General features: G+C 44.5%; 172 protein-coding genes, 6 tRNA genes, 1 other RNA gene, 39 pseudogenes and 1 riboswitch (2 of these 219 cut by a window edge). Of the genes and pseudogenes, 135 read left to right on the forward strand and 83 right to left on the reverse strand.

Translation table 11 applies throughout. The features are described 5' to 3' along the window. Window positions 1-1,781 carry the 3' portion of a hypothetical protein gene (locus V6N89_RS05270; protein WP_338516648.1) on the forward strand. It extends 136 nt beyond the left edge of the window, so the window shows 1,781 of its 1,917 coding nt (coding positions 137-1,917); its start codon lies beyond the left edge, outside the window; it ends in the stop codon at window positions 1,779-1,781. An 82-nt stretch (window positions 1,782-1,863) separates the two neighbouring features. Here the strand turns inward: V6N89_RS05270 and V6N89_RS05275 are convergent, their stop codons facing one another. Genes V6N89_RS05275 through V6N89_RS05300 form a run of 6 tightly spaced genes read right to left on the reverse strand, consistent with a single transcriptional unit; the run spans window position 1,864 to window position 7,331 of the window. Beyond that, the gene (locus V6N89_RS05275) at window positions 1,864-2,625 is read right to left on the reverse strand and encodes a phosphocholine cytidylyltransferase family protein (protein ID WP_338516649.1); all 762 of its coding nucleotides are present in this window, start codon (window positions 2,623-2,625) and stop codon (window positions 1,864-1,866) included. After that, complete coding sequence (locus tag V6N89_RS05280; RefSeq protein WP_338516650.1) at window positions 2,622-3,221, reverse strand: gamma-glutamyl-gamma-aminobutyrate hydrolase family protein; 600 nt, start codon at window positions 3,219-3,221, stop codon at window positions 2,622-2,624. The genes V6N89_RS05275 and V6N89_RS05280 overlap by 4 nt, the downstream gene beginning before the upstream one ends. Further along, window positions 3,218-5,563 (reverse strand): PEP-utilizing enzyme, encoded by a 2,346-nt coding sequence (locus tag V6N89_RS05285; RefSeq protein WP_346993502.1) that lies wholly within the window; start codon window positions 5,561-5,563, stop codon window positions 3,218-3,220. Before V6N89_RS05285 ends, V6N89_RS05280 begins: the two co-directional genes overlap by 4 nt. After that, window positions 5,560-6,099, reverse strand: a complete 540-nt coding sequence (locus V6N89_RS05290) for an adenylyl-sulfate kinase (RefSeq protein ID WP_338516653.1) — start codon at window positions 6,097-6,099, stop codon at window positions 5,560-5,562. Before V6N89_RS05290 ends, V6N89_RS05285 begins: the two co-directional genes overlap by 4 nt. Next, window positions 6,092-6,859, reverse strand: coding sequence for a hypothetical protein (locus V6N89_RS05295; protein ID WP_338516654.1), 768 nt, complete (start codon window positions 6,857-6,859; stop codon window positions 6,092-6,094). The genes V6N89_RS05290 and V6N89_RS05295 overlap by 8 nt, the downstream gene beginning before the upstream one ends. Beyond that, complete coding sequence (locus V6N89_RS05300) at window positions 6,852-7,331, reverse strand: hypothetical protein (RefSeq protein WP_338516655.1); 480 nt, start codon at window positions 7,329-7,331, stop codon at window positions 6,852-6,854. Before V6N89_RS05300 ends, V6N89_RS05295 begins: the two co-directional genes overlap by 8 nt. Before the next feature lie 270 nt (window positions 7,332-7,601). On the opposite strand from V6N89_RS05300, the gene V6N89_RS05305 reads away from it, so the two are divergent. Genes V6N89_RS05305 through V6N89_RS05315 form a run of 3 tightly spaced genes read left to right on the forward strand, consistent with a single transcriptional unit; the run spans window position 7,602 to window position 9,641 of the window. Continuing rightward, window positions 7,602-8,054, forward strand: coding sequence for a glycosyltransferase (locus V6N89_RS05305; protein WP_346993503.1), 453 nt, complete (start codon window positions 7,602-7,604; stop codon window positions 8,052-8,054). A 10-nt stretch (window positions 8,055-8,064) separates the two neighbouring features. After that, window positions 8,065-8,688, forward strand: coding sequence for a glycosyltransferase family 8 protein (locus V6N89_RS05310; protein ID WP_346993504.1), 624 nt, complete (start codon window positions 8,065-8,067; stop codon window positions 8,686-8,688). 8 nt (window positions 8,689-8,696) lie between these two features. Further along, window positions 8,697-9,641 carry a class I SAM-dependent methyltransferase gene (locus tag V6N89_RS05315; protein WP_338516656.1) on the forward strand — a complete coding sequence of 315 codons (945 nt, stop codon included), beginning with the start codon at window positions 8,697-8,699 and terminating at the stop codon, window positions 9,639-9,641. Between the two features lie 32 nt (window positions 9,642-9,673). Here the strand turns inward: V6N89_RS05315 and pseC are convergent, their stop codons facing one another. The 8 genes from pseC to pseF form a co-directional block, all read right to left on the reverse strand. Next, complete coding sequence (pseC, locus tag V6N89_RS05320; RefSeq protein ID WP_346993505.1) at window positions 9,674-10,846, reverse strand: UDP-4-amino-4,6-dideoxy-N-acetyl-beta-L-altrosamine transaminase; 1,173 nt, start codon at window positions 10,844-10,846, stop codon at window positions 9,674-9,676. Next, window positions 10,843-11,844, reverse strand: coding sequence for a UDP-N-acetylglucosamine 4,6-dehydratase (inverting) (gene pseB, locus V6N89_RS05325; protein ID WP_338516657.1), 1,002 nt, complete (start codon window positions 11,842-11,844; stop codon window positions 10,843-10,845). The genes pseC and pseB overlap by 4 nt, the downstream gene beginning before the upstream one ends. 154 nt (window positions 11,845-11,998) lie before the next feature. Next, a complete protein-coding gene (locus tag V6N89_RS05330) occupies window positions 11,999-12,655 on the reverse strand; it encodes an HAD family hydrolase (RefSeq protein WP_338516658.1) in 657 nt (218 codons plus the stop codon). Next, window positions 12,652-13,593, reverse strand: a complete 942-nt coding sequence (locus tag V6N89_RS05335; RefSeq protein WP_338516659.1) for an ATP-grasp domain-containing protein — start codon at window positions 13,591-13,593, stop codon at window positions 12,652-12,654. The genes V6N89_RS05330 and V6N89_RS05335 overlap by 4 nt, the downstream gene beginning before the upstream one ends. Window positions 13,594-13,600: 7 nt before the next feature. After that, window positions 13,601-14,518, reverse strand: coding sequence for a LicD family protein (locus V6N89_RS05340; RefSeq protein WP_338516660.1), 918 nt, complete (start codon window positions 14,516-14,518; stop codon window positions 13,601-13,603). Between the two features lies 1 nt (window position 14,519). Continuing rightward, on the reverse strand, window positions 14,520-15,569 hold the full coding sequence (gene pseI, locus V6N89_RS05345; protein ID WP_338516661.1) for a pseudaminic acid synthase: 1,050 nt from the start codon (window positions 15,567-15,569) through the stop codon (window positions 14,520-14,522). 2 nt (window positions 15,570-15,571) lie between these two features. Continuing rightward, on the reverse strand, window positions 15,572-16,648 hold the full coding sequence (pseG, locus tag V6N89_RS05350) for a UDP-2,4-diacetamido-2,4,6-trideoxy-beta-L-altropyranose hydrolase (RefSeq protein WP_338516663.1): 1,077 nt from the start codon (window positions 16,646-16,648) through the stop codon (window positions 15,572-15,574). Beyond that, on the reverse strand, window positions 16,648-17,349 hold the full coding sequence (gene pseF, locus V6N89_RS05355) for a pseudaminic acid cytidylyltransferase (protein ID WP_338516665.1): 702 nt from the start codon (window positions 17,347-17,349) through the stop codon (window positions 16,648-16,650). The genes pseG and pseF overlap by 1 nt, the downstream gene beginning before the upstream one ends. A 306-nt stretch (window positions 17,350-17,655) precedes the next feature. Here pseF and V6N89_RS05360 point away from each other — a divergent pair. From V6N89_RS05360 to V6N89_RS05550, 39 genes and pseudogenes are all read left to right on the forward strand, one after another. Beyond that, window positions 17,656-18,452: pseudogene (locus V6N89_RS05360) on the forward strand (flagellin). A 154-nt stretch (window positions 18,453-18,606) separates the two neighbouring features. Beyond that, on the forward strand, window positions 18,607-20,073 hold the full coding sequence (locus tag V6N89_RS05365) for a sigma-54 dependent transcriptional regulator (protein ID WP_338516666.1): 1,467 nt from the start codon (window positions 18,607-18,609) through the stop codon (window positions 20,071-20,073). Between the two features lie 136 nt (window positions 20,074-20,209). After that, complete coding sequence (locus tag V6N89_RS05370) at window positions 20,210-21,352, forward strand: sensor histidine kinase (RefSeq protein ID WP_338516668.1); 1,143 nt, start codon at window positions 20,210-20,212, stop codon at window positions 21,350-21,352. A gap of 16 nt (window positions 21,353-21,368) precedes the next feature. Further along, window positions 21,369-22,706: a sigma-54-dependent transcriptional regulator gene (locus tag V6N89_RS05375; protein ID WP_346993784.1), complete on the forward strand. Its 1,338-nt coding sequence runs from the start codon at window positions 21,369-21,371 to the stop codon at window positions 22,704-22,706. Window positions 22,707-23,015: 309 nt separating this feature from the next. Then, window positions 23,016-23,366 (forward strand): flagellar hook-basal body complex protein FliE, encoded by a 351-nt coding sequence (gene fliE / locus V6N89_RS05380; protein WP_346993506.1) that lies wholly within the window; start codon window positions 23,016-23,018, stop codon window positions 23,364-23,366. After that, window positions 23,359-25,053 carry a flagellar basal-body MS-ring/collar protein FliF gene (gene fliF, locus V6N89_RS05385; protein WP_338516671.1) on the forward strand — a complete coding sequence of 565 codons (1,695 nt, stop codon included), beginning with the start codon at window positions 23,359-23,361 and terminating at the stop codon, window positions 25,051-25,053. The genes fliE and fliF overlap by 8 nt, the downstream gene beginning before the upstream one ends. 13 nt (window positions 25,054-25,066) lie before the next feature. After that, window positions 25,067-26,107 (forward strand): flagellar motor switch protein FliG, encoded by a 1,041-nt coding sequence (fliG, locus tag V6N89_RS05390; protein ID WP_334012793.1) that lies wholly within the window; start codon window positions 25,067-25,069, stop codon window positions 26,105-26,107. Window positions 26,108-26,174: 67 nt separating this feature from the next. Beyond that, on the forward strand, window positions 26,175-26,957 hold the full coding sequence (gene fliH, locus V6N89_RS05395; RefSeq protein ID WP_338516675.1) for a flagellar assembly protein FliH: 783 nt from the start codon (window positions 26,175-26,177) through the stop codon (window positions 26,955-26,957). Then, window positions 26,950-28,286 (forward strand): annotated as a pseudogene (gene fliI, locus V6N89_RS05400) (flagellar protein export ATPase FliI). The gene fliH and the pseudogene fliI overlap by 8 nt, the downstream one beginning before the upstream one ends. Before the next feature lie 18 nt (window positions 28,287-28,304). Continuing rightward, on the forward strand, window positions 28,305-28,751 hold the full coding sequence (gene fliJ / locus V6N89_RS05405; protein WP_338516676.1) for a flagellar export protein FliJ: 447 nt from the start codon (window positions 28,305-28,307) through the stop codon (window positions 28,749-28,751). 275 nt (window positions 28,752-29,026) lie between these two features. After that, entirely contained in the window at window positions 29,027-31,288 is a 2,262-nt protein-coding gene (locus tag V6N89_RS05410; protein WP_346993507.1) for a flagellar hook-length control protein FliK, read from the forward strand. 164 nt (window positions 31,289-31,452) lie between these two features. After that, window positions 31,453-31,989: a flagellar basal body-associated protein FliL gene (gene fliL, locus V6N89_RS05415; protein ID WP_338516680.1), complete on the forward strand. Its 537-nt coding sequence runs from the start codon at window positions 31,453-31,455 to the stop codon at window positions 31,987-31,989. A 49-nt stretch (window positions 31,990-32,038) separates the two neighbouring features. Continuing rightward, window positions 32,039-33,101 (forward strand): annotated as a pseudogene (gene fliM, locus V6N89_RS05420) (flagellar motor switch protein FliM). A gap of 17 nt (window positions 33,102-33,118) precedes the next feature. Next, the gene (fliN, locus tag V6N89_RS05425; RefSeq protein ID WP_346993508.1) at window positions 33,119-33,523 is read left to right on the forward strand and encodes a flagellar motor switch protein FliN; all 405 of its coding nucleotides are present in this window, start codon (window positions 33,119-33,121) and stop codon (window positions 33,521-33,523) included. 28 nt (window positions 33,524-33,551) lie between these two features. Next, window positions 33,552-33,995, forward strand: coding sequence for a flagellar biosynthetic protein FliO (gene fliO, locus V6N89_RS05430; protein WP_338516681.1), 444 nt, complete (start codon window positions 33,552-33,554; stop codon window positions 33,993-33,995). Then, window positions 33,988-34,747 (forward strand): annotated as a pseudogene (gene fliP, locus V6N89_RS05435) (flagellar type III secretion system pore protein FliP). The gene fliO and the pseudogene fliP overlap by 8 nt, the downstream one beginning before the upstream one ends. Window positions 34,748-34,755: 8 nt before the next feature. Continuing rightward, a pseudogene (gene fliQ / locus V6N89_RS05440) lies at window positions 34,756-35,024 on the forward strand (flagellar biosynthesis protein FliQ). A gap of 12 nt (window positions 35,025-35,036) precedes the next feature. Then, window positions 35,037-35,817: pseudogene (gene fliR / locus V6N89_RS05445) on the forward strand (flagellar biosynthetic protein FliR). A 204-nt stretch (window positions 35,818-36,021) separates the two neighbouring features. After that, window positions 36,022-37,145, forward strand: a pseudogene (gene flhB, locus V6N89_RS05450) (flagellar biosynthesis protein FlhB). A gap of 81 nt (window positions 37,146-37,226) precedes the next feature. Beyond that, window positions 37,227-37,706 (forward strand): GAF domain-containing protein, encoded by a 480-nt coding sequence (locus tag V6N89_RS05455; protein ID WP_338516684.1) that lies wholly within the window; start codon window positions 37,227-37,229, stop codon window positions 37,704-37,706. 145 nt (window positions 37,707-37,851) lie between these two features. Next, window positions 37,852-39,948 carry a flagellar biosynthesis protein FlhA gene (flhA, locus tag V6N89_RS05460; RefSeq protein ID WP_338516686.1) on the forward strand — a complete coding sequence of 699 codons (2,097 nt, stop codon included), beginning with the start codon at window positions 37,852-37,854 and terminating at the stop codon, window positions 39,946-39,948. A gap of 29 nt (window positions 39,949-39,977) precedes the next feature. After that, window positions 39,978-41,374, forward strand: a pseudogene (flhF, locus tag V6N89_RS05465) (flagellar biosynthesis protein FlhF). A gap of 5 nt (window positions 41,375-41,379) precedes the next feature. Then, window positions 41,380-42,246: a MinD/ParA family protein gene (locus tag V6N89_RS05470; RefSeq protein ID WP_346993509.1), complete on the forward strand. Its 867-nt coding sequence runs from the start codon at window positions 41,380-41,382 to the stop codon at window positions 42,244-42,246. Continuing rightward, on the forward strand, window positions 42,243-42,974 hold the full coding sequence (locus tag V6N89_RS05475) for an RNA polymerase sigma factor FliA (RefSeq protein WP_202264200.1): 732 nt from the start codon (window positions 42,243-42,245) through the stop codon (window positions 42,972-42,974). The genes V6N89_RS05470 and V6N89_RS05475 overlap by 4 nt, the downstream gene beginning before the upstream one ends. A gap of 36 nt (window positions 42,975-43,010) precedes the next feature. Continuing rightward, window positions 43,011-43,394, forward strand: coding sequence for a chemotaxis response regulator CheY (cheY, locus tag V6N89_RS05480; protein ID WP_346993510.1), 384 nt, complete (start codon window positions 43,011-43,013; stop codon window positions 43,392-43,394). Window positions 43,395-43,428: 34 nt separating this feature from the next. After that, window positions 43,429-44,184, forward strand: coding sequence for a protein phosphatase CheZ (locus tag V6N89_RS05485; protein ID WP_338516689.1), 756 nt, complete (start codon window positions 43,429-43,431; stop codon window positions 44,182-44,184). Window positions 44,185-44,196: 12 nt separating this feature from the next. Next, a complete protein-coding gene (locus V6N89_RS05490) occupies window positions 44,197-46,443 on the forward strand; it encodes a chemotaxis protein CheA (RefSeq protein WP_338516690.1) in 2,247 nt (748 codons plus the stop codon). Between the two features lie 28 nt (window positions 46,444-46,471). After that, window positions 46,472-47,602 (forward strand): annotated as a pseudogene (locus tag V6N89_RS05495) (protein-glutamate methylesterase/protein-glutamine glutaminase). 28 nt (window positions 47,603-47,630) lie between these two features. Then, window positions 47,631-48,395 carry a ParA family protein gene (locus V6N89_RS05500; RefSeq protein WP_338516691.1) on the forward strand — a complete coding sequence of 255 codons (765 nt, stop codon included), beginning with the start codon at window positions 47,631-47,633 and terminating at the stop codon, window positions 48,393-48,395. 6 nt (window positions 48,396-48,401) lie between these two features. Further along, window positions 48,402-49,202: a chemotaxis protein CheW gene (locus V6N89_RS05505; RefSeq protein WP_338516692.1), complete on the forward strand. Its 801-nt coding sequence runs from the start codon at window positions 48,402-48,404 to the stop codon at window positions 49,200-49,202. 17 nt (window positions 49,203-49,219) lie between these two features. Continuing rightward, window positions 49,220-49,711: a chemotaxis protein CheW gene (locus tag V6N89_RS05510; RefSeq protein WP_131092554.1), complete on the forward strand. Its 492-nt coding sequence runs from the start codon at window positions 49,220-49,222 to the stop codon at window positions 49,709-49,711. A gap of 63 nt (window positions 49,712-49,774) precedes the next feature. Next, window positions 49,775-50,212 (forward strand): DUF2802 domain-containing protein, encoded by a 438-nt coding sequence (locus V6N89_RS05515; protein WP_338516694.1) that lies wholly within the window; start codon window positions 49,775-49,777, stop codon window positions 50,210-50,212. A gap of 106 nt (window positions 50,213-50,318) precedes the next feature. Then, a pseudogene (gene metA / locus V6N89_RS05520) lies at window positions 50,319-51,259 on the forward strand (homoserine O-succinyltransferase MetA). Window positions 51,260-51,262: 3 nt separating this feature from the next. Next, window positions 51,263-52,330: a homocysteine S-methyltransferase family protein gene (locus V6N89_RS05525; RefSeq protein WP_346993511.1), complete on the forward strand. Its 1,068-nt coding sequence runs from the start codon at window positions 51,263-51,265 to the stop codon at window positions 52,328-52,330. Window positions 52,331-52,338: 8 nt separating this feature from the next. Continuing rightward, entirely contained in the window at window positions 52,339-54,963 is a 2,625-nt protein-coding gene (gene metH, locus V6N89_RS05530; RefSeq protein ID WP_346993512.1) for a methionine synthase, read from the forward strand. A gap of 4 nt (window positions 54,964-54,967) precedes the next feature. After that, on the forward strand, window positions 54,968-55,564 hold the full coding sequence (locus V6N89_RS05535; protein WP_346993513.1) for a DUF938 domain-containing protein: 597 nt from the start codon (window positions 54,968-54,970) through the stop codon (window positions 55,562-55,564). Between the two features lie 213 nt (window positions 55,565-55,777). Further along, a complete protein-coding gene (locus V6N89_RS05540; RefSeq protein WP_346993514.1) occupies window positions 55,778-56,095 on the forward strand; it encodes a hypothetical protein in 318 nt (105 codons plus the stop codon). Then, window positions 56,092-56,391 carry a hypothetical protein gene (locus tag V6N89_RS05545; RefSeq protein WP_346993515.1) on the forward strand — a complete coding sequence of 100 codons (300 nt, stop codon included), beginning with the start codon at window positions 56,092-56,094 and terminating at the stop codon, window positions 56,389-56,391. The genes V6N89_RS05540 and V6N89_RS05545 overlap by 4 nt, the downstream gene beginning before the upstream one ends. Then, window positions 56,375-57,799 (forward strand): methyl-accepting chemotaxis protein, encoded by a 1,425-nt coding sequence (locus tag V6N89_RS05550; protein WP_346993516.1) that lies wholly within the window; start codon window positions 56,375-56,377, stop codon window positions 57,797-57,799. Before V6N89_RS05545 ends, V6N89_RS05550 begins: the two co-directional genes overlap by 17 nt. A gap of 17 nt (window positions 57,800-57,816) precedes the next feature. Here the strand turns inward: V6N89_RS05550 and V6N89_RS05555 are convergent, their stop codons facing one another. Together V6N89_RS05555 and V6N89_RS05560 are read right to left on the reverse strand one after the other, a co-directional pair. After that, window positions 57,817-58,704, reverse strand: coding sequence for a LysR family transcriptional regulator (locus tag V6N89_RS05555; protein WP_338516701.1), 888 nt, complete (start codon window positions 58,702-58,704; stop codon window positions 57,817-57,819). Window positions 58,705-58,715: 11 nt separating this feature from the next. Further along, on the reverse strand, window positions 58,716-59,660 hold the full coding sequence (locus V6N89_RS05560) for a hydrogen peroxide-inducible genes activator (RefSeq protein ID WP_338516702.1): 945 nt from the start codon (window positions 59,658-59,660) through the stop codon (window positions 58,716-58,718). A gap of 158 nt (window positions 59,661-59,818) precedes the next feature. On the opposite strand from V6N89_RS05560, the pseudogene V6N89_RS05565 reads away from it, so the two are divergent. From V6N89_RS05565 to betI, 4 genes and pseudogenes are all read left to right on the forward strand, one after another. Continuing rightward, a pseudogene (locus V6N89_RS05565) lies at window positions 59,819-60,473 on the forward strand (carbonic anhydrase). A gap of 11 nt (window positions 60,474-60,484) precedes the next feature. Continuing rightward, a pseudogene (locus tag V6N89_RS05570) lies at window positions 60,485-62,123 on the forward strand (SulP family inorganic anion transporter). A gap of 169 nt (window positions 62,124-62,292) precedes the next feature. Further along, window positions 62,293-64,708: pseudogene (locus V6N89_RS05575) on the forward strand (TonB-dependent receptor domain-containing protein). 227 nt (window positions 64,709-64,935) lie between these two features. Beyond that, window positions 64,936-65,517 carry a transcriptional regulator BetI gene (betI, locus tag V6N89_RS05580; RefSeq protein WP_338516703.1) on the forward strand — a complete coding sequence of 194 codons (582 nt, stop codon included), beginning with the start codon at window positions 64,936-64,938 and terminating at the stop codon, window positions 65,515-65,517. 157 nt (window positions 65,518-65,674) lie between these two features. Here betI and V6N89_RS05585 read toward each other — a convergent pair whose 3' ends face one another. Then, entirely contained in the window at window positions 65,675-67,750 is a 2,076-nt protein-coding gene (locus tag V6N89_RS05585) for a M13 family metallopeptidase (protein ID WP_338516705.1), read from the reverse strand. Then, window positions 67,740-68,975 (reverse strand): GNAT family N-acetyltransferase, encoded by a 1,236-nt coding sequence (locus tag V6N89_RS05590; RefSeq protein WP_338516706.1) that lies wholly within the window; start codon window positions 68,973-68,975, stop codon window positions 67,740-67,742. Before V6N89_RS05590 ends, V6N89_RS05585 begins: the two co-directional genes overlap by 11 nt. Window positions 68,976-69,122: 147 nt before the next feature. Between V6N89_RS05590 and V6N89_RS05595 the strand changes: the two genes are divergently transcribed. Further along, window positions 69,123-69,572: a regulatory protein RecX gene (locus tag V6N89_RS05595; RefSeq protein ID WP_338516707.1), complete on the forward strand. Its 450-nt coding sequence runs from the start codon at window positions 69,123-69,125 to the stop codon at window positions 69,570-69,572. Here the strand turns inward: V6N89_RS05595 and V6N89_RS05600 are convergent. Next, window positions 69,559-69,717, reverse strand: a complete 159-nt coding sequence (locus V6N89_RS05600) for a hypothetical protein (RefSeq protein ID WP_338516709.1) — start codon at window positions 69,715-69,717, stop codon at window positions 69,559-69,561. The genes V6N89_RS05595 and V6N89_RS05600 overlap by 14 nt on opposite strands. Window positions 69,718-69,817: 100 nt before the next feature. Between V6N89_RS05600 and alaS the strand changes: the two genes are divergently transcribed. From alaS to V6N89_RS05640, 8 genes and pseudogenes are all read left to right on the forward strand, one after another. Next, window positions 69,818-72,415: an alanine--tRNA ligase gene (alaS, locus tag V6N89_RS05605; RefSeq protein ID WP_338516710.1), complete on the forward strand. Its 2,598-nt coding sequence runs from the start codon at window positions 69,818-69,820 to the stop codon at window positions 72,413-72,415. A 133-nt stretch (window positions 72,416-72,548) separates the two neighbouring features. Next, entirely contained in the window at window positions 72,549-72,740 is a 192-nt protein-coding gene (gene csrA / locus V6N89_RS05610) for a carbon storage regulator CsrA (RefSeq protein WP_012517705.1), read from the forward strand. 354 nt (window positions 72,741-73,094) lie between these two features. Next, a tRNA-Ser gene (locus V6N89_RS05615) sits at window positions 73,095-73,186 on the forward strand. A 37-nt stretch (window positions 73,187-73,223) separates the two neighbouring features. Then, a tRNA-Arg gene (locus tag V6N89_RS05620) sits at window positions 73,224-73,300 on the forward strand. 53 nt (window positions 73,301-73,353) lie between these two features. After that, a tRNA-Arg gene (locus V6N89_RS05625) sits at window positions 73,354-73,430 on the forward strand. 473 nt (window positions 73,431-73,903) lie between these two features. Further along, a complete protein-coding gene (locus tag V6N89_RS05630; RefSeq protein WP_338516713.1) occupies window positions 73,904-74,110 on the forward strand; it encodes an OadG family protein in 207 nt (68 codons plus the stop codon). Window positions 74,111-74,128: 18 nt separating this feature from the next. After that, on the forward strand, window positions 74,129-75,946 hold the full coding sequence (gene oadA, locus V6N89_RS05635; RefSeq protein WP_338516714.1) for a sodium-extruding oxaloacetate decarboxylase subunit alpha: 1,818 nt from the start codon (window positions 74,129-74,131) through the stop codon (window positions 75,944-75,946). Window positions 75,947-75,949: 3 nt separating this feature from the next. After that, a pseudogene (locus V6N89_RS05640) lies at window positions 75,950-77,079 on the forward strand (sodium ion-translocating decarboxylase subunit beta). Between the two features lie 92 nt (window positions 77,080-77,171). On the opposite strand, the gene V6N89_RS05645 reads toward V6N89_RS05640, so the two are convergent. The 7 genes and pseudogenes from V6N89_RS05645 to pspF form a co-directional block, all read right to left on the reverse strand. Continuing rightward, on the reverse strand, window positions 77,172-77,975 hold the full coding sequence (locus V6N89_RS05645) for an ATP-binding cassette domain-containing protein (protein WP_346993517.1): 804 nt from the start codon (window positions 77,973-77,975) through the stop codon (window positions 77,172-77,174). Then, the gene (locus V6N89_RS05650; protein WP_338516717.1) at window positions 77,975-78,970 is read right to left on the reverse strand and encodes a peptide ABC transporter ATP-binding protein; all 996 of its coding nucleotides are present in this window, start codon (window positions 78,968-78,970) and stop codon (window positions 77,975-77,977) included. The genes V6N89_RS05645 and V6N89_RS05650 overlap by 1 nt, the downstream gene beginning before the upstream one ends. Window position 78,971: 1 nt before the next feature. Beyond that, a complete protein-coding gene (locus tag V6N89_RS05655) occupies window positions 78,972-79,865 on the reverse strand; it encodes an ABC transporter permease subunit (protein ID WP_338516719.1) in 894 nt (297 codons plus the stop codon). Continuing rightward, window positions 79,852-80,822 (reverse strand): annotated as a pseudogene (locus tag V6N89_RS05660) (ABC transporter permease subunit). Before V6N89_RS05660 ends, V6N89_RS05655 begins: the two are co-directional and overlap by 14 nt. A gap of 59 nt (window positions 80,823-80,881) precedes the next feature. Further along, window positions 80,882-81,901: an ABC transporter substrate-binding protein gene (locus V6N89_RS21695; RefSeq protein WP_431189787.1), complete on the reverse strand. Its 1,020-nt coding sequence runs from the start codon at window positions 81,899-81,901 to the stop codon at window positions 80,882-80,884. Beyond that, window positions 81,878-82,594, reverse strand: a pseudogene (locus V6N89_RS21700) (ABC transporter substrate-binding protein); the annotation flags it as partial. The pseudogene V6N89_RS21700 and the gene V6N89_RS21695, both read right to left, overlap by 24 nt. A 3-nt stretch (window positions 82,595-82,597) precedes the next feature. Continuing rightward, window positions 82,598-83,707, reverse strand: a complete 1,110-nt coding sequence (pspF, locus tag V6N89_RS05670; protein ID WP_346993518.1) for a phage shock protein operon transcriptional activator — start codon at window positions 83,705-83,707, stop codon at window positions 82,598-82,600. Between the two features lie 218 nt (window positions 83,708-83,925). Between pspF and pspA the strand changes: the two genes are divergently transcribed. The 7 genes and pseudogenes from pspA (at window position 83,926) to maiA (ending at window position 90,140) form a co-directional block, all read left to right on the forward strand. Beyond that, window positions 83,926-84,609: a phage shock protein PspA gene (gene pspA / locus V6N89_RS05675; protein ID WP_338516721.1), complete on the forward strand. Its 684-nt coding sequence runs from the start codon at window positions 83,926-83,928 to the stop codon at window positions 84,607-84,609. A 74-nt stretch (window positions 84,610-84,683) separates the two neighbouring features. Next, on the forward strand, window positions 84,684-84,923 hold the full coding sequence (gene pspB, locus V6N89_RS05680; protein WP_338516722.1) for an envelope stress response membrane protein PspB: 240 nt from the start codon (window positions 84,684-84,686) through the stop codon (window positions 84,921-84,923). Then, window positions 84,920-85,367, forward strand: a pseudogene (pspC, locus tag V6N89_RS05685) (envelope stress response membrane protein PspC). Before pspB ends, pspC begins: the two are co-directional and overlap by 4 nt. A 192-nt stretch (window positions 85,368-85,559) precedes the next feature. Beyond that, window positions 85,560-86,360: a phenylalanine 4-monooxygenase gene (gene phhA / locus V6N89_RS05690; protein ID WP_338516724.1), complete on the forward strand. Its 801-nt coding sequence runs from the start codon at window positions 85,560-85,562 to the stop codon at window positions 86,358-86,360. A gap of 215 nt (window positions 86,361-86,575) precedes the next feature. Next, window positions 86,576-88,132, forward strand: coding sequence for a transcriptional regulator TyrR (gene tyrR / locus V6N89_RS05695; protein ID WP_338516726.1), 1,557 nt, complete (start codon window positions 86,576-86,578; stop codon window positions 88,130-88,132). Window positions 88,133-88,377: 245 nt separating this feature from the next. Beyond that, window positions 88,378-89,390: pseudogene (locus tag V6N89_RS05700) on the forward strand (fumarylacetoacetate hydrolase family protein). 96 nt (window positions 89,391-89,486) lie between these two features. Continuing rightward, complete coding sequence (gene maiA / locus V6N89_RS05705) at window positions 89,487-90,140, forward strand: maleylacetoacetate isomerase (protein ID WP_338516727.1); 654 nt, start codon at window positions 89,487-89,489, stop codon at window positions 90,138-90,140. Between the two features lie 123 nt (window positions 90,141-90,263). On the opposite strand, the gene V6N89_RS05710 is transcribed toward maiA, so the two are convergent. Further along, on the reverse strand, window positions 90,264-90,731 hold the full coding sequence (locus V6N89_RS05710; RefSeq protein ID WP_338516729.1) for an Lrp/AsnC family transcriptional regulator: 468 nt from the start codon (window positions 90,729-90,731) through the stop codon (window positions 90,264-90,266). A 250-nt stretch (window positions 90,732-90,981) separates the two neighbouring features. Between V6N89_RS05710 and V6N89_RS05715 the strand changes: the two genes are divergently transcribed. Both V6N89_RS05715 and ffs read left to right on the forward strand, forming a co-directional pair. Next, window positions 90,982-92,040, forward strand: coding sequence for a Glu/Leu/Phe/Val dehydrogenase dimerization domain-containing protein (locus tag V6N89_RS05715; RefSeq protein ID WP_346993519.1), 1,059 nt, complete (start codon window positions 90,982-90,984; stop codon window positions 92,038-92,040). A 98-nt stretch (window positions 92,041-92,138) separates the two neighbouring features. Further along, window positions 92,139-92,235, forward strand: an RNA gene (ffs, locus tag V6N89_RS05720) — signal recognition particle sRNA small type. A 36-nt stretch (window positions 92,236-92,271) separates the two neighbouring features. Here the strand turns inward: ffs and V6N89_RS05725 are convergent. Next, on the reverse strand, window positions 92,272-92,550 hold the full coding sequence (locus V6N89_RS05725) for a late competence development ComFB family protein (RefSeq protein ID WP_338516732.1): 279 nt from the start codon (window positions 92,548-92,550) through the stop codon (window positions 92,272-92,274). A 235-nt stretch (window positions 92,551-92,785) separates the two neighbouring features. Between V6N89_RS05725 and V6N89_RS05730 the strand changes: the two genes are divergently transcribed. From V6N89_RS05730 to V6N89_RS05785, 12 genes and pseudogenes are all read left to right on the forward strand, one after another. Beyond that, window positions 92,786-93,865 carry a tryptophan 2,3-dioxygenase family protein gene (locus V6N89_RS05730; RefSeq protein ID WP_338516734.1) on the forward strand — a complete coding sequence of 360 codons (1,080 nt, stop codon included), beginning with the start codon at window positions 92,786-92,788 and terminating at the stop codon, window positions 93,863-93,865. Between the two features lie 118 nt (window positions 93,866-93,983). Further along, the gene (locus V6N89_RS05735; protein WP_346993520.1) at window positions 93,984-94,637 is read left to right on the forward strand and encodes a DUF547 domain-containing protein; all 654 of its coding nucleotides are present in this window, start codon (window positions 93,984-93,986) and stop codon (window positions 94,635-94,637) included. Then, window positions 94,615-95,124, forward strand: a complete 510-nt coding sequence (locus V6N89_RS05740) for a hypothetical protein (RefSeq protein ID WP_346993521.1) — start codon at window positions 94,615-94,617, stop codon at window positions 95,122-95,124. Before V6N89_RS05735 ends, V6N89_RS05740 begins: the two co-directional genes overlap by 23 nt. A 323-nt stretch (window positions 95,125-95,447) precedes the next feature. Further along, the gene (locus V6N89_RS05745) at window positions 95,448-96,635 is read left to right on the forward strand and encodes a DUF547 domain-containing protein (RefSeq protein WP_338516736.1); all 1,188 of its coding nucleotides are present in this window, start codon (window positions 95,448-95,450) and stop codon (window positions 96,633-96,635) included. A 306-nt stretch (window positions 96,636-96,941) separates the two neighbouring features. After that, on the forward strand, window positions 96,942-99,794 hold the full coding sequence (locus V6N89_RS05750; protein WP_338516738.1) for a TonB-dependent receptor domain-containing protein: 2,853 nt from the start codon (window positions 96,942-96,944) through the stop codon (window positions 99,792-99,794). 201 nt (window positions 99,795-99,995) lie between these two features. Then, on the forward strand, window positions 99,996-101,795 hold the full coding sequence (locus V6N89_RS05755; RefSeq protein ID WP_338516740.1) for a putative 2OG-Fe(II) oxygenase: 1,800 nt from the start codon (window positions 99,996-99,998) through the stop codon (window positions 101,793-101,795). 350 nt (window positions 101,796-102,145) lie between these two features. Further along, window positions 102,146-102,907 (forward strand): DUF3450 domain-containing protein, encoded by a 762-nt coding sequence (locus V6N89_RS05760; RefSeq protein ID WP_338516741.1) that lies wholly within the window; start codon window positions 102,146-102,148, stop codon window positions 102,905-102,907. Between the two features lie 6 nt (window positions 102,908-102,913). Further along, entirely contained in the window at window positions 102,914-104,272 is a 1,359-nt protein-coding gene (locus V6N89_RS05765) for a MotA/TolQ/ExbB proton channel family protein (RefSeq protein ID WP_338516743.1), read from the forward strand. A gap of 1 nt (window position 104,273) precedes the next feature. After that, complete coding sequence (locus tag V6N89_RS05770) at window positions 104,274-104,798, forward strand: MotA/TolQ/ExbB proton channel family protein (RefSeq protein ID WP_346993522.1); 525 nt, start codon at window positions 104,274-104,276, stop codon at window positions 104,796-104,798. An 11-nt stretch (window positions 104,799-104,809) separates the two neighbouring features. Further along, window positions 104,810-105,208 carry an ExbD/TolR family protein gene (locus V6N89_RS05775; protein WP_012517737.1) on the forward strand — a complete coding sequence of 133 codons (399 nt, stop codon included), beginning with the start codon at window positions 104,810-104,812 and terminating at the stop codon, window positions 105,206-105,208. A 1-nt stretch (window position 105,209) separates the two neighbouring features. Then, window positions 105,210-105,821 carry an energy transducer TonB gene (locus V6N89_RS05780; protein ID WP_346993523.1) on the forward strand — a complete coding sequence of 204 codons (612 nt, stop codon included), beginning with the start codon at window positions 105,210-105,212 and terminating at the stop codon, window positions 105,819-105,821. A gap of 3 nt (window positions 105,822-105,824) precedes the next feature. Then, window positions 105,825-107,091, forward strand: a pseudogene (locus V6N89_RS05785) (tetratricopeptide repeat protein). 79 nt (window positions 107,092-107,170) lie between these two features. On the opposite strand, the gene V6N89_RS05790 reads toward V6N89_RS05785, so the two are convergent. Beyond that, window positions 107,171-109,372, reverse strand: coding sequence for a GNAT family N-acetyltransferase (locus V6N89_RS05790; RefSeq protein WP_338516747.1), 2,202 nt, complete (start codon window positions 109,370-109,372; stop codon window positions 107,171-107,173). Window positions 109,373-109,432: 60 nt separating this feature from the next. On the opposite strand from V6N89_RS05790, the gene V6N89_RS05795 reads away from it, so the two are divergent. From V6N89_RS05795 to V6N89_RS05835, 9 genes are all read left to right on the forward strand, one after another. Continuing rightward, complete coding sequence (locus tag V6N89_RS05795) at window positions 109,433-109,858, forward strand: acyl-CoA thioesterase (protein WP_338516749.1); 426 nt, start codon at window positions 109,433-109,435, stop codon at window positions 109,856-109,858. Between the two features lie 116 nt (window positions 109,859-109,974). Then, a riboswitch (TPP riboswitch) is annotated at window positions 109,975-110,081 on the forward strand. 56 nt (window positions 110,082-110,137) lie between these two features. Next, a complete protein-coding gene (locus V6N89_RS05800; RefSeq protein WP_346993524.1) occupies window positions 110,138-112,219 on the forward strand; it encodes a TonB-dependent receptor in 2,082 nt (693 codons plus the stop codon). A 14-nt stretch (window positions 112,220-112,233) separates the two neighbouring features. Next, window positions 112,234-112,497, forward strand: a complete 264-nt coding sequence (locus V6N89_RS05805) for a YkoF family thiamine/hydroxymethylpyrimidine-binding protein (RefSeq protein WP_338516751.1) — start codon at window positions 112,234-112,236, stop codon at window positions 112,495-112,497. Beyond that, complete coding sequence (gene pnuC / locus V6N89_RS05810; RefSeq protein ID WP_346993525.1) at window positions 112,497-113,147, forward strand: nicotinamide riboside transporter PnuC; 651 nt, start codon at window positions 112,497-112,499, stop codon at window positions 113,145-113,147. The genes V6N89_RS05805 and pnuC overlap by 1 nt, the downstream gene beginning before the upstream one ends. Further along, a complete protein-coding gene (locus V6N89_RS05815) occupies window positions 113,098-113,907 on the forward strand; it encodes a choline/ethanolamine kinase family protein (RefSeq protein ID WP_346993526.1) in 810 nt (269 codons plus the stop codon). Before pnuC ends, V6N89_RS05815 begins: the two co-directional genes overlap by 50 nt. 145 nt (window positions 113,908-114,052) lie before the next feature. Then, a tRNA-Trp gene (locus V6N89_RS05820) sits at window positions 114,053-114,129 on the forward strand. A gap of 149 nt (window positions 114,130-114,278) precedes the next feature. After that, on the forward strand, window positions 114,279-114,857 hold the full coding sequence (locus V6N89_RS05825; protein WP_338516755.1) for an alanine acetyltransferase: 579 nt from the start codon (window positions 114,279-114,281) through the stop codon (window positions 114,855-114,857). A gap of 8 nt (window positions 114,858-114,865) precedes the next feature. Continuing rightward, window positions 114,866-115,327, forward strand: a complete 462-nt coding sequence (rimI, locus tag V6N89_RS05830; RefSeq protein WP_338516756.1) for a ribosomal protein S18-alanine N-acetyltransferase — start codon at window positions 114,866-114,868, stop codon at window positions 115,325-115,327. A 210-nt stretch (window positions 115,328-115,537) separates the two neighbouring features. Further along, complete coding sequence (locus tag V6N89_RS05835) at window positions 115,538-116,470, forward strand: DMT family transporter (RefSeq protein ID WP_346993527.1); 933 nt, start codon at window positions 115,538-115,540, stop codon at window positions 116,468-116,470. A gap of 57 nt (window positions 116,471-116,527) precedes the next feature. On the opposite strand, the gene V6N89_RS05840 is transcribed toward V6N89_RS05835, so the two are convergent. Together V6N89_RS05840 and V6N89_RS05845 are read right to left on the reverse strand one after the other, a co-directional pair. Continuing rightward, entirely contained in the window at window positions 116,528-117,241 is a 714-nt protein-coding gene (locus V6N89_RS05840; protein ID WP_338516759.1) for a DUF4114 domain-containing protein, read from the reverse strand. A 249-nt stretch (window positions 117,242-117,490) separates the two neighbouring features. Then, window positions 117,491-118,378, reverse strand: a complete 888-nt coding sequence (locus V6N89_RS05845) for a LysR substrate-binding domain-containing protein (protein ID WP_338516760.1) — start codon at window positions 118,376-118,378, stop codon at window positions 117,491-117,493. Window positions 118,379-118,543: 165 nt separating this feature from the next. On the opposite strand from V6N89_RS05845, the pseudogene V6N89_RS05850 reads away from it, so the two are divergent. Continuing rightward, window positions 118,544-119,754: pseudogene (locus V6N89_RS05850) on the forward strand (MFS transporter). A gap of 213 nt (window positions 119,755-119,967) precedes the next feature. Beyond that, window positions 119,968-120,789 carry a 2,5-didehydrogluconate reductase DkgB gene (gene dkgB, locus V6N89_RS05855; protein ID WP_338516762.1) on the forward strand — a complete coding sequence of 274 codons (822 nt, stop codon included), beginning with the start codon at window positions 119,968-119,970 and terminating at the stop codon, window positions 120,787-120,789. Between the two features lie 96 nt (window positions 120,790-120,885). Here dkgB and V6N89_RS05860 read toward each other — a convergent pair whose 3' ends face one another. The 4 genes from V6N89_RS05860 to V6N89_RS05875 all read right to left on the reverse strand — a co-directional run bounded on the left by V6N89_RS05860 (window position 120,886) and on the right by V6N89_RS05875 (window position 124,600). Continuing rightward, the gene (locus tag V6N89_RS05860; protein WP_346993528.1) at window positions 120,886-121,245 is read right to left on the reverse strand and encodes a diguanylate cyclase domain-containing protein; all 360 of its coding nucleotides are present in this window, start codon (window positions 121,243-121,245) and stop codon (window positions 120,886-120,888) included. Beyond that, entirely contained in the window at window positions 121,184-122,704 is a 1,521-nt protein-coding gene (locus V6N89_RS05865; RefSeq protein ID WP_346993529.1) for a sensor domain-containing diguanylate cyclase, read from the reverse strand. The genes V6N89_RS05860 and V6N89_RS05865 overlap by 62 nt, the downstream gene beginning before the upstream one ends. An 87-nt stretch (window positions 122,705-122,791) precedes the next feature. Next, entirely contained in the window at window positions 122,792-123,781 is a 990-nt protein-coding gene (locus V6N89_RS05870; protein WP_338516766.1) for an AraC family transcriptional regulator, read from the reverse strand. A gap of 42 nt (window positions 123,782-123,823) precedes the next feature. Next, window positions 123,824-124,600 carry an SDR family NAD(P)-dependent oxidoreductase gene (locus V6N89_RS05875; protein WP_338516768.1) on the reverse strand — a complete coding sequence of 259 codons (777 nt, stop codon included), beginning with the start codon at window positions 124,598-124,600 and terminating at the stop codon, window positions 123,824-123,826. A gap of 424 nt (window positions 124,601-125,024) precedes the next feature. Here V6N89_RS05875 and prfC point away from each other — a divergent pair, with 424 nt between their 5' ends. The 4 genes from prfC to V6N89_RS05895 all read left to right on the forward strand — a co-directional run bounded on the left by prfC (window position 125,025) and on the right by V6N89_RS05895 (window position 130,761). After that, on the forward strand, window positions 125,025-126,614 hold the full coding sequence (gene prfC, locus V6N89_RS05880) for a peptide chain release factor 3 (RefSeq protein WP_346993530.1): 1,590 nt from the start codon (window positions 125,025-125,027) through the stop codon (window positions 126,612-126,614). A 64-nt stretch (window positions 126,615-126,678) separates the two neighbouring features. Then, window positions 126,679-128,409, forward strand: a complete 1,731-nt coding sequence (gene argS / locus V6N89_RS05885; protein WP_346993531.1) for an arginine--tRNA ligase — start codon at window positions 126,679-126,681, stop codon at window positions 128,407-128,409. Between the two features lie 174 nt (window positions 128,410-128,583). Beyond that, the gene (locus tag V6N89_RS05890) at window positions 128,584-129,153 is read left to right on the forward strand and encodes an NADPH-dependent FMN reductase (RefSeq protein ID WP_346993532.1); all 570 of its coding nucleotides are present in this window, start codon (window positions 128,584-128,586) and stop codon (window positions 129,151-129,153) included. Window positions 129,154-129,225: 72 nt separating this feature from the next. Beyond that, on the forward strand, window positions 129,226-130,761 hold the full coding sequence (locus V6N89_RS05895; RefSeq protein ID WP_346993533.1) for an acyl-CoA carboxylase subunit beta: 1,536 nt from the start codon (window positions 129,226-129,228) through the stop codon (window positions 130,759-130,761). Window positions 130,762-130,839: 78 nt separating this feature from the next. Here V6N89_RS05895 and V6N89_RS05900 read toward each other — a convergent pair whose 3' ends face one another. After that, entirely contained in the window at window positions 130,840-131,382 is a 543-nt protein-coding gene (locus tag V6N89_RS05900) for a nuclear transport factor 2 family protein (RefSeq protein ID WP_338516769.1), read from the reverse strand. A gap of 170 nt (window positions 131,383-131,552) precedes the next feature. Between V6N89_RS05900 and V6N89_RS05905 the strand changes: the two genes are divergently transcribed. Beyond that, a complete protein-coding gene (locus V6N89_RS05905) occupies window positions 131,553-131,933 on the forward strand; it encodes a winged helix-turn-helix transcriptional regulator (RefSeq protein WP_338516771.1) in 381 nt (126 codons plus the stop codon). Window positions 131,934-132,076: 143 nt separating this feature from the next. Further along, entirely contained in the window at window positions 132,077-133,072 is a 996-nt protein-coding gene (locus tag V6N89_RS05910) for a GGDEF domain-containing protein (RefSeq protein ID WP_338516772.1), read from the forward strand. 160 nt (window positions 133,073-133,232) lie between these two features. Here V6N89_RS05910 and V6N89_RS05915 read toward each other — a convergent pair. After that, window positions 133,233-134,281: pseudogene (locus tag V6N89_RS05915) on the reverse strand (PLP-dependent cysteine synthase family protein). A 303-nt stretch (window positions 134,282-134,584) separates the two neighbouring features. Here V6N89_RS05915 and V6N89_RS05920 point away from each other — a divergent pair. After that, a pseudogene (locus V6N89_RS05920) lies at window positions 134,585-135,771 on the forward strand (endonuclease/exonuclease/phosphatase family protein). Window positions 135,772-135,834: 63 nt separating this feature from the next. Here V6N89_RS05920 and V6N89_RS05925 read toward each other — a convergent pair. Beyond that, window positions 135,835-136,680 (reverse strand): DUF417 family protein, encoded by an 846-nt coding sequence (locus tag V6N89_RS05925; RefSeq protein WP_346993534.1) that lies wholly within the window; start codon window positions 136,678-136,680, stop codon window positions 135,835-135,837. 164 nt (window positions 136,681-136,844) lie between these two features. On the opposite strand from V6N89_RS05925, the gene V6N89_RS05930 reads away from it, so the two are divergent. Next, window positions 136,845-137,255: a hypothetical protein gene (locus V6N89_RS05930; protein WP_338516776.1), complete on the forward strand. Its 411-nt coding sequence runs from the start codon at window positions 136,845-136,847 to the stop codon at window positions 137,253-137,255. Between the two features lie 44 nt (window positions 137,256-137,299). On the opposite strand, the gene V6N89_RS05935 is transcribed toward V6N89_RS05930, so the two are convergent. Continuing rightward, a complete protein-coding gene (locus V6N89_RS05935; protein ID WP_338516777.1) occupies window positions 137,300-138,193 on the reverse strand; it encodes a LysR family transcriptional regulator in 894 nt (297 codons plus the stop codon). 105 nt (window positions 138,194-138,298) lie between these two features. Here V6N89_RS05935 and V6N89_RS05940 point away from each other — a divergent pair, with 105 nt between their 5' ends. The 3 genes and pseudogenes from V6N89_RS05940 to V6N89_RS05950 all read left to right on the forward strand — a co-directional run bounded on the left by V6N89_RS05940 (window position 138,299) and on the right by V6N89_RS05950 (window position 139,691). Beyond that, on the forward strand, window positions 138,299-138,439 hold the full coding sequence (locus V6N89_RS05940) for an NmrA family NAD(P)-binding protein (protein WP_346993535.1): 141 nt from the start codon (window positions 138,299-138,301) through the stop codon (window positions 138,437-138,439). A 20-nt stretch (window positions 138,440-138,459) separates the two neighbouring features. Then, window positions 138,460-139,155 (forward strand): annotated as a pseudogene (locus tag V6N89_RS05945) (NmrA family NAD(P)-binding protein); the annotation flags it as partial. 104 nt (window positions 139,156-139,259) lie between these two features. After that, entirely contained in the window at window positions 139,260-139,691 is a 432-nt protein-coding gene (locus V6N89_RS05950; RefSeq protein WP_338516781.1) for a DUF2177 family protein, read from the forward strand. 135 nt (window positions 139,692-139,826) lie between these two features. On the opposite strand, the gene V6N89_RS05955 is transcribed toward V6N89_RS05950, so the two are convergent. The 3 genes from V6N89_RS05955 to V6N89_RS05965 are packed head-to-tail and all read right to left on the reverse strand — an operon-like array spanning window position 139,827 to window position 142,028. Then, the gene (locus tag V6N89_RS05955; RefSeq protein WP_346993536.1) at window positions 139,827-140,963 is read right to left on the reverse strand and encodes a fatty acid desaturase family protein; all 1,137 of its coding nucleotides are present in this window, start codon (window positions 140,961-140,963) and stop codon (window positions 139,827-139,829) included. After that, window positions 140,960-141,517 carry a 2Fe-2S iron-sulfur cluster-binding protein gene (locus V6N89_RS05960; protein ID WP_346993537.1) on the reverse strand — a complete coding sequence of 186 codons (558 nt, stop codon included), beginning with the start codon at window positions 141,515-141,517 and terminating at the stop codon, window positions 140,960-140,962. The genes V6N89_RS05955 and V6N89_RS05960 overlap by 4 nt, the downstream gene beginning before the upstream one ends. Beyond that, complete coding sequence (locus tag V6N89_RS05965) at window positions 141,492-142,028, reverse strand: FAD-binding oxidoreductase (RefSeq protein ID WP_346993538.1); 537 nt, start codon at window positions 142,026-142,028, stop codon at window positions 141,492-141,494. The genes V6N89_RS05960 and V6N89_RS05965 overlap by 26 nt, the downstream gene beginning before the upstream one ends. A 225-nt stretch (window positions 142,029-142,253) precedes the next feature. On the opposite strand from V6N89_RS05965, the gene cdd reads away from it, so the two are divergent. Next, a complete protein-coding gene (gene cdd / locus V6N89_RS05970; RefSeq protein WP_338516785.1) occupies window positions 142,254-142,670 on the forward strand; it encodes a cytidine deaminase in 417 nt (138 codons plus the stop codon). A 95-nt stretch (window positions 142,671-142,765) separates the two neighbouring features. On the opposite strand, the gene V6N89_RS05975 is transcribed toward cdd, so the two are convergent. Beyond that, window positions 142,766-142,954, reverse strand: coding sequence for a hypothetical protein (locus tag V6N89_RS05975; RefSeq protein WP_346993539.1), 189 nt, complete (start codon window positions 142,952-142,954; stop codon window positions 142,766-142,768). A gap of 274 nt (window positions 142,955-143,228) precedes the next feature. Here V6N89_RS05975 and prfB point away from each other — a divergent pair. Continuing rightward, a protein-coding gene (gene prfB / locus V6N89_RS05980; protein ID WP_338516789.1) for a peptide chain release factor 2 occupies window positions 143,229-144,327 on the forward strand; the annotation gives its coding sequence in 2 pieces (ribosomal slippage) (window positions 143,229-143,303 and window positions 143,305-144,327; 1,098 coding nt in all). Between the two features lie 24 nt (window positions 144,328-144,351). Next, window positions 144,352-145,915 (forward strand): annotated as a pseudogene (gene lysS, locus V6N89_RS05985) (lysine--tRNA ligase). 19 nt (window positions 145,916-145,934) lie between these two features. On the opposite strand, the gene V6N89_RS05990 reads toward lysS, so the two are convergent. The 3 genes from V6N89_RS05990 to V6N89_RS06000 are packed head-to-tail and all read right to left on the reverse strand — an operon-like array spanning window position 145,935 to window position 148,276. Beyond that, the gene (locus V6N89_RS05990; protein WP_346993540.1) at window positions 145,935-146,861 is read right to left on the reverse strand and encodes a ketopantoate reductase family protein; all 927 of its coding nucleotides are present in this window, start codon (window positions 146,859-146,861) and stop codon (window positions 145,935-145,937) included. 35 nt (window positions 146,862-146,896) lie between these two features. Beyond that, window positions 146,897-147,694 carry a pseudouridine synthase gene (locus V6N89_RS05995; protein WP_338516794.1) on the reverse strand — a complete coding sequence of 266 codons (798 nt, stop codon included), beginning with the start codon at window positions 147,692-147,694 and terminating at the stop codon, window positions 146,897-146,899. A 9-nt stretch (window positions 147,695-147,703) separates the two neighbouring features. Then, window positions 147,704-148,276, reverse strand: coding sequence for an Hpt domain-containing protein (locus V6N89_RS06000; RefSeq protein WP_338516796.1), 573 nt, complete (start codon window positions 148,274-148,276; stop codon window positions 147,704-147,706). A gap of 224 nt (window positions 148,277-148,500) precedes the next feature. Between V6N89_RS06000 and V6N89_RS06005 the strand changes: the two are divergent. From V6N89_RS06005 to V6N89_RS06065, 13 genes and pseudogenes are all read left to right on the forward strand, one after another. Then, window positions 148,501-151,358: pseudogene (locus tag V6N89_RS06005) on the forward strand (M16 family metallopeptidase). 75 nt (window positions 151,359-151,433) lie between these two features. Beyond that, window positions 151,434-153,032 (forward strand): glutamate--cysteine ligase, encoded by a 1,599-nt coding sequence (gene gshA / locus V6N89_RS06010; protein WP_346993541.1) that lies wholly within the window; start codon window positions 151,434-151,436, stop codon window positions 153,030-153,032. A gap of 67 nt (window positions 153,033-153,099) precedes the next feature. Further along, a complete protein-coding gene (locus V6N89_RS06015; RefSeq protein WP_338516799.1) occupies window positions 153,100-153,738 on the forward strand; it encodes a hypothetical protein in 639 nt (212 codons plus the stop codon). A 43-nt stretch (window positions 153,739-153,781) separates the two neighbouring features. Beyond that, window positions 153,782-155,254 (forward strand): M20 family peptidase, encoded by a 1,473-nt coding sequence (locus V6N89_RS06020; RefSeq protein ID WP_338516801.1) that lies wholly within the window; start codon window positions 153,782-153,784, stop codon window positions 155,252-155,254. Between the two features lie 312 nt (window positions 155,255-155,566). Continuing rightward, complete coding sequence (locus tag V6N89_RS06025; RefSeq protein ID WP_338516803.1) at window positions 155,567-156,820, forward strand: efflux RND transporter periplasmic adaptor subunit; 1,254 nt, start codon at window positions 155,567-155,569, stop codon at window positions 156,818-156,820. A gap of 16 nt (window positions 156,821-156,836) precedes the next feature. Further along, a complete protein-coding gene (locus V6N89_RS06030) occupies window positions 156,837-157,571 on the forward strand; it encodes an ABC transporter ATP-binding protein (protein WP_338516805.1) in 735 nt (244 codons plus the stop codon). A 1-nt stretch (window position 157,572) separates the two neighbouring features. After that, complete coding sequence (locus V6N89_RS06035; RefSeq protein ID WP_338516806.1) at window positions 157,573-158,886, forward strand: ABC transporter permease; 1,314 nt, start codon at window positions 157,573-157,575, stop codon at window positions 158,884-158,886. 11 nt (window positions 158,887-158,897) lie between these two features. Further along, window positions 158,898-160,107: pseudogene (locus tag V6N89_RS06040) on the forward strand (ABC transporter permease). A 111-nt stretch (window positions 160,108-160,218) separates the two neighbouring features. Continuing rightward, window positions 160,219-161,562 carry a sigma-54-dependent transcriptional regulator gene (locus V6N89_RS06045; RefSeq protein ID WP_346993542.1) on the forward strand — a complete coding sequence of 448 codons (1,344 nt, stop codon included), beginning with the start codon at window positions 160,219-160,221 and terminating at the stop codon, window positions 161,560-161,562. Next, the gene (locus V6N89_RS06050) at window positions 161,562-162,851 is read left to right on the forward strand and encodes a sensor histidine kinase (RefSeq protein WP_338520228.1); all 1,290 of its coding nucleotides are present in this window, start codon (window positions 161,562-161,564) and stop codon (window positions 162,849-162,851) included. The genes V6N89_RS06045 and V6N89_RS06050 overlap by 1 nt, the downstream gene beginning before the upstream one ends. Window positions 162,852-163,182: 331 nt before the next feature. Next, a complete protein-coding gene (locus tag V6N89_RS06055) occupies window positions 163,183-163,809 on the forward strand; it encodes a chalcone isomerase family protein (RefSeq protein ID WP_338516808.1) in 627 nt (208 codons plus the stop codon). A 9-nt stretch (window positions 163,810-163,818) separates the two neighbouring features. Next, on the forward strand, window positions 163,819-164,628 hold the full coding sequence (locus V6N89_RS06060; RefSeq protein WP_338516810.1) for an alpha/beta fold hydrolase: 810 nt from the start codon (window positions 163,819-163,821) through the stop codon (window positions 164,626-164,628). Between the two features lie 225 nt (window positions 164,629-164,853). After that, window positions 164,854-164,979 carry a DUF3149 domain-containing protein gene (locus V6N89_RS06065; RefSeq protein WP_338516811.1) on the forward strand — a complete coding sequence of 42 codons (126 nt, stop codon included), beginning with the start codon at window positions 164,854-164,856 and terminating at the stop codon, window positions 164,977-164,979. Window positions 164,980-165,000: 21 nt separating this feature from the next. On the opposite strand, the gene smrB is transcribed toward V6N89_RS06065, so the two are convergent. Further along, on the reverse strand, window positions 165,001-165,504 hold the full coding sequence (gene smrB, locus V6N89_RS06070; RefSeq protein WP_431189788.1) for an endonuclease SmrB: 504 nt from the start codon (window positions 165,502-165,504) through the stop codon (window positions 165,001-165,003). Between the two features lie 204 nt (window positions 165,505-165,708). Here smrB and prmB point away from each other — a divergent pair, with 204 nt between their 5' ends. From prmB to V6N89_RS06085, 3 genes and pseudogenes are all read left to right on the forward strand, one after another. Then, window positions 165,709-166,644: a 50S ribosomal protein L3 N(5)-glutamine methyltransferase gene (prmB, locus tag V6N89_RS06075; RefSeq protein ID WP_338516813.1), complete on the forward strand. Its 936-nt coding sequence runs from the start codon at window positions 165,709-165,711 to the stop codon at window positions 166,642-166,644. 9 nt (window positions 166,645-166,653) lie between these two features. Beyond that, window positions 166,654-167,751, forward strand: coding sequence for a chorismate synthase (gene aroC, locus V6N89_RS06080; RefSeq protein WP_338516814.1), 1,098 nt, complete (start codon window positions 166,654-166,656; stop codon window positions 167,749-167,751). A 111-nt stretch (window positions 167,752-167,862) separates the two neighbouring features. Next, window positions 167,863-169,054, forward strand: a pseudogene (locus V6N89_RS06085) (MFS transporter). A 22-nt stretch (window positions 169,055-169,076) separates the two neighbouring features. On the opposite strand, the gene V6N89_RS06090 reads toward V6N89_RS06085, so the two are convergent. The 4 genes from V6N89_RS06090 to sodB form a co-directional block, all read right to left on the reverse strand. Next, on the reverse strand, window positions 169,077-170,627 hold the full coding sequence (locus V6N89_RS06090; RefSeq protein ID WP_338516816.1) for a SpoVR family protein: 1,551 nt from the start codon (window positions 170,625-170,627) through the stop codon (window positions 169,077-169,079). Between the two features lie 20 nt (window positions 170,628-170,647). Next, on the reverse strand, window positions 170,648-171,928 hold the full coding sequence (locus V6N89_RS06095; RefSeq protein ID WP_338516817.1) for a YeaH/YhbH family protein: 1,281 nt from the start codon (window positions 171,926-171,928) through the stop codon (window positions 170,648-170,650). 97 nt (window positions 171,929-172,025) lie between these two features. Beyond that, window positions 172,026-173,948, reverse strand: coding sequence for a PrkA family serine protein kinase (locus V6N89_RS06100; RefSeq protein ID WP_338516818.1), 1,923 nt, complete (start codon window positions 173,946-173,948; stop codon window positions 172,026-172,028). A gap of 298 nt (window positions 173,949-174,246) precedes the next feature. Then, a complete protein-coding gene (gene sodB / locus V6N89_RS06105) occupies window positions 174,247-174,828 on the reverse strand; it encodes a superoxide dismutase [Fe] (protein ID WP_338516819.1) in 582 nt (193 codons plus the stop codon). A 390-nt stretch (window positions 174,829-175,218) separates the two neighbouring features. On the opposite strand from sodB, the gene V6N89_RS06110 reads away from it, so the two are divergent. The 5 genes and pseudogenes from V6N89_RS06110 to V6N89_RS06130 all read left to right on the forward strand — a co-directional run bounded on the left by V6N89_RS06110 (window position 175,219) and on the right by V6N89_RS06130 (window position 183,446). Continuing rightward, complete coding sequence (locus V6N89_RS06110) at window positions 175,219-175,569, forward strand: Grx4 family monothiol glutaredoxin (protein ID WP_338516820.1); 351 nt, start codon at window positions 175,219-175,221, stop codon at window positions 175,567-175,569. Window positions 175,570-175,902: 333 nt separating this feature from the next. Next, window positions 175,903-178,492, forward strand: a pseudogene (locus tag V6N89_RS06115) (TonB-dependent receptor plug domain-containing protein). Window positions 178,493-178,681: 189 nt separating this feature from the next. Next, window positions 178,682-179,242: an RNA polymerase sigma factor gene (locus V6N89_RS06120; RefSeq protein ID WP_431189789.1), complete on the forward strand. Its 561-nt coding sequence runs from the start codon at window positions 178,682-178,684 to the stop codon at window positions 179,240-179,242. Between the two features lies 1 nt (window position 179,243). Beyond that, window positions 179,244-180,296, forward strand: coding sequence for a FecR family protein (locus tag V6N89_RS06125; RefSeq protein ID WP_346993543.1), 1,053 nt, complete (start codon window positions 179,244-179,246; stop codon window positions 180,294-180,296). Between the two features lie 276 nt (window positions 180,297-180,572). Beyond that, window positions 180,573-183,446 (forward strand): annotated as a pseudogene (locus tag V6N89_RS06130) (TonB-dependent receptor plug domain-containing protein). Between the two features lie 106 nt (window positions 183,447-183,552). Here V6N89_RS06130 and V6N89_RS06135 read toward each other — a convergent pair. Further along, on the reverse strand, window positions 183,553-183,747 hold the full coding sequence (locus V6N89_RS06135) for a bacterioferritin-associated ferredoxin (RefSeq protein WP_338516824.1): 195 nt from the start codon (window positions 183,745-183,747) through the stop codon (window positions 183,553-183,555). A gap of 307 nt (window positions 183,748-184,054) precedes the next feature. On the opposite strand from V6N89_RS06135, the gene V6N89_RS06140 reads away from it, so the two are divergent. Next, window positions 184,055-184,660: a peroxiredoxin gene (locus tag V6N89_RS06140; protein ID WP_346993544.1), complete on the forward strand. Its 606-nt coding sequence runs from the start codon at window positions 184,055-184,057 to the stop codon at window positions 184,658-184,660. 58 nt (window positions 184,661-184,718) lie between these two features. Here V6N89_RS06140 and rnt read toward each other — a convergent pair whose 3' ends face one another. Further along, entirely contained in the window at window positions 184,719-185,354 is a 636-nt protein-coding gene (rnt, locus tag V6N89_RS06145; protein ID WP_338516825.1) for a ribonuclease T, read from the reverse strand. Between the two features lie 217 nt (window positions 185,355-185,571). Between rnt and V6N89_RS06150 the strand changes: the two genes are divergently transcribed. Continuing rightward, window positions 185,572-186,444 (forward strand): flagellar protein MotY, encoded by an 873-nt coding sequence (locus V6N89_RS06150; protein WP_338516826.1) that lies wholly within the window; start codon window positions 185,572-185,574, stop codon window positions 186,442-186,444. Between the two features lie 31 nt (window positions 186,445-186,475). Here the strand turns inward: V6N89_RS06150 and glpQ are convergent, their stop codons facing one another. The 3 genes from glpQ to V6N89_RS06165 form a co-directional block, all read right to left on the reverse strand. Further along, entirely contained in the window at window positions 186,476-187,462 is a 987-nt protein-coding gene (gene glpQ, locus V6N89_RS06155; protein ID WP_431189790.1) for a glycerophosphodiester phosphodiesterase, read from the reverse strand. Window positions 187,463-187,597: 135 nt separating this feature from the next. Continuing rightward, entirely contained in the window at window positions 187,598-187,981 is a 384-nt protein-coding gene (gene gloA / locus V6N89_RS06160) for a lactoylglutathione lyase (protein WP_338516827.1), read from the reverse strand. Between the two features lie 142 nt (window positions 187,982-188,123). Beyond that, entirely contained in the window at window positions 188,124-188,834 is a 711-nt protein-coding gene (locus V6N89_RS06165; RefSeq protein ID WP_338516828.1) for an SDR family oxidoreductase, read from the reverse strand. A gap of 374 nt (window positions 188,835-189,208) precedes the next feature. Between V6N89_RS06165 and cspE the strand changes: the two genes are divergently transcribed. After that, window positions 189,209-189,421 (forward strand): transcription antiterminator/RNA stability regulator CspE, encoded by a 213-nt coding sequence (gene cspE / locus V6N89_RS06170; RefSeq protein WP_338516829.1) that lies wholly within the window; start codon window positions 189,209-189,211, stop codon window positions 189,419-189,421. A 302-nt stretch (window positions 189,422-189,723) separates the two neighbouring features. Here cspE and V6N89_RS06175 read toward each other — a convergent pair whose 3' ends face one another. From V6N89_RS06175 to V6N89_RS06220, 10 genes and pseudogenes are all read right to left on the reverse strand, one after another. Further along, window positions 189,724-191,139, reverse strand: a complete 1,416-nt coding sequence (locus V6N89_RS06175; protein ID WP_346993545.1) for a M20/M25/M40 family metallo-hydrolase — start codon at window positions 191,137-191,139, stop codon at window positions 189,724-189,726. A gap of 178 nt (window positions 191,140-191,317) precedes the next feature. Further along, window positions 191,318-192,109: an endonuclease III domain-containing protein gene (locus V6N89_RS06180; RefSeq protein ID WP_346993546.1), complete on the reverse strand. Its 792-nt coding sequence runs from the start codon at window positions 192,107-192,109 to the stop codon at window positions 191,318-191,320. Window positions 192,110-192,139: 30 nt separating this feature from the next. After that, a pseudogene (locus tag V6N89_RS06185) lies at window positions 192,140-192,832 on the reverse strand (electron transport complex subunit E). Next, window positions 192,825-193,521 (reverse strand): annotated as a pseudogene (rsxG, locus tag V6N89_RS06190) (electron transport complex subunit RsxG). Before rsxG ends, V6N89_RS06185 begins: the two co-directional pseudogenes overlap by 8 nt. An 11-nt stretch (window positions 193,522-193,532) precedes the next feature. Beyond that, a complete protein-coding gene (gene rsxD / locus V6N89_RS06195) occupies window positions 193,533-194,615 on the reverse strand; it encodes an electron transport complex subunit RsxD (RefSeq protein ID WP_346993547.1) in 1,083 nt (360 codons plus the stop codon). Continuing rightward, a pseudogene (gene rsxC, locus V6N89_RS06200) lies at window positions 194,612-196,970 on the reverse strand (electron transport complex subunit RsxC). The gene rsxD and the pseudogene rsxC overlap by 4 nt, the downstream one beginning before the upstream one ends. 53 nt (window positions 196,971-197,023) lie before the next feature. Then, window positions 197,024-197,605, reverse strand: coding sequence for an electron transport complex subunit RsxB (gene rsxB, locus V6N89_RS06205; protein WP_338516831.1), 582 nt, complete (start codon window positions 197,603-197,605; stop codon window positions 197,024-197,026). After that, a complete protein-coding gene (gene rsxA / locus V6N89_RS06210; RefSeq protein ID WP_338516832.1) occupies window positions 197,605-198,186 on the reverse strand; it encodes an electron transport complex subunit RsxA in 582 nt (193 codons plus the stop codon). The genes rsxB and rsxA overlap by 1 nt, the downstream gene beginning before the upstream one ends. Window positions 198,187-198,383: 197 nt before the next feature. Next, window positions 198,384-198,460: transfer RNA gene (locus V6N89_RS06215), tRNA-Asn, on the reverse strand. A gap of 26 nt (window positions 198,461-198,486) precedes the next feature. After that, window positions 198,487-198,563, reverse strand: a tRNA-Asn gene (locus V6N89_RS06220). A gap of 1,227 nt (window positions 198,564-199,790) precedes the next feature. Here V6N89_RS06220 and V6N89_RS06225 point away from each other — a divergent pair. The 5 genes and pseudogenes from V6N89_RS06225 (at window position 199,791) to V6N89_RS06245 (ending at window position 205,199) form a co-directional block, all read left to right on the forward strand. Continuing rightward, window positions 199,791-201,175 (forward strand): annotated as a pseudogene (locus V6N89_RS06225) (MATE family efflux transporter). Continuing rightward, window positions 201,176-203,191 (forward strand): excinuclease ABC subunit UvrB, encoded by a 2,016-nt coding sequence (uvrB, locus tag V6N89_RS06230; RefSeq protein WP_338516833.1) that lies wholly within the window; start codon window positions 201,176-201,178, stop codon window positions 203,189-203,191. A 237-nt stretch (window positions 203,192-203,428) separates the two neighbouring features. After that, a complete protein-coding gene (locus tag V6N89_RS06235; RefSeq protein ID WP_338516834.1) occupies window positions 203,429-204,355 on the forward strand; it encodes a LysR family transcriptional regulator in 927 nt (308 codons plus the stop codon). Window positions 204,356-204,428: 73 nt separating this feature from the next. Then, window positions 204,429-204,806, forward strand: a complete 378-nt coding sequence (locus V6N89_RS06240; RefSeq protein ID WP_338516835.1) for a hypothetical protein — start codon at window positions 204,429-204,431, stop codon at window positions 204,804-204,806. Further along, window positions 204,807-205,199, forward strand: a complete 393-nt coding sequence (locus V6N89_RS06245; protein ID WP_338516836.1) for a hypothetical protein — start codon at window positions 204,807-204,809, stop codon at window positions 205,197-205,199. A 27-nt stretch (window positions 205,200-205,226) separates the two neighbouring features. Here V6N89_RS06245 and queC read toward each other — a convergent pair whose 3' ends face one another. Beyond that, window positions 205,227-205,883 carry a 7-cyano-7-deazaguanine synthase QueC gene (queC, locus tag V6N89_RS06250; protein ID WP_338516837.1) on the reverse strand — a complete coding sequence of 219 codons (657 nt, stop codon included), beginning with the start codon at window positions 205,881-205,883 and terminating at the stop codon, window positions 205,227-205,229. Window positions 205,884-206,001: 118 nt separating this feature from the next. On the opposite strand from queC, the pseudogene queE reads away from it, so the two are divergent. Both queE and V6N89_RS06260 read left to right on the forward strand, forming a co-directional pair. Continuing rightward, a pseudogene (queE, locus tag V6N89_RS06255) lies at window positions 206,002-206,651 on the forward strand (7-carboxy-7-deazaguanine synthase QueE). Window positions 206,652-206,767: 116 nt separating this feature from the next. Next, window positions 206,768-207,650 (forward strand): annotated as a pseudogene (locus tag V6N89_RS06260) (amino acid ABC transporter substrate-binding protein). A 98-nt stretch (window positions 207,651-207,748) separates the two neighbouring features. Here the strand turns inward: V6N89_RS06260 and asnB are convergent. After that, window positions 207,749-209,419, reverse strand: coding sequence for an asparagine synthase B (asnB, locus tag V6N89_RS06265; protein WP_338516838.1), 1,671 nt, complete (start codon window positions 209,417-209,419; stop codon window positions 207,749-207,751). Between the two features lie 319 nt (window positions 209,420-209,738). On the opposite strand from asnB, the gene V6N89_RS06270 reads away from it, so the two are divergent. Next, a complete protein-coding gene (locus tag V6N89_RS06270; protein WP_338516839.1) occupies window positions 209,739-210,521 on the forward strand; it encodes an RMD1 family protein in 783 nt (260 codons plus the stop codon). A gap of 46 nt (window positions 210,522-210,567) precedes the next feature. On the opposite strand, the pseudogene V6N89_RS06275 reads toward V6N89_RS06270, so the two are convergent. Then, window positions 210,568-212,239 (reverse strand): annotated as a pseudogene (locus V6N89_RS06275) (M28 family metallopeptidase). A 70-nt stretch (window positions 212,240-212,309) separates the two neighbouring features. On the opposite strand from V6N89_RS06275, the gene V6N89_RS06280 reads away from it, so the two are divergent. Continuing rightward, complete coding sequence (locus V6N89_RS06280) at window positions 212,310-213,227, forward strand: DUF3025 domain-containing protein (protein WP_346993548.1); 918 nt, start codon at window positions 212,310-212,312, stop codon at window positions 213,225-213,227. A 20-nt stretch (window positions 213,228-213,247) separates the two neighbouring features. On the opposite strand, the gene V6N89_RS06285 is transcribed toward V6N89_RS06280, so the two are convergent. From V6N89_RS06285 to V6N89_RS06350, 14 genes and pseudogenes are all read right to left on the reverse strand, one after another. Continuing rightward, window positions 213,248-213,952 carry a YIP1 family protein gene (locus tag V6N89_RS06285; protein ID WP_338516841.1) on the reverse strand — a complete coding sequence of 235 codons (705 nt, stop codon included), beginning with the start codon at window positions 213,950-213,952 and terminating at the stop codon, window positions 213,248-213,250. 264 nt (window positions 213,953-214,216) lie between these two features. Continuing rightward, window positions 214,217-215,941, reverse strand: coding sequence for an SLC13 family permease (locus V6N89_RS06290; RefSeq protein ID WP_338516842.1), 1,725 nt, complete (start codon window positions 215,939-215,941; stop codon window positions 214,217-214,219). 16 nt (window positions 215,942-215,957) lie between these two features. Next, a pseudogene (gene cysN, locus V6N89_RS06295) lies at window positions 215,958-217,374 on the reverse strand (sulfate adenylyltransferase subunit CysN). A gap of 1 nt (window position 217,375) precedes the next feature. Continuing rightward, a pseudogene (gene cysQ, locus V6N89_RS06300) lies at window positions 217,376-218,168 on the reverse strand (3'(2'),5'-bisphosphate nucleotidase CysQ). Beyond that, window positions 218,168-218,764: an adenylyl-sulfate kinase gene (gene cysC, locus V6N89_RS06305; protein ID WP_338516843.1), complete on the reverse strand. Its 597-nt coding sequence runs from the start codon at window positions 218,762-218,764 to the stop codon at window positions 218,168-218,170. The pseudogene cysQ and the gene cysC overlap by 1 nt, the downstream one beginning before the upstream one ends. Then, on the reverse strand, window positions 218,764-219,678 hold the full coding sequence (cysD, locus tag V6N89_RS06310) for a sulfate adenylyltransferase subunit CysD (RefSeq protein WP_338516844.1): 915 nt from the start codon (window positions 219,676-219,678) through the stop codon (window positions 218,764-218,766). The genes cysC and cysD overlap by 1 nt, the downstream gene beginning before the upstream one ends. A gap of 244 nt (window positions 219,679-219,922) precedes the next feature. Further along, a pseudogene (gene putP, locus V6N89_RS06315) lies at window positions 219,923-221,437 on the reverse strand (sodium/proline symporter PutP). A 148-nt stretch (window positions 221,438-221,585) separates the two neighbouring features. Further along, window positions 221,586-222,035 carry a GGDEF domain-containing protein gene (locus tag V6N89_RS06320; RefSeq protein ID WP_338516845.1) on the reverse strand — a complete coding sequence of 150 codons (450 nt, stop codon included), beginning with the start codon at window positions 222,033-222,035 and terminating at the stop codon, window positions 221,586-221,588. Window positions 222,036-222,055: 20 nt separating this feature from the next. Further along, window positions 222,056-223,570, reverse strand: a complete 1,515-nt coding sequence (locus tag V6N89_RS06325) for a hypothetical protein (protein ID WP_338516846.1) — start codon at window positions 223,568-223,570, stop codon at window positions 222,056-222,058. Between the two features lie 214 nt (window positions 223,571-223,784). After that, window positions 223,785-224,489 (reverse strand): DUF3379 family protein, encoded by a 705-nt coding sequence (locus V6N89_RS06330; RefSeq protein WP_338516847.1) that lies wholly within the window; start codon window positions 224,487-224,489, stop codon window positions 223,785-223,787. Continuing rightward, on the reverse strand, window positions 224,482-225,039 hold the full coding sequence (locus V6N89_RS06335) for a sigma-70 family RNA polymerase sigma factor (RefSeq protein WP_338516848.1): 558 nt from the start codon (window positions 225,037-225,039) through the stop codon (window positions 224,482-224,484). The genes V6N89_RS06330 and V6N89_RS06335 overlap by 8 nt, the downstream gene beginning before the upstream one ends. A 106-nt stretch (window positions 225,040-225,145) precedes the next feature. After that, window positions 225,146-226,999: a DUF885 domain-containing protein gene (locus tag V6N89_RS06340; protein ID WP_346993549.1), complete on the reverse strand. Its 1,854-nt coding sequence runs from the start codon at window positions 226,997-226,999 to the stop codon at window positions 225,146-225,148. 125 nt (window positions 227,000-227,124) lie between these two features. Further along, window positions 227,125-228,939, reverse strand: a complete 1,815-nt coding sequence (locus tag V6N89_RS06345) for a BatD family protein (protein WP_346993550.1) — start codon at window positions 228,937-228,939, stop codon at window positions 227,125-227,127. Further along, window positions 228,940-230,686 carry the 3' portion of a VWA domain-containing protein gene (locus V6N89_RS06350; RefSeq protein WP_346993551.1) on the reverse strand. 230 nt of this gene lie beyond the right edge of the window, so only the last 1,747 of its 1,977 coding nucleotides appear in the window; its start codon lies off the right edge, out of view — the gene reads right to left on this strand; its stop codon occupies window positions 228,940-228,942. It abuts the gene before it with no gap.

Below are 230,686 nucleotides of genomic sequence, written 5' to 3' on the forward strand. Positions count from 1 at the left end.
AACAAGATCTTACAAATCATCGAAGTTGGTTTGACACTAATTGTAATGCGGTAAATTTTTTTGTTTTTACAGATGAAACACATGACGAATTAGCGCAGTTTGATGCGTTAATACTTCCTGAATCCAACGTTTCTATTTACCACTACATTCCACCAAATGTCATCAGAATAGGTTTGCCCCACGGAACAGATGTCGCCATTTACTCAACCTTATTCACCTATGGTGGAGGGTTTTGTTTTGACTATATATTAAGTGCAACTGAGCAACCAACTTTGCATGAAAATGTTTATAGAAATACATTCCCCAAGCTTTTACGTACTCAACAATCCTCCTCGGTAGCTGTTGTACCATTTGGTAGCCCCAAGCTTGATGAATTTATCAATGAAGTATTCAGCATCGACGATTCGAAGAAAACAGCAATAATCTATCATCTATCGTTACTAAGTATTGAAGAACATTGGGTCGAAAGTCAGATGCTTCATGTGCTAAAAAGATTACTAGAAGCCTTTCCTTTTCGTTTGATAGTATATCGTGTACACCATCTTGATAGGAAGAACCCTGCGGTGCAACATTGCATCAACATGGGAAGGCGCTATAAAAATTTTCATTTCAGTATTGATGACTCATACGTAAAAGATTATGCAAAAGGAGCCCTCATGCTGCTGCATAGGGAATACGAAAGTCACTTATTTGACCTAGCCACAGCTTCACCTACCTTATTACTAACCAAAGAGCGTAAATACAAACTAAAGTTCGAGCACGATGAACGGTACTTTTTATCTACAATAGAAAATACTATTGATGTTGTATCACGCTTACTTAGTAAACCTTTTGACAAGTCTAGAGCGTATGTAGAGAACCGTTGTCGTGAGCATGGCATTTATAACCCAGGTAAGTCAATTTCTTCACTGGTCGACAATCTACCATTGCTCATAAAAAGACAGCGAAAAACGAGCTGGACACAGTATGATTTTGATGATGGCTGTAATGCTGATATCGACTCTAAAATCACGCAATTAGTGCTCTCTAAGCGAACCTTCGGTCATTATGCGTTTGCGTACGCGAAATACACTAAAAATACACCCATATCATTACTTTTACTTGCAGAGCACTTTGTTCGTCACCAATCAATGAAAGATTATTTCTATCCCCACGCACTGCAATATTTCTATAGGTTGTTGCAGCACAATGGGTATTCTTCTGTATCTAAGCTCGCTGAATTATGGTGGGTTTGCAAAGGAAACACTGCTTACAAATACTGCCTATCGCTTGTCGAATCAGGCCATATTCCAATGAGTGCAGAAATAAAGTGGCTAAACAAGCATTTTAAATTAAATACAAAAGCCGAACTTAAATCAAAAATAGGTAAGTATCATTACAATATTATCAACCTTCGAACAAGAGAGTCGTTACCCACTGGTGAGTTTGTAGTAGTAGGTATTTCTGAGGCGACAGATAAAATAGTTGATCAGTTCGGTGAAGCTATTGTAGCTATTTTTCACGACCATTTTATCGACGAAAATAGTAATAAATGCAGTCGAGAGCGTGTGGAGTATAGAGGAATACCTTTATTTCCGTTTTTAGAACTCACAAAATTTGATCACAATATAGTGGTAGCATCGCATAATAGTTTAGTAACAATAGTAAATAAGCTTACATTAACATTGGGTATAACTAATGACATGTATGCTGTTGTGGATGACGCGCTACTCGATGAGATGGTTCGCGCAATTCCAATGTTCTCAGATTGCAATAAAAGTATCATTCAAAAACCAAACTGATAACAAAGGTTATGTTAATTAGAAAATTATTGAGGTTGTCATGGCTTGTGGAGTTTACTTAAAAATAAATAAAAAACAGGCCCTAGATAACATTAATTTGAGTTAATAGTGTTTTTATTTGGTCATCGTTTTCATACTTTATTTTGTCTTCAACACTATCTACTTCCAGCCAGCCACCATGATGAAGTGCTGCAGTTACTTCGTGCTTTTCGTCTATCAAAGTTTGAATAAAGTCAGTCATATAAAGGTTTCGGGCCTTTGATAATGGCATCTTGTCATATGCCTCAAGCCACCGAGACTGAAATTCAGCTGATACCTTTAGCAGTCCAATATACTGAGCTTGTGCATCTTCTTTTGCTTGTATCTTTTGGCCTAAAGAGCAAATGCGTTGGCTGTCTTGCTCCATAATGAACGACTCAGCGTCAGAATAGGGGTTATCCATTCTTAGTTGCCACAGTGAAAGCCAATCTAAATCAGCTGAAACTACAAGGGAGCCAGGGCTGTTTATGACATTGTCGAGTACCTTTTGGTTATATACGATGTCACCATAGCAAATCAAAAGGTCTTCTTGACCATCAAAAAGTGAGCGCGCCTGCATTAGTGAATAGACCATATTGCTACTTGCGTATTGGTCATTGTGAAAGTGAGAGAGGCCATAAGAATTAAATGCCTCGGGAATATAGCCAGTCACTAAGCTTATGTTGCTAACGTCGCATCGACGAAGGGTGCTAAGTTGATACTCAAGTAAAGGTCTGCCATTCAATGGAACCAGTGCTTTTGGAAGTTCGTTTGTGTACGGTCGTAATCGACTACCAAGGCCTGCTACAAGTATGACTGCTTTCATTGATTAAAGAACTCTCTTATTAATTTAATATCATATTCACAGAACTTTGTTTCTCTTTCTGGGTGCCACATTACACCAGCAATAGGCGCTGAAGGATGTGATATAGCTTTTATGACACCGTCGCCAGATTTAGCATCGACTAAAAACTCTGTTGTGTTCCTACGCGCACCTAACTCGTGGTAACTGTTTACAGTGCGATGCATCTTTTTGAACTCTATTTCAATTGTTTGAGCCACGTGCCCCTCGACATGGACAAGCTTTTGGCCGAACCGGTCTTGAATTACCTGCATTCCTCGACACACACCTAAGATAGGTTTTCGATCAGCCATAAATAGATTTAGGAGCAGTGCTTCAGTTTTGTCTCTCATAGGCGCATCTCCACCATAGGATGCGAGTGAATTACCTCCAGTGAGAAGAAGGCCTGAGGGCGTGATAGCGTGGTACAGTGCTTGTGCCGCTTCAAAATTATTAGGAACCATAATTGGAAGCAGCTCGCAGGCCATGAGAAGGGATGACCACTTTTGATCTAAGCTATCTCGTGTTTCATTGCGGTCTTCTAGTACATCTACACGCTGTGTAACAAATATGGGTTTCATGAAACAACGTGCACCTTTTGGCTTTGGCAGTCAATACGAAGTGTTTGTGCCTTTTTCCAATGCTTAAACCACCATTCTCCGGCCCCTACAATGGCGGGAACATTGAGCTCCTGTGCTCGAATAGCCATATGTGAATTGAGTCCGCCATACTGGGTTACTAGCCCTGCTATATCATAGGCAAAAAGCCAATCAAACCCAGGATCGGCAGCTTCTATAAACACAATCTTCCCCCTAACATTCTTGGGGTCTATATCTGTGCATACTGATGCCGTCACACAGCCTGATGTAACGAAGTTAGGTTCTTCTGCTAAAACTTGGTAATAACTGGCATCAGCGGGGTGGCGAATCAATGCTGGCAGCTTAATCCGTTGACACATACCGTAGTATTCTTTCCCAAGTTCTATGGAGCTTCCTAATGTTGTCGTTGCGCTGTGGCTGGTTGACTGTAAACGTAATATCTCTTTTATATCGGCATATGCCAAGTCGTCGCGGCTAAAGCCTACCTGATTACCAAGTTGCTCTATAAGAACTAAGGTATTACTCAAACTACGTGAAAAAACAAATTTTCCATATTCACGTGCTTCAATAGCACTCTTAATAAAATTGAATAGAGAGATTGCATCGCATGAGAGCCCGTTCCATTTCAACGCTTCATTGATGCGGTTTAACTGTGCTAACGAAAGTGCGAATATGTCGGCAGAGTTAGGCGTGCTCTTTACCGTTGACAAGAAAACGTCTGGTTCTTCATCGTAACGTTTTGAGGTGATGTCATAAGTGCCTGGTCGTAAATGTCCATATTTTTCGATAAGGGCGCTGCGCTCCATTTTTTGACTATCTTCCAGTAATAAGGAGCTAACGGTTTTGACACTGTTTAAAAAGCTATCGTAATCACTTTGGTTTATTAAGCCGGTATCACACATCGACTTGAGCAATTGAATAGCGATAAACCCGGCACGGGCAAGCCCTGCGAAAGGCAATGTACCAAACGCTTTGCAGTCTTCAATTAGCCAATAGATTTTATCTATTTTATTGAGATCAGATTGTATGATTTGAGTCTGTCGCTTCTCAAGCTCATCAATTTTTTTGATGTCTTGATGAAAAACGCTACGCTTGTCAGTTATTACATTGTCTGTAAGGGTAATAAGTGCTTTACGTATTTCCTGACACTCGATTTCAGTAAAGCCATGTTGCGCAAGCTCTTCCAAGTTTCGATCTAGTGCGAAATTGAAGCAGGATAGGACAATGTCAAACTCTACTTTATCGTGAAGCTGTGGTGATGCTTTTAGTACAGTCAGATAGTAATTGACTAACTTTTCAGCAAGCGAGTCATCAAGAGTATTGGGAATAAAGGAGTTGAAACTCGCTCTAATATCAACAAACGGCGTTCCACCCAATACCAAAAGAAGCGGATGATTGTAGACGTTTCGATAACCATAATTATAACGTTGTTGTGCCCAAACTCGGTCTGTTACCAGCTCCTTGTAAAGAGAAAGCGCTAATGGTTTTGGCTTTATGCCAATTATTTCAGCTGGGTTCCAGTCTGGCATAACGCCAAAAAGTGTTTGCTCTCCACAAAGGTAGGGGTGACGATTGGTCATGCGTTTGAGCTTTTTTTCGATACAAGAAAGCTCTAAATCATATTGTTCAGAATAGTCATTGTCACACTGCTTGGCTAAAACGAGGGGGCGCACTTGTAACAAATAAAGTCTATTTTTTTGTATAGCAAACTCAATATCAAGCGCGCATTCACCATATATCGAGCGAAGTTCTTCAAAAAGAATGATAACTTGTGTTAGCCACTTTTCATCTGGTCTTGCATCGTGGCGAATAAACCAGTTTTGTATTGTGGAGTCTGCCCCAGACGTTACCGACTGTGTATCGCCAGTAACGTCTGCGCTGATAACATAATATTTTCCATTGCTGTTAGGTTCTCTGTTGAAAGCAACACCTACATAGTCAGGTGCATCAAGCATAGGCTGTACAAATACTTGATCATTTTCTTGAGCATCGCCATAGGAAGAGAACACTTCATTTATAGCAGAGGTCAGCGATTCTAAAGTGTTAGAAACATTAAGCAGAGATGTATATTTTCCAGCTTGGCTACCGTGTTCAGTATCTTCATTCAAACAGCTCGAGCGAACGATAAGCGTAGTGCCCAATGCAGCCACTGATTCAAGAATTCTTTCTCTATTTTTGTGCCAATCGGCAAGTGTAAAAAGCTGCAGAGGAAGCACTGATGCGCTTTTCAATCTATCAAATAGACTTGAAAGAACTTCTGCTTTGGACAAATCCAATGATAGTTCAGCGGTTGTAAATGCAACTACATTATTTGAGTTTTTCATAAAAATTGCTCACAGAATACATCGAATATGCGTTTCGCTACCTCGTCAGCAGTTGTAATGTCTCCGTTATTACTAATAGTTAGGTCGGGAGCTTCTGGAAGTTCTATATTTAAATCTAAGCCAGGCATATGCGCGTTCTTACCTTGACTATGTGATTCGTATAGCTTCTTAGGATCCCGATTTAATCTAACTTGTTGTGAGGTCTCCAAATAGACTTCAAAATAGTGTGTATTGTGCTTCCTATTCCAGTTTCTCACCTGTTCAAACATGCTTATCGTTGGCACTATCACTAAGTGTCCTTGTGAAGCGAATAGTAATGCCAAACGCGCATAGATGTATGAGCCGCGCAATCTACTTTCTTCATCAAAAAGCCAGTGTGGGTCGTCAATAGCAGCCCTAATTTGGTCCCCATCAAGCACAATGGGAACGTTTCCGCGCTCTTTGAAAAGTACAATTAGCTTTTCTGCAATTGTTGATTTGCCAGCGCCTGAAAGACCCGTCAGCCAAAGTACTTGACCTGTGTTTGAATTACTCATGTTCATATAGCCCTATAGGTCGCGTTGGATCAAAGCGCTTGACTACTTTGTTGATTGCCATAGCTCTCAACAACGGATGCATAACATAACAAGGCCGAGAGCTCGGGGCATGGCTTCTAATGCTTGTCTTTTTCTTTTGCATATCAGTGATATTTGGCCATGCTTGCCAGACAGGTTTTAGTGTTTGAGCTCTTATCCATGGGTCGATTACATAGTCCATGTAATGTGAATCTAACGTGTCTGCAGGTAGATTGACTTTAAAGTGACTACATGCAATTGATTCACCAGCATCAATTTCTTCTGTCAAAAAAAACGCAGTCGCTGCTAGCGTGTTGTCGCAAAGCAAAGAATAGTAAAAACACGTACTACCTCGCACTTCTGGCAATTGCCCAGGGTGTACATGTAAAAAGCGGATGCCAGCTTCAAAAAAGTGAGGTTTGACGATTCCTCCACCACTAAAAATCCAAGTTTTTATCCCCGTCTTTTTGAGTAGGCTTAACACTTCATCATCATTGATATTCGTGCATTCAACTGGATAACATGGGATCTCTGCTTTTCTTGAAAGAGACTCTTCATCATTTTCCATTAATATGTATGACTGAGAGATATTTTTTAACGCGGTTAACGTTCTATCTAAATGGGGGTTGTGTAGTTTTATGATACACGATGGAAACTTCCCAAGTTCAGAGAAAACATCCATGTACGCCGAAGCTCTAGCGCCGGGCATGGAAATAAAGCCGATGTCATTTGCCCTACTCATTATTTAATATCTCTAAATTATTTAACAAGTTATCCAAAGCACTTTTCAACGGTGCACTACGCTTAATATGCTCAACAGGAAGTGAAAGCAAATAATCAGTAAGTCTTACTGCGGTATTGAGAGAGTTTAAATCTCTAGCTTCCTTAAACTCTTCATTCATTGCTTCGAGTAAATAAGTACCAATTGCCAAAATCTGACAATTCGTTAAGTTGCTCATAAGTGGCTCGTCTTTAACCGCCAAATTTCCTCGAAGCACAAACCGCTTTTCTAATTTTCGAACAGAATGCTCGCCCAGCACCCATTCTTTTTGTTCTGTACGTAATGTATTAGCCAGTGCATCTTCAATAGATTCAAAAGAAGCGACTATTTTGCCTTTAACGCTATTTACTCTATCTCGATAAGCTACAAAGGAGTCTTCATGTGAGACCGATGGGATGTCTTGCTCATGTCTGTTTAACGTTTGAAGTGTCATTTTTTTACTTTTAGCATATTTGTGAGCTAGCTTTAATTGAATATCGGCAAATCTGCACTAAGCCTTAGTGAAATGCCTTCTTTAGTTCCATCATATGCGGTCGATATCACAATAATGGTTTAAGTCTTCTTGTATCTAACGAGATACAAACAAAGTACTATTACACAATGACATTGGGTCAACAATTTTTATATATTCCGTGAACTTAGACATGTTACCGCTAAATACGACTTATGCCTACAAGGCACTCTTTTTCCAAGGACTTGAACGATGATCAATGTCGCCTTTTGTATCGATGATGATTTTGCGCCTTATTTGGCCGTGAGCATTATGAGCTTACTGGCAAATACTCAATCTCATGTTTCAATTTCAATCATTGGCAATCTATCTGAATCGGTAAAGCAAAGCTTTTATACTCTGGAAAACGAAACAACGACCATTAATTTCGTGGCTCACGATGTCAACATTCCTCACAGTGAGCTTAGCGACCGTTATCAAGGTCGCCTAAACAGCATTACTTTTGTTCGCTATGCACTTGCAGAGATATTACCTGACTTAGATAGAGTGATTTATCTAGATGCTGACGTTCTCGTAACTGGCGATCTAAGTGCGTTATGGGAAACACCTTTATACGATCACGTTGCTGGTGTTGTTGAGGACCACTCATTGATGTCTCAGCATCGACCTAGCGACTTTAGGGCTTTTGTCGTCCCATTATTTTAATGCCTATGTCATGCTCATTGATTTGGTTAAATGGCGCGAAAGAGATACGTTTGTTCGGTTACTGCATATTCACAATTCAAAAACGCAGTGGGAATACAATGATCAGGATGTATTAAACAAAGTCCTTGATAGAGAAGTTCAGTATTTGGATGCAAAGTTTAATGCGCAAACGTATACATTAAATCACCAACTAGTAGATACGCCTGTTGTTGTGCATTTTACTGGTCAAGAAAAACCTTGGCACCTGTCATCAACTCACTCTTTTACAGCGTCATACAGAACGATCTATGAGGCTGTTCCATTTTCAAATAATGTACTCACGCTCTTTCTCGATGCAGAAGACCGCTTGATGCTAGAAAACCTTAATAAGGAATGCGGTACTGGGGGAAGTGTCATTGTTTGGGGGGCAGGGGCTAGAGGTAGACGAATAATAAAGGCGATTGAGCAAGAGTTTCCGGCTATCGAAATTAAACAAGTGGTCGATACTTATCTAGTCGGTGAGTGTTTTTCATATCCCATTGTCTCTCCAGAAAAGATGACAATCGAAGCCGTTGATGCAGTTGTTGTTGCGACGCTTCCCAAGAAACAAGACATCATAAATTTACTACGCGATAAAGTGTTAACCGTTATATAGGAAGTTATATGTTTTATCTTTTTCCTTTTGGCAGTGTCTCTCAAAATGAAGGTGTTATTGTCTATGGGGCTGGCGCTATTGGCCTATCTTTCTTAAAGCAGCTAGAGGTAACTCAGCCTTTTGCTGTTATCTACGTGACCGACAAGAAAATAGTATCGTCAAAAAAAGTCGGGAATGTTGTTTTTCTTCCCGAAAAGGATGTGTCTCAGCTTCCAGCTTATCAAATCGTCGTCGCGTCGTTAAAATTTGGTGAAGAAATCAAACAGCATTTGATTCAACAAGGTGTTGAGGCCGATAGAGTTGTTACGCTTGCAGAAAATCATGCAATGGAAGAGAGCCAGTTTGAGCCGCATTCCTTTGACTGGAATGAATATTATAGCGATGCAGAAGGGCATAATGAGGTTCAATTTCAAACTTACCTCGAACCTCTAATACGAAAATATGATTTCAGTTTTTCCAGAGTAGTTGATTTTGCTTGTGGCAAAGGCCGGATTGCAGAACTCTTGAGTAGTTTCTCCGATTTTCTCGTTTGCGTTGATACCAGTCGCGAAGCGATCGATTATTGTGTCCAAAGATTTCGTGACAAAAACAACGTTGAATGCATAGTCAGTGAACCAGAAAGGATACATCTGGATAAAAATAGCATTGACCTGCTTTACAGTTGGGATGCGATGGTACATTTTGATTACAGAAGCATTGACTATATTTTAACTGAGTTTTCACGCATCTTAAAAAGTGGTGGATTTGCGGTTATTCATCATTCCAATGCAAGAGAGCATAATAGTTTCAAAGCAGATAAAAATTGGAGAAAAAATCCTCATTGTCGCAGCGAATTTAACGCTAAAGATATGCGTCATTTGTGTGAAAAGAGTGGTTTCACTGTGGAAGAACAGCAAATAATGGATTGGGGAATAGAAGCACTAGATTGCATTTCAGTTTTAAGAAAGTGCTAATGCGAACAGAGTGGTGACAGTGAGTAGGCTGGTTACTTGCTATTAACGCTGTTGACTGCGTTTGAGAGCGTATCAACAACCTGCTCTACTTCTTCTAGCGTCAAATCGGGGAATAATGGTAGCGTGACTGCTTGTTGATAGTAATGCTCTGCGTTTGGGTAGTCGCCGTTTTTAAAGCCCAAACTCTTGTAATGAGGCTGCAAGTGAATGGGGATATAATGAACATGAGCAAAAATACCTCGCTCTCTCAGTTCGCTTATAAGCTTCGCGTGTTTGTCACTATCTAGCGAATCCACTTTTACCACGTATAAATGATAACTTGAGTAGTTGTCGTTGCTCTGCGTCAGCGGAAAAATATTTGAGTATAGGCGGAAAAGGCTGTCGTAATGCCTAGCTAAAATATTTCTCTTTTCCAAAAAATCTTCGAGTTTGTTTAACTGACTTAACCCAAGCGCTGCCTCTACGTCCGTCATTCGATAGTTAAAACCCAAGGCCACTTGTTCGTAATACCAAGGCCCGTGGCTTTCTTCAGTCATCCGGGCAGGGTCATTCGTTATACCATGACTTCGTAGCATGCGCATTTTATCGGCAAGCGACGGGTCATTAGTCAGTGCCATTCCACCTTCCATAGTGGTAATAATTTTCACCGGGTGGAAACTAAACACGCAAATATCAGAGTATTCACAACTACCGACTAATTGGTTTTGATATTTTGCACCAACAGCATGAGAGGCATCTTCGATAACGTAGAAACCATACTGTTTGGAGAGCACCCTAATTAGTGCCATGTCACAAGGTTGCCCCGCAAAATGTACGGGAATGACTACTTTGGGTAAACAGTCGTTCGCTTGAGCGTTTTCTAACTTATGTTTTAGCGCGTCAACACACATGTTGCCAGTTTGCAAATCAATGTCGACAAAGTCTATATCTGCGCCACAGTAAAGCGCACAGTTTGATGAGGCAACAAATGAGTTAGGCGAAGTCCACACGCAGTCGCCTGGGCCTACATCAAGAGCAAGGCATGCGATATGAAGGGCCGATGTTGCGCTATTAACAGCAACGCCATAATTTGCATTGCAATAATCTGCAAGTGCATTTTCAAACTTAGGGACCGTCGGCCCCTGGGTTAACCAATCCGATTTCAGCGTTTCTAAAACGGCTTCAATATCGCTTTCATCAAGGTGCTGGCGGCCATAAGGAATCACTTTTGCGCTTCCTCATTAAACTGTTTAATTTCTTCTATACTCAAAAATTCAGCGTTGGAATCTGATACATATTCAAACCCTGAATCTACAGGCTTGCCTTGTTCGCTTAGTGCATTTGACGTGAAATTGTTACTTCTGTGGAAAAACTTGATAGCAGGTGCAATGACGAAATGGTCGTCGAATTCAAAGGTATGCAGTGACATATCACCAGGACACATCATCTCATGAAGCTTTTCACCAGGGCGAATACCAACATATTTAATTGGCGTGTTAGGTGCCATTGCCTTAGCCAAGTCGATTATGCGAATTGACGGTATTTTCGGAACAAATATTTCGCCACCAAGCATGCGTTCAAAGTTCTTTAAAACAAAGTCTACGCCTTGCTGCAACGTTATCCAAAAGCGCGTCATATCTTTATGTGTAACCGGAATATGATCGCTACCTTCAGCAATAAGTTTATTGAAAAACGGAACTACCGAACCTCGAGAGCCTACTACATTGCCATATCGAACAACAGAAAAACGCGATGCGCCAGCGCCAACAATGTTGTTTGCTGCAACAAAAAGTTTGTCTGAAGCTAATTTGGTTGCACCATAAAGATTGACGGGGTTTGCAGCTTTGTCAGTAGAAAGCGCGATCACTTTTTCTACGTTATTATCAATCGCAGCATTAATAACATTTTCTGCACCGTCGATATTTGTACGTATGCACTCAGTGGGGTTGTACTCGGCAGCAGGTACTTGCTTCATAGCCGCTGCGTGAATAACAAAGTCTACGCCTTGCATAGCGCGATGCATACGCTCTTTATCGCGTACATCACCAATAAAATATCGCATGCAAGGGGCATTAAATTTCTGCTGCATTTCAAACTGTTTTAGTTCGTCACGCGAGTAAATAATTAAGCGCTTTGGTTTGTGTCTCGCTAACAAGGTTTCGACATACTTATGACCAAATGACCCTGTACCACCTGTTATGAGAATCGATTTTCCGTCGAACATAGTTTGCTCGCTGTTTTTATGGTTATACACACAATATATCATGTGTCGGCAACTTTGCCATAAACCATTAGAAACTATGCGGTTAGTTGGATATCACCACACATGTTTTTGCACAAAAAAGCTGAAAGCGAGTGGCTGGAATAAAGCAGAATTTTTAAAGTGTAAGAGACGTAAGCTCACACAAATGTGGAATAGTATGTTCAGCCTCATATCCCCGTTTTGCAATCACGTCTTTATGCACACCAGTAAGTACTCTTACAGTGGGCATTCCCAGTTTATTGAGATTAACAAAATCTTTTGCTGGATTATCTCCAACATACACCATATCCCGCCATTCACACTGCTCAGCTTGCTTTATCTTCTCGAAACAGTAGGTAGATGGCTTGGCATGTTTGACGCCAAATCGATGAGTAACGAATACGCGTCTGAACAAATGAGAAATGTTTAACGCGTCGACCTTATTGCCTTGAACTACTTTGTTCCCATCCGTTACTAAGTACAAAGGCGCTGGTAGCGCGCTTAAAAGCAAAAGATGCTCAGATGGCATGGCAAGAGACGGTTTGTGTAGCCGATAGGCAGAAACACATGCCTTCACGTTGGTCTTTGTTACTGCAATATCGTGCATGGCAAGGTAATCATTGAAAATACGGCCTCTACCATTGTTATCTAATAGCGTAATGAGTTGATTTATGCCCGTCTCTTTACTTATTCCCCATGTGTCTTCAACGAAGGATGCAACGGCGCGTAGGCCTGATTCAACATAGTGGCGTTCATCGTACAGTGTGTCGTCAAGGTCAAAGATGTAAATCATAAATAGTAATCTGTAGCCGCACGCATTTGCGTGATTTTTTCTTTTGAAAGCTCAACGGGTATAGCGTCAATATCGTGGCCTAACGCTTCACACAAACTCCAGTACAAGCTGTCAACGCCAGATTTAATACCCAAGGTAGAAGCCCCGCCAAATCTAGAGTTACATTCGATAATGTGTAGTTTTTCATTACATACTATAGCTTGCAGTACAACGGGGCCTGATAGGTTTAAGGCTTCAAGTGTTTCTTGGATAGTAGGCAACAATGGTGATTGAGGTAGTGTATACGTAACTTGGGACTCACCATTTATAACAAGTTCGCGGACACGGCACATGGCCGCTTTCACTCTACCATCACGAGTTAACCACGCATCGACACTAATTTCACTCCCTTCAATAAAGGGCTGATAAATCGGGGATGACAGGTTGCTTGCGTGAGCCACTGCGTCGTTTGCACTAAGGTTTATTCCAATGGATTTACTGCCAGCGCCAAAGCGCTCTTTTACAACTAAGCGCTGAGTCTTATTGCGCGGCAAGTCGACATCTAATTCATCAAAAGCGGGGATAATGGAAGGTAAGTTTAATTGAGCAAATTGCAATTTATCCAAACATCGCTCAATTGACTCGCACTCTGACACAATAACCGAGATGTTTTCGGCCATTAGCGTTTCTTTAATTTGTGCCCAGAAGAGAAGCTCGCCGTCTCTTGTTGGTAATACATGGGTAATATTTAGTTGCTTAAGTGCCCCGATAATTTCCTTGGTATTTGCTTCTACGGTATGTGGCATGCGCCAGAACTCATCGCAAAAATAACGGGTTAACACGTTTTCATTGCTGTCGCCAGCGGTAACAATACCTTCGGGTGAGATTCGCTTAACAGCATCTCGTAACGCACGTAAAAGTGGAACTTTATTGCTTGCACTGGATAAAAGAACGTTCACGTTTGCCTTAACTATTTGCTGTGTCGATTGTTCGTTTTTGTACTTTTATACCGCCTTTCGGAATAGGCAAAGAGGCACGGCGGTTCTCATAGTCAGTAATTTGCGTAGTTTTTCGCTGCGTTTGCCAGCTTCCGTACATAAAAGTCAAAAAACCTTCTCTATCATAGGGAGCACAAAACGTTTCCCCCAAAAATGTTATCGGCTCATAGCTATCGAAGTGCTTTGCTGGTGCGAAGAAAAGCCCTCCTGATGACAATAATTCAGAGTAGCCGTTTACTGCCTCTCGGCGTTGAATGCTCACATCAAACAGTACATATTTGCTTGTGTTTGAGTTACTAAATTCAATGTTTATGCATGAGTCTATGCCATTAACGTTGAGGATCACAATGTGCCAATTTACATTAAAGCGCTCGGTCAAAACGGTGTTTAAATCTTGAAGTTTAGACTGGAGCTTGACAAAGTTCGCTCTATCGATAGCAAAGTCGATGTCGTCATCCCAGGCAATCAGCCCTTTATCTCTCACGGCACCTAACAATGTACCAGAGTCTAAACAGAACAAAATATCGTGTCTTCGACAAAACTGATTTATTGTGCATGCAAGCGCTTGGGCAAAATCCAGCGTCTCCTTATCCTCAAAGGGCAGGTCGGCTTTAACTGCTTGTTTATTGGGTATGGTGATTCTTGATGCTGGAATACCTAGTTCGCTGGTAAGTTGGCTATGTATTTGATCAACCCATTGACTGGTGATAACAACACTTTCAAAATCGTGTGACATTATATCTGTTGGTGCAATAATTTGGCGACCCAAAAGCGTCATTCCGTGTTTCGTCGAATCGTTATCTGCAATAGCAACAATTTCTACGTCAGGATGATTAGCGGCATAATTCTCGCCACCTTTGCTCGCACCAAACAGAATTACCTTCATGTCACAAAAGCTCCCAACTCATAGGTGTACCTTTGGAAGTATCACGTTTTATCTTTTTGCCCAGCAATAGCGGTAAGTATTTTGGAGGTAGTCCAAGACCAGGTCTTACTGAACGTAGGTTCTCAGCGTTTAACGTATCGCCAGCTCGTAAGTCTTGTGCAATGTAAAGTGAACGTCGGTGAACTAAAGAGGCTTTTTCTCTTTCAGTAGCCCCGTAACTTACCTTCCCAACGGCTACCGCGGCGCGCGCCGTTTCTTCTACAAGCAATTTAAGTTCTTGTGGTTCTAACGAAAACTCTGCATCAACTTCACCGCCGTTTCTGTCTAGTACAAAGTGCTTTTCAACAACTGTTGCACCAAGTGCAACAGCTGCAACAGCAACGCCCACCCCTGGCGTATGATCAGATAGGCCTACATGGCAATCAAACAATTCACTTAAATGTGGAATCGTTTTGAGATTGGCATCTACAGGGTTGGCCGGATAGTTGCTCGTACACTTCAGTAATATAAGATCTGAGCAACCATTTTCTCGCAAGACATCTACTGACTCTGCAATTTCAGCTTGGCTTGCCATGCCTGTCGATACAATAACTGGCTTACCCGTTTTCGCCACTGCGGCTAAAATAGCGTGGTCAGTATTTTCAAACGATGCCACTTTGTAACAAGGTGGGTCTAGTGTCTCTAAAAAGTCCACTGCAGTGAGGTCAAACGGGGTACTAAACGCCATTAACCCTTTTTGTTTTGCATAGTCGAAAAGCTCTTTATGCCACTCCCAAGGGGTCATCGCCTCTTTATACAAGTTGTACAAAGAATTGCCCTTCCAAAGACTGTTGGGATCTTCAATAAAGAATTCATTTTCATGGCAGTCTAGCGTAATGGTATCTGGCGTGTACGTTTGCAATTTTATCGCATGTGCGCCAGATTCAGCCGCTGCATCAATAAGACGGTAGGCTTTTTCTAATGATTGCCCGTGGTTACCTGACATTTCTGCAATGATAAAAGGTGCAAGCCCTTGTCCAATTTCCATCTCACCAATTTTGATTGGCTTCATGACTACCTCGTAATTGTTTTGAGTATTTCATCCATCACAAAAGATGGATTTTGGCCTTCGCCAACAAGTGACCGAGCATTGTTCGCTATTGTTGTCATTTTTTCCGGCGAATTTAACGCAAATTCAATAGCTTTGCTAATTTCTTCGTCTTCTACGTCGTCACTGTTGCCGATGTATAGGCAGCATTTTGACTTATGAAGGCTGCGTGTGGTTTCCACTTGGTTGTGAGCAAGACAAACGATGAGTCCAGCAATTGAAGACTTAGCTCTTTCCCAATGCATTGAGCCTCCTGCGCCAATCATAAAGTTCCCTCGTTGCATAAGCTGCCCCAGAAAGGGTGTGTCATGATAAAACGCAATGTTTGTCTGATTTGCTAACTTCTCTTTAAGTCTCGCGGCATTTACATAGCCTGCTCCTACAACAATATCGGCAGTAAAGCGCTGTAGCTTTAACGCCATGATAATATCTACAACGCGTTCGGTCATATTGCCAGGATCACTGCCACCAAAACAAACTATGAAGTGGTTACCCTTTCTTATCTCGGTATACGGGGCGTAAAAAGACTCTCTGAGAAGTGCGTATTTAGGGCCTAAAAGCGCACGTGTATCGTCCGGTAACAAACCGATGTAACGTGTCATCAGGTTGTCGTAAAAGTTCTGATCAATAAGTACGTCACAGTCGTGAGGGCGGTTGGCTAGGTCATCAATAACCACAATATGATTGCACTTGGAGCGCATCGCGCGACAAAATGGCGCGGATAACCGATAGTGATCGACAATCAAAATATCAACGCAATGAAGGTTGCATTCGTGTAGAAGTGAACGGCAGGCACTTGCATGCTCTTCTTGAACTGAGGTGGCAAGGACTTCTTCTGTGCTTTCAAATTGAAAGTTCTCTGTGCTAACCGCGAGAACGGGTATGCCCAAATCATTGATCTGCACCTTTACTGTTTCGGGCAGTTCGCAGCACAAAAACGTCACTTCATGAGCCGCCAAAAACTGCTTTGCCAGTGTCAGGCACCTCATAACGTGCCCTAAACCAATATGCGTTGAGCCGTCAACGCGGACCACGACGTTCACTATTTTTTCTCGCTGTTAATAAGCTTATAAAGCAATTCTGCGCGTTCCCAGTCTTCAGGTGTGTCAATGTCTTGAACCAAGTGGTCTGGCATGACGACCATTTTTGAATTGGCGCCAAATATACGTTTATTAGTATTTAACCAAGTACTATGATGCCCCCAATAGAGTTGCCCGGCATCATGGTAAGCAGGTTCAAGGTCTTGTGATCGTTGAGTTATGCCAAAATTATCAAAGGGCTTAACGCCACCGGATTCCGTTTGAAGTATGGCACGCTGTATTGGAAACGAAAAACGAGCAGCGGTAAATACGTAGTCCGTGCCCTCACTATTAAGCAGCTTCTCATAACAGCTATTAATAAGACTTGTGGTTAGCAAGGGAGAGGTAGCATAAACGCACGCACAGTACTCAATATCCCACCCACTATCTAACAACGTTTCAATAGCGTGACGAACCACTGGGCTAGTACCGGTGTAATCATCTGCCAATTCATTTGGTCTAAGGAAAGGCACATCTGCGCCATATTGAACGGCTACGTCGGCTATTTCTTGATCATCAGTAGAGACCACGACCTTATCAACAAATTTGCTCGCCAAGGCGTTTTCGATAGCGTGAGCGACCATTGGCTTACCACAAAACAGCCTAATGTTTTTACGCGGTATACGTTTACTGCCGCCTCGAGCAGGAATAATAGCTACATTCATTTGTTTTCCTGGTTGATTAACTTCTTGATGAGCAATGTAATATTCACATCTGACATTCGCTTATTCAACAATATCGGCCGCTGACCATCTAACCTTAAACTATAAAACGCCTGCCAATAAAGCCAGCATATATTGATTATTGCGGTTAGCATTTTGAATACCCCAAACAGGTTTCAGTAAGAAACGCAAAAATGCATTGGGTATGAAATTGCCATGATAAGTATGGTTCGTGATACATGCTGTTGGTTAGAAGATATACAGTTATGTGTTATACTTCACAACAAGTGAGAGTTGAGGGCAGAAATCATGCAAATAAACAACAACGGTGTTTCTTCTTTGCTTAGCCAAGTGCAAGAAAAACAGAATAATCTGTTTGAAAAGCTGGCGTCTGGCAAAAAGGTGAACAATGCGCTTGATGATGCATCAGCACAACAAATCATTGATAGGTTAACGTCTGAAGTGGAAGGCAACCGTCAGGCGATTAACAACGTTTATGACGGCATTTCAGTTGCTCAGGTGGCCGAAGGTGGCCTGGGCAGTATCAATGATGACGTTAATCGTATACGCGAACTTACCTTGCAATCAGGTAGTGGCGTAATAAGTGACGGTGACCGCCGTGCCATTCAATCAGAAATTACTCAGCTTCAAGAGAACATCAGTCAAACTATTGAGCAAACTAATTTTGCTGGCAAACCGCTACTTTCAGATGACGGCGAACTTTCGTTCCAAGCCGGTGCGGGTGGTGGGCAATCTATTAGCATCAACACCCAAGACATCGCGTCTCAGTTAAGCGATGTACTTTCAATTGATATAACATCGGGAACGAGTGTCAACGACGCGTTAAGTGCGGCTGATGATGCCATTGAGACTATTGGGGGGCTCGTGGAGATCTCGGCGCAGCACAAAACCGCTTCGAGGGCACCGCGCGTAATTTAACGCAAGCCAATGTTAATGCGGCAGAAGCGCGAAGCCGTTTGCAAGACTTAGACTACGCACAAGCGTCTTCAGAAAGAGCTGCTAATGATGTGCGTGGGCAAGCTGCGCTAACCGTTCAAGCACAAGCCAACCAGCAAGAAGGTCAAGTTCTTGCGTTGCTAAACTAACGCAACATTTTTCAATATTATTCGAAAGAAGCAGGGCAACCTGCTTTTTTTATTGGTAAATTTCCTAAATCAGATGTTGCGCTGCGATCTTTTGCCGTTACAATTTGTAAATGCGCTAAACTGTAAATAATAACAAAGCGTTCTCGGGGAATTGATGAAGAACATTTTGCTGGTTAGTGACAACCAGGAACTTATTCAAAACTTGGAAACTATCGTGACCTTCATGGGGGAGTCGTGTCAATCTCGCGGCTTTAGTGAGGGTGAGCGATATTTGCAAGATAGTGGAGCCGATGCTGTGCTAATAGAGTACACATCGAATCAAGTGGTAAAAGGGTTTGTCGAAAAATTCCCGCATATACCTTTTGTTGCCTTGGTAGATAACAACAGCCAAGCATCTGCATATAGAAACTTAGTGAGTGTGATTGCAACGCCACTAACGTATCCAGTTTTGACTCAGGCGATACACCGTTGTCAAGAATACACAAGACGTAAACCCGGACTATCTCGTGCTGCGGGAACGAAAACCCGTTTGTTTAGAAGCTTAGTGGGTAAAAGCGAGCAGATTCAAATAGTACGACGTTTAGTCGAGCAAGTTGCACCAACAGATGCAACGGTACTAATTCTTGGCGAGTCAGGAACAGGAAAGGAAGTCGTTGCTCGCAACGTCCATTTTCTGTCTGAGCGGAAAGACGGCCCTTTTATTCCTGTGAATTGCGGTGCTATTCCTGGTGAATTACTTGAGAGCGAATTGTTTGGTCACGAAAAAGGGGCGTTCACTGGCGCTATAAGTGCTAGGAAAGGTCGTTTTGAGTTGGCTGAAGGCGGCACCTTGTTTCTCGATGAAATTGGCGATATGCCAATGCAAATGCAAGTTAAACTTCTAAGGGTTTTACAAGAGCGCACGTTTGAGCGAGTAGGGGGTAACAAGCCCATTCAGTGCAACGTGCGCATAATCGCAGCTACTCACCGCAATTTAGAAACCATGATAAGCGATGATAAGTTTCGAGAAGACTTGTACTATCGCTTAAATGTGTTCCCCATTGATAGCCCAGCGCTTCGTCAGAGAAAAGATGACATTCCGTTACTACTTCAAGAGCTCAATAGCCGAATTCAGGGTGATGGTGTAGAAGGCGTTCGTTTTACTGAGCGCGCGATAGCATCACTGATGGAGCATGAGTGGGCGGGTAACGTGCGTGAATTGTCAAATTTAGTAGAGCGTCTTACTATTTTGTATCCGGGGCAAATCGTCGATATTGCTGATTTGCCGGAAAAATATCAATATGGCGATGTTCAAGCGTACGAGCCTGATTACCCCGAAGAAATTCTTGAACGTGAAGCGTTCAACGCATTGTTTGCGGAAGCGGCAGCACAAGAGCCTGAAGAAGAGGCGGTAGACTATGAAGGCGATGATGCACCTATTGCTACTATCTCTTCAGCCTTACCCGAAGAAGGGGTAAACCTTAAAGAGTACTTATCTGAGCTTGAAGTTAATTTGATTAGGCAAGCGTTAGATAATCAAGATTGGGTGGTTGCTCGAGCGGCTGATAAATTAGGTATGCGTCGTACAACACTCGTCGAAAAAATGCGAAAATACGATATTCAACGAACGGAAGACGCGTAACGTCAGGGTTTTGACGTTACGTTTTTGTCTGTCAGAAACCCTCTATCACGCTGAAAATAAAGAAAAAACAAAACTGGCACATCTCCTGCTTTAATTGGTCATATCTCAAAAACGTCTGCAATTTGACGAGGGTAATATGGCTTTTGAAGGCACACACAATGCAGCTGATCACTCAGCAAATCGTTTTCTTCATGATGAACTCGATAGCGCTATCGCACGTGGCGATGAGTGTAGCTCAAAATCGAATGACTTAGCGTCCTTGCGATTGCAAGCTAGCCGCCTAGAGCATTTGCTTCAAGTTATGCCCGCAGGCGTTATTGTTATTGATGGAAAAGGTATTGTCCGTCAAGCTAATGAGCAGGCAAAAGCACTACTTGGCGAGCCGTTAGAAGAACAAGTATGGCGCAGCATTATTTCTCGCTCATTTAAGCCTCGTGCTGACGATGGCCACGAAGTCTCGTTAGTTGACGGCAGGCGCGTTAAGCTTTCTATTACTCCTCTTGAAAATGAACCCGGACAGCTCATTGTAATTACTGATTTGACAGAGACTCGCCAACTTCAGGCGCGAGTCAGTCACATGCAGCGATTGTCTTCTCTTGGCAAAATGGTGGCGTCTTTGGCTCACCAAATTCGTACGCCTTTGTCTGCAGCGATGCTCTATGCGTCAAACCTTACGCGAAAAGGTTTAGGTCAAGATGCACAAGTCCAATTTGCCAATAAGCTAACCGATCGATTGAAAGAGCTTGAAAGCCAAGTGAACGACATGCTTTTATTTGCAAAATCAGGTGAAGAGCAGGTCGTATCTCAGTTCACGCTAAATGAACTCTTTGCGGCTGTTGAAGGCAGTGCGACAAGTATGGCTACTCAACAAAGCCAAAGCTTGTCATTTACAGGCTTTGACAAACCGATTTCAATCACAGGAAATTTGACCGCGCTTCAAGGCGCTATTTTGAACCTAGTTCACAACGCAAGTCAGGTTACGCCAAAAGGGGAAGTTATTGGCGTTGATGCCACTGAACACAATGGCAAGCTAATCATATCAGTTATCGATAAGGGAGAAGGGGTCCCCCCGTCTCTGCAGGCAAAGATATTTGAGCCTTTTTTCACCACTAAGACACATGGCACGGGCCTTGGATTGGCGGTCGTTAAATCTGTCGTCAGTGCTCACAGTGGAAGTTTAAGCGTAAACAACCTTAAAGAAGGTGGTGCTTGTTTCTCTCTCGTACTGCCGAGCAGTTCATCAACAGATACCCGTCATCCTATGACGCAAGTCGCATAAGTATCAGGAGATTATGATGTCTAAAACAACCATTCTGATTGTCGAAGATGACGCAGGGCTAAGAGAGGCTCTGCTTGATACGCTGCTGTTGGGTGATTACAACGTGGTGGACGCTGATAGTGCAGAAGCCGCGTTGATGGTGTTGTCGTCTCGCCACGTAGATCTTGTGGTTAGCGATATTCAAATGGGGGAAATGAGTGGTTTGACCTTGTTAAAGAGCATCAAGAGCAAATTTCCTAATATGCCAGTGCTACTCATGACGGCTTATGCAACCATTGATGATGCAGTGCAGGCCATGCGCGACGGAGCGACAGATTATTTGTCCAAGCCTTTTGCTCCCGAGGTATTGCTCAACCTTGTAGGCCGCTACGCGCCCGCACAAAAAATTGAATCACGCACGCCAATTGTCGCGGACCCTACGAGTTTGAAGTTACTTGAATTGTCCAGAAAAGTGGCTAAATCAGATGCGACTGTCATGGTGATGGGGCCCAGTGGCTCTGGTAAAGAAGTGCTTTCCCGTTATATCCATGACCAATCTCCACGCAGTGAAGCGCCTTTTGTTGCCATTAATTGTGCGGCAATTCCCGAAAACATGCTTGAAGCGACGTTATTTGGTTACGAGAAAGGGGCATTCACCGGCGCCATTCAAGCGTGCCCGGGTAAGTTTGAGCAAGCGCAAGATGGTACGCTTTTACTCGATGAAATAACTGAAATGGACTTAGCCCTTCAGGCCAAGCTGCTACGCGTTTTACAAGAGCGTGAAGTAGAACGGCTTGGAGGACGAAAAACAGTAAAACTCAACGTGCGAGTCATTGCTACTAGTAACCGCGATTTGCGAAAAGCCGTCGACGCGGGTGACTTTAGGGAAGATTTGTATTATCGATTGAATGTATTTCCTATTGAATGGCGTCCTTTATCTCAGCGACCAGGCGATATCGTTCCCTTGGCTGAGCATCTTGTGCAGCGCCATGCCAGTGCGCAGGGTTTCGGTACAATAAGACTAAGTGCTGCGGCTCGTAATAAATTGAGTCAATACAGCTGGCCTGGGAACGTAAGAGAACTAGAAAACGTTGTTCAACGTGCCCTTATTCTGTGTGAAAACGGCGAGATTGACGCCAGTGATTTAATGATAGATGAGGACGTGCAGGTTGCCATCGACGCCCAGCCAGAGCAAGTTGAAGACAACAAACTAGGTTCTGAGCTTCGTTACCAAGAGCATCAAATCATTCTTGATACGTTGGTGTCTTGTAATGGCAAGCGTAAAGACGTGGCGGAAAAGCTGGGCATTAGTCCGCGCACCTTGCGTTATAAGCTGGCTCGCATGAGAGAAGACGGCATAGAGGTTCCCGCCTAACGCTTTCACACAACCCATAGTCACGTGATGCTGACTATACTAAACAGTTACATAGCCGACCGTCGCCTGCGCAGTATTCTTGGCGGCGGTTTTTTGTTGTTTATTCTCCTTACCCTGTCATAAATTTGGCATAACGCTCAGTTTTTCCTCTAACCTAATGATTTATAAGGTTAATTAAAGTTGGCAAGCGCTTTGCTTTATTAGTGGCATAAAGCATATTTTCAAAAGTATTGCGCAGACTTTCTTATACCAATGGTCAACTGGTTGTATATGTTTGTCGATGCTTTCACTCGCACTCTAGGAGCGGTTATGGACGTCAAAGCCAACAGTTTGTATCAAGAAATGCAAAACATGATTGGGCAAACTCGTCTACAGGTTAATGAGCCTCAGCAGCTAAACGAAATTAATTCAACATCAAGCGATTTCGCTACCATGCTTAAAAATGCGGTAGACGGAGTAAACAATATGCAGCTTGAATCTAGAGATGTACAAAAGCGTTTTGAAATGGGCGACCCAAGCTTAAGCTTAGCCGAAGTCATGTTGACCAAAGAAAAATCGGGCATTGCTTTTGAGGCCACAGTACAGGTTCGAAACAAAGTGCTTGAAGCGTACAAACAAATAATGAATATCTTAGGTTTAGGTGGAGTAGGTCATGGCTGAAGCAACGGGTACAAACTTAACTATTCCAGATCAAAACCAGGTGGCAGACAACGAGCCTGAGAACAAATCTGGCTTTATGGACACGCTAGGTAGCACTGACATGATGCGTCAGATGGCGCTAGTTGTTGTGTTGGTCATTTGTGTTGCTATTGCGATATTTATTCTTATCTGGTCACAAGAGCCTGACTATCGTCCTTTGGCGAAAATGGAAACGCAGGAGCTTATTGAAACGCTAGATTATATGGATGCCAACCAAATTGAGTATAAATTGGAAGGCAACATCGTTTATGTTCGCAGCGATGAATTTCAAAAGATCCGTTTAGGTATGACCCGCCAAGGGCTAACAAAAGCGGGTGATGCTGGTACCGACATCATTATGCAAGATATGGGGTTCGGGGTAAGCCAACGCGTTGAAATGGAACGCCTAAAGCATGCCCGTGAACAACAGATTGCCGCAACTATTGAAGATATTGCCAGTATTCAAAAAGCGCGTGTATTACTGGCAATGCCGAAAGAAAACGTGTTTGCGCGTCGTGAGAAAAAAGCCTCTGCAACGGTTGTGCTTACGGCTAAGCGTGGTTCTGTTATTGCAGGTGAAGAAGTTGATGCGGTTGTTGATATAGTAGCGTCTGCGGTACAAAACATGGAACCATCAAAAGTTACTGTAACCGACAGCAACGGTCGACTTCTGAACTCAGGTTCTCAGGATTCACTGAGTGCACGAGCGCGTAAAGAATATGAAATAGAGCGTCAGCGTGAGCAAGAGTATCTTGAAAAAATTGACGCAATCTTAATTCCTGTTTTAGGTATTGGTAACTACACAGCACAAGCGGATGTTACTATGGACTTTACGGCCATGGAACAAACCCAGCGAAGCTATAACCCAGACCTACCTGCCGTACGCAGCGAAATGATAATGGAAGAGAACAGTGTGGGAGGCGGTGTTGGCGGTATTCCAGGCGCGCTGTCTAATCAACCACCGCTAGACTCTAATATTCCAGAAGACGCAACTTCGGGCTCTCAACAAACGCTTCCAGGCCGAACAGCCAAAGAATCAACCCGTAATTACGAGCTCGATACCACAATTAGCCATACCAAGAAACAAACTGGTGTCATTCGCAGACTTAGCGTATCTGTAGCGGTTGACTACGCGCAGGTTGCAGGTGAAGACGGTGCAATGACACCTATGCCGCGTAAACAAGAAGAAATTCTTAATATCCGCAGACTACTGCAAGGCGGAATTGGTTTTGACGTTACCCGCGGAGATTCACTAGAAGTAGTAAGCGTACCGTTCACGCGTATGGATGCTGGCGAAATTGAAGATATACCACTTTGGGAGCAACCTGGTTTTCTACCTATTCTTAAGCTAATCGTTGGTGGTTTGGTTATAATTGTCCTTATCATCTTTGTAATTCGTCCAATGCTGCGTCGTCTGATTAACCCAGATGAGTCTAATGAAGCCGAAGAGTTTGACGCAGATGAAGGATTAGACCTAGGCGATGATACTATCAGCATGCTTACCTCTGAATTTGATGAAGGCCAAGTTGGGTTTGCGCCAGATGGTTCACTTATGTTGCCTGACCTTCATAAAGATGAAGACGTGTTAAAAGCAGTAAGAGCCCTAGTTGCCAATGAACCAGAATTATCAGCCCAAGTAGTGAAGGGCTGGTTGATGCAAGACGAGTAGTGAGAGACTAATTATGGCTGAAGAACTCGCCAACGTTGAAGAACCGTCATACGACGTCAGTAAATTAGAGGGCGTCGAGAAAGCAGCAATTTTGCTACTGAGTTTGTCTGAAGAAGATGCTGCGCAAATTCTAAAACACTTAGAGCCAAAACAGGTCCAAAAGCTGGGTACCGAAATGGCCAAAGTGGACGATATGACGCAGACGAAAATCACTGCGGTACACAAACATTTTATTGAAGAAATTCAAAACTACAGCACCATTGGTTTCCAAAGCCAAGACTTTGTTAAGCGAGCGCTTACCGCAGCATTGGGTGAAGACAAAGCGGCTAACTTAATTGACCAGATACTGATGGGAAGTGGGGCGAAAGGTCTTGATTCACTGAAATGGATGGACTCAAAGCAGGTTGCTAGCATTATCAGAAATGAGCACCCGCAGATACAAACCATTGTGTTGTCTTATCTAGAGCCTGAGCAGAGTGCCGAAATTTTGGCGCAGTTCCCAGAAAAAGTGCGCTTGGATCTGCTTATGCGTATTGCAAACCTTGAGGAAGTGCAACCAGCAGCACTACAAGAGCTTAACGAAATTATGGAGAAACAGTTTGCGGGTCAAGCGGGTACGCAAGCTGCGAAAATGGGCGGCTTGAAGTCTGCCGCGAACATCATGAACTACCTAGATACCGCCATTGAAGGTCAGTTAATGGATGCTATTCGCGAGCAAGACGAAGAGATGAGTCAACAGATTCAAGATCTTATGTTTGTCTTTGATAACCTCGTTGATGTTGATGATAAAGGCATACAAGCCATATTGCGTGAAGTTCAGCAAGATGCATTGCTCAAAGCGATTAAAGGTGCTGACGAAGAGCTTAAAGACAAGATTATGCGCAATATGTCGAAACGAGCAGCTGAAATGCTCAATGACGACCTTGAAGCGCTTGGTCCAGTGCGTATCAGTGAAGTGGAAACCGCGCAAAAAGAAATCCTCTCTGTGGCACGTAGGTTGTCAGATTCAGGTGAGATCATGCTTGGCGGCGGTGGCGGCGAAGAGTTCCTATAAGAATCAGTTTGCACATGGAATTATCGTTAGTGAAGCTAGCGCCATGATTTAGATGTCAGGTAATCGAATGACTGCGAAGAAAAATTTCAGCAAAAGTGAAGCCAATGAAGCAAAGAAGTGGGATTTGCCTTTTGTTGATGATCCGAACGCGCCTAGAGAAAATGAGCCCACCAATGCGTTAAATCGACGTTCTGATTGGAAATATGAGCCGCCTGAGGAAGACGAAGAAATCTTACCGCCAACGGCACAAGAAATAGAGGCCATCAGGCAAGCAGCCTATGATGAGGGCCATCAAGAGGGCAAAGCAGCCGGATTTGAAGAGGGTAAAGCACAAGGTCTTGAAACTGGACTATCGGAAGGTCGAGAGGCTGGCCATGCAGAAGGGCTTGAGCAAGGACTTGAAGAAGGAAGGCAGCAAATTGCTACGCAGGCCGAGGTATGGCAAATGCTAGCAGACAAGCTCCATGACCCGTTGTCTCAAGCGAATGATGAGACCCGCGATCAACTGGTGAAGCTTGCTGTAACACTTGCCCGCGCTGTGCTAAAAACAGAAGTAACGACCAATACGCAAGTCATACTTCAAGCACTCAGTGAGGGAATTAAGGCCTTACCAATCAATCAAACAGAATATCAAATTCATATGCACCCCGAAGACATCGTCCTGGTGAAAGCGCACTTTGGCGAAGAAGAGACTGCAAAGAAAGGTTGGAATTTTGTCGAGTCGCCCTCCATGGAACGTGGAGGCTGTGACATTGCCACAACTCACAACGCGGTTGATGTATCAATTGAGCGGCGTTGTCGTGATGTAATCGACAAGTTCCTGTTAAATCATGGGTTATCAGATGACTAGTCCGTGGCACAACCACTTTGAAGCATTAACAAAACAAGTTACGTCGCCACCTATTGTTGCTGCTTAAGCAAACTTGTTCGTGGCATCGGTCTTACCCTTGAAGCGGTGGGATGTCAGCTACCGGTAGGAAGTCAATGTTTAGTGCAGACGATAGAAGGCGAAATTGAAGCTGAAGTCGTCGGGTTTGGCGATGATATTACCTACTTAATGCCAACCGAAGCGGTAAGAGGCATTGTGCCTGGCAGCCGTGTTATGCCTCTTAATAGACAAAGTGGACTGCCTGTAGGCATGGGACTGTTGGGGCGCGTGGTTGATGGTAATGGGCAGCCTCTTGACGGATTAGGTGCTATCGATGCCGAAGCTCGGGCGCCGACCACTCGTCCGCCTATGAACCCACTTATCCGTCGTCCTATCAACACCCCTATGGATGTTGGTGTGCGCGCAATCAATGCCCTAAATACTGTTGGCGTTGGTCAGAGAATGGGATTGTTCGCTGGTAGTGGTGTAGGTAAAAGTGTACTACTTGGAATGATGACACGAGGCTGTGAAGCTGACGTTGTCGTTGTAGGACTTGTGGGCGAGCGTGGCAGAGAAGTTAAAGAGTTTATTCACGATATTCTCACTGAAGAAGAAAGAGCACGAGCGGTGGTCGTTGCCGCACCAGCAGACACTTCACCTTTGATGAGATTAAAAGGCTGTGAGACAGCGGTAACTATTGCTGAGTATTTTCGCGATAAGGGCATGAAAGTACTTCTACTTATCGACTCATTGACTCGGTATGCGATGGCGCAACGCGAAATTGCGCTTGCTGTTGGTGAGCCGCCAGCCACAAAAGGCTATCCGCCCTCGGTTTTCGCGCGTTTACCAGCGCTAGTAGAGCGCGCAGGTAATGGTAGCGATCGTCAAGGTTCGATTACCGCCTTTTATACTGTTCTGACTGAAGCGGACGATCTTCAAGATCCTATCGCAGATGCTGCGCGAGCTATTCTTGATGGCCACGTTGTGCTTTCTCGAACCCTTGCCGATAGTGGTCATTATCCTGCTATTGATATTGAAGCATCAATAAGTCGTGTTATGCCAATGGTGGTGAGTGAGGAGCATCAGCTAATGGCGCGCCGGATTAGGCAGGTTTATTCCAACTACAAACAAAACCAAGATCTCATTTCAATTGGAGCCTACGCAAAAGGCTCAGACCCTCGTATCGATTTGGCCATTCGAGCTGAGCCCGCCATTAATGCGTTTTTACAGCAAGGAATGAAGCAAGTTCTGCCCTACGATGAAAGTCTAGAAGGCATGGCGGCGCTGGCCAAAGGGCTAGGGCAGGGATAGTGTTGATGAGAAGTAACAATGTCTAAACAACTAGAGCGTCTTGCTGAGTTTGAAAAAGAGAAAGAAGAGCGCGAGTCGCGTTATTATCGACAAGCGTTACAAAATGTTGAACAGCAAAAACAAAAACTCACCAGCCTCGAGCAGTATCGCATTGATTATATCAAGGGGATCCAACAAACAGGTCAGGGCGGAGTAACTGCGACTTATTATCAACAGCATCTTTCATTTGTAGGAAAGCTAGATAAAGCCTGCGAGCAGCAAATGCAAGTTATCGCGCGGGCCAATATGGCCGCTGACCAGCGCAAGCAGCTCTGGCTTAAGCAGCAGCAAAAAGTTAAAGCGGTTAATTTGCTTATCGACAAAAAGAAACTGTCTGAACAACAAAAAGCGGCAAAAGCTGAACAAGCGATGATGGATGAGTTTGCGATGCAGCGCTTTTACCGAGCTAAACGTTCGTCGTTTTAGCATAAATTTGGTACAGCAGTTTTTATTTTTATCTCGTATATATTCGCTAACATCTTGTTTTATATGTTTTTGGTGATTCCTCTACGTTAAATGATCTCAGTTTCACTCTAGTTGGCGCGGCGTTTGCAAAATCAAAGAAAACAAACATAGCTTAACGGTTTATATCGTTAAATGTTGAGTCGGGCTAAGTTCTTTACTTGTTGAAAATAAAAGGTTTTTAGCAAGTGTTAAAAGCAACTGCTCATGAGCGTATCACAGTAGGACGGTAGAAGATTATGCAACAAGTTGCCGCACAGAAAACAGGCATTGCCGCTTTACCCTTTGCTACCAGCAGCACAGCTAAAGCGGTAGAGACTGGCATTGACGGGCAAGGCCAGAGCAATGCCAATCGAGCATTTGATAATCTTTATCAAGACGCTCGCGCTCAGAATACACAGCCGAACAATGACAAAAAACCATCATCGTCATACAAAGTTCGCGACTCACATTCATCGTCAAATGCTTATGAGCCTAGTGCACGCGCAGGTAAAGACAGGGATGCTGGTCATACTTCGCTGCCTGACGATGAAAAAATATCAGACATTCCTCCTGCAAAAGAAGGGCAATCTAATTCCGCTCTTCAAAAGCCCGAGACTCGCGATCTTCAAGATAACGGTGCACCAAACCAAAATGCGACGACCGGCTCCGGCGAAGAGGAGCCACAGACTCAACAGAACCCAGATGAACAGCTTGCTAGTCAAGGCGACGTAGAGCAGGGCGGTGAAGCCGAGGCAGCTTACATAGTGGGCGAAGGTGGCAAAAAAGATGTAAACGCAGGTGTGATTACAACACCAGGGACGCCAGATGAAAAAGTGGTAGAACCAAGCGACAGCGACAAGGATAACGGCGAACCTGACTGGGTTGCCTTCGTCGAGATAATAGCGAACCGTCAAAATACGCAAGCTCCACAGAGCGATGCAGAGCGCAGACTTGCTGTTGATGGCGAAGCTACCGTTGCAGGTGAAGTAAGAGAGATTGGTAAATTATGGAAGCTGCCCGACGATGTCGATGCTGATTCCGTAGACTCAGTGTTGGCACATTTACTTTCTCAGTTACAAGGCAAGTCAGAAGGTCAGATCGACAAAGGCGGTAATACTCTAGAAGACTTATCAGGCGACCTACCTGAAGAGATAGTTAATACACTTCGCTCACTAAAAGATTTGCTCAACGGCCATCAAACCCAAAATGGTGAGCATGCAAATGCTATCGACACTTCTATCGCTGAGGGTCCTCAAGATGGCAAAGCCAGCATGTTGTCCAGCGACGAAAAACTCTCGTCACTAATCAGTCAACTGCTTAATAAAGATGATGAGAACGGCGTTTCTTCAACAACTGACAATGAAAAGTCGTTAGAGCAGAGTGATGCTGGCGGCGATTCAACACTTTCTGCAGAAGAGGCGTTTATTTTAAGCGTTCTTCAGCAAGCGATTGATGACGAAACGCTCGGTGCAAATGAAGAAGCACTTCATAGCGTAGCCGAGCTAGCGGCACAGATGCCTGAACTCGCGGCATCATCAAATGATCAAGGAAAAGTAGCGTCGAGTGCATCAGAAGCAACAGAAGGTAAAACTGGCTCGATTAACACCGCCTTGAACACTGGTAGCCTGCAAGAGCAAGCAACAGACTTACTCTCTGCTATCGCTGAGTTGCCAGCGGAGGGGGCGCAAAAAGCAACAGAAGCATTTGCTGACCGCATTGTCGCGACTATGCCAAATGGCGCTCAGCAGCAAAGTGTGAAGACAAATATCATTGCGGGTATCAATGAGTTCCAGCAGCAAGTACAGCAGGGTAGAGAGCCTGGCATAGACCTCGCCGCTATTATTGCAGATGCCGCAAAAGAGGCCGCGGTGTCACCTGAAGTAGCGGCAAGTTTAACTGCGCGTGTTGAGACCCAGGCGTCACAGTTCCTCCAGTTGATGAATAATACCCAATCGAGTGTGCAACAGGTGCTGCAAGGCCAACTTGCGCAGGTCGACAATGTGATGGTCGAGAACAATCAATTGCGTTCTGAAGCGTCAAAATCTCAGCAGCAATTTGAAGGATTTGATAAAGCGGTAAATATTCACAAGCCAGAAGGTCAACAGCAGCTCAATGAAAAGATTCGATGGATGGTGAATGCACGCAATACGATGGCTGAAATTCGTCTTGATCCGCCCGAGTTAGGTAGCATGCAAGTGCGAGTGAATGTAGCTGGTGATGCGGCAAGCGTCAGTTTTATCGTGCAGTCTCAACAGGCTAAGGATGCATTGGCAGATGCCATGCCTAAGTTACGTGATATGTTGCAAGAACAAGGTATTGAGTTAGGTGATGCTCAAGTGCGAAAAGATAATTCTGGCGGAGAAAATGGCCAGCAACTTGCAGATAACCAAGGTAACGGGCAGTCAGGTCAGAACAATCGTGGAAATAATGACGCTGCTGATGACGAAATGAACGATACACGCATTATCGAACAATCGGTAACACGAGAGTTAAGAGGCGGAATAGACTTTTATGCGTAAAAAATGGGCATTCAGTCTTGCTTAGCATTTTGTAGCATGGTTATACGACGAGCAAACTGCTATTTTGAAGCCCTGTGAATGCACGCTATTTGCGTGCGTAAGCATTGCCATTTTTGGCTGAAACACGATAATACGTTTAATCGCATTTTAATGATGAGTTGCACATGGCTGAAGAAGAATTACAGGTAGAAGAAGGCGGTAAAGGCAAAAGCAAAATGATGTTAATCATCATTATTGCAGTGGTCTTAGTAGGTGGTGGTGCGGCGGCATATTTTATGCTTTTCGCAGGTGGTGATGAGCCAGCCGCTGAACAGCTTGCTGAAAGTGATGCTGCCGCTGCGCCAGCATCTGCAGGTGCAGCTGGTGGGAAAGCCGAAATGGGGACCGCGCTTTACGTCGCTATGCCAAGACCGTTTGTATTTAACGTACCTGGCAGCGGAAGAGATAGGTTGGTACAAATCAAAGTACAGCTTCTAGTTCGCGGCTCTGACAATGAGGAATTGGCAAAGACGCATATTCCGCTTATCGAAGGGACCTTGTTACAGGCATTTAGTATGTCTAACGCTGATGACCTTATTACCGAGGCTGGCAAAATAGAATTGCGCGAACAAGCTGTTACCGAAGTTCAAAAAGCGCTAAACGAAATTGAAGGCAAAGATGTTGTCGAACGTGTGCTCTTCACTGGCTTTGTTATGCAGTAAAGCATGGCAAAAGTTCAGGTTAAAAGACACTTTTAAATAGGTAAATACTGTGAGTGATTTATTATCTCAAGACGAAATCGATGCCCTGTTACACGGGGTAGACGATGTCGAGGAAGATGAAGTCGGCGGCGGTGGCGAATCAGATGCCTCAACGCTGGAATACGACTTTTCCTCACAGGATCGCATTGTGCGTGGACGTATGCCCACGCTCGAGATTGTGAACGAGCGCTTTGCTCGCCATATGCGGGTCAGTTTATTTAACATGATGCGCTTAGTCAGCTGAAGTATCGATTAACGGTATTCAGATGATCAAATTTGGCGAATACATTCATACCCTATTTGTGCCTACCAGTTTAAATATGGTGCGCTTTCGTCCGCTAAAAGGCACTGGGCTTATTACGATGGAGGCGAGGTTAGTCTTCATTCTGGTCGACAACTTCTTTGGCGGAGACGGTCGTTACCACGCAAAAATTGAGGGACGTGAATTTACGCCTACTGAACGTCGTATTATTCAAATGCTCCTTAAAATCATCTTTGAAGATTATAAAGAAGCGTGGGCGCCAGTCATGGACGTGTCTTTTGAATACCTTGATTCAGAAGTTAACCCTGCGATGGCAAATATCGTTAGCCCAACGGAAGTTGTAGTAATTAGTTCTTTTCATATTGAGTTAGACGGCGGTGGTGGTGATTTCCACGTATCGCTTCCATACTCAATGTTAGAGCCAATTCGCGAACTGCTTGATGCAGGTGTACAAAGCGATAAAGAAGATACAGACCTTCGCTGGAGCAAGGCATTACGCGATGAAATTATGGATGTGAAGGTGGCACTGACCACGCACATGCTCGACGTTGACGTGCCGCTTCGCGAGGTTATGGAATTTAAACCGGGCGATATTATCCCAGTTGAAATGCCAGAAACCATCACGGTGCTGATTGAGGATCTACCTACTTTCAGAGCCAAATTAGGACGTTCTCGCGATAATCTTGCGTTGAAAATAGTCGAAAAAATTGCAAGACCGACTTCTGTGAAGTCTGAGCTACAGTTATTAACCCGTGGCGGGCGCATTATTGACAATGACGCTGAGCTACAAGTACTCGAAGAAGACCTGTAAGGTAAAGGGGAGTTCCCATGAGTGAAGACGGTATGGACGATTGGGCTGCGGCAATGGCCGAGCAAGCCGAGTCTGAAGCTGAACAAGATGGCGATAATGATGATGTTCAGGTCGCTGAATTAGACGAGCTGACCGATGAAGCTCCCATTACTCAGGAAGAGAAAAAGAAGCTGGATACGATACTAGATATTCCAGTAACTATTTCAATGGAGGTCGGTCGTAGTCAAATTAGTATCCGAAATCTGCTACAGTTGAACCAGGGTTCTGTGGTGGAGCTGGATCGTGTAGCTTATGAGCCATTAGATGTATTAGTAAATGGCACGTTGATTGCTCATGGTGAAGTAGTAGTGGTCAACGACAAATTCGGTATTCGATTAACGGATGTTATTAGTCAAATTGAGAGAATCAAGAAGCTCAGATAAAACTTCTTATTTACTAAGGGGTTGCGCAATGCTGCCCCTTTTATTTAGCCATACTGTGTTTGCGCAGTCTACCCAATCAATCACCAATCCCACATCGGTACTGTCAATTTTTCTATCGCTTTTGCTGGTAGTTGCAATTATTTTTGCGCTTGCTTATATCATGCGTCGGTTTAATGTCACTGCCATGGGCAGTGGACAAATGAAAGTCGTCGCGAGTATGGTTGCGGGGGCCAAAGAGAAAATAATGGTGATTCAGGTCGGCGACGAGCAGCACCTAATTGGTGTCACTAGCCACAATATTTCGCATTTGAGCAAGCTAGAAAAAAATTTAGAAGCCCCTGCTAAGGGAATGGGCAATGCAAGCAGTAACGGTGGCGACGCTTTTAAGCAAAAGCTTGTGGCTGCAATGGCAGGTAAGCTTAACCCAGAACTTAATAAGAAGAATCAAAAGGACGGGAACACCGATGCGTAAGTTTGCGTTGTTTACATTTGCAATGCTGGCGTTGTTCACAATGTCAGAGTCGGCATTTGCCCAACAAGGTATTTCTGCGGTAACGGTCACGACAAATAATGACGGTACGCAAGACTATAGCATGACGCTGCAAGCGCTGTTTATTATGACTGCGCTAAGTCTAATACCTGCGTTTATTATGATGATGACATCGTTCACACGCATCATCGTCGTTCTTTCTATTCTACGTCAAGCTATTGGCCTTCAGCAGTCACCCTCTAACCAGATACTTATTGGCGTGAGCTTGTTCCTTTCGATGTTTATCATGGCGCCTGTCTTTGAAGAAATTAACGAAAGGGCACTACAGCCATACCTTAATGAAGCTATGACCAGTAAAGAGGCATTTGAACAAGCAAAAGGGCCGATGAGAGCTTTCATGTTGTCGCAGACTCGTGTTAAAGACTTAGAAACCTTTGTGCGAATTGCAGGCGATGAGGGAAAATACGCTGACACTGAAGAGGTGCCGCTGACAATTTTAATACTAAGCATTCGTTACCAGTGAGCTTAAAACGGCATTCCAAATCGGATTTATGCTGTTTATTCCTTTCCTAATCATTGATCTCGTGGTGGCGTCAATTCTTATGGCAATGGGTATGATGATGTTATCCCCCATGATTGTTTCCCTACCGTTTAAGTTAATGTTGTTTGTGCTTGTAGATGGTTGGAATCTTATTTTCGGAACCCTGGCAACCAGCTTTGGTATGGGTGTCTAGGAGGGCTTATGTCACCAGAAGTCTTTGTCGAAATACTCCGCGAGGCGATGTACATGGTAATTGTACTGGTGTCCGCGGTAATTGTGCCTAGCCTTATCGTTGGCCTTGTGGTGGCCGTGTTTCAAGCGGCAACCAGTATCAATGAACAGACAATGAGCTTTCTACCGCGTCTACTTGTAACTCTGCTTGCGCTGAGCTGGGGGGCAACTGGCTTGTGCAGCAACTGATGGACTTTACATTCCGCATGGTTGATTTGATACCACAAGTGGTAGGGTAAGGCGGCTTTTTCGTGGAAGTTGAACTTTCGGTAATAAATCAGTTTTTGGCTGACATGCTGTTGCCATTTATGCGTATCAGCGGCTTGTTTATTGCCATGATTGGTTTAAGTGCAAAGTCGATACCACCACAGGTTCGCGCGTTATTGGGCATTATGCTAACCCTAATTATTATGCCAGTGGTTCCGCCTTCTCCCATTAATAATTTGGTAGATGTGGGAACCTTTGTTGTGGTTATTCAGCAACTTATTATTGGTGTTGCCATAGGGTTTATTTCAATGATGGTACTCAATACGTTTGTGTTGGCAGGGCAAGTTATTGCTATGCAAACAGGTTTAGGTTTTGCTTCAATTGTTGACCCCGTAAATGGAATCAATGTGCTTAGCTGTGGGTCAGTTTTACCTGATATTAGCTACCTTATTGTTCTGGGCGCTTGACGGTCACCTGTCTATGATTCATATGATTGTGATTAGCTTTGAGGCGTTTCCAATAGGTGAGGCATGGTGGACTGGTGAGCAATTTCGCGACATAGCCCATTGGGCTGGGTGGATGTTTGTTTCCGCCATTACGCTGTCACTTGCGCCTATCGTGTCGCTACTCATTGTAAACTTAGCGTTTGGCGTAATGACAAAAGCGGCGCCCCAATTGAATATTTTTAGTATTGGCTTCTCTATTGCCCAAGTAATGGGGTTAATCATTATTTGGATAACGTTGGATAATTTTACCGCTCACTTTGAAACTCAGTGGTTTCGAGCTGAACAGTTTATGTGTGAGTTACTGGATATTTGCCCCTAAAACGGATAGTGCTAGACAAAAATAGTAGTTCGCAGAATATAACTTTTTTGCGAATAAATAAGTTGGGAAAACGTGGTGAGAGGAGCTGGGCGACTTACAAGCCTTCCACTGCATGGATGCAGTGGCAGAGCGCCCAAGGATGGGTTCACAGCGTGCTTGTTAGTCGTCCAGCTTCTCTCGCAACCAAGGTGAACTGAGTAAACAATGGCAGATTCAAGCGAAAAAACAGAAGACCCCACGGGGAAAAACTCGATGATGCCCGAAAAAAAGGGCAGATTGCGCGTTCCCGTGAGCTATCTACTACCTTGGTGCTGGTGGTTAGTGCATTTATGTTTCTTTTTCTTGGTGGCTGGATTGCCGAATCTGTATTTAAGCTTACGCGAAGAATGTTCGTTCTTTCTCGTGATGAAACCTACGATCTTACGCATATGTTTGGTGCCTGGGGAGAGGCCTTCTCCGCAATAAGTGCGCCTGTTCTGCTATACATGGTAGTCGCCATGATCGCGGGTATTTATGGTTCTATTGCGCTTGGTGGTTATAACTTTACATGGGAAGGTGCCAAGCCTAAGGGCTCAAAAATGAGCCCCATCCAAGGTTTTAAACGCATGTTTGGAATGAATGGGTTAGTTGAGTTACTGAAATCCATCGCCAAAGTGATATTAATTATCGGTATGGCCATTGGAGCACTGTTGTATTTTCAAGATGAGGCGCTCCACCTCGATATGGAACTTTACCCAGGCAATATCTTCCACGCCCTAGATATGCTCAAGTGGGCCTTCTTAATTCTGGCTTGTGGCATGATACCCATTGCCGCGATCGACGTGCCTTATCAGATGTATAAGCACAACAAAGAAATGAAAATGACCAAGCAAGAGGTCAAAGACGAACGCAAAAATGCCGAGGGCGACCCTATGGTAAAAGGCCGTATTCGTCGTTTACAGTATCAAGCCGCCACCAAACGAATGATGCAGGAAGTTCCACAAGCCGATGTGGTAGTAACTAACCCGACTCACTTCTCTGTGGCTATTAAATACGATGAAAGCGGAAATCGTGCCCCTGTTGTTGTGGCTAAAGGTGCAGATGAACTTGCTATGCATATTAGAAAGATTGCCACGGCTAACAATGTTCCCCTTATTCCTTCTCCCATGCTCGCAAGAGCTATATTCTATTCAACGGAAGTAGATGAAGAAATTCCTAACGCGCTATTTATGGCAGTGGCGCAAGTTCTGGCCCATGTCTATCAGTTAAAAGCACACCGTGCGGGCAAGGGTAAACGACCCAAACCACTCAAACGAGATTTACCCATACCTCCAGAATACAGACGCTAGCTGCTGTTTCACCTAAAGTATAATTGCTGGGTGTCGTTGTTGTGGACTACTTTTCAATCAATGTGGTAAAGAGGTTGTATCATGAATTGGAAAGCGTCCTTTGAAAGTATTACGGCTCACCCGGGTTCTAACGACACTAATACCGTCGCCAAGCTTCTTGAGTTGGGACTTAATTACTTGGGGCTAGGCATTGGTCTAGTAAGTAGCGTCCATGAAAATGTGTATAGAGTGGAGCACGCTAGCAGCCCCGGCGACATGATTGAACCTGGAACCACATTTCCCATAGGTCATACTTACTGCTGGCATACCTTAAAGGCGAATAAGCCACTTGGCTTTCATCATGCAGGGGATAGCAGTATTGCTACACACCCTTGCTACTCGCACTTTAAGTTAGAGTCTTACATTGGAGCCCCTATTATTGTCGGTGAGAAAGCGGTGGGAACAGTTAACTTCTCCGCAGCAGCGCCAAGAGATCCTTTCTGTGCCGCCGATTTTGAATTTGTTACCACGATATCGCGATACTTAGCGCAAGCGTATTTTGGAAAAGGTGAAGTGCATTAGCGGTTTTGATAAGTCTTATATCTTGGCTTTTTTGTTCCGAGGTTGAGCGTTCTTTATACACCTTGCTTAAAGCTGGCACGTTAGTTGAAAAGTCCCTTTCAGAATAGTGAAAAGCGTCAATTTTCTGATAGTGAGACAGCAAGCGATGCAGTTATCCGGTTATCTTCAGCGTTTCGACAAAAATCAGCTGCAAAATTTTACCAGTGGTCTAGGTGCGCCAATCGTACTATTGGCAATTATGGGCATGGTTATTTTACCCATGCCGCCATTTTTGTTAGACGTACTCTTCAGTTTTAACATTGCGCTGTCCCTTGTCATTATTTTGGTTGCGGTACTTACGCAGCGCCCCGTCGATTTTGGTATCTTCCCTTTAGTACTGCTAATAGCAACGGTTTTGAGACTGGCACTTAATGTGGCATCCACACGTGTAGTATTGCTTTACGGTCATGAGGGCGGCGACGCTGCGGGTAAAGTGATTGAAGCATTTGGCGCGGTGGTTATTGGTGGTAACTATGCCGTAGGTATTGTGGTCTTCGCCATTCTACTCATTATCAACTTCAAAGTGGTTACGGCGGGTGCGGGGCGTATTTCAGAAGTGAGTGCTCGCTTTACTCTTGACGCTATGCCCGGCAAGCAAATGGCAATTGATGCCGATCTTAATGCTGGGTATATCGACCAAGATCAAGCTCGTCAACGTCGTGAAGAAATTACCGCAGAAGCTGACTTTTACGGTTCGATGGACGGTGCGTCAAAATTTGTAAAGGGCGACGCGGTAGCGGGTCTGTTCATTATGCTTATCAATATTGTCGGTGGCTTGTTCATCGGCATGATTCAGCATGGCCTTTCATTTGGAAACGCTATTGAGATATACACTATCCTGACCATTGGTGACGGTCTCGTTGCTCAAATTCCATCGCTTCTTTTATCTGTCGCAACAGCCATTATCGTTACTCGTGAAAACGAGACGCAGGAAATGGGTAAAGAAATACGTGGTCAATTAGGTAACAATCAAGCGCTGTATATTGCCTCTGGTGTGCTTTTCGTTATGGGGATTATCCCGGGTATGCCTCACGTTGCGTTTCTTGGTTTCTCTTTTTTGATTGCAGGCTTTGCTTATTGGCAATCACAACAAGAGAAGAAGAAAGCAGAAGCACCTCAGGTGCCCGATGTGGTTAAAGACGAAACGGTTGCCCCTGAAGTTAAAGAACTTGGTTGGGATGATGTACAGCAAGTAGATACCATCGGATTAGAGGTGGGCTATCGCCTTATCCCACTTGTTGATAAGTCCCAAGGTGGCGAGTTGTTGACGCGCATTAAAGGCGTACGGAAAAAACTTTCGCAAGAGCTTGGCTTCCTTATTCCCCCTGTGCATATTCGCGATAACCTCGATTTAGAACCCAATACCTACACCATAGCCATGTTGGGTGTCACTATTGGTGATTCGTTGATTAGTCATGACGAAGAGTTGGCAATAAACCCTGGCCAGGTGTTTGGTAAACTGGAAGGCCGAGCGACGAAAGACCCCGCGTTTGGCCTCGATGCAGTCTGGATAAAACCAAATAAACGCGAGCATGCTCAAACACTGGGTTACACAGTAGTGGATGCTGCAACGGTAGTAGCGACACACTTAAGCCAGCTTCTCACTAACAATGCGTATCAGTTACTAGGTCATGAAGAAGCACAGCAACTTCTGGACATGCTGGCAAAACAGCATCCGAAACTTGTTGAAGGCCTTGTTCCGGATATTTTACCTCTTAGTACCGTAGTTAAAGTATTGCAAACGTTGTTATTCGAAGGCGTACCAATTCGTGATATGCGTACTATTGTCCAAACGCTCAGCGAGTACGGAACGCGCAGCCAAGACCCTGATGTACTGGTATCTGCAGTGCGCATTTCATTAAAACGATTGATTGTTCAAGAGATTACGCAGGGCGCGAAAGAAATACCTGTCATAACCTTGGCGCCAGAGTTGGAACAGATGTTGCACCAGTCTCTACAAGCGGGCGGCGAAGACGGTGCTGGTATCGAACCAGGACTAGCAGACAAGTTGCAAAAGTCATTGCAACAAGCCAGTCAGCAGCAGGAGCTCGAGGGCGAACCTGCGGTATTGCTGACATCAGGCATGCTAAGGCCTGTACTGTCGCGCTTCTTAAAGTATTCAGTTGTTGGGCTCCATGTACTTTCGTACCAAGAAGTGCCTGATGACAAGCAGATAAAAATAGTCAGTTCGGTCGGTCAATAATCTGACGCTGGGCGATTGGAGAGGTTGCAATGAAAATAAGACGTTTCTTCGGCAAAGATATGCGTGAGGCGTTAAGCCAAGTAAAAGCTGAGCTAGGTAGCGATGCGGTAATCATGTCAAACCGTAAAGTAGCTGATGGTATTGAGCTTGTTGCAGCTTATGACAAAGAGCCTGAAGCGAAACTTGCAGTGCCAAAGCCTGCTGCTAAAGCGCCTGGCCAGAAGCCGGTTCCAAGCTTGAGTGAAATCATTGGTGATGATGGTCCAGATAGCTTAAAGGCGCTGTTGGAAAAACAGCATGGCGCGCAGCCAAGCGGCCAAAAAGCTAACGCAGCCAATTCAGCCAATGCAAAGCATGCTAATGAAATAGCCTCGCACTTAAACTTTTCTGATGACTTTATTGACGAAGTAGAGGCGGCCCAGCCTCAACCTCACGCTAATCGCTATGAAGTTAGTGAAGCATTTCCATCGCATCAAGCGTCGAGCATTGACGATACGCCTCCTAGTCAGTCGGCAGAACTGGCTCAGATTAAAGAAGAGCTAGCGTCACTGAGGAATGTTTTGCAGTATCAGGTGGCTGATTTAATGGACGCAAAAAACAAGCGTCAAAAACCTGTTCATCAATACCTTATCACTCGATTGACCGACATGGGGCTAAGCCAAGCGTTAGCAACTCAGTTAATCAACTATACCCCTTCTCACTACAATGAGCGCGAAGCATGGGTGTATCTTCTTAACCTATTGGCTAATCGCATAAATGTGACGGGTAACGATATACTAACCGCTCAAGGTGCGGTAGCTTTAGTAGGACCTACTGGTACGGGTAAGACGACCACCGTGGCTAAGTTAGCGGCTCGTTATGCACAAAAATATGGCCCTGATTCAGTTGCGATGATTACTATCGACACTTATAGGATTGCAGCTTATGAGCAACTCGCAACCTATGGCAAAATCATTGGTTGTACAGTAAGAAAGGCGCAGACAAGCGAAGAGTTGGCCGATTTACTTTTCCAACTGCGTCACAAACGTCTAGTATTGATTGATACGGCTGGTTTTAGTCAACGCGACAGCCGTTTGATTAAGCAGATAAAACAATTTGATAACGGTCAAATGCCGCAAGTGAAAAAATATTTGGTGGCGCAGGCAAATACGCAATATCCTGCACTACAGAGAATTATTAAGGCCTACGACGAAATAGAACTAAGTGGCTGTATTTTCACAAAGTTAGATGAATGCTACTCTTTAGGGGAAGTGCTAAGCGCTGCTGTAGAGTATCAATTATGGTTAGCTATGTCACCGATGGGCAGAAAGTTCCTGAAGACATTAAGATTGCAGAGGCGAAATCTTTAGTTTCTGCTGCTGCAAAGCTTTATAAAAAGTACGGTTTGAATCATACTAGTAGTAACAACGCCATTAAAACAGCATAAGCAGTATGATTGACGACCAAGCGAGTAGCTTAAGAAAAATGAAGCAATCAAGGTTAATCAAAGTTATTGCCGTCACCGGAGGTAAAGGTGGCGTCGGTAAAACAAATATTACGTTAAACACCGCCATTGCAATGGCCAAGCAGGGCAAGCGTGTAATGGTTCTTGACGCTGACTTGGGCTTAGCGAACGTCGATGTGATGTTAGGCCTTAGGGTTGAAAAAAACCTTGCCCACGTCTTATCAGGAGAATGTACGCTAGATGAAGTGTTAGTCACGGGACCTCACGGCATTAAAATTGCGCCAGCAACATCAGGTACGCAATCGATGGCGGAGTTGTCACCCACACAGCACGCCGGGCTTATTCGCGCTTTTAGTGAGTTGCGCTCGCAAATCGACGTGCTCATTGTCGATACGGCGGTAGGTATTTCTGACATGGTCCTGAGCTTTTCTAAAGCGTCGCAAGATATTATGGTAGTGGTGTGTGATGAGCCAACATCACTCACCGATGCCTACGCACTCATTAAGATTTTAAATCGCGAACACGGTGTTTTCAGATTTAAAGTTGTAGCCAATATGGTTCGAGATGTGCGAGAAGGGCAGGAGCTCTTTAGTAAACTAAGCAAAGTGACAGGCCGATTTTTAGATGTTGCACTAGAATTAGTAGCGACCGTGCCGTTTGACGAAAACATCCGAAAAGCGGTAAGAAAGCAAACAGCGATTGTCGATGCTTACCCAGGTTCGCCAGCCGCAGTGGCAATCACTCAACTTGCTAATAAAGCCTTGTCGTGGCCAATCCCGGCACAGCCGGGTGGACATTTAGAGTTCTTTATTGAACAGTTGGTTGCAGAAAAAGCAGTGGGAAATCAGCGTTGAATAGTAAGGCAGCAGCTTATCAACAACAAACCGATAAGTCGCAATTAGTCGAACGACATGCGCCCTTGGTGAAACGTATTGCGCATCACTTGATGGCACGTTTGCCCGCGAGCGTACTGGTTGACGATTTAATTCAATCGGGCATGATTGGATTGTTAGAGGCTGCCCGCAATTTTGACGGCTCTAAAGGGGCGAGTTTCGAAACCTTTGCTGGTATTCGTATCCGTGGTGCCATGCTTGATGAAATTCGCAAAGGCGATTGGACGCCCCGCTCTGTACACAGGAATGGGCGAGCCATAACGGAAGCTATTTCACAAGTAGAGGGCGAAACAGGTCGCGATGCTAGAGATTCCGATATTGCTGCTAAACTCAATGTGAGTTTGCAGGATTATCACCAGATGTTAAATGAAGTAAATGCTGGTAAGTTGGTTGGAATTGAAGATTTAGGTGTGTCTGAAGACGTTATTTCTACCGAACAGAACAGAGGTAGCGACGCGCCACTTGAAGATTTAATGCAAGGTGCTTTCCAAAAGGCGTTAGCCCATGCGATTACAACATTACCTGAACGAGAAGCGATAGTGCTTTCTTTATACTATGATGAAGAACTGAACCTAAGAGAAATAGGTGAGGTACTTGATGTTAGTGAATCGAGAGTGAGCCAAATTCACAGTCAGGCCATGTTAAAACTCAAATCACGAATGAAGTCGTGGCAAGCTGACGAAGAATAGATATTAATAACAATTAACCCCTCACTGGAGGCTATTTTGGATAAAAGTATGAAAATTCTCGTGGTTGACGATTTTTCTACCATGAGACGTATCATCAAAAACCTACTTAAAGACTTGGGTTTCTCCAACATCCAGGAAGCGGATGACGGAAGTACGGCGTTGCCAATGCTACAGCAAGGCGACTTTGACTTTGTTGTTACCGATTGGAACATGCCAGGCATGCAAGGTATTGACCTGTTGCGTGCTATTCGTGCTGACGACAAACTGAAACATTTGCCAGTGCTTATGGTTACAGCCGAAGCCAAAAAAGAACAAATTGTCGCAGCAGCGCAAGCTTATGTAAATGGATACGTAGTTAAGCCGTTCACTGCAGCAACACTAAAAGAAAAATTGGACAAAATTTTCGAACGTTTAGGTTGATCCAGACGCTCACCAGAGAAACGAGGTTTACTGGATGTCACCAAATGTAAACGTTCCTATTACATTGGAAGAAGCCAAACAGCTTGTCGCTTATCTTGAAGAAGGCGACAATGATTCTGCCAATGCACTACTTGAAGCAGCTTCGATGAAAGAAAACGTCGAGTTGTTTGCTGAAGTAGGAAAACTTACGCGTCAACTTCATGACGCGCTCAATAATTTTCAGATTGACGATCGCATCAAGAACCTTGCGACTGAAGACATGCCTGATGCGCAATCTCGTCTTACTTACGTCATTGAAGAAACTGAAAAAGCTGCTAATACTACTATGGATGCCGTTGAAGCAAGCATGCCAATTGCTGAAACACTTGCTGAACGCATCGAAAAGGTGATGCCTGAGTGGAAAAAGCTGATGAACCGTCAAATAGAGTTAGGCGAGTTCAAAGCGCTTTGCGCAGATTTAGACAATCTGCTTGAAGAAAGTGCTGAGCAATCGACGAAGCTCACTCAGTTACTAACAGAAGTATTGATGGCACAGGGGTATCAAGACTTAACGGGGCAGGTTATTCGCCGTGTTATAGACTTGGTAAAAGAAGTCGAAGACAGCCTAGTAAACATGTTAACCATGTTTGGTGAGCGCGACGGTACAGAACATTCTAAACCTTCTAGCGTTAAGGCCGATAAAAACGATGGTGTACAGGCGGAAGGCCCAATAATTGACGCGGAAAATCGCGATGATGTTGTTTCTGGCCAAGACGATGTAGATGATCTTTTGTCAAGCTTAGGTTTTTAGGGGAGCGGGCGCATGTCGTTTGATGTTGACGAGGATATATTACAGGACTTTCTGGTAGAAGCCGGAGAGATACTTGAACAATTACAAGAACAGCTCGTTGATCTTGAGAACAATCCTGAAGACGCGGATCTGCTAAACGCAATATTCCGTGGTTATCACACAGTAAAAGGTGGTGCGGGCTTTCTTTCCCTCACTGAGTTAGTTGAAATTTGTCATGGTGCTGAAAACGTTTTTGACGTGATGCGAAATGGCCAGCGTACGCTCACACCTGAATTAATGGATATTATTCTGCAGGCCACTGACGTGGTGGTTGAGATGTTTGAGCGCGTGAAAGCGCGAGACCCTCTCGAGCCTGCGGATGCACACTTAGTCGACGTATTACACAAACTAAGCCGCCCAGAATCTCCTGATGAAAACATCTTTGGTGACAGTGCATCAAGTGCCCCTGAACCAGAGCCTGTTCAAGAAGAGCCTGAATTAGTCATTGAAGAAGCTGAATCTACCCCAAGCACTAGCGACGGTGGTATTGATGAAATAACAGAAGATGAGTTTGAAGCTCTTCTCGATGAACTTCACGGTTCTGGTGCGCCTGGAAAAGAGGCTGCAAAGCCTGCTGCTGCACCAGCAAAGGCACCAGAGCCAGCACCTGCAAGTGCGGGAGGTGATGGTGACGATATTACTGATGAAGAGTTTGAAGCGTTACTTGATGACCTGCACGGAAAAGGGCAGTTTGGTGGTAGTGATGACGCTGCTCCTGCATCTGCGCCAGCGCCAGCTGCAGCGCCTTCGGCAGCAGCCGCAGCGTCGGGTGATGAAGAAATTACTGATGACGAATTTGAAGCGCTCCTTGACCAACTTCACGGTTCAGGTCAGGGACCGACAAAGCAGTCAGCGCCATCGGCTGAACCTCCAGTAGATAAAGCGGCTACAGACGCCATCAATAAAGCGAAAAGTGCAGCACCTGCTGCACCTAAAGCAAGTACACCTGCGCCAGAAAAAGCTGCTACTCCTGCTGCGGCCCCTGCGGCAGCCAAAAAAGAAGCGGCTAAGAAAGACGACAAAAAAGCGGCACCTGCAGCACCTCCTGCAGAGACCACTGTGCGCGTCGACACTAAGCGTTTAGACCAAATCATGAATATGGTTGGTGAATTAGTACTTGTGCGAAATCGTCTAATCAGCTTAGGCATTAACAGCAACGACGAAAGTATGTCTAAAGCGATTGCTAACCTCGATGTTGTAACAGGTGATTTGCAAGGCGCGGTGATGAAAACCCGCATGCAGCCTATTAAGAAGGTGTTTGGTCGATTCCCTCGCGTTGTGCGCGACTTAGCCCGCAGTCTTAAGAAAGAAATCACGCTAGAGTTGGTGGGTGAAGAAACTGATTTAGATAAAAACTTGGTTGAAGCACTTGCCGATCCGTTGGTCCACTTGGTGAGAAACTCGGTTGACCATGGTATTGAAATGCCTGATGACCGTGCTGCTGCAGGCAAGCCTCGAATGGGTACAGTGCAGCTTTCAGCGTCGCAAGAAGGTGATCATATTCTTCTTACTATCGAAGACGATGGTAAGGGTATGGACCCTGACAAGCTAAAAGATATTGCGATAAGTCGCGGTGTACTAGATGCTGACGCCGCCGCCCGAATGTCAGATGTAGAAGCGTTTAACCTTATTTTTGCACCAGGCTTCTCAACTAAGACCGAAATAAGTGATATTTCAGGTCGTGGTGTGGGCATGGATGTGGTTAAAACAAAGATTAACCAGCTAAACGGTACCGTCAATATTGACTCGCAACTAGGTAAAGGCACGCGATTAGATATCAAAGTACCGCTAACCTTGGCTATTCTACCTACGTTGATGATTGTTGTAGGTAAGCAAACATTTGCATTGCCACTTGGTGCAGTGAACGAAATCATCAATATGGACATCAAGAAAACCAACACGGTTGATGGCCAGTTGACAATGATTGTGCGTTCTAAGGCCATTCCATTGTTCTTCCTAGGGGAATGGTTGATACGCGGCCCGAAAAATATCGACAAAGAAAAAGGGCATGTTGTTGTTGTACAAATAGGTACACAACAAGTTGGCTTTGTAGTTGATGCTCTTATCGGTCAAGAAGAAGTGGTGATTAAACCGTTAGATGCGCTATTGCAAGGCACGCCAGGCATGGCTGGAGCGACAATTACATCTGATGGTGGCATTGCGCTAATTCTCGATATTCCGAGTCTTCTTAAACGGTACGCGCGCAAACCCATAAAATAGGGTGACAGAAAAATAGGAATAGCAATCCATGGTCTTTAAAGTCCTGGTCGTGGACGACTCTACGTTTTATCGTCGTCGAGTGAAAGAAATACTCGACGCCGATAAAGAGTTAGAAGTAGTAGGTGAAGCGAGAAATGGGCGAGATGCGCTCGAGAAGTTGGAAACACTCACTCCTGATGTAATCACTATGGATGTGGAAATGCCTGTAATGGATGGCATTTCGGCGGTAAAAGCGATTATGGAGAAGCGACCGACCCCGATTTTGATGTTTTCGTCGCTTACCCACCACGGCGCGCAAGCTACGCTAGATGCGCTCGAGGCGGGAGCGATAGACTTCCTTCCCAAAAAATTTGAAGACATAGCGCAGGATAGAAAGGATGCGACCCGGCTGCTGTGTACTAAAGTTCGCTTGATTGCACGCCGTGGCGTTGGTTTAAAGCGTCCTCTAGTGCGTTCTGTAGAGCCAAGACGGTTGCCTGACAATGCGCCTAAGCCAGCTTTCTTTAGAAGCTCAGGCTTACTCTCTGGTCGAAAAGATGCGGCAAAGCAACCTACCGTTTCATCGGTTAGGCCGAGCGGCAAGCACTATAAGTGCCTAGCAATTGGAGCTTCTACTGGCGGATAGGTCGCGCTGCAGAAAGTATTATCGCCATTGCCTGCTGATTTTCCTTGCCCGATTTTGCTTGTGCAGCATATGCCTGGCACGTTTACCTCAGCATTTGCGCAGCGTCTAGATGCTAACTGCAAAATAAGTGTCAAAGAAGCAGAGTCTGGTGATGTGCTCAAGCCCGGCCATGCATACTTGGCTCCTGGCGGTAAGCAAATGATTATCGAGTCGGTAGGCGCCAATAAGGCAATTACGATTGTCGAGGCCAGCGCGGCAGATAAAGTAAGTTATAAACCTAGTGTTGACTTAACATTTAGCTCTATCGCGCGTTCTTTTGGCGGAGATGTTCTTGGCGTTATCCTTACAGGTATGGGGGCCGACGGTCGAGAAGGCTGTAGAACCCTGAAAGGGTTGGGGGCAACAATTTGGGCTCAAGATCAAGATTCATGTGTGGTGTATGGTATGCCACAGGCGGTAGCCGTTGAGAATATATCAACAAAGAGTATTAGCATTGACGATATGAGTAGCTGCATACAATCCGAAGTACGCTAGCGCTTAGACGTGTAATGGAATAATCATCATGAAAGTGTGGACAGTAGCAAATCAAAAAGGCGGAGTGGGCAAAACCACCACTACAGTCAGCCTTGGCGGATTACTCGCTCAGAAAGGGAAGCGTGTATTGATGATTGATACTGACCCGCATGCGTCGCTAAGTTACTACTTCGGTATCGATGCTGAAGCGTCAAGTCATTCTGTTTACGACATTTTTATTAAATCTAATAATATTACTGCCGATAACGTAATGGACTGTTTAAGTCCGACAAAAATTGACAATTTGTATGTGCTGCCAGCCACGATGGCCTTAGCCACGCTTGATAGAACAATGGGCAGTGAGCAAGGAATGGGGCTGGTGTTAAAAAAAGCGCTGGCAAAAATTGAAAATGAATTTGATGTGGCCATTATCGACTGCCCACCAGTGCTTGGCGTATTGATGGTCAACGCGTTAGCGGCTTGCAATAAAGTTATTGTGCCAACGCAGACTGAGTACCTCGCTTTGAAGGGGCTCGATAGAATGATTCGTACCATGGAGATTATGGGCCGTTCATTAGATAAAACGTTTGATACGATTATAATACCGACGATGTTTGATAAAAGAACCAATGCGGCACTGGCGTCAAGAAAGCGTTTAATGAGTGATTATGGTGAAAGGGTTTGGCATGGCGTGATCCCTGTTGATACGCATTTTCGTGATGCGAGCTTGGTTCAGTTGCCTATTTCAGCAGCCTACCCAAAAACGCGTGGTGTATCGGCCTACGCCAAACTATTGAAAGTGCTGGAGAAGTAACAAAGAATGAACAAGCAATCGCCTTTTGCCCGTGAAGAAGTCATGGAGGCATATTTAGATAGCCTGTTAAAAGAGCCTGAAACTCCAGAAGATGTAACTGCGCGCACGGCGAAATTGCTTGAGCAAGCGTCGCAAAAAATGGCGGAAGAAGCACTAAACGCTCCTTTTCAGGCTGAAGAAAGCGGCGATGAGCAAGAAAAAATTGTTCAAGACGTTACCACTTTTCTTGCGCAGCCAGAGAAGGAGGTTGAACAAAACGAGCCTTCTGCGCCTGCTACTGAAACAACGTCTGAAGAAAAAGAGGCGCCAGTAGCAAATGTTGCTGCATTAAGAACACCACTAAAGGATAGTCTTGGTTCGCATTTTCAAGCGCTATTCTTTGAAGTCGCAGGTTTAACTTTAGCCGTGCCTTTGACTACACTTGGTGGTATTCATCAAATTGAGAAGGTAGGCCCGTTGTTTGGTAAACCAGATTGGTTTATTGGTGTAATGTTATACAGAGAGTCTAAACTGAATGTTGTCGACTCGGCAAAATGGGTAATGCCAGAAAAATATGACGAAAACCTCGCACAATCGCTCAACTACCGATATCTTATTATGTTAGGTGAGAGTGCGTGGGGATTAGCAAGCGAAAAGCTTGTTAATACAGTTAATTTAACAAGTGATGACGTTAAATGGCGCGAGTCCACAGGAAAACGTCCCTGGTTAGCGGGGATGGTGAAAGAAAAAATGTGCGCGTTAATTGACGTTGAAGAATTAATATCTATGCTTAACAAAGGCTTAGGCAGTAACGACCAGACGCCATAGTATTGGGAGCCAGGTTCATGAGCGACAAAAGTACAAACAATAATGCCACTGACAGCAACGACGAAGTCCTTCAATGGGTTACGTATCGCTTAGGTGAAGAAACTTACGGTATCAACGTAATGCAAGTTCAAGAAGTGCTGCGTTATACCGAGATAGCCCCCGTACCCGGTGCACCTGACTACGTGCTAGGTATTATTAACCTTCGTGGTAATGTTGTTACGGTTATCGATACCCGTGCACGCTTCGGCCTACCACCAACAGAAATAACGGATAACACTCGAATCGTTATTATCGAATCTGACGAGCAAGTCGTTGGTATCCTTGTCGATAGCGTGGCAGAAGTGGTTTATCTTAAATCTTCTGAAATCGATAGTGCACCTAATGTTGGTACCGAGGAAAGTGCTAAGTTCATCCAGGGCGTGAGTAATCGCGATGGTGAACTACTTATCCTAGTCGATTTGAATAAACTCCTCAGCGATGAAGAGTGGGATGAGTTAAGCAATATCTAATCAATTAGAAAGGCACTTCCCATGAGGTAGTGCCTTTTGCGTTCCTTCAAGGGTTTTGTGCACATGGATTGGCAGCTAGTAGCGCCTACCGTTTTCGAATCACTGTTACTTGTTGTAGCCCTCATGCTGATAGGTGCGATCGTATTTTTGGTCGTTAAAGTTAATCGGCTGAGCACAACGCTAGAAGATACCCGTCAATCACACGAACACGAACTCTCTCGCCTTGAAGCGTTAGCAAACAACGCAAACAATCAACAATCCGAGTCTCAGGCCCGAAGTTTAGTCATCACACGCCACCTTCAATCACTGGAAGAAAAACAAACTGAGCTGGAAAATCAGCTCCGCGAACAGAAAATGCAAGACCCATCACTGAGACTCTACCAGCGAGCAGCGGAGTTGGTTAAGCAAGGTGCAAGCATTGATGAGATTATTGAGGCATGCGATATCCCCAGAGCTGAAGCTGAAATGCTGATGATGGTACACAGACAAAACCCTGAGTGATGACAATAAAACATAAAAGGCGTTTAGACGTCTAGACGTAAAGATGTTGACATTGCTTTCGTAATAGTCACAATACAGTCATAGTGTTTTTTGACTGGAGCCTGTTATGCCAATACGTATCCCTGAACAATTGCTTAAGCGCAAAATGTGCTGCTTGGTGAGAATATCTTCACAATGGATATGGATAGGGCGGCAAATCAGGACATTCGTCCTCTTGAAGTGGGCATTCTCAATTTAATGCCAAACAAGATCGAGACTGAAGTTCAGTTACTACGATTGCTTTCAAATACGCCACTGCAAATTAATGTAGATCTAATCCGTATAGACAATCAAGCACCTAAAAATACGCCACAATCTCACATGGATGCGTTTTATCACGACTTTTCCAATGTCGCGAACAAGAAATACGATGGATTAATCGTAACTGGTGCTCCCCTTGCATTACTGGACTATAAAGACGTCAAATATTGGGACACTATGACGACAATATTAGAGTGGGCGCAGCGCCACGTAAACTCTACGCTCTATTTGTGCTGGGCTGCGCACGCCGCTATGTATCATTTCTATGGCATTACTCGTCAATTGCGTGAAGAAAAGTTCTCAGGCGTATATCAACACAAGGTCAACGATCCTCACAATGAATTGTTGCGAGGCTTTGACCCAACGTTTTTTGCGCCTCACTCACGTTTCGGCCATATTGATACATCGCTTTACAATAGTGTTGATGGACTAAGCGTAGTCGCAGAATCAGACGATGTTGGTGCATATATTGTGGCATCTGAAGATAAGCGGATGGTATTTGTAACAGGGCATCCAGAATATGATCCTGAGACACTAAAGGACGAGTATCTAAGAGACATTGGGGCAGGGCAAACACCTGCTGTGCCAAAAAATTACTTTACAGACGACGACCCTTCAAAGTCGCCTATAGTCCAATGGCGATCTCATGGTAGTTTGTTGTTTACTAACTGGCTAAACTACTACGTTTATCAGACCACGCCTTATGATCTAAATCAGCTTGCTGAAAAATCACAGCCAAAGAGGTAGCACGTGAGCCAAAACACAGTTTCTAGCGCTCGAGTAACGCTCGGCGAAGCCGCTAAAAAACGTATTCTTATACTAGATGGTGCAATGGGAACCATGATCCAGCGACATAAGCTTGAAGAAGCCGATTATCGCGGTGAACAATTCGCTGATTGGCACTGTGACGTGAAAGGTAATAATGATCTTCTTGTTATCACTCAGCCGGATATCATTTATCAAATACATTGCGATTATTTTGAAGCGGGTGCTGACATCATAGAAACCAACACATTTAATGCCACAACGATTGCTATGGCTGACTATGATATGCAGGCACATTCGAGAGATATTAACCTTGCTGCAGCACGCCTGGCGCGAAAAGCGGCAGATGAGTTTTCTGCAAAGACACCAGACAAGCCGCGTTTCGTTGCAGGTGTGCTTGGTCCAACGAACAGAACAGCATCCATATCACCAGATGTAAACGACCCAGGTAAACGCAATGTGACGTTTGACGAATTGGTTGAAGCATACAGCGAGTCTACAGAAGCACTGATTGAAGGCGGCGCAGACCTCATTATGCTTGAAACCATTTTTGACACACTTAATGCGAAAGCCGCAGCGTATGCAGTAGAAACCGTATTTGATAAGTTAGGCAAGTCTCTGCCTGTAATGGTTTCCGGAACCATTACCGATGCATCAGGAAGAACGCTATCTGGTCAAACAGCGGAAGCGTTTTATTATTCAATGCGCCATATCAATCCATTTTCTTTCGGCCTCAACTGTGCACTTGGACCAGACTTATTGCGCCAATACGTCGATGAAGTCGCTGCTATTAGTGAATGTCTGATATCTGCTCACCCGAATGCCGGTTTACCCAACGAGTTTGGTGAATACGATATGGAAGGACCTGAAATGGCAGAGCATTTAAAAGAATGGGCCGAGTCAGGCTTAGTTAATATTGTCGGAGGATGCTGTGGCAGTACGCCTGAGCACATACGTGACATTGCAAATGCCGTTGGCGGGCTAGAGCCTAGAGCTATACCCAATTTTGAACCCAAAATGCGTCTGTCAGGCCTAGAGCCGTTTGTACACTAGGAGGCCTTGTGAGCGCAGAATTTTCTACCTTTATTAATATCGGCGAGCGTACCAACGTTACAGGCTCGGCTCGGTTTAAGCGTCTTATTTTGGAAGGCGACTACGAAGCTGCACTTGATGTTGCTAGACAGCAAGTTGAGAACGGTGCTCAAATCATCGATATCAACATGGATGAGGCAATGCTTGATTCTAAGCAGGCCATGATCACTTTCTTGAATCTTATCGCCTCTGAGCCTGACATTAGCCGCGTACCGATCATGATCGACTCTTCTAAGTGGGAAGTGATTGAAGCGGGTCTAAAGTGTGTGCAGGGGAAAGCTATTGTTAACTCTATCTCGCTTAAAGAAGGCGAAGAGCAGTTCCTAAGTCAAGCTAAGCAAATCAAGCGTTTCGGCGCGGCGACTGTTGTTATGGCATTTGATGAAACGGGCCAAGCAGACACGCAGGCACGCAAAATCGAAATTTGTCAGCGAAGCTATAAATTGCTTACTGAAGAAATTGGGTTTCCACCGGAAGATATCATCTTCGACCCCAATATTTTTGCGGTAGCTACAGGTATTGAAGAACACGATAACTACGCGGTAGATTTTATCGAAGCTACCCGCGTAATCAGACAAACCTGCCCGTATTCACACATCTCAGGCGGCCTGTCGAATATCTCTTTCTCGTTTCGCGGTAATAACCCGGTCCGTGAGGCAATGCACTCTGTTTTCTTATTCCATGCTATTCGTGCGGGCATGGACATGGCTATCGTTAATGTAGGTCAGCTTGAAGTATACGATGAAATACCACCAGAGCTTCGCGATGCAGTTGAAGATGTCATCCTCAACAGACGTAGCGACGCCACGGAGCGCTTGTTAGATATTGCACCTAACTATCAAGGTGACGGTAAGGCTGCAGCGAAAGAAGATTTAAGCTGGCGAGAGCAAAACGTCAACAAGCGACTAGAGCATGCGCTGGTAAAAGGCATTACCGATTACATCATCGAAGATACCGAAGAAGCCCGTCAAAAAGCGCAGCGTCCACTACATGTTATTGAAGGTCCACTCATGGACGGTATGAATGTGGTTGGCGATTTGTTTGGCGAAGGAAAAATGTTCTTACCCCAGGTGGTCAAGTCTGCGCGGGTGATGAAAAAAGCGGTAGCACATCTTCAGCCATTCATTGAAGCTGAAAAGTCTGATGATGCGAAAAGTAACGGCAAGATATTGCTCGCCACGGTAAAAGGTGACGTGCACGACATTGGAAAGAACATTGTTGGCGTGGTCCTGCAGTGCAACAACTTTGAAGTCATTGATTTAGGCGTTATGGTGCCCGCTGCGACAATTTTGCAAGTCGCGAAGGAAGAAAATGTCGACATGATAGGGCTTTCAGGCCTTATTACTCCCTCTTTGGATGAGATGGTACATGTGGCGAAAGAAATGGAACGTCAAGGGTTTGAAATGCCCTTGCTAATTGGAGGCGCGACCACTTCTAAAGCACATACCGCCGTTAAGATTGAACAGAATTATCACGCGCCTGTTGTTTATGTTCCTAATGCTAGTAGGGCTGTTGGTGTATGTCAGCGTTTACTTAATAAAGCGTCTAGAGACATTTACGCTGTCGAGTTGGCTAAAGAGTATGACACCGTTCGCGAACAACATGCGCGTAAAAAGCCAAGAAGCAAACCTGTCACTTTGGCGCAGGCCCGTGACAACGCTTTCAAGCCTGATTTTTCAACGCCACCTGTAAAACCCAATGCGCTAGGTGTAACCCCGGTCACCGCGGACTTGTCAGTGCTTCGACAGTATATCGACTGGACACCATTTTTCCTTACATGGTCGTTGGCGGGTAAATACCCGCGCATTCTTGAAGATGAAGTGGTCGGCGAACAAGCTAAGTCATTATTTGCCGATGCTAATGCCATGCTTGATAGTATTATCGAAGCGGGGTCTCTTGAGGCTAAAGGTGTCATTGGTCTGTTCCCTGCCAACCGAATTAATGATGATATTGAAATTTACACCGACGAAACCCGTAGCCAAGTGAAAGGTGTTGCCCACCATCTTCGTCAGCAAACCTTGAAGGACAAATTTGCGAACTATTGTTTAGCTGATTACGTGGCAGAAAAAGACAGTGGTATCGAAGACTATGTCGGTGCATTTGCGGTAACCTACGGTATTGGTGAGGACGAACTGGCTGATAGCTATATTACCGCAGGCGATGACTATAATGGCATTATGGTTAAAGCTGTTGCAGATAGGCTGGCAGAAGCCTTTGCGGAGTACTTACACGAACAAGTACGTAAACATTACTGGGGATACGCGAAAGACGAAGCGTTAAGCAACGAAGAACTTATTCGTGAAAAGTATCAGGGTATACGACCCGCACCTGGTTATGCAGCTTGTCCCGAACACACAGAAAAACAGCTTATTTGGGACTTACTTTCTGCACAGCAGCATACGGGAATGAAGCTAACAGAAAGCTATGCAATGTGGCCCGGCGCGTCTGTGTCTGGTTGGTATTTTTCGCACCCCGATGCAAAATATTTCGCCGTAGCTAAAATACAGGCCGACCAAGTGGAAGACTACGCCGTCCGTAAAGGGTGGACACTTGAAGAAGCTGAAAAATGGCTAGGCCCTAACCTTAGTGATTAGTTAAATGTTTGAAAAGCCGTTTAGCCAAGCGTGTGAAAATAACAAACGTCCTATTCTAGCGCAGTTAGAATGGGCGTTTGCAAACGCTGAAAATGTACTAGAGATTGGCAGTGGCACGGGGCAACACGCTGTCTTTTTTGCTGAGCACTTACCGCACCTTATTTGGCATACCAGTGACCAAGTGCAATACCATCAAGGTATCAATGCATATATTGATGATTCATCCCTGACGAACATCCGACGTCCTCAGGTATTTAAGGTAGGCGAAGATGATTTTCCGGTTTTAGATCAGAACGCAAAAATTGATGGCGTTTTTTCGGCTAACACCGCGCATATCATGCAAAAAGAAGAGGCTGAGCAACTTATGCAAATGGTCTCAGAGCACCTCCCAGTAAACGGTGTATTTTGCCAGTATGGTCCATTTACACACGGTGGAAAATTTACGTCCACGAGCAATGAAGATTTTCATAATTCACTTATTGAACGCGGCTACGGTGGATATAGGGATATTGAGGAGCTTAAAGCGTGGGCGACCGACTTGTCACTTGCTAAGATCATCGACATGCCAGCCAATAATCACATGCTGATATGGCAAAAGTAGCAAGTCATTCATTTCACACTTGTAAAACGCGACAAACTATACCAAAGTAGGATATGTAGTGTTGTCGTCTTTTTATCTCTTTAAATCAAACACATTGTGTGTTCTGTCCCGTCACAACACTGCGCAACATCAAAACAATAAAAGCATGCGCGGTTACGCTTAAGCTTCCACAGCAACCCCGTGCAATGCCACTAATAACAATGAGAAGTACGAATGAAATCCATATCACTACAAAAAAAGTTTATGCTAATCGTCGGTGGCAGCATTGCGCTTATGCTGCTTGTTACCGCTTTATTCCTCGTTAATACAGTGGCCGATAGCACACGAGAACGTGTAGAGAAAGAAGTGACTGCCCTAGTGGCGAGAGAAGCCAGCGAAGTAGAAGGCTTTTTTGCAACATATGGCGGCGTAGCGAGATCTTTTTTAAGCAGTCCTTTTTTCAAGACTTCTTTGCTAAGCATACTCAGCGCGGCGCATCCGAAGCTCAACTTCAAAATGCCGATACAATTTATGCATTGTTCGATAATGTGAGCAGCGCAGATCCTGTCATCAAATCAGCATTTTTCGGGTCGTCGAATACCTATGAATATTTTTACGAAGAAGGAAGGGTGGGTGTTGACACATCGGGCCCTGATGCGGGTAACCCGAATGCAGGTTATTTTGCTACTAAGCGCCCATGGTTTAACACAGCGGTTGAAAAAGGGGGACTTTATGTCACGCCTCCTGCGGTCGACTCGCAAGATGGTAGCGTGTCAGCAGTAGTTCAAACGCTCGGTCTATCAAAATGGAAAGCTGCTAGGTGTGGGCGGTGTGGATATTTTAATTAGCACCATTGGTAGCGTAATTGACGCGATTCGCTATGAAGGTCAAGGCACGGCATTCTTACTCGATGACAACCAAAACGTTGTGTATTTTCCAAAGCAATCGTCAGATTTACCACTAAGTTCGCCTATTAGCGACTTTGACAAGGTATTTGATGAGTCGGAAGGCTTTAACAACCTCTCTGCTAGCATTGCCAGAAATATCTCAGGTATTGTCCCTGTTACATGGAGAGGAGAAGCCTATTTTGCTGTGTTTGAACACGCAAAGCTTGATACTCCCGAAATGAATTGGAGTGTAGGTATTCTCGTACCTACTAGTGTTATTAATACGCCAATTAATACTGCCATGACAACGGCTGCTGTCGTAGCCTTCGTTATCATTGGGCTTATTGTGCTAATTACCTATCTGGCAAGTGTGAAGGTAACACGACCATTGCGAGAAATGCGCAATGCAATGTCAGAGATTGCTAATGGTGATGGCGACTTAACCAAGCGATTAGAAGTAAACAGTAATGATGAAGTTGGTGCGCTCGCGGTCGAATTCAATACCTTTACCGATAAGTTACGTGCTCTTTTGCGCGACACTGCAGCCAACACTCGAATGGTTGCCGAAGCCGCGGTGCATTTGAGAGATGTAAGTCAAGCAACCAGTAAAGAAATAAACCAAGAGCGAAATCAAGTAGATAATGTCTCAACCGCCGTGACAGAAATGGCTGAAACAGTGGTAGAAATATCGAGAAACGCTGCCCATTCTAGTGAAGCTGCAACCAAAGCCGATGAGCTTGTTCAAAGCGGAAGCGTGCAAGTTCAAGAAGCTGTGGTAGAAATACGGGCCCTGGCTGACGCGATCAACGAAGGCGTTGAGGTTGTCGGTGGTTTAAGTAAAGAGTCTGACAATATTGGTGCTGTTATTGATGTGATTAATAGCATTGCGGAGCAAACTAACCTACTTGCACTGAATGCCGCCATCGAGGCTGCAAGGGCAGGCGAGCAAGGTCGTGGTTTTGCTGTTGTTGCTGACGAAGTGCGCTCACTTGCAAGTCGCACTCAAGAGTCTACTACCGATATACGCAAGATGGTTGAGCGTCTTCAGCATATGGCGGAACAAACTGACAGTGTCATGCAGCAGGGGAAAGCGCGCTCAGAGTCGGGCCTTGATAAAACCGAAAAAGTGGTTGTTACCCTTAAGGATATCACCCAGTCTATTGGGCAAGTGCATGAGCAAAGTACGCATATTGCATTGGCTACTGAGCAGCAAACCGAAGTGGCGCAGGGTATTAACAAGTCGCTTGTTGCCATAACTAGCTTGAGTGACCGAACGAGTCAGCATGCAGAAGAGTTGGCGGTAGAAGCTACCCAGCTGAGCAATGTGTCGGGTGAGCTAAAAGATATCGTTAGCCAATTTAAAATTTAATTGATGACAGCGCGGCGTTACTCAGGGTTGTGGCGTCGCGACATTTCGATAAATTCGCCAACGAACCCTAGCGCATCAGTAGCCTTTCGGTGTCCCAGGTAAAGCGTTTTAGAAATACCGTGTTCGCCTAGCGAGCGATAACATAGTGCGTCATTATATTGCTCTTCAACTAGCCACTTTGGAAGGGCTGTGACGCCTCGTCCCGCTGCCACCATTTGTAATATAATCTCTGTCGTTTCTATTTTCTTGTGTTGCTTAACGGTGCAGTTTGCTGGCGTGAGAAATTGAGTAAAGATATCTAATCGGCTGAGTTCTACAGGATAGGTAATCAGAGTTTCTCTCGATAAATCCTGCGGTGCGATGAATGCACATTCGGTGAGAGGGTGCGCCTTATTCATCACCAGCACTTGCTCGTAATCAAATATCGGCGTGTAGGTAATGGTGTCTAATTTGAGTGGATCTGGGGTGAGCAATATATCAATATCATATCCGTGAAGTGCTTGTAGCCCTCCAAAAGAAAACGCTCGCATTACATCCACATCAACGTCAGGAAACGCTTTTAAAAACGGCGCTACGACCTTAAGTAGCCATTCAAAGCAAGGGTGACACTCCATACCGATCCGCAAAATGCCTTGTTTGCCTTGTGAGAATCGTGCCAATTGAGCTTCAGTATGCTCAAATTGAGGAAGGATCCGTTGTGCCAGGCCCAGCACACTTTGGCCAGCCTGGGTTAAACGCAGTCGACGACCGTCTTTTTCCCACAGCGCAACGTCATAGTTTTGCTCGAGCTTCTTCATAGCATGACTCAACGCAGACTGCGTTAAGTGAAGTGCATTTGCCGCTTGGGTTACGGTTCCATGCGTCTCAATTGCTTTAACTATTCTAAGGTGCTGTCTATCTATCATTTTGCTTCCCTTTAACGCTCTATAATCGATACTGCGTCAGATAGGCGAGTTTGAATAATCTGCTTGATTATCAAAGATATTTCTCTAAACGTTTGCCTTCCCGGCGCTGTATTTCGCCACGCTAGGGAGTGCATCCTTTCTATGGGCATATTGGCTATTTCACAAACGTGAAGGGCTTCGGGTTTGTGCAACTCTGAATGAATATATAAGCCCGGTAAAAAGGCTACGCCCATGCCCATTACCACCATTTGTCGAAGTGTATCTAAACTCGTGCCTTCGTAATCTCGTTGAAGGTCAGCGCCGATATCGTCGCATATGCGCTGCACCTGATGGTGAAAATGGTGTCTTTCCTCAAGTGTTAATACTTTTTCCCCACTGATCTCTTCTGGGTTTACAAACGCTTTGCCAGACAAAGGGTGGTCAGAGGGAATGACAAACTTAAGCGGTTCGCTAAACAAGGGTTGAGTAATCAGCTGTGAATTCTCTTGAGATAGAGGCGATAATATAAGGTCGTATTCACCGCGCAGTAACCCATGCTGTAGGGCACTTGGCGCGCCTTCTCGCACGTAAAAACGCAAACCAGGTTTACGCTTATGTAAGTCTGGTAATACAAAGGGCAGTAAATAGGGCCCCAAGGTGGGAGGAATACCCAAGCGATATGTGACTACTTCACCTACCGAAAGGTCTCGTGCAATTTCGCTAAAGCGTTGCGATGACTGCAATACTTCTTCGGCGGCGGGTAAGAGCGCTTTTCCTTGCGGTGACAGCAGTGTTCCAGTGCGAGAACGCTCAAACAAGTTTAATCCCAGCGTTGATTCTAGCGCGTTTATCTGACTGGTCAGAGTAGGTTGGCTGATGCCCAAAACCCCTGCCGCCTGGCGAAAGCTTAGGTACTTTGCAACTGCAACAAAATACCTGATTTGGTTGATTGACGCGGTCTTCCCGTTGAGTTGCATGGTTAAAATTCCACTCTTTTACTATGCTTATACTAATGATTTTTTCTTCACTGATAGTAAATGGCTATCGCGAGCTTGTATATTAAACTATTAATCTATCAAGTGACACTGACCAGTCAAGATAATCATTATAAGTACAAATTCATTGGGAGTAATTTATGGATCATGTTATCTCAGGTGTGGCTAAGTTCCAGAAAGAAGTGTATCCGAACAAAAAGGCTACGTTTCAAAAATTGGCTACTCAATCAAAATCCAGAAGTCCTCTTCATCACGTGTTCAGATTCTCGTATCGACCCTAATCTAGTAACGCAAACTGATCCCGGCGAGCTTTTTATATGCAGAAACGCGGGCAATATCGTCCCTCCTCACAGTAATCAAACTGGTGGTATGACAGCGTCTATCGAATTCGCTGTTGCGGCGCTGGGCGTATCGCACATTGTTATTTGTGGCCACACAGATTGTGGTGCAATGAAAGGCGCGATTAATCCTGCTGGCCTGGACTCGCTTCCACATGTAAAAGAGTGGTTAGGTCACTGTCGTGCAGCCACTGACGTAGTTAAAGAGCGCTGCGGTCACGACGCGCTGTCGTTAGATGATCTTGAAGCAGTGACAAAAGAAAACGTTGTTCAGCAAATTCAACACCTTCGTACTCACCCTGCGGTAGCAGCTAAGATTGCTACTGGCCAGGTAAAACTTCACGGCTGGGTCTACAACATCGGTTCAGGTGAAGTACTTTGCTACAACAACGAAAACGGCGAGTTTGTCTCTATGGACCAAGCCGCTGCAGAGGCGCAACTAGCGCGAGCTGAGTAAGGTAGTGCAGTATGGTTAAAATTAATCTTTCCAATTTGCGGGGCGACTTTACCGACGGTTTGACCGCAGGTATTGTGGCGCTGCCACTCGCGCTAGCATTAGGTGTAGCTTCAGGCCTAGGCCCGATGGCTGGATTGTATGGTGCGATTGCCGTGGGCTTCTTTGCTGCCTTATTTGGCGGCACTCCAGCTCAAATTTCAGGTCCTACAGGGCCTATGGTAGTTGTGTTAGTAGGTTTGTTTGCAAGTCTTTCTGGTGACGCAAGCCTTATTTTTACCGCCGTTATTCTTGCTAGGTATATTCCAAATCGTTTTTGGGGTTTTAGGTGTAGGCCAATACATCAGGTTGGTGCCATACCCGGTTATCTCTGGTTTTATGTCAGGCATTGGCGCCATCATCATTATTCTGCAGATAGGGCGCCTATTGGGGCATGAACCTCCAGGCGGGACCATTGGCGCATTAACGTATTTGCCGACTGCGCTGGCAGACATTGACTTTGCTACCTTAGCACTGGGCCTTGGTACGCTCGTAATTGCATATAAATGGCCAACCGCTTTGGGTAAGTATGTGCCAGGTGCTTTGGCTGCATTAATCATTGGTACCCTAGTAAGTTTGGCGCTGAGTGTTCCAGTATTAGGTAATATCCCAACAGGTCTTCCAAGCCTTCACCTTCCAGTATTTGACCAAAGCAAAGCGCTACTTATTTTAGAAGCCGCTTTCATTCTGGCAGTACTGGGTGCTATTGATAGCCTTCTTACATCTTTGGTTGCAGACAACATGACGCGTAGCCGCCATGACAGCAATAAAGAGCTAATCGGTCAGGGTATCGGTAATACCTTTGCAGGTCTTATCGGTGGTATTGCTGGCGCTGGCGCCACGATGCGTACGGTAGTAAATATTCGCAGCGGTGGTAAATACAACATCTCTGGTATGGTTCACGCGCTAGTGTTGCTTGCAATCGTACTGGGATTAAGTCCACTAGCGGCTCAAATTCCACACGCGGTACTAGCGGGTATCCTTGTGAAAGTTGGTTTAGATATTATCGATTGGAGCTACCTGAAGCGTGCACACAAAGGCCCTCGTTGGGACTTTGGCCTTATGCTAATGGTATTGGCACTTACGGTATTTGTAGACCTCATTACTGCTGTTGGTGTAGGTGTTGTGTTTGCTGCACTTGCTTATGTGAAGCAAATTGCACAGCTACAAATCGAAGAGCTGAAGAAAATTCCTGATTCACTTAACGATCCTAAAGAGAATGAGCTGCTTGAATCATTAAAAGACAAAGTGTCTATCTTCAGTTTCGGTGGACCACTTAGCTTCGGTGCAGCAGCGGATTTAGGACATCATGTAAGAGAGCGTGTGCAACCGGGTTCAAAAGTCACCATTTTAGACTTCTCACGAGTGCCTCTAATGGACGTGTCAGCCGCTATGGCAGTAGATACGGTAATGTCTGATGCGGCAGCCGCAGGACGTATACTGCTTATCTGTGGTGCGAACGAAGAGGTAAACAAAGTATTGGAAGGCGTTAATGAAGCGCACCCAGGTATTCCAAACTTTGATACGCTGCATAACGCATTGGTATATGCCAAAAAGCAGGTGTCAGGCACGAGCAGCGGACCGCATAGTTTCCAAGCCGCAGCCCGCGCCTAAAACCAAATAATTACTTCCTTTTTCAGCCCTCCCTTTGGAGGGCTTTTTTATTGACGTCGCTTTCTGGTAATTTTTTATTAATTGAACGTTCAATTAAGCTTAACGTAAATGTAACAAAGCCTCTCTATTGTGTTGGTCAAACATGACACAACAATAAACGGAACACACAATGGGAAAACATCACAAACTCTCTTTAGCGATACTTGCTGCCTTATCTTCAATGCCATATGCCTTTGCAGAAGACGCTGTCGCCGACGGCGAAGAGCGTATGGAAGAAATCACAGTTGTTGGGCGTAGCGTATCGTATGCTAACAATGCGACCAGCGAAGATATGTTCAAACAGCAAGCTAACTTAAGCAGTGTACTTGCCGCTGTTGATAACCTTCCTGGCGTATTAATAAACGAGGGTGATACGTTCGGTGCAGATGACTGGTCAACGTCAATTGTTATTCGCGGTTTTCAGGTAAACCTGAACGAACAGCAAATCGGTATGACAGTGGACGGCATTGCCAATGGTAATTCTAATTATGGTGGTGGCGCTAAGGCTAATCGCTATATTGATACCGAAAACGTGAGAGGCGTAGAGGTGTCACAAGGTACTGCGGATATCGCGTCTCGTTCTCATGAAGCACTTGGCGGAACCTTGAATTTCACCACAATTAATCCTTCAATGGAGCAAGGCCTTGTGACTAGTGTGACGGCTTAGTGAGTTTGATGCTTCTAAGTTCTATGTGCGTTATGAAACAGGCGAAATTTTCAAAGACACCTATGCGTGGGTGAGCTTATCAACGCAAGAAAGCTCTGACTTCATGCAGCAGGCTGCCGAGAATACTCGTGATCACGTGGCAATGAAGATAATTTCAAATATTAACGATGTGGCCCTTACAGGCTATGTCTCTTATGATGACACGCACGAAGATAACTACCAGCGCATTTACGGGTTAGCGCAATATGAGCAAAATCCGCATTGGGATCAACTTACTGATGAATGGACTGGAATACCTTATCAAGACCAAGCATATCGTCGCGGTTGGTCTACGCTACGAGAAAATTTATTTGCTTACCTTCAAGCTGACTTCACCCTTGGTGCCCTAGATGTTACTGCAAACGCCTATTATCACGACAACGAAGGTCGCGGTGATTGGGTTCCGCCTTATTTGGTTGATGTCGCAGATGACGGCGATGCTGGTCACTCTGAACTCGTTAACGGTAATACCGTTTTTGGTGGCGCAGCGCTTGGTCAATTTTACTTTGTCGATAGAGCGGGTAACCAGTTAAGCCCACTTGCCGGTTGTGCAAGTGCGATTACGTTCCCTTATGGAGGCGCTGGTGCAGAGTACGATCCTGGGTGTCATGAGCAAGGTGCTATCCCAGTAGGCTCTTATCGTCATACTCACTACAACAAAGAGCGTATTGGTTTTAATGCTGACGCCGTTTGGTACACAAGAATCGGTGATTTCGACAATACACTGCGATTTGGTATTTGGTGGGAAGATTATGAGCGAGACGAGTCGCGAGACTGGCATAAAATTACCAATTCATCAATTAGCTATGACTTCAATGAAACACCATATTGGGTGCAGTACGACAGAAGTTTCCCTGTTGATACCTTGATGTATTACGTTGAAGATGAGTTGGATCTTGGTGTGGCGCGTGTGCGCGTTGGTGCTAAGAAATTTAACGTGGATATTGCGAAAAACGACAACTTTGATGCAAGCAATAATCTAGATGTGAATACTGACTCAGACACACTGTTTTCAGCGGGTATTGTTGCGCCAATGCCAATTGACGGACTTGAAGTATTCGCAGGTTATGGCGAAAACTTTGCTGCAATCAAAGATGCTCAGCTAGAACGTGATGACACTGACTTGCGTTTTATCAAGCCTGAGACTGCGGACAATATAGATGTTGGTTTCCGTTATTCTTCGCCAGGCTTCAACGCTAGCGTGACTTATTACACCATTGAGTTTAACGACCGTATTCAATTTACCAGTAATGAAACATCAACAGGTATCGACTTCTTAGAAGCGGCTGCGGGTGGTTACCGAAATGTAGGCGGTATAGAGTCAAACGGTGTAGAAATTTCTGCCGACGTCATGCTAACCGACACGCTATCATTGTTCACATCAGTCACCTTGAGTGAGTCTGAGTACATTGCGACCATCGGCGGTACAGGAACCCAGTACGATACGCTTGCAGATGCGCAAGCTGCAATTGATGATCCTAACAACCCTGAAACATCTCTTGTCGCCGTCGAAGGTAATACCGTACTTGGCACGCCTGATACCATGGCGGTACTTAGCTTAGATTGGGCGAAAGACAACTACTTTGCAGGTATTTCGACGAAATATGTAGATAGCCGTTTTCTTGATATTTATAACAGCGCTGAAGTTGACGACTACATTGTAAGCGATTTGTATATCGGTGGTTTTGTTGAAAATATGGGGGCGGGCATTGAGGAGTTAGAAGTTCGCTTAACTGTCAACAATTTGTTCGATGACGATTACGCTTCTACCGTGGCGCCTGGCGCCTTCTGGATTGGTGCTCCCCGCGCTGTTGCGCTTAACGCACGCTTAACCTTTTAAACGTGTTACTATGCCTGCGAAGCATTGCCTTCGCAGGCATAGGCTTAATGTAGAACGTGTTGACCTTTGCCGTGCTAAGTTACCCGAGCAGTTATGCAGAACCCGCTTATTTCGTACGCAGTAAAGAATGTACAGCAAAGGTCAACTCGCTCTTTATATACCTATTGATACTCATTGCATGAATGGGCTTTAATAGACATGTTTGTTAAAAGGTTTGGAGTTGTAACATGCCCAAGGTGGGAATGGAGCCAGTTCGTAAGAAACAGTTAATCGAAGCTACACTTTCGGTAATGGCAGAAGTTGGATATCACGGAACGACGATTAGTTTAATCGCCAAGCGCGCGGGGCTTTCTTCCGGCATTATCAGCCATTATTTTGGTGATAAACAGGGACTTATCGAAGCTACTATGCGCCACTTACTTGATGCGCTAAAAATTACCCAGCCTATCGAAAATCCGTTAGATAGAATCGACTTCATTATCGAAAATAACTTCTCTCAAACGCAAGGTGCAAGCTCTGCTACCAATACATGGTTTAACTTCTGGGCGTTGTCACTTCATGATGAAACGCTACATAGGCTGCAATGCGTTAATCATAAACGTTTGGAAAGTAACCTAGCATCAAGCTTTAGGTTGTTGTTAAAAAAGGAGCACGTGAAAAATGCGGCTTCTTCAACCGCTGCACTTATTGATGGATATTGGCTACGTTATGCAATGGGAAGCGTAGGTAATGGCGATTTCTCTGATGCGGTGGTAAGGGTTAAACAGTATGTGAGAGACTTGATCAGCCAATATGGAAAATCTCACTAACGGCTTTTAGGTGAGTTAGCAACGCTGACTCAATATAAAAAGGGGCAATAAATCAAACGGTTTATTGCCCCTTTTTTGTTTTTGTTGCGACATCGTTATGCCTTGCCAGCGGCATGCTGTTAAGCATGAGCTGGCGCAAAGATTAAACCTTAGTCTTTTACCAGATGCGTACACGCTCTTCTGGTGCTAGATAAAGGGCATCTCCTGGCTTAACGTCAAAAGCTTCATACCATGCGTCATGGTTACGCGGTGCTTGTGCTCTAAAGCGACCTGGCGCGTGGGTACCCGCGCGTAATTGGTTTAGCATGCTTTGTTCGGTACGCTTTTCTTTCCATACTTGCGCCCATGCTAAGAAGAAGCGTTGGTCGCCAGTGAGCCCGTCAATTACAGGTGCTTCTTTGCCATTCAAGCTAAGTTTGTAAGCGTGGTAGGCCATAGCAAGACCACCTACATCGCCAATGTTCTCACCTAGGCTATTGCGACCGTTGACGAAGTTGCCCTCGATAGGCTCGTACTGGCTATATTGTTCAGCCAACATATCAGCTTTTTCTTCAAACGCAGCGCGGTCAGCATCTGTCCACCAATTGCGCTGAATACCGTTTGCATCTGATTTAGACCCTTGGTCGTCGAATCCGTGACCCATTTCGTGGCCAATAACAGCACCAATCGCGCCGTAGTTAACTGCCGGGTCGGCATTAGGGTCGAAGAATGGTGGCTGTAGGATAGCAGCAGGGAATACAATTTCATTGAATGAGCTATTGTAATAAGCATTTACACGTTGAGGTGTCATGCCCCAGCGGTTGCGATCAGTTTTCTCTAGCTCACGTTCAACAGACTGCGCGTGGAAGAACTTACGCAAGTTGTGAACGTTACCAATAAGATCTTTCTCACTGATCTCTAGCCCATCAAAAGACTGCCATTCGTCTGGGTAACCAATTTTAGGGTTAAACGCCATAAGCTTTTCTTTGGCATTAACTTTGGTCTCTTCACCCATCCAATCAAGGTTGTCGATGCGCTCGCCAAGTGCCGTGCGAAGGTTTTCAACTAGCTCGGCCATTTGTGTTTTTGAGCTTTCTGGGAAGTACTCGTTGACGTAAATTTTGCCGATAGCAAAACCTAGCGATTCAGTGCCTGACATTTGGCTTACTGCGCGCTTCCAGCGAGGACGAGGCTCTTGTTGACCGCTAAGCGTGCGGCCAAAGAAGTCAAAATTGGCCAAATAAATGTCTTCAGACAATAAACCTGCATTATTCGAAATTGTGTGATATTTCAAATACGCCTTCCAATCTGCCAAATCAGCTTCATTAATAATACTGATAACACCTTTTACAGGCTCAGGCTGAGTGATGTTTAATTCAGGTACTTTGTAACCTGTTTGTGCAAAATACGTGTCCCAGTCAAAACCTGGATACTCGTCAGAAAGCTTACTACGCTCAATTTGGTTTAGCGTTAAATCGCGGTTACGACGTTTTTCACGTGGCCACTGTACTTCTGCAATTTGCGTCTCAAGCGCTAAGATCTTTGCCGCTTTTTCCGCAGCATTCTCTTCACCTGCAAAGCCTAACATCTGTTCGATGTGTGCAACATACGCCTCGCGAATCTTCACAAAGCGCTCTGAGTCGCTTAGGTAGTAGTCGCGATCAGGAAGACCAAGACCGCCCACGCCTACGCTAAGTTGATATTCATTTGGATCTAGGCGGTTGTACCACATACCGCCGCCAATAGGTGCCGTTGAGCCTACAAGCCAACTATTTCCAAACGCGACAGTGAGGTCTTTGGTATTTTCTATACTATCAATTGAATCTAATACGTCTTGAATAGGCGAGATACCTTTTTCGTTAATGGTATCGGTATCCATGTATGCGACGAAGAAGTCGTGAACAAGCTTTTCTTCAGCGTTCAATGACTCTTTTTCCGCTAGCCCATCAATGATATTTTTTACTTGCTCTTCGCTGCGCTCAGCCAATCCGGTAAATGCACCAAAGCGCGTTTTATCAGCAGGTAGTTCATAGTTGTCATACCATGTACCGCTGGCGTACATGAAAAAATCATCACCAGGCTTGATGGCCTCATTGCGTGCAGTTAAGTCTACACCAAACGAGCCTAGTTCTGCTTCGCCTTTAACGGGGGCTGACTCTGCTGCTGCGGTTTGCTCTTTTACTTGCTCAGACTGGCCACAGCCTGCAAGACCTAATGATGCCGCAATCGCTACGGCAAGTAGTTTATGTTTCATAGTTTTTCTCGTTGTGATTATGAGTGTCGTCGTTAGGGTGAATGACACTTGTTGTTTTTAAATAAGGCACAAATTCCTTGTTAAACGGTAAAGCATTCCGTGCCTGATTAAAATAGTCAGCAAGATGTTGTGTTTCTTGCTGTAAAAACTGCGCAACAGCTTGATGGAAGGCACCTTCAAAAAGACGGTGCTGTGACTGGCAATAAATAGGTTCGAATCCGCGAAGAATTTTATGTTCTCCCTGCGTTCCAGGGTTGAAAAGCGGAAGTGTGTTACTGATAGCAAACGCAATGCCTTCAAAATAACAACACGCGAAATGTAACCCACTGATGTCTTTCAGTGCTCCCCAGTATCGACCGTAAAGGCCTGTTTCATCATAAAAAAATAGCGAGCAGGCGACGGGTTCGTTATATTCTTTTGCGGTAATGATAAGCATGTTGTCTGCCATCGTTTCGACTAGTTGACGAAAAAAGGCGGCATTAAGATATCCCGTATGTCCACTTCGTTTTAAATACGTGGCCTGATAACACTTTATAAAGAAGTCTAAAGTTTTTTCATCGATGGACTGTCCACTGCTATGGACGAATTGGATCCCCTTTTCTTGGTGAATCCGTCTTTGTTTCTTTATATCTTTGCGTTTTCGAGATGTCAGTGTGGCTAAGAAATCATCGAATTGATTGTAGCCGTAGTTGTGCCATTGAAATTGCACATTAAAACGAGATAGGTGGTTGCTGTCTCTCCATGCATCTTTTTCGTCGTTTGCGTTAAAAAGCCAATGCGCAGATGAGAGTGACACGCCGTAGTTGTTTTCACAATATCGTGCCAATTCCGTATTGATGTTGTTAAGCAGTTCGTCATTGACCTTTACGCCATCGGCTACTAATAAGCGTTTGCCCGACACCGGAGTAAAAGGGATAGCGCTTATCCACTTTGGATAGTAATCGAGGCCATGTTGATGATACGCGTTGGCCCACGCATGGTCGAACACGTACTCGCCATAACTGTGCGTCTTTAGATAGCCAGGAATAGCCGCTACAATATGGTCGTTGTCCGTAACAATAATGTGGCATGGCTGCCAACCTGATTCGTTAGTACAGCAGTCACTAAGTTCAAGCGCATGCAGAAACGCGTGTTGCAGAAACGGACCTTCGCCCCTTGCGAGAGTATTCCATTGAACTACGGGGATCTGCCCTATATTGTTGATTATTGTTATCGTGTAATTCATTGCCAATACGCAAATTAGTTACTGAGTGCATTTGAAACACAGTCATAACGCACGCTTATTGCCGTTAATCGTGCTACTTTCGCCGCTGCTAACACTGCAACGATACGGCGCTTAATACGTAACGAAAAGAAGAGTAAGTTCACAAAAATGTCAGAGTTTGACAGAAAAATCATCACAGAAGCGATTACTCGCATGCTGGCACGACGAGAGCATAGCTACAAAGAGATTGCGCAGAAGCTTAAACAAAAAGGGATAGAAAGCGCCGCATTCACCCCCATATTAGACGAGTTCAGAGATGCTGATATACAAAGTGATGCGCGTTTTGCAGAAAGCCGAACTCGTGCGCTATATCTAAAGGGCAAAGGCCCTCGAACCATTAAATTAGATTTACAGCAATACGGAATAGATGAGTATTGCGTGGAGCAAGCATTTGACGAAATCTCACCAGATTGGTTCGAAAGCGCTAAGGCGGTCAAAATCAAGAAGTTTGGTGAGTTCTACGAGTCAGATTACACGCTTCGACTGAAGCAAAAACAGTTTCTACAGTATCGAGGGTTCTATCAAGAACACATCGAATATGCCGTCAGCGGCGATTAATTCGATGAATAGCGGCTATATGGCACTTTTCTGTGCATATTTCTCGCTGAGAACGCTCGCTTAGGCTTAACAAAAATGCGCTATCCATGGTATCGTTGCGCAAATCTGTGCGCATAACTTTTGCACCGCGCGTCGCTTTATTCATTAAAGTCATTTTTTAGCTTGGCTTTGCGACAAACACATGTGGTATAGCTGTTATGTGGCTTGCACATCATATTAATCGACTAAAGGAAGTTAGGTTTTCAATGACATTATCAACTGCTGACTTGCGTAACAAGTTTATCGAATATTTCAAAAGTCACGGCCACCAAGCAGTGGCCAGCTCGTCACTGGTTCCAGCAGATGATCCCACACTTCTTTTTACCAACGCGGGTATGAACCAATTTAAAGATACGTTTTTAGGTGCTGAAAAGCGCAGCTATTCGCGTGCCGTTTCCTCGCAGCGTTGCGTTCGAGCGGGTGGTAAGCATAACGATTTAGAAAATGTGGGTTATACCGCGCGCCACCATACCTTTTTTGAAATGCTTGGAAACTTTAGTTTCGGCGACTATTTCAAGAAAGAAGCCATTGAATTTGCATGGACATTCCTAACTCAAGAAGTTGGTCTTCCAAAAGAAAAGTTACTTGTTACCGTTTATTCAGAAGATGACGAAGCATTCGATATCTGGGAGAACCATATTGGTGTCCCGAAAGAAAAGATTATTCGAATTAGTACGTCTGACAACTTTTGGTCTATGGGGGATACAGGTCCTTGTGGTCCATGTTCTGAAATTTTTTACGACCATGGTGAGCACATTTGGGGAGGTCCTCCAGGGACTCCTGAAGAAGACGGTGACCGCTTCATTGAAATTTGGAACTTGGTATTCATGCAGTTCAATAAGCAATCTGATGGAACCATGGAGCCGCTTCCAAAGCCTTCAATTGACACTGGGATGGGGCTTGAGCGTATTTCAGCAATTCTGCAGAATGTACACAGCAACTATGAAATTGACCTATTCCAAAATCTAATAAAGTCAGCGGCTTCAATCGTTGGCACAGACGATTTAGAGAACAAATCGTTGCGCGTTATTGCTGACCATATTCGCTCATGTAGCTTCCTTATTTGTGACGGTGTAATGCCATCTAACGAAGGCCGCGGCTACGTGTTGCGTCGCATCATTCGTCGCGCTGTTCGTCACGGCTACAAGCTGGGCGCCAACGACATTTTCTTCTACAAGCTTGTAGCATCGCTTGCAAAAGAAATGGGTGAAGCTTACCCAGAGCTTGTGGACCAACTACCAGTCGTTGAAAAAGTACTTCGTGTGGAAGAAGAACAGTTCAGTAAAACACTGGCCCGTGGTATGGCAATGTTGAATGAGACACTAGAAGGCCTTGAAGGGGACACCATCCCTGGGGATGTTGTCTTTAAGTTATACGACACATACGGCTTTCCAACTGACTTGACCAACGATGTTGCCCGTGAGCACGAACTTAAGATTGACGAAGAAGGCTTCGAAGCTGCAATGCAGGCACAGCGTGCACGCGCACAGCAAGCGAGCAACTTTGGTGCTGACTACAATAATAAGTTGGCGGTAGAGCACGAAACAGCGTTTACTGGATATACGGATGTTGAGGGCCAAGCAAACGTCGTTGAACTCATTGCTGACAATGCCTTTGTCGAGAAACTTGAAGATGGTCAAGAAGGTGTGGTGGTCTTGGATAGCACACCGTTCTACGCTGAAAGTGGTGGCCAAGCAGGTGACAAAGGCGTGTTGCGCGTGGCTAACGGCGAGTTTGTTGTCACCGACACGCAAAAAATGGGCAATGCTTTTGCACACAAAGGCGTTGCTAAAGGGCAAGTTGCCAAGGGCGACACGGCGACGGCTGCGATAGACGCTGCCAACCGTGAGGCGATTAAAAAGAATCATAGTGCAACACATTTACTTCATGCAGCACTGCGTGAAATTTTAGGTGATCACGTTACGCAAAAGGGGTCGTTGGTTGAAGCGCCACGACTTCGTTTCGACTTCTCGCATTTCGAAGGCGTGACCGCTGAACAACTGGCGCAAATTGAACGCCGTGTAAATGAAGAGGTAAGAGCTAACCATGCGCTTGCCACTGAGCTTATGGAGCTTGAAGAGGCAAAGGCGTCTGGCGCAATGGCGCTGTTTGGTGAAAAGTACGACGAAAAAGTTCGTGTTGTCACAATGGGACCATTTTCAGTGGAGCTATGTGGTGGTACGCACGTTACACGCACTGGTGACATTGGCTTGTTTAAAATTACCAGTGAAGCTGGTATTGCGTCTGGTGTCCGCCGTATAGAAGCTGTCACGGGTGAGCAAGCTATTGAACTTGTACAAAGCCAGCAAGCTACGCTTGCATCATTGTCGGCGATGCTTAAAACCGATAGTCAAAACGTGCTTGAACGCGTTACATCATTGCAAAATCAGACTAAAGAATTAGAAAAATCGCTTAATTCTGCCAAACAAAAACTGGCGAGTCAGCAAGGTGCTGATATGCTTAGTAATGCGGTAGAGATAAATGGCGTAAAAGTACTGGTTGCTAATTTAGAAGGTGTTGAAGCGAAATCGTTGCGTGCAATGATGGATGACATTAAAAACCGAATTGGCGAAGGTATCGTAGTACTAGGTGTAGCTAACGAAGCAAAAGTGAATCTTATTGCTGGTGTAACTAAAAACCTTACAAGCAAAGTGAAGGCTGGCGAACTAGTTAATTTCGTCGCATCGCAAGTGGGAGGCAAGGGCGGCGGTCGTCCTGATATGGCCCAAGCGGGTGGTGATAAGCCGGAAAACCTTGCTACTGCGTTAGAATCCGTTAACGCATGGTTGCAGGATAAGCTATAATTATTTCTGTATATAACAGTGGGTTTTTGAAGTGACACAGAAACAAGGAATCACTGTCGTTAATACTGGGTCGTGCTTAGGTGTTAGCAAATCTAAATGGATATGTTCAGTTATAAGGAACAGGAGCAAGCGAATGCTTATTTTGACTCGTCGAGTTGGTGAAACGCTTATGGTCGGTGACGATGTAACCGTTACTGTGTTAGGCGTAAAAGGGAATCAGGTACGTATCGGTGTGAATGCACCAAAAGAAGTTTCTGTGCACCGTGAAGAAATTTATATGCGCATTCAAGCAGAAAAAGGTGGCCAACCAGGCTCTGCGGAATAAACGCTACAAAGTGTCTTCATAGAAAAGGTCAGCAATAGCTGGCCTTTTTTGTTTTTGACACTCTTTCTACTTGGACTTTGCGTAGCAATAAGAAGTTTTTAAGCGTAAAACATAAAAAAATCTGCAAATTTTTTCAAAAATGAACTAAGTTTTTATAAGTAGATCGTTAGTGTTACATGTTTTTTTGCACTGTAGAATTGTAGGTTAGCTTTGAAAAATCAAAGAAAAGTGTATGCAGGATAACCAAAATACCTTTTTTTTGAACGAATCGGTCAAAATGCCAGCGAGTGAACAATTTCTTTATAAAAAAGGTTTGACTCGCGCCCGTGAATCCGTAAAATGCACCGCACTTCCGGAGAGGTGGGTGAGTGGCTGAAACCAGTTCCCTGCTAAGGAACCATACGCATATACGCGTATCGAGGGTTCGAATCCCTCCCTCTCCGCCATTATTCGTTGATAGTGGCAGTCAACAAAAAGTTTTGCGCGTGTGTAGCTCAGCTGGATAGAGTACCTGGCTACGAACCAGGCGGTCGGAGGTTCGAATCCTTCCACACGCGCCACTGATTTAAAAGTGTCACCTTTTGAAGTAAAATTCAAAAGTATAAAAGTTAACGCGTGTGTAGCTCAGCTGGATAGAGTACCTGGCTACGAACCAGGCGGTCGGAGGTTCGAATCCTTCCACACGCGCCATATAAGAAAGCCCACCTCATTGAGGTGGGTTTTTTTATATCTGTTTGAAACGATTTGAACCGATAAGAGGTTCGATGAAAAGTTTTCTTGCGAGCATACTTGCTACCACAGAGTTACCGCTAAACGCTGCTTTCCTGACCTTGTTACTTCCTCTTGTTTATCTTATCTATACCAGTGCATACTAAAACACAGCGCCCTCAAAATGATTTATATTGTTTTGCAAAAATATGTGTTTTGATGGCCCAAAGTTGTATGAATTTGCGTTTTTATAAGCAATTTTTGGTTTTTTATTCTATTTCGTTGTTTTTTTAAAATCACCATGATACTTATATCTGCCGCGTGATATTCCATTCTGTACTTTTGAGTATTTCGATGGATTCGCGCACTGGTATTACATAAAACAAGGTTGAACATGAATTCGGAATCTGTTGCTAGTTTGCTGTTTGAAGCTAAGCTCGTTAATGTTAATAGGGATGCTATTCGTATTTTCATTTCTTGGGCTTCTTATCATTTGTATTCACCTGATTGCACGATTCTGCGAAGCGTTTCCTGGCGATGCTGTTGACACACCTGCCAGTCAAAAGAGTACTCAGCAAGCAATTCAACCTGGCATTGATGGAAATGTTATCGCCGCCATTTCTGCAGCCATTCACACACATCGAAACGCTACTAAAAAATAACCTAATTGGGGAAATACCATGTCTAAGCCACTGGCCTTAACCGAGCTAGTTCTCCGTGATGCCCACCAATCATTGTTAGCTACGCGTATGCGTACAGAGGACATGCTGCCTATTGCCGCACAAATAGATCAAGCTGGTTTTTGGTCTGTTGAATCGTGGGGTGGAGCGACTTTCGATGCGTGTATTCGATACCTAGGAGAAGATCCTTGGGAAAGAATAAGAAAGCTCAAGGCTGCCATGCCCAATACGAAGCAACAAATGCTTCTTAGAGGCCAAAACTTGTTGGGATATCGTCATTATGCTGACGATGTGGTAACGCGTTTTGTAGAGCGAGCACATGACAACGGTGTAGATGTGTTCAGAATCTTTGATGCCATGAACGACATTAGAAATTTAAAAACGGCAATTAAAGCGACCATTGAGTGTGGTGCTCATGCGCAGGGGACTATTTCATATACCGTTAGCCCTGTTCACAACTTGCAGCTCTGGCTTGATATGGCAAAGCAACTCGAAGATTTAGGCGTACATTCAATTTGCATTAAAGATATGGCTGGTTTGCTAAAGCCTTACGAATGTGAAGCACTGATTAAAGGCTTAAAAGCATCGGTAGATGTACCTATTGCAATGCAATGTCATGCGACAACAGGGTTGAGTACGGCGACGTATCAGAAAGCTATTGATGCGGGTATCGATATGCTTGATACCGCGATTTCTTCAATGAGTATGACATATGGGCATTCAGCGACTGAAACTATTGTATCTATCGTAGAAGGCACAGAGCGAGACACGGGTATATCGCTGCCACACCTTGAAGACATCGCCAGTTACTTTCGTGATGTACGTAAAAAATACAGCAAATTCGAAGGTAGTTTAAAAGGCGTTGATGCGCGTATCTTACTCGCTCAAGTCCCTGGTGGCATGTTGACGAATATGGAGAGTCAGCTTAAAGAGCAAGGAGCAGAAGACAAGTTTGAAGAAGTACTCAAAGAGATACCGCGAGTACGCGAAGACTTAGGTTTTATTCCCCTTGTGACACCTACATCGCAAATTGTTGGTACACAGTCTGTACTAAATGTACTGACAGGGGAGCGTTATAAGAGTATTACTAAAGAAACGGCTGGGGTACTGAAAGGCGAATACGGTGCTACCGCTGCTCCGGTAAACAAAGACTTGCAGGCGCGAGTCCTCGACGGTGGTCAGCCAATTACCTGTCGCCCTGCGGATAATATAGCGCCTGAAATGGAAGCATTAAGCGATGAGCTCGACGCGCTGGCCGAAAAGAAAGGTTTAACGTTATGTGAGCAGAAGGTAGACGATGTACTCACCTATGCGCTGTTTCCACAGATAGGTTTAAAGTTTATCGAGAATCGTGGTAATCCAGATGCGTTTGAACCCGCTCCATCACAGCAGGTGTCGCCATCTGAAGAATCAGAACAACCAACGGTTAAATCCAGTACAACTCCTCCAGAGACATCACAATCGCAGGCTTATGACGTAAATGTGGACGGCAAACTGTATCGCGTTGAGGTTGCCCCAAGTGGGACGTTAAGTCACGTATCGGCGCTGCCCCAAAGTACAACTAACCAAACATCATCTACGCCAGAACCTGAGCCGCTAGCGTCGGCTCAGGCGATTGAAGCGCCACTTGCGGGCAATGTATTTAAATTACTCGTTAGGGTAGGCGATGCAGTGCAAGAGGGCGATGTGGTAATGATACTTGAAGCCATGAAAATGGAAACGGAGATCAGAAGTGCCTTTACAGGCACTGTTTCAAGTATCTTAGTGGGTGAAGGCGACAGCGTAAGCAGTGGCCAACCGCTGATTAATTTGGGGTAGTTCATGGATAAACTAATGGTGCTATGGGAAAGCACAGCATTGGCCCATTTTGAATCTGGTCAACTTATTATGATGGCAGTGGGCTTCTCGCTGTTGTACCTCGCCATTGTGAAGAAATTTGAACCACTTTTACTTTTGCCTATAGGGTTTGGTGCCCTTTTGACAAATATACCGCTTGCAGGGTTTTCTGAGGCGGGAGGCTTGCTCTACTACATATACAAAATTGGTATTGATACCGGGGTATTTCCGCTGCTCATTTTCATGGGCGTCGGCGCGATGACAGACTTTAGTGCGCTCATCGCTAACCCTAAAATGCTGTTATTGGGCGCTGCGGCACAATTTGGAATTTTTGCGACGCTTTTTGGCGCTATTGCGCTTAACTGGGTACCTGGATTCGAATTCACGCTAAAAGACGCCAGTGCAATCGCCATAATAGGCGGAGCCGATGGCCCTACAGCCATATTTTTAGCGTCGCGACTTGCACCTGATTTACTTGGTGCTATTGCTGTGGCTGCTTATTCATACATGGCGCTTGTACCCATTATTCAACCTCCCATAATGAAAGCTCTTACTTCTAAAGCCGAACGTGAAATCAAGATGGACCAGCTGCGTAACGTATCAAAGCGTGAAAAAATCATTTTTCCGCTAGCGGTGCTGTTTATGACCATTTTGTTTTTGCCCGCGGCAACGCCTTTGGTCGGTATGTTTTGTTTCGGAAACTTGATGAAAGAGTGTGGTGTAGTAGATAGGTTAAGTAAAACCGCGCAAAACGAGCTTATCAATACAGTAACCATTTTTTAGGCCTTGCCGTAGGCTCTAAGTTGTCTGCGGATAAATTTCTTACTGTAGAAACCTTGGGTATTTTAGGTTTGGGGGCTATCGCATTTGCAATAGGTACCGCGGCAGGCGTGCTAATGGCAAAACTCATGAGCCGTTTATCTGGGGGGAGCATAAACCCGTTGATAGGTGCTGCTGGCGTGTCGGCCGTGCCAATGGCCGCGCGCGTTGTTAACAAAGTGGGACTTGAAGCAAACCCTCATAATTTTCTGTTGATGCACGCCATGGGCCCGAATGTAGCAGGCGTATTAGGCAGTGCTGTTGCTGCAGGTATATTGCTCGCATTGGTCGGGTAGCGAAGTTGAGCTAGGTGTTTTATTACACATAGCAAAAAGGGCACATGGTGTGCCCTTTTTGCGTTTCTCGCTATCGAAAAATAATAAGCGACTTATCGGATAGTGTGGTGTGGAACCAGAGACTGATAAGCGGTGACCAACTTTTTAGTTCTGGGGTGTTGCGGCCATCTAAATAAGGTTTCTGTTTTTCCTTCCTCAACGATCTCACCGTTCTCCATCACGATGATCCGATCGGCAATATGACGCACAATACCCAGATTATGGCTAATAAAGATAAAGGCGAGCCCGAGCTCTTCCTGTAGATCTAAAATGAGGTTAACCGTTTGAGAGCGAATAGATGGGTCAAGCGCTGCAAATGGTTCGTCAGCTACCAATACTTTGGGTTTAAGCATTATCGCTCTAGCAAGAGCGACCCGCTGTTGCTGACCGTCTGACAACATATGGCGATAAAAATAGTAGTGCTCTCGCAGTAAACCCACTTTTACCAACATGTCTTCGACTATTGGCCTGCGTTGGGCTTGCGTTAATTCCGTATTTAAACGCAGTGGTTCATCCAGAATTTTTCCTACGGGGACAGCTGGGTTCATCGACTCGCTGCTGTGTTGCAATATCATGCGAATATCATGCGTTCGTTTTTGCTGGCTTTCTTTTGATTGATACTTGGCTAAATACTTATGTGTATTTATTTCAATCTCGCCTGCATCGGCAGGCACAGCGCCGACCAATAGCTTAGCAAGGAGAGATTTTCCCGACCTATTTTCACCAATAATTGCGATGGTTTCTCCGCGTTTAACGCTCAAATCGACGGGACCGAGTTTGAAAATCTCCGGGCGCTTTAACCAGCGCTTTTTTTCGTTATGAATAAAAGTAAGTTGTTTAACCTCCATGATATCCATTACAACTTCTCCATATGTAAAGGATAGTGGCAGCTATAGCTGTGGTCGTGAATTCGGCGAGCAGATGGTGTTTGAACACATGCGCGCTGGGCCCTTGGACAACGTGGCCCCAGGCGACACCCTATGGGAAGATGCTGTAATGTGGGTATTGAACCGCTCAACGTTGGCAGCTGTGACTTGGGAGGCAAATCTTTCCTAAAACTTGGTGCGCTATCAAGCAGTGCTTTTGTATAAGGGTGAAGCGGCCGCTTTTTGATGTGTTTCATTTTACCCGATTCCACGGTTTGCCCCGCGTAAAGCACCGTCATAGAATGAGCCATGCTAGCAATGGCTAAAAGGTCGTGGCTGACGAATAAAATCGACAGTGAACGGGTCTGGTTTAACCGAGTGAATAGTTTAAGTATTTGTGTTTTAGTGGTTGGCTCCATACCACGTGTGGGGTCATCAGCGATAAGTAATTTAGGCTGTGATACTAACGCCATTGCAATCATAAACTTCTGACCGATATCAGCAGGGATCTGATGCGGAAACGCGCTCAAATAGTGTTTGTGATGCTTTATACCCACTTTGTGAACGGTGCTAATCGCAATCTTTCTACGATGTTGCGCTCGTTGCCAAAACCACGTCCCCTCGACAAATTCATCAGGAATACTTTCCTCGAGCTGTTCACCAAGCGTAGCCGACGGGTCGAGGCTTGCTTGAGGGTTTTGAAACACAACAGCAATTTCTCTTCGCATCACTTCTCTGCGCTGCTGAACGGACATGCTCAACAAGTTCTCACCGTTCCAGCTCATTCTGTCAGCAGTTAAATTCCACTGATTCGGCAAGGCACCACAAATTGCAGATACAATTAAACTTTTGCCCGAACCAGACTCACCTACCAGCGCCCTTATTTCACCACTGCTCACAGACAAGTTAACTTTATCCAATGCCTTGATGGTGCCCTCGTTACTTTGCATTTCAAGGGTTAAATTTTTTATATCAAGCATTGGCATACTAGTGACTCACTCTTTTGCGAAGCGCTGAGCGCAGACCATCACCGACGATGTTAATCGATAACACCAAAAAGAAAATAGCCATTCCAGGTACTGCGACATTCCACGGGGCTAAATAAGCTACATCAAGGCCGTCTGCTAATATTACTCCAAGTTCGGGAAGCGGAGATTGGGCCCCTAAGTTCAAAAATCCAAGGGCTGAGATATCAATAACAGCGATAGATAACGCCAAGGTACCTTGTACTACTAGCATTTCAGTCATGTTCGGTAAAATAGAGTGCACAAACAGCTGCCATCGACTAGCGCCATCGAGCTTAGAAGCAATAATGTACTCTTTCTTCATTTCTGCTCGCACAAAGCTTCGCGTGTAATGCACAAATTGAGGAATGAGGGCAAGCGTAATAGCCCACATGCTATTAACCAAACCCGTGCCTAAAATAGCCACAATAATAATAGCGATTAGCAGCGTCGGTATGGCCATTAATGCGTCAAGTAGGTGATTGACGATGCTGGAGCGAACACCTCGAAGCATGCCCGCTGTAGTCCCAAGGCTAACGCCAACTAGCATGGCAAGTACCACGGTAATAAATGCACTGCCCAATGTAATGCGACATCCATAGATAATGCGTGTAAACAGATCGCGACCTAAAGCATCGGTACCGAAGAAATGCGAAATGTCGCCATTCGCCATCCAGCTAGGAGGAACGAGTAAGCCGTCAATATTCTGCTCTACCGCATCATAAGGGGTAATGATTGGTGCAAAGAGGGCGCAAAATACAAACAAGCCCAACATAATAAAGCCCACCATAGCGATATGACTATCTTTAAACGCCGCCCATGTACGCTGCCATGGTGACGGGTGGAACTCTTCGTCGTATAAACTAAACTGTGGCACGTTCGTATTTCTCTCGGCTAGGGTCGATGAGACGGTTAAAGAGGTCTACCAATATGGTCAAGGTGATGACCAAGCTAGATACCGCCATCATACCGATACGTAAAGCTGGGTAGTCTCGTTGATAAATGGCTTGTATCAACCAGTTGCCAATGCCTGGCCACGAGAACAAGGTTTCAACAATCATTGCATTAGTAATGAGTGTGGTAATTTGTATCGCCATTAAAGGCAATATGGGTAGTAGGGCGTTACGCAAAACATGACGAAAGAATATTTGCCAGCTTGAAAGGCCGCGCGACACCGCTGCCGCAATATAGGGGCGATGCTTAACGTCAATAACTGAACGGCGAGTAATCCTTATCATAGAGGCTGTGGTGATTGCGCCTATAGCAAATGTGGGCAGTGCGAGATGCGAGAGCGCGTCTTTAAATGCCAAAGATTTGTTTTCCACATCACTTAAAAGAATATCGAGCAAGATAAAGCCAGTTGTTTAGCTCAATGTCATAAAGAAGACTAATTCTACCCGACAGCGGTGCAGCGTCTAACTGAAGGCTAAATATGAGAATTAACAGCAGGGCAAACCAAAAAACCGGAAAAGAGTAAGTCGTGATGCTCGCGCTATTAATTAAATGATCAGATGTTGAATAACACCGCACGCTAAGCATAATAGCCAAGCGGGATACCGATAAATAGTGCCATCAACATTGCATATGTCGCAAGCTCTATAGTGGCGGGCATGGCGATACCGACTTCATCTCGAAGCGGCAAACCTGATGTAAAGCTGTATCCCCAATTGTTTGTAAGTAAATTACCCAAATAGTGAAGAAACTGCACAGGGTATGAACTATCCAGCATAAATTGCTTTTCTAGTGCAGCACGCTGAATGTCATTTTGTGGCACTAGCCCTGTCAGATTTGAAAGGGTATCTCCAGGAAATAAATACGCCAAGGAGAAAGACATAATCGCTAACACTAATAACGTAAGTACAAGCAATGTCGTGTATCTAATGAGAACCTGTATCACAGTGACTTTTCCACTCCGCCAAAGCGAACACCACCAAAGGGGTTAATGGTCATATATTCGAGTTCTTTCCTGTAAGCTTGATAACGGTAAGCGTGAGCAATAGGAACCAGCGGTAGGCGCTCGTAAAGCAATCGATTAACTTGTTGATATATAGCACTTCGTTCGTCGATGTCGTCAGTTTTCAACGCCTCGTTAAGCAATCTATCATAATCTTCGTTGCACCACATTGCTCTATTTGTGCCAGAAGGAATGGCGCCGCAGCTTAGTAGTGGCCGATAAAAATTGTCAGGATCGCCATTATCTGCCGACCAGCCAATTAGTACAGAATCATGTAATCCTTCTAATAAGTGCCGTCTAAATGTCGCCCAGTCATAACTAACGATAGTGGCTTCCACTCCAACATCGCGAAGGTAACGCTGAATAAGTTCAGCCATTTTCGTGGCGTTAGGGTTGTATGCACGCTCTACCGGCATAGCCCAAATGGTCATAGAAAAACCAGGCTGAATGCCAGCATCAGACAAAAGCTTTCTGGCTAGCACGGGGTTATAAGCCGTGTCGTCTGCATCATTTTGGAATGCCCAACTGGCCGCGGGTAATAAGGTTTTTGCACGTGTCGCGCTATCAAAATAGACAGCTTCAAGCAGCGTGTTCTTATCAATGGCGGCCGCGAGCGCGCGTCTAACGTCCGGGTTATCAAACGGTGGGCGCTGTGTATTAAAAGCCCAAAAGCCAATATTCAGACCTGGTTTCTCTGCAAGCACTAAATCATCTCGCGTACGTATGACCTCTAACTCGGTTTGCGCTGGAAAGGCAGTGGCATCACATTCGCCCGTCATCAGTTTCGCTAGGCGTAACGAACTTTTCGGCGTGATGTCGAAAATGAGCTGTTCTATCTGAGTCTGTTCAGCAACAAGGTTAAGCTCATCTCCTTCTTCATCAAATTCGCTGTCAGCAATGTCGTTACCGTCTGAGTTGGCATCGGGCTCTGATAATCGCCAATAATTTTGATGACGCAGATACTTGATGAAATGATCTTTGCGGTAGCTATCAAATTTAAATGGGCTAGGTACCAATGGGTAAAAGATCTAACTTTCCCGGTGTGCCTTGTTGTGAGAGTGCTTCAGCGTATTCTTCGGACAATATAACAGCAAAATCGGTCGCAAGATTAGCAAGGAAAGAGCTATCTCTGCGCTTAAGGGTTATTTCAACACGATAGCCATTAACACGCTCGACAGAAGCAATATTTTGAGCAAGGCCTAAGCTCTCAAAGTAAGGATAACGGCCACCTGACACATAGTGATAGGGGTGCGAATTTAAACGCCATCGATCAATGCTAAATACTACGTCATCAGCATTGAAGTTTCGTGTTGGCTCAAAATACGATGTCGTATGAAATGAAACATCACGGCGAAGTTGAAATGCGTAGGTTAAACCATCGTTGGTGACTAACCAGCTGCTGGCCAAGCTTGGCACAATACGACCTGAATCAGGGTCAAAATCGAGCAGGCGGTCATAAAGTTGGTGTGACGTTGCATCTGCCGTTGTACTAGAAGTATCGAGTTGTGGGTTAAAGGTAACGGGGTTACTTTCTGAGCAATAAATAATGCTTAGGTGTTGTAAAACGCTTGTTTATTTTGTTTGCCGCACGACACCACGAGTAGTGCACTACAAAAACACAGTGACAAACGCATTACCAAACCATTGAACATGCTTTACGCCTCGACGTTCTCAGCGGAAGAATCTAATAAATTGTACTTTTTCAGGTAGCCTCGAAGCTGATGGTAGGTCAGGCTGAGCTTTTCTGCCGTCTTTTTCTGATTAAACTGACTATCAGCAAGTGCCTGTTTTATCATATCTATCTCATATTGTTGAGAACGTTCTTTCAAATCTATGGGATATTCGATGTTTTCGGGAATATCCACTGCTGTTGGAACAGCCACACTCTCAACCTGTGGCGCAGATTCAACATGCACAGAAGGAGAGGAGCTACTCGCGTCACTGCTAACCCTATCATTAGTTTTAACCCGACTCGTGGGACGAAATACAGATTCAAAAGGATCTAACACTATTTCATGAACCGGAAGGTGAGGGTTGTTAGTGCGATAGACAGCGCGCTCCACTACGTTTTTAAGCTCACGAATATTACCCGGCCAATCATATTCAAGCAGGGTACGCTTTGCCTTTTCAGTGAAGCCACTGAACAGCTCCATTTCCATCTCTCGCGCCATATTGATGGCAAAGTTTTCCGCCAACATCATGATATCTTCGCGGCGCTCTCTTAGCGGAGGAATGGTAATAACGTCAAAAGCAAGGCGGTCGAGTAAGTCGGCTCTAAATTCGCCTGCTTCTGCGAGCGTTGGTAAATCTTCATTGGTAGCGGCGATAAGTCGCACATCGGTTTTGACCGATTTACTGCCACCCACTCGTTCAAATTCACCATATTCGACAACGCGAAGTAGTTTCTCTTGAATAAGACCTGATGTATTGGCTAGTTCGTCTAAGAATAAAGTCCCATTGTGTGCAACTTCGAACCGACCTTCGCGTCTTTTTGAGGCACCAGTAAACGCACCCGCTTCATAACCGAATAGTTCACTTTCCAACAAACTCTCATTCAGTGCAGCGCAATTAAGCTTTACGTAGTTTTGGTCCCAGCGTTTTGATAGGAAGTGCAGACGAGCCGCTATAAGCTCTTTTCCTGTACCTCGCTCACCTATAACCAGCATAGGTTTATCCAAAGGTGCGATTTGCGAAATCTGTTCTAAAATCTCAAGAAAGCTATTTGCCTGACCTAGCAAATTGTCTTGTTGGCGATACCTACTCATTAAATCCCTCAAAAGTTAGTCATTTCGACCAATTAATAGTGTAGAACAAAATATATTGATAAACGAGCATTATTTGAAAAACCTAAAAATCTTTTTAAAACAGTAGCTTAAAGGTTCTTGCAGGTTGGCAAGCATATTGTATATATAAATTACAAGAGTAACCGTGTTTATCAAATGTGTTGTTTTGACAACCAGATATTTAGCAAGAGGTAATTATTATGGGTATCTTCTCGCGTTTCACAGATATTGTGAATTCAAACATAAATGCGCTTTTAGATAAGGCGGAAGATCCTGAAAAAATGGTTAGATTAATCATTCAGGAAATGGAAGACACGCTAGTTGAGGTGCGCTCAGCATCAGCAAAAACGCTAGCAAACAAGAAAGATATTGTTAATCAAATTGCGAAGTTTGAAAGTGACGCAAGCGATTGGCAGGCTAAGGCCGAATTGGCATTGAGTAAGGATCGCGAAGATCTGGCTCGCGCAGCACTTCAGGAGAAGAAGAAATCTGCAGAAGCTGCAGAAACGCTAAGTAAGGAATTAACGGCTGTTGATGAGCAAATTAGCAAGCTTCAAGACGAAATTGGTCAGCTTCAAGAGAAATTGGCAGATGCTAAGACACGTCAAAAAGCGATCATTATGCGTCAAAAAACGGCGAGTTCTCGTTTAGAGGTGAAAAAGACGCTAGATAGCAGTAAAGTAGATAATGCTATGGGGCGTTTTGAACAATACGAGCGCAAAATTGACGATTTAGAATCACAAGTTGACGCTTATGATTTAGGCAAGAAAACGTTGCAAGACGAGTTTGCTGAATTAGAAGCTAGCGACAAAGTTGAAGACGAGTTGGCCGCGCTAAAAGCGAAAGTAAAAGGTGCAAAAAGCAGCACCGAAAAATCAGAATAAGAAAAATAGGGTTCTGCCTTACCGTTTAGGATGATAGTGAGGCAGACTGATCGGGGTTTGTTGGAGATTACGAGATGGATGAAGGTATCATTGCACTGCTGGTCACGCCGTTAATCGTGTTTACAATTTTTGTAGCACCAATCTGGTTAATATTGCATTACCGCAGTAAAAAACAAGTGAGCCAAGGGCTAAGTGCCGAAGAATACGAGACACTTCAAGTGCTTGCAGAGCAAGCTGAAAAAATGAGTGAACGTATTGAGACCCTTGAAGCCATTTTAGATAGTGAGGCACCTGAGTGGAGGAATAGAGCATGAGAAATGGAAAACAGCTCTATCGCAATCCTGAAAACGCAAGAATCGCTGAGTGTATGCTCGGGTATTGCAGAGTACTTTGGTCTAGAAACATGGTTAGTAAGAATTTTAGTTGTTACTGGTTTCTTTCTACTGGCTGGGCCATTTATTTTTGTCGCCTACATTGCTGCCTGGTTTATTCTTGATAAAAAGCCTACTGGACTTGAGAGTGAACAGGCACAACCAGTTTTCTCTAAGGGGAAAGGTTGGAGAAATCCAAATGCCGGACAGGTAAAAGCGCCAAAAGTAGAGGTGAAAACAAAAGTATGGCAGGCAGGAGAGCCACCTAAGCAAGCTTTTCACGATATCCGAAATCGTTTTGAAAAAGCTGAAAGCCGCCTACGTAAAATGGAAACCTATGTTACTTCTCGCGAGTATCAGTTAAATAAAGAGATAAGTCGGCTGTAAAACGCCAAGCCTTATTACCAAAACCGCTTAAGATGAGCGGTTTTTTATTATATAAATCAAGGGGCTTCTGTTCTATTGTAAATTAAATGTTACGCTTAAAAAGCGCAGGGCAGACAGTGGAAAGCTTTTCCAAAGTCCGATTTTCATTAGACTAACGTACACATTGTTAATGACATATTGGTTAGTGAAGTTATGCCAAAATCTACGCAGTACCAGTCAAGAGAATCTGATGAAAACGGCTTTATCGCATGGTCTGATGAAGAGAATCAGATTTGGTCTGAATTATATGAACGACAGATTCCACTGGTTGAAGAACGCGCGTGCCAAGAATACCTGGACGGACTTGACCTTTTAAAGCTTAGTAAAGACAAAATCCCCCAGCTACCAGATATCAACCGCGTACTCATGGAAAAGACGGGATGGCAAACTGCGGAAGTTCCAGCGCTTATCAACTTCGGTGAGTTCTTCCGGTTACTTGCAAACAAGCAGTTTCCCGTTGCTACCTTTATCAGAACACGTGAAGAATTTGACTACCTACAAGAACCTGACATCTTCCACGAAGTATTTGGACATTGCCCATTATTGACTAATCCCGCCTTTGCGCATTTTACCCATACCTATGGAAAGCTGGGTTTAGAGGCGAGTAAAGAAGATAGAGTGTATTTGGCTCGACTTTATTGGTTTACGGTTGAGTTTGGTCTGGTTCGCGCAAAAGGCGATTTGAAGATTTATGGTGGCGGTATTTTGTCCTCTCCTGGTGAGACGATTTATGCACTAGACAGTGACAAGCCGCTTCGCAATCCTTTGACTGCTATTGATGCGTTGCGTACGCCTTATCGTATCGACATTATGCAGCCACTTTATTATATTCTACCGGAATTCGATCATCTGTTTGAGCTGGCGGAAATGGATATTATGGCACTTGTGGAAAAAGCTAAGTCACTAGGTTTGTTTTCCCCACTTTTCCTTCCTAAAGAGAAAAAAGCAGGGTAAACACTACCCTAAAGTTCAAAGGGACAAACGTTAATTAAATGTTTTTGATTTCGATGCCGCTTCTTTAAAAGCGGCATCTTTTGTTCTGCGCTGCATTAGCCACCATCTCTCGTCACTCATCGTATTTTTCATCTTGTGTAACAATTATATTGTTATCTTTTTGTAAAAGTGTGGTATCTTGTACAATTAAGTTTACAACCTTACTGAAACACCCTATGCGCTTAGAAATCAGTTGTCAGGACCGCCTTGGGATCACCCAAGACGTTTTAGATATTCTAGTTACCAAAGAAATTGATCTCCGTGGTATCGAGATAGACCCAGCAGGTAAAATTTTCCTTAATTTTCCCAATATTGAGTTTGCCGACTTCCAACACCTTATGCCTCAAATACGCCGTATAGACGGTATAGAGGACGTAAAAACCACGTTATTTATGCCGGGTGAAAGGGAGAAAAACCAGTTATCTGCAATTTTACGTACATTGCCAGACCCTGTTTTTTCCATTGACGCAAAGGGGAATATCCTTTTGTGTAATGAAGCCGTTTGTGCAGGCTTGGAAACGCCGAATAATGAAATTGAGGGTGGAGACATTAGTGAGCTGGTAAAAGGGTTTAACTTTACAAAATGGATGGACGGTAAATCGCCTGGTCCTCAAACGTCGAAAGTAAAGTTCATTCAGCAAGATTACTTGGCCGACATGTTACCCATTACCGTACCTGATGGCGAACAAAACAAAATCATGGCGGGTGCTGTGGTAATTTTGAAGTCTGAAATGCGTTTGGGTCAGCAGTTTACCGCCTTCCACCAGTCTCCCACAGATAGCTTTGACAGGTTTGTTACACAGTCGCCGTTTATGAAGCGAGTAGTGCACGAAGCGAAACGCGTTGCAGACCTTGACGCACCTATTCTCATTTTTGGTGAAACAGGCACGGGCAAAGAAATGATTGCGCGCGCATGCCATCAGTCGAGTCGAAGAAGCGAAGGGGCATTCCTTGCACTTAACTGCGCTTCGTTGCCAGATAGTGTCGCTGAAACCGAGTTATTCGGTTACGCAGCGGGGGCATTTAACCAACCCAATGCCAAAGTAGGGTTACTTGAGCAAGCGAAGGGCGGAACGTTACTGCTTGATGAAATAGCTGATATGTCGGCGCAATTGCAGGCTAAGTTACTGCGCGTGCTAGAAGACGGCGAATTTCGTCGCGTGGGTGATGCAGAGCCAGTAAAAGTAGATGTAAGGTTTATCTGCACTACTTGCAGAGACCTTGGGCAACTGGTCGAAGAAGGGCGTTTTAGAAAAGAGCTTTACTATCGCTTAAACGTATTGAGTCTGGTGATGCCATCTTTGAAAGACCGCCGTCAAGATATTGTACCCTTGGCCGAATCATTCATTGTTCAACACAGCACAAAGCTTGGTCGACGACCTGCAAAATTGAGCAAATCGTGTGTGGACTTCCTTCAACAATACCCTTGGCCTGGCAATGTTAGACAACTACAAAACGCCTTGTATCGCGCGCTGTCTTTGCTTGATGGAAAAGAGATAACCAAGGAAGACATTCAGTTACCAAGTTGTGCACCAAGCGTGACCTATATAGATGAAAACTTTGATGGGACACTGGATGAGGAAGTGAAGAAGTTTGAAAAAGACCTTCTCAAACGGCTTTATCCTTTCTACCCCAGTACACGTCAACTTGCAAAAAAGCTTGGTTTAAGTCACACAGCCATCGCCAACAAGTTGCGTGAATACGGGATAAATAAAGCAACCGTAAAGCTCTAATAGCTTAATTTTTGTCTCGATCATTTGCCTTATGTTGTGTGTGTAGGCGTGTTACGTTTTATTTACAACACGCCCCATACGCAAGAAATAAGGCCTTTAGCATTGATTCCCACCTTTTTGCGTACATCCTTTCTTACAGCGAATAAAAACTTCGAATGTTGAGGGCTTCTCAAGACCTAGTATCTAGTGGCATAACTATAATCACGCACGATTAGCACAAATAACTGACATTCGAGGAAAGACTAATGAAACTTGCTACGTATAAAAATGATACTCGCGACGGCTGCTTAATGGTGGTATCTCGAGACCTTTCTCGAGCTTGTAGCGCACAAGATATTGCTAAGACGATGCAAGAGGCATTAGACAACTGGCAAGATATTGCGCCCCAACTGCAAATGCGATATCAACAGCTTAATGACAACGCCTGCGAAAGTGTGGCGTTTGACACCACACGATGTGAGTCACCACTTCCTCGTGCATATCAATGGGCCGATGGTAGCGCCTATGTAAATCATGTCGAATTAGTAAGAAAAGCGCGCGGTGCCGAAATGCCAGAGAGCTTTTGGACGGATCCGCTAATGTATCAGGGTGGTTCTGATGATTTCATTGGGCCAAACGACGATATTATTCTTCCAAGTGACGATTGGGGTATTGATTTTGAAGGTGAAGTGGCCGTTGTCACTGACGACGTGCCGATGGCCTGTGAACCAGCTCAAGCTGCTGAGCGCATTCGCCTAGTGATGTTAGTCAATGACGTTTCACTTCGCGGCCTTATTCCAGGTGAGTTAGCGAAAGGTTTTGGCTTTTTCCAATCTAAACCTAAGCATCGAGCTTTTCACCCGTTGCAGTAACGCCAGACGAATTGGGTGATGCGTGGGCTGAAAGCAAGGTGCACTTGCCGCTACGCTCTACTTACAATGGCGAACTGTTTGGCAAGCCTGAGGCTGGCCAGGATATGACATTTGATTTTGGTGAACTTGTAGCTCACGCCGCGAAGAGTAGAAATCTTGGCGCAGGTGCAATAATCGGTTCTGGTACGGTATCAAATAAGCAAGGTACCGAGCATGGCTCTGCTATCAGCGAGGGCGGAGTAGGGTATTCATGCATAGCTGAAGTGCGCATGATTGAAACTATTCGCGATGGTAAGCCATCAACGCCATTTATGCAGTTCGGCGATCGTATCCGTATTGAAATGCTTGATAAAGAGGGCAACAGCGTATTCGGTGCGATAGAGCAGCAGGTTAAGCCTCTCAACTAATACGTTAGGCTTGGTTTATCGAGCGAAAAAGTGAATTAGCAACTACGCTTAAAAAGCGAGGAGCAAAGCCATTTTAATGTTTTTGTGGGTGGTATTATGAGCATAAAATTATACGGGTACTGGCGCTCTACGGCGTCGTATCGCGTAAGAATAGCACTGAACTTGAAAGGGGTAGAGTACGAGTATATCCCCGTTCATTTAGTCAACAATGGCGGTGAACAGCACAGTGAAAGTTACACTCGGTTGAATCCGTCACATTTGGTACCAACCCTCGTCGATGAAGATGAGGACATCATACTCAATCAATCTTTATCGATTATTGAATACCTTGATGAGCGTTATGAAGGCGAACATCGCTTAGTGCCTGAGCATCGTACTGAGCGTGCTAGGGTTCGCGCCCTTGCTCAAGATATTGCTTGTGACATACAGCCGATTGGTAACCTTCGTGTTTTAAATGCATTAAAAGGTAACTTTGAAGCTCAGCAAGATGATGTAGTGCGCTGGGCATCACATTGGATTAAATTAGGGTTTGATGGCATTGAAAAGCGACTGCAAACACAGGCTGGTAAATACTGTTTTGACTTTGATGTAACAATGGCGGACATATGCTTAGTACCGCAAGTATACAATGCGCAGCGTTTTAACCTTGATATGTCAGCGTATCCGCTAATTACAAAAATCGCGAATAACTGTAATGCATTGACAGCATTTGAAAAAGCCAAACCGGAAAATCAAATAGATGCTGGCTAAAGCGCTCCTTGCTATAAGCGTAAAATGGCAATAAACAAAAAAGGGCTGCAAACGTGCAGCCCTTTTTATTTAATATTGAGAGTGTGTTTAGCGCAGTGCTGTCACACCTTTTTAATGTGCGCTTTATTGACGTTTTATGGGCAACTCGGTTGTGTTCTTAACTTGTTTTAGCGCAAATGTAGAACTTAGGTGATCTACCAAAGGAAGGTGAGTAAGTTTGGTTTTTAGCAAAAACTCATACTCTTCTATGCTTTCAACTATCACCTTAAGCAAATAATCCTTTTCGCCACTGGTGGTATGACATTCTACAATTTCATCAATGTTCTGAACGGCATTTTCGAAATCAGTAAGCGAGTCACCATCGTGGTTTTTAAGTGTAACGTAAATAAATACAGACACGCCAAGGTTGAGTTTTTTGCTATTTAGTAAGGTAACTTTGCCTAAAATGATGCCTTCCGCTTCCATTCTTTTCACACGACGCCAACACGGCGTGTGCGAAAGACCAACTCGTTGACTTAGGTCAGCCATCGATACTGTTGCGTCTTGCTGCAGTACTCGCAATATTTCACGATCAAATTTATCCAATTTCATGAACACTGTTTCCGTCGTTTTTATGATGTTTATTATATATAAAAAAAAATCCTAGGATAGTTGTCCTAGAAAAATAGTATTCAAATCCATTCTGTTTCAGTTTGTAAATTTCATTAACAAACTTTGCAAGACCCGTCCTCAAAATGATGGGCTACTATTGCTCAATATCGCAGCTCCCATATTGCAAAGCGAGCGCTTGCAAAAGGGCATTCAGTTAATAAAATTCACCACAGTTTATAATAGGGAATGTATGTCAGTTTTTGATCACCCAGAGTTCGATAAACACGAACACGTAGCGTTTTATCACGACGAAGAAGCGGGCTTGAGCGCCATTATTGCTGTACACAATACAAACCTTGGTCCTGCGCTTGGCGGTTGCCGTATGTGGCCGTATGTTAATAGTGGTGAAGCCCTCACTGACGTGCTGCGTCTTTCAAAAGGTATGACTTATAAAGCCGCTATGGCTAACCTAGAGCTTGGTGGCGGAAAATCAGTAATTATTGGTGATCCGCGCAAGGCAAAAACGCCCGAAATGATGAAAGCCATGGGGAAATTTGTAGAGTCGTTTGGCGGCAAGTACTTCACTGCTGAAGACTCTGGTATTGCAGTAACAGATTTGCAAACCATGGCGACAGAGTCTGACTACATTGCCGGTGTGCATGCCAAGTATCATTACGCAGGTGAAGTACCAGATGGAAACCCTGCACCTTCAACGGCGTACGGCGTTTTTGTTGGTTTAAAAGCAACCGTTGAGTATGGACTAAAGCGCAGCCTAGACGGTGTTTCTGTCGCTATTCAAGGTATGGGACATGTTGGCTATCGTTTGGCCAAACACCTTCATGAGCAAGGTGCTAAGCTTTATGTTGCTGATATTTACCCTGAAGGCGTTGAAAAAGCGGTGGCAGAACTGGGGGCAACGGCAGTAGCACCAGAAGAAATTTTAAGTCTAGATGTAGATGTGCTTGCGCCATGTGCATTAGGTGCCGCTATCAATGACCAAACATTACCTGATATCAAGGCGAAAGTTATCGCAGGTGCCGCTAACAATCAGCTGGCTCGTGAAGATATCGGCGAATTACTTATGCAGCGCGGAATCTTGTATGCGCCTGATTATGTTATTAACGCAGGTGGTGTTATCGATATTTTCCATCAGAGAATGGAATCGAGCTCAAATGATGCAATGCGTGCACATATTGAGCAAATAGGTGACACACTCAAGGAAATTTACGTGAGAGCAGAACAGGAAGGCGCAGCAACAAACCGCGTTGCAAATGTAATTGCTCAAGAGAGATTTAATTTAAAGGGTTGAAAACTCTCAACCAAATAGTCATAATGCGCCCCGCACTGACGCAGGGCGTTATCGATTAGATAATACACTTTGCATTAGTCGCTTTTTCTATGGTGGGCTTTTGGTCCTCCCGCAATGATACTCTGTGAACCCGGTCAGGCCTGGAAGGGAGCAGCCGCAGCAGACGACTCATGTGCCGGGATGTGGCTGGAGGCCCGCCACCCAAAAGCCTCCACTTCCTAGTAAGACAATCTACGCACTCTCTTTACTTTTTTGTGACTCGTCTAAATACTTAAGCGCTTTGCTAATGGCATGCTCTACGTTCATTTCCATTTGCTTACGTTCACTTTGAGGAAGGTAAAATGCCATGTCGACCTCGAAGCGAATATAACGAGGTGGAACTTGGTTTAGTGCTAAACAGCAGAGGTCAGCAAGGTAGTCTGCCGTTTTAGTTTTATCTAATCCCATTTTACTAATTCGTTCTAATACGAGGTGCTCGTAGTAGTTATGAATATCATCATCAAGTTTCATTAACTTACCCTTCTTTTTATCGCGCACTAGGCTGATGTATTGCGCTACAACCCCATGTATTGGCCCTCGTTTAAGGCCTACTTGGACATATTTATATACAGCACAGTATAAAGTACTGAACAATATGCAGCCTGTCACTATAAAGGTATAGCTTGTATTTTGTGGTTGTCGAGTGGGCAGTGGTAGAATTGGCGCTGAATAATAAAAGTACGCGTTACGAGAAAGCGAGAACAGCATGAAAAAGAACATTGAGCCCTGCTATTACGGTGACTACTTGCAGCTAGATAAGATTCTTGGAGCACAGTCACTGCAAAGCGAAAAGTATGGCGAGGCGGCACACGAAGAAACACTTTTTATTATCGTGCATCAAGTATATGAGCTTTGGTTTAAACAAGTGCTGCATGAACTAAACGCCGTCATAGATACCTTTAACCAAGACGCGGTAGAAGATCAGCAATTGCCACAAGTAGTATTGCGTTTACAGCGTGTGATTCAGATTCAACGATTGATGAACGATCAAATCGCAATAATGGAAACGATGACGCCACAACAGTTTCTGTCATTTAGAGATTACCTGGTACCTGCTTCTGGTTTTCAAAGCATTCAGTTTAAGCGTTTAGAAATATCGCTAGGATTAAAGCGCGAGTTTAGGATCGATTTTGATCAGCAAAGTTTTTACAACCGTTTGAACGACAAAGACCGAGCTTTGCTTGAAGGCTTAGAAAAGAAACCTAGCTTATTTGAGCTTGTCGACAAATGGTTATCGCGCATGCCGCTGCTAAAAATGGATGATTTCGATTTTTGGGAGTACTACAAAAACGCTGCAGACCAAATGCTACAAGAAGACTTTGAGACAATTTCATTCAATGACATGCTGTCAGAAACTGAAATGCGCCAAGAGATTAAAGATTGGCAGGCGACCAAAGACAATTTTAATGCATTGTTCGACCATGAGCAGTTTGAATCCTTGCGGGAAGAGGGGAAGTTTCGCTTGAGTCATCGCGCGCTACTTTCAGCACTTTTCATTAAGCAATATTCAGAAGAACCTATTTTCAACTTACCGTTTCAGCTAATAACAGCGTTAACGGAAATAGACGAACAACTCACCATTTGGCGCTATCGTCATGCAATGATGGTGCAGCGTATGTTGGGTACAAAAATTGGGACGGGTGGTTCTTCGGGTCACCACTACTTGAAAAAAACAACGGAGTCTAATCGCATCTATTTAGACTTCTTCAATATGGCTACTTTTTTGTTACCGAAAAGTGCCTTGCCAGAGCTGCCCGTATCGGTCAAAAGAAAGCTGGGGTTTTAAGGGTTAAAAAATACGATAGGCAGTGTATCTGATTCTTTTTCTGGACAAAAAACGTACGTTTACTAACTTTGTTTATAAGCACTAGTCACAGTGGCTAGTGCAAGACAAGGAGTCGTATATGAAACAAGCACGTCATCTAACGCGCCGTTCCGTGTTATTCACCACACTGTTTACACTGTCTTTCACCTTTCAAGCATCAGCCTCATCACCACTTAGTGAGCCGTTTTCGCAGTTCACGTCACAAAGTGAGATAGAAATTCAATATCCAGATGTGAATGCCGTGCTCGATATTTCTATTATTGAGCTTGGCGCATCGAATAGAGAGCTGGCCGATCGCCCCTTAGGCAGCACAGGAACCCGTCTTAAAAAGCGAGTGAACCGACTTACCGCGCTTGAAAGCAACCGCATATATTTTGAAAACTTCGACAAAAAGAATTACCGCAAAGTGCTAGATGATGTGACCGCTAGCTTGGCAGAAATGCCTGATCAAGCACCTCTAAAGTTATTCAACAAAAATGAGCAGCTGGCGTATTGGCTCAATTTGTACAATATGACGCTTTTGAGAGAGATGGCGTACAACCAGTCTGATGAAAACATCAAATACGAATTTGCCAATGAAAGGAACTCTGACTTTTTCAATCGAGATGTGCTTGCCGTTGAGGGGCAAGCGCTGAGTCTTAACGACATTAAGTACGATATCGTCCTTAATAACTTCAAAGGTAATGAGAACGTAATATATGGCTTTTTTAATGGCTGTTATCGGCGGACCTAGCTTGCAGTCTAGGGCATTTACTGGCAAGAACGTGCTAAGCCAACTTAAGTCCATAGGCCGAGAGTTTGTTAATTCAAACAGAGGCACGTATTACAATGGCAGAGTGTCAGCGCTTTACGCACGTTATTCCGACTTTTTTAATGGCGAGAATAAACCAGCATCAATTCAGGCTCACATTCTCAACTATATTGAGGACGATATGCGAGAGAGTATCGAGCAAGTCGCGCCCTCTGAACTAAGCATGGATATTGTGGACTTTTCAAAAGCGGCAATTATTGACGACAGGGTGTACGCTGCGGGCTTATCTTATAATAGAGCTGCACTAATGTTGACACATCCAATGATAACAACCGGGTTCGACAACCTTCGATTCTCGTTAGATGACATTCAGGTATTGAGGGAAATTAATCGCAAATATAATACTGCCAGAGGTGCAGTCACGGTTAATGACTTATCAGAGAGCGAAGCAACGTCTACAGAAAAATAATGTGACAGTTAAAAGGCAGAAACCACCCGGTTTCTGCTTTTTTTATTTCCAACAACGACTTGCGTGTATTAAAGCGTTGCTCATTCTTTGTCATGAAAAACTGACATTGAAAGTTTGATTGAAATTCCAACAACTGGTACAAAAGGTACTGTACTTATACTAAAGTGTTAAAAGCTGCTTTGACTTTTTGTTCCATTCCCCCTTTCGGCCGCATGATAACCTATGAGTTGATAACGGGCGCTAGCGAACAAATCGCATCGCTTTGCAAAAAACAATAATGCGGAAAACAACCGCTGTAGTTGATGGAAAATAGGGAATTTATTATGTCCAAACTCACCACGTTAACATTTGTCGCAGCAATGACCGTGCTGCCTATGTCTAAAACACTTGCTGCTGAGTCTGTCAGCGAAATCTTTGCGGCGTCGACGCAAAGCAGCGAACTTGAAATTGGGTATTCAGATCTAGACGACTTTCTAGGCATTACCGTTCTTGATGTGGGTCGTTCTACGCGAGAAAAAGCCCCTCGTCCTTCTGGTAACACGGGAACAAGGCTAAAAAAACGCATTAACCGTTTAACGGCTCTAGAAGGCAACCGCATTTACTTCGATAATTTCGACAACGAAAAGTACGTTGAGGCTCTTTATGCAATTCAAGAGAGCTTGGAAGTGCTGCCAAATGAAGTGTCTCTTAGCCAATTCAACAGTAATGAGCAGTTGGCATATTGGCTCAATCTATACAACTTTACCCTGTTGAAGGAGATTGCTAAGCAATATCCTAAAGTTGATATTGGCAAAGAGTTTTCAAAAGAAAAGAAATCTGATTTCTTTAATGACAAGGTATTAATGGTTGAAGGCCAGTCGCTTAGCCTAAATGATATAAAATACGATATCGTGCTAAACAAATACAAGGGCAGAGAAGAAGTCATCTACGGTTTCTTCTCTGGTGTGATTGGTGCGCCTAGCATTCAAACCAACGCCTTTAGAGGGAAGGATGTTTGGCGACAGCTTGAGAAGTCGGCTGGAGATTTCGTCAATTCTAACCGAGGCACCTATTACGAAGGGCGCATCTCTGCGCTTTACGAGAGATACAGCGACTTTTTTGGGGGCAGTGATGACGCTATCAAAGATCACTTACTGTCTTACCTAGACGATGAAGTTTATTCAGATATCGCTAACACACCTGCCGATGACCTTGAAATGGACATTAAGGACTTTTCAACGGCAACGATTGGTAATGATAGAGTGTATGCGGCTGGTGTATCGTTCAATAATGCTGCTTTAATTGACTCAGCGAGAGTAGAGCAGCGAGGAGGACAAACCATTTCTAACTTCGGTGTTCAGAACTTTGTTGCTGAAGGCATGATATCTAAAGCGAAATTGAACGTTCGCTTTACGCCTGACGAGTTAGAACTGCTACAGGGCATAAACAAACAATATCAAGTCACTAACGGTCAAGTCACCATCAAAGACTTGCAAGAAAAAGAAATGGAAGAGCAAAAAGAAGAGAAGTAACTGCTTTTTCAATTTTCCAATGAAAGGAGATGCCTAAAAACATCTCCTTTTTTGTGTCTAAAAAACGTGCAGAAACGGTGTTTTTTCATCGTTTTTTCTATTTTGTAACTTTCTTGTTACATATTAACGAAATTAAATAAAAAAAATTGAACTTTTACAGAACTCCTTGACTGATCGCAGTTGACCGTCCCTCAGGGATATGGTTATTATCGTTAATGAGGATTTGTCCTTACTTATAACAAGTCGTAATAAAACGAACGATTAAAAACACACTAAGACTAAATTAGTGGTCCAGGGAGACAATACATGTTTACAAACTCTAGATTGGCTAAGTCAGTTAAACTGGCTTGTGCCTTCGGCGCGCTTTCTGCGTCTATGACTGCGACTTCAGTTGTTGCTCAAGAAGACGAGCAGGTAGCTGACGAAGCAGTAGAGAAAATCTCTGTAACAGGTTCACGTATTAAACGTGCTTCTTTAGAATCAAACAGCCCTGTTGTATCAATCGATGCATCAGTTATCGAGTCAACTGGTTTCTCTCGTATTGAAGACGTGATGAACACGTTGCCACAAATCGAAGCAGCACAAACAGCGTTCCAAGCTAACGGTGCTTCTGGTGTGGCTAACCTTGACCTTCGTGGTCTTGGTCCAAACCGTACACTTGTACTAGTAAACGGTCGTCGTCTTCAGCCAGGTGGTGTATACAGCCAAGCATCTGACGTAAACCAAATCCCTGCTGCACTAGTTAAGCGTGTTGACGTACTAACTGGTGGTGCTTCAACTACTTACGGTGCTGACGCGGTAGCGGGTGTTGTTAACTTTATCATGGACACTGATTTCACTGGTTTTGAAATCACTGCACAAGCAGCAGGCTTCCAGCACGATAACGACAATGAATTCATTCAAGGCCTAATGGATGATCGTGGTTTCGAATACCCAGAAGGTTCTAACGGCATTGGCGGTGAGTCTTACGATATCACTGTTACTGCAGGTGGCGACTTCGCAGGCGACAAAGGTCATGCAACTGTTTACGGTACATGGCGTCGTAACAACGAAATGCTACAAGGTGAGCGTGACTACTCTTCATGTGCACTTAACACAAACGGTACAGCGTGTGGTGGTTCATCTACAGCGGTTCTACCTAACTCTTTCTTCTATCCTGTAGTTGATGGTTCACCAGACTACAGCAACGAGTTGTTCTGGAGCCTTAACCCAGACGGTAGTTTCTCTCCGTACGATGGCACAAACCTTTATAACTTTGCGCCAATCAACCACTTCATGCGTCCAAACGAGCGTTTCACAATGGGTGCGTTTGTTGATTACTACATCAACGACGACACGCGCGTTTACCTTGAAACTAACTTCATGAACGATAGAACAACTGGCCAAATCGCTGAATCTGGTACGTTCTATGGTGCTGAGTACCTATTTGATTACAACAACCCAGTTCTTTCTGACGCGCAAAAAGCACAAATTCAGGAAGCATTCGGCCACACTGACGCGGACCAATTCGTTGCTTACATCGGTAAGCGTAACGTAGAAGGCGGCCCTCGTGCAGATAGCTTAGAGCACAACTCATTCCGTATGGTTGCGGGTGTTGAAGGTGTTATCAACGATATGTGGTCTTACGACGTAAGCTACATGTACTCACAAACTAGCTCGTCGTCTTCTTACGCGAACGACTTGTTCCTACCTTCAATCTCTCCACGTGTGGGTGAAGTAGGTACTGAGTGTACTGGCGACTGTTTGCTATACCAAGTATACACGCCGTTTGGTGTTACGCCTGAAATGGCTAGCCAGCTTTCTGGTACTGCTGTACTAACAGGTAACACATCACTAATCATCTATAACGGTTTCGTTACTGGTGAGTTCGACTTCTCTCTTCCAGGTGCAGATACGCCAGTTGCTGCGGTATTTGGTCTAGAGCGTCGTGAAACTGACTTCGAACGTATTGCTGATACTGTATACCAAGAAGGTTCACTTGTTGGTCAAGGTGGCCCAACAGAAAGCCTAATCGGTTCATTTGACGTAAACGAAGTGTTCACGGAAATCAGCCTTCCAGTTATTGAAGATGCACCAGGTATCGAAAACCTAACGGTTGACTTGGCACTACGTATTTCTGACTACACTACATCAGGTAATGCGACTACTTATAAAGTAGCGGCTGACTGGGCAATCACTGAAGATTACAAATTCCGTGCAAGCTTCAACCGCGCTATCCGTGCGCCAAACGTTGCTGAGCTATTCGCTGGTCAAAGCATCGGCCTATGGGGTGGTGTAGACGGCTGTGCTAACGGTTCTGACGGTGAAGGCGGTGTACTTTACTCTGAAGCACAGTGTGCGCTAACAGGTGTAAGTGCTGCACAGTACGGTGGCATCACAGCTAACCCTGCTGACCAGTACAACCAGTTCTCTGGTGGTAACCCGAACCTAGACCCAGAAGAAGCAGACACGTTCACATTTGGTTTTGTTGCATCTCCGTTTGAAGACTTCGATTTCGCAATCGATTACTGGAAGATCGACATGGAAGAAGTTATCGGCACAGTTGGTGCGCAGACAATTCTTCAGCTTTGTGCAACACGTGGCGAATTCTGTGAAAACGTAAATCGTAGTGCTGCTGGTAGCTTGTGGATCAGCCAAGACGCATTTATCACTAACCTATCAGACAACGTAGGTGGTCGTAAGTGGGCTGGTGTTGACCTTGACATGGCGTACAGCATGGACCTAATGGGCGGTACTCTACGTTCTAACATCGTTGGTTCATACAACCTAGATAAGACGTTCCAACCACTACTATCTGATCCGTCACTTGATTATGACTGTTCTGGTATCGTAAGCGTTCAGTGTTTCGCTCAGCCTAAATGGCGTCACACGTTCACTGCGAACTACTCGAAAGACGATTGGACAGCAATCGCACGTTGGAGATACTACGGTGACGTAGACTTCGAGGGCGAAGGTGGTCTATCTTCATACTCGTTCTTCGACGTAACTGGTAGCTATCAAGTTAACGATTACGTATCAGTATCTGCTGGTGTGAACAACGTACTTGATAAAGAGCCGCCAATGGTTGGTGGTGCACTAAGCACTAACGGTAACACTGTAGCAGGCTTCTACGACACACTAGGTCGTTACCTGTTCACTAACGTTAAAGTTTCTTTCTAATTTTTTAGAAAAAGCATTAACCCAAAAAAGCCAGCTTAATTGCTGGCTTTTTTATTTTCTGCTGGTTGAAAATTAAGTACGCACTTGATCTAGAACACCAAAATTAACACCACCCATACCAAGCCCTAGCTTTCTTTGTATTTATTGTTAATGTATAGGCGAGTAAGGCAACGCACTAACATTGACAAAACTAAAACAAAAATGAATGACATCAGCCATCTAGGTCAGCTATTAAGAGCAGGGCAGTACGAGCAAGTACTATCGCTGTTAACCCAACACTATCCCAATTCGCTTCCCACTACAGAGCTAGTAAAGATTGCGAGTTTTTGTGAGGTCAATCTTGGGATGTTTCAAAACGCGATAAGTCGATTAGTTAGTGCGCGCGTAGCGTCACCAAAAGACAATGGGCTTATTATTAGCTTATGTTTTGCCTATGCCAAACAAGGAGACTTATCTGCTGCTGAACGGCATCTAAAAGCAGACATTGATTTTGCTACGCTAGGCCCGCAAGAATGCAACGAGTTAATCTTCCTTATTAACAGCTTTGCACTGTCAAAGGTGACGGTAAAAACGGCGCTCGACCAGCTGGCTAAGAAGTATCAAAGTGGGGCATCAACAAAGCAAGCTATTGAAGGGCTTCACCAGCTACTTGATATAGCAAAACAAAAACAAGTGTGGGCGCAGGCTTTAAGCTTTGCGAAAAAGCTTCATCAGCTAACCAACAAAAATAACTATATTATTGACCAAGCAATAGCCCTACGGTTTCTCAATAGGCCTAGTGAGGGTGTCCCCTTACTTACCAGTTTGGCGTCAGTAATGCAGCATTTTGCTATTTACCATAACCTAGCTAATCTGTATTCAGATATGGGAATTTTGGACACTGCGCTAGCGTGCTATGAGAAAGCGATTGCATTGAACCCAGAATATGTTGAGTCTTTGGTAAATCATGCGAAAGTGGCGTTTGAATTAGGGCAACCTGAAAGTTGGCTAAACACTTTTGAGCAAGTATTAGCACGTCAGCAACCATCTAGCCCTAACGCAAGGCATCACAGTATTGCTTATATTAATTTGCTCATCGAAAGCGAGTCTTACGAACAGGCTATTACTTACATTGCGTCTAAAGCCAATCTGTTAACACCACCTATTGCAGCACTACTAAAAGCGAAATGCTTGCGACTGCAAAACAAACCAGAAGCTGCATACGATGTCTTAAAGCCTTATCACAACCAGGGTATTAACGAAATCAATCAAGAGTTATTGGAGATTTCACTTACACTTCAGGATATAACAGGGGCTACTCAATATATACGTACATTGAAACCCGCAGCAAAGCACAATGCACCGCTAGGGCAAATTCTAAAGGCCAATACCTATATTCTTGACAGACTCTCACAGCGACCGTTAGAAACCAGCGTAAAAGATGCGGTGTGGGAACACAGCACAGATGATAGTGATGTCGTATTAGCTGACATAGAAAAACATATGACCACATTGCATGCTTCGCTATCTACGCCAGTAAATCAATCTGTGCGCCAAGGAACACAAACCCGAGGAAACCTATTTCCTTCGACTCAGCCTGCGCTTGAGGCACTTGAGTGTTTTATAAAGGCGCAAATACAAAAATACATATCGAAAAATGCGCGGTATTTGGGTGTATCTAACGAAGCGCTAACATCGGCTGATAATATCGAATTTACTGGTTCATGGTCTGTGCTGAACAAGTACGACGGCTACCACGTTCCTCATTACCATTCTAACGGCCTGGTCAGTGGTGTGTTTTACGTTGATGTCCCTGATGGACTCGATGACAAATTGACGGCAGGCCACCTACACATCGGAAAAGTCGATAAAGCACCTTTTTACTCGCTAGAACCCTTTATGACCGTGAAACCGGAAAAGGGTAAACTGGTCTTATTTCCATCACACCTTTGGCATGGTACTTTTCCTACCGAACGTGAGGGTAATCGTTTAACCATCGCTTTTGATGCTGTTGTGGTATAAGAAGCGGTAGGTTTAGCGCTTTAGCGGCATACCCGCAATACGCTTGATGTCGCGAAATTAATAAAGGTTTGGATTAATCGATTAAGTTGTGAGCCAGCATGTTGTAATTAATTAACAAACTTAATTGTTTGTATATTAATCAAATGATCCAAAAACCATGTTGTGTAAACAGCCTGTTACTTGACTCGTTATACCAATCCGTGTGAGTATACTACGTTCGTAGTACTGACAATTGCCGTCGGTACTACATTCCTGAAACAAAATTGTGAAAGTTTTATACGCCCCTTGCCCGAATATTTTCCTATCGGCGAGGATTCAAATAAGAAATTTGGTTGGGAACTATGTCCAAAATGAGCAAGAGAACTCTTATTGCTTCTACTGTTATGGGTGCATTCGCACTAACAGGTAGCGCAGTCTCTGCAGATACGCTAGAAGATCTTCATAAAGAAGAAGCGAAAATCCACGCGGCTGCAGCGAAATCTCAAGAAAAAATCAACACGTTGTTTGAACAATCTCAAGAACTACTTGTTGAGTATCGTCAAACAGTAGATGAGACAGAAAACCTTAAGATCTACAACGATTACATCGCAAGCCTAGTTGCAGACCAGCAACGTGGAATCGATTCACTTCAGCGTCAAATCGACAGCATCGAAGAAACTAAGCAGGGCATCGTTCCTCTTATGTTCCGCATGATTGATAGCCTAGAGCAGTTCATTAAGCTTGACCGTCCAATTCACTTGGAAGAGCGTCTAGCGCGCGTAGAACGTCTTCGCGACCTAATGGCTAACTCTAACGTTACTGTTTCTGAGCAGTTCCGTCAGGTGCTAGAAGCATACCTAGTAGAAGTTGAGTACGGTACTAAGATCAACTCTTACCAAGGTACTATCAACGACGCTGGCACAGAAGTAACTGTTGACTTCTTCAACCTTGGTCGTGCTGCTCTTACTGCGCTTTCACTAGACCAAACTCACGCATGGGTTTGGAACAATGAAACTCGCACTTGGGAAAAACTAGGCGATGAGTACCTGTCTTCAGTAATTGAAGCAGTTAAAATGGCTAACGGTTCAATCCCAGCGGACCTAATTAAAATTCCAGTTAGCGCAGCGGAGTAATAGTTAATGAAACCAGTATTCAAAACTCTTTTAGCCGCTGTTGCAGTTGCGGTTACAGCGACCGGAGTACAAGCTCAGGAAGCAAAGAGCCTTAAAGATCTACTAGATCAAGTACAACAAAACCGTGTTTCTGAAGCACGCCTAGACAAGCAACGCGAAGCTGAATTCCAATCAGCACGCGCTGACAAGCAAGCGCTACTTCGCAAGGCTCAAGCTGACCTTAAAGCTGAGCAAGCACGTGGCGACCGTCTACAGAAACAATTCTCAGACAACGAAGTAACACTAAACGAAAAAGCTGCTGAGCTTGACCAAGCGACAGGTACACTTGGTGAAATGTTCGGTGTTGTACGTCAAGCGTCTTCTGAAGCGTTTGGTCGTATCTCTACGTCAATTGTAAGTGCACAATTCCCAGGCCGTGGTGAATTCCTAGCTGCAATGTCAGAAGACTCTAAAGGTCTTCCTAACATTAAAGAGCTAGAAGACCTATGGTTTGCACTTCAAAAAGAAATGACTGAAGGCGGTGAAGTAGTTAAGTTCACTACCGAAGTTGTTAACCTAGATGGTGGTTCATCACAGCAAGAAGTACTACGTGTTGGTACATTCAACCTTGTTGGCGAAGCAGGCTACCTAGCGTACGACGCAGAAGGTGAAATTGTTCAGCCTCTTGGTCGTCAGCCAGATGGTCACTTCGTAGCGTCTACTGCAGACCTAATGGAAGCGTCTTCAGGTTTCACTCCTTTCTATGCTGACCCGTCTCAAGGTGCAATCCTTGGTCTATTGAAGCAGAAAGCAACAATGTCTGAGCGTTACCACGCAGGTGGTCCAGTAGGTTACACAATTACCCTAATGCTAGGTGTTGGTCTACTTATTGGTCTATACAAAATGATCACGCTTACCATCGTTGGCGGCAAAATGCGTTCACAGCTTAAGAACGTTGCTAGCCCATCTGAAGGTAACCCTCTTGGTCGTATCCTTAAGGTTTACCAAGAGAACAAGACTGCTGACGCAGAAAACCTTGAGCTTAAGCTTGATGAAGCGATTCTACGTGAACTTCCACGTATCGAAAGCGGTATCAACGTAATCAAGATTTTCGCAGCTATCGCTCCTCTACTAGGTCTACTAGGTACAGTACTTGGTATGATCGAGACATTCCAAACCATCACACTATTCGGTACTGGTGACCCACGTATGATGGCAGGAAGTATCTCAATGGCACTTGTAACTACTGCTCAAGGTATTATCGCGGCTCTGCCTCTAATCCTTACTCACAGCATCGTAGCTTCTCGTAGCAAGTCAATCATCCACATTCTTGATGAGCAAACTGCGGGTATCGTAGCTGCTCACACAGAGTCGGAGAAGGCGTAATATGAATTACCTGATTGGATTATTTGAATCGGTCAGGGACTTTATCGCTACCGCAGGTGACGTACTTTACTTCGTTGCTGCCGCGCTCTTTCTCATGTGGGTATTAATGATTGAGCGTTACTGGTATTTAACCTCGGTCTTTCCAAAGGTGAAGAAAACAATCATCGCCAATTGGGATGCCCGAGCTGATACCACTTCATGGTATGCGCATAGAATCCGTGACGCGTGGATTTCTCAAGCGTCAGACGACCTAAACGCTAGAATGCTGATTATTAGAACCATTATTGCAATGTGTCCACTAATCGGTCTACTTGGAACAGTAACCGGTATGATCGGCGTTTTCGAGACTATGGCAACACAGGGCACCAGCAACGCTCGTCTTATGGCCGCTGGTATCTCTATGGCGACAATCCCTACAATGGCGGGAATGGTTGCTGCGCTATCTGGGCTGTTCATCAGTTCACGTCTTGAAGCGAAAGTGAAGCTGGCAAGAGAAGGGCTAGTTGATAGCCTGCCACATCATTAGAGAGAGAGATTATGGCTCGAAAAGTCAGAACCGAGGAAGAAGATGCACAGATCGACATGACGCCCATGTTGGACATCGTGTTTATCATGCTTATCTTCTTTATCGTTACCACTGTTTTCGTTAAGGAAGCAGGGATTGAAGTTAACAAGCCAGATGCGAGCCAGGCGATTCTTCACAAAAATGCAAACATCTTCATTGCCGTAACGGAAGATGGAAATGTTTGGTTAGATAAACGTGAAGTTGCGCCGGACAGCGTAAGAGCGAATATTGAAAGACTGCTTACCGAGCAGCCTACTGACTACGTAATCATTCAAGCTGACGTAAAAGCGAAGCATGGTTTAGTAGTAGAGATCATGGATCAGGTTAAGGCCGCTGGCGTTAACCGAGTCTCGGTAGCGGCAAGGGGATAAGATGTTACGTATAATTGTATCTATATTATTAGGTGCTGGTGTTGCATTCGCCCTGTTCGTTCTAATGGCTAAGTTGATTGAGAATTCATCTAGACCAGCAGACGAAGTGCCGCCTGCACCGGTGATCGATATTGTAATGCAGGAACCAGACGATCAGACGCAAACGCGTACTCGTGTTCCACCTCCACCGCCGCCTCCGCCGCCTCAGCCTCCTAAAATGGAGCAAGTAGAGCCGGAGACAGCAGAACCTGATGCAGATGGTTTTAGCTTAGCTATTCCAGCTATCGACACAGGTGGTGTTGGTGTAAACATCGGTGGTGTTGGCGCTATGCAGCGTGATGGTGACGCAACGCCTATCGTTCGTATCGACCCTAAATATCCACCAGATGCTGCCCGTGACGGCCGCGAAGGTTGGGTAAGACTGTCATTCACAATCAACGAAGTTGGTGGTGTTGAAGACATCGAGGTTATCGAAGCGGAACCTAAGCGAGTATTCGACCGTGAAGCACGTCGTGCATTACGTAAGTGGAAATACAAGCCTAAGATCGTTGATGGCAAGCCGGTTAAACAACCTGGCATGTTCGTACAGCTAGACTTTAAACTGGAGCAATAGATCATGATGAAACGTTCATTCAAAATGACAGCCGTTGCTTTAGTGCTTGGTGCAGGCGCGGTGCTTTCAGCACCAGCTGCACTAGCGCAGTCTTCACCCGTTGTTTGTCCTGGGTATGAAAAGGGTAAAACAACTCTTGTTGGTGAGCGTACCTAGTAAAAAGGTTCAAAAAGCGTTTGAGTTTTATAATGAAGACCAAGTTACCGAAGCACTAAATGTATTGTATGAAATCGACCCATCGGACGATTTTGACAAGGCATATGTAAAGCGCTTTATTGGTAACTTGCTAGCTTCTCAGGAAGGCCAAGGCTTAAAAGCTTACGGCTATCTTGAAGACTCTGTGCAGCCAAAAGTACTGAACGACCTTGAACACTCTCAAACGCTTAAGTTGCTTGGCGACCTAAGTATGCAAGAAGAGAAGTTCACGGATGCGATTAAATGGTACAACGAGTGGATGACATTCACTTGTAAACAGGATGCAGACGTATATACGCGTTTGGCACAGGCATACTACGAGTCTAAGCAATTAGACAAGATGGTAGAGCCAGCGGACAAGGCGATTGCTTTGTACGAAGAGCCAAACAAAAACCCGTATGTACTAAAGCTTACATCTTACTACGAGCGTAAGATGTTCCCTGAGACGGTTGCTGTAGCAGAAGAACTAGTACGTAAATTTCCTGAAACACCTAATTGGTGGACTCAGCTTGGTTTCTTCTATCTATTGATTGAAGACTACAAGAAAGGTCTTTCAACATTTGAACTTGCATATATGCAAGGTCACTTGAAGAAAGAAAATGAAATTAAGACGCTTGCGCAGCTTTATCAAACCAACGGCATGCCTTACAAGGCTGCTAAAGTGCTAGAAAAGCACATGAAGGAAGGTTTGCTTAAAGATGACGCAGACATGCTAGCGAACATTGCTAACGCGTATCACCAGGCGAAGAACTACAAAACTGCAGCGAACATGTATGCTCGCGCAGCAGCGAAGAGTTCAGACCCTGAGCACTATCGCAAGCAAGGTACACTACTGCTAGTAGCTGAAGACTACAAAGGCGCAATCAAAGCATTGGAAAATGCACTTGATCGCGGTGCTGAAGACCCTGAAAAGATTCACTTCACGTTAATGGAAGCGAACTTTTATGCGGGTGACTTTAGGTCTGCTTACAAGCACGTACAAGAAGCTAAGAAAGACCGCTCTCTACGCCGCAACGCAGCAGCGTGGGAACCTTACATCAAGGAAAAAGCGAAAAACCGTGGTATTAATATTTAATAGCACGACTTAGCGTAAAAAAAGCCTCCAACCGGAGGCTTTTTTGTATTTGTAATTCTTTTTTTGTTTTATGTGTGTACTAGCTACCTAGCAGTTCACCAATGTGTTCACGCAGTTTACGTGTAACATCTTTATAGCCATTGGCACCTAATAATGTATTTAGGCTTTTGGTGTTTATGGTGTCTTCTGCAAGCGTGTTTAATAACTCGCGCTTGCAATTGCTATTACGTTCCAACATTTTTAGCTTCTCTTCGCTCAGTTCATGACCCATAAAGCGGGTAGTACCCTTGAAAAGCACTTTTGCTAGTGCATTTAATATTGGCCATACATCGTCTAGTGATCGGGTTCCTCGGACAAAGTGATGTAGCTTGCTAACAAGTGCTGCTTGCACATCATTATCGATGTCTTTTGGCTCGCATTGTATTGGTGTCCATTTCGAAAGAGACACTAAAAAGCGCGTTGCTTTTTGTGCATGCGTTGAAACGGGAAAGATAGCAAGTGCACTTGTTTCACCACTGGCTTTATTTTTCTTTCTCCCTTTATCGACAATGGTAAATTGATTGCACTGCCAGAAATTGTCGAGACTCTTAGTGGTACCGTATGAGGTGGTTATCGCATCTATGGCATGGTCAATTGCTACGCGTTGAAGGTGGCCGAGCATCACGGTGCCGTATCCTTTACCTTGAAGCGCTGGCTGAACTGCAATTCTATTGACTCGCCAATAGCGCAATGTAGCAAGTAATGGCATAGCTGACAGGTTTGTTAAACGCTGGGCGCTGAGGTGACCCTTAGGTCGACGCTCTCCTGTGGCAATAGCGCTTGCTAGCGCTTGTAGAGCACTGCCACCTTCTATGTTGATAACAGCGGCTGAAACTATGTTGTTTTTATAGCGCAGTATAGCCAAATGAAGATCTGGGCTATCGAGCAAGCGCATCAGGTCGTCAGGTGTCGTTTGATAATGCGCAAGGGTGAGCAAACGCATGACTTGGCAAACGTCATTTTCGTTTAGCATATCAAATGCGCCGAATTCAAATACAAGTTCAGTGACGTTTGGTAGGCCTTCACTGACTACAGGTTGAGCGCTAAGGTTGCTTGGCTTTACTTCGAAAAGGCATGCATCCAGTAAAAACGTTTCAATAGGGTCGTTTGGGTACCATCGTAGTGGGGTGTCTAACTTGATATGCAGTGGCTGCTTATCGCTCTGGCTGTTTTCAATAATAAATGTGCATGTACTTGATTGAACATTCAGGCTTGGAAACAGTTTTTGCATAAAGCCGTTGCCACTTCCTTCATACCCCTGAAGGGTGGTGCTTAATATCCAATTGGGCAGTGTGTCGATTATTTTGCGCAATGAGGGCAGGGGAAATGACGCGGCTTCATCAATAACAACAAGATCATAGTTGCTTATCGCATTACTGGTTAATACCTCATGGTCTGGTGCAACCCATCTAAGTTCGCCTTCCTCAAGCACTATATGGTTTTTCTCACGCTTTGTGCCGCGCAGCGTGTTTTCAATTTGGTCTGCCATCATTGAGTCAACAATGTGTGCTTCGGCAAAGTTGAAAACCTGATGTACGTTGTCAGCTAAACTGCTAGTAATCAGTATGCGTTTACCATTTTTGATGAAATGATTAAGGACTATACCAAGCAGTGATGACTTACCCCGTCCTCTTGGTGCAGTAATGATTGCTTGCATCGGCAGACTGTTAGCTGCATTAAGGAGCTTATGAAAAGCGTAAGCTTGCTGCTGAGACGCAAATACGCCGTCTGAATAGGCTTGGTGCTTAATGGCGTCATGGACTGATTCAGGTGGTGTAAAAGGCGTTCCTTGATAGAAAAATGCCGTAGAGGGCATGTTGCTTAATTTTTGAATAAAGCGTTTGATAAAGCGGCTTTGTGTTAATTCATAGCCGTGCGTTAAATGCATAGTGCTAGCGCGATTGGGCCAATCTTTCAGAGGAGGGCACAGCAACACTAGACAGCCGTGATGCCGAATAGTGCCAGCGACGGCCATTACATCGCCAGATGAGAACACGTTATGGCAATCCAAAAACGCAATGTCACACTCTGTACCAAGTACATGCTTGCGTTTTTTGCTGTCAGTAAAAGTATTTACAACGACGGACGACGGAGCCGCATTCGTCAAATAAGCATCGGCTTCGTTACAGAACGCGCGCTCACCGCTTATGACCAGTAAACGTCTATGGATGTTTATTGTCTGGTCGCTATGTGTGTTCTGATATGGAGTAAACAGCCAATCGGCTAATTGTTGTAGCGCCATGAAAGTGTTTTTTCGTTATAATCTAAGCTCTATAGTAGCGATTTATAATGAGGAATTCGAATGCGCTTTCTTTCTCGGCGTCTTGTTATGCCAAACGATCTTAATTATGCCAACTCTCTTTTTGGTGGTCGCGCGTTGGAATGGATAGATGAAGAGGCCGCAATATGGGCTATCTGTCAGCTTGAAACAAACTGCCTTGTGACTAAGCATATTGGTGAGATTAGTTTTGAGTCGCCTGCGTTGCAGGGTGACATTGTTGAGTTTGGTTTAGAGACAAAAGCCGTTGGCCGTACATCGATAACGGTAAGTTGTTTAGTTCGCAACAAGGCAACCAAAAAGACAATTTGTTTTGCCGACGATATTGTTTTTGTCAAAGTCGATCCTGAAACGCGTCTTCCCACTGCTCATGGTAAAACCCTTGAAGGCTTGAAAGCACAAACCGATGATGAAGTGCGTAGACTCAATATGAATATTGAAGAAAGCTAAGAACGAATAACTTATTAGGAATATGAACTGTAGTTAACGCGCTGAGCGCTTGACGGTATCTGTCTAACTGGTAGACTCCGCTCACGTGTTACGCCACTTATTAATTGAGTGTGCTGACGTATGCCAAGGGGTGTCCGATTAATCGGTCTGAGATCCACACTACGTGGGAACCCTTAAACCTGATCCGGATAATACCGGCGTAGGGATGGTGCACAATATAGCCTTATCACCTGCCGTTAAACCCGGGTCTTTTTTCTTAGAAAAAGAACAAGAGATCCCATGTACAAGTCACTTTTCACACTTTCTCTTTTAGCGAGCTCTGTTGCCGCTTATGCACAACAAACAGAAGATACTTCATCCCAAAATGAAGACATTGAGCGCGTTGTTGTTACCGCAGACTTCCGTCAAACAAGTCTTGACCAGCTAAGTGCAAGCGCAACGATCCTTGGTCAACAGCGTTTACGTAGCAGACAGCCATCTCATATAGACAGTGTGTTAAATAGTATTCCCAACGTAAACTTCGCCGCTGGCGCATCTCGCGGGCGCTTTGTTCAAATTCGGGGTATCGGTGAGCGTAGCCAATTTGCAGAGCCTATTAATCCCTCTGTTAGCTTTATCGTTGATGAGTTTGATTTTTCAGGGCTGGCCGCAGCTGGTCTTATTTTTGATACTAAACAATTAGAAGTACATCGCGGTCCACAACCCACCCTGTACGGTACAGGCGCACTAGCAGGTGCGGTAAAACTAAGTAGCAATGATGTGGGAAGTGACGCACCTACTTATGTAGAGGCACGTGTTGGAAATAAAGCGAGCTATCGCATAGAAGGCGCAACGGGCAATAACATAAATAGTGATTGGGGTTACCGCGTTGCGCTCGTGCACAATCGTAGTGACGGTTTTGTCGAAAATACGTTTTTGAACCGCGACGACACCAATAATATTGATGAAACGGCTATGCGCTTTGCTCTGGAAGGTCAGGTAGATAAAAACACAACCTTGGCGCTAACCTACCGCTGGTATGACATAGACAATGGCTATGATGCCTTCTCGCTTGATAATGACAACAAAACACGTTCTGACGAACCAGGGTTTGATGAGCATCAAACTCACGCTATTAGCGCTCGTAGCACAACGCGTTTGGCATCTGGTGATCTTATCCTCATTGCCACTCATGCTTCGCATAACATCGCTTACGGCTACGATGAAGATTGGACTTTTACCGGGTTCCACCCTTGGGGTTATACGTCGTTTGACGCCTATCTTCGTGGCATCAATACCCAGACCTATGAGGTTCGCTTTGTATCATCAGAACAAGCGGCGCTATTTGATGGCAAGACTGATTGGACTGTTGGTGCATTTTACAAGAAGTCAGAAGAACAGCTTACGCGCCAGTACACCTATTTAAGTAATGACTATATTAGCGAATATGCACCCACAACCACCGCGTTTTATGTGCAAACCGAAACTGCACTTCAAGATAATTTGACCTTGGTTGCGGGACTTCGTGCAGAGAGCTACGACTTTGAGTTTGCTGATAACTCGGGCTTAACGCGTCAGCTAGACACCAATATGCTGGGCGGGAAAGTTGCACTGCAGTATACGCTGGATGACCATTTTTATTACGCCAGTATCTCTAGGGGTTTTAAAGGCGCTTACTTTAACCCTGATAACCGTGTTAATGAAGCGCAGCGTTTCTTTGACGAAGAGTATAATTGGAACTATGAGTTAGGTGTTAAAGGGCCATTGTTAACACCAGATCTTACTATGCGTGCAGCGGTTTTCTACATGGACAGAACCGATACGCAGGTTAGTGATTTTGACGTCATAACTCGCGACGATGGTACCGCTGGCTTTGTTGATATTATTGATAATGCTGACCTTGGCACCAACAAAGGGGCTGAACTTGAATTAAGCTGGATTGCAAATGACGATTGGCAAGTTAACGCCAGTGTAGGCTATCTAAGCGCGACGTTTGAAGGCTATACCTTGGCTGACGGCACAGTAGTTGATGAGCAACGCCAAGCACAGTCGCCTAAATGGACAGCGAATGTGTTTAGTGAATATGCGTTTACCGACGCCCTTTTATGGCGTGTTGATGTCGACTACAAAAGCGAATATCGCTTCTCTGACGGACACGATGTTACCGCTCCAACCACAACCTTAGTGAACTCCGAGCTGGTTATGACTCAAGGCAATTGGCAAACCTCATTATGGGTTCAAAATGCCTTTGACAGAGAATACTACACTAGAGGCTTTGGTGGGTTCAGTAATGATCCTCGCGATGAATACGCATTTAACGAGCCTTATTACCAAATTGGCAATGGTCGTCAGTTCGGTGTAACCGTACTTTATACATTTTAAAAAAGGAACATAGCATGCAAGTGATGGTTGAGTTGTCGTTGTACCCACTGGTGAATGAATATATTCCACCTATTCAGACGTTTATTGATAGATTAAATACCTACGATGAGCTGTCGGTATCAACCAGTTCAACCAGCACACAGGTCACGGGCGAGTATGCTGATGTCATGTCTATATTAGGCGTGGAGATGCAGCGAACCCATGAAGAAGTCGGACAGGCTATCTTTGTCGCCAAGTTCCTTAACTTTGACGCAATGCAAGCAAGAAAGTCATCGTAATGGGTGACTTTCTTGTTAATTTTACGTCGCAAATAGCGTCGACTTCACCGCTGGAGTGGTGTGCAGTTGTACTAGCAATGGCTTATGTTCTACTGGCTGCTAAGCAAAATAGCTGGTGTTGGCTGTGCGCATTTGTCAGTACGGCCATATACACCTGGCTTTTTTGGCAAGTTACTTTGCCTTTTCAGTCTGCTCTTAATGGCTTTTACATGGTTATGGCGGGTTATGGTTATTACCAATGGTCAAAAGGCGGTGAAGAGGGGGCGAGCAAGTCTATCCAATACTGGCCTTGGTGGGTACACGCGGGCATTGTTCCCCTTACACTTTGTGCGGCGTGGGTACTATCGCAATTGGCAAGCTCACAGTTTAACAGCGACCATCTCTTGCTCGATGCGAGTATTAATTTATTAAGTGTTATTACAACATTTATGGTCGCGCACAAAATACTGCAAAATTGGGTATACTGGTTTTTTATCAATATTGCGTCTGCTTATTTGTATTCACAGGTAGGTTATGCACTTTCTGCGTGTTTGTTTGTAGGCTATGTCGGCTTTTCAGTTTACGGCTACATTCAATGGCGAGCAGAGTATAGGGAACAACGTGGACACATCGATTATTCTGGGGCAGCTTCAAAGGGCATTCAATCTTAGTAAAGATGCACAGCTTTACCGTCATCCAGCTGGTGCTGTAAATCATGTTTATCGTTTACAAGATAAACAAGCTTATGTCGATTTTGCAGTCAAATGGTTAGGTGATGATGACTTCAGTGGGGTTAATCGCAACCACCAATTTGCACTGCAACAGCAGCTATATCAACAGCATATTGCGCCCAAGCCAATATGGCTGAGCGATGACGAACGCATTTGGATTGAGTCATGGCAACCTAACACGCGAGTAGCACAGCGAAATCCGGAAACGTTAGCAAATGTTCTGGCTCGCATCCATCAGCTTCCCGTTACTGCGCGTCCTCTTGATTTATCTTCTCGTTGGCAACACTATTTAATTAGTGCTGAAGTCAGCGAGGACGATGCGTTGTACGCAAAAGCAATAAAGCTTAAGAGCAGCGTATTGCGCAGCGAGCAAATGCACAATGATATTGTGCTGTGTCACAACGATTTGTTGTTCAGCCATGTCTTATGCCGCAAAGAAGATACCCCCGTTGTTATTGACTGGGAATACTCGGCGATGGGTAACCGATACTTTGACTTGGCGAGTTGTTGTCTTATTAATGATCTCAGTGAAGCTACATCGTATAAATTGCTCGAGTGCTATGTTGATATTTTGTCCTTATCGCACCATGAAGCAAGGGAGGAATTCGATGTACACAAAGAGATCGTCCATGTTACCAATGCGCTATGGTTTGAAGCGCTAAATAGACATTCATCTCAAGCATTAACAAGTACAACGTAGACGCTAAGTGGCACGCTTTACACATGGATGCAATGCGTATTAGCGTGAAAAAACATCGTTTTGCGTGTTAAATGAGCATGTGATGCTTGTGCGGTATAAAAAGGCTTTACCTTTTTAATGCCATCCGTATAATGCACAGCGCGCTAGGGGTGTAGTTCGAATTGGTAGAACAGCGGTCTCCAAAACCGATGGTTGGGGGTTCGAGTCCCTCCACCCCTGCCACTTTTCCTCAAAATGTCTTTTTTCTTAAGACGCCGTTGCTAAAAATCCACAAAAATAACATCTCCCCTTAATAAACCATCAAAGAAAAGCTGTTTCATGTGGTGGTAAGTTAACGTAAACTTAATGCATCCGAATTATTGCTATCGACTATGTCTTTATCCACCTATCAACACGCTATTTTACAAGAAATGGGAATTCCTGTTTGGGTACCTAAAGATGCACTCGACCGTGAGAGTCAGGTAAATAGCAATACTCCAGCTTCTTCGCCTGCAGTCGGGCAGGGCGTATCTCCTTCACAAAGCGCTACACACAGCACACCGATAACACAAGAACAGAAGCAATCTCGTCTTGAGCAATTGCGCGCACAGATGAACGCTGGTGCCGATAAAGAAGCAACGGTAACGAATCAAAAAGCGGCGGTCGCAAGTGAGCAGCAAAAGCAAGAAAGCGAGCTAGAGTCCAAGCCATCAAAAGACATTGCGCCTTCGCCGCTTGGCGTACCCTTGAGTGCAGCCCAGCGAAATAGCGCACAACAGTGGTTAGAGGATTTACAGCTTGCATGTGTAGTGCTTGGTTTGCCTTCTCACCTTGCTAGTAGCGTGATGATAGGCACATCGCTTAGCGTAGATAGCCAAGCACTAGTGTTACCTGTTGAACCACTCTCACTGACTGCAAGCCAAAAAAGAGCGCTATGGCAAGCGCTTGGTAACGCTGCGAAGGCGTTGTAAGTTAAATAATGGCGGACATTCAACGCGTTACCACTGCCACGCCGATTGAGTTGCTGTTGCGTGGTCATCAGATACATTGTGAAGCTCAGTTCTCTCCATGGAAGCTCACAACTTTTACCGATTGCTTTACCGAACCCTATTACGGATTACTCGCCATAGATGGCGATGAGCTATTGGGCTATGCCATTGTGCTTGAAGTTCTTGATGAAGCCACCTTGATGGATATCACGGTGGCTACAGAGCACAGGGGCAAGGGGATAGGAAAGGCTCTGTTGCATCGTGTACTTCACCAATCTCGTGAGCGCAATATGCGTGAAATATGGTTGGAAGTACGGGAAAGTAACCGCACTGCCATACAGTTATACGAAACACACGAGTTTGTGCGCATTGAAACGCGAAAAAACTATTACCCTACCCAAGACGGTAAAGAAAACGCGGTAATCATGAAGTGCGAAATCACTAGGCTATAGTCATCTTTAACCTGGTTATCGGCTGTAAAAATTTCTTTCCATAAAATATCAATAAATGTTGACCATTTGGTCAGAAAAGTGGGGTGTTTTCTCTGTTTACGGTTTTAATTCTGCGCTAATTGACTTATATTTGCGCCCGTTAAAACTGGGCGCTCATAGAGGCACTAAGTCTCACTGCCACCTCCCTCGGTCTCCAAAGGCGACAACGACATGTCTACAACAACATTGGTGAGTAAAGAACAGTCTAAAGGCATAAAAATGCTTTTGATTGCGGTATTGTGCTTGGGACTTAACTGGCCAGGAATGAAAGTCGGCTTGGAAATTGTAGGCCCAGTCTGGATGGTATGCTTACGTTTCCTATTAAGTTTGCCTGTGCTTGCGTTATTTGTACTTATAACTAAGAAACGTCTACCTCGCCTAAATAGAAAAGACCGTTCCGTGGTTTTTGTCGTTGCGTTTTTCCAGTTTATCTTGTCTATGGGCCTGATTACCGTGTCGTTGCAATTTATCCCTGCGGGGACCGCGAGTATCCTTATCTATACAACACCGCTTTGGATGTTGTTAATTGATACATTGTGGTATCGACAAAAGCCGCCCTCGAAGCGACTTATCCTCACTGGTGTATCAACCATTGGATGCGCAATGATCTTGTTTGCGTCGGGTGAACCAGGCGCGTGGCTTCCGCTTTTTGGCATGTTGTTGGCGTCTGCGTTATGGGCTGTGGCTATTCGCAGAGTGTCTTTTCACAAGTGGCAGGGCAGCGTAATTGAAGCGGTTTTTTGGCAGTTTTCTATCGCTGGCATGGCGATGCTTGGTTTGGCACTTATTTTCGAACCTACGCCTGACTTTCTTAACTACGGTTGGCAAGATTGGTTACTACTAACGTACATTGGCCCGGTCGCAACTGGTCTAGGCTTCGGACTAATGGTCGCAGCTGGCCCTAAGCTGCCGCCAGACAAGATTGTACTTATTAGCACGCTTACACCTATTGTTGGCTACGTTAGTTCGGTTGTTATATTGGACGAGAGTTTGCTGCCCATGGTGGTGGTAGGTGCTGTTTTGATGATAGCGGCTCTCATTGTAAACGGCTTACCGCCAAGCACGTTGAAAAAAATTTTAGGAAAGGGAAATCGCAAGTTTTAAAAAGGGCGCCGCATAAATCTCCTTTTGCGGCGCCAATCGCTCTCGCGTGGAGTTACTCTAACGGGATGTAGAGACGGTTTTCTTGCGCCAAGCTGTCATTGCTGCCAGCGCAAAAACTAAAAGCCAAAGGGGTTGAGGTGCGGGTACATCAGTGGCCGCGTTGAGCAGTTGACGTGAATTAGAAACACCAAAATCAATGGCAACGAGCAAATCGTTGTAGTCTTTGTCGCCGCCACCCCAAATGTCTTCAAACCCTAGTGCCACTATGCCAAATTCAGGATAAACGCCAGCAATAACATGCTGCATGTCGTCCCCGTTATAGACTTCATCAGTAAAAAAGTGATTGCCATTTACGCCAGTGAAAAAGCCATTTGCGGTAATAAAGAAGCCCAGTGTCGTACCTGCTGACATGGTACCAAGTTGTACGCTATCGCCAATGTTAAGGGTACCGCCGCCAGCAAGGCCAGGGCCTGTACCAGACGCATTTTCCCAAATGATTGTGCGATTTTGCGCTTGTGTGGGGTCAGTGTCCGCGTTATACCAACCAAAACTGTTTTTATAGCCAGCACCTTCACTGATAAAAAAGACGCTAACATTGTGATCATGTCTAAGCGTTAGCATTGATGAATCAATCGTCATGCTAGCGGTATCTGATACAGATTGCGTTTCAAGTAAGCTAGGAAAAACAGTGCTAAAGTCTATCAATGCGGCATGTGCGCTACCAAATGAACATAGCACTATGGCCGCGGCCTGTTGAAAAAAACGAATCATAACTGCACCCTCGTAATAAGATGTATCTATCGATTACTACTCTTTACTATCTTTTTATTTCAAAGTGAGTAGTTCAAGGTGCGTGCCAACATAGGTTGGCTGTCCTATGTCTATGAAATGTATAGTTTTTGTATTTTTATAGGTGAGTGCAGGAAAGTTTTAGTCTTTTCAATATGCAAATTACGTTGTGCTATTCTCAAATCGCAAGACAAGGTTCTCGTATTATGCGAATAACACCGCGTTGCTTACTTAAAGTATGAGTCTAGGTTGAATGAAATCGAGAAATGCCGATATACGAGAAGATACGGCGCTGTTTCTGTAGTACACCGCCTGTACTGATTCACGTCGATTCGGCGACACTATGTCATTTTCAAAAATAGGTACAAGTGACCCAGCTTTAATATCGCGGTACACCATAAAATGAGACAACAACGCAATGCCTTGTCCCGCAAGGCATAAGTGTCGAATGGTTTCGCCACTTGATGCATGTAAGTGATAGCGCAATTCTACATCTTGCTTTAGCGGCCAAAGATTAAGCTTTGGCGAGTCGCTAAAACCAATTAGCTTATGGTGGGCTAAATTACTGGCATCTCCAACCGCTGGGCGCGCTTTTAAGTAGTCAGGGCTAGCCACAATATGCAACTTACTTTTACCCAATTTGCGGGCATGCAAGTTTGAGTCACTTAAATCGCCTATGCGTATAGCGATATCCGTTTTATGTTCTAACAAATCAATAATGCTGTCGTGGCTCGTAATATCGAGAGCAATATCGGGGTAGACGTCACTAAACGCATTTACCAATGGGGTGAGCTGGTGAAGCACAAAAGGGCTTGCGGCATCGACACGCAGTTTCCCTGACGGTGCACGCTTAAGCAATCGCAGCGCTTCCTCGCCTTTTTCTAACCTGTTGAGGCCGTCTCGCGCATAGCGTAAAAACATGTCTCCTTCTTCTGTCAGTTCCAGCCTGCGCGTAGTTCGGTTTAACAGTGTGACTTCTAATGTACCTTCTAAACGTGTAACTGCACGGCTCACTTTTGCAACCTGTTGATTCAGCAAATTTGCTGCGCTTGAAAAGCTCCCGGTATCGACGACAGTAAGAAAGGCTTCTAAATCTTCTGTTTTTGCTTTTACAGGCATTGTGCTCTCTATTTTTTCAAAAATCACAAAAGTATTTTGTCATTAGTGCTGTTTTTTGCAAATAAAAATAACCTCACACTGTATGCACTTGTTAAACACCCTAGGAATGTATGCATCTATTTTGACTACAGCGTACGTTCATTTTTACTTTTGTGAGGATAAACAATGCCTATTGCATTATTTGCGTTAACGTTAAGTGCGTTTGCTATTGGGACCACTGAGTTTGTCATAGTGGGGTTAGTACCCACTATAGCGACTGACCTCGGCGTTACCTTACCCAGTGCGGGTTTACTTGTAAGCTTGTACGCTGTTGGTGTCGCCGTTGGTGCGCCAGTGCTTACTGCGCTCACTGGAAAGTGGAACAGAAAGCACGTTTTACTTAGCCTGATGGCGCTGTTCGTGGCAGGCAACATGTTGGCGTGGCAAGCACCAAGCTATGAAAGCCTTATTGTGGCTCGGATACTAACAGGGCTCGCCCACGGCGTATTCTTTTCTATCGGCTCAACCATTGCCACCTAGGTCTGGTTGCAAAAGAAAAAGAAGCCAGTGCTATTGCTATCATGTTTACAGGTTTAACAGTTGCGTTGGTTACAGGTGTGCCGCTTGGCACCTGGATTGGTCAAAGCTTTGGCTGGAGAGCCACATTTTTAGTGGTTTCAGCGTTGGGCACAATTGCGCTTATTGGTAGTGCGCTATTGGTGCCAAATAATTTAAAGCAAAGTAAGCCTGCAACTTTAAGTGAGCAAATGAAAGTACTGGTTCAGCCTCGCCTTGTGCTGGTCTATCTAATGACAATTTTGGGCTACGGCGGCACATTTACCGCGTTTACATATTTAGCGCCTATTTTGCAAGAAGAAGCAGGCTTTGCTCCATCAGCAATAAGTTTAATCATGCTCGTGTACGGCGTGTCTGTTGCTGTCGGTAACATATACGGTGGCAAATTGGCTGATAAAAAAGGCCCAATTCGCGCACTAACCATCATTTTCTCTGCGCTTGCCGTGATCTTATTCGCGTTAACGTTCACCATGGGAAGCAAAATAGCCGCTGTGATCACAGTATTGGTATGGGGAGCCTTTGCATTTGGTAATGTGCCCGGCCTTCAAGTGTACGTTGTGCAACTGGCTGAGAAATTCACACCTAACGCAGTGGACGTTGCCTCAGGTCTTAACATTGCGGCGTTTAATATTGGTATTGCTGTAGGGTCTATATTAGGCGGCGCCATTGTAGATGGCATGACACTGTCTGATACCGCGTGGATAGGTGCGCTTATATCCGTTGCTGCACTGGTTGTAACACGCTATAGCGGCCACTTAGATAAGCGCGCGCTAACGCAAAAACAAGCGAAGTTTAATACCCATACTTTGCCATTTGGCTAAAGGCGACGAAGCGCCGATAAAAGGCCATAGATTTTGGGGGGAAATGGCGTAAATGGGCTTATCAAAGAACTATACGCGATGAAGGAAGCGGGCGTTAACCACATAGGCTTACATTTTAGGCGTAATACACATTCTGTCGACGCTGCCATGCAGCGCATTGCGCAACACGTATTTCCCCATTTTCACGACAAATAATTTTCAAAAGGAGGCTTCATGCCAACAGTAACTCAATCATCAGCTATTCCCTCGCTAGGTGTAGGCACCTTTCGCCTCAAAGGTGACGAAGCGTACAACTCGGTGACAATGGCGCTAGATGTAGGCTTCAGGCATATCGATACGGCGCAAATTTACGGCAATGAAGAGGCCGTAGGGCGCGCCATAAAAGACAGTAGCGTGGCTCGTGAAGATATTTATGTTACGACAAAAGTATGGAACGACAAGCTCAACAAGGCAGGTTTTATAGACAGTGTGAAAGAAAGCTTAGCTAAGCTTCAACTGTCTTACGTCGACTTGCTCCTCATTCATTGGCCATCTCCGGAAAACGGTGAGTCGATGGAAGAATATCTTGGTGAGTTACAACGTGCCAAAGAACTAGGGTTAACAAAAGCCATTGGCATATCTAATTTTACGGTAGCTCAAATTGAACAGGCTGTAAGTATTTTGGGCGATGGTGAAATTGCTACAAACCAAGTAGAGGTCCACCCATATTTAACCAACGAGAAAGTACGTCAGGCGTGCGCTAAGCTGGGTATTACTGTGACTGGGTATATGCCATTTGCAGTAGGAAAAGTGCTAAAAGATGACACCATTAATGCAATTGCTGACAAGCATGGTATAACCGCTGCCGAAGTGGTCGTGGCATGGGAGCTCGCGCATGGATTAGTTACCATTCCATCTTCTACAAAGCGCAAAAACTTGGAAGTCAACTTCAATGCCTTATCACTGACCTTAGATGCTGAAGATATTGCGAAGATTGATGCATTGGACTGTGGCGATCGCCAAGCTGCCCCTGATTTCTCACCACAATGGGACTAAGGGAAAGCGGGGTTTTGCTTTCAAAACAGGAAAAACGCAAAGCGGTGGTTACGGTTTAGCGCCTCAACAGTCATATGGGTTCAGACTAACCGCTTTTTAAGCACCAATAATCAGATTGCGTCCTTTGTCTTTTGCACGATAAAGGGCACTGTCTGCACGTCTAAAGGTATCCACAATATTTTCTGCATTACTGCAGTGCGCCCAGCCAATACTTACGCCTACATGCTTACCTTCAACGTCATTTATCACAAGAGAATTAATTGTTTTGTGGACTTTTTGAAGCTGAGATAAGAAGTGCTCATGCTCTTGGCTAGCGCTTCCAGCGGTTTGCGAAGCCGGTGCTTTTCCTTTTGACGGGTGTTTAGGCTCAGCTATACGTTTATCAATACGCTTGTCAACACGCTGGACTATAGCAAATTCTTCGCCGCCATACCAGTACGGCAATTTGATTGTCATTGTTCAAAGGAGCCAATGTTTCAGCAACGGCCTTCAGTACAATATCGCCAGTCTCATGACCATAGGTATCGTTAATATTTTTAAAGTGATCTAGGTCGAGCAGGGCAATGAATAACTCAGTGGCGTTTTCGTTGGCAGAAGCAAAGCTCTCATCGACGAAAAAGTCGATACTTCTTCGGTTAGGCAGGCCAGTCAGCGCATCGTAAGAGGCAAGTTTAGCCAATACGTCATTTGTTTTTTCTAACTCGAGTGTTCGCTTTTTGACTAACTGTTCTAGTTTTGCCGCTTGTTGCGCTTTTGTTTGAGCTGCCACTTTTTGCGCGTCTCTTTCTCTTTGTACAACGTTAACCATATAGCGCGCGGTAAGGGCGACAATGAACAAACACGTCAGCACAACCCCAGACATAAAGGTGGCTACAGGGTCTAACTGTATGTCCACATCAAATAAGGCCACAATGATAAGGAAAAAAGTGCTGAGTGTTACCGGAAACATAGCGCATGCCAGCCATTTTGCGCGATCAGAGCCGAGGCGATGCTCGACAATGATAACGACCACAGCGACAACGATAAACAAAAAGAAAAGCAAAACGGGAAGTCTTAGTGCAAAGTCGAGTCCGACGCTTTGCCATACGATAATGCCAATTATGGGTAGCGAAAAGCAGAATCGCTTTACCCACGTTGAACCGAAAACGTGATGCCCTTCTCTCGCTAAGCTGGCAAATACTACCCAAAATGAAGAAAGCAAAACGGCATAAATACTTATCGCGTAACTAATATCATTCAAACCTGGATATTGCGGCCATAACAATTCAAAGGCGTATCCGAATACGCGAAAAAACCAAAACGTCGTTGCAAAAATAAAGCTCGCAAAGCTCAAAAAAACAAGATTTCGGCTAGCAACAAACCCTAACAGGCACAGCACGGTAAGTAGCGCCATAGCACCAAAAAAGGCCATATCCCGCTGAATAGTATTAACATACATATTGGTAAAATATTCAGGGGTGCCGACAGCAAAAGAATAGCGTAGGATTTCTCCTGCCATATACCCTTGTATCTTAGCGGTTTCCATCTCGTTGAGTAAGATTGGAAAGTGATAGTTAGAAACGTGAATTTCTCTGGATGTAAAAGGATAAGCGTCACCTGTCTTCCATACCTTCTCACCACTTTGTACTACCAATGTTTTCATTGCTGGAAAACCAATACTGAACCATACTGGGATGGCGTCGTTTGTGGTGTTTTTGATGTTGACGCGAAAATGCAGGTATTGATGTGCTTGTCTATCAAGCGATGAGACATCTTTTACCCAATGAAGATCGTCTGAAGAGGGAGAGTCGCTCAGTGCAAACTCCATATGGTCATCTAATGAGAGGGAAGTATTAACTGGATTGAAATTGACTGCGGCTGCCGCGCTTTTGCAAAAGAGCAACAGCGTAATAAGCAAAAACCAACTTCTTGTCATGCAACGTCCTTGTTTGTACCTTTAGTCACTGGAGTGACTTGTAACCACAACCACATTGGATCACTATATCACAACACAAGTGCCAGGCTAGAGGCTCCTTTTTGTCGATGGAGTGTTACCAGTCCATGTATGGTAAGCGCGCGCAAAAGAGTTACTTTCTTGAAAGCCTAGCAAGAAGGCTATTTCAATCATTGGCATGTTAGTTTTACTTAGGTAATAGTCGGCAAGTTCCTGCCTTACCTCTTGTAGTAGCCCCTTAAAGCTAACCCTCTCTTCAGAGAGTTTTCGTTGTAGTGAGCGCTTACTCATTGCTAGACGTTGAGCGACGAGCTCAATGCTACTTTCCCCTTGTGGCAAAAGCTTTATAAGCTCAGTCGTCACACGCTCACGCGTAGACGAGTAGGCGAGTACAGATTTAAGTCGTTGCTGTAATTCTGTGTCAAAAAAGTTCAGCATGTCCTGATTGCTGGTCAAGAAAGGTTGGTTAGCATCATTTGCGTCAAATGAAATTGATGTTTCGCTGCTAACACTCAATGGACATCCAAAGTAGTCCTCGTATGGCTTAATCTTGTCAGGTAGTGCAGGCAGTGTCACAGTGCGCGGCACAATACGTTTTCTCGTAGCAAGTCGGCTTAACTGAGTGAAAAATACGGCTTCTGAAAGGGCATAGCATTTGGGCAACGCATCAGCATAGCCATAGCAGCTAATGGTTGCAGTGGTTATTTCTGTTGTCTTGCTGATGTCTAACAGCATAGGGCCAATAAGCGGCTTGTATTCTTTGAGTCGCTCTAAAGCTGCATTTAAATTCCTGCTGCAAATGGCAGCATAGATAGGCACATCGAATGACTCTAACGTCATTGCTTGTGCGAATTTAAGCGGCACCTCTGTCCCGTTGGATGCCGCTTCGATACCATGCCAAAGTTGGAAGTATTGCGCAGGTGATAAATAGATTTTTTGCTGTGAAAAAAGCGCAGGTGGAAGGTTTGCATACGCTAACGTCTCTTCCAAAGAAATGTCCATATCCTTAAATAGGACTTGCCAGTTGGCAGGCACCAAAAATCTATTTGCTCTTTTCATTTTCTTTCCCGATTTATCGCTATCAGCCATACACACTGAGTGTTAGCTTTTCTCCATTGCTTGGCGTGATATTTTTAACACGAGTTTGCGCGGCAAGAAAGGAATGACCCAATTGAGCATAATGCTGAGCTGTGGCTCGTTGATCGCAATAAGCTTTCCTTGCTGCATAGCGTTGTAGCCGCACTCGGCAACCGAGCGTGGGCTCTTAGCATTTTTCCAAAGTGCTAAGCCTTCTAAGTCACCTGCTTCTACAAATCCAGTGGCGACCGCGCCAGGACAAAGAGCGGTAACCGTTATGTTTGAACCACGTAATTCTTCTGCGATGGCTTGGCTGAACGACGTCACATAGGCTTTTGTCGCATAATACACAGCCTGAAGCGGGCCAGGAATAAATGATGCGGTAGACGACACATTCAGTATCTTACCCTTGTTCCGTTCTATCATACCTTGAAGATAAAAATGGGTAAGCTCGGTTAACGTAACCATGTTTAATTGCATCATTGCTTTGTCATCTTCAATTGCGCGCTGAGCGAATTGTCCGTGCCCACCAAAACCCGCGTTATTGACCAATACGTCAATGGTTAGGCCACGTTCTTCTGTAGCAAGAGTAAGCTGTGCAGCTGCGTCACGAGTCGACAAATCTTGTGCTATCACATCCACGTTAATATGAAATTTGGTACGAAGCCCTTCAGCCAGTGCTTCGAGTTTATCTTTGGAGCGTGCAACTAGCACAAGGTTGTCGCCCTGTTCTGCATGAATTTTGGCAAGCTCTAATCCAATGCCATTTGATGCACCAGTAATAAGCACGGTATTTGTCATAGTGTTTCCTGTTTTTGCTAGGTAATGTGACTAAACCTCTGACTTATCAAACGATAAATCGTGTGGTCATTCTTTTCGGTAAACGTCGCGATTGACTGATGCCAGTGTAGAACATCAATCTATGCCATCGCGCGTCAAAGTGCGCCAAGTAATATGCAAAGCGTGCCAAATGAATACAATTTCACGTGTTTGATATGAATGCTGCCAGCGTGCCTAAGTAGCAATGAATACAACAAAGTTTCTTGCCAATTCGCTCTACTGTTACGCGTTGTAAAATGCTAAAATCCGCGCCAATAAATTCCATGCCGTATCAAGCGTTTTATCGCAACTGTAGATTTGCGCGGAAAAGCCATGCTTATCCTTTACAAAACGCGCCTGCAAATACGTTGTTTGCAGAGATAATAGATAACGAAGATTAGTATTGATGTCAGATAAAAAGCTGTTAGAAGAGATTAAAAAGCGACGTACGTTCGCGATTATATCGCACCCCGATGCGGGTAAAACCACCATTACTGAAAAGGTATTGTTGTTTGGACGTGCGCTACAAACTGCTTGCACCGTAAAGGGTAAAAAGTCTGGTCAACATGCCAAGTCAGACTGGATGGAAATGGAGAAAGAACGTGGTATCTCTGTTACCACCTCTGTCATGCAGTTTCCATACAGCGATCACCTCGTCAATCTACTAGATACACCGGGGCACGAAGACTTCTCTGAAGATACTTATCGCACGCTCACAGCAGTTGACTCATGCCTAATGGTTATCGATGCCGCGAAAGGGGTTGAGGATAGAACGCGTAAGTTGATGGAAGTAACGCGTCTTCGCGATACGCCTATCGTTACCTTCATGAACAAACTCGATCGAGATATCCGCGACCCTATGGAGCTACTTGACGAAGTAGAAACTGAGCTTGATATTTTGTGTGCGCCAATTACGTGGCCTATTGGCTGCGGAAAAAGTTTCAAGGGCGTTTACCACTTACATCGTGACGAAACTATTTTGTACCAAAGCGGCCAAGGTCACACCATTCAAGACGTTCGTATTATCAAAGGGTTGGATAACCCAGAGCTTGATAGTGCAGTAGGCAGCGATCTGGCTGAAACGCTTCGTGATGAACTTGAGCTTGTGCGCGGTGCGTCGAACGAATTCGAGCAAGAATTATTCTTGGAAGGTCAATTAACACCAGTATTCTTTGGAACGGCATTGGGTAACTTTGGTGTAGACCATATGCTAGACGGTTTAGTGGAGTGGGCACCTGCACCACTAGGACGCGACACAGAAGAAGGCATGATTGAAAGTACTGACGGCAAATTCAGCGGTTTTGTATTTAAAATTCAAGCCAATATGGATCCTAAACACCGTGACCGTATAGCGTTCTGTCGAATTGTATCGGGTAAGTACGAAAAAGGCATGAAGATGCGCAATAGTCGTTTAGGCAAAGACGTGCGTATTTCTGATGCTTTAACCTTTTTGGCAGGTGATCGCGCCTTGTTAGAAGAAGCGTATGCCGGCGATATTATCGGTTTGCACAATCACGGTACTATTCGTATAGGTGACACCTTTACTTCGGGCGATAACTATCGCTTTACGGGTATTCCTAACTTTGCACCTGAGCTATTTAAACGTATCCGCTTAAAAGATCCGCTCAAGCAAAAGCAACTATTAAAAGGCCTTATCCAGCTATCTGAAGAAGGTGCGGTACAGGTTTTCCGTCCACTTGCGAATAATGATTTGATTGTTGGTGCGGTTGGTGTGCTGCAGTTTGATGTCGTGGTTGCGCGCCTCAAGGCAGAATACAACGTTGATGCGCTTTACGAACATGTAAACGTCGCTACCGCGCGTTGGGTATACAGTGGCGATGAGAAAAAGCTGGATGAATTTAGACGCAAAGGTGAGCAAAACCTTGCGCTAGATGGTGGTGACAACCTGACGTACATTGCGCCAACTATGGTGAATTTGCAGCTAGCGCAAGAGCGTTATCCAGATATCCAGTTTACAAACACGCGCGAAAATTAAACTTGTAGAAGTCAAAGCTTGCAAAGAGTAAAGCGAGCAAAGAGCAAAAAAGACAAAATATATTATGAATATACATGCACTATTAGTTAACCGTTTCACTGATGCACTACAAGAAATGGGCGTAGAAAATGCACCCGTGCCAGTGTCGCGCAGCGCTCGACCAGAGTTTGGCGAATACCAATTCAACGGCGCCATGGCGCTGGCTAAGCAGCTTAAACAGAAGCCTCGTGATATTGCCGAAAAGATCGTTGAAACAGTAAAGCTTGACGACATTGCCAGCAAACTTGAAGTCGCTTACCCTGGTTTTATCAACGTACACCTTAGCGATGCGTGGCTTGCAGACCAATGTGAATCGTCGTTAAACGATTCGCGTCTTGGCATTGCAAAATCACAAGAACAAAACATTGTAGTGGATTACTCATCGCCTAACTTGGCCAAAGAGATGCACGTGGGTCACTTACGTACCACTATCATTGGCGATGCAGTGGTGAAAGTACTTGAATTCTTAGGGCATAACGTTATTCGTCAGAACCACATGGGCGACTGGGGTACGCAGTTTGGTATGCTACTCGCGCACCTTTCTGACAAACTTCAAGACGAGGTGGCTGAGACAGCCCTGTCTGACCTTGAAGACTTTTATCGTGAAGCCAAAGTGCGCTTTGACGAAGAAGAAGGTTTTGCCGACCGTGCGCGTGAATACGTAGTTAAGCTACAAGGTGGCGATGCCCAGTGCTTAGCGCTATGGGAAAAATTCATCGATGTATCAATTGCACACTCAGAAGAAGTGTACGACAAGCTAAATGTCAGCCTAACGCGCAAAGACATTATGGGTGAATCCGCTTACAACGACGACCTCGCAAACGTTATTAGCGACCTTAAAGCACAAGGTATTGCGGTAGAAGACCAAGGTGCGCAGGTGGTGTTTATCCCAGAACTTGCCGATAAAGAAGGCAACCCTGCGGTTTATATTGTACAAAAATCAGGTGGCGGCTATTTGTACGCAACCACTGACCTTGCTGCAATGCGCTACCGTAGCGGCAAACTTAACGCTGATCGTACGCTTATTCTTACTGATGCTCGTCAGGCACTGCATTTCAAGCAAACCGAAATTGTGGGTCGTAAAGCCGGCTTTATGAGAGAAGAACAGACCTACGAACATTGCCCATTCGGCATGATGTTAGGCAGTGACGGTAAACCATTTAAAACCCGTACTGGCGGTACGGTTAAGTTGGTGGAATTGCTGGATGAAGCTGTTGAACGTGCGGGTAAACTGATTGCCGAACGCGATAATGACCTAACGGAAGCCGAGCTTAAAGAAGTGGCGCGTAAAGTGGGTATTGGCGCGGTTAAATACGCAGACCTATCTAAAAACCGCACCACAGACTACATGTTCAACTGGGACTCGATGCTAAGCTTCGAGGGTAATACCGCACCTTACCTTCAATATGCGTACACTCGTGTGAAGAGCTTGTTTAGAAAAGCGGGTGTGGATATGGCAAGCATGCCAGTGGACATCACTGTTGCTGAAAAACAAGAGCATGCTCTTGCTGTGTTGCTGCTTCAATTCGAAGAAGTGATTGGTATGGTTTCTCGAGAAGCAACACCGCATGTTTTGTGTACATACCTTTATGATGTGGCTTCTGCGTTTATGACCTTTTACGAAGCATGCCCTATGTTAAAAGACGGGATTGAGCCTCAGGTTCGCGATAGCCGTCTGGCCCTGTCAGCGTTGGTTGCCAAAACACTCGAGCAAGGATTAACGCTACTTGGTATTGAAACACTAGAAAAAATGTAGCGTTCGCGGTACAACACGTACGGTGATATCGAAAAGGCTGACATTTATTGTCAGCCTTTTTTTATGATTAGCTATTAATAGTATCTGTAGCGTAAATATATGCTATCCCACAGAACCGTTAGTGCTATTGTTACCTATAAAGAAAAACATTAAAAACAACGACAGGAATCTCACATGACCAAGATCCTTGCATTTGCAGGCAGTACCCGAAAAGGTTCATTTAACCAAGCTATCATGAAAGTCGCAGCAGAAGGTGCGCGCGAAGCTGGCGCTGAAGTCACTGTCATCGATTTAGCCGATTACCAAATGCCACTATTCAACGAAGATGAAGAAGCTGAATTTGGCACACCTGAAAAAGCACAGGCCTTTAAAGAGCTGCTAATGAGCCATGATGGCTTTCTTATCGCTTCTCCTGAATACAACTCAAGCTATCCCGCTCTCCTTAAAAATGCTATCGACTGGGCATCGCGTATGAGTGAAGGTGAAAAGCCGCTAGAAGCTTATCGCGGCAAAGTGGCTGGTATTATGGCTGCATCTGCGGGCGGGTTAGGCGGCATGCGTGTTTTAGTCGTGCTAAGAATGCTGTTAGAAAACTTAGGCACCATGGTTATTCCTAATCAAAAAGCTATCGCCAAAGTGAATACGTTAATGAATGATGATGGCGATATATCTGACGAAAAAACCATTAAACAGTTGAAAAACCTAGGTAAAGAAACCGCTGAAATGGCGGCCAAACTTAGCTAACACTGGTAATTACGCAAAAAACGCGTAGGGTAGAAATCTACCTTGCGCGTTATATTTGGAGTTACCTAAGCCATGGAAGAAAATAATAACGTAAAGCAAAACATGCTTTTAGCGCTTAATGCGCGTATCCACCAAACCTCTGACGACGGCCGTCAACATCACATTGAAAAGCGAAAACGAAAAGGCTTTAACAGCGCCAGAGAAAACCTGGCTTTGCTTTGTGACGCGCGAACATTTCAAGAGTACGGGCAATTCGCCGTTGCTGCACAACGGCAGCGCAAAGACTATGAAAAGCTAAAGTCCGATACCGCCGCCGACGGCGTTATTACTGGCATCGGTCATGTGAATGCAGGGGCTTTTCCCACCGGACAAACCGCAACGGCATTGGTGATAAACGATTACAGCGTGCTTGCAGGTACGCAGGGGTATTTTCACCACTTAAAGTTAGACAGAATGATAGACGTTGCCAAACAACGAAACCTACCTATCATCATGTTTACTGAAGGTGGGGGAGGAAGGCCTGGCGATACTGATATTACTACCGTTAATTCGGGGCTTCAGTGTCAGTCGTTCTCAAATTGGGCGGCGTTATCGGGTGTTGTGCCTCGAATAGCGGTAAATAACGGCTATTGCTTTGCAGGCAACGCTGCGCTTTTTGGCTCTGCAGATATCACTATTGCCACTTCATCGTCGAGTATTGGTATGGCTGGTCCCGCCATGATTGAAGGCGGTGGACTAGGTGTGTTTTCACCAGAACAAATTGGCCCTATTGAAACCCAAGCTAAAAATGGTGTTGTCGATATTGTCGCTAATGACGAAAACCATGCCATTGATATTGCCAAGTTTTGTTTATCCTTCTTTCAGGGTGATATTGAGCACTGGCAAGCTTCATCGCAAGAGAACATTTTTTCGTTGTTACCAGATGATCGCCGCTTTGCTTATGATGTTCGACAGATCATTAACACATTGGTGGACACCAACAGTTTTATTGAACTAAAAGCACAATACGGTGGCGCAATTATTACTGGTTTTTGTCGCTTTAAAGGTAAAGCGGTGGGCATGATTGCGAGTAACTGCAAAGTACTAGGTGGGGCAATAGATGTTGATGCCGCCGAGAAGTGCGCTGACTTTCTTGCGCTTTGCCAGCGTTTTTCGCTGCCCGTCGTAAGTCTATGTGACACGCCTGGATTTATGGTAGGGCCCGAGCACGAAAAGCTCGGGGCAGTAAGACGCCTGAATCGTATGTTCTCAGTTGGAGCTAGTTTGAGTGTGCCTTTTATCGCCATTGTTTTAAGGAAGTGTTACGGGCTTGGGGCGCAAGCCATGTTAGGTGGCAGCACATCAAAACCCGATTATACCGTGTCATGGCCAAGCGGCGAGTTCGGGCCAATGGGGCTTGAAGGCGCAGTTAAGCTTGGATTTAAGGCTGAACTAGAAAAAATCACTGACGATAAAGCGCGACGTGCACGTTTTGACACCTTGTTGCAACAGGCTTATGCAAGAGGGCAGGCTAGTGAAGTTGCGTCAGTACTAGAAATAGACGCCGTTATCGACCCGGTGCAAACCAGAGAAGTAATTGCTAACTCGATTGTCGCCGCCAGTAAATAAGGCAACGACATCGATTTAAAGTGAAGTATTCGGTTTACTAGCGTTTTTACAACGCTCGTAAACCACTATAACCTTCTGCTAGAAAACGCCATTGTTATTGTTGATATCGCCACCGCTGATTAGAGAATAAAATCGCATAAACCCATCGAGTGCCTGAACCGAGTCCCAGTGCTCTACAATGTTACCGTCTTCTATTCGCCAAATATCAACAATATTCAAGCCTTTTGAATCGTCGCCCCTGTCTTCACGGTTTAAGGTGGCGTGTGAATGGAAGATTGCCATGTTGTTGTCCACGCTAATTCGCTTTACATCGTAGGAATACTCTGGGTAGTCACTAACAAATTCACGCAAAAAGCCCACTAACCCTTTCATGGTGTCAGGAATATTGCGGTTATGTTGTTTGTAGGCACTATTGTTAAACGTCCTCATGACATATTCAAAGTCATGGTTGTTCATTATGCTCTGCACAAAATCAGTAATTAGCTCAGCATTTGCTAATTCTTCGTCAGACCAATGCGCTTGTTTAAGATTCTCAAAATCGATAACAGGTGGCTGTGCAGCCTGCACGTTAAAAAGACTTGTACTTATGAGTAAAAGAAAAGTCAGTGCGAGTTGTTTCATTGTAGTTGCCTCTTTGTCGTTGTTAATGCGCGACGTTTTTTGAAATATAGTTACTAGTTGTAACTATAGTAATTAAAAGTAACTTGCACTACAATTAGGCATTAATGTGTCACTAAGGCACAAAAAAGTAACCATACCGCCGATTTTTGGAAAAAAGTAGGGAAGATAACGTGACTGAAATTCAACAAAGAAGAACATTTGACAATAACGGCGACTGCGCGGTGCGAAACGTTATTGCTCAAATAGGCGATAAGTGGTCGATGTTAATTTTATTTGCCCTTGTAGACGGTGCAGACAGGTTTAATTCGCTAAAGGGGCGGATTATTGGAATATCGCAACGTATGTTAACGCAAACACTCAGGGATCTTGAGCGAGAGGGTTACGTGAATAGGACCGTTTATGCTGAAGTGCCAGCAAGAGTAGAGTACGAATTGACAGATATGGGGCGAGGGCTTGTAAAGCCTTTGTATCAATTGGTGCAATGGGCCGACGCGAACAAAGAACAGATTGAACGGAATAGGGATAGCTTTGATAAAGCAAAGTTAAGATAAAAAAACAGCAATAACATGAAGTACCGTCTATATTTTTACATTGGCACGTATGCCTTTGTATAAGTGATCAAACGCGATGAATTCGCAAAACGCGCTTTATAGTTCGTATACCAAAAAAGCTTTGCGATAGAAGGGAGGCGAGGATGTTTGAGAGACTATTTGACGGTAGTCTAATGCCGCATGGTCATTGTTTGTTGTGGCGATGGGATTTGCTGTTTCTCCACTTAGGCGGAGACATTATGACAGTCATCGCATACGCACTTATCCCGTTTGGAATTTTCTATTTTCTTAGCAAACGACAAGATATTAAATTTGATGGATTGGCCGTTCTGTTTGCTTGTTTTATTGCATTTTGTGGCGCCTCACATTTAGCGGGCATTATAAATATTTGGCATGGATATTACTTTATCGAAGGGGCTATAAAGTTTGCGACGGGGACTGTATCAATAGCGACGGCCTACTTCCTGTGGAAGCTTATGCCCGTATTTATCAATATTCCCAGTGTTTCAATGTTAAAGCAACGCAACGAAGAGTTAGAGCAACTGCGCGCAGAGTTAGAAGAAACAAATCGTTCATTAGAAGAAAAAGTAAAAGAGCGCACTATGCAATTAGAGCAGCAAGCCAACACAGACGCTGTGACAGGTGTGGCAAGTCGCTTTTGTATTATGGAAACCCTCAATCATAACTGCAGGCTTTTCGACCGCTACGGCCGAGGTTTTTCTATTTTAATGATAGACGTCGACCACTTTAAGGAAGTAAACGATACCCACGGTCACCAAGCAGGCGATGAAGTGCTGTCGATAATGGCAGAGTGTGTTTCCAATAACATCCGCTTGGTTGACGCTATTGGCCGTTATGGAGGGGAAGAATTTCTCGTTATATTGCCAGAAACGCCACAGAATATTGCTATCGACATAGCCGAGCGAATACGAAAAGGCGTAGAAATGCTGTCTTTACCTTCTGAAATACAGATCACTTGCAGCGTTGGTGTGTCAACTATGAGAAAAGGCATGAAAGATGACGGCTTGATAAATCAGGCCGATCTTGCTTTATACACGGCCAAACGTTCTGGTCGAAACCAAGTTGTTGTATTTGAAGAAGGTATGTCTGATAGCCTACAAAACACCAGTATTACGTAAACGTGAATTAGCGCATTGCCAACAATTTCTCTAACCATTCACATTGTGGTGCGCGTTTTTTCTACTCTGTTGTATAGATAATAAGTTAACGCTTATTTTTCAGGGCGCAGCGAAAAATTGTTGTAGTGCAGGAATAAGAACAAGTTCAGCAAAGGTGGCGCTACGCCACCTTTATTTTTTGTAAGTGCTCATCATACTCATCGGTTGAGCCTATTTCGCTTTCAACCCATTCGGCGTTGTAATAGGTATTGGAATAGCGCTCTCCACTGTCGCACATCAGCGTAATGATAGAACCTGATTCTCCATTCTCTATCATCGAGGCGGCAACGTGTAATGCGCCCCACAAATTGGTGCTAGGTTGACGGGCTTGGCTTTAATTCCCATGGTGTTGTTTAACCAACGCATAGTAGCAATACTCGCCGCATCAGGTACGCGCAGCATAGAATCTATAACGTCGTGCTGGAACGAAGCTTCTACTTGAGGGCGGCCAATACCTTCAATTCTGCTTCCTCTACTCGCCTTAAGAGTTGTATCTCTTTGTTGATAGCTATCAAAAAAGACACTGTACTCTGGATCAACGACCATTAGTTTGGAGGGCAAGCCTTTGTAACGAATATAGCGGCCAATTGTGGCCGATGTGCCGCCAGTGCCAGCGCTCATTACAATGGTATGGGGAATCGGGTGTGGCTCCGCTTTCATTTGTTCAAATATTGACTCGGCAATATTGTTGTTTCCTCTCCAGTCTGTCGCGCGCTCTGCGTACAAAAATTGATCCATGAAGTACCCGTTGAGTTGCAGTGCAATGCGCTTAGCTTCGCAGTGCATTTGCGTTGGGCACTCGACAAAGTGGCACGCGCCGCCATACTTTTCAATTAGTACAATTTTACTTTGTGCCGTGGTACGCGGCATTACAGCAACGAAAGGAACACCAATCATTTTGGCAAAGTAAGCTTCAGATACAGCAGTGCTACCAGACGACGCCTCTATCACCGTGGTATGTTGATTAATTTTTCCATTACACAGTGCATAAAGAAAAAGCGAGCGGGCAAGACGGTGCTTTAAGCTACTAGTAGGGTGTGTGCTTTCATCTTTGAGGTAAATATCAATACCGCTAAGCGCAAGTTGATCTAGTTTAATCAAATGCGTATCTGCAGAGCGTTGAAAATCTGCGTTAATTGTTTTTATTGCTTGTGTTACCCACTCTGACATGTCAATTCCTCATAGTTATTCCTCAAGAATAACAGCGCGCGACGGGTAAAAATGTCTAAATATAGATTGTGGTTTCGTAATCAATGGAAATATTTTTCTTATAAATCTATTTTTATTAGTAATTAATTCCTCTTTCGTGCTTCTTGCAATAGAGAGGTTGCATTCCTTCAAAATGCGCCTATTAAAAAACAGAGTAGTTAATTAACGTCGAGTCTGCAGGAAGCAAACAGCGGCGCGACGAATCATCGACAGGGTCTACGAAGACTGATAATGTGAATTAATCTCCATAGAATTAATAGAATTATGAAACTATATCTTCCCCTTTTTTTACTGGCGCTTTCGCCGGGTTTGTCTCTTGCGAAAACGCTTAAAGTCGCAACCTTTAATGTCAGCATGGAAGCCACCAATTACAAATCTCTGGGCATGCAGCCAGGCGAGCAGGTTCTTGAAAAAGTGCTAAGTGTCGGTAGTCACCCGCAAGTCAAAAATATTGCTGAAATCATTCAACGTACACAGCCTGATATCATCTTGCTCAATGAATTTGACTACATTGCTGATGAGAATAAAGGTGTAAAAGCTTTCGTTAAAAACTATCTTAATGTCTCACAAGCTGGGCAAACAGCTATTGATTATCCTTATACCTATATTGCGCCAGTGAATACTGGAGAACCGACACCATTTGATTTAGATAATAATGGCAAGGCTGATCAGTTTGGTGGAGACGCCTATGGCTATGGTCTTTATCCAGGCCAATATGGTATGGCGCTTTTGTCTAAATATCCCATTAAAATCGATGAAGTGCGCACTTTTCAGCTTTTTAAGTGGCATCAAATGCCTAACTCTCAGCAGCCATTCATTCCAGACGCCGAGGGCGATAATAGTCAAGGCACGCCTTGGTATAGCGCTGATGAATGGAACGCATTCAGACTGAGTTCGAAATCGCATTGGGATGTACCTGTTGATGTCGATGGTACTATGGTGCACATACTCGCCATGCACCCAACCCCTCCTAATTTTGACGGTAAGGAAGACAGAAACGGTAAACGCAATGCTGATGAAATAAGACTGATGGCCGATTATCTTACCCCAAATAAAGGCCTCTACATTTACGATGATAATGGCAAGCAGGCCACGTTATCTGATGAAACGCGTTTTGTCTTACTTGGCGACTTTAATGCAGCGGACATTGGCGAAAAGCATCGCGAAGGTGTGATAGAGCAGTTAACAGAAAGCCCTTATGTGGATAACAGTGTCATTCCACTAAGCGAGGGCGGCGCGGCGTCAAGTGACAGAGACTATAGTAGCCGCTTTACGGCGTACTGGGGAGCGAGAGCAGACTACGTGTTGCCTTCTGTTTACGGTTTTGATGTAAAAGACGCCTAGTGTTTTTTGGCCAACTAAAACAAGCGACTTGTATCGATTGGTAAAAGACCTAGCAGGCTAGTTCAGATCATCGACTGGTTTGGACTACGCTGATAATAACAGAATAGCACTTTGTCGCAGTAATGGCGTAAATGACGTTGGGTAGCCAACGTCATTTGTACCTTCGATTTTTATTCCACTAGTGTTTTGTCTTGCAGCGCGTAAAAACCTACCACAGCTAGATTCGCAACAAACCACAAGTCCTTGATAACAAATTGGCTCAATAGGTTGAATAGGGTAATACTATCTAGCGTTTCCGGAACAGTAAATATAAAGGTTTGAGTCATTAAAAATACGGAAAGTGCCGCCAGCCCACCAATAATGACGAGTATCTTTTTATTTAGCAAAAGGCCTATGCCAAGCAGCACAGCGAATAGGACATCAAATATACCGATAGCATTTGAGGCGCCTTGCACGCTGAATAGCACGTAAAGCCACGACATAAAGGGAGAGGTTTCGACAAGGCTTACAATGCCATTGGCTTCAAATTCAAAGAATTTCATGCCGCCAATCCACAATAGTACCATGGCAACGGGGGCGTAGTTCGCCCAGATTAACTGACGCTCAGTGAATTTTTCTCGATAAAACAAGAACAATAAAAGCGGGATAATAGCAAAGTACTTTATGATGCCTTGTCCGTTGCCAATAATGGGAAAGCCTCCTAGATCTGTCATCCATCGGCTCGGTGAAAATAACGTTAGCAATGGCGCGGAAATTACCGCTACAGCGAAAGCAACCGCAATGTTTCTAGAAATAACACCTAGCTTAGTAAGCAGTACCAACAGAGCAACGAGAATTAGCGGTACACCTGCAATAGTGCCCATAACACCATCAGAGAACACGTCGCCTACGCCATAAAAAACAAACACAGCTTTAAGTGCGCTAGGGTTTGTACCCATTAAAAAGGTGAGGCCCAATAAGCCAATACTCATGGTAAGCAAAGCGGCAACAAGGTTCTGTGTTTGTTTAAGTGTCATTGTTGTTCCTGTTAATTTACGAGGGAGATATAGACCTTGAACCTTGCAAAAGTCTTTCATTAAAAGCCCATATTTTCATTTTCAAAACAAATTTCCTCTAACTCAAGAACTAATTTTATTGGTGCTGTCTCAGTTATAGCGCTAGTTCAACAACAAGGTTTTGCATGCGATTATATCTTTTCATTATTATTTTGATTTTAGCTGGCTGTGGTGCTCAGCCCCCAATAAAAGTCCCTGACCCTATCGATATAGAAAAACTTGAATTTGTCGTGGACCAATCATTGCCGTTGGTGCAGCAAGCTTATTCTATTGAAAGTGAAGAGGTGTGTGCTAAGTATGATGGAACGTGGCGCAGAGTAGGGCGGCATCAGCAATTAACTTGTGTATTACCTACCAAGGACGCTGGCAAAGTATGCGCAAATAATAGTGAGTGTGAAGTAGCTTGTGTGGCTGACAACACGCGATCAAGCGAAGGCGACAAAGTGACGGGTGTTTGCTTGGACAATACCGACTTGTTTGGTTGTAAAGCCTATGTATCAAACGGTGTAGTAGAGCCCACATTATGTGTGGATTGAAGTAACGGTAGTGTTCTGCAGCTTTAAACAACGTAAGATGCAGTTTAAAAACGGCATCTTTCAATGAGGTAGTCGACAAGAACTCTCGTTCTGCTCGGTACCTGTTTACGCGAGGGGTAAACCAAGGTAAATAGCAAGTTTTCGCTGCTAATGCCTGGGCAGATTCGGACCAGCTCGCCACTTGCTACTTCTTGCTTCACCGTCGAAGGCAACAATGTTGATACCCCAAGCCCAGCTTTTACCATTTCTTGTACCAAATACGGTGAATTGCAAAGCTCGTATTGCTTAGGGACGATTTCCACTGGGGAGTCGTCTAACATCAAATATTGCATGGTGCGATTGTTAAGTTGCGAAAGTAAAATCCAACGGTGCTGCTGCAAAGACTCAATGTTATTGGGGTGTCCATACTCTGAGAGGTAAGCGGGGCTAGCATATAATGCAAAACGCTCTTGATATAATACTCGTCCAACCAAAGAATCGTCTTTGGGGAGGCCAATGCGTAAACCTATATCGATGTTTTCTGCAATCAAATCCAGTTTTTCATCACTGCTAATAATATGAAGTTCAATGTCTGGGTATCGCTGTTTAAATTCTGGCAGGAGCGGGAGTAAGAACTTGTGTGCAATATCGTTTGTTACTGTGATCGATACACGACCTTTTGGTAACGATTGATTTAGACATTCATCAACATCGTGAAGAATTGCATGGCATTTTTTGGCATGTTCATATATCGCCTTTCCCTCTTCCGTGAGCGAGAGTTGTCGAGTAGTACGTTGTAGCAGGCGCACGTTTAATACTGCTTCAAGATTAGCTACTTGCTCACTCACTCTTGAACGACTTGTATTAAGTCGTCTTGCGGCTTCTGCAAAGCTATTGTTGTCGACAACGGTAGCGAAAATCGCAAGCCCTTTAAGTTGTGAAAATTTAATTGTACTCATTTTCGATACAATCCATTCTAGTTTGCTCTACTTATCATAACAGTTGGGCGTGCACATAATGAAGCCGTGTTTAAAACAATTATCTGTAATGACGAGGAAGTAAAAATGATTGCTGTAACAGGAGCAAACGGCCAATTAGGCCAAAAGGTTATTGATGCGCTTTTAGTGTCGCGTGCCCCCCGCGATATCGTTGCTTTGGTGAGAAACCCAGACAACGCAAGCTCGCTAAGAGAAAAGGGGTTGTAGTAAGAAAAGCCGATTACAATTTACCGGAAACGTTATCTGAAGCGCTTAGTGGTGTAAGTAAACTACTTTTGATATCGGGTACTGAGTTTGGCAAGCGTGTCGAGCAACATAAAGTCGTTATTGATGTGGCGTTGCGTGAAAAAGTCTCACTTATTGCTTATACCAGTTTAATAAAAGCCGAAACCTCTCCTTTATTGTTGGCCCAAGAACATAAAGACACGGAAGCCTATTTAAAAGAAGTAAACGCGCCTTTTGTCATATTGCGCAATGGTTGGTATACCGAGAATTATACTGAAAACATGGTAAGTGTTTTGTCTATGGGGGCTGTTGCTGGTGCAGCGAAAACAGGTGTAATTTCTACAGCAAGTCGTCAAGATTACGCTGAAGCCGCAGCTGCAGTATTGTTGGCAGAACAAAGTTATATTGGTCAAACACTAGAGCTAGCGGGTGACAGTGGCTTTACACTTAGTGAATACGCACAGGCAATTTCAAAGGCAGCGGGACAGCACATCGAATTCATTGAGATGGACGAGCAAACATATCGTCAAGCACTGATTGACGCAGGGTTGCCTGAAGGTATGGCTGATGCTATCGCCGATTCTGAGCATTATGCCGCGTCTGGGTGGCTGATGGATGAAAGTAAAACCTTATCTGGTTTGATAGGAAGACCGACAACGCCACTGCAAGCCTCTTTGAACCAAGCGTTAAACAATTAGTCGCTCACACTATTATGATTTTAGTTAGGGCTATTGTTGTAAATAGCCCTAACGTGACACACTAACGTATTTGAATTATTAAGGTTGCAACAGGGAGACGTTAGATGTTGTCCAAAATTATGATCTTTGCGAAGAGTATTTTAGCCTCGTTATTAGCGATTTTTGTTTGTTTTGCCATATTGGACTTCTTATGGCTTGGTATTATTGCTGACAGTTGGTACCAAACAGAAATGGCGCCGTTACTTCGCTCTCAGTTTATTACTTGGCCGTGGTTAGTGTTTTACATAATGTATGGCGGGGTTGTTTTTGTTCTTGCTGTGGTAGCCAATCGCGATAAGTCGTTGCTTTACGCGGGTATTGATGGTGCCTTGCTTGGGCTTGCAAGTTATGGTGCATACAATTTAACGGCTTACAGCATTATCGAAGGCTTTACTCTATTTATCATGACAATAGATTGGGTATGGGGAACCTGTCTAACAAGCATTAGCGCGATGGCTGGGTGGCTAGGGTTTCAAGCATTGCGTAGCGATCGATAACTATTATTGGTTATAACTTTAATCGTCGTTAACGTAAATCAGCGTCTTCTTTAATCTGCTTAACCTCTAATCAAAGCAACACAGTGTGTTATGTTGGCCCCATTAGGGGGCCAAGGTTGTTTGTAGCGGCACACCTTATGGGAAAGAGTAGCGGACAATTCTTTTTAATACACTTATGTATTGGCGAGCAAAACTCCCAGTGTTGTAGTGCATACTATGCTCTTTGAAAATAGCTTGAACCTTTGGCGCCATTTCTCGGTAACGCTTTGCTGGAATATCAGGAAACAAGTGATGTTCTATTTGAAAGCTTAGGTGGTAGGTTAATACGTGAAACAGGTTCCCGCCCTGGATGTTAGATGAACCGAGCGCCTGTCGATAGTACCATTGTCCCTGTGTTTCATTTTTACAGTCTTCTTCCTTAAAGGTCTCGACATCGCCAGTAAAATGCCCGCAAAAAATAATCGTCGAGGTCCACAGATTTCGCAATAGGTTGGCTATTAGGTTGCCCGCAAATACCCATAAAAACATTGGCCCAGCCAGAAGCGGGAACAAAAGGTAGTCTTTTACCAATTGACGCGCCCCCTTGCTAAAGAAACGCTTTTTCAGCGTCGTATGAGTGACGTTATTCTTTCTATTCTCTTTTTTCTTTCCAAAGAAAACACGCTCAGCTGCCATCTCATGATAAGACACACCCCACTGGAACAAAATACTTAGCACAAGATATGTAGCAAATTGCCACAGGTTCTTTACGCGCCATCGAAAGTCGCTGGATAACCTTAGCAGACCGTATCCAAAGTCTCGGTCTTTACCAATAATATTGGTATAAGTATGGTGCTCGTAATTGTGCACTCTATTCCAGCTAGACCCATCACAAGCTATGTCCCATTCATAGGCCTTTGAATTAATGTGTTTGTCATTCATCCAATCATACTGGCCGTGCATGACATTGTGCCCAATTTCCATGTTGTCGAGAATTTTAGCGGTGGCCAGGCTTAATACACCCATTACCCATAAAGCGGGATGCACAAACCCCAGTATTAATAAAACACGACCTGTCCACTCGCAGGCACGCTGAGTACGAATAACTTTTCTGATGTAGTCAGCATCTTCTTGCCCAACTTTATTTTTAGTGTCGGCTTTAAGCGCGTTAAGCTGGTTTTCAAGTCGATCGTAATCTGGTCTGTGGCCTCTTGTTGTAGCCTCATTTTTGACTGAGGAAGGGGGCTGATTTGCAAGGTCTTGTGATTGACTGCGTAGTACATGCGTGGTCATGCTTGTAGCTCCAAATCGGTTATGGCTTGAGAAACGCACAGCTGTATTAGCTGCTCTGCATTATCAGATAGTTCTCCAGTGCGGGTGTCGCGAACGATACCGCGCTTCTTAACGCATTGACATTGATGACAAATACCCATACCGCAACCATAGTTGACCGGAATATTGGCGTCGTGAAGTTGGGTCAGTAGGGATTGTTTATTGTCTACGGTGATAGCGCTGTTGTTATGTTTAACCGTGAGTTGTTCAATGCACCCATTGTCGTTATTCTCGGGAAGTGGAGCCGCCATAAAGTGTTCACTGCTAAGTGAAACATCTATCAACTCAGCGCTTTGGGCGACTTGATGATAAAGGGAATAGGGGCCACATACCATCCAATGTGACTTGCCATAATGTGCGAGGTAGGGCGTTATATCGCCATCATTGGTCCTACTGAGCAGCTTGAAATTAAATTGAGCAATGTGTTTAGCGTAATCACGAAGTTTATGAACTAGAAGGTGTTCATTAGGCTTTGCATAATAAAGTAAGTCAATTGCTAAGCAAGACGGCGGCACAGTCTTGTCTTTGTTTTTGCATATAGTCTTCTAGCATCGCAATAAATGGCGTAATACCCGAGCCGCCTGCAATCATTAGCACGTTTTTGTCTGTTGGTAAGGTAAAGTCTCCAGTAGGTGATGAGATATTTACCCAGTGCCCTTTTTTCAAATTGTGCAGGTAGGAAGTCAATTTTCCTTGTTTTTTCACTCGAACAACTAGGCGTATTTCCTGTTGGGCGTTATGTCTATTTGACCCTGATGCGATGGTAAATACGCGCGTTGTTAGCTTTCCATTGACTTCCAAGGTGACAGCAATGTGCTGACCCGCTCTGTGGGTAGGCCAGCTCTTTTGAGGCTTAAGAGAGAGCTGTACTGTCTTTTCATTTAGGACTTTGTTTTCAATAACGCGTGCACGATAGAGTCCATCTCGCCATGCTGGGAAAAATGCTTGAACTAATGGCTCCCAATAACCTTTCCATGTTGAGTGATGAAAAAACAGGTGGCTGATTCTATTTAAAACGGATTTCACTGTATAGCAACGACCTCGAGAAAGAGACAAATCAAACAGACACTTGATCTGGATATTTTTGAGCTTACAGGTGTACGCTCATTTAGCGAACAAGTGTAAGCTTAATTTTAAAAAGATCAAGGGCGTTTTATTGATTGTAATTTGTCCAAATGGTCAATAATGAGTTGCACAAACACTGAATACTCAGTAGTCTTCATACCCCCTTTTTGAAAGTGGTACAGAAAATTGCTTGAAAAATTACATCCAGATGTTGTTGATGCCTATGAAAAAGCGTTGAAGGCGAGAGAGAACTCTTACTCTCCTTATTCTCATTTTAAAGTGGGTGCAGCGGTAAAATTTAAAGGCTTTGAACAGGTTTTTTACGGTTGCAACGTAGAGAACGCGAGTTATGGGGCAACCATTTGCGCAGAACGCAATGCTATTTGGAGTGGCGTGGCGGCAATTGGCAAGCAGGATATGGAATATCTAATCGTTGTCGCAGATCAAGAGGAACCTGTGCCACCATGTGCGTTGTGTTTACAGGTTATATCAGAGTTTTATGATGCTGAGATGCCTATTTATCTTGGCAATTTGAAAGGCATTCAAAAAGTTTATCTTCTTAAAGAAATTTTGCCCGTGCCGTTTAATAACTTTGTCGCCTAAAAAGCCAGACAGGCCATAAACTATGTTGAGCATGGCCTGTCGCTTTCGCTACTACTATTTGCCTTTTCTGTTGCGGTAGAGCCAACTTCCTATACCTATGCTGGCAACCAATACAGATAGCGTGGGCCATACCGATGATACCGAGTACACCGTCCGGGCACTGCAAAGACATACGGGCACCTAGCTAGATTGTCGCATTCCACCATAGGGCCGATGGCGAGAAAAAGCATTCCTACAAGTATGCCAATAATGGCGAGAGATACATTGTTAAGTGACATTGGCATTTAAGATAAACATTCCATATTCTAGATAGAAAAGGATATAGGTATGAATCGCCTGTTCACAAGCCCTTTTTGCCGCCACTCATCGGTGAGATATGGCAGCTTAACGCGTTCGACAAATGGTTGAAAAAAGTCTTCCATTTTTTCTTATAACCTATGGGCATTAAACTTAAAATTTACCTCTAGCAACTTCAGGATATTTGCGTTTCCCCCTATCAAATTTACTACAAATTCGGTACTATCCGCGGTCTTAAATTTTTAATGAAATAAGCGGACTATGTTTGAAATAAACCCCGTTACTAATGCGATAAAAGATATCCGCGAGCGTACCGAAGCGCTTAGGGGGTATCTTTGACTTTGATGCAAAGTCAGAGCGTTTAGAAGAAGTTAGCCGAGAACTAGAAAGCCCTGATGTTTGGAACGAGCCAGACAGAGCACAGGCACTTGGCAAAGAAAAAGTAGCTTTAGAGCAAATAGTAGAGACTATTCACAAGCTTGACCAAGGTACGGAAGATGTAGAAGGCTTGGTTGAGCTTGCAGTTGAAGCCGAAGACGAAGATACCTTCAACGAAGCTCAAAGTGAGCTTGAAGGCTTGATTGAACAGCTAGAAGTGCTTGAGTTTCGTCGCATGTTTTCTGGCCCTAATGACGAGAACGACTGCTATATTGACATTCAGTCGGGTTCAGGGGGCACAGAAGCGCAAGACTGGGCAAACATGCTGTTGCGTATGTATTTGCGCTGGGGTGAAGCCCATGGCTTTAAAACCGAACTGATAGAAGTATCAGAGGGTGAAGTAGCAGGTATTAAGAGTGCCACACTTCGCGTTCAGGGCGAGTATGCATTTGGTTGGTTGCGCACTGAAACTGGCGTACACCGCCTGGTGCGAAAATCACCATTTGACTCTGGAAATCGTCGTCATACCTCATTCTCTTCAGCGTTCGTATACCCTGAAATTGATGATGATATCGATATTGAGATTAACCCTTCTGATTTACGTATCGATACCTACCGCGCTTCTGGTGCGGGTGGTCAGCACGTTAACAGAACAGACTCTGCGGTGCGCATTACTCACGAACCGACAGGCATAGTGGTGCAGTGTCAAAATGACCGCTCACAGCACAAAAATAAAGATCAGGCGATGAAGCAGTTAAAAGCCAAACTTTATGAGTTTGAACTGCAAAAGCAAAACGCTGAAAAACAAGCGATGGAAGACAGCAAGTCAGATATTGGCTGGGGTAGTCAAATACGCTCTTACGTACTGGACGACTCTCGCATTAAAGATTTGCGAACAGGCGTGGAAACACGTAATACTCAAGCCGTTCTTGATGGCGACTTGGACAAATTCATTCAAGCCAGCCTGAAATCTGGGCTGTAAACCGAACAACGAAGTGACAAGGTTATGACTGACCAACAAACTGACGATAACAAATTGATTGCAGAGCGCCGCTCAAAGTTGAGCGCTATTCGCGAACAGTGCCGTGCAAATGGCTTCCCAAACAGCTTCCGTCGTGAAAACTACGCTGATGAACTTCAAGCTAAGTTCGGTGAATTCGACAAAGAGACATTGCAAGAGCAAGGCAACAAGGTAAGCATTGCTGGCCGTATTATGGCTAAACGTGGCCCATTCTTGCTATTACAAGATATGACTGGTCGTATTCAGGCATACGCCGACAAAGAAACCCAAAAAGACCTTAAGGCCAAATATGGTGCGCTAGATATTGGTGACATCATTGGTGTTGCTTAGTGATTTGCATAAATCTGGCAAAGGCGACCTTTACGTGAACATGGAGCAATACGAATTGCTGACTAAAGCACTTCGCCCATTGCCTGAAAAATTCCACGGTTTGAGCGACCAGGAAACTAAGTACCGTCAGCGCTACGTAGATTTGATCACCAGTGAGCAAACGCGCAAAACCTTCATGATCCGCAGTAAAATTGTGAATGGTATCCGCAAGTACCTTACAGAGCGTGACTATCTTGAAGTTGAAACGCCAATGCTGCAAGTTATTCCGGGGGGTGCAACGGCGAAGCCTTTCGTTACACATCACAATGCGCTAGACATTGATATGTACTTGCGTATTGCTCCAGAGCTTTACCTCAAGCGTCTAGTAGTGGGTGGTTTTGAGCGCGTGTTCGAGATTAACCGTAACTTCCGTAACGAAGGTCTATCAACTCGTCACAACCCAGAGTTTACTATGCTTGAGTTCTATCAAGCCTATGCAGACTACAACGACTTAATGAACCTTACTGAAGATATGCTTCGCACGCTAGCGGAAGATATTCTTGGTACGACCATTATTACCAATACCACAAAAGATGCTGAAGGCAATGTGACTAGCGAAGTTGAATACGACTTCGGAAAGCCATTTGACCGCTTAAGCATGGGCGAAGCTATTCTGAAATACTGGCCTGACGCTGATGAAGCGGCAATTCGCGATCCTGAAGCTAATCTTGATGCGCTGAAGGCGATGGCTAAGCAGCTTCATATTAAAGAGCCTGAAGTTGACGGTATTTGGGGCGCGGGTAAATACCTGTGTGAAATTTTTGAAGCGACGGCGGAAGAGAAGCTTATTCAACCTACGTTTATTACTGAATATCCGTGGGAAGTATCGCCACTTGCGCGTCGTAATGACAATAATCCGTTTATTACTGACCGGTTCGAATTTTTCGTTGGTGGACGCGAGCTAGCTAACGGCTTTAGCGAGCTAAACGATCCAGAAGATCAGGCAGAGCGCTTCGCTAAACAGGTTGTTGAGAAAGATGCAGGCGACGATGAAGCCATGCATTTTGACGACGACTACATTCGCGCGCTTGAATATGGTTTGCCGCCAACGGCGGGTGAAGGTATCGGAATCGACCGTCTAGCTATGCTATTTACCGATAGCTCAACGATTAAAGACGTTATCTTATTCCCTCACATGAAGCCTCAAGTGTCTAAAGACGCACAAGAAGCAGAGGAATAGCACAAAATAAACGTGCAGACTAAAGCGCGTTTATCTTTTCTACCAAAAGGGCATTAACGGGAACGTTGATGCCCTTTTTCTTTGCCATTTCGACAATGTAACCATTAATGGCTGCAATTTCCGTTTGTCGTTTGTTTGCAACATCTTGATGCATACTCGAATAGTTACGCCCTGTTGCTTTGGCAACCTTTGCCACCGTATGAAGGACGTCTTTTAGCGAAAATGTATATCCACATGCCTTAGCCACATTGATGAACTCTTCGCAAACCGCGTGACGCAAATAGCTAAACTGATCCTCTAAAATACACCTATTGGGAATATCGTTTAGTGCAGTGAGGGGATTTATCACTGCGTTTACTGCCAATTTAGTCCATAACGCCTTCATTATCTCATCAGCGATGATTACATCAGGAAGGGCTTTGTGCAAAACTGATATAGCGCGGGCCACCCTGCCGTCTTTATGTGTCTGAAAGCCTTCTTTTGACGTTTGAGGGGAAATACCAATTTGTGTACTTCCTACATAGGTGTAAACAACATAAGGTTTATTACTCTTGTCTACGCGTTTTAGGGCTCCGTGGCTAGTAGTCGCAAGAAGTAGAGGGTAGTTTTCTGGAAGGAGCTCACGAGCAAGCTCAAATCCGCCCAAACCGTTATGCATTAAAACGATAGTGGGGCGCGCCTCAAGGTATGCAAGCCATGAAGAAAGTGCAGCCTCCAGTTGGTAGACCTTTAAAGGAAATAATAGAACGTCATTTTCACTTAACTCGGGCTTATGGCTACTACAAGGTTCCAGTTGATATTTTGTGCCATCAATCCATTGCGCTTCTTGAGGGGCGGTTTCGGGATTGCGCGGATAGCGCGCATACGGAACGCCGTGTTTTTGTGCACCAGCGGCAACTAGACTGCCCACGGCATCGGCTCCTACAATATGAAGTCGCTCTGTCATCGATTAACCTCGCTATCCTTAGTTGGCATATATCATCAGCTGATATCGTTAGTTGATAGGTGTTTTTCGTTGAGGGCAGTACTGCCACTGGCCAAATATCGTTGTGGAACAGCAGGCCATGGATAGGTTTCGGGTGCGTTTAAGGATGTTATCCATTGTTGCACATCATGGCTAAGAAAGTGCTGTCCACTGTTAATGGTGGCAAACGCTGTTATTGTCTTTTGTTGCAAGGGTATCGCAATGTGCCAGGCATGAAGGTGAAGTCTATCTGATGGCGCACCAGCGTATAGCGTATCGCCTAAAATAGGCGCACCAATACTTTTCAGTGCAACGCGAATTTGATGTGTCTTGCCTGAATACGGCTTTACGATAAAACCGCGAATTCCTGGTTGTGCAGATTGGCTAAAGAACTGCGTAATGGCAGGGGTTTCAGTGCTTTTAAGTAAAATTCGCTGGCCACCGCGACGGTTTTTCATATCGCCAATCACTGTGCCTTGCTTCTTTTTTGGCTTTTGTGCACTTAATGCCAAGTAATACTTCCCGACGCGGCGAGTGGCAAAAAGCTCACCTATTTGTGCGGCGGTGATTTCATCTTTTGCCAAACAAAGACAGCCTGATGTTCCTGTATCTAGCCTATGGCAAAGGTGTAGCTGTGTAATATCAAGTTGCTTTTTAAGTAGTGAAACTATGCCAAACGGAATATGCGTGTCTCTCGTCGCAGGCCTATCCACCGCTTCTGATTTAAGCTCTGCACTATCATGCATGGCAATACCAGAGGGTTTGTTGACAATAAGTACGTTGTCATCTTCGTAAACGATAGGGATCTCAAGCAACGTGAAAGCCTAGTTCTTTTCCAAAAGTTCAACGGCTTCTTCGTAGTCGAGTTCATCAACGGCATCGACAATAGCGGCGTGTATTTCACTATCAAAACCAATGGTGTCTAACCACGCATCAAGCCGTTCTTGCGAGATGAACTCACTTGCCTTAAGGGCAGCTAATAGTTGCTTTTTCGCTTGTTGCGCCGCAGCGCTGTCGCTAGCGCCGCCAGCTTTTGCAGGTTGTGAATCAGATGGGGCTTGCGTTAATGCATCTACAGCAGCTACCGTTTCATTCAAGCATGCCACAAACACCGCGTAATCATCGGGCAAACGCTTGTCGTTTCTCACACAGCTTTCCACAGGCTTGCTTGCATGGTGCAATGCAAACAACCCTAGGTTGCCTGTGACGCCCTTTAGTGTGTGGACCAAAGAGTAGGCTTCGTCAAATTCACCTTTTTCGACGAGGGCACGAAGCTCTTTATCCGTCGTGCGATATTCATCTGTAAATTTCCCTAACAAGGTATACAACAGCTTCTCATTACCGCTTAGCTGAGACATTCCAAAATCAATATCTATCACTGTCGTTGACTGTTCCATGCCACCATCCTTCTAACTGCAATGTGCCTTAGTACATTTGCGATTTAGCCGCAATGCACTAAGTGAACGAATATATTACCGCTAAGTGTATTTCAGAAATCTGAAAATTAATACAATCATAGCAAAGTACAGGCAAGTAAAGCGCTAAAAAGTCTGGTAATCTTCCGAAGATCGGGCAAAGAAGCGTCGCTTTGCACAGTAGTTGTAGATAAAAAGGAAAAATCATGTCAGGAAAACTGACTTTTCGCACTCTCATTATCGCGATAAGCGTTATTATCATTTCAGCATGTCAGCGTGCCCAAATCGAGCAGGCCAAAGAGGCCAACACCGTATCCATTGATTATGAAAAATATACGCTGGCCAATGGATTGACAGTTATTCTGCATGAAGACCACTCAGACCCTTTGGTTCATGTTGACGTAACCTATCACGTAGGCTCTGCACGAGAGGAGGTCGGAAAGTCGGGCTTTGCGCACTTTTTTGAACATATGATGTTTCAAGGCTCAAAGCATGTGGCCGACGAACAGCATTTCAAAGTGATTACCGAATCCGGTGGGAACCTTAATGGCACGACAAACACTGACAGAACCAACTACTTTCAAACCGTTCCTGCAAATCAGCTTGAAAAGGTTTTGTGGCTCGAGTCAGATCGCATGGGTTTCTTATTAGAAGCGGTAGACCAAGAAAAATTTGAAAACCAGAGAGAAACCGTCAAAAACGAGCGAGCGCAGCGCGTTGACAATCAGCCCTATGGGCTTCGCTTTGAACTCAACGGAGAAGCCTTGTACCCAGAAGGGCATCCTTATTCTTGGTTAACTATAGGCTATGTTGAAGATCTAGACCGCGTTGATGTGAATGACTTAAAAGCGTTCTTTAAACGTTGGTACGGGCCAAACAATGCCGTGCTTACCATTGGTGGTGACATTGATGTTGTCAAAACAAAAGCATGGGTTAAAAAATACTTTGGCGACATTCCTCAAGGACCAAGCGTGGACGAACCAGCACCAGAGCCAGTTACGCTTGACGAAACGCGATATATGACGCTTGAAGACAAAGTGCATTTGCCTCTACTTCAAATTACTTACCCCACGGTTTACGCCCGACATGAAGATGAAGCACCACTAGATGTACTGGCAGATATTTTAGGAGGCGGCAAAACATCACTGTTTTACAAAAACTTGGTTAAAGAGGGAATGGCCGTCCAAGCGGTAGTGTCACACCCTTGTCGAGAGTTGTCATGTGAGTTTCAACTATTGGCGTTGGCTAACCCAGCGAAAGTCAATTCACTGGCGACACTGCAACAAGTCTTAGACGAAACGCTCACTGAGTTTGAGACACGAGGCGTGACGGCAGATGATCTTGCGCGTACTAAAGGGCAGATAGAAGCGAGAACCGTGTTTGGACTTCAAAGTGTTGCTGGCAAAGTATCTGCACTTGCTGCCAACGAAACCTTTCATCAAACGCCTGACTTAATCGCCGATGATATCGCTCGATACAATGCGGTCACAGGCGAGGACGTGATGCGTGTTTATAACACCTATATTAAAGGTGCAAACAGGATTGTGCTTAGCGTAGTGCCAAAAGGGCAAGTGCAACTAGCCGCAGCGGCGCAGAACTTCGACCGCCCCAAACGCACAATTGAGCAAAGTCCTGAAGAGTCTGACAGTACGGCTGATAACCGTTTATATGACAGTGCAACTTCCAGCTTTGACCGAAGTATTATACCAAGCGCTTAAGCAAAGCGCCTGTCGTTGACGTGCCTGAGTATTGGGAAGCGACATTACAAAACGGCATTAAAATACTTGGCGTAACCAGTGATGAAACGCCGACTGTAACCCTTACTTTAAGTATGGATGGCGGTGTTTTGCTGGAAGATAAAGATAAATCAGGGGTTGCTTATCTCACTGCATTACTGATGAATGAGTCTACGCAAAACTTTACTAATGAGGCGCTCGCCAGCGAGCTTGCTAAATTAGGAAGCAGCATAGGGTTTAGTGCTTCTGGACGCTATTCTCAAGTGTATGTTTCAACACTGACAAAAAACCTCGAGGCCACACTTGAGCTATTAAAGGAAAAGCTGTTACGTCCTGCATTTAAAGAAGAAGATTTTGTTCGCATGAAGGAGCGGGTGTTACAAGGGCTTCAGCAACAGGCGAAAACGCCATCTAGCTTGGCGCGTCGCGCTCGGGACCTTATCTTGTTTGGTGAGAAGAATCGCGTGAGCTTACCTGATGAGGGGACGCTTCAGACAGTGCAAAACATTACCTTAGACGATGTAAAAGCGTTTTACGCGACATATTATTCTCCTTCTAAAGCCAGTATTGTTGTGGTGGGGAATTTGCCGCAATCACAGATGATTGCGTCGATTGATTTTATTGAGCAATGGCAGGGTAATGATTATACATTTAGTGATTACCATGACTTTCCTGTATACGATAAAAACACCATTTATTTAATAGACAGCCCTCAGGCAGTGCAGTCTGTAGTTTACATCGTCGATAGAAGCTTACCCTTTGACGCAACGGGTGAACATTTCAAAACGCGCTTGATGAATTTTCCTCTTGGCGGGGCTTTTAACAGCCGTATCAACCTAAATCTACGAGAAGATAAAGGGTTTACCTATGGCGCAAACAGTGGGTTTGTAGGGGGGAAAACATTGGGCTGGTTTGAAGCGAGTACTGATCTCAACAAAGCTAATACTGCTGAGGGGATCAAAGAAATCTTCAATGAAATAACACGCTATCGCAATGAAGGGGTAACTGAAGAAGAAATAGCATTTATGCGCAATGCATTCACCTTAAGCGACGCCCTAGAGTTTGAAACGCCAACAAGCAAAGCGCGATTCCTGCGCCAGCTGTTGAGTTATGATTTGGACAAAAGCTATCGCACAAAACAGCTCGCGATTATTAACAGCATTGATAAAGCGACAATCGATAAGCTTGCAAAGCAATATTTGAATATGGATAAAATGCAAATTATTGTAGTAGGCGATAAGGCGGAGATTTTGCCTCAGTTAAACGCGTTATCAATACCAATTATCGAGTTATCAGTAGAGAGCAATGCCAGAGAAGCGTTAAACTGATAGATTGATCAATTGTTGAATTTACACTGTTGCCCCCCATTAAAAGGGGCAACAATGACATAACGGACCATCATTTTGACTGCAAACTCAACCCGCTTCGACGCGCGTATTAATGCGCTTAAGTCTCCAGAGTTTTTAACTGCGCTAAAAGATATCAAACGGGGTGTTGAGCGTGAAGCATTGCGCATAAACCCAAACGGTACATTATCACAGGCTCCTCACCCCCAACCTCTGGGCTCTGCGCTAACTCACGAGTCGATTACCACCGACTTTTCTGAGTCGCTGCTCGAGTTTATAACGCCACCGGAAAATAGTGCAGCTAAGACCGTTGCGCAACTCAAAGATATCCATAAATTTGTTATCGACAATATTGGCGATGAATACATTTGGCCGTTGAGTATGCCATGTTTTATCGATGATGAGGCTCATATCCCCATTGCCTACTTCGGTGAGTCTAATGTTGGCAAGATGAAGCGCGTTTACCGTATAGGCCTTAAAAATCGTTACGGCAGTATGATGCAGGCAATAGCAGGCGTGCATTTTAACTTTTCATTGCCAGACAGCTTTTGGAAGTTATGGGCTGACCTGCAAGGCAAAGCACACTCGCAGGACCAGACTTCAGCTGATTACTTCGGGTTAATTAGAAACTACCGTCGGTTTTGTTGGTTGATTCCGTATCTCTATGGTGCGTCTCCTGCGCTATGCGGCTCGTTTTTGAAAGGTAAAGAGCATGCTCTTCCGTTTAAAAAGGTAGGTAAAGGTACGGTATATATGCCGTATGCCACTTCATTGCGAATGAGTGATTTGGGGTATACAAGTGCAGAACAATCGTCGCTTAAGATATGCTACAACGAGTTAGATAATTACGTTCGCCTGTTGCGAAGTGCTATGACAACACCCTCGCACAGGTTTAGTGGGTTTGCAGCTGGAGAAGAGGGCAACTACCAGCAGCTGAGTCGCAACATTATACAGATTGAAAATGAGCTATATTCACCTATACGTCCAAAACAGCCCACGCATTCTATGGAAAAGCCAACCGATGCGTTGGTGAGACGCGGTATCAATTATATTGAGGTTAGGGCTTTAGACGTAAATCCATTCTCGCCACTGGGTATCTCTGAGTCGCAGTTTGATTTTCTGGACGTCTTTTTATTGGCGTGTCTACTTATTCCAAGTGACGAGCTCGACGAAGCACAACTTCAAGAAGCCAAAGAAAATATGAACAAAGTGGTGCTTGAGGGTCGTGACCCTGAGCTTGAGCTTAGCTGCAATGGGCAAGCGCTATTGCTGACTACCTGGAGCGAAGAGTTGTTTGGTTATTTCCATGAAGCGGCAAAACTACTTGATGCTGCAAATGAAACTGACCGTTATACAAATGCAGTCAATACAGAATTTGCGAAAGTAAAAGACCCAAGCCTTACACCGTCGGGTAAGTTACTAGATATTTTACTTGCAGATGACAAAGACAATGGTGTGTTTGGACTTGAACTCGCAAAAGCGTATCAGGGCGAAATGAAAGCATTTGAGTATCAATATACTGATGCGGATGGTTTCATGGAGCAAGCGAAAATATCGATGAACGCGCAAAAAGAGGTGGAAGCCTCTGATAACAAAGACTTTGATACCTTTATTCGAGACTATTTTTCTGAGCCGCTTAAGCAAAAAAATGCCTGACATAGGTCAGGCATCGAAAGGTTCCAGGGAAACACACATTTTGCTAGAACATTAATTAAGACAAGCTATGAACCAAAAGTTCAAAAAACTGGTTATTTTTTTATCAACTTTCATCGTTCTTTTTCCGCTGTTTATCGCGGGGTGTGCTACGACACCACCAAAAGATATCAGTAATTTGTGCGAAATTTTTTACGAAAAAGACGATTGGTATGATGCAGCAGCCGATGCTCGAGACAAGTGGGGCGTGCCGATACATGTGCCAATGGCAATGATGTACCAAGAGAGTTCATTTAGGCACGATGCCCTTCCTCCGCGAGATTACGTATTTTTCGGTTTAATTCCGTGGGGGCGGGTAAGTTCTGCGTATGGTTACTCGCAAGCTAAAACGCCTACTTGGGCAGACTATGTGAGAGAAACGGGAAACAGTGGCGCTGACAGAGACGACTTTGACGATGCTATCGATTTTATGGGCTGGTTTATTTATAAGTCGCAAAAAATTAACGGTGTTTCAAAATGGGACGCGTATGCGCAATACTTAAATTACCATGAAGGCTGGGGGGGCTATAAACGCAGAAGCTATGACAAAAAACCGTGGCTTAAGAAAGTGGCGTCAAAAGTAAAAGCACGTTCATTGCGCTATGCCACGCAGCTGAAAACCTGTGAAGAAGATTTGCAAAAAGGTTGGTTTATGAAGCTTTTCAGCTAACCAATCAAACCTTAATAATAACTATAACGATGTGGGTGTGAACATGAAAAAAGGGATTTGGCTACTACTTGGTGCATTATCTGCACTGATAGTCTTGCTAATTTTAAGGGCTTTCACGGTGTTTGAGGACAATCAAGTTGTACCGGATAAAGCGTTTGAGCCACTTTTGTTAAATGAGACTGCTGTGGTTGAACGCCTTGCAAATGCAATTCGCTTCCCAACCATTTCTTATGAAGAGTCAAACAAGTTCGATAAATCTGCCTTCATGGGGCTACACGAGTTTATCGAAACGTCCTACCCACTTGTTCACCAACACATGCGAAAAACTGTTATTGGTGAATATTCTTTAGTTTACGAACTTCCCGGCGCGTCTTCTACGCTAAAACCTGTCTTGTTCATGGGGCATATCGATGTGGTGCCTGTTGATGAAGCTACGCGTTCTCAATGGCTTCATGAGCCTTTCAGCGGAGATATCAGTGACGACGCCATCTGGGGGCGAGGAGCGCTTGACGACAAGGTAACAGTATTCGCATTGTTAGAGGCCATGGAGCACCTTTTAGCGAAAGGGTTAACACCGACACGCAGCGTTTACTTCTCGTTTGGTCACGATGAAGAAATTGGCGGGGAACAAGGTGCAGCACAGGTTGCTGACTGGTTTGCTGAGCAAAACATTCAATTTGAATTTGTGTTGGATGAAGGGGGAGCAATAACCCGTGATTTAATGGTGGGCACGGACAAGACGGTTGCTGTGGTTGGGATTGCAGAGAAAGGTTATGCCAATGTCCGCCTCACTATTAACGATGATGGCGGTCATTCATCTCAACCGCCGGAACATACTGCTGTAGGTGTCTTAAGCCAAGCCATCGTTAAGTTAGAAAACAACCAGTTTCCCACAGACTTTCAGTTTATTAATAAGACCTTTGACAGAATAGGGCATTACACCGATTTTCCTACGCGTGTGGCCATGTCTAACTTGTGGTTGTTGTCCCCGTTAATTGAAGGCGTTATGCTTAGCAAACCCAGTTCTGCAGCCAGTATTCGCACAACTACCGCAGCAACCATGGTGGAAGGAAGTTCTAAATCTAATATATTGCCTACGCAAGCAATAGGGGTGATCAATTACCGACTCATGCCTGGTACATCAATAGCTGACTTAATTGAGCACGTTACCACTACAATTAACGATGACAGAGTTAATATTGATGTCTACATGGCGAATGAGGCCAGCAAAGTGTCGACCATGGAAAGCATGGGGTATCGCTTAATTGAGCAGACCATTCGCACTATGCAAAATGATACACTGGTGGCGCCGTACTTGGTTCAGGGCGGTACCGACGCAAAACATTTCACTGCCTTATCTGACAGTATCTATCGATTTATGATGGTTGAGCTCAACCCGAAAACGTTAAAGCAATTTCACGGTGTTAATGAACAAATTCCAATTAAAGATTACCTCAGCGCAATCCAATTTTATGGAGAGTTAATAAAGCAAAGCGCGCATGTCGAGCAGAACTAGAAACCTACTTCGGGCACATTTCTTAGTGTCCACGTACGCGTCCGCAGTTTGAAGCGGACAGTAAAAAGTGTCCGCATCGGACACTTTTTTTTGTTCTTATCTCAATAATCTTATTTAAATCAATATCTTAAATTCTGGCACGTTATTGGTATTAGAGTCTTTATCAACAAGAATATGCCCACAGGGCGTTATTAGATAAAGAGGAGTTAATACGATGATGATGTTGATTCATTTTATCAGTCTCCCTGTGTTCGTTTTTGTCATTGGTGTGGTGCTTGCCAACCTTGAAACAACAATCAATAGGGAAATGTGATGATCCAAGATACGAGTAAACAAGATGTCGTGGTCGCGCCTAGAGCGAACAAAAAGAAATGGTTGTTTTCAACCGCCGCCGTTATTGCCGTTGGCGTTTTTGGTTACCTTTCTCTGTCAGCACCAACCGCTGACGTTTCATTGGCCAAAGATTCATTAAAAGTGCATACCGTTTCGAAAGGGGATTTGGTTCGCGACATTATCACTACAGGAAAAATCATTGCCGCTAATGCGCCACAGGTTTATAGCCCAGAGCAGGGCTATGTATTTCTGAATGTGGTACCGGGAGACTTTATTGAAGCGGGCGATACCATTGCCATTGTCGACTCACCAGAACTCCAGAGCACGCTAAAACAAGAGCAGCTTGTACTTGCTAGTCTACAAAGCGATTTGGCAAGACAAGAGCTTGATGTGCGACGCCAAACGCTGCTACTAAACAAACAAGCTGACTTGGCAAAAGTGGAGTTGGATGCTGCGATTCGAGAAGACAAGCGTGCGGCCTTGTCTATTGAGGATCACCTAATCAGCCAGATTGACTATGAAAAAGCGCAAGACGATTTAGCCAGAGCAAAAGTGACGCACAAGCATGCAATGGGTGAGATTGAGCTTGCTGCAGATACACTAGCTTTTGAACTTAAAACCAGTGAAGAAAAGGTAGCTAGGCAAGCACTCATTGTCGAAGAGTTGGAACGTCAGCTTGCTAACCTTCGCATAAAGGCAAGTGTTTCGGGCATCGTCGGCAATGTATTGATACAGCCAAATGCGCTGGTAGCAAAAAACGAATTGCTAATGACCTTGGTGGACTTGACCGCTTATGAAGCACAGTTAAGCGTTGCTGAGAGTTATGCTGGAGAGTTGGGCATTGGTATGGATGTAGAGCTGACAATGGGCGGACAAAGTGTGTTAGGTAAACTTGTCTCGATATCGCCAGAAGTGGTAGAGCGTCAAGTGACAGCGCGAGTGCGATTCCCGGAAAACAGCGTACAGTCTATTCGCCAAAACCAGCAGGTTTCTGCGCGTATATTGCTGGAGAACAAAACCAATGTACTCAAGGTAAACCGAGGTACCTTTTTACAGGCTGGTGGGAATACCGCTTACGTGGTGCGTGGTGACTTAGCTCAACGAGTGCCTATTCAGATTGGCGCAACCAGCATGCGTGAAGTAGAGATCCTGCAAGGCCTAAAAGAAGGCGATCAAATCATTACCTCTAACTACGATAAATTCAAACAAGCGCCTTCGGTGCTACTACGATAAGACAAGGAATAACAAGATGTTGAAAATGCAGAATATTAGCAAAGTGTATCAAACGGACAGTGTTCAAACTCATGCATTACGAGACTTTTCGCTAGAAGTAAACGAAGGTGAATTTATTGCAGTAACGGGTCCATCAGGTTCGGGTAAAACAACCTTTTTGAATATGGCTGGTTTGCTTGAGCCTTTTACCTCAGGTCAGTACACCCTAGACGGAATTGATGTGGGCGGGCTTTCTGATAATCAGCGAGCCGATTTACGAAATCAAAAGATTGGATTTATTTTTCAGGGCTTTAACCTTATTCCAGACCTGAATATTTTTGAGAATGTCGAAGTGCCGCTGCGCTATCGAGGCGTATCATCAAAAGAGCGAAAACGCAGAATTGATGAGTGTCTTGAGCAAGTAGGACTAGCCAGCCGAGCTAAACATTTGCCACAACAACTCTCAGGTGGACAGCAGCAGCGTGTTGCCATTGCCCGTGCTCTAGCTGGGAATCCTCGGTTCTTATTGGCCGATGAACCAACGGGGAACCTAGACACGCTTATGGCTCGTCAAGTGATGGAACTGCTTGAAGAAATTAATCGAAACGGCGCTACTATAGTAATGGTAACTCACGACCCAGAACTGGCGCGCAGAGCACCGCGAAATATCCAGGTTGTGGATGGCCAGCTAGCAGACTTTACACTCTATCAAGGTAAACCCGCTGCCGATGATTCAAGCACGGTAAAACCTCTTAAAACGGCTGGAGTGTAACATGTTACTTCACTATATTGACCTTAGCTGGCGTAGCGTCAAAAACACGCCTGTCATCAGCTTCTTAATGGTGTTTGCTATTGCCATCGGCATTGGAATTACAATGACGAGCCTGTCTGTGTACCACATGATGTCCATGGACCCCATTCCGCACAAAAGCAGTAAAATTCACTATCCTCAGCTACAGCTAATGGACGAGGGTAGTGAATGGCATTCTACTGACAATATGCCTCGCCAGCTCAGCTATCAAGATGCGACAAACTTGTATAACGCCGATATCGATGTATTGAGCAGCCCGAGTTTTCGGAGTGGATTTTCTGTTCACCTGAACTCTCCTGATGTTAAACCTCGTATGGAGCCAGCCAGATTGGTTAACAGAGAGTTTTTCGAGATTTTTGAAAGACCTTTTATTTACGGACAGCCTTGGTCACGTGATGCACAAGACAATAAACCCTACGTCGCGGTAATTACTAAAGAGATCAATGACCGTTTCTTTAATGGCGAGAACTCGGTGGGTAAGGAGATTTATTTAGATAACAAAAGCTACCGTATCGTGGGTGTTACCGAGAATTGGGACCATCACGTAAAGTACTACGATGTTAACAACGGTGCCTTTAACTCATCAGAATCTATCTACATTCCTTTCACTATTGCCCCCCGTGAGGAAGTGGGCACGTGGGGCAATATGAACGGCTGGAAGCATGAGCCATTAAGAGGGTACCAAGAGTTGCTAACTTCGGAAAAGCTCTGGACTCAATTTTGGGTAGTGCTTGAAAACGAAGAGCAAAAAGAGGCCTACGGGCGATTCTTAATGGCCTACATGGAAGATCAGAATTCTCGTGGTCGCTTTCAACGCGAAAATTTTGAGTACAAACTACGAAATGTAAATGAGTGGATGGAGTACACCGAAGTTGTCTCAGAAGATAACCGTATTCTTGTTGCGCTTAGCTTTATGTTTTTGATGGTATGTGTGGCGAATATTTTAGGGTTACTTTTAGCTAAGTTCTTAAAGCGTGCACCAGAAGTAGGTGTAAGGCGCGCACTTGGCGCCAGCAAGCGGCAAATATTCTTACAACATATTGTTGAGGTATCTGTCATTGGCTTGGCAGGTGGCATTTTGGGTATCGCAATCGCGCAGCTTGGATTATGGGGTGTGAGAACCACAAATAGTTACTATGACGCCTTAGCCACAATGGATTGGTCTATGTTGCTGGCAGCCCCAATTATTTCACTTCTCGCCAGCTTTGTCGCTGGGCTGTACCCAGCGTGGTTGGTGTGTAGAACACAACCTGCTATCTACCTGAAAAGCCAATAGGAGGGCACGACATGTTTGATATTAAACCCATATTTAGTGCACTACTACGCTCAAAGGTTGGGGCAATTTTACTTTTTCTACAGATAGCTCTGACCACGGCAATAGTGAGTAACGCAGCGTTTATGATAAACGACAACTTGTCGTACCTGCGTGAAGATACAGGTTATCCGCAGCAAGAAATATTTAGCTTTACTGTGATGACGTTTGGTAAGGATGTTGACCTAAAACAGCAAGCTGAGCTAGACGAAGCCATGATCCGCAATTTACCCGGTGTTATAAACGCGACCGCCACACAGGCCGTGCCTTTATCTGGTGGCGGTTCGTCGACATCAATAAGGCTCAAGCCACGTCCAGAAGAATCAAAGCAAGGCAGGCTTATGTATTTCTATGGTGATGAGCATGCCCTTGATACCTTTGGTGTGAAGCTTGTTGAAGGGCGGAACTTCAGACCAGAAGAAATTATGATTAGCGATAGTTTTCATGACAATGGGCCCAACACCATTATTGTGTCTAAAGCACTCGCTCAAAGCATGTTTGATGATGAACCTAGCCCTTGGGCGCTCGCTCTATGTCGATGGAAGAGCACTTGAAATAATTGGTATCGTTGAATTAATGGAAAGTGCATGGCCTCGGGCGGACGACAGCAACACAACGGGAATTATTCCTTATATTAATGCGCAAAACTATCAGCACTTCCTGGTAAGAACAGACGCCAGCGAGCGAAATAACGTCATGAAGTCCATAGAAGATAAAATGCTTCAAGCTTATGATAAGCGTGTGATCATCAATATTGATGGGCTAGATGAGAGCAAAGACGCCTACGATTCTACTGATGTATTGATGATGCGAATGCTGATTGTGCTTGTTGTAATACTGGTGCTTGTCACTGCACTTGGCATCTTTGGACTTACTCAATTCAATATTAGTAAACGTACAAAGCAAATCGGCACGCGTCGCGCATTGGGGGCAAGAAAATCTGCAATCGTGCGATATTTCTTGGTAGAAAACGCCATGATATGTACAGTAGGCTTAATTATTGGCAGTATTGCGGCCATATTTTTAGGGCGCGCACTTATGGAATCCTATTCAATTGAAGCATTGGAGATTGAATATGTGATAGTGACTGCACTGTTTGTTTTAGCAATGAGCTTATTGGCCGTTGTGGTGCCTGCTGTTCGCGCAGCAAACATCTCACCGAGCATAGCCACTAGGAGCATATAAGTGATATAGGTGCCTTGCCAAGCCGCACGCTACACCCGAGGCTTGGCAGGTTCACCTACTAATTAAAGCAGCCTGAATACTCATAAAAACAACAACACGGATATGCTTTCAATGACGAAAATTTTAATAGTAGATGACAACGTGGCGGTGTTAGAAGCCCTGTCGCTGCTACTAGAGATCCACGGATATGACATTGTTACCGCAACTTCTCCTCAAGAAGCGCTACAAATTGTAAATTACCAATCAATAGCGTTAGTCATTCAAGACATGAACTTTAGTGCAGACACCACTTCGGGTGAAGAAGGAAGAGCACTGTTTAGTGATCTTCGTAGTCTTAATCCACTGCTGCCAATTATATTGATCACAGCTTGGACTGAGCTTGAACAGGCCGTGTCCCTGGTTAAGGCTGGCGCAGCAGATTACATCCCTAAACCGTGGGATGATACTAAGCTTGTGACTACCGTAAACAATCTTATCGCGCTGGGTGAAGCCAATACTAAAAATAAAGCCCTGCAACAGCACGCTAATGCGTTCGGAAGTGCAAAACAGGTGGCGCAAAATATTGGGCTAATCTATGAAAGCGCCGCAATGCAGCGCGTGGTGGATATGGCGTTACAGGTGGCAAAATCAGATGTGCCTGTGCTTATTACGGGTCCAAATGGAAGTGGCAAAGAGAAAATAGCAGAGCTAATTCAATGTCAGTCGCCATTGAATCAGGCGCCTTTTGTTAAAATAAACGCTGGCGCACTTCCACAAGAGCTTATCGAAGCAGAGTTATTCGGCGCCGAAGCGGGCGCGTTTACCAGTGCCAATAAAAGTCGAATTGGTCGTTTTGAAGCCGCGAATGGTGGCACACTATTTTTAGACGAGATAGGCAACTTGCCTCTGTCTGGGCAAGTGAAGCTCTTACGAGTACTGCAGACCTATGAATTCGAAAAGTTAGGTTCAGTAAAAACGCAGCACACACGGGTTAGGATAATCTCAGCCACAAATGCAGACCTGGCTTCGGATATCGCAAAGGGAGATTTTCGCGAAGATTTATTTTATCGCTTAAATGTCATTGAGATTAGCGTGCCGCCATTAAGTGAGCGTGGTGATGATGCGTTGGCACTGGTGAAGCATTTCTTACCCGGGCGAGAGCTTAGCTTGACAGCACAGCAAGCCATTACTGCCCACCCTTGGCCTGGCAACGTAAGAGAATTAGAGAACGCTTGCCGTAGAGTCGAAATATTGCACCCTGACGGTGTGTTAACCGCTGAAGCGTTTGGACTGTCATGCGAGGAGACACAAAGCCAAACGCAGCGCACAGTTGCAATAGAGCCTAGTCAGGAGGAGATTGAAGCGGCACTGGCAACATATAATGGTGTTATTGCCAAAGTTGCTAAGCACTTTGGGCTATCTCGTCAGGCCCTCTACCGCCGACTCGACAAATACGCTATTGACTACAAATCGTGATGAACATTAGACATAAACTTCTACTTGCAGCAATGGCTTCTACTGCCATTGGCATCACCCCGCTGCTATATGTCGTATCACTCTCAGTGTTTACAAAGGTAGTTATTGTGCTACTGACGCTGGGTTTAAATGGGCTTTGTTTCTACTTTTTAACCACGTCTATCAATAAGAGTTTACAAGCTCTAGAGGTAGGGCTGTTGAATTTCAAAGATGGTGAATACTCTTCAACTCTCGCGTGCCATTCGGACGATGAATTTGGGGCGCTGTGTGCCTTATTTAACGCAACTGCAGATACGTTGCGTGCTGAAAAGCAATGGCTTCACCAACGCGAACTGATGTTAGATAAAGTGTTACAGACTTCGCCAGATGTGTTGTTACTCGTGGACAGTGACAATCGTATTGTGTTTAGTAACTATCAAGCGAGACATTTCTTTAATGCATCACACCGTTTGGAAGGCGATTCTCTAGATATACTCCTTAAAGACAAACCCACTGCATTAGGTGAAATGATGCAGGATAGCAAAGAAGGTTTATTCACACTCCCTATCGAAGATAAAGGTGTAGAAACGTGGCATATCGCTAAAGGCACTTTTTTACTGAACAATCATCCACATCGGCTGTTTATTTTGAAGCAAATGACCCGTGAACTTAACCGCCAGGAAGTCACCGTTTGGAAAAAAGTTATCCGAGTGATAAGCCATGAACTCAATAATTCGCTTGGCCCCATATCTAGCTTATTGCACAGTGGAAAAATAGTGGGAAACCAAAATGGTGACCCCAGACTGGTGCGCGTGTTTAAGACAATTGAAGAACGGATCGACCACTTAAATCAGTTTGTACAAGGCTATGGAAAATTCGCCAAATTACCCGCGCCAGTCTTTGATATCGTGAACTGGAATGATGTGCTAGCGCAACTAAAGCAGCAGTTTACGTTCAAGCTGTCTATGTCAGAGCATATTGAGTTACGCGCAGATTCGGTTCAATTAGAACAACTGTTGATTAATTTATTGAAAAACGCACACGAGTCCGGCGGTGACGCACAGTGCGTAGAGCTTGCGATTTACCAAAATACGACACAAGTCATCATTGAGGTGCTCGATAATGGTAAGGGCATGTCTGAAAGTGTAATGGCGAATGCGCTAGTCCCTTTTTATTCTACGAAAGCCACCGGGAGCGGATTGGGGCTTGCATTATGTCGTGAAATAACTGACGCCCATAGAGGTCACTTGATCATACAAAATCGGCAAGAAAAAGGATTATGTGTAAGAGTAGTCTTTGAAAAAAATTGAGGGATAGACGGGCGTCTATCCCTCAGCGACGCTAAGCCAAGACCGTTTTATACCCAACGTCGAACAGGCATTTACAAGATATTGCAAATGAGAATTATTTGCAATAAGTTTTTAAATTATTTCTTAAATACCTTGGTGTCTTGCAAATTCAATCGACTACAAACTTCAAACTTGTGGATGTTGATACGTTACCAGTCACTTACATTAACCAATTGACCGCAGCATCATTAGTAATTTGGTTAAAAATTCATTAAAACCCTTTTTATCGCACTTTAAAGCACGTAGTGTAGAGATATCTCTCGTGATGGGCTGTCGTTAAGTGTTTCTTTACATGCGAAAAAGTATTGTTGTGTTTGGCGTTTGCTGCGTATTTTTTAGTTCAAAAGCGCTATCTAGCCTTTCTATGCAGTACATAGCGCCCGAAGCTAAACCGAGTTCGCACGCCGATACGATACAACCCGACCAAATTGCCCCAGTTAATAAACTTGTGCTGAGTGGAAGTACAACGCGCAAGTTGTTCTTCTTTGATATATACAAAATAAGCCACTATGTAGAGTGGCCTTACGAAAGCCCGCAAAGTAAACAGGCAACACTGTCGCTTATCGAGAATGCCAACGTGCAGCAGCGTGTTGAATTGACATTTTTACGTGACGTTTCAAGGCGTCAAATTGAAGAGGCGCTGATAGACGGGATTGAGCGAAATAACACTGATAAAGACCTTATGTCCATCAAAACGGAAATTCAGCGTTTATCAAAAGGGTTTGATGACGATGTGGAAAAACACTCAGTGCTCGCTTTATCAAGAGCATCGAAAGCTCAGTTGAAAGTTTCGTTTAATGACGATGTCATTGTGGAAACGCAAAATGCTGACCTAGCAGATGCCTTGTGGTCAATATGGTTTGGCAAAGACCCCATAGTAGACACGGAAGCTTTAATAAAAAATCTAATAAAAGAATGAGGATGCAGTATGCGCATTGTAAAAGGTGGCGTAACGTCTGGACGGTTTTTTATACCCTATAGAGTATACGGCGATATGCCCGAGACCATAGTGTGTATTAGCGGAGCCAAGCAAACAATGGCTGTGTGGAGAAGTTTTGTTAAACATTTAGTGTCCACGCACTCTATCGTTGTATTCGATTTACCTGGCACGGGCAGGGCAGAGATTTTGTCTGGCGCACCACAGGTGAGCTTTGAAGAACAACAGCAAGTCCTCCTTGATGTTATGGCTGAAACTGCCAGATCAAAAACGGTCACCCTTGCCGCAGCATCTTGGGGTACCATCCTCGCGGCATACGTCGCTGCAAAATACCCTGAAAAAATAGAAAAAATGATTCTAGGAAGCTTTGGTGTATCGACCAACGACACTATTCTAAATCTTATTCAGCAGGGCCAAAATCTGTATAAACAAGGTGAGGTCGCGCGAATTGCCCCTTTGATGATTAACACATTTGGGCAATATATTCCACAATCGCAAAAGCAGCAGATGGTTGACCAATTTGCGAAAATGGACGAGCAAGAGCTGCTTAATTTTTACGAACACTGTGAGTTTGTGAAGGCCAGTCGAGATATCAGTAAACTCATAAACTTAAGTCATATCACCGCTAAGACGTTGGTGATATGTGGTGAGCAGGATGCTATTTTGGACCACGACGGCATAAGAGCCGCGGTGACAAAAATGCCAAACTGCGTCTATAAACTGGTACCTGATACTGGGCATTTTCTACATTGGGAGCGTCCCGCAATTCTGGATACTTACAGTCGTTTTCTACATTCTTAGAGTTCTTTATGGCGTCGCTGCTAGCCTAGCCTGCGGCGCAATATCTTTTTTCGAAGGTCTTTCTTTTTGCACACGCTGGTGCAAAAACTTCAGGGGTTTTTAACTATTTGATTTGGATCAAAAGAGAAGTAGAAGTGCGTTAAGCGCATTTTTTGTTTTGATCTGGATCATAATCGCTGTTCTCCATCTCCTCTATGATTAACTTAGTTAACGAGGAGAACAATTATGTTGTGGACAATGATTAAAGATCCAGTGGTGTGGGGTTCATTATTAGGTATAGGCATTATTGTAGGCATGATGATGTATTACACCTATTTGTTTATGCACAATAGCGCAGACGAACAGAAATAAACACGGCATAAAAGCCCTATGCTAGCGTTTGTTGTTTTGGAGCGGTACGTCCAAAAGTACTAGCAATGCGGCTTGACCACCATATTCAAGTGGTGCTTGATGAAATGCCCTTACATGGGGATGTTGAACCAAATAGTGAGGCAGGGCGGCTTTTAGAACGCCTTGTCCATAGCCGTGCATAACACTGACACAATCTATTAATTCCTTTCTGGCAGAATGGATAAGTGCGGCTAATTCTGCTTTTGCCATCTCTCGCGTAAGACCGTGAAGGTCTAACATCATTTCAGGTGAATAGTCACCGCGCCTTAATTGCTTAACAATGTGCGTCGATTCACCCTCACGGCAATAACGCATGGGGCCTTCTTGCGGCAGCGCAGCCTGGTACATATCTGAAAAGCTAAATGAAGCGGCAAGTTGCTTGCTGTTTTTTAAGTGCTTGTTAGACGCTTGCTGGCGCTTGTTGAAAAGCTCGACTTGTGTATCTGGCTCGACCTTGTCTTGTTTTAGTGGCTTTACACCTTGCATCGCATCGGCAAATGAAAACGTTTCTTCTTCAACATCGTCAGTGCGCTCTACTTTGTCGAGCTTCGATGCTAAAGTTTGTTTCTTTAAGGCTTTTAGTTCTTTTTTAAACGCTTTCATTATGAATCAATATGCAAATTAACGTGGGCGAAGACACCAAATGTTAGTATGATACCAGCTTTGTAATTTTTGATGTACCCAAACGCCATGACCGATAAGTTTTACCTAGAAGAAGCCATTGAAGATCTGCATACTTTGTTAGATATGACGCGATGGGCGACCAGCCGCTTTAATGATGCGGCCTTATATTTTGGTCATGGCACCGATAATGCGTGGGACGAAGCGACAAGCTTGGTTATGCAAGCACTGCATTTGCCTCACCCTGTGTTAGCGCAAGTGGGTGAAAGCGTACTTACTTCTCGTTTAACCAAAAGCGAGCGCGAAAAAATTGCAGAGCTGGTGTTAAAGCGCGTGCAAACGCGTATGCCGCTGCCCTACATTACCAATGAAGCATGGTTTTGTGGCATGCCGTTTTACGTAGACGAACGTGTACTTATTCCTCGTTCGCCTTTTGCTGAACTTATTCAAAATGAGTTTGCGCCATTTATTGAGACATCACCAGCAACTATCCTTGATATGTGCACTGGAGGCGGCTGCATTGCAATTGCATTGGCTCATGCTTACCCAGAAGCGCAAGTTGACGCAGTGGACATCAGCACTGACGCGCTGGAAGTGGCAGATATCAACATACAGGAACATGGCCTAAGTCACCGTGTTTATCCTATTCAATCTGACTTATTTTCAAGTTTAGAAGGTCAAAAATACGACCTTATTGTGTCAAACCCTCCCTATGTTGACGCCGAAGACATGGCTGATTTACCAGAGGAATATCACCATGAGCCAGAGCTAGCGCTAGCCGCTGGTGACGATGGTCTTGAGCTTGTTGATATCATGCTGAAGCAGGCGCCTACTTATTTAAATGACGGCGGCTGGTTATTTGTAGAGGTGGGCAATAGCGAAGTGCATATGAGCACCCGCTTCCCTGGGCTTGAAGTTATTTGGCTTGAGTTTGAAAACGGCGGATCGGGTATTTTTGCAGTGCGTAAAGAGACACTGGTAGAACACTTTAGCAGTAAGGATTAATAGTTAATTATGTCAGGTAACAGCTTTGGAAAACTCTTCACTGTAACCACATTTGGCGAGAGTCACGGTATTGCAATTGGCGGTGTGGTAGATGGTTGCCCTCCAGGTTTAAGTATTACTGAAGAAGACCTTCAGGTTGACCTAGATAGACGTAAGCCGGGTACATCTCGTTATACTACGGCGCGACGAGAAGACGACGAAGTACAAATTCTATCTGGCGTTTTTGAAGGAAAAACAACCGGGACAAGTATTGGGCTTTTGATCAAAAACAAAGACCAGCGCAGTCAGGATTACGGCAATATTAAAGATCGTTTCCGCCCAGGTCATGCCGATTATACATACGACCAAAAATACGGAAGTAGAGACTATCGCGGCGGCGGTCGCTCTTCTGCCCGTGAGACAGCCATTCGTGTTGCCGCAGGTGGTATCGCTAAGAAATACCTTAAAGAAGAACATGGAATTGAAGTATTGGGCTATTTGTCACAGCTTGGCCCCATCGCTGTTGATACGGTCGACCATAGCGTGACTAACACGAACCCATTTTTCTGCCCGGATGAATCAAAGCTTGAAGCCCTTGATGAGTACATGCGAGACCTTAAAAAGTCTGGCGACAGCATAGGTGCCAAAGTATCGGTCGTTGCTAAAAATGTACCGGTAGGCTTGGGCGAACCTGTATTCGATCGTTTAGACGCTGAAATCGCTCACGCTATGATGGGGATTAACGCGGTAAAAGGCGTAGAAGTTGGCGATGGGTTTGACGTAATTAATCAAAAAGGCAGTGAGCATCGCGACACGCTAACGCCGGATGGTTTTACATCAAATCACTCTGGCGGTGTGCTTGGGGGTATTTCTACCGGACAAGACATTGAAGTCCATATGGCCCTAAAGCCTACCTCGAGTATTTCAGTGCCGGGTAAGACAATTAATAAAGACAACGAAGAAATAGACATTGTGACTAAAGGCCGCCACGACCCGTGTGTCGGTATTCGTGCTGTGCCTATTGCAGAAGCTATGTTAGCTCTTGTTTTAATGGACCACTTGTTGCGCCATCGTGCTCAAAACGCTGGTATTGCATCAAGCACAACGCCAATAGCAGGCCAAGCGTAGTTATTGTTTAGTTGCTCATCTGAGCACGTGCTAGATTCAGCGCCATTAACCTTTCTAATAAGTGCGGCACATAACGGCTGCTCTTGATAGAAGTGTTAATGGCGTTTTTGTATATGGAGATTTCTGTTGGCATTTCGGGCTAATTCATCACTTATTATATTGGCAATCACTTACTGGCTTTATTTCGGTCAGTTGGGTGTGCTGGTCCCTTATTTGGGCATTTTTCTAGATGGTCGCGGTTTTTCTTCTGCAGATATCGGTGAGCTATTTGCGGTTATTACGCTTGCTCGTATTTTAGGGCCTGGTTTGTGGGCTGGGGTGGCTGATAAAACCGGCAATGCCATCGGCGTTATGCGCTTGGGGTGTTTTCTAACCGTACTAACATTTAGCTCAGTGTTTTACTTCGACAGCTTCTGGGGACTGACATTGTCGTTTGGCTTAATGATGATGTTTTGGACAGCAGTATTGCCTCAACTTGAAGTGATCACGATGAACAGTGTGGTCAATACCAAGGCGACGTATGGTCAGGTAAGGCTTTGGGGCAGCGTGGGGTTTATTTGTCTAACCGTACTGGTTGGTAAAGCCTTAGATATTTTCTCTACAGAGACCCCGGTGCACGTGAGTATTGGCGTATTGGCGCTCCTTTTTGTCAGCACCTTGTTTATTAAAGCGCTTAGTGCAAAAGGCCACACAAGAAAGTGCGGTTGGCAGCATATGGACGTTTGCTAAACAAAAACCATTTGCTGTTTTTATTTTTGCGTCTGCATGCCTACAAATAAGCTTTGGCGCTTACTACGGCTTTTTTGCACTGTATATGCGCGACTTAGGCTACAGCGGGCAACAAACGGGTGTGTTCATTGCGTTAGGCGTGCTGGCCGAAGTCGGTATCTTTATTTTGGCTAGAAGGCTTATTAGCCAATTTGGTGTGTGGAATCTGCTGTTTGCCAGCCTCGCGCTAACTGCCCTTAGGTGGTATGCCATGGCTGCCTTTGCCGAACACTTTGTGGTTATTGTGCTTAGCCAGCTTATTCATGCGCTAAGTTTTGGCTTAACTCATGCGGTGTCTGTTCATTTTATTCATCAGTATCTTCCGAAAGCGTATCAAAGCAGAGGGCAAGCCGTGTATATCAGCGTGGCTTTTGGCTTGGGCGGCGCATTTGGAAACTATATGGCAGGGCAGCAGTGGTCGCAGGGAACCAATGCTTATGAGACATTCGTTACCGCTGCGGTATTTTCAGCGCTTGGGGCAATGTCGCTGTTTCTTTGCGCCAAAAAACGCTTCGACACTGCGCCACAACACTAGAAGAAGCGGTGCGCCATGACCGCTAGTCCAGTTGTGGCGCTCTATTACACTCGGCTAATAGCGTTATCCCGTCATCACCATTGTCCTGTTCTAGTCTAACGTCAAATTTCCACAGGCGGTGAAGATGGCGCATCACTTCATCCTTCGAGTCCCCCAGCGGAATGTTACGTTGGGGAATGTACCTTAATGTTAGTGAGCGGTCGCCTCGAACATCTACATTGTGAACCTGAATATTGGGCTCTAAGTTACTTAGGTTATATTGCGCAGACAGCTTTTCCCTTATGGTGTGATAGCCAAGCTCATCGTGAATAGCACTAACGCTAATGAAAGGCTTCGACGTATCGTCCTCAAGCGCAAATAGCTTAAAATCTCGTATTACTTTTGGTGACAAGAATTGGCTAATAAAGCTCTCATCTTTAAAATTTTGCATGGCAAAATGTACGGTCTCAAGCCAGTCTTTACCCGCAATACTAGGTAAATACTGATAGTCCTCTTCAGTGGGCGACTGACAAACTCGTTTGATATCCATAAACATAGAAAACCCTAACGCATAAGGGTTAATGCCTGAGTAGTACGGGCTATTGTATTCGGGCTGCATAACCACGCTAGAGTGACTATGCAAAAATTCCATCATAAACCTGTCGCTGACCAGGCCTTCGTCATACATCTCATTCAAAATGTGATAGTGCCAAAAACATGCCCAACCTTCGTTCATCACCTGCGTTTGTTTTTGTGGATAAAAATACTGCGAAACCTTTCTGACAATACGCACAATTTCTCGTTGCCATGGTTCTAACAACGGGGCATTTTTCTCTATAAAATACAGAAGGTTTTCTTGTGGCTCTTGAGGAAAACGTATTTTTTCTTTGTGTTTGTGCGCGGGGCTGTCAGGCAGAGTGCGCCATAACTCATTAACTTGCGATTGCAGGTAAGCCTCACGCTCTTCTTGACGGTTTTTTTCCTCTTGTAGCGAAATTTTTTGGGGGCGTTTATAGCGGTCTACACCGTAATTCATTAATGCATGGCAAGAGTCAAGCATGTTTTCTACTTCGTCAAAGCCGTATTTTTGCTCGCATTTTGCAATGTAATTTTTGGCGAATACGAGATAGTCAATGATAGAACTGGCATCTGTCCACGTCTTAAATAAATAGTTGCCTTTGAAAAAAGAATTATGACCATAGCACGCATGTGCCATAACCAGTGCTTGCATGGTTATGGTGTTTTCTTCCATAAGGTAAGCAATACACGGGTCGGAATTGATCACAATTTCATAGGCAAGCCCCATTTGTCCTCGTCGGTATTGTTGCTCAGTTTGAATGAATTTTTTGCCGAATGACCAGTGGGTATAATTCAACGGCATGCCTATGCTGGCATAGGCGTCCATCATTTGCTCTGCCGTTATGACTTCAATTTGATTTGGGTACGTGTCTAGTTTGAACTTGTTCGCGATACGGTCGATGTGTTTTTCATATTCCTCGATAAGGGGAAATGTCCAGTCGGGTCCGTCGCTTAATAAATGGCGTTGCTTGTCTGACGATGATGTCGTTTTTTTAGCGGTGGTGTCTGTCGTCATAGTTAGCCCTTGTCTTTGTATTACGCGTTAGCATCTTGCTCAGAGCGTTTGAAAAGCTCCCTGAAAACGGGATATATGTCAGCTTGAGTTTGAATGTGCTTACACACAAAGTTTTCATGCGTTGCTGCTACTTTTTCATATTCTCGCCATAGGCTTTGATGTTGGCGTTCGGTGATCTCTATATAGGCGTAGTAACGCGCAGCAGGCAGTAATTTCTGGGTAAGAAGATCTCTGCATTGCGGGGAATCGTCTGCCCAGTTGTCCCCATCAGAAGCCTGTGCAGCATAAATATTCCAATCACCATCGCTGTAGCGCTCTTTCACTACTTCATCCATGAGCTTTAACGCGCTAGACACTATAGTGCCGCCCGTTTCTTGTGAATAGAAAAACTCTTGCTCATCCACTTCCTTTGCTTGCGTATGGTGTCGAATGTAGACAACGTCCACGTTCTCGTAAGTACGAGTAAGAAAAAGATATAACAGGATGTAAAACCGTTTAGCCATGTCTTTCGTTGCCTGATCCATCGAACCAGATACATCCATTAAGCAAAACATGACGGCTTTGCTAGAAGGGAGGGGGCGTTTATCGTAGTTTTTAAAACGCAGGTCAAAGGTGTCAATAAAAGGAACCCGCGCAATTTTTGCTTTGAGGGTTTTTATCTCCTCTTTTAATGCCAGTATTTTAAGCGTATTGTCGTGCTTATCATTGAGTAATGCTTCCAGTGCTTCTTCGCACTCTCGCAATTTGCGTTTGTCTGTAGCGCTTAGCGCAATGCGTCTGGCAACAGAGCCTTTTAGCGAGCGTACTACGTCTAAATTACTGGGAACACCATCAGTTTGATAGCCCGCACGGTACGTTTCGTATTGCGTGACCTTGTCAAACTGGTTTTTCTTCAAATTTGGAAGTGCTAGATCATCAAACAACAAGTCTAGGTATTCATCTTTTGAGATAGAAAAAACAAACTCGTCTTGGCCTTCACCTTCATTGCTGGCGTCTCCTTCACCACCGCCGCGTCCACCGCCGCCAGGTGGACGGTCAATCTTATCTCCTGCGGTAAATTGGTCGTTTCCTGGATGAACGATGTCGCGGCTGCCCCCACGTCCTGTATGAAATATGGGTTCGGATATATCCCTGGCTGGAATACTAATTTTTTCGCCAGAGTCGAGGTCGGTAACCGAACGTTTACCTACTGCATCAGAGACCGCCCGCTTTATTTGCTGTTTGTAGCGCTTTATAAAGCGTTGGCGATTGACTGTGCTTTTACCTTTGCTGTTAAGCCTTCGGTCAATAAAATGCGCCATACTCACCTGCTATTAGGTCATTCACTGCACTTACAAGTGTTAAAGGTACATAGTGCACCTATAACACTTGTCCCGTTCGTCGCATCACTAAAACGCACTACGACGCTTTACGAACACGCAGATACCATTCACATAACAATCTAACCTGCTTCTGTGTATAGCCTTTCTCCGTCATACGGTTAACAAAGTCGTCGTGTTTCTTCTGCTCTTCCGCCGAGCCTTTAGTGTTAAAGGAAATAACAGGAAGTAAGTCCTCTGTGTTTGAAAACATCTTCTTCTCGATAACAGTGCGAAGCTTCTCATAACTCGTCCAAGCGGGATTTTTACCCGCGTTGTTAGCACGAGCACGCAGTACGAAGTTGACGATTTCATTCCTAAAGTCTTTTGGGTTGCTAATACCCGCTGGCTTTTCCGTTTTTTCTAATTCAGCGTTAAGCGAAGCGCGGTCAAACAACTGACCTGTTTCTGGGTCGCGGTACTCTTGGTCTTGGATCCAAAAATCAGCATACGTCACGTAGCGGTCAAACAGGTTTTGACCATATTCAGAGTACGACTCAAGATAAGCGGTTTGAATTTCTTTGCCGATAAATTCAACGTAACGAGGCGTCAGGTAACCCTTTAAAAACTCAAGGTATCTATCGGCAGTTTCCGCAGGAAATTGTTCACGTTCGATTTGACGCTCCAGTACATAAAATAAATGTACTGGGTTTGCCGCAACCTCTTGATGGTCAAAGTTGAACACCCGTGACAATATTTTAAATGCAAAGCGTGTAGAAAGACCCTCCATGCCCTCATCGACACCAGCATAATCACGATACTCCTGGTACGATTTCGCTTTCGGGTCTGTGTCTTTCAAGCTCTCGCCATCATACACTCGCATTTTTGAGAACAAGCTTGAATTCTCAGGCTCTTTAAGACGAGACAGCACGCTAAACTGTGCTAGACACTCCAGCGTGTCAGGTGCACAGGGCGCACCTTTCAGCTCGCTACTATCAAGTAACTTTTTATAGATTCGAATTTCTTCGCTTACTCTTAAGCAGTAGGGCACTTTTACAATATAAACCCTGTCGAGAAATGCCTCGTTGTTCTTATTATTTCTAAATGATTGCCATTCTGATTCATTTGAATGCGCTAAAATGAGACCGTCAAAGGGCAGGGCAGAGAAGCCCTCGGTAGGGTTGTAATTGCCTTCTTGTGTTGCAGTAAGTAACGGATGTAGCACCTTAATGGGCGCTTTGAACATCTCAACGAACTCCATTAGACCTTGATTGGCTTTACACAGTGAACCCGAGTAGCTATATGCGTCGGGATCATTTTGAGCAAACTGCTCAAGTCGTCTGATATCCACTTTACCAACCAGTGATGAAATATCTTGGTTGTTTTCGTCGCCAGGCTCGGTTTTAGCAATACCCACCTGATCAAGTACTGAGGGATACACTCTTACGACTTTAAACTGGGTGATATCACCATTGAATTCGTGAAGACGTTTGCGTGCCCATGGCGACATGATCGTCTTAAGATAGCGCTTTGGAATGCCGTACTCTTTTTCCAGAATCTCACCATCTTCCTTGGCATCAAACAAACAGAAGGGGTGGTCATTAACGGGTGACCCCTTCAGCATGTAAATTGGCACGTTTTGCATCAGCTCTTTAAGCCGTTCTGCGAGAGAAGACTTTCCGCCTCCAACAGGGCCCAACAAATACAAAATTTGCTTCTTCTCTTCGAGACCTTGTGCGGCGTGTTTAAGGTAAGAGACAATTTGTTCGATGGCTTCTTCCATGCCATAGAATTCTGAGAACGCCGGATAACGAGAAATAACGCGGTTTGAGAAAATACGGCTTAACGCCGGGTCGTTAGCTGTGTTGATTAGTTCTGGTTCACCTATAGATTTTAGCAAGCGCTCAGCGGCGTTTGCGTAGGCGAGCTGATCCTCTTTACAAATATCAAGGAACTCCCCAATGGTGAACTCTTCCTGTTTTCGCTCTTCGTAGCGATTTTGATAGTGTTCAAAAATACCCATGAATACCCCTTAAATACGGAACCCCGTATTTTGAGCTTAGTAGGAATTCACAAAAACGTTAGTAATTATTAGTAGACTTTCGCATAGTCCTTTCCGTTTTCATCTAACGAAAAAGGCAACTTTTATAAGAATTTAGTGTCTCATACTAAATGTGGGAAGTGTGCACGAAGGCACGAGCAAAGTAAGGCTGTGGCGAGGCAATGAACTCTTAATCTTTGTTAAAATACGGCACTGAAGTAAAAACAAAAAGCCCCGCTCGTGGCGGGGCTCTTAAAAGTGTTTAACGCTTTATTTCAGCTTATGCGAAGTTGCTGCTAGCAAATTCCCAGTTAGCCAAAGCCCAGAAGTTTTCTAGGTACTTAGGACGCGCGTTACGGTAATCGATGTAGTAAGCGTGTTCCCACAAATCAACCGTTAGCAGAGGCGTTAGCTCATCACCAGAGATAGGTGTTTCTGCGTTGCTTGTGTTAACGATATCTAGGCCGCCGTCAGCTGTCTTAACAAGCCACGTCCAGCTAGAACCAAAGTTGTTTACTGCTTTGTCGTTGAATGCAGCTTGGAAGTCTGCGAACGAGCCCCACTTTGCGTTGATAGCGTCAGCTAGTGCACCAGTAGGCTCGCCACCACCATTCGGGCTTAGGCTGTGCCAATAGAATGTGTGGTTCCAGATTTGCGCTGCATTATTGAAAACACCACCTTCAGAAGACTTAATAATTTCTTCAAGGCTCTTGCTTTCCATGTCAGTACCTTCAACTAGGCCGTTAAGCTTAGTGACATAAGTAGCGTGGTGCTTGCCGTAGTGATACTCAAGCGTTTCAGCAGAAATATGTGGTTCTAGTGCATTTTGTTCGTATGGTAATGCTGGTAATTCAAAAGCCATGACGGTCTCCATGTTGGTTTAGTATTTTTAATCTCGCTGCGCACTTGCGATGCCTGTTCGTAAAATGCGCGTTGAGCTTGCGCTCGAATTAAAACTTTATACCTTTAAGCATAACGCAGATGTGGGGATAAAGTCCTATAACTCAATGACAAAAATGTGAATTTTTCGAATTAATCTTTTGAACACAATAGTTGGATAAGGTAAATAGCGCTATTTGGGTTGAACAGATCACTTAAAGTTACTCTGTAAGGCTTTCTTTTGATGAAAAACCAATAGGAGATTCGGTAGTGATTGACAGGGCCTGAAAGAAATTTATGCTATGGTGGTCTTGAAAATGTAGAGAAGTGTGCCCACATACAACTAACGAAAATTTCCCGCTGAGAGGATCCAATGGATAATACTGAAAGCCAATCAACGCTAGAGAGAATTAAACAGCAAATCGAAGAGAATCCAATTCTTCTTTATATGAAAGGGTCGCCAAAGTTACCTAGCTGTGGTTTTTCATCGCAAGCATCGCAAGCACTGATGTCGTGCGGCGAACCTTTTGCTTATGTTGATATTCTTCAAAACCCTGACATCCGCGCAGAGCTTCCAAAATATGCGAACTGGCCTACGTTCCCTCAGCTTTGGGTTGAAGGTGAGCTAGTTGGTGGTTGTGATATCATCATCGAAATGTTCCAGCAAAATGAACTTCAGCCACTTATAAAAGAAACCGCTGCAAAACATAAAGAAGACGAGTAATTCGAGTACTCCGAAAATTAGATTGAAAAACCGGCTTTTAGTCGGTTTTTTTATTGAAAAGCCCCAAAAACTCCCCGCATAAATTCCCGTAAAAACTCTATAGACAGGTCACAAAACAAAATCCTCTATGCATTGAAAAAATATTTTTATTTTGTCAAAAAAGGTTTGTTTTTTAGCATCTTGCGTTCTATAAAAAATGCAACTGACGAGCGAGTTTTGACGTTTGCTCCGCGTAACACAGTCAGTGTTGAAGGTATAAAATAACAACCACTCTGTGCCATTGCCGATGTCATCACTTGGCGAAAGGCAGAAGAGAAAATCCGGGAAACCACCATGAATACAAACTTGTCTTTATTGACCAAAAACGTACGAGGCGTTTTAGCTGCCTCTGCTGCGTTTTCAGTAATGGCTACGGCGCCAGTATTTGCACAAGAAGCAGAAGAAAGTGCCAAAGCAGAAGATTACGAACAAATTGCGGTAGTAGGCTCGCGCGCGGCGCCTCGTTCAGTCGCTGACTCAGCAGTTCCTATCGACATCATTTCTAGCGAAGAATTTAAGCAGCAGGGTGCCACTGACATGGTATCTATGATGCAAACCGTTGTTCCTTCTTTTAACGTAAACGACCAGCCAATTAACGATGCATCAACTTTGGTTCGTCCTGCTAACCTTCGTGGTATGGCATCTGACCATACCTTGGTACTTGTAAACGGTAAGCGTCGTCACCGCTCTGCGGTTATTACGTTCTTGGGCGGCGGCCTTTCTGACGGTGCGCAAGGTCCAGATATTTCAGTTATCCCAGCAGCAGCGCTTAAGCAAGTTGAAGTGTTGCGTGATGGTGCTGCAGCGCAATACGGTTCAGATGCTATCGCCGGTGTAATCAACTTTGTGCTTAACGATGCCTCTGAAGGCGGATTATTTGAAGCGCGTTATGGTTCGTTCTATGAGGGCGACGGCGACATGATCCAGCTTTCAGGTAACGTTGGCCTTCCGCTGTCAGACAAAGGCTTTATCAACCTGTCGGCTGAATACCGCACGGCAGATGATACCTCGCGCAGTATTCAACGTGCCGATGCAGCGGCGCTTATTGACGCAGGCAACACCTTTGTTGCTGACCCTGCGCAAATTTGGGGTTCGCCAGAAATAAAGCACGACATTAAATTGTTTGCCAACTTGGGTCTTGAGTTATCTGATTCAGCAGAAGCTTACATGTTTGGTAACTTTGCAGAGCGTGAAGTTGAAGGTGGCTTTTACTTCCGTAACCCGCACAACCGCGGCGGTGTAAATGACGGTGGTACAAATGACGCAGGCGAACAACTGCTGCTTGTTGGCGATTTGACAGGCGATATGTCTGGCAACTGCCCAACTGATATCGTAGTGGGTGACAACGTTTTACAGAACCCTCGTTACATCAATGAAGTAGCAAATAACCCAGACTGTTTTGCGTTCAACGAAATTCTGCCAGGTGGCTTTACGCCTCGCTTTGGCGGTACCGTGACTGATATGTCTTTGGTATTCGGGACGAGAGGTGAATTAGCGAACGAGATTACTTATGACGTGAGTCTTAACTTAGGTCAGAACGAAGTTGATTTCGCTATTAGCAACACAATTAACCCGTCGTTAGGTCCAAACACGCCGTTTGAATTTAGCCCAGGTCGTTACACACAGTCTGAGCAAACACTTGATATCGACTTCACTAAACCTTTCGATGTAGGTTTATACGAGCCTCTGTTTGTAGCAACTGGTTTCCAATATAGAAACGAAAGCTATGAGAGTTTTGCGGGTGATCCAGCGTCTTATGAAATAGGTCCGTTGGCGACACAAGGTTTTGGTATTGGCTCAAATGGTTTCCCTGGCCTTTCAGCCAATAGCCAAGGCCGTGTGTCGCGCAACAACATCGCACTTTATGTTGATGCTGAAGCCTATATTACTGAAAACTTCATGCTAGCTAGGTGCACTACGTTATGAAGATTTCTCAGACTTTGGTGATACCACCAAAGGAAAGATTGCCTTCCGTTGGCAGGCGCTTGAGAACATTGCTTTCCGTGGTGCATTCTCTACAGGCTTTAAAGCGCCGACGCTTGGACAAAGTAACGTACGCAACGTAACAACCGCGTTTGGTACTGGTGGTCAGTTGATTGACCGTGCAACATTGCCACCAACTGATCCAGTATCACAGCTTAAAGGTGGTGAGCAGTTGACGCCTGAAGAGTCAGAGAGCATCACGTTCGGTGTTGTCGCTGACTTCGATAACGGCTTATTTATTACTGCTGATTACTACAACATTGAGCTGACAGATCGTATCAGTACTGCTTCTGGTATTGCACTTACCGAAGAAGACATCGCAACGCTTCTTGCACAAGGCATTAATGACGCATCTAGTTTCTCTGAAATTAGCTTCTTTACTAATGACTTTGATACGACTACTGAAGGTGTTGACGTTGTAGCAAACTATGCAATGGAAATGATGGGCGGTGAAACCAAGTTCTCACTTGCTTATAACTGGACATCGACAGAAGTTGACCGCGCGTCAGACAATATCTCTGACTTCCGTATTCGCATGTTAGAAGATAACCTTCCAGCAGTGCGTTACAGCGCGACCGCGAACCATACAAATGGTGACTGGCGCTTCTTAGCTCGTATGAACTATTTCGGTAGCATTTTCGAAGATCACTTAGATTCAGCGTTGCCAATTGACAAAGTGGGTTCTGAAATCACATTCGATTTTGAAGTTGCTTACAACTTTACTGAAGAATTCACGTTGACTGTTGGTGCACGAAATGCGTTTGATGAATATCCTGATGAAAACAATACTGACGCAGGTGGTATCACCTATGCTCAGATTGCGGGCTCAGCATATCCAACGACGTCACCAATTGGAATCAACGGTGGTTTCTACTACCTAAGAGGTGTTTACACTTTCTAAAGCTGACAAGGGGGCGTTTGCCCCTTATCTATTTGTAATTAGCTAACGATATTGAAGATGTAATGCCCGGACATGGCTAAGCGTGTCAAAAAGGGAAGCATTCGTTGAATGCAAAGGCGTGAATAAATTAATTTTTGTGGCATTATGGATGCCACTGTAAGCAAATCGAAACACAATACATTTAAAACTATGACGAAAAAGTCGACAGTAGCCGAAACCTTCTTAAAATACCGTTCGAAATTGATGCGCGCGGTAGGCTCTATTGTTGGCGCCGACGACATTGAAGATATCGTCCAAGAAGCTTTTATAAAGAGCTATGAGGCCGAATTAAAACAAGAAATACAATACGAGCGAACTTATATGCTCAAGACAGCGCGTAACTTAGCGCTGAATCACATTGCAAAAGCTGAAAATAAAAACAAGCAGCAATTTGATGATATGGATATATTGCCCTATGAGCTAGTGGGGCACAGTTTAGAAAAAAATGTAGAAAGCAAAGAGCGTTTTATTCACTTTTGCCGAGCCACGGATACATTGTCTGCGGATGTAAAACGCGTTTTTTTGCTTAAAAAAGTATATGGCATGCGTCAAAAAGAGATCGCTGAACTTGTGGGGCTTAGTGAAAGTACGGTCGAAAAGCATGTCGCAAAAGGTTTAATGATGTGCTCTAGGTATCTTGCCGAGCTTTCAAAAGACAGTGATATCCCCCGCGCCACTGCCAATGCGAATCAGGACATAAGCCGTAGTTAACATGAATAATATTCGCCAGTTTTCCAGCAAAGAAGATATCCAAGAGCAAGCTTGCCTGTGGGTAAGCCGCCTCGACCGCGGTTTGCTTGATGAAGAGAAAGTGCAGTTAGATGAGTGGTTGAGTGAAAGCAACGCACATCGTCAGGCACTTTTGGATGCAGCGAGTTTGTGGGACGATATGTCGGTTCTTAACGAACTCAGTGGTTTGTTTCCTCAGCCGCAATCTCGCAAGACAAAACAAAAACAACGCATGGGCAAGCAAGTGGTTTGGGGGATGGCTGCCACGTTTTTTGTAGTGGCTGTTGCACTTAGTGTGATTGTTCAGCGCACATGGTTTGAATCAGCGCCACAATTTGCCAATATTAGTGAAAAAGTTCAAACCGATGTTGGCGAGCAGAAAAACGTAATATTGGCTGATGGCTCAAAGCTGCATCTCAATACTAATTCCATTGTCACCGTCGACTTTTCAGCAAGTGCGCGCAATATTGTGCTGTTGCGCGGAGAAGCGCATTTTGAAGTTGCGCATGATAAACAGCGTCCGTTCTCAGTAACCGCTGGCAGTAACACGGTTACAGCCGTTGGCACGGCATTTAACATGCAATACGTTGATGATAACGCATTTGAACTGGTCGTGACCGAGGGGAAAGTCTTGGTCAAAGACAGATTTAGCGCTGCTTCAAACGATTTGCTGTTCAGTAGAAAATCGGTCACCGAAGAAGGACTACTTATGTTTGCAGGCGAAAAGGCCACCGTGCAAGGTAAGGTAGAAGAGCGAGAAAATTTATCTCAAAATGATATTGATGACGATTTGGCATGGCAGCAAGGGATGATTGTGTTCAAGGGTGAACCTCTAGAAGCCGTTTTGGCAGAAATAGGCCGTTACACACCCGTTAGATTCAATATTTCCGGAGATGCCCTGCGTAAGCGTCGCGTGGCGGGTTATTTCAAAGTAGGTGATATCGACGGTTTACTTTCGGCGCTGAAAAGTAGTTTTAACATAGAGTATGAAAAAGTAACGGAAAACAGCATTCAACTCTCTGTAGCAAAGAGCTAACGTTGCTCAAATGAAAGGCGATTTTTCGCCTTTCATGGTTGGCATACCGACAACTAATGTGACACTATAATTAAAATAACAAGCTCATCGAAAATACTCTTGCGATACAGCAGCATTGCATACGACAAGCGATTACTTCCAAAAGCCTATAAGTCTTTCCTTTCATTGGGAAAGTCGCGTTTAAATTCGCCTTGCAAAAAGCCCTGCACCAGTGTCTCTAAACTCACCACAAGTCTGCGAATATTGCCCCTGTCTGTCGCTATTGCTTGTGCATCGATAGCGCAGCAAGTAGCGGCGCAAACCACTAATCAGACTGCTGAGTCTATTGATAGCAGCGCATTTACGTTTTCAATACCCGCTCAAGATGCAAACGAAGCTTTGACAGAGCTTGCGAAGCAGGCCAACACAACGCTGTTGTTTCCTTTTGATCTCGCTAAGCGTGTAAAAACAAATGCCCTTGAAGGTACTTTTACCCTTAATGAAGCGCTTGTTCAGCTTTTAGAAGGTACCGAGCTTGCTGTTGTTACAGACGAGACGGGCGCTTTGAGTATTCGCTCACGCGCCTCGCTAGTTGCGAAAGAAACACCACAGGAGCCCCAGCAAGACGAGCCTGAAGATACCGGTAATGCGCTTGAGAAAATAGCGGTAGTCGGCACAAGAAGCTCACCAAGAAGCGTCGTGGAATCTCCTGTACCACTTGATATTATCGGTTCTCAAGCCTTGAGTTCACAGGGCAACGCTGATGTTCTAGCGATGCTGAGTGTAATGGTTCCGTCGTTAAACGTTAACGACCAGCCTATTAATGATGCGAGCAGTTTGGTGAGACCTGCAAATCTGAGGGGCATGTCTTCAGACCACACGCTGCTGTTACTAAATGGAAAGCGGCGACATCGCTCCGCAGTAATAACGTTTCTTGGTGGTGGGCTATCAGATGGCGCGCAAGGACCAGATATCTCGGTTATTCCCGCCTATGCACTGCAACAAGTCGAGGTATTGCGAGACGGAGCATCAGCGCAATACGGCTCTGATGCCATTGCTTAGGTGTAATAAACTTCGTCTTAAAGGATAGCAACCAAGGAGGGAGCGTTGCCTTTCGCAGTGGCCTTTACAGTGAAGGCGATGGTGAGTTATTCCAGATTCAAGCAAATAAAGGCTTCTCATTGGGCAATGATGGGTTTGTTAATGCTACGGTGGAATACAGACAACAAAACGGGACCTCTCGTTCGGTTCAGCGCGACGATGCGGCTTCATTGATTGCCCAGGGCAACACCTTCATCAATAACCCCTCACAAATATGGGGCGCACTTGATGTGAACAAAGATGTGAAGTTTGCCATGAATTCAGGCCTAACTCTGGCTTCAGGCGCTGAGCTTTATAGCTTTGCAACGACGGCAAGAAGAGAAATTGAAGGCGGCTTTTATTACAGAAATCCACAAACGCGGGAAGGGGTGTTTAGTCGGACAGACAGTGTTACGGGAGAGCGCCGACTTATCATTGCTGATTTAGACGGCATAGACAATGGTATCCAGTGCCCTTCTATTTCATTAAGTGATGCAAATGTATTGCAAGATCCTAACTATTTACTTATCGCAGACAACAGTACTTCACTAGGTGCCAATTGCTTTGCGTTTAATGAGTGGTTCCCTGGAGGTTTTACACCGCGGTTTGGCGGCACAATAACCGACGCTTCCATGGTGCTAGGAATACGCAAAGAGTTGTCCAGCGGATGGGCAATGGATGCCAGTGCGTCAGTGGGATATAGCGATATTGAATATACGATTTCAGAAACAGTAAACCCTTCTTTGGGACCCCAGTCTCCAACGCAATTTTCGCCCGGTAGCGTATCTCAAGTAGAGCGAACGTTAAATCTCGACTTTGCCAAGCTAATACAAACCATTTTCGAAGACCCCGTAAGTATAGCCGTTGGCCTTGAATGGCGGAAAGAAACCTATTTCCAAAAAGCAGGCGATGAACCTTCTTATGTTGCAGGTCCATTTGCATTAGAACCGCCTCTTGGATTAATACAGGGGTTTTCTATCGGATCTAACGGTTTTCCTGGCTATCAGCCTCAATCTGCTTAGTCACTGGAGTAGAAACAATTGGGCGCTGTATGCAGACCTAGAGTTCTATGTTTCTGAAGGATGGCAATTTGCTGTCGCTACCCGTGTTGAGCACTTTAGTGATTTTGGGTCAACATTTGATGGTAAATTGAGCTCGCGATATAAGATTGATGATACCTTTGCACTAAGGGGGTCTATCAATACGGGCTTTAAAGCCCCAACTGTTGGACAAAGCAATGTTATCAATGTCACGACAGCGTATGGCCCTAATGGGTTAGAAGACCAGGCGACCTTACCGCCAACAGATCTGATTTCAGTCCAGTTAGGCGCAACTCCACTTACCCCAGAAGAGTCTGTCAATTTTAGCCTTGGTGCTGTCATGCAATTCAGTGATAGCTTTTTTGCTACTTTTGATTATTTCAATATTCGGCTTTCAGATCGCATAAGCACGACATCAGCCATTCCACTTACAGAGCAAGATATCAATGCGCTGATAGCGCAAGGTCGGTCGGATGCGGTGAAATACAATGCAGCGAAGTATTTCACAAATGATTTTGATACCAAAACGCAAGGTATTGATGTTGTCGTTAATTATGGTTTTTCGATAAATGATTGGCAGAACACATTGCTCTTTGCTTATAACTGGACCGATACACAAGTTGAAAGGGTAACGCTTTATCCTGCTCTGGTTGACGGAGTAATCGTCATGCAGCCAAACTTGACTGATGCCCGCATTCGGATGTTAGAAGACAATTTGCCTGCTCACAGGGGCAATATCACATTAGAGCAAGCGATAGGGGATTGGGCGCTCACTTGGCGTCTTAATTACTACGGGGCTTTCTATGAAGACCATTTAGATGCGTCTGCGGGTATGGACATAGAGGGCGATGCGCTTACCACATTTGATGCCCAAGTGGCGTGGCAATTTAGCCCACATGTACGTGCAACGCTTGGAGCCCAAAACCTGTTTGATTCATTGCCAGATATTAATCCGTTTAGTGGCGAAGTGGGTGCGCTTTATCCGCCAACATCACCAAGCGGTATTAATGGCGCATTTTATTATCTTGGGCTGGAATATTCGTTTGATTGACGACCAATACCTGATCTGATGGTCTGATCAATTCCTGGGCAACAACATTACTCAGTGATAATGGGAATGCCTGAGAATGGCGAAAATTAAATAATTTAGCGGAATATTATCCGACATCCTTGAATAAGGACTCGTCGATAATTGTCTGATCAATGATTTGCTGAGCCATTTGAATGCACTTGCCGCACTGCGATCCTAGTTCAAGGTGTTGACGTAACTCACGCATATTGCCCACACCATTACTTTCAACAGCGGCGCGGATGCTTTTATCAGTTACCCCATAACACATACAAACAAACATTAAACGTACTCCAAATGAATCTGTAAATGATAATAATTGTTATTCGTCAGTTTGGCAAGAAAAGATTAAATGGAGCGGGCATTTTTAATGAAAGCCTTCAATACCATTTTTGATGGCTATTTACGTTTAAAATATCACCTACGCAGAGCGACGAGTTTCACTATTTGGTACGATCAGTAAAAAAAGTCGCTTTTTCATGTTGTTATTTTCAGATTTGGACCTATAACTCCCCCTAACAAGAATTCACAAGTGGTTGAGCAACTCAACGACTTTTATTATTACAATCCAATGTTAAGTGGAGAAACTCATGAGTGTATTAGTAGGCCGCCCAGCGCCAGATTTTACAGCAGCAGCAGTGTTAGGAAGTGGTGAGATTGTTGACACTTTCACGCTAAGCGAAGCGATTAAAGGTAAAAAAGCGGTTGTGTTCTTTTACCCACTTGATTTCACATTCGTTTGCCCATCAGAGCTAATTGCTTTTGATAAGCGTTTTGACGAGTTCAAAAAGCGCGGTGTTGAAGTCATTGGTGTATCTATCGATTCTCAGTTTTCTCACAACGCGTGGAGAAATACACCAGTAAACGAAGGTGGCATTGGTCCAGTTAAGTACACACTTGTTGCTGACGTTAAACACGAAATTTGTCAGGCGTATGACGTTGAGCATCCTGAAGACGGCGTTGCGTTCCGTGGTTCATTCCTAATTGATGAAGACGGCCTTGTACGTCACCAAGTAATTAACGATTTACCACTTGGCCGTAACGTAGACGAGATGCTACGTATGGTTGACGCACTTGCATTCCACCAAGAACATGGTGAAGTGTGCCCAGCGGGTTGGACTGAAGGTAAAGCTGGTATGGATGCATCACCTGAAGGTGTCGCTAAGTACCTTTCTGAAGAAGCTGACAAACTGTAAGTTAAGCTTGCTTATAAATTAAAAAACAGCGCCCAAGGGCGCTGTTTTTGTATGACCTTTATTCGGCGGTAGGCAAAGGCCATCCACCCAGCGCTTGATAGCGGTTGACCATGTAACAAAAAAGCTCAGTCGTCTTTTGTGCATCATAAAGTGCGCTATGCGCCTCGCTCTGATCAAAAGCGATTCCTGCCGCTCTACATGCCTTCACAAGTACAGTCTGGCCCAAAGCTAATCCGGCAAGGCTGGTTGTATCAAACGACACAAAGGGATGAAACGGCGTACGCTTTATGTTTGAACGCTCAATGGCAGCGTTGACGAAGCTCTGATCAAATGTGGCATTGTGAGCCACGATGACAGAGCGTTGGCAATCAGCATTTTTCTGCGCTTTCCGGATACCTTTACACAGCGCCTTCATTGCTTCACTTTCTTCAATGGCACCTCGCAATGCACAGTGCGGATCAATTCCATTAAACTCGAGTGCTGCGGGTTCTAAATTTGCACCTTCAAATGGATTGATATGGTAATGAAAGGTTTCATCAGGGTGAAGAATACCATCGTCGTCCATCTTTACTGTCACAGCGGCGAGTTCCAGCAATGCATCGGTGCCTGCGTTAAATCCAGCAGTTTCGACATCTATTACAACGGGAAAATAACCTCTAAATCGTTGTGAGAGTAGGGGCGGGTTTGAAGACATAAACACTCTTGAGAACTATACTAATGAATGAAATAGCATGGACGCGCTCTACGCACCACGGCAAATAATGAAGGTGGAATTATCGCAGGGATAATTGTGAGTTACCAGTTTGAATTTTGCGCCTAAAGTTTTCTACACTTCAGGCGATAGAAAAGATAAGCTTATGCAGTATTGCGCTGTTTTCGGATTTTCTGAGTTTTCACGTTAGGTTTTCTTTATGGTGTCTAAATTAAAATACCTGGTCCTAGTTGGATTGTTAGGTTCGTTATCAGCCCATGCGGCGATGCGCCAATATTCTGCCACCGTTGAAAGCTCAAACTGGAAGGTTGAGAGCCAATCGCGCCTTCAATGTAGGTTGAATCACGAACTCCCCGGCTATGGTGAAGCGCTATTTACAAGCGTTGCGTCAAAACAGCTGAACATGGAGTTCGAGTTAGATATGTACTTGCTACCCAGTAAGTTTGAAGTGGCCTCCGTGTATTCGGTGCCGCCGCGCTGGATGCCTGGTGCTGCACCTAAGCCTATTGCAGATATGTCTATTCGCAAACAGTACAATGGCGACCTACCTCAGGATGCCGCGTGGACAATGCTGTCTGAGCTAGAAAAAGGATATTGGCCTACAATTTACTACCAGGACTGGTACAACAAATATGACCAAGTCGCCGTAGCCTTAAATGCCAGCAATTTCACGGGTGTTTATAGAGAGTTCGCCAAATGCGTTTCTAACCTTTTGCCATTTAGTTTTGACGATATCTCCTACACGGTATTGTCGTACAAAAATAACAGTACAGAGCTAACAAAGTATTCTCGCAAGCGCTTAAATATGATTGGCGAATATCTTAAAGAAGATACAGAGCTAGAGCTTGTGTTGCTTGATGGTTACACAGATAGTTACGGTGGGCGTTGGAACAACGAGCAGCTTTCTATTCGTCGAGCTAACGAAGTGAAAAGCTACTTAACAACCCTTGGTGTTCCTGAAGAGCGAATTCAACTGACAGGGCACGGTGAAAAACGTCACATTGCACCTAATGATACAAGAGAGAGCAGAGCACAGAACCGTAGGGTAGTGGTGCGTCTTTCTAAATCCTAGGCCGCGCTTTTCACGTTGAGCCCTCATTCGACTAATCGTTTTTTCGCCATTCTTTCACAGGCGGCACTTGATCAGTAAACACGCCGTCTGCTTTTACCACCTTTTTTAGTGTTTGAAGAAGCGCTTCTCCAGTCATTCCCGCAGGTAGCGCATCGTGTCTATAGGTATAGGGGTGAATCGTTAGATTGTTTGCGTACACATGTGTGAGCCATGATGCTAGCTTTATTTCACCTTGTTTCATGGCTTTGCCATCTAATACATGGCCAAGCCATGGACCAACGCCGTCTGCATATTGAGCAACAACACGCATGCCTTCTTCAGAGCGCAACCAATCATAGTCTGTGCCGCTCTCTTTCCAGCTATTCTCGCCGATTAACATGACTATTTTGCCTTTATAATCGAGCTCACTTCGTATTCTTTTAACTTCGGTAAAGTCAAAACATTGAAGGAAGCTGTTGCCTGAATCCCCTCCGAAGCCATACTCAAGTAATGCATCAATAACGATTTTACTTGCATCCACCCCTTCATTGAGATGAAAAGCGGGTGACTTAACTTCAGGGTAAACCCCTATATGCTGACCAAACTCGCGGTTTAGTTCGCTGATAAGTTCAAAATGTTCATACAAGGTCGCAATGGTGAAATGTGCTTTTGTACCACTATAACGCGCTTTGAATACCTGTTTCCCGTCACTGTCAGCACGTTCATGTAATGCCAGTGTTTTTAACTCAGATAACGTAAAGTCTCGCGCATAGTAACGACCGTCGCTGCGATGGCGAGTGGGGAAAACCATCTCAACATTCGATACTGTTTCAAGATGAATGTCGTGTAATACAACCGGAACATTATCCTTGGTGATCACCACATCTTGTTCTATGAAATCTGGACCTTGCGCATATGCCAGGGTAGTGGATTCCAACGAATGTTCAGGCAAATAGCCCGAAGCGCCGCGGTGCGCCACAATGACAAATTCATTCTTCTCGGCCTTTGCTGAGTCACGCTCTTCAAAAGACGTTGCCATGGTAGCAATGGGTACCATGACGATAGATGCTAAAACACTCGCCTTAACAGATTTTTTAAAATACTGCATAGGCAATAGGGGGAATGGCATTTTCACGAGTGTTAAACTCCCTTTAAAGGTGATGTTGCCAACAGGTTATTTGGCTTGTATTAATTCGATGGCATAGCCATCAGGGTCACGAACAAAAGCGATAACGGTACTGCCGCCTTTTACGGGGCCTGGTTCGCGGTAGACGTCAGCGCCATTGCTTTTAAGACGATCGCAAAAGGCGTAAATGTCATCTACCTCAATGGCAATGTGTCCATAAGCATTGCCCTTATCGTACGTGTTGTCACCCCAATTATAGGTAAGCTCAAGAACGGTGCTGTTAGACTCCTCACCATAGCCGACAAAAGCCAAGGTATATTCGTACTCTTGGTTTTCAGATTGGCGAAGAAGTCGCATTCCCATTAACTGGGTATAAAAGTGAAGTGATGCTTCTAAGTCTTCAACTCTAAGCATCGTATGTAGCATTCGCATAACGGTCTCTCAGTTATGTAAGTGCGATACTCACGCGATAAGCGCATGGTAAGCATCGCTTTTGTTAATCCTCTCAATGCGCTCTAATATAAATGAGAAATGTTAAGGCTTAAAGACGTTAGCGTTTATCAAAAAATGTGAACTAAAAACCCCAAAGTCCAATGTTATCGATTTTCAATCGTCGCGGCTGCGAGAGAAGATAAACGATCATTTCAGAAAGGTCTTCATTTTGGATTAACCCATTATCCACTTGATCGCTCTTCACTTTTTGAGACTGGATAAGCGCAGGGTTGAGCGAATGCACATGAATACCAAACTCGCGCACTTCTTCCTGTAATGCTTTACCCAAACCAACCAGTGCAAATTTCGACGCACAGTAAACGCCAGCATTCGCATAGCCATTAAGGGCTGCTTGAGAGGCAATATTGATGATGTATCCCTCTTTTCTCTCAATCATGTTAGGCACGACAGCTTTGCACATTAGAAATGCGCCTTTCGTATTGGTGTCCATCACGTCGTCCCAGTCAGCCTCACTGGTTTCCCAAATACGAGTCTCTTTGCCAAAGCCACTGTTATTGATTAAAACGTGAATATCGCCAAATTTTTCCGATACGTTTTTGACAAAGCGAGATACGCTATCACTGTGCGACACATCACATACTTGCCCAAATACTTTACCGGGAAATTCAGCGCTGTATTGTTCAACGGTGTCAGAAATTGTTTTTTGGGTGCGACCGCAAATAGCCACTTGCATGCCTTTATTTAATAAAAAACTGACTATCGTTTTTCCTAACCCTTTGCCACCTCCCGTAACAATTGCAGTTTTGTTTGTTAATGTGTAACGGTCTGTCATGATATTCTCCTTATGTGAATCTCATAAAGTTTCTAGAGGTGTACGTTAGCGCATGTGACAGAAATACCCCAAAAACATACGTTTTCAGCAGCGTTTTCTAAGACGTTCACAACATTGGTGTGAGATGAGTGACAATAAAATATAGGGGTGTGTAAAATATATACGATAAATAATTGGACAATGCAGAGGTAACTCTGTATTCTCCACCGCGCTTTAGATATGTTTTACGCTTTTCCTATTACTGCGCTGTACCTTTTGTAATTCCTTCAAATTGAAGTTTAGATATACAGATATACAACACTTTATTAGTTCGGTTATGTCTATAGCTTTACGGTGAGTCTTCACCATCACATCAATTTTTAAAGGTTATTATTATGTCTAATTCTGTAAACGGTACAGTTAAGTGGTTTAACGAAGAAAAAGGTTACGGCTTTTTAACGCAAGAAAATGGCGGCAAAGACGTTTTCGTACACTTCCGTTCGATTGCATCAGAAGGTTTCAAAACTCTTGCTGAAGGTCAAGCTGTAAGCTTTGAAGTAGAGCAAGGTCAAAAAGGCCCACAAGCTGCTAATGTAGTAGTACGCTAAGCGGCTTTTTGCATGGGCAGGTCGTGAAAATGGCTTGCTCATGACGCTTAAAATTTTGAATAACAAAAGGAACAAGAATATTTATAAAAACAAAAAAATGGAGTACTTATCATAATTCCCTCTTTAGAACACCCTCAATTTTGTCACACCGTCTCTGATATCTCTGTACACAAAAATAGTATCGCTTATCGCGAAGTAGGTAGCATGAAGCGCGTAGAATTTAGCAATAAAAACGACAGGCGAGCGTTTTTAGATAAATTACTGCAACGCTCGCTGTCGTAAGTCTTTTAAGCAAATACTTGCTAATTTTTCTTAAGTTCAACCGCTGAATCTGCTAGTAAGTAAATACTTGCGGCGTACGCTGCAATATTTTGAGCAAGTTCATCGGGATCAATCTTATCCAACGTGTCGTCTGGTGTGTGGTGCAGGTCGAAGTAATCATGACCATTTTGGTTTAATCTGATTGTGGGAACACCTTTAGCTGCAAGTGGTATAATGTCAGGGCCGCCGCCCGCAACATCTGAACCGCCTCGAACTATGCCAAGTGGCGACAAAATCTTGGCAATCTCATCCACCAAGGCCGTGGCTTCAGGGTTCACATTAGAAACAATTTGCCAAATGGTTTGCGCGCCAAAATCAGACTCAGTCGCCAACACGTGATTGCTTAAGTCGTTTTCATGTTGTTTGGCGTATGCAAATGCCCCTAGTAGGCCTACTTCTTCAGCACCAAACATAACAACGCGAATGGTGCGTTTTGGGCGTTCTGGTAAAGAAGCAATGAGGGCTGCAGCGGCAGTAGTGATAGCAATACCTGCACCATCATCAACGGCACCAGTTCCTAAGTCCCAGCTATCTAAGTGACCGCCAATAAGCACAATTTCTTCTGGTTTTTCACTGCCGATGAGGTCGAGAATAACGTTGCCACTATCAACTTCGCCCTCCCACTTAGATTCTGAATGTAACGACAGCGATAGTGTCTTACCCAATTGGTGTAGCCGACGAAGATGATCTGCATCTGGATTTGAAATAGCGATAACCGGTATTTCCGCCCACTCGCCATCGTCACTACTCATCATGCCAGAGTGAGGGAATCGGTGAGAGTCTGAGCCCACAGAGCGCACGACAAGTGCACGAGCGCCGCCACGCTGAGCATGTTGCCAACCTACACGACGACGCTGATTCGCTTGAGAATATCCAGCACCAGTTTGGCTTTTCACCATAGCGTCGCCATCAACAAATGCGATTTTGCCTTTAAGCGCACCATCTTGAATATCGGTCAACGCGTGAATATCACGAAAATAAACTACATCAGCGTCTATTTGCGTCTTAGTAGGGGCTGCGCCACCCAATGCCGTGCCATAAAGAGGCTGCTGGTAAGGGGCCGTCATTGCGATATGCAAGTGCCCTCGATCCCAAAATGGCATGGTAAACTCTTCGATTCCGACTCTATCAAAGCCAAGTTTTTGGCCTAACTTCACTCCCCAATCACGGGCGCGCTTTTCCGCTTCAGAGCCGCCTAAACGCGGTCCTATTTCGGTAGTCAGTGACTCAACAATTTCGAACCCTAGATCGCTGTCCAATGCTTTTTGAATTAATGCTTCAGCATTCTTTTTTTGCTTGTCAGAAATGGGGGGCGCTTCAGCGAATACGCCAAAACTGCAGGCACTCATTAGTGCACCAAACGCTAAGTGCTTAGCGATAGTTGTCAATCGGGACATGTGTTCTCCGTGGATTTATTATTATGTTGTCTGCGTAAGCGCAAACGTAACGCGACTATCATAGCTAAATTGATAATCTCTTTCGAGGTTAACCAGATGAGTAAGTGGCTAATTTACGACGAAGTATATCGAGTTACACACTAATAAATGATGTGAACCAAGGAAGATAGAGGAAAAGTCACAAGTAGGAGTATATGAAAAAGGGTTGTGCCAAAAAGAAGGGGAATTTCTCCTTTTTGGTTATTCCTTTATGCTTTCTTTTTTTAAGAGCGATTCTTTGTTTTTTCTCTTGCTCTTTTAGCACCTCGTTAATAAAGCTCTTCCTGCCAAATTCGCGAGTAATAATACATTTATTCAAATCGAAACCACGGGCCGGGCAGTATTCTCTTCCATAGAGGATAATTTGTAGGTGAAGGTCGTTCCATCTATCTTTTGGAAAGAGACGCTTCGCATCGCGTTCTGTTTGTTCAACGCTTTTACCATTCGACAGCCCCCAACGATACATCAACCGATGTATATGCGTATCCACAGGAAATGCCGGAATACCAAAGCCTTGTGACATAACCACGGCGGCCGTTTTATGACCAACCGCAGGCATGGCTTCTAGTGCTTCAAAGTTAGCTGGAACAACACCGTTGTGAAGCTTAATAATCATGTCAGACAAGTGCCAAATGCCCTTAGACTTCATTGGCGATAAGCCGCAAGGGCGAATGATGTCTTGAATTTCTTCTATGCTCATCATCACCATATCGTACGGATTGTCAGCGCGAGCAAAGAGTTTTGGCGTAATTTGATTTACCCTTTCATCGGTACATTGTGCCGAAAGTAGAACGGCAATAAGCAAAGTGTAGGGATCTTTGTGGTCTAAAAAAATGGGTGTTTCTGGATAGAGTTCATCCAAAATACGCATTATTTCTTTGACTTTTTCTTGCTTTGAAATTGGTTTATTTATGGTCGCTACTTCAGTCATATTTGTGTACTTTTCATTTTAATTCTAGGGCTAACTTTCGGCGGTAACTCTTACGCGCTCTGCTTTGACCGTGGGTACTTGTGCCCTTGATGCTAACTTGGCGTCGATAACATTTTTGATGGCAATTAGCAGTCCCATGCCCAAGAACGCGCCAGGGGCAAAATGGCAAGCAAAAAGGGATTTTCAGTAGCGAACAGCGTGATTGTCCAATTTTCGGCAATGCTTCCAAACAGTCTATCCGCACCAGAAAATAATGTACCTAGCCCCTAGTATTTCACGCATACCACCAAGTACAACCAATACAATGGTGAAGCCTATTCCCATCATTAAACCATCGAAAGCGGAGGCGAGTGGGGCGTTTTTTGATGCAAATGCTTCTGCGCGGCCGATAATGGCACAGTTGGTCACAATTAATGGAATAAAGATACCCAGTGCCAGATACAGGTCGTAGGTATAGGCATTCATCAATAGCTGAACAATAGTCACGAAAGCAGCAATAATCATCACAAAAATGGGTATGCGAATTTCGTTTCTCACGATGTTTCGGACTAAAGAAACCGTCACATTGCTACCTACAAGCACAAGCATAGTCGCCAGTCCAAGGCCCAAACCATTAATGAAAGTTGCCGTCACCGCTAACAAAGGGCATAAGCCAAGCAGCTGCACCAGCGCGGGGTTGTTCTTCCATACTCCCTGTAACGAGAGGTCTTTGTAGTCAGTCATTGCCGTTGCTCTCTTGAGGCTCAACAGTATGCGATGAGGTGTGTGTTTCGCTAGCCTTTGTGGTTGTACAGGCATTTGGAGCGCTGAAAAGTGTACCTTGGTTCGTTTGTGTGTATGCCAACGCTCGTCTAACGGCACCTACAACCGCGCGTGGTGTGATAGTGGCTCCGGTAAACTGGTCAAATTCACCACCGTCTTTCTTAACATTCCAAGGAGAAAGGTTGTCACTATCAAACGTCTTGCTGAGTAAAAGAGGTTATCCAGTCACTAATAGCCAGCTCTACTTTGTCGCCCAGTCCAGGCGTTTCTTTATGGTCGATTACACGTACTCCAAGTACAGTCATGTTGGTACTAACGCCAATAACCATATCAATATCACCGCTATAGCCGTCGGGGGCAGTAGCTTCAAGTACTAATGCGCTCGGCTCACCATTTTGACGAGCTCGGTAAACTTTGTAGTTATCCTTTGAGCCGAGTGCTGTATCACTCACTAGCGTGCAGTCCGCATATAACGCATTGTTGTGATAGCTTTTAGGGACGACTTCATTTAGCACACTCAGTAGCTTTTGCTGTCGCTTTTGTGCAATGGTGTCGCGCGTGCCAAAAAAAGTGAGGGCAATGAGCGCTGTCGTCACCACGGCAAATGCGCCAAGCATAACGCCGTTTTTTAATAGACTCTCTTTAAGCATCATTTATCACCTTACTTACCAGTAGCACGTGCCGCGTTTTTACCGTATACCCGTGGGCGGGTGTAGTAATCAATCAGTGGTACCGCCATATTCATGATGATTACTGCGAAGGCTACAGCGTCCGGGTAACCACCAAACGTTCTGATAATAACAACCCAAAAACCGATAGCAGCCCCAAATATGATACGCCCTTTAGGTGTTGTAGAGGCCGACACAGGATCTGTGGCAATAAAAAACGCACCAACAATAACTGCCCCATTTAGCAAGTGAAACAAGGGGGATGCAAAGTAGTCGCCATTAACAAGGTGTAATAATCCAGCGCACAGAAATACACTGCCTAACATACTGCCCGGTATGTGCCAGCTAATTACTTTTGTCTTCCACAAAAAAAGCCCTCCAAGTAGATAAGCCACACTGACAGTCCCCCAACCCGAACCGGCTGCTTCAAAGATACCTCCAGTAAAAATAGGGTTGGCGAGTGATTCGGTATAAGTTACACCTTGGGTAAGGTCGGTTTTCAACGTATCTAGTGGCGTAGCCATGGTGACGCCATCTGCAATAGTCTTCAACTGGGTTACATCGTAGCCACCTGTGGTGTAACCCGTGAAAATGAGAGATAAAGAATCTAAAAAGCCTGGTGCGATCGCGGCTTGCGATGCGGGTGGTAACCACAAGCTCATTGCACCTGGAAAGGAGATAAGCAATACAACGTAGGCGACCATCGCGGGGTTAAAGATATTAAAACCGAGGCCGCCATAAACTTGTTTAGCAACCGCAATGGCAAAAAATACGCCGATGACCGTCATCCACCACGGCAAGGTAGGCGGAATACTTATCGCGATTAACAAAGCGGTTAACAAAGCACTGTAGTCTGTAAGCGTGCGTTCGATAGGGCGCTTACGTGCAAATAATATAATACCTTCAATCAGCAAAGCACTTATTGCGGCAATACCTGCTTGAATGAGCATTCCCCAGCCAAAGAAAACAGATTGTGCAACCATGCCCGGTATCATGGCATAGATCACCATCCGCATTACTTGGCCAGTGTCGCGTTTGACCCTTTGGTGTGGTGAACTAGATAAACTTAATTTCATTGCTCTTGGTTCTCTTTTTCTGCTGCAGCTTTTTTCGCCTTAGCTTTTGCAATAGCCGCAGCTATGCGCGCTTTTTTCTCATCAGCAGGTGCTTGTGTTTCTGTTGTTCGCGTATTTTCGCTGCCAGCGTTCTGCGTATTTTTAGAGGCACTTTCATCAGCTGCACTAGATGCGTTTTGCGCAGCCTTTTTTGCTTTAGCTTTGGCGACAGCAGCTGCTATGCGCGCTTTCTTATCATCAGCACTCGTTTCCGACGACGCAGTCTCGCTCTGTTTTGGTAAGTCTTCAGCCGCTTGCTGAGCCGCTTTTTTAGCTTTTGCTTTTGCCACAGCAGCAGTGATACGAGCCTTTTTCTCATCCTCTACAGACGATGCTTGTTGAGTCTGGGGTTGCACATCTTTTTCTTCAGGAACAGATGCACGTTTTTGGCCTTCTCCATCAGAGTCAGCGGTCGATGAAGACTGAGTTGTGGGCGTTTCGGCGCTGTTTTGTTGGGCTGCACGTTTTGCTTTTGCCCTGGCGATGGCAGCAGCAACTTTAGCCTTTTTATCATCCTGTTCATCATTAACGCCACTAACAGTTTTGTCGTTCGCATTGTCAGGAGTAGCAGGTTGATTTGATGTGTTTTCCTTCGCCGCTTTTTTCGCTTTAGCCCTTGCGATAGCGGCGGCAACTTGTGCTTTTTTGTCATCAGCAGGAGAGTTCGATGGAGCTTTATCTGTCAATGCGCTGTTTGAAGCCTGCTCCTCGCCTTGTACGTCTTTCAAGGGGGCACTAGTCGTATTTTGAAGCGCCGCTTTTTTTGCTTTCGCACGAGCAAGCGCAGCAGCGACTTTGTCTTTTGCTTCACTAGCTCCGCTATCAACGCTCGTTTCGCTCGTCGCTGCTGATTGCGCCGCGCGTTGTTCTTTCGCTTTATTGGCCGCCAAACGTGCTTCTTTTGCCTTTCTATGTTTTTCTTCTCGCTCGCGTTTTTCTCGCTCTAAGCGCTCATTACGTGCTTCGAAGCGCTGTTTGGCTTTTTCAGCTTTGTTTTTCTCATCGCGTTGAAGTCGAATCTCAGCCTTGGCTTGTCGGTAGTAATGTACCAATGGGATCTCGCTAGGGCAGACATATGCGCAGGCACCGCACTCAATGCAGTCAAATAAATCATAGTCTTCGGCTTTATCGTATTCTTTGGCTTTCGCATGCCAAAACATCTGCTGTGGTAACAGCGATGCAGGGCAAGCGTCTGCACAGGCGCTACAACGTATACAAGGGCGTTCGGCAGTATCGTCGACCAGTTCTTTCTTTGCTGGAACCAACAAACAGTTGGTGGTCTTTACTACGGGGATCGTTGCATCAGAGAGCGTAAAACCCATCATCGGGCCGCCCATAATGACCTTTGGCGCTTTTTGTTTCTTGGGGTTGTAGTCTGCTTCGTCTAGTAAATGTGAAACAGGAGTCCCTAGCAATGCTTTAAAGTTTCCGGGCGCATTTACTGCGTCATAGGTTACCGTCACAACACGTTCTATTAACGGTTTACCATTTAAAATAGCATCTGCGATGGCGTAGCAAGTACCAACGTTAAACATGACAACGCCAACATCTGCGGGTAGGCCACTTCGGGGAACCTCTCGGCCAGTGAGTACTTGAATAAGCTGTTTTTCTCCCCCTGCAGGGTATTTCGTTTCTACGCTTACAACGCGATAATCTTGTTTATCTTGGCATGCAATCTCTAATGCTTGCAGGGCTTCGGGTTTATTATCTTCGACTGCGATAATAATAGCCTTCGGGTCAATCAGGTGCGTTAAAATGTCTAAACCTTGTCGAATTTGCCACGCAAATTCACGCATTAACCTAGTCGTCTGAAGTGATATACGGCTCACATTCAATGCCGTTTACTATTAGAAACTCAATCGGTTTTGAATTAGACGCTTTAATATGTGTGGGAAACCCTGCGCCACCCATGCCAGAAATACCTGCCTGACAGATTGTTTCTATCAGTGTACTTTTGGCAACATCACGGTAGTTTGAAATGGGTGATAGCTCACACCATGTGTCTTTTCCATCAGGCCTCAGAGTTACGCACATTTCAGTTAAACCGCTAGGGTGTGCAACAACGTGTGGCGCTATGGCTACAATTTCACCCGAAGTTGGAGAGTGTACTGGAACCGAAAACGGTGACGAGCTCTGCGACAATATTTGCCCTTTCAATACATGCTGACCAACCTCAACGCAACAAATACCGTCAGAGCCGATATGCTGGCGCAAAGGTATAACAAGCAGCTCGGGCAGAGAGGGCTGCTTTATGGGTGAAGTATTGGAAAGGTGTTTTCTGTCATCGGGATGGACTCCGCCTGGAAACGAGTACATCTTTCCATTATTGAGGTTTTCTATAATTGAATCGAAAGTAGGATACGTCAAAACTAAGACACCATTTTCACTGGAATATCACCTTTGGGTGAGGCTGCAAAGTCCCATTTCCACGTTGATGTGGTTTGAGTAATTGGCACCATATCGATACAGTCGACAGGGCAGGGGTCCACACATAGGTCGCACCCAGTACATTCGTCTGTAATCACAGTGTGCATATGCTTGGCGGCCCCTAAAATGGCATCTACCGGACAGGCCTGAATACACTTCGTACACCCAATGCACTCGTCTTCGCGAATAAAGGCTACTTTTTTTACGTCTTCTTCTCCATGTGCGGCATCCAAAGGCTTAGCCTCTACCCCCATCAAGTCTGCCAGCTTTTTAATCGTGGCATCGCCACCTGGAGGGCATTTGTTGATATCGTCACCATTTGCTATGGCTTCAGCATAGGGTTTACAACCGGGGTAACCGCATTGACCGCACTGCGTCTGAGGCAGTACAGCATCAATTTGCTCAACAAGCGGATCGCCTTCTACTTTAAATCGTATGCTGGCATAGCCTAGTACTAAGCCAAAAGCGAGAGCGAGGGTGCCAAGTGCAACAACGGCAAATATAATTGCAGTAGATATCGTCATTAGAACTTCACCAAACCACTAAATCCCATAAACGCAAGGGACATAAGCCCAGCTGTTATCATTGCGATAGATGCACCCTTAAATGCAACTGGTACATCTGCTGCAGCGAGTCGTTCACGCATTGCAGCAAATAAAATAAGTACAAGAGAAAAACCAACAGCAGCGCCAAACCCATAGATTAAGCTTTGTGTAAAGTTGTGCTGCTCTGTCAAATTCAATAGTGCAACACCTAGCACAGCACAGTTCGTCGTGATTAGTGGTAAGAAAATGCCTAACAGACGATATAGGGTAGGGCTTGTTTTATGAACGACCATCTCTGTGAACTGAACAACAACAGCGATGACGAGTATAAAAGCAAGCGTACGTAAATAGCCTATACCCAAGGGAAGCAGCAAGTAAGTTTCAACAAGGTAGCTTGACGCTGAAGCGAGAGTAAGCACAAACGTCGTTGCCATGGACATTCCCATAGCGGTTTCTAGCTTGCTCGAAACTCCCATAAAGGGGCACAAGCCAAGAAACTTCACAAGAACGAAGTTATTTACCAGTACTGTGCCAACCAATAGTAGTAAAAATTCAGTCATGAATGATGTAATTCCTTTGAGGAATTTGGACGAGCCTATCCCGTTACAGTAGACCCGTGATTCAAAAAAACAGGATGTTGGTATTATCCCTTTTTAGACGGGGTTTAACAACTTGATAAAATTAGGGTTATTTAATTAAAAAAGGGAAGTTTTTGAGAAACAAGAGAAAATAGCGAAGAGAATATGAGCCAACTAAGTGGCTCCCCCTCCCCGACTCGAACGGGGGACCTGCGGATTAACAGTCCGTCGCTCTAACCAACTGAGCTAAGGGGGAATCGACACCTAAGTTGTTATTGAAGTTGGCTCCCCCTCCCCGACTCGAACGGGGGACCTGCGGATTAACAGTCCGTCGCTCTAACCAACTGAGCTAAGGGGGACCTGTGCTTCAACGGGGGCGAATATTAAAGAGGTACTTAGTTGCTGTCAACAACATAAATGAAATAATTCATCTAACTGCGCAAAAAATAGCTTTTTAGCGGTTTTGTGCTCAATATGTCGCCAATTAGATAAAAGTTGTGGTTAAGAAGTAAACATAAGCGCTACTTCACGCAGGAAATGGCGATAATGCCATCACTAAGAATAGTAATAAGTAAGGAATAGATATATATCTCGTTTGTCGTAACAACTATAACAAAATAGAATAAAAAAAGCTTCTACACTGTTATTATATCCAGTGTTTAATAAAATTGTCACCTGTACCTCAGTATTAAAAGGTTAGTCACCACTTACGTCTTTTTTTGAATATGTGTCACAACGGCGCGCCAAATATGGTCTTGCGTTAGTTATCCACTAAATCTGTGGATAACTATGTTGATAGCTTATTCTTAGTGACTTAATTGGTAAGATCAATGTAAGAGTGATCTTACTATTAGTTTGCTGGATATCAGTGTAAATATATATTTTACAATAGTTTATAGTGTTTATGCTGATCGCAAATCTCGATCTATTTTGATCGGTTGAACAAAAAGTAGCTTGTGTGTTAATTCAACGAATGATTAAAAGCTATTCAAGATAATCAGTGTTGTTTCTCAATATGTTACATTGTGTTAACAATTTTGGTCGGAGTTTAAGCAGTGCTTGTGGATGTAAAAGCGCAACAAGATAGGGAGAGTGTGATTAGTAAAACTGCAACAGTTCAGAAATTAAACTGTAATATGCACACCAGCCGACCAATCCAGCTGTTTTTATGCAAAAATGTCTGTTTATACCGTGTTCGCAATAATGCACACGCTTGGCCTAATTTTTGTCTTATTTTGACAACAACTCGTGCACGATGGCGAAATTTAACGTATCAAGCCAATTTAGTGTTTGATTAATGACGGGATTGGCCCAACAGTATTTTTACTAATTCGAGTGAGAATACATTTTTATTGCTAATGCCCTCATACATTGTTTTGTTTATCGAATTCGCATAGCTAATTCAGGTACGGTCTTTTACAATTTACGCTTTTTGATGGTTTGTTCGTGCTTGGTGCGGCAAGCTTTTAGTGAATGGACGCATTTATTGTCACAACTGAGGTTATCGATGTTGTTAGTCACAACGTATAACCTACATTGTTCTGTTTGCATCTATTTTCCATGTCGCATTACACGCTGAGGCTTTAGTGAATAAAAGTAACACACAAAATCGTCCCACAGATTTACTCGAAGGGGACATTGGTTCCACCCTGAAGCGAATGACAATTCCCATGATTTTAGGCATGGTGATGATGATGAGTTTTGGCTTAATAGATACATTCTTTGTCAGTTTGCTCGGTACCGACCCGCTAGCCGCTATTAGTTTCACGTTCCCAGTCACTTTTACTGTTATTAGCTTAAACATAGGTCTGGGGATTGGCACATCAGCCATCATTGGCAAACTTCAAGGCAGCAAAGCTCTCACTAAGTCTAAGCTCTATGCTTCCGGCTCCTTAATGCTGTCAGTATTGTTAGTTGGAGCACTTGCCCTAATCGGCTTTTTCACCATAGAACCAGTATTTAGGCTGCTTAATGCATCCGAGCAACTAATGCCATACATCTCTGATTACATGGGCTTGTGGTATTTATCTAGCATATTTTTGGCTATGCCAATGGTAGGTAATAGTGTTTTGCGTGCATGCGGAGACACGCGTACTCCCAGTATAGTAATGGCAGCAGGTGGGGGCTTAAATGCTTTGCTTGACCCTCTCTTTATATTTGGTCTTGGGCCTATCCCAGCAATGGGAATAAAAGGTGCAGCGCTAGCGACTTTTATAGCATGGGTCGTTGGCGCGATGTGGATTTTGTATATTCTTTCGGTCAAAAAGAAGTTGATGCTACCGAGGCTCCTTACGCTAAAAGAACTGAGAGAAAGTAGCCGTGAGATTTTAAAAATAGGCCTACCAGCTGCTGGAGCTAACATGCTTACTCCAATAGCTGGTGGTGTAATGACTGCTGTCGTCGCTAGTTATGGCGCGGAAGCTGTCGCTGCTTGGGGGTCGGTAATCGCATGGAGTCTATCGCCAGCATTGTTGTGCTTGCGTTGTCTATGACGCTTCCACCTTTTATTAGCCAAAATGTGGGCGCTATGCAAGTAGACCGCGTCAAGCAAGCTTACTCTCTTACACTCAAATTTGTCTTAGTGTGGCAGTTCATCATTTTCTTGGTGATGTGGTCTCTTTCTAGCTGGATAGCTGTCGCATTCGCAAATGAAGCCGAGGTGAGTGTCCTTATTCAGCTGTTCTTGATGATTGTGCCCCTTGGCTATGGTATGCAGGGAATTATTATTTTGACTAATTCATCACTCAATGCGATGCATCGGCCAATGATGGCATTAGTGTTAAGTATCATCCGCTTGTTTGTTTTCTTCGTACCCATAAGCGTTGCAGGGAGTCTACTGTTTGGTCTTAAAGGGCTGTTTGCAGGTAATGTTATTGCTAACGTTGTGATGGCAAGTGTTTCATTTATTGTATTTAAGCGCGCGATAGCTCAGTTAGAGGCTGAGAGTGCTGACTCAATTAAGGTTGTATAAATGAGTAGAGGGTTTGAACTTCATTCCAAATATAAGCCTGCTGGCGATCAGCCTGCAGCGATTGAAGCATTGGTAGATGGCTTGGATAGCGGCTTGGCAGGGCAGACACTGCTAGGCGTTACAGGATCGGGTAAAACCTTTACGATGGCTAATGTGATTCACGAAGTTCAGCGACCGACGCTTATTTTGGCTCATAACAAAACGCTAGCAGCTCAATTGTACGGTGAAATGAAAGAGTTTTTTCCGAATAATGCGGTTGAGTATTTCGTTTCATATTACGACTACTATCAACCTGAAGCGTACGTACCGAGCACCGACACATTTATCGAGAAAGATGCGTCTATCAATGACCACATAGAGCAAATGCGCTTGTCTGCAACCAAAGCCCTTATGGAACGACGAGACGTTGTTATTGTTGCCAGTGTTTCTGCTATTTATGGCTTGGGCGATCCTGAGTCATATATGAAGATGCTTCTTCATCTTCGCCAAGGCGACACGATGGACCAACGTGACATCCTGCGACGTCTTGCCGAGTTGCAGTATAAGCGAAACGATCTTGCCTTCGAGCGCGGTACATTCCGCGTAAGGGGAGACGTCATCGATATTTTCCCAGCCGATTCAGAGAAACAGGCTGTAAGAGTCGAATTGTTTGATGATGAAATTGACAAAATCAGCTTATTTGATCCTTTGACTGGCGCGGTAGATAAGTCGGTTATTCGTGCCACGGTATTTCCGAAAACACACTATGTGACGCCGCGTGAAAAAATCCTAAATGCCATTGAACACATCAAAGATGAGTTAGGCGATCGTAAGAAACAACTTCAAGAAGCGAATAAACTGATAGAAGAGCAGCGTATTTCTCAGCGAACTCAGTTCGACATAGAAATGATGATGGAGCTTGGTTATTGCTCTGGCATCGAGAATTACTCTCGTTACCTCTCGGGCAGAGCGCCAGGTGAACCGCCTCCTACATTACTTGATTACTTTCCTGCCGATGGGTTGATGTTCATTGATGAGTCTCACGTTACCGTTTCGCAAATTGGCGCGATGTATAGAGGCGATAGGTCTCGCAAAGAAACACTGGTTGAGTTTGGTTTTCGTTTACCGTCGGCGCTAGACAATCGCCCACTTAAATTCGAAGAATTTGAGCAAATTTGCCCACAAACTATTTATGTTTCGGCAACCCCTGGAGACTATGAACTTAAAAAGACAGAAGGTGAAATAGTCGAACAGGTCGTTCGTCCTACAGGTTTACTCGACCCTGTTATCGAAGTTCGTCCGGTAGCGACCCAAGTTGATGACGTCTTATCAGAAATTCAACAACGTGTTGAGCTTGATGAGCGGGTTCTTATCACGACATTGACCAAGCGAATGGCCGAAGATTTAAGTGAATACCTTAATGAGCATGGTGTTAAGGTACGGTATCTGCACTCAGACATTGACACCGTAGAACGAATAGAGATTATTCGTGATTTGCGACTGGGCAAATTTGATGTGCTGGTCGGTATTAACTTGCTTAGAGAAGGCCTTGATATGCCGGAAGTGTCGCTTGTGGCCATCCTTGATGCTGACAAAGAAGGGTTCTTACGCGCTGAGCGTTCACTTATTCAGACTATCGGCCGCGCTGCACGACATGTTAACGGTAAGGCCATTTTGTACGCCGACAGCATTACGAAGTCGATGAAAAAGGCCATGGATGAGACTGAGCGTCGCAGAGAGAAACAAATGGCGCACAATACGGCAAACAACATTACGCCCATGCGCCTCAATAAGCCAATTACTGACATCATGGATTTAGGGGACAGTGCACACCCTGCTTCAGGAAAAGTTAAGTTACGCAAAGTTGAAGAGAAAAAGAAACAGCAGAAAGCGGCAAGTGCTACCGAATTAATGGATCAAATTGCCGAGCTTGAAAAGCAAATGTTCGAATATGCGAGGGAACTTGAATTCGAAAAAGCGGCATCATTGCGCGACGATATTGAAGCGTTACGCAAGCAAGTGGTCACACTCTCTTAGCGCCAAGCCATTTACCGCATTACAAACATTTTCACTAATAAATAATAGGCCCTTGTGATCGTCACAAGGGTCTTTTTTTGACACTTTAAACTTTAGTATATAGCTTCATAACTCAAAATTTAACCAATACGGTTTTTCTGAGACCAAAAGCAGTAATTTGTCGTTGTAATACCACGGTTAGTTTCATATAGTGCTAATTAGAGTATCGATAACTATACCTATAAACAGGTGCTAATTATGCTTAATCGTCTTCAGGAATCAGATATAAAGCTATTGCGTGTATTTTACGCCGTAGCTAGCTGCAACGGATTTACTGCGGCAGAGCCAGTGTTGCGAATGCAACGTCCCAATATTAGTGCAGCAATCAAAAAGCTAGAAGAGCGTTTAGACTTGGTCCTTTGTCATCGTGGGCGAGGTGGTTTTCAAATGACCAAAGAAGGTGAAGTCGTCTTCCAGGAAACAAAACGTATCTTTAATGCATTTGATAACTTCGTTTTTAATTTGAAGTCATTACATGACGATTACTCAGGCCACATTACCTTGGTGCTTATGGCGGGTCTACCGCTTTCAATGCACTTGGCGGTAAGTAAAGCAGTCAAGAGCACCATGAAGAAGTTTGATGATATACACGTTAATATCCAAACTCGCTTGTATAACGAAGTAGAGCACGTTGCATTATCTGGTGAATGTCATTTAGTTGTGTCGACTTATGACATGGTAAAACCTGAATCAGTGACTTTTCATCCAATTGGCTTGAAGACACATGGTCGTCTGTATTGTGCACCCACACACCCGTTAGCAAAGTACCGCGACAGTGAATTACCCGAAAGCATTAATATTGAAGATTATCCTGCAATAGGCATATCAGGACTGTCATCAGCAAATTATATAGAAGATGAATCTAGGTTATCGATTCAAACCTTCTCTGATTCTTACGATGCTGCAATGTCGGCAATTATGACCGGAGAGTATGTAGGCTTGTTACCTGACTATATGGCGAAAGAGCAAGGTGCTGCGCTTGGGCTCGTGCCAATTGCTAAAGGAAGTTTATTCAACTTTAGTCACGAGCTATTCGTAATGAACGGTAAAAACACACGCCTTAACCCCGTTTTAAGACACTGCATTAAAGAGCTTAGTTACTTCATCTGTGAAAGCCAGAAGTAAGCTTAATCCCCTTATGCCAGTTACTTCACACTAGCCTTGCTTCTATGCAGGGCTTTTTTATTTTGAGAATACAGTGGCACCCCTTAGCGTATTTTATGTCGTAAAAGTCATCACATTTTTTATCGGGCTTGCAGGCTGTTTTTTGCTGCATCATGAATGTGCATTGCCCGTTGTGGTTAGTGCTGCTTTGATAGGGTTTCTCGGTAGCTTGCTTCCCTATACTGTCAAATTTCAGGGGCACCCCCAAGCGAGTATCTATTGCGGTGCTTTTGCGGAGATGTGCTCGCAATTGATCATTCAAAGTACTTTAGAGCTTGCTGTTGTCAGCGTTATTGGCGCACTTATCTACACAATGTTGAGAAATATGTTCAGCGGTATCGGCGGTAAACTTGGAGCAATCGCGTTTACAGCGGTTGGCAGTATTGTTTTGGCCAAAGGAATGTTGGGATAAATGCTCGATATCATCACAGTGTCTTTATTAGGCGGTGGCGCTACTTTTGGACTCTCTCGACTACCGTACTCAAATGCGATAAGAGCAAGCAGTGTTTCAACACTATGTTTTTATGGTGTTTTACTATGTATAACTAACGCTGAAACAGCGCAGTCGCTCAGTGCGTGGTTCTTTGGCGGAAGCTTTGTCGGTATGAGCGATCGTTCGCGCCTTTCGTGGTGGGAAGTGTTGATTGCCTCTGGTGTATTTGGCGTGTTAGGTGAACTACTATTGCCATTTCTTGATGGTGTCGGTGGAGCGCTTGGCGTTTGTGCGTTCGTTTCGGTAGTAATTGTTTACGTATGTCGTAAGTGTATGACTGTGTTAAAAGTTAAATTCAAACAGCCAGTTTAATGGCTGTTTGAAAAAAGATTTTGTGCTTTATTCATATTCAAGTGGATCAACAGCACCATTGTCCTTAAACGCTTCTAGACGCTCCTCGCACGCGCCGCATTTTCCACAGGCTTTTTCACGTCCGTTATAACATGTCCAGGTTTGCGAATAATCCAGTCCCATATCTAAGCCGTCAGTCAAAATAGCGGTTTTACTCACATCGATATAAGGTGTCATAATTTCTACAGGTGTGTAGTTTGCAATACCACAAACGTCGTTCATCTTATGAACAAACTCAGGACGGCAGTCAGGGTAGATCGCATGATCGCCAGAGTGCGCACCATAATAGACTTCGTTTGCGTCTAAACTGACAGCGTAGCCAACGGCAAGTGAAAGAAGAATCATATTGCGGTTGGGTACTACGGTTTGCTTCATACTAGGCTCTTCGTAGTGACCTTCTGGCACCTCAATATCAGACGTTAGCGCAGAGCCACCAATTAGCGTATTAATCGCACTGATATCGACAATTTTATGAGGTACATCAAGGGATTTGCATACAGCTGCAGCGTAGTCGAGTTCTTTCTTATGGCGTTGACCATAGTTAAAGCTCAATGCATGTACTTTTTTGCCCGCGCGCAGTGCTTTGTGCAAAACAGTGTAGGAGTCCATGCCTCCTGAATAGATAACAACAACGTTTTCAGACATAGTTTTCAGTATATTGATAAATTATCCCTGAATTTTATGTGATCCTTGGTAAAATCCCAATATACAATCGTTAAAGGTTATCAAATTGTCTGTATTAACCACATTAAACATCAATGAGATGTTCGAGACTATTCAAGGTGAAGGAGCCTATACTGGGATCCCGTCAGTTTTTGTTCGTTTGCAAGGCTGTCCTGTAGGCTGCCCGTGGTGTGATACGAAACACACTTGGGAAATAAAGTCCGACTTAAGTGTTTCTCCCGAAGACGTCATTGCCAAAAGCAGTGAGTCTGAAACGTATTTTGCTTCTAATGAAGAAAACTTACTTTCGTTGTTTAAGCGTGAAGGTTACGTGGCTAAGCACGTTGTCATTACGGGGGAGAGCCTTGTATGTATGATTTACGTCCGCTGACTACCACGCTGCATGAAAATGGCTTCACAACACAAATTGAAACTAGCGGCACATTTGAAGTGCTTTGCGATAGCAGAACTTATGTAACTGTGTCTCCCAAAATTAACATGAAAGGCGGTTATGACGTTCTTGTCAGCGCACTTGAGCGTGCTAATGAAATTAAGCATCCTATTGCTATGCAGAAGCACATTGACGAGCTTGATGCTTTGTTATCAAACGTATCTAGTCTTGATGGAAAACAGGTGTGTTTACAACCAATTAGTCAACAAAAGAGAGCTACAGAGCTTGCTGTAAGCACTTGTATTGAACGAAACTGGCGGCTATCTTTACAAACACATAAATACATCGGCATAGAATAGCATCACCAAAGCTAATGGCGCGCACAGCGCCATAAGATGCATAGGTGATAGGCTTTCGAGGCACCGAGATAACGACACCGTCGTGTTGAGTTAATCGCATTTTATAAGGATAGTTTATGGTCAGGTTCATATTAGCGTGCTTGGCAATAGTAATGTGCTGTGGGCAAGCAAGTGCCGCGTTATGGACAATAACGTATCCTCGCCCATTGGACGACTCAGATGCACGCGCGCAATACCCCATCGCACTTCTTAAGTTAGCCCTTGATAAAACAGGAGTTAATTACGAACTTCGCCCATCTGATCGTATCCTTTTGACTGGTAAAGCGCTACGACAACTTCGTGAAAATCGAGAGGTTAACGTGGTCTGGAGTATGACAGACAACCAGCGAGAGAAAGACCTTACAGCTATTCGAGTTCCTATTGCTAAAGGCTTAATTGGTCTACGGGTTTTTGTGGTTAATCAAGAAAAAGCTCGGTAAGTTTGAAAACGTGATGTCTCTGACTGATATGAGAAAGCTAGTACCCGTGCAGGGCGAGGAGTGGCCGGATACGAAGATTTTGCAAGCAAATGGGTTTAATGTCTTTACCGTGCCCGAGTTCAGGGAAGCGTACGACATGATTAAACAGGGCAAAGGAGATTTTTTTCCTCGTTCTGTTATGGAAGTGGATGCTGAACTTGCCGAAGAGGGCAGGCGAAGCAACCTTCATTTAGAGTCAGAGATGGCTTTGTACTACCCAACAGCGATGTATTATTTTGTAAGTTCCAGCAATAAGACATTGGCGCGTTTGATTGAAACTGGCTTATATCGCGCTATTGAGGATGGTTCGTTCGACGAGTTATTTGAATCTACTTATGCGCCTATTCTTCAAGGTCTGAATATGGAGAACCGTCAGATTTTCACTCTTGAAAATCCGCTCTTGCCTGTGGAAACGCCCCTTAATGACTCTCGTTTATGGTACAAAAATAACGTTGCCGAAAATCAGACTCCTAAACCCTAGGTTAGCATAGAGAAATAACATAGACACGGCGCAGTGATACTGTGAATTTTGAAAAAAAACGCGGCTTGTAGCCGCGTTTTTTTTATCACTAATAGAAGTTATGATTCACCCGCGTGCACATCTTTCATAGAACGACCTGAAGGGTCTGCATTGTTTTTGAAGCTTTCATCCCACTCAAGGGCTTCAACAGTGCTACACGCAATCGATTTGCCGCCAGGTACACAACGCGCCGCGCTTTCTTGAGGGAAATAGCTCTCGAAGATAGTGCGGTAATAGTAACCTTCTTTCGTATCAGGCGTGTTTACTGGGAATCGGAATTCCGCAGTCGCTAGCTGCTGGTCTGTGACTTCGTTTTCTACGAAATCTCGAATAGAGTCAATCCATGAGTAACCAACACCATCGCCAAACTGTTCTTTCTGACGCCACAATACTTCAGCTGGTAGCGTTTCTCCGTTATCGAAAGCCTTACGCAAAATCCACTTTTCCATTTTTCCATCAAGACACATCTTATCCTGCGGATTAAGACGCATCGCAACGTCGATAAAGTTTTTATCAAGGAAAGGTACACGGGCTTCAACACCCCATGCTGAGGTTGCTTTGTTAGCTCGTGCACAGTCAAACATGTGCAAGCGATCTAATTTGCGTACGGTTTCTTCATGAAATTCTTTGGCGTTAGGGGCTTTGTGGAAATACAAGTAGCCACCGAAGATTTCATCTGAACCTTCACCGGATAACACCATTTTGATCCCCATGGCTTTAATCTTACGCGTCATCAAGTACATTGGTGTCGCAGCACGAATGGTAGTGGTGTCATAGGTTTCAAGATGATAAATAACGTCGCGAATGGCGTCTAAGCCCTCTTGAATAGTAAAGTGAATTTCATGGTGCACCGTACCAATCATGTCAGCCACTTTTTTCGCCGCTTTCAAATCTGGCGCGCCTTCAAGACCTACTGCAAAGCTATGCAGTCGCGGCCACCAAGCATCAGTTTTATCCTCGTCTTCTACGCGTTTCGCTACATACTGTGCCGCAACTGCCGAGACCAAAGACGAATCAAGACCTCCTGAGAGTAATACTGCGTAAGGTACGTCAGACATCATGTGTGACTTTACTGCCTTTTCAAAGGCTACACGAAGTTCTTCTAAGTCACTTGTGTTGTCTTTAACATTGTCGTACTCCATCCAATCGCGCTTGTAGTACTTAGTGATTTTACCTTCTTTGCTCCACAGGTAGTGGCCTGGAGGGAACTCGCTAATCGTTTTACATACACCTGCTAATGCTTTCATTTCAGACGAAACATAGAAGTTTCCATGTTCATCGTAGCCCGTATACAGCGGGATAATACCAATATGATCGCGAGCGATGAGATATGCATCTTGTTCTTCATCATAAAGAATAAAGGCAAACATACCCTCAAGCTCATCAATAAAATCAATGCCTTTTTGCTGAAAAAGAGGAAGTATAACTTCACAGTCTGAGCGAGTCTTAAACGGATACGTTGAGTCTAAGTTTGCAGCAAGTTGCTTGTGGTTATAAATTTCGCCATTAACGGCAAGAATTTGTTTGTCATTTTGGCTGATAAGGGGCTGGGCACCCGTATCAACGTCAACAATAGCCAGTCTTTCGTGACAAAGAATGGTATTGTCATTATTCCAGATACCCGACCAGTCAGGGCCACGGTGGCGCAGAAGTTTAGATAAATCGAGGGCTTGGGTTCTGAGTTCAGACACATCGGTTTTGATATCAAGGATACCGAAAATACCACACATAAAACGGATTCTCTCTGTTCACTTGTTGAAAATAAATTATGAGGCTTTTTCTGTCGGGTACTCGCGTACGAGTGAGCGATAATGTTATTTTTTATGTATTCGCGTGCCTTGAATGTGCCAGTCTGACAGGAAATTGCAAGCACAATATGATGAGAAAATGGAAATACTTATTCCAAACTGGGCATTTAAGGTTATAAACATCCTACTTTGAATAAAATTTATCGTCGTTACCATTACTTTTTTAACGCATGATTTTGCTATCGCAGTGTGAAAATTAGGCGCATAATCGCGCCGATTTTTAGTCTCATTGGTAATGGGTATGCAATTTTCAAACGACCGTGTGTCGGCTTTTATTATTCCTGATTTCACTATTTCACAAGATTTGATGGCAAGCTTGGGTTCGCGTTATCGCGATGCGGTACAAATTGATGTCTTTGGCGGAGAAGCGTGGCTTTTTGAATACGGTGTTATCGTTTTTTGGGGAGTCGACGAAGACGAAAAGATGGCTCTACTGAACCGCCTTCAAGTGAACGAAGAAGTGTTGACGGGGCAGCACCAAGAGCATTTACGCTTTGTGGTGGAAGGCGATACGCTCAAATTACAGCGAGATTTGATTGCGCTACCAAGCCAAGACGAGTTGCTACGCCTGTCAATAAGTCACGGCATTGCTCAGTCTATAAAACTCAACGAATACGAAGAAAAGGCGCAGGATACAATATCCAAATACGGATACCTACCAAATGCGCTGGCTGAAACGGGCAAAATTAAACTTGGACGCACAGCTTTGGCGAAAATACGCGGCCATCTTTTCAGTACAAAGAGCGATATCTTTTTGCACTATGGCTTGCTTGATACGCCTGAATTCTTCTGGGAATACCCAGAATATGAATACGCGTATACGTTAACCTCGCGTTACCTAGATATTCGACCACGAGTTGAAGTGCTATCGAATAAGCTAGATGTTATCCATGAGCTGTTTGAAATGCTGGCAGATGATTTGAACCATAAGCACTCTTCATTTCTTGAGTGGATCATCATTATTCTTATTGCGTTTGAAATTGCGACGTTTGGGGCGGAAGAGCTCAAGGCGATTTTGATGTAGTACTTAAAAAGCATAAAGGCCCTAATCAGGGCCTTTATCATACTGTTTAATTTTTGCGTTGAAATTCGCTTGTGGCATTCCACTGAGGCCAAGATGCAGCGTTAGATACATTGACACCGACATCAAAAAGCATTTGTGTATCTTGCACAATGCCGCTTAAATCCCAATCATCGCGATATTCATCGCAAACTTGGTGATAGCAGCCCGTCACGATAACATTCATGCGCTTGCGGTACTTTGCTGTTTCCTCATCGGCAGGTTCGGTGCCACCCTCAGCGTAAAGTGCAGGGACTCCTTGCTTAGCAAAGCTGAAGTGATCAGAGCGATAATAGTAACCCGCTTCTGGTCTGTCTTCTTGCGTAAGCGTGCGACCTTGTTTGGTCGCCGCTGCATTCAGGTAGTCTTCCATTTCCGATTTGCCCATTCCCACAACGGCAACATCCTTAGTTCTACCTAGCACGTTCATAGCGTCCATATTGATATTTGCCACTGTGTTCTCGATAGGTATTACAGGGTTACTGGCGTAATATTTACTGCCAAGAAGCCCTTGTTCTTCTGCGGTAACAACCAAAAATGAAATCGACCGTTTCGGTGCTGGCGTTAGTTGGCCATAAGCTTTTGCCATAGCGAGAATGGCCGCTGTCGCCGTGGCGTTATCATGTGCACCGTTGTAAATTTGATCGCCTTCTTTGCTTTCATCTTTACCTAAGTGATCCCAGTGCGCCGTATAGATGACATGTTCGTCTTCAAGCTCGCTACCAGGAAGGGTTGCAATAACATTGTTACTTTCAGACTTCTTGAAGGTGTTCTTGACCGTTACCGATGCTTCAATGCCCATGGCTTTGCTATAAGGGCCCTGCATTGCCTTAGCCTTTTCATCGTCAAAATTTAGGCCAGCATCGCTAAATACCTTTTTGGCAGCATCAAGCGTAAGCCATCCTTCCATAGCCACCCGACTGGCACCTTTGTCTTTGCTTACAAGGCCGTACTGTGGACCACTCCAGCTATTTGCAACTACTGACCATCCGTATGATGCTTAGCGCGGTTTCATGCACAATGATAGCGCCCGCAGCACCTTGTCGACTGGCTTCTTCATACTTATAACTCCAACGACCATAATAGGTCATGGTAGTGCCTTGGAACTTGCCACTTTCTGGGTTTTCAAAACCAGGATCATTGACCAATATAACGGCAGTCTTGCCCGTCAGATCTAGCCCTTCGTAATCGTTCCAGTCATACTCTGGTGCATTCACTCCGTAACCAACAAACACTAATTCTGAATTTTGAAGCGTAATGGTTTCTTGTTCTCTTTTTGACGACGCCACCATATCTTCTTTATAGGCAAATGCATTGTCACCGATTGTCATGGTCATATCTGGGTCGGCGGTAATTTCCATTAGCTCTACTTTTTGCAAGAAGCTATCGCCGTTGCCAGGTTTAAGTCCCGCTTTGGTAAATTCGTTGACTAAGTATTCTACGGTCTTCTTTTCACCCTCAGTAGTTGGAAGTCGACCTTCAAATTCGTCTGAGGCGAGTATTTTGAGCGGTTCACGAATATCATTCTCAGAAATTGCGTTGTACACTTCATCGAAATTTGATGTCGTAGCGGGCATCACTTTTTTGTCTGCTGCAGTGGCAGCTTTTTCGTCGCTAGAAGGGGAGCATGCACTTACGCCAATTAGGGTAGGTACAAGCAAGGGCAAAAACATTTTTTTCATTGTTAGTCTCTGTTTGCTCTACAATTGGCACCCAGTATAGTGAAAAGCCTTTTTCGAACCAATAGTTGTTATGCAATCTGAATCAATCCCTTTCTGTAAAGCGCATTTACTTGCCAAGGCCAGTAAACCGGTAACCGACTTACTTGATGAAGTAGGCTTACTAACGTTAACGACGTTTCCCACCGCCAGTCAGCTAAATGATCTTGCTCGCGTTTTTCAACAAGAATGGGATGGTCCTATTTTTAAAGGTCAGAGCACATTTAGCGAGGATGAATCGCGTTATTACGAGACTATTATCGGGGAAGACAATGTGGTGCCAACGCGTGAAAACAACTGGCACGATTTATTTAATGCACTTATTTGGCTTCAATTTCCTAAATCAAAGCGGTATTTGAACAAGCTACACATTGACGATATTCGTTTACATGGCGTGAGTCCTCGCACGGCTAGAAGGAATAGGATCACGCATTTCGATGAGTGTGGGGTCGTCTTGGCCGTAGAAACACCAGTCCAAGAAGACAGTGCCGCGCAAACGGTCATCGAGCATTGGCTTTCAGACCTAGCACACCACAAATGGCAGCAGGCGTTTATTCAAGACCTCGCTATTTACGAACAACACATTACGCCTTTCATGTTTGGGCATGCCAACCTTGAAATGATGTTAAACCCGTTTATTGGATTAACAGGCAAATGGCTTGCGGTATCCGTACCTTTCGGGTTCAGTAAAATGACGCCTTGGGAGCAGCGTGCAAGAGTAGACGATGCACTTCTTTTGCGATTTGCAGAGCTTGAAGATTTTGAACTATCACCGATTTTAAAGCTGGTACCGCTTCTGGGTATTCCCGGGTGGCATGATGTGCAAACACAATCTTTTTATGATGATACATCTTATTTCAGACCGCTGAGAGAGAATGCTAAACCTACGGTTGCGCTTCCCTTATGGGGTAAAGAGCGGAATAAAGAGCGGGATAAAAAAACAAGCTCTTAAAAAGAGCTTGTTTTATGACACTAGAATAACAGCAATGCGGCTAACCAAATACCGTAAATAATGGCATATGGAGCGATAGCAATTATCGCGGCTTTTTGGCGGCTAAACGATGTCCACTGTGAAATACCGACCATGGCTAGGTATATGCCCCAAAATAGCTCTAGGCGGATTGCTTGCGAAAATGCAAACCACGGTGAGCCCATTTCAATATTCAAGATAAAGCTTAACGATGTGGGTGCCATCAATGAAGGTGATACTTGATGATCGCCAGAAAACAGCAGTAACGCAACGCCAACAAGCCCTGTAAGAACGTAAGGCATAGACAGCCACCATGAGAAGCCATACCAGTCCGTGAAACCAAACACGTGACTATCGTCTGAGCGGGTAGCGAGGTTTAAATAAACCGCATAAAGTGCATTGACGACGATAAGCATGAAAAACGTGCCAATCATATTTGACATAAGGAGCGTACTACGAGTGAAAAACGCGCGCATTTGCTCTTCTTCCGCCGGGCTCATGTCGCCCTGCGCGGCAATGTTGATATTTGCAAACCATTCAAGGTCGACAAAATTGACGTATAGATACTGTGACGCCAGTGCAATCGCCGTTACCAAAATAAAAGGCATCCAGCTCCAATTGTTGTTCTCACCGACGGCTTTGAATACCCCATTCGGTTTAAAGAAAATATCATTACACGCCTGAAAAGGGTTTGATACCGTGTGCATCCACTGCTCCTCTCAATTTGTTGTTATATGCCTGTTGATGTTAGTTGAAGTAGTAAAGTCATTCAGGCTTTTATTGTTAGTAATAAGGGTACTTAGCTGCATAAATTAAGTACAGCACTACTTAATCGATAGCAGTTTATTTTGTAAAAAACTGTTTCGACAAATGAGGAAATCAAACGAAATATTCTGATACGCCTTTAAAGAGCACACGCTGAAAAGCGGTACATCGCTTTTCAGAGTGTTTAAGAGATAACTAAAACCACGTTACAGATAGGTATAGTTGAGCAGCGTTAACACTATGGCACTGTAAACAACAGAAATTGGTAATCCCACTTTGATAAAGTGTGCATATTTATAGTTAGCTGCGTTATACACCAACAGGTTCGTCTGATAGCCAAACGGCGAGATAAAGCTAGCACTTGCCGCAAATGCAACGGCAAGGGCAAACGGCATTAACGGTGCACCAAGAATTTGCACAAGTCCGTACGCAAAAGGAAACATTAATGCAGCAGCGGCGTTGTTAGTAACAAATTCGGTCAAAATCAGTGTAAGCAAGTAGACGACAATCAGCGCGACAAACCAATCTGTTCCCGATAAAAACGGCATTAAAAGCTGCGTGGTGGTATTGATGACACCTGAGCTCTCTAGTGCACTGGCCAAACTTAATGCCCCGACGATGACAACGATTAGGTTGAGCGGTAGGTTGCGTTTCATTTCGCCGTTGGACGTGACGCGCACACCTACCAGCACTGCCGCCAAAAACAACAGGCCTATCGCCAAGGAAATAACGTTAGCAGCAGCGAGTATAACTGTCGTTAAAAAGCCGCCAAGCGTGATCCACTCTTGCTTATTAGTGAGTGGGCGAGCAATTTTTTGCTCTGACAAAATAAAAAAGTTCTTACCTAGGTTTTGTCGAGTAGCAAAGTCTGGGCCTGTGGCAAGGAGAAGAAAGTCTCCAGCTTGAAGCTTTATTTCACCGAGTTTCCCCGATAGCTGCTCACCATCTCTTCTGATGGCAACTACGGCAGCATCGAATAGCGCTCTAAAACCGAGGTTCTTGATAGTTTGCCCAATAATTTGTGCACGATTTGCCACAACTACTTCGGTAAGGCTTTCTCGCAATACGCCGTCGGTCTCAGCAAACATACTCAGGCCTTTTATATGACTCAAGTTATCAATTTTTTGAACATTGCCTGAAAAAATCAGTTTGTCGCTTTCTTGAATAACCACTTCGGGGCCAACTGGTGAGATAAGGTTACCGTTTCTTACCAACTCAACAAGAAATAATTCTGGCAAATTGCGCAGGTGGTTTTGCTCTACGGTTTTTCCAATTAATTCAGAGCCAGGCTCGACTTCGGCTTCCACCATATATTCTCGGTAGTCGTTATTTTTGTTACCAATATGAGGTAACAGCGGCAGCAGCAAAAACATCAGCAAACCACAGCTTAATCCCGCCACTGTGCCATACAGCGTAAAGTCGAAAAAATTGAAACCTGGATGACCATGCTCCTGCAAAAAGCTATCCACAATAAGGTTTGTAGACGTGCCAATAAGCGTCACGGTACCACCGAGTATGGCAGCATAGGATAGGGGAATAAGCAATCGTGAAGCAGGGTGGTATTGGTTTTGTTTTATTGGGCCTATTAAGCTTGCCACAATCGCGGTGTTATTGAGCAATGCAGAGGACACAAAAGTGAGAGAGAACAAACGCCAATAAGATTGGGTGAAATTGTCATTAACTAGCTTTCGGCCAAGGCGCTTTATTAGCGCGGTTTTGTCAATGGCACTGCTCACCAAAAGCAGCAAAACAAGGGTAATAAGGCCCTTGTTTTGAAGGTTCAGCAATATATCGTCGAGTGATAATTGCTGTGTGACCAGTAAGCTAAGTACTGCACCCGAAAATACAGTACTAGGGCGCTGATTTGAAAATATCAGCGCACCAATCGTACTGGCAAAAATCGCCAGTACGATGAACTGGGATATGTCCATATACAACCAGTCCTATTTATAGCTTACTGATATCCACGGCATTCCAGTGTGGGAAATGCTTGCGTACTAATGCATTAAACTCAAGCTCGAACTCAGAGAAGTTCGGCGAAGTATGCTGCGCATCTTTAGCAATTTCATCAATGATCATGCTTAGCGCCCACGGTGCCATTTGTCAAACGGTCGATAACAATAAACGAGCCAGTAGGTCGGTTGCGCTTGTACGGGTCACACGCCATAGGTTGAGTGAATTTCACATCAACAACACCAATCTCATTAAGATTAAGGTGCATGGCGTCTGTCTCTTCCAGTGTATTTACGTCAATTTGGTTATCGATGTGTGCTACAACACCCGGTGTTGATTTAGTCGCAAACTTAAACAAGTACTGTTTGTTCGGCATCAACGGCTCTTCTGACATCCACACAAGGTGCGTTTTAAATTGCGTAGACAACAATGGAAGGTTATTTGACTTAACAATCATGTCGCCACGAGAAATGTCAATTTCATCTTCTAACGTCAGCGTAACGGCTTGAGGTACAAACGCGCGCTCTTGGTCGCCTTCAAAAGTTACTACTTGTTTTACTTTTGACTTTTTGCCAGAAGGAAGCGCAGTAATTTCGTCGCCAGGTGCGACTTGCCCTGATACAACGGTGCCAGCGAAACCTCTGAAATCAAGGTTAGGACGGTTTACATATTGTACAGGGAAGCGGAAGTCGTCATGGTTGTCGTCTTCACCAATTTCAATGTTTTCCAACATTTCCATAAGCGGCGTACCGTCAAACCACGGTGTTTTTTCACTCTTTCCAACAACGTTATCGCCTTCAAGCGCAGAAATTGGAACAAACTGAATGTCTGGGATATCAAGCTGTTCGGCAAACTTAAGGTAGTCTTCTTGAATCTGGTTATACACCTCTTCAGAGTAGTCCATTAAGTCCATTTTGTTGATAGCTACGATTACGTGTTTAATACCAAGTAGTGACACTAAAAATGAATGACGCTTGGTTTGTACTTTTACACCGCCGCGGGCATCAACAAGAATAATGGCAAGATCACAAGTCGACGCACCTATTACCATGTTTCGAGTATATTGCTCGTGTCCCGGAGTATCAGCGATAATAAATTTACGCTTGTCAGTTGAGAAGTAGCGATAGGCTACGTCGATAGTGATGCCCTGTTCACGTTCTGATTGCAGGCCATCTACTAGCAGCGCTAGGTCGACTTTTTCACCTGTTGTGCCCATTTTTTTACTGTCTTTGGTAATGGCTGCAAGTTGATCTTCATAAATCATCTTTGAGTCGTGTAGCAAACGACCTATCAACGTACTTTTACCATCATCAACGCTTCCGCACGTAAGGAAACGCAACATATCTTTCTTTTCGTGTTGCTCAAGGTAAGAAAGAATATCTTGTCTTAATAATTCGTTTTCGTTGTTCATGTTATGCGCTCACAAGGAAAAAGGGGTTTAACACAGACTCTTTTTGGTTGTAAGTAAGAGCGTCAGCGTTGTCATCAAGTGGGTTTTCTGGGTCCAGTACGGTAACGTTTGCACTGCACGGCAAGTGCCACGGCATGTGCAGCGCCAGTATCCCATTCAGACGTAGGACCTAAGCGAGGATATAAATGAGCTTCGCCTTCGGCTACAAGGCAAAGCTTCAGTGAACTTCCCATCGCCACTAGCTCAGTTTCACCCTCAAGCTGTGCCAACAAATTCTGGATTTCAGGGCTTTGATGCGAACGGCTACCGACCACTTTCCACACTTCAGCACCGTTGTGCTTACGCGCGGAAATTGGTGTAAATGTACCGTCAATTTCGGTCCATGCACCTTCGCCAACAACGCCGATATAGCTCTTGTCTAACGCAGGCGCGTACACAACGCCCATGGTAGGTTTGCCGTTTTCGATAAGCGCAATGTTTACCGTAAACTCACCGTTTTTCTTGATGAACTCTTTAGTGCCATCAAGTGGGTCAACTAACCAATACGTACTCCATGACTTGCGTTCGTCCCAAGAAATATCAGCAGATTCTTCAGACAGAATAGGGAAGTCAGAGTCAGCTTCAAGTGCGTGAACAATAACATTGTGTGCCGCAAGGTCTGCTTCGGTTAATGGGCTAGTGTCTTGCTTCTCATAAATGGCAAAATCTTTTTCGTAGATTTCCATTATCTTATCGCCTGCTTCTTTAGCAATGCGAAGCACGTTTTGTGCAAGTGAATTAATAGGCTGCGTCATTAAACGAGTCCCTTTTCTTGAAGCAATGCATACAGGCGTTCAGCCGTCTGCTCTGCGGGTTCTTCCTGATAGGTAAGGTGAACTTCCGGGGATTCTGGCGCTTCATAAGCAGAATCAATACCCGTAAAGTCCTTAATTTCACCACTTCGCGCTTTTTTGTATAGCCCTTTCGGGTCGCGTTTCTCGCATACGTCTAATGGAGTATCTACAAATACTTCAATAAACTCACCGTCTTCTAGAAGGCTGCGGCAATAATCGCGGTCAACTTTAAACGGCGAAATGAAAGCCGTAAGCACGATTGTGCCCGCATCTACAAACAGTTTTGCCACTTCGCTAATGCGACGAATATTTTCAACCCGATCTTTGTCACTGAAGCCCAAGTCTCCACACAAACCATGGCGCACGTTGTCGCCATCAAGCAGGTAGGTGTGTTTGTTTTGCTCGTGAAGCTTTTTCTCAAGCAAATTGGCCAGCGTTGATTTACCCGAGCCACTTAAACCCGTCAACCAAAAAACGCGAGGGCGCTGATTGAGCTTTTCTGCGCGCGTCACTTTGTTTACTTCGTGTTTGTGCCAAACAACGTTGTCGGTGGCCATTAGAAGTATCCTTCCATTTTCTTCTTCTCCATTGAACCTGCGCTATCATGGTCAATTACGCGACCTTGACGCTCAGACGTCTTGGTAAGAAGCATCTCTTGAATAACTTCTGGAAGTGTTGCCGCTTCTGACTCGACTGCACCTGTTAATGGATAGCAGCCAAGGGTACGGAAGCGCACAGAACGCATTTCAGGTACTTCACCTTCTTCAAGTGGCATACGGTCGTCGTCAACCATAATAAGAATACCGTCACGTTCTACAACAGGGCGCGGCTTAGATAAGTAAAGTTGAGGAATTTCAATGTTTTCGAGATAGATGTACTGCCAAATATCAAGTTCAGTCCAGTTAGACATAGGGAATACACGAATACTCTCACCTTTGTTGATTTGAGAGTTATAAATATTCCAAAGCTCAGGGCGCTGGTTTTTCGGATCCCAGCGGTGGTTGTCATCTCTAAACGAATAAACACGTTCTTTGGCGCGAGATTTTTCCTCGTCGCGACGTGCGCCACCAAATGCTGCGTCAAACTTATACTTGTTCAACGCTTGCTTCAAAGACTGGGTTTTCATGATGTCAGTGTGTTTCGCTGAACCATGACTAAATGGACCTACGCCAGCTTCTACGCCTTCTTGGTTAATATGAACAAGTAAATCAAAGCCGTGCTTTTTAGCCTGTTCGTCACGAAACTTAATCATTTCGCCAAATTTCCACGTGGTGTCCACGTGTAGAAGCGGGAATGGAATTTTTCCGGGGGCAAAAGCTTTTCGAGCAAGGTGAAGTAAAACTGACGAGTCTTTACCTACAGAATACAGCATTACTGGGTTTTCAAACTCAGCAGCAACCTCACGGAAAATTTGAATACTCTCAGCTTCGAGCTGTTTCAAATGCGTTATAGACGGGATACTTGCAGTCATTTTGAAGTCCGAATTTATGTTATATATAAAAAAGTTATATGCGGGTTATTTTTCTGCATAGAAAGATAACACATTTAATTTCAAATGTAGTATGCGATTTAGCTATTTAAAATAGCTATCTTATTCCAAGAGTTTAAGTCTCAATGCATTTCTGGCATAAGGCGACGATTTCATGGGCCTAAAAACAATAAAACCTCGAAAGATAAATCTTTTCGAGGTTTTGCATTGCTACATCAGCTTAGCACTAAAAGCTACTGCTTAGGTTGAGTTTCTTTTGAAATGCATCAAAGGTTTCGATAACGCCATCTCGCGGAGAGCCTGATTTGCTCAAAATCAAAATGGTTAAACTTGATAAGATGAACCCTGGGACGATTTCATACATCCATTGACCCAGCTTTTGTCCTTCAATCTCTACAGGAAGGTAAATCCACAATAGGACGGTAACTGCGCCAACAATCATGCCGCCCAATGCAGCGCGACGTGTCATTTCTCGCTTAAAGAGACTGAATAGCACTAGGGGACCAAAGGCAGCGCCAAAACCAGCCCATGCATTACTCACCAAAGTCAAAATAGTACTGTCTCTGTCATACGCTAAATAAATAGCCACAAGCGCGACGATAACTACGCTCACGCGACCTGCAATCACCAATTCTTTGTCCTTGGCGTCCCGACGCAAAAATGCCTGATAGAAATCACTGGTCAATGAGCTTGAGGTAACCAAAAGTTGTGACGAAATGGTGCTCATAATTGCGGCAAGAATAGCAGCAAGAAGGAAACCGCCAATAAGCGGGTGGAACAAGATTTGAGAAAGGTAAATAAACACAGTCTCAGGATCTATTTCGTTGCCGTTACCGGTGATGTAGGCCAATCCGAATAGGCCCGTCATAAGTGCACCGACAATAGAAACAACCATCCAGCTCATACCGATATTACGGGCGGTAGGAATATCATCCACCGAGCGGATAGCCATAAAGCGTACAATAATGTGAGGTTGTCCAAAGTAGCCCAAGCCCCAAGACATAAGCGATACAATGCCTATGAAGGTGAGTGTCTCATTTGTTGATGCATCCATAAAGGCGTCAAACAAAGCTGGGTTGATATTGTCCAATGCCTGAATTGACGCACCTATACCGCCAAGCTCGCTAATGACCACGATGGGCACCATCACTAACGAGACAAACATAATACAACCCTGCACAAAGTCGGTCATGCTTACTGCCATAAAGCCACCTACTAAGGTGTAGGCAACGACAACGCCAGCAGTCACATAAAGACCCACCTCATAAGATAAACCAAACGAGGTTTCAAACAGCTTACCGCCTGCAACGACACCAGAGGATGTGTAGAGTGTAAAGAAAACGACGATGACGACAGACGCAATAACACGAAGGAGGCGCGAGTCATCCGCAAAGCGATTTTCAAAGTAGTCAGGCAGTGTGATGGAGTTGTTAGCAACTTCTGTGTAAACGCGAAGGCGGGGGCAACTAGCATGTAATTCGCTAGCGCACCTAAGGTGAGTCCTACCGCAATCCATCCCGCGGAGAGCCCTGATACATACATGGCCCCGGGTAACCCCATCAACATCCAGCCGCTCATGTCAGACGCGCCTGCTGACAAAGCCGTTACAGCTGGGCCAAGCTGCTTAGCCCCCTAGCATATAGCCTTCTACATTGGTGTCAGTTTGACGATAGGCAAACAAGCCTATTCCTAACATTACAACAAAATACAAACCCAACGAGATTATCGTGCCAGTAGCCATACAGTTTCCCTATGTTTTTCTTTTATGCTAACACCTATGCCACATACTCTCTATGGCACCGGGTGACCTTGCACATTTTATATACGACTGTGTTTAAAAAAAGTTTGGCAAATACATGGTTTACACATACAAAAGGACGAGTGAGTTGCTAGCTCATGGACATGGAATAGGTCCCAATGTGTGCACTGCCTCGCTGTTTGGCAGCGTCTAATAATGCGTCACAGTGCCTAATAACAATATCTAGGTTGGTTTCACCCTCTACCTTTAATACACCTGATGAGAAGGAAACGGCAAAACGTTCATCGGTGTGTTTCCAAACTGTTTTATTGGAAATTGTCTTGTTGAGAGCATCAAGTACACGTTTCACTTCTTGTTCATTGGAATCAGTAAAGTAAATAAGAAACTCTTCGCTACCGTAACGACACAATTTGTCAGACTTTCTGATTCTGCTTTTTATTGTGTTGCTTAGCGTGGCTAACACCTCATCGCCTACTAGATGACCGTAGCTATCATTAATGCGTTTAAAATGATCGATATCAATAAGTGCAACGCAGGAGGCTTTGTCTTTTTTCAATGCTTTTTTCAGCCCAATAAGCATCGCTCTGCGCGTGAGCGCGCTTAGGTCAATGAATCGTATTCTGCGCGCGCGTCATGTTGCTTTCTGGCCACCAATAGCCACAATAACAATATACCGAAAATTGTAATTATCAGTGCTACTACGGTTGTTTCAAGTTGCGACATGCTGGCTGTAAGCCCCATTTTTTCATTACGCAACGCTTGCAGCTCTGCTTGCCTATATCTGGCTAACTCTATGTCTTCTGACATCGAGCTTGTGCTAAGTGTGTTTGTCGACCCAAATTTTTCTGAGTTATAGTCAACAAGGGATTCACTATACTTCCTCTGATAATAATGTGATTTTTCGTAGTCGCCTCTTAGCAAGTACAAATTTTTTAGTCCAGAAAGGCTGTTTAGTGTTGCCTGTTTTGTATATGCAATGGCTTCTTGCTGTTTATTTGTCGCATTTTTATATGCCTTAACGGCTGCCGTGAACTTCTCTTCATTGTCGTACAGCGCTGAATATACTGCCTGACTAAAGGGTTTTAACTCTGTGAATTGAAGAGGAATGTCATTAAGTTCAAATTCCTGTAGCTTTTTAGTAATCGCTACAATCTCTTTATTTTCCCTATCTGACTTTTTTTCGCTACTTGCATATTCGTCAAGCAATACAGACAACTCTAACGCAAGCGCTATATACATTTGTACTGGCGAGTCTCCTAGTGCACTAGCTTTGGCTTTTTCAATAAGACGTTTAGCAGTACTTGATTCATTGAGACTACTAGCCGACTTAACTGCAATGGTGTAATCCCATGCTTTCAACAAACCACTTCGTTCCTTTGTCCCAATCAACTTGGTGGCAAACTCGTAAGCTTTGTTAGAAATGTTTAGCTCGTAGTACATCATTGAGAGCCAAGACAAAGCCGTTGCTTTATCAAGCTCACTTTCTAATCGGTTGCTTGCGTAGCCTTCAGACACATGAGGCAATGCATACTCAATCTCGCTGATAGCTTTAAGGGGCGCAGTGTCCATGTACTCCATCGCTAGCCACATACTGACAATGGCAACCGCGCTTTTTTCGCCAGTTTTAAGCAGTTTAGCTTTAAGCTTTAATAGCTCAGGAATGGTTGTTATTACTCTTTTTCCAGACCCTTTGTAATCAATGACGCCTCGAATGTAGATGTAGTAGGCATAAGCATAAGCATAGGTCGACGGTGCAGCTTCTTTAAGCGCATCCCAATGCGCATCAAGTAATGGTGACTTAATATAAATGGGAATACGAGCGTGATCGCCTGCATCTGCCGTGCTCAACGCCATCAAATGACGAAATATAATACCCAGGTAAGTTTTATCTTGTTGAATGCCGCTTTGCGCTAGTTGCAGTGTAATGTCGTCATTAGACAATGACGAGGGGTAATTCCAATCGTATATTACGGAATGCAATAGATTGGCATACTTGTGAATTCTCTTAGGTGGCGCAGAAAACAAGTCTTCGCCTTGAATACTCGGTGACGTAAAACTAAAGATAACGGCAACCAACAAGGGCGTTGCTAAAAGGCGTTTGAACCTACGGGTCATTGTGTACGCAACCTCTATACTGCAGAAAAGCGTGACGGAAAAAGCGAAGATATTATAAATAGAGTATAAGTTTTATCGTGCCTTTGTTCACGTTAATTCTTGCTATAAAAAAATCGGCCACAGGGGCCGATTGAAGGGGAAGTGCGTAAACAATGCACTTTACAAACTCGTTACGCATGCAAAGAAACTAATGATGTTCCCTCACGCTTTTAGGTTAGGCTGAAAACTGAATTCGTTTAACTACTTCAGCTTTCATTTCAGTTAAATCTGCGCCTTTGTCGCCAACAATCATTATATTGGCTCGTTCAAGTTTTATGCTTTCTCCATGGTATTGCTTGTCAGCAAACTCACTAGGAACGCTAATATCACCGCGCTCAGGTACAACAAATACAGACATTTTGCCCTGCGGTGTGTCCACTATAAGATGCAAGCTTCTTACCGTACTTAAATGGCAATAGTTTGCTACTTCAACGCCATCTAGCATATCAGTGAAGCTGGCTCCAAAACTAGCTAACTTTGCATTAACCATATTCAAGTCAACAGGTAACAAAGAATGTGCGTGTTCCATTTCCGCATACTGCATGTGAGCGAGTGCTTGACCGCCAATACTAAGTGGTTGGTGATACCACATGGTTAAACCGATGCCAACAGTAAACGCTACCGAAGCTGCCATTGCTAAATACCAGCGGCTTCTTCGCTTATAACGCGTAAACTCATCTGCAGACTGTTGCCAAATTAGTTTGCTTGCTAAATCCTCTGGCACGTCTACTTTCAATGCTTGTTTAATCTGTTTATCTAACTGCTTTTGTTCATTCCAGAAACTGCGCTTGCTCTCGTCAGCTTTAGCGGCTTCTACAACATCACTGTCAGTCGTTTCTGGATCAGCGTAAATGCGACGCCTAAATTCTAACTCATCCATTTACACGACCTCTCTGTTCATTTTGCTTCTCTAATGCCTCTTTCAATTGGTTACGCGCTCTAAATAAGCGCGTCATCACGGTGTTCTTGTTGAGCCCCAATTGGTTTGCAATTTCTTCACCGCTAAATCCAAAAATCAATTGAAGTATAAGAGGCTCTCTGTATTCCAGGCTGAGTCCTCCCAACAAGCGCTGCAGTTCACGGTCCTTAATTTCACCGTCAGCCTGCTGCGTATCGTCGTGAAGACTCACATCGTCTATATCCACCGTATCGAATTGTTTTCGTTCGAAACGACGTGCGTTCTCTCGACGCAATATGGTTATTAGCCAAGATTTTGCGGCTTTTTCGTCATTAAGGGCGTCAAGCGAGCGCCAAGCACGTAAAAAGGTCTCTTGCACAATATCTTCCGCTACGCTTTGGTCTTTAACTAACCAGTAGGCATAGCGATATATATCGGCGTGAAATGCCTTTACTAATGCTTCATATCTTTGATGTTTTGCTTTCATACCCGATAAGACCTGCGCATTATCGGTTTTATTTCGCGCAAACATAAAAAAATCCAAAAAAACGTTCTTTTTTCACTATGATACAAAAAACGCGCCATTTCGTTATCCCAAAGGCGCGTTTTTAAAAGTTTGTTAGAGCGTATAGCCCCGGCTACATCGCTTTTTGCGCCTTAACCCACGTATTTATGTTCTCTTCTAAAATGGAAAGTGGTACCGGTCCATATTTTAGAATTTCATCGTGAAAGCCTTTCCAGTCGAAATTATCACCTAGTTCAGCCATGGCGTTTTCACGAAGCTCCATGATTTTTAGTTTACCTATCATGTAGGCTGTCGCTTGACCTGGCATAGCGATATAGCGCTCAATGGCTTTTTGCGCATCATATTGCGGGTTAGGTGTATTTTGCACTAAATAGTCAACCGCTTCTTCTCTTGACCATTTTTTGCTGTGTATCCCTGTATCAACCACTAGGCGGCAAGCTCGCCATAGTTCCATAGCTAAGCGACCAAAATCAGAGTAGGGGTTTTGGTAAAAGCCCATGTCTTTTGCTAGCTCTTCTGTATACAACCCCCAACCTTCTGTATAAGCGGTAAAACTTAGGAATTTTTGAAACTGAGGCACGCCTTCTAATTCCTGCGCAATGGTGCGCTGCATGTGATGACCAGGGATCCCCTCATGGTAAGCCAGTGCTTCTAATTGGTAGGTAGGCATCGCCTTCATATCATATAGATTAGCGTAGTAGATCCCTGGACGACTGCCGTCTTGCGCTGGACTCTGATAAAACGCTTTTCCGGCTGACTGCTCTCTGAATGCTTCTACGCGTTTAACAATCATAGGGGCTTCAGGCAAAATTCCGAAATAATCCGGAATAGCTTCTCTCATCTCGTCAATCGCTTTCTTTGCTTCATCAAGATATTGTTGGCGTCCCGCATCTGTAGAGGGAAGATAGAACTGATCGTCTTCGCGCATGAATACGAAAAACTCTTGAAGCGTGCCCTTAAAACCAACTTTTTCCATAATAGCACGCATAGCATTATGTATACGTTCAACATTGTCTAAACCAATTTGATGTACTTCATCCGCGGTGAGTTCGGTTGTCGTAAACCAATTCAATCTATTTTGATACCATTTGTCACCGTCAGGCAAACGCCAGACACCGTCGCCTTCTGGCGTAACTTCCCGTTGATGGGCTAACTCAGCAATGAGTTTTTCGTAGGCGGGTTTGACAGACGTGACTAAGGCCGCTTTTGCTTCGCCAAGGAGGGTTTCTTTTTCTGCGTCCTCCAAATCTAGGCTGGCAACTTTGTTTTGAAAATCTTCCCAAATGGTAGAAGGCGACTCGCTATTATCAAAAGGTGCGCCGCTAATCACATTTTGAGAGGCATCAATCATTTGATCATATGCCCATGCAGGCGGAAAAACGCCGAGCTTTTCACGTACTTTCATTTGCTCAACAACTTGATCAAAATAGGTACTCACATTGTCTAACCGTCCAATATAGGCCTTTGCATCTTCTTTGCTTGTGACCCTATGGATGTTAATTAAGAAGCTGGGAACTTGGGTATGTGCCGCTCGAAATTGATGGACGATATATCGGTGATGACGAAACGCTTCATTTGCCAAGTCTCGCTCAATGCCCAGCTTGTAAAGTCTTAAGCTGAGCTTCTCTTGTTCATTCAGTTTTGCCGTATCAAAGCCTTCTAGCGTCTCAAGGCGGTTTTTTGAGATGGCAACACGTTCGTCAGCCTCTTCGTCACTAATATCGTCCCATTTATCGTAGTCCCATTTTTTTCCTAGGTAACTTTGGAACAATGGTGAACGTTTCAAATCTTCTTCAAATGTTTGCTCAAAAAACGCCTGCAGCCTTTCTGATTCAGATTGCGTCGAGGCTTGCTCTACTTTGACTTCGCCTGTGCGTTGCTCAGTGTTATTGCTTGATGGCGTACAAGCAGATAGAACACTTACAGCAAGGGCTATAGGCGTGAGCGTTAAGAGTGTTTTTTTCATTACGTTTTCCCTTTGCGTTTTACTGCGTTCTTAATTAAAGATACGGATCTTTTGTGCGCAGTTTCTTTAGAGTAGTAATCCTTTATATAACGAACCTTGTTTGTCCTATGCAACATACCTGCGTCTTATGACGCAGGATATAAGTCAGATAACGTATTTGACGGTGACTTATTCTTACTAAGCCATTCTTTGCGAGTCTCTTTTACTGCATGTATAAGCGACGTCATGTGTTGCTTTATTGTGTTGTTATTTAAAGGTCCACCGGTGGCAGAGAATCGCAAGCGATGTATTTCTTCTATAGGAGCTTGAATTCTCTTGGATTCTGGAATATCACCGGGCATAGCACGTCGCTGTCGATCACCGCTTAGCGTGGATAGCCACAGTTGTAGGGCGTTATCAAGTTCTTTTATGTTGTGTTGTTTCGCAACGCTCAAAAGCTGCGAATAGGCTTCCTGTTCGGTGGTGTCAGTACTTTTAGAAGTAATCTGAATGCCCATAGACGATGGCCCATGTTTCAAAACGCGCTGAAGTTTCTTATGCGTCACATACCAACCCAACAGCGAAGCGACAGAAAAAGCCGCCAAAATGGCCGTCAACCACATAAGTAAAGAGTGGTCAAATAGTGAGGTGTCGCCTTGCGCACCAGTCACTTTGTCCTGATTTGACGCTAAATTATCTGATGCGTTTTCCGCATTGGCTTGTTCGTTATTCGCAGTACCCTCACCTGAAGAGGGTTGTACTTGAGTCGCACTGTTTGTCGCAGTAATGCCGTTACCTTTTGTGTTCGGCGTAGCGCTAACTGTAATTGTGCGTGCAGGAATCGTGGCGTACTCGGTTTGTTCTGTAAGTGTGTTGAACCAAGGAATAGTTATCTCAGGAAGTACAAATGTGCCAGCTTCCGTTGGAATAATCGCAAGCGAGGTTTGGCGTTGCGAGATCAAATTTTGATCACGCTCTACGGTTGTCGTATTCGATTGGTCGGGATACAGCTTAAAGTTTGGCGGATAAAACTCGGGAATATCGGGCAGCTGCTCTTCGACAACGCCCAATGCAGTAAGCGTAACAATTCGCGTCACAGGTTCACCTACAACGAAGGTATCCCCTTGTGGCCATTCTTCATCAACCCTTACCATTTCAGAAGGGAGCCATGAATAATCAATACCTTGTGGGATAGGCTTGATATTGACGGTAATGTCGGGACCAACGCGGTTAATTTGCTGTGTTCGATTAAAAAAGCCAAAGCGCTGATTGGTATTTGCAGCCATGACTTCCCCAGTAAATATAGGCCCGCGCAAGGTGAATTCGCCAGACGACTGAGGTACCACAGCAAACTGGCGTTCAATAATTTGATATCGTCTGCCGTTTATAATGTCAGTGTATTGTTTATCTTCGCCAAGCTGATTTATTTCAGCGTTTGGCATCTGCGGCGCTTGTAAGCTTCCGCGCTCAATATTACTCGATAAAAAAAGCTTCACTGTATAAAGCAGTTGTTGGTTTAAATATGCCTCTTTTGTGTCAATCTCTGTGGTGACAAAATAGTCCCTGGCAACGTTGCTTTGTTCTTGCACTGGGATAACTTGTACCTCGATTGGTCGGGTTTGCTTTCCTTCGATAGTTAACGCCGGAATTGTGAAGGACCCTTCTTTTCGCGGAAAGAGGGTAGTCGTCCACACCGTAGTTCGCTTGGTGTCAAAATTCACGATGGACGTCTGACTGCTTACCGATGTTCTACCAACCACAAAATCTTTAAGTAAAGGAGAGCTATCAAAAGCATCGCGTTCGGCGCTTCCGTCTGCCGTCACAGTAAGCCTAATTGCTTCGTCAAGCATGACAGGGTTTCGGTCTATAGTGGCTTCAACAGAATTTACATCGGCTTGTACCGCTTGACTAAATACAGCAAAAATTAAACTAAATAATGTAGATAGTGATAATGCTTTCATCTACCAATCACTCCGGTTTGATGGCTTGCGCTGTCGTTGACGTTTTTGAGCTTCTAACTGCATTTTTCGTTTGAGCAAAAAAGCAGGATCGTCTGGAACTCGACGCATTAGGCTTTCCATTCTTTGTAACTCTTCTTTTTCGGCATCGGTAAGTTCGCCTTGTTGTCCCTGCAGAGCCTGCTGTTGTGCATCAGCGTTTTGCTCGCCTTCTTGTTCATTAGCGGACTGACTATTTTCTTCCGATTTATCTTTAGGGGCGCTGTCTTCCTGCGGGTTTTCCCCATTTTGTTCTTGGCTGTCTTGGCTGTCTTGGGTGTTATCGCTGGGCTCATTTTGAGGTAAGCTGGGGTCACTTGAGTCACTCTGCTGTTGGCTCTCAGCATTGTTTTGATCACTCTCTCCCTCGTTCTGAGATTGATTTTGCGACTCGCCGTCTTGATTTTGACTCTGCTCGCTTTGATTATCCGAGTCACCGCTATCGTCGTTATTATTTTGCTGTTCGTCAGATTGCTGGTTTTGTTGCTCCAGCAGTGATTCTATCAACGCTTTATTTGCCGCTGCGTCTTCCATATCAGGCGAGAGAGAAAGCGCGTTTTCATACTTCTCAATTGCCTCTTCAAAGCGTCCGAGACGTGCTAGCGCATTTCCCTGGTTGTACAGACTGTTAGCGTCATTACCGTGTTCAAATGCGCTTAGTGCATTTTCGTAGTCACCCGACTTGTACATTGCTGAGGCTTTCCAATTGGTATCAGCAAATTGCTCGGCAGCGTCATCAAAACGTTCATTCGTAAAATGCGAGTATGCTTCTTGATCGTCATTTAAGAATGGTCTTTTCCACCAAGGTACAGACGTGCTTGCGTTTGACTGCTCTGTGATGGCGTTTGGTTGAGATTCCTGAGCGTTAACTGGCGGCGTGGTTAAGGGAAGCAATAGCCCGATAAATAGTACGAAAAGCAGGCCTTTCCTAAACGCGATGGCTGCAAAAGGTAACACCATGAGGAGTAAGTATGGGCCCAATTCCTTCCATTGATCTCCCTCGCTAGCGTTTTCGTCGTTGTCTTCAGACGAGTTTCTCTGCTCTAGAGACAGTGAAGCTAACGCGTTTATGTCGTCATCATTCGCAGTAAAGGTTTCGAACCTGCCGCCACTTGATTTCACAACACCTCTTACTGCGCTGTTATTAAGTTTTGGAATGACAATACTTCCAGAACTGTCTTTTAACAGTTCGCCGCTTAACTGACGAATAGGTGCACCTTGACGTGTGCCGATAGTCAGGGCGTTCACTGTGTAGGGAAGATAAGAGACATATTCCTGAAGCTCTTTTTGTTGGTCAAATTCGATGCCGTCTGTTATCCAGTAAATCATTCCGTTGTTATAACCGGCATTGCTGAGCAAGCTCGCAGCACTCTCAATACCCAACAACGGATCGCTACCCGGCACTGGCATGATTTCCGGTGATAAACTAGGAAGCAACGCCGTTATGTTACCGGCATCCTCAGTGAGAGGGCTAATAACGAATGCGTCACCCGCATAGGCAACAAGGCCCATTTCGCCCTCGCCAATGGCGTTGACCAGGTCAATCGCCTTGTACTTTGCTCGGGTTAGTCGGTCTGGGGTCATATCAGTTGCGCGCATAGATAGCGACATATCTAATACAATGACATGTCCCGCTTTAAGTTGATAGACAGGCTGAGGTAGTCGCTCAAAAGTAGGGCCCGCTAGTGAGAATACGCATAATAGCCACACA

This window comes from Alteromonas gracilis (genome assembly GCF_036870955.2).
Lineage (GTDB): Bacteria > Pseudomonadota > Gammaproteobacteria > Enterobacterales > Alteromonadaceae > Alteromonas > Alteromonas gracilis_A.

Coding starts and splice junctions, on each gene's coding strand:
- fliG (WP_334012793.1), top strand. CDS start 25,067: ATGGCTGAAGAACTCGCCAACGTTGAAGAACCGTCATACGACGTCAGT.
- V6N89_RS05455 (WP_338516684.1), top strand. CDS start 37,227: ATGAATTGGAAAGCGTCCTTTGAAAGTATTACGGCTCACCCGGGTTCT.
- V6N89_RS05990 (WP_346993540.1), bottom strand. CDS start 146,861: ATGACAGAGCGACTTCATATTGTAGGAGCCGATGCCGTGGGCAGTCTA.
- argS (WP_346993531.1), top strand. CDS start 126,679: ATGAATATACATGCACTATTAGTTAACCGTTTCACTGATGCACTACAA.
- V6N89_RS05555 (WP_338516701.1), bottom strand. CDS start 58,704: ATGATAGATAGACAGCACCTTAGAATAGTTAAAGCAATTGAGACGCAT.
- V6N89_RS05725 (WP_338516732.1), bottom strand. CDS start 92,550: ATGAAACTTGATGATGATATTCATAACTACTACGAGCACCTCGTATTA.
- V6N89_RS05765 (WP_338516743.1), top strand. CDS start 102,914: ATGAAACCAGTATTCAAAACTCTTTTAGCCGCTGTTGCAGTTGCGGTT.
- betI (WP_338516703.1), top strand. CDS start 64,936: ATGCCCAAGGTGGGAATGGAGCCAGTTCGTAAGAAACAGTTAATCGAA.
- V6N89_RS06055 (WP_338516808.1), top strand. CDS start 163,183: ATGCGAAAAAGTATTGTTGTGTTTGGCGTTTGCTGCGTATTTTTTAGT.
- V6N89_RS06175 (WP_346993545.1), bottom strand. CDS start 191,139: ATGTCCCGATTGACAACTATCGCTAAGCACTTAGCGTTTGGTGCACTA.
- maiA (WP_338516727.1), top strand. CDS start 89,487: ATGAGCATAAAATTATACGGGTACTGGCGCTCTACGGCGTCGTATCGC.
- V6N89_RS05535 (WP_346993513.1), top strand. CDS start 54,968: ATGTTTGAAAAGCCGTTTAGCCAAGCGTGTGAAAATAACAAACGTCCT.
- V6N89_RS06290 (WP_338516842.1), bottom strand. CDS start 215,941: ATGGACATATCCCAGTTCATCGTACTGGCGATTTTTGCCAGTACGATT.
- V6N89_RS05595 (WP_338516707.1), top strand. CDS start 69,123: ATGTCAGAGTTTGACAGAAAAATCATCACAGAAGCGATTACTCGCATG.
- V6N89_RS05940 (WP_346993535.1), top strand. CDS start 138,299: ATGATTGCTGTAACAGGAGCAAACGGCCAATTAGGCCAAAAGGTTATT.
- rsxA (WP_338516832.1), bottom strand. CDS start 198,186: ATGACTGAATTTTTACTACTATTGGTTGGCACAGTACTGGTAAATAAC.
- V6N89_RS06325 (WP_338516846.1), bottom strand. CDS start 223,570: ATGACCCGTAGGTTCAAACGCCTTTTAGCAACGCCCTTGTTGGTTGCC.
- V6N89_RS06025 (WP_338516803.1), top strand. CDS start 155,567: ATGATCCAAGATACGAGTAAACAAGATGTCGTGGTCGCGCCTAGAGCG.
- alaS (WP_338516710.1), top strand. CDS start 69,818: ATGACATTATCAACTGCTGACTTGCGTAACAAGTTTATCGAATATTTC.
- V6N89_RS05950 (WP_338516781.1), top strand. CDS start 139,260: ATGTTGTCCAAAATTATGATCTTTGCGAAGAGTATTTTAGCCTCGTTA.
- V6N89_RS06100 (WP_338516818.1), bottom strand. CDS start 173,948: ATGGGTATTTTTGAACACTATCAAAATCGCTACGAAGAGCGAAAACAG.
- V6N89_RS05760 (WP_338516741.1), top strand. CDS start 102,146: ATGAGCAAGAGAACTCTTATTGCTTCTACTGTTATGGGTGCATTCGCA.
- V6N89_RS05485 (WP_338516689.1), top strand. CDS start 43,429: ATGTCACCAAATGTAAACGTTCCTATTACATTGGAAGAAGCCAAACAG.
- V6N89_RS06125 (WP_346993543.1), top strand. CDS start 179,244: ATGAATAATATTCGCCAGTTTTCCAGCAAAGAAGATATCCAAGAGCAA.
- V6N89_RS05300 (WP_338516655.1), bottom strand. CDS start 7,331: ATGACACTTCAAACGTTAAACAGACATGAGCAAGACATCCCATCGGTC.
- phhA (WP_338516724.1), top strand. CDS start 85,560: ATGCCAAAATCTACGCAGTACCAGTCAAGAGAATCTGATGAAAACGGC.
- prmB (WP_338516813.1), top strand. CDS start 165,709: ATGACCGATAAGTTTTACCTAGAAGAAGCCATTGAAGATCTGCATACT.
- pseF (WP_338516665.1), bottom strand. CDS start 17,349: ATGAATGTAGCTATTATTCCTGCTCGAGGCGGCAGTAAACGTATACCG.
- V6N89_RS06165 (WP_338516828.1), bottom strand. CDS start 188,834: ATGACAGACCGTTACACATTAACAAACAAAACTGCAATTGTTACGGGA.
- pspB (WP_338516722.1), top strand. CDS start 84,684: ATGGATGAAGGTATCATTGCACTGCTGGTCACGCCGTTAATCGTGTTT.
- V6N89_RS06245 (WP_338516836.1), top strand. CDS start 204,807: ATGCTCGATATCATCACAGTGTCTTTATTAGGCGGTGGCGCTACTTTT.
- V6N89_RS06270 (WP_338516839.1), top strand. CDS start 209,739: ATGCAATTTTCAAACGACCGTGTGTCGGCTTTTATTATTCCTGATTTC.
- V6N89_RS05890 (WP_346993532.1), top strand. CDS start 128,584: ATGACCAAGATCCTTGCATTTGCAGGCAGTACCCGAAAAGGTTCATTT.
- fliO (WP_338516681.1), top strand. CDS start 33,552: ATGCTGCCCCTTTTATTTAGCCATACTGTGTTTGCGCAGTCTACCCAA.
- V6N89_RS05955 (WP_346993536.1), bottom strand. CDS start 140,963: ATGACCACGCATGTACTACGCAGTCAATCACAAGACCTTGCAAATCAG.
- V6N89_RS06050 (WP_338520228.1), top strand. CDS start 161,562: ATGAACATTAGACATAAACTTCTACTTGCAGCAATGGCTTCTACTGCC.
- V6N89_RS06135 (WP_338516824.1), bottom strand. CDS start 183,747: ATGTTTGTTTGTATGTGTTATGGGGTAACTGATAAAAGCATCCGCGCC.
- pseI (WP_338516661.1), bottom strand. CDS start 15,569: ATGAAGCCAATCAAAATTGGTGAGATGGAAATTGGACAAGGGCTTGCA.
- sodB (WP_338516819.1), bottom strand. CDS start 174,828: ATGGCTTTTGAATTACCAGCATTACCATACGAACAAAATGCACTAGAA.
- V6N89_RS06045 (WP_346993542.1), top strand. CDS start 160,219: ATGACGAAAATTTTAATAGTAGATGACAACGTGGCGGTGTTAGAAGCC.
- V6N89_RS05745 (WP_338516736.1), top strand. CDS start 95,448: ATGTCCAAACTCACCACGTTAACATTTGTCGCAGCAATGACCGTGCTG.
- V6N89_RS06110 (WP_338516820.1), top strand. CDS start 175,219: ATGGATAATACTGAAAGCCAATCAACGCTAGAGAGAATTAAACAGCAA.
- V6N89_RS05975 (WP_346993539.1), bottom strand. CDS start 142,954: ATGCCAATGTCACTTAACAATGTATCTCTCGCCATTATTGGCATACTT.
- V6N89_RS06020 (WP_338516801.1), top strand. CDS start 153,782: ATGAAAAAAGGGATTTGGCTACTACTTGGTGCATTATCTGCACTGATA.
- V6N89_RS05330 (WP_338516658.1), bottom strand. CDS start 12,655: ATGATTTACATCTTTGACCTTGACGACACACTGTACGATGAACGCCAC.
- V6N89_RS05540 (WP_346993514.1), top strand. CDS start 55,778: ATGAAATCCATATCACTACAAAAAAAGTTTATGCTAATCGTCGGTGGC.
- V6N89_RS05650 (WP_338516717.1), bottom strand. CDS start 78,970: ATGCCAATGCTTGATATAAAAAATTTAACCCTTGAAATGCAAAGTAAC.
- V6N89_RS05895 (WP_346993533.1), top strand. CDS start 129,226: ATGGAAGAAAATAATAACGTAAAGCAAAACATGCTTTTAGCGCTTAAT.
- V6N89_RS06030 (WP_338516805.1), top strand. CDS start 156,837: ATGTTGAAAATGCAGAATATTAGCAAAGTGTATCAAACGGACAGTGTT.
- V6N89_RS05365 (WP_338516666.1), top strand. CDS start 18,607: ATGAAGAACATTTTGCTGGTTAGTGACAACCAGGAACTTATTCAAAAC.
- V6N89_RS06035 (WP_338516806.1), top strand. CDS start 157,573: ATGTTACTTCACTATATTGACCTTAGCTGGCGTAGCGTCAAAAACACG.
- aroC (WP_338516814.1), top strand. CDS start 166,654: ATGTCAGGTAACAGCTTTGGAAAACTCTTCACTGTAACCACATTTGGC.
- V6N89_RS05645 (WP_346993517.1), bottom strand. CDS start 77,975: ATGGATATCATGGAGGTTAAACAACTTACTTTTATTCATAACGAAAAA.
- smrB (WP_431189788.1), bottom strand. CDS start 165,504: ATGCAAGGTGTAAAGCCACTAAAACAAGACAAGGTCGAGCCAGATACA.
- V6N89_RS05375 (WP_346993784.1), top strand. CDS start 21,369: ATGTCTAAAACAACCATTCTGATTGTCGAAGATGACGCAGGGCTAAGA.
- V6N89_RS05775 (WP_012517737.1), top strand. CDS start 104,810: ATGGCTCGAAAAGTCAGAACCGAGGAAGAAGATGCACAGATCGACATG.
- V6N89_RS05845 (WP_338516760.1), bottom strand. CDS start 118,378: ATGCCTGTAAAAGCAAAAACAGAAGATTTAGAAGCCTTTCTTACTGTC.
- V6N89_RS05865 (WP_346993529.1), bottom strand. CDS start 122,704: ATGACAAGAAGTTGGTTTTTGCTTATTACGCTGTTGCTCTTTTGCAAA.
- V6N89_RS05600 (WP_338516709.1), bottom strand. CDS start 69,717: ATGAATAAAGCGACGCGCGGTGCAAAAGTTATGCGCACAGATTTGCGC.
- V6N89_RS05790 (WP_338516747.1), bottom strand. CDS start 109,372: ATGGCGCTACAACAATTAGCCGATTGGCTGTTTACTCCATATCAGAAC.
- V6N89_RS05280 (WP_338516650.1), bottom strand. CDS start 3,221: ATGAAACCCATATTTGTTACACAGCGTGTAGATGTACTAGAAGACCGC.
- V6N89_RS05630 (WP_338516713.1), top strand. CDS start 73,904: ATGCTATTCGTATTTTCATTTCTTGGGCTTCTTATCATTTGTATTCAC.
- cysD (WP_338516844.1), bottom strand. CDS start 219,678: ATGACTGCAAGTATCCCGTCTATAACGCATTTGAAACAGCTCGAAGCT.
- V6N89_RS05870 (WP_338516766.1), bottom strand. CDS start 123,781: ATGAAAAGAGCAAATAGATTTTTGGTGCCTGCCAACTGGCAAGTCCTA.
- pspF (WP_346993518.1), bottom strand. CDS start 83,707: ATGAGTAGGTATCGCCAACAAGACAATTTGCTAGGTCAGGCAAATAGC.
- V6N89_RS06015 (WP_338516799.1), top strand. CDS start 153,100: ATGAACCAAAAGTTCAAAAAACTGGTTATTTTTTTATCAACTTTCATC.
- V6N89_RS06285 (WP_338516841.1), bottom strand. CDS start 213,952: ATGCACACGGTATCAAACCCTTTTCAGGCGTGTAATGATATTTTCTTT.
- V6N89_RS05275 (WP_338516649.1), bottom strand. CDS start 2,625: ATGAAAGCAGTCATACTTGTAGCAGGCCTTGGTAGTCGATTACGACCG.
- V6N89_RS05370 (WP_338516668.1), top strand. CDS start 20,210: ATGGCTTTTGAAGGCACACACAATGCAGCTGATCACTCAGCAAATCGT.
- fliL (WP_338516680.1), top strand. CDS start 31,453: ATGGCTGAAGAAGAATTACAGGTAGAAGAAGGCGGTAAAGGCAAAAGC.
- queC (WP_338516837.1), bottom strand. CDS start 205,883: ATGTCTGAAAACGTTGTTGTTATCTATTCAGGAGGCATGGACTCCTAC.
- V6N89_RS05285 (WP_346993502.1), bottom strand. CDS start 5,563: ATGAAAAACTCAAATAATGTAGTTGCATTTACAACCGCTGAACTATCA.
- V6N89_RS06140 (WP_346993544.1), top strand. CDS start 184,055: ATGAGTGTATTAGTAGGCCGCCCAGCGCCAGATTTTACAGCAGCAGCA.
- V6N89_RS05925 (WP_346993534.1), bottom strand. CDS start 136,680: ATGACACTTAAACAAACACAGAACCTTGTTGCCGCTTTGCTTACCATG.
- V6N89_RS05735 (WP_346993520.1), top strand. CDS start 93,984: ATGAAACAAGCACGTCATCTAACGCGCCGTTCCGTGTTATTCACCACA.
- rsxB (WP_338516831.1), bottom strand. CDS start 197,605: ATGACGATATCTACTGCAATTATATTTGCCGTTGTTGCACTTGGCACC.
- rnt (WP_338516825.1), bottom strand. CDS start 185,354: ATGTCTTCAAACCCGCCCCTACTCTCACAACGATTTAGAGGTTATTTT.
- V6N89_RS05715 (WP_346993519.1), top strand. CDS start 90,982: ATGTCAGTTTTTGATCACCCAGAGTTCGATAAACACGAACACGTAGCG.
- V6N89_RS05590 (WP_338516706.1), bottom strand. CDS start 68,975: ATGAATTACACGATAACAATAATCAACAATATAGGGCAGATCCCCGTA.
- V6N89_RS05560 (WP_338516702.1), bottom strand. CDS start 59,660: ATGCAACTCAACGGGAAGACCGCGTCAATCAACCAAATCAGGTATTTT.
- V6N89_RS05795 (WP_338516749.1), top strand. CDS start 109,433: ATGCGCTTTCTTTCTCGGCGTCTTGTTATGCCAAACGATCTTAATTAT.
- V6N89_RS05805 (WP_338516751.1), top strand. CDS start 112,234: ATGCAAGTGATGGTTGAGTTGTCGTTGTACCCACTGGTGAATGAATAT.
- fliN (WP_346993508.1), top strand. CDS start 33,119: ATGAGTGAAGACGGTATGGACGATTGGGCTGCGGCAATGGCCGAGCAA.
- cspE (WP_338516829.1), top strand. CDS start 189,209: ATGTCTAATTCTGTAAACGGTACAGTTAAGTGGTTTAACGAAGAAAAA.
- V6N89_RS05860 (WP_346993528.1), bottom strand. CDS start 121,245: ATGACAATCAAATTGCCGTACTGGTATGGCGGCGAAGAATTTGCTATA.
- V6N89_RS05295 (WP_338516654.1), bottom strand. CDS start 6,859: ATGAGTAGGGCAAATGACATCGGCTTTATTTCCATGCCCGGCGCTAGA.
- cysC (WP_338516843.1), bottom strand. CDS start 218,764: ATGGCCACCGACAACGTTGTTTGGCACAAACACGAAGTAAACAAAGTG.
- V6N89_RS05585 (WP_338516705.1), bottom strand. CDS start 67,750: ATGAAACATAAACTACTTGCCGTAGCGATTGCGGCATCATTAGGTCTT.
- V6N89_RS05505 (WP_338516692.1), top strand. CDS start 48,402: ATGAACAAGCAATCGCCTTTTGCCCGTGAAGAAGTCATGGAGGCATAT.
- V6N89_RS06150 (WP_338516826.1), top strand. CDS start 185,572: ATGGTGTCTAAATTAAAATACCTGGTCCTAGTTGGATTGTTAGGTTCG.
- V6N89_RS06335 (WP_338516848.1), bottom strand. CDS start 225,039: ATGTTTGCGCGAAATAAAACCGATAATGCGCAGGTCTTATCGGGTATG.
- prfC (WP_346993530.1), top strand. CDS start 125,025: ATGTCAGATAAAAAGCTGTTAGAAGAGATTAAAAAGCGACGTACGTTC.
- V6N89_RS05910 (WP_338516772.1), top strand. CDS start 132,077: ATGTTTGAGAGACTATTTGACGGTAGTCTAATGCCGCATGGTCATTGT.
- pseB (WP_338516657.1), bottom strand. CDS start 11,844: ATGTTCGACGGAAAATCGATTCTCATAACAGGTGGTACAGGGTCATTT.
- V6N89_RS06065 (WP_338516811.1), top strand. CDS start 164,854: ATGTTGTGGACAATGATTAAAGATCCAGTGGTGTGGGGTTCATTATTA.
- dkgB (WP_338516762.1), top strand. CDS start 119,968: ATGCCAACAGTAACTCAATCATCAGCTATTCCCTCGCTAGGTGTAGGC.
- V6N89_RS05840 (WP_338516759.1), bottom strand. CDS start 117,241: ATGATTCGTTTTTTTCAACAGGCCGCGGCCATAGTGCTATGTTCATTT.
- V6N89_RS05825 (WP_338516755.1), top strand. CDS start 114,279: ATGTCTTTATCCACCTATCAACACGCTATTTTACAAGAAATGGGAATT.
- V6N89_RS05315 (WP_338516656.1), top strand. CDS start 8,697: ATGTTTTATCTTTTTCCTTTTGGCAGTGTCTCTCAAAATGAAGGTGTT.
- V6N89_RS05900 (WP_338516769.1), bottom strand. CDS start 131,382: ATGAAACAACTCGCACTGACTTTTCTTTTACTCATAAGTACAAGTCTT.
- V6N89_RS05490 (WP_338516690.1), top strand. CDS start 44,197: ATGTCGTTTGATGTTGACGAGGATATATTACAGGACTTTCTGGTAGAA.
- V6N89_RS05930 (WP_338516776.1), top strand. CDS start 136,845: ATGCGATTATATCTTTTCATTATTATTTTGATTTTAGCTGGCTGTGGT.
- V6N89_RS05500 (WP_338516691.1), top strand. CDS start 47,631: ATGAAAGTGTGGACAGTAGCAAATCAAAAAGGCGGAGTGGGCAAAACC.
- V6N89_RS05340 (WP_338516660.1), bottom strand. CDS start 14,518: ATGAAGGTAATTCTGTTTGGTGCGAGCAAAGGTGGCGAGAATTATGCC.
- tyrR (WP_338516726.1), top strand. CDS start 86,576: ATGCGCTTAGAAATCAGTTGTCAGGACCGCCTTGGGATCACCCAAGAC.
- oadA (WP_338516714.1), top strand. CDS start 74,129: ATGTCTAAGCCACTGGCCTTAACCGAGCTAGTTCTCCGTGATGCCCAC.
- asnB (WP_338516838.1), bottom strand. CDS start 209,419: ATGTGTGGTATTTTCGGTATCCTTGATATCAAAACCGATGTGTCTGAA.
- V6N89_RS05730 (WP_338516734.1), top strand. CDS start 92,786: ATGAAAAAGAACATTGAGCCCTGCTATTACGGTGACTACTTGCAGCTA.
- glpQ (WP_431189790.1), bottom strand. CDS start 187,462: ATGGCAACGTCTTTTGAAGAGCGTGACTCAGCAAAGGCCGAGAAGAAT.
- V6N89_RS05935 (WP_338516777.1), bottom strand. CDS start 138,193: ATGAGTACAATTAAATTTTCACAACTTAAAGGGCTTGCGATTTTCGCT.
- V6N89_RS06280 (WP_346993548.1), top strand. CDS start 212,310: ATGCAATCTGAATCAATCCCTTTCTGTAAAGCGCATTTACTTGCCAAG.
- V6N89_RS06345 (WP_346993550.1), bottom strand. CDS start 228,939: ATGAAAGCATTATCACTATCTACATTATTTAGTTTAATTTTTGCTGTA.
- V6N89_RS06120 (WP_431189789.1), top strand. CDS start 178,682: ATGACGAAAAAGTCGACAGTAGCCGAAACCTTCTTAAAATACCGTTCG.
- V6N89_RS06095 (WP_338516817.1), bottom strand. CDS start 171,928: ATGGCGCATTTTATTGACCGAAGGCTTAACAGCAAAGGTAAAAGCACA.
- V6N89_RS05515 (WP_338516694.1), top strand. CDS start 49,775: ATGGATTGGCAGCTAGTAGCGCCTACCGTTTTCGAATCACTGTTACTT.
- V6N89_RS06235 (WP_338516834.1), top strand. CDS start 203,429: ATGCTTAATCGTCTTCAGGAATCAGATATAAAGCTATTGCGTGTATTT.
- gloA (WP_338516827.1), bottom strand. CDS start 187,981: ATGCGAATGCTACATACGATGCTTAGAGTTGAAGACTTAGAAGCATCA.
- V6N89_RS05310 (WP_346993504.1), top strand. CDS start 8,065: ATGCTCATTGATTTGGTTAAATGGCGCGAAAGAGATACGTTTGTTCGG.
- fliE (WP_346993506.1), top strand. CDS start 23,016: ATGGACGTCAAAGCCAACAGTTTGTATCAAGAAATGCAAAACATGATT.
- rimI (WP_338516756.1), top strand. CDS start 114,866: ATGGCGGACATTCAACGCGTTACCACTGCCACGCCGATTGAGTTGCTG.
- csrA (WP_012517705.1), top strand. CDS start 72,549: ATGCTTATTTTGACTCGTCGAGTTGGTGAAACGCTTATGGTCGGTGAC.
- V6N89_RS05770 (WP_346993522.1), top strand. CDS start 104,274: ATGAATTACCTGATTGGATTATTTGAATCGGTCAGGGACTTTATCGCT.
- fliJ (WP_338516676.1), top strand. CDS start 28,305: ATGTCTAAACAACTAGAGCGTCTTGCTGAGTTTGAAAAAGAGAAAGAA.
- V6N89_RS05305 (WP_346993503.1), top strand. CDS start 7,602: ATGATCAATGTCGCCTTTTGTATCGATGATGATTTTGCGCCTTATTTG.
- V6N89_RS05290 (WP_338516653.1), bottom strand. CDS start 6,099: ATGAGTAATTCAAACACAGGTCAAGTACTTTGGCTGACGGGTCTTTCA.
- V6N89_RS05835 (WP_346993527.1), top strand. CDS start 115,538: ATGTCTACAACAACATTGGTGAGTAAAGAACAGTCTAAAGGCATAAAA.
- V6N89_RS05710 (WP_338516729.1), bottom strand. CDS start 90,731: ATGAAATTGGATAAATTTGATCGTGAAATATTGCGAGTACTGCAGCAA.
- V6N89_RS06000 (WP_338516796.1), bottom strand. CDS start 148,276: ATGGAACAGTCAACGACAGTGATAGATATTGATTTTGGAATGTCTCAG.
- V6N89_RS05470 (WP_346993509.1), top strand. CDS start 41,380: ATGATTGACGACCAAGCGAGTAGCTTAAGAAAAATGAAGCAATCAAGG.
- V6N89_RS05875 (WP_338516768.1), bottom strand. CDS start 124,600: ATGACAAATACCGTGCTTATTACTGGTGCATCAAATGGCATTGGATTA.
- V6N89_RS06180 (WP_346993546.1), bottom strand. CDS start 192,109: ATGACTGAAGTAGCGACCATAAATAAACCAATTTCAAAGCAAGAAAAA.
- rsxD (WP_346993547.1), bottom strand. CDS start 194,615: ATGAAATTAAGTTTATCTAGTTCACCACACCAAAGGGTCAAACGCGAC.
- uvrB (WP_338516833.1), top strand. CDS start 201,176: ATGAGTAGAGGGTTTGAACTTCATTCCAAATATAAGCCTGCTGGCGAT.
- V6N89_RS05750 (WP_338516738.1), top strand. CDS start 96,942: ATGTTTACAAACTCTAGATTGGCTAAGTCAGTTAAACTGGCTTGTGCC.
- V6N89_RS05410 (WP_346993507.1), top strand. CDS start 29,027: ATGCAACAAGTTGCCGCACAGAAAACAGGCATTGCCGCTTTACCCTTT.
- pspA (WP_338516721.1), top strand. CDS start 83,926: ATGGGTATCTTCTCGCGTTTCACAGATATTGTGAATTCAAACATAAAT.
- V6N89_RS06090 (WP_338516816.1), bottom strand. CDS start 170,627: ATGACGACAGACACCACCGCTAAAAAAACGACATCATCGTCAGACAAG.
- V6N89_RS06060 (WP_338516810.1), top strand. CDS start 163,819: ATGCGCATTGTAAAAGGTGGCGTAACGTCTGGACGGTTTTTTATACCC.
- V6N89_RS06330 (WP_338516847.1), bottom strand. CDS start 224,489: ATGGATGAGTTAGAATTTAGGCGTCGCATTTACGCTGATCCAGAAACG.
- V6N89_RS06320 (WP_338516845.1), bottom strand. CDS start 222,035: ATGCTTATTGGGCTGAAAAAAGCATTGAAAAAAGACAAAGCCTCCTGC.
- pnuC (WP_346993525.1), top strand. CDS start 112,497: ATGGGTGACTTTCTTGTTAATTTTACGTCGCAAATAGCGTCGACTTCA.
- V6N89_RS05755 (WP_338516740.1), top strand. CDS start 99,996: ATGAATGACATCAGCCATCTAGGTCAGCTATTAAGAGCAGGGCAGTAC.
- V6N89_RS05740 (WP_346993521.1), top strand. CDS start 94,615: ATGGCTGTTATCGGCGGACCTAGCTTGCAGTCTAGGGCATTTACTGGC.
- V6N89_RS06340 (WP_346993549.1), bottom strand. CDS start 226,999: ATGAAAAAAACACTCTTAACGCTCACGCCTATAGCCCTTGCTGTAAGT.
- flhA (WP_338516686.1), top strand. CDS start 37,852: ATGCAGTTATCCGGTTATCTTCAGCGTTTCGACAAAAATCAGCTGCAA.
- fliF (WP_338516671.1), top strand. CDS start 23,359: ATGGCTGAAGCAACGGGTACAAACTTAACTATTCCAGATCAAAACCAG.
- V6N89_RS05510 (WP_131092554.1), top strand. CDS start 49,220: ATGAGCGACAAAAGTACAAACAATAATGCCACTGACAGCAACGACGAA.
- V6N89_RS05780 (WP_346993523.1), top strand. CDS start 105,210: ATGTTACGTATAATTGTATCTATATTATTAGGTGCTGGTGTTGCATTC.
- fliH (WP_338516675.1), top strand. CDS start 26,175: ATGACTGCGAAGAAAAATTTCAGCAAAAGTGAAGCCAATGAAGCAAAG.
- V6N89_RS05800 (WP_346993524.1), top strand. CDS start 110,138: ATGTACAAGTCACTTTTCACACTTTCTCTTTTAGCGAGCTCTGTTGCC.